Origin of the sequence: Geosporobacter ferrireducens (assembly GCF_001750685.1) — a bacterium.
Lineage (GTDB): Bacteria > Bacillota > Clostridia > Peptostreptococcales > Thermotaleaceae > Geosporobacter > Geosporobacter ferrireducens.
The window spans coordinates 2,191,517-2,422,202 of record NZ_CP017269.1 but is presented as its reverse complement, the minus strand read 5'-3'; the positions used below and the strand labels follow the sequence as shown (position 1 = coordinate 2,422,202).

203 protein-coding genes, 2 tRNA genes, 2 pseudogenes and 10 riboswitches (2 of these 217 cut by a window edge) are annotated in these 230,686 nt (G+C 40.1%); of the genes and pseudogenes, 195 read left to right on the top strand and 12 right to left on the bottom strand.

Going from position 1 to position 230,686, the window contains the following annotated elements; translation table 11 throughout:
* From Gferi_RS11430 to Gferi_RS10965, 97 genes and pseudogenes are all read left to right on the top strand, one after another.
* Nucleotides 1-2,266 carry the 3' portion of a stalk domain-containing protein gene (locus Gferi_RS11430; RefSeq protein ID WP_069976565.1) on the top strand. It extends 20 nt beyond the left edge of the window, so 2,266 of the gene's 2,286 nt are visible here — the last part of the coding sequence; the start codon falls outside the window, past its left edge; its stop codon occupies nucleotides 2,264-2,266.
* Nucleotides 2,267-2,414: 148 nt separating this feature from the next.
* The gene (locus tag Gferi_RS11425) at nucleotides 2,415-3,170 is read left to right on the top strand and encodes a stalk domain-containing protein (RefSeq protein WP_069976564.1); all 756 of its coding nucleotides are present in this window, start codon (nucleotides 2,415-2,417) and stop codon (nucleotides 3,168-3,170) included.
* Nucleotides 3,167-4,651, top strand: coding sequence for a stalk domain-containing protein (locus Gferi_RS11420; RefSeq protein WP_069976563.1), 1,485 nt, complete (start codon nucleotides 3,167-3,169; stop codon nucleotides 4,649-4,651). Before Gferi_RS11425 ends, Gferi_RS11420 begins: the two co-directional genes overlap by 4 nt.
* A 392-nt stretch (nucleotides 4,652-5,043) precedes the next feature.
* Complete coding sequence (locus tag Gferi_RS11415; RefSeq protein WP_069976562.1) at nucleotides 5,044-6,924, top strand: S-layer homology domain-containing protein; 1,881 nt, start codon at nucleotides 5,044-5,046, stop codon at nucleotides 6,922-6,924.
* 173 nt (nucleotides 6,925-7,097) lie between these two features.
* Complete coding sequence (locus Gferi_RS11410) at nucleotides 7,098-7,592, top strand: MarR family winged helix-turn-helix transcriptional regulator (RefSeq protein ID WP_169832984.1); 495 nt, start codon at nucleotides 7,098-7,100, stop codon at nucleotides 7,590-7,592.
* A complete protein-coding gene (locus Gferi_RS11405) occupies nucleotides 7,593-8,951 on the top strand; it encodes a TolC family protein (protein WP_069976561.1) in 1,359 nt (452 codons plus the stop codon).
* A 54-nt stretch (nucleotides 8,952-9,005) separates the two neighbouring features.
* Nucleotides 9,006-10,175: an efflux RND transporter periplasmic adaptor subunit gene (locus tag Gferi_RS11400; RefSeq protein ID WP_069976560.1), complete on the top strand. Its 1,170-nt coding sequence runs from the start codon at nucleotides 9,006-9,008 to the stop codon at nucleotides 10,173-10,175.
* Nucleotides 10,175-13,285, top strand: coding sequence for an efflux RND transporter permease subunit (locus Gferi_RS11395; RefSeq protein WP_069976558.1), 3,111 nt, complete (start codon nucleotides 10,175-10,177; stop codon nucleotides 13,283-13,285). Before Gferi_RS11400 ends, Gferi_RS11395 begins: the two co-directional genes overlap by 1 nt.
* Nucleotides 13,286-13,506: 221 nt before the next feature.
* Nucleotides 13,507-14,739, top strand: coding sequence for a GumC family protein (locus tag Gferi_RS11390; RefSeq protein WP_169832983.1), 1,233 nt, complete (start codon nucleotides 13,507-13,509; stop codon nucleotides 14,737-14,739).
* An 80-nt stretch (nucleotides 14,740-14,819) separates the two neighbouring features.
* Nucleotides 14,820-17,753 carry an O-antigen ligase family protein gene (locus Gferi_RS11385; protein WP_069976554.1) on the top strand — a complete coding sequence of 978 codons (2,934 nt, stop codon included), beginning with the start codon at nucleotides 14,820-14,822 and terminating at the stop codon, nucleotides 17,751-17,753.
* 880 nt (nucleotides 17,754-18,633) lie between these two features.
* Complete coding sequence (locus Gferi_RS29470) at nucleotides 18,634-18,762, top strand: prepilin-type N-terminal cleavage/methylation domain-containing protein (protein ID WP_083273504.1); 129 nt, start codon at nucleotides 18,634-18,636, stop codon at nucleotides 18,760-18,762.
* 444 nt (nucleotides 18,763-19,206) lie between these two features.
* A complete protein-coding gene (locus tag Gferi_RS11380) occupies nucleotides 19,207-20,346 on the top strand; it encodes a DegT/DnrJ/EryC1/StrS family aminotransferase (protein ID WP_069976552.1) in 1,140 nt (379 codons plus the stop codon).
* 15 nt (nucleotides 20,347-20,361) lie between these two features.
* The gene (locus Gferi_RS11375) at nucleotides 20,362-20,958 is read left to right on the top strand and encodes a sugar transferase (RefSeq protein WP_069976550.1); all 597 of its coding nucleotides are present in this window, start codon (nucleotides 20,362-20,364) and stop codon (nucleotides 20,956-20,958) included.
* A 30-nt stretch (nucleotides 20,959-20,988) separates the two neighbouring features.
* Nucleotides 20,989-21,891, top strand: a complete 903-nt coding sequence (locus Gferi_RS11370; RefSeq protein WP_069976548.1) for a methionyl-tRNA formyltransferase — start codon at nucleotides 20,989-20,991, stop codon at nucleotides 21,889-21,891.
* Nucleotides 21,892-21,928: 37 nt separating this feature from the next.
* Nucleotides 21,929-22,579, top strand: a complete 651-nt coding sequence (locus tag Gferi_RS11365) for a PIG-L deacetylase family protein (protein ID WP_069976546.1) — start codon at nucleotides 21,929-21,931, stop codon at nucleotides 22,577-22,579.
* Nucleotides 22,580-22,662: 83 nt separating this feature from the next.
* Complete coding sequence (locus Gferi_RS11360; RefSeq protein WP_069976544.1) at nucleotides 22,663-23,157, top strand: GNAT family N-acetyltransferase; 495 nt, start codon at nucleotides 22,663-22,665, stop codon at nucleotides 23,155-23,157.
* Complete coding sequence (locus Gferi_RS11355; protein WP_069976542.1) at nucleotides 23,147-24,097, top strand: PLP-dependent aminotransferase family protein; 951 nt, start codon at nucleotides 23,147-23,149, stop codon at nucleotides 24,095-24,097. Before Gferi_RS11360 ends, Gferi_RS11355 begins: the two co-directional genes overlap by 11 nt.
* 32 nt (nucleotides 24,098-24,129) lie before the next feature.
* Nucleotides 24,130-25,167 carry a GNAT family N-acetyltransferase gene (locus Gferi_RS11350; protein WP_069976539.1) on the top strand — a complete coding sequence of 346 codons (1,038 nt, stop codon included), beginning with the start codon at nucleotides 24,130-24,132 and terminating at the stop codon, nucleotides 25,165-25,167.
* A 43-nt stretch (nucleotides 25,168-25,210) separates the two neighbouring features.
* Nucleotides 25,211-26,434, top strand: a complete 1,224-nt coding sequence (locus Gferi_RS11345) for a glycosyltransferase family 4 protein (RefSeq protein WP_069976537.1) — start codon at nucleotides 25,211-25,213, stop codon at nucleotides 26,432-26,434.
* Nucleotides 26,435-26,438: 4 nt separating this feature from the next.
* Nucleotides 26,439-27,458: a polysaccharide biosynthesis protein gene (locus Gferi_RS11340; RefSeq protein ID WP_069976535.1), complete on the top strand. Its 1,020-nt coding sequence runs from the start codon at nucleotides 26,439-26,441 to the stop codon at nucleotides 27,456-27,458.
* Entirely contained in the window at nucleotides 27,458-28,567 is a 1,110-nt protein-coding gene (locus tag Gferi_RS11335; protein WP_069976533.1) for a capsular polysaccharide biosynthesis protein CapF, read from the top strand. Before Gferi_RS11340 ends, Gferi_RS11335 begins: the two co-directional genes overlap by 1 nt.
* A gap of 3 nt (nucleotides 28,568-28,570) precedes the next feature.
* Entirely contained in the window at nucleotides 28,571-29,695 is a 1,125-nt protein-coding gene (gene wecB, locus Gferi_RS11330; RefSeq protein ID WP_069976532.1) for a non-hydrolyzing UDP-N-acetylglucosamine 2-epimerase, read from the top strand.
* Between the two features lies 1 nt (nucleotide 29,696).
* Nucleotides 29,697-30,842, top strand: a complete 1,146-nt coding sequence (locus Gferi_RS11325) for a glycosyltransferase family 4 protein (protein ID WP_069976530.1) — start codon at nucleotides 29,697-29,699, stop codon at nucleotides 30,840-30,842.
* 253 nt (nucleotides 30,843-31,095) lie between these two features.
* Complete coding sequence (locus Gferi_RS11320; RefSeq protein WP_069976529.1) at nucleotides 31,096-32,217, top strand: glycosyltransferase; 1,122 nt, start codon at nucleotides 31,096-31,098, stop codon at nucleotides 32,215-32,217.
* The gene (gene wzy, locus Gferi_RS11315; RefSeq protein WP_069976521.1) at nucleotides 32,205-33,623 is read left to right on the top strand and encodes an O-antigen polysaccharide polymerase Wzy; all 1,419 of its coding nucleotides are present in this window, start codon (nucleotides 32,205-32,207) and stop codon (nucleotides 33,621-33,623) included. The genes Gferi_RS11320 and wzy overlap by 13 nt, the downstream gene beginning before the upstream one ends.
* A gap of 50 nt (nucleotides 33,624-33,673) precedes the next feature.
* Nucleotides 33,674-35,122 (top strand): lipopolysaccharide biosynthesis protein, encoded by a 1,449-nt coding sequence (locus Gferi_RS11310; protein WP_069976512.1) that lies wholly within the window; start codon nucleotides 33,674-33,676, stop codon nucleotides 35,120-35,122.
* Between the two features lie 185 nt (nucleotides 35,123-35,307).
* Complete coding sequence (locus tag Gferi_RS11305; protein ID WP_069976510.1) at nucleotides 35,308-36,477, top strand: nucleotide sugar dehydrogenase; 1,170 nt, start codon at nucleotides 35,308-35,310, stop codon at nucleotides 36,475-36,477.
* Nucleotides 36,478-36,528: 51 nt separating this feature from the next.
* On the top strand, nucleotides 36,529-37,629 hold the full coding sequence (locus Gferi_RS11300) for an IS3 family transposase (RefSeq protein ID WP_069976508.1): 1,101 nt from the start codon (nucleotides 36,529-36,531) through the stop codon (nucleotides 37,627-37,629).
* A 145-nt stretch (nucleotides 37,630-37,774) separates the two neighbouring features.
* A pseudogene (gene galE, locus Gferi_RS11295) lies at nucleotides 37,775-38,700 on the top strand (UDP-glucose 4-epimerase GalE); the annotation flags it as partial.
* A 94-nt stretch (nucleotides 38,701-38,794) separates the two neighbouring features.
* The gene (gene galU, locus Gferi_RS11290; protein ID WP_069976506.1) at nucleotides 38,795-39,703 is read left to right on the top strand and encodes a UTP--glucose-1-phosphate uridylyltransferase GalU; all 909 of its coding nucleotides are present in this window, start codon (nucleotides 38,795-38,797) and stop codon (nucleotides 39,701-39,703) included.
* 267 nt (nucleotides 39,704-39,970) lie between these two features.
* A complete protein-coding gene (locus Gferi_RS11285) occupies nucleotides 39,971-40,138 on the top strand; it encodes a hypothetical protein (protein WP_207645817.1) in 168 nt (55 codons plus the stop codon).
* A gap of 372 nt (nucleotides 40,139-40,510) precedes the next feature.
* The gene (locus tag Gferi_RS11280; protein ID WP_069976505.1) at nucleotides 40,511-40,969 is read left to right on the top strand and encodes a VanZ family protein; all 459 of its coding nucleotides are present in this window, start codon (nucleotides 40,511-40,513) and stop codon (nucleotides 40,967-40,969) included.
* 109 nt (nucleotides 40,970-41,078) lie between these two features.
* Nucleotides 41,079-42,920 carry a polysaccharide biosynthesis protein gene (locus Gferi_RS11275; RefSeq protein ID WP_069976504.1) on the top strand — a complete coding sequence of 614 codons (1,842 nt, stop codon included), beginning with the start codon at nucleotides 41,079-41,081 and terminating at the stop codon, nucleotides 42,918-42,920.
* Between the two features lie 121 nt (nucleotides 42,921-43,041).
* Nucleotides 43,042-44,613 carry a glycoside hydrolase family protein gene (locus tag Gferi_RS11270; RefSeq protein ID WP_069976502.1) on the top strand — a complete coding sequence of 524 codons (1,572 nt, stop codon included), beginning with the start codon at nucleotides 43,042-43,044 and terminating at the stop codon, nucleotides 44,611-44,613.
* A 115-nt stretch (nucleotides 44,614-44,728) separates the two neighbouring features.
* A complete protein-coding gene (locus tag Gferi_RS11265; RefSeq protein WP_069976500.1) occupies nucleotides 44,729-45,316 on the top strand; it encodes a TetR/AcrR family transcriptional regulator in 588 nt (195 codons plus the stop codon).
* 149 nt (nucleotides 45,317-45,465) lie between these two features.
* Entirely contained in the window at nucleotides 45,466-46,554 is a 1,089-nt protein-coding gene (locus tag Gferi_RS11260) for an efflux RND transporter periplasmic adaptor subunit (RefSeq protein WP_069976499.1), read from the top strand.
* 11 nt (nucleotides 46,555-46,565) lie between these two features.
* On the top strand, nucleotides 46,566-49,649 hold the full coding sequence (locus Gferi_RS11255) for an efflux RND transporter permease subunit (RefSeq protein WP_069976497.1): 3,084 nt from the start codon (nucleotides 46,566-46,568) through the stop codon (nucleotides 49,647-49,649).
* A 210-nt stretch (nucleotides 49,650-49,859) separates the two neighbouring features.
* A complete protein-coding gene (locus Gferi_RS11250; protein WP_069976495.1) occupies nucleotides 49,860-50,174 on the top strand; it encodes a hypothetical protein in 315 nt (104 codons plus the stop codon).
* A gap of 9 nt (nucleotides 50,175-50,183) precedes the next feature.
* Nucleotides 50,184-51,230: a V-type ATPase subunit gene (locus Gferi_RS11245; RefSeq protein WP_069976494.1), complete on the top strand. Its 1,047-nt coding sequence runs from the start codon at nucleotides 50,184-50,186 to the stop codon at nucleotides 51,228-51,230.
* A gap of 11 nt (nucleotides 51,231-51,241) precedes the next feature.
* On the top strand, nucleotides 51,242-53,209 hold the full coding sequence (locus Gferi_RS11240) for a V-type ATP synthase subunit I (protein ID WP_069976492.1): 1,968 nt from the start codon (nucleotides 51,242-51,244) through the stop codon (nucleotides 53,207-53,209).
* A 14-nt stretch (nucleotides 53,210-53,223) separates the two neighbouring features.
* The gene (locus Gferi_RS11235; RefSeq protein WP_069976486.1) at nucleotides 53,224-53,646 is read left to right on the top strand and encodes an ATP synthase subunit C; all 423 of its coding nucleotides are present in this window, start codon (nucleotides 53,224-53,226) and stop codon (nucleotides 53,644-53,646) included.
* A 124-nt stretch (nucleotides 53,647-53,770) separates the two neighbouring features.
* A complete protein-coding gene (locus Gferi_RS11230; RefSeq protein WP_069976483.1) occupies nucleotides 53,771-54,079 on the top strand; it encodes a V-type ATP synthase subunit F in 309 nt (102 codons plus the stop codon).
* Nucleotides 54,080-54,089: 10 nt separating this feature from the next.
* Nucleotides 54,090-54,731, top strand: a complete 642-nt coding sequence (locus Gferi_RS11225; protein ID WP_069976481.1) for a V-type ATP synthase subunit E — start codon at nucleotides 54,090-54,092, stop codon at nucleotides 54,729-54,731.
* Complete coding sequence (locus Gferi_RS11220) at nucleotides 54,724-56,493, top strand: V-type ATP synthase subunit A (RefSeq protein ID WP_069976479.1); 1,770 nt, start codon at nucleotides 54,724-54,726, stop codon at nucleotides 56,491-56,493. Before Gferi_RS11225 ends, Gferi_RS11220 begins: the two co-directional genes overlap by 8 nt.
* 14 nt (nucleotides 56,494-56,507) lie before the next feature.
* Nucleotides 56,508-57,881, top strand: a complete 1,374-nt coding sequence (locus Gferi_RS11215) for a V-type ATP synthase subunit B (RefSeq protein ID WP_069976478.1) — start codon at nucleotides 56,508-56,510, stop codon at nucleotides 57,879-57,881.
* 156 nt (nucleotides 57,882-58,037) lie between these two features.
* Complete coding sequence (locus Gferi_RS11210; RefSeq protein ID WP_069976476.1) at nucleotides 58,038-58,661, top strand: V-type ATP synthase subunit D; 624 nt, start codon at nucleotides 58,038-58,040, stop codon at nucleotides 58,659-58,661.
* Between the two features lie 65 nt (nucleotides 58,662-58,726).
* On the top strand, nucleotides 58,727-59,056 hold the full coding sequence (locus Gferi_RS11205) for a hypothetical protein (RefSeq protein ID WP_069976473.1): 330 nt from the start codon (nucleotides 58,727-58,729) through the stop codon (nucleotides 59,054-59,056).
* A 24-nt stretch (nucleotides 59,057-59,080) separates the two neighbouring features.
* On the top strand, nucleotides 59,081-59,464 hold the full coding sequence (kal, locus tag Gferi_RS11200; RefSeq protein WP_069976471.1) for a 3-aminobutyryl-CoA ammonia lyase: 384 nt from the start codon (nucleotides 59,081-59,083) through the stop codon (nucleotides 59,462-59,464).
* Nucleotides 59,465-59,632: 168 nt separating this feature from the next.
* A complete protein-coding gene (gene kce, locus Gferi_RS11195; protein WP_069976464.1) occupies nucleotides 59,633-60,445 on the top strand; it encodes a 3-keto-5-aminohexanoate cleavage enzyme in 813 nt (270 codons plus the stop codon).
* A 69-nt stretch (nucleotides 60,446-60,514) separates the two neighbouring features.
* On the top strand, nucleotides 60,515-61,177 hold the full coding sequence (locus Gferi_RS11190) for a hypothetical protein (protein WP_069976460.1): 663 nt from the start codon (nucleotides 60,515-60,517) through the stop codon (nucleotides 61,175-61,177).
* 647 nt (nucleotides 61,178-61,824) lie between these two features.
* The gene (gene glpX, locus Gferi_RS11185) at nucleotides 61,825-62,820 is read left to right on the top strand and encodes a class II fructose-bisphosphatase (protein WP_069976457.1); all 996 of its coding nucleotides are present in this window, start codon (nucleotides 61,825-61,827) and stop codon (nucleotides 62,818-62,820) included.
* Nucleotides 62,821-62,831: 11 nt separating this feature from the next.
* Complete coding sequence (gene glpX / locus Gferi_RS11180) at nucleotides 62,832-63,800, top strand: class II fructose-bisphosphatase (RefSeq protein ID WP_069976455.1); 969 nt, start codon at nucleotides 62,832-62,834, stop codon at nucleotides 63,798-63,800.
* Between the two features lie 326 nt (nucleotides 63,801-64,126).
* Nucleotides 64,127-65,497: a transcription termination factor Rho gene (rho, locus tag Gferi_RS11175; RefSeq protein WP_236932724.1), complete on the top strand. Its 1,371-nt coding sequence runs from the start codon at nucleotides 64,127-64,129 to the stop codon at nucleotides 65,495-65,497.
* Nucleotides 65,498-65,883: 386 nt separating this feature from the next.
* Nucleotides 65,884-66,084, top strand: a complete 201-nt coding sequence (gene rpmE, locus Gferi_RS11170; RefSeq protein ID WP_069976451.1) for a 50S ribosomal protein L31 — start codon at nucleotides 65,884-65,886, stop codon at nucleotides 66,082-66,084.
* A gap of 78 nt (nucleotides 66,085-66,162) precedes the next feature.
* Nucleotides 66,163-66,774 (top strand): thymidine kinase, encoded by a 612-nt coding sequence (locus Gferi_RS11165; RefSeq protein ID WP_069976449.1) that lies wholly within the window; start codon nucleotides 66,163-66,165, stop codon nucleotides 66,772-66,774.
* Nucleotides 66,775-66,873: 99 nt separating this feature from the next.
* Nucleotides 66,874-68,307, top strand: coding sequence for a sigma-54 interaction domain-containing protein (locus Gferi_RS11160; protein ID WP_069976447.1), 1,434 nt, complete (start codon nucleotides 66,874-66,876; stop codon nucleotides 68,305-68,307).
* Nucleotides 68,308-68,876: 569 nt separating this feature from the next.
* Nucleotides 68,877-70,055, top strand: coding sequence for an acetyl-CoA C-acetyltransferase (locus Gferi_RS11155; protein ID WP_069976446.1), 1,179 nt, complete (start codon nucleotides 68,877-68,879; stop codon nucleotides 70,053-70,055).
* Between the two features lie 24 nt (nucleotides 70,056-70,079).
* Nucleotides 70,080-70,733: a CoA transferase subunit A gene (locus tag Gferi_RS11150; RefSeq protein ID WP_069976444.1), complete on the top strand. Its 654-nt coding sequence runs from the start codon at nucleotides 70,080-70,082 to the stop codon at nucleotides 70,731-70,733.
* On the top strand, nucleotides 70,733-71,392 hold the full coding sequence (locus tag Gferi_RS11145) for a 3-oxoacid CoA-transferase subunit B (RefSeq protein ID WP_069976442.1): 660 nt from the start codon (nucleotides 70,733-70,735) through the stop codon (nucleotides 71,390-71,392). Before Gferi_RS11150 ends, Gferi_RS11145 begins: the two co-directional genes overlap by 1 nt.
* A 72-nt stretch (nucleotides 71,393-71,464) precedes the next feature.
* Nucleotides 71,465-72,814: a TIGR00366 family protein gene (locus tag Gferi_RS11140; RefSeq protein ID WP_069976440.1), complete on the top strand. Its 1,350-nt coding sequence runs from the start codon at nucleotides 71,465-71,467 to the stop codon at nucleotides 72,812-72,814.
* A gap of 182 nt (nucleotides 72,815-72,996) precedes the next feature.
* The gene (locus Gferi_RS11135; protein WP_330389664.1) at nucleotides 72,997-73,950 is read left to right on the top strand and encodes a DUF1385 domain-containing protein; all 954 of its coding nucleotides are present in this window, start codon (nucleotides 72,997-72,999) and stop codon (nucleotides 73,948-73,950) included.
* On the top strand, nucleotides 73,944-74,831 hold the full coding sequence (prmC, locus tag Gferi_RS11130; RefSeq protein ID WP_069976437.1) for a peptide chain release factor N(5)-glutamine methyltransferase: 888 nt from the start codon (nucleotides 73,944-73,946) through the stop codon (nucleotides 74,829-74,831). Before Gferi_RS11135 ends, prmC begins: the two co-directional genes overlap by 7 nt.
* A 265-nt stretch (nucleotides 74,832-75,096) precedes the next feature.
* Nucleotides 75,097-76,329, top strand: coding sequence for a cation:proton antiporter (locus tag Gferi_RS11125; protein ID WP_069976435.1), 1,233 nt, complete (start codon nucleotides 75,097-75,099; stop codon nucleotides 76,327-76,329).
* A gap of 66 nt (nucleotides 76,330-76,395) precedes the next feature.
* Nucleotides 76,396-77,463 carry a peptide chain release factor 1 gene (gene prfA / locus Gferi_RS11120; RefSeq protein ID WP_069976433.1) on the top strand — a complete coding sequence of 356 codons (1,068 nt, stop codon included), beginning with the start codon at nucleotides 76,396-76,398 and terminating at the stop codon, nucleotides 77,461-77,463.
* A gap of 181 nt (nucleotides 77,464-77,644) precedes the next feature.
* On the top strand, nucleotides 77,645-78,385 hold the full coding sequence (locus Gferi_RS11115; protein ID WP_083273501.1) for a ZIP family metal transporter: 741 nt from the start codon (nucleotides 77,645-77,647) through the stop codon (nucleotides 78,383-78,385).
* Nucleotides 78,386-78,614: 229 nt separating this feature from the next.
* Nucleotides 78,615-79,667 carry an L-threonylcarbamoyladenylate synthase gene (locus Gferi_RS11110; RefSeq protein ID WP_069976432.1) on the top strand — a complete coding sequence of 351 codons (1,053 nt, stop codon included), beginning with the start codon at nucleotides 78,615-78,617 and terminating at the stop codon, nucleotides 79,665-79,667.
* Nucleotides 79,668-79,687: 20 nt separating this feature from the next.
* The gene (locus Gferi_RS11105; RefSeq protein ID WP_069976431.1) at nucleotides 79,688-80,398 is read left to right on the top strand and encodes a low molecular weight protein arginine phosphatase; all 711 of its coding nucleotides are present in this window, start codon (nucleotides 79,688-79,690) and stop codon (nucleotides 80,396-80,398) included.
* A 305-nt stretch (nucleotides 80,399-80,703) separates the two neighbouring features.
* Nucleotides 80,704-81,153 carry a ribose 5-phosphate isomerase B gene (gene rpiB / locus Gferi_RS11100; protein ID WP_069976430.1) on the top strand — a complete coding sequence of 150 codons (450 nt, stop codon included), beginning with the start codon at nucleotides 80,704-80,706 and terminating at the stop codon, nucleotides 81,151-81,153.
* A 26-nt stretch (nucleotides 81,154-81,179) separates the two neighbouring features.
* The gene (gene upp, locus Gferi_RS11095) at nucleotides 81,180-81,809 is read left to right on the top strand and encodes a uracil phosphoribosyltransferase (protein ID WP_069976429.1); all 630 of its coding nucleotides are present in this window, start codon (nucleotides 81,180-81,182) and stop codon (nucleotides 81,807-81,809) included.
* Nucleotides 81,810-82,087: 278 nt separating this feature from the next.
* Nucleotides 82,088-82,525 carry a deoxycytidylate deaminase gene (locus tag Gferi_RS11090; protein ID WP_069976428.1) on the top strand — a complete coding sequence of 146 codons (438 nt, stop codon included), beginning with the start codon at nucleotides 82,088-82,090 and terminating at the stop codon, nucleotides 82,523-82,525.
* Nucleotides 82,526-82,613: 88 nt separating this feature from the next.
* Entirely contained in the window at nucleotides 82,614-83,651 is a 1,038-nt protein-coding gene (locus Gferi_RS11085; protein WP_069976426.1) for a glycosyltransferase family 4 protein, read from the top strand.
* Between the two features lie 210 nt (nucleotides 83,652-83,861).
* Nucleotides 83,862-84,983 carry a non-hydrolyzing UDP-N-acetylglucosamine 2-epimerase gene (wecB, locus tag Gferi_RS11080; protein WP_069976425.1) on the top strand — a complete coding sequence of 374 codons (1,122 nt, stop codon included), beginning with the start codon at nucleotides 83,862-83,864 and terminating at the stop codon, nucleotides 84,981-84,983.
* Nucleotides 84,984-85,066: 83 nt separating this feature from the next.
* Nucleotides 85,067-85,417, top strand: coding sequence for a DUF3870 domain-containing protein (locus Gferi_RS11075; protein WP_069976424.1), 351 nt, complete (start codon nucleotides 85,067-85,069; stop codon nucleotides 85,415-85,417).
* Between the two features lie 291 nt (nucleotides 85,418-85,708).
* On the top strand, nucleotides 85,709-87,067 hold the full coding sequence (locus tag Gferi_RS11070) for an aminotransferase family protein (protein WP_069976423.1): 1,359 nt from the start codon (nucleotides 85,709-85,711) through the stop codon (nucleotides 87,065-87,067).
* A 21-nt stretch (nucleotides 87,068-87,088) separates the two neighbouring features.
* Nucleotides 87,089-87,901 (top strand): BKACE family enzyme, encoded by an 813-nt coding sequence (locus Gferi_RS11065; protein ID WP_069976421.1) that lies wholly within the window; start codon nucleotides 87,089-87,091, stop codon nucleotides 87,899-87,901.
* Nucleotides 87,902-88,310: 409 nt separating this feature from the next.
* Complete coding sequence (locus Gferi_RS11060) at nucleotides 88,311-88,532, top strand: AtpZ/AtpI family protein (protein ID WP_069976419.1); 222 nt, start codon at nucleotides 88,311-88,313, stop codon at nucleotides 88,530-88,532.
* Between the two features lie 155 nt (nucleotides 88,533-88,687).
* Entirely contained in the window at nucleotides 88,688-89,095 is a 408-nt protein-coding gene (locus Gferi_RS11055; RefSeq protein ID WP_069976417.1) for an ATP synthase subunit I, read from the top strand.
* Nucleotides 89,095-89,796, top strand: coding sequence for a F0F1 ATP synthase subunit A (gene atpB, locus Gferi_RS11050; RefSeq protein WP_069976415.1), 702 nt, complete (start codon nucleotides 89,095-89,097; stop codon nucleotides 89,794-89,796). Before Gferi_RS11055 ends, atpB begins: the two co-directional genes overlap by 1 nt.
* Before the next feature lie 67 nt (nucleotides 89,797-89,863).
* A pseudogene (locus tag Gferi_RS29605) lies at nucleotides 89,864-90,115 on the top strand (ATP synthase Fo subunit C); the annotation flags it as partial.
* A 57-nt stretch (nucleotides 90,116-90,172) separates the two neighbouring features.
* On the top strand, nucleotides 90,173-90,376 hold the full coding sequence (atpE, locus tag Gferi_RS29600) for an ATP synthase F0 subunit C (RefSeq protein ID WP_334292700.1): 204 nt from the start codon (nucleotides 90,173-90,175) through the stop codon (nucleotides 90,374-90,376).
* Between the two features lie 127 nt (nucleotides 90,377-90,503).
* Entirely contained in the window at nucleotides 90,504-90,770 is a 267-nt protein-coding gene (atpE, locus tag Gferi_RS11040) for an ATP synthase F0 subunit C (protein WP_069976411.1), read from the top strand.
* 75 nt (nucleotides 90,771-90,845) lie between these two features.
* Entirely contained in the window at nucleotides 90,846-91,358 is a 513-nt protein-coding gene (atpF, locus tag Gferi_RS11035) for a F0F1 ATP synthase subunit B (RefSeq protein ID WP_069976409.1), read from the top strand.
* Nucleotides 91,346-91,888, top strand: a complete 543-nt coding sequence (locus Gferi_RS11030; RefSeq protein WP_069976407.1) for a F0F1 ATP synthase subunit delta — start codon at nucleotides 91,346-91,348, stop codon at nucleotides 91,886-91,888. Before atpF ends, Gferi_RS11030 begins: the two co-directional genes overlap by 13 nt.
* Before the next feature lie 20 nt (nucleotides 91,889-91,908).
* Nucleotides 91,909-93,423: a F0F1 ATP synthase subunit alpha gene (atpA, locus tag Gferi_RS11025; RefSeq protein ID WP_069976405.1), complete on the top strand. Its 1,515-nt coding sequence runs from the start codon at nucleotides 91,909-91,911 to the stop codon at nucleotides 93,421-93,423.
* A 43-nt stretch (nucleotides 93,424-93,466) separates the two neighbouring features.
* Nucleotides 93,467-94,330, top strand: a complete 864-nt coding sequence (gene atpG, locus Gferi_RS11020) for an ATP synthase F1 subunit gamma (RefSeq protein WP_069976404.1) — start codon at nucleotides 93,467-93,469, stop codon at nucleotides 94,328-94,330.
* Between the two features lie 30 nt (nucleotides 94,331-94,360).
* Nucleotides 94,361-95,758: a F0F1 ATP synthase subunit beta gene (atpD, locus tag Gferi_RS11015; RefSeq protein ID WP_069976402.1), complete on the top strand. Its 1,398-nt coding sequence runs from the start codon at nucleotides 94,361-94,363 to the stop codon at nucleotides 95,756-95,758.
* 41 nt (nucleotides 95,759-95,799) lie between these two features.
* Nucleotides 95,800-96,204 carry a F0F1 ATP synthase subunit epsilon gene (locus Gferi_RS11010; RefSeq protein ID WP_069976400.1) on the top strand — a complete coding sequence of 135 codons (405 nt, stop codon included), beginning with the start codon at nucleotides 95,800-95,802 and terminating at the stop codon, nucleotides 96,202-96,204.
* Nucleotides 96,205-96,534: 330 nt separating this feature from the next.
* Complete coding sequence (locus Gferi_RS11005) at nucleotides 96,535-97,194, top strand: class D sortase (protein WP_236932761.1); 660 nt, start codon at nucleotides 96,535-96,537, stop codon at nucleotides 97,192-97,194.
* Nucleotides 97,195-97,378: 184 nt separating this feature from the next.
* A riboswitch (cyclic di-GMP riboswitch) is annotated at nucleotides 97,379-97,461 on the top strand.
* Nucleotides 97,442-97,615, top strand: coding sequence for a hypothetical protein (locus Gferi_RS28110; RefSeq protein ID WP_156782380.1), 174 nt, complete (start codon nucleotides 97,442-97,444; stop codon nucleotides 97,613-97,615). It overlaps the preceding riboswitch by 20 nt.
* Nucleotides 97,615-97,698, top strand: a riboswitch (cyclic di-GMP riboswitch). (Overlaps the previous gene by 1 nt.)
* Nucleotides 97,699-97,701: 3 nt before the next feature.
* Nucleotides 97,702-97,785: riboswitch (cyclic di-GMP riboswitch) on the top strand.
* A 37-nt stretch (nucleotides 97,786-97,822) separates the two neighbouring features.
* The gene (locus Gferi_RS28665; protein ID WP_069976398.1) at nucleotides 97,823-99,763 is read left to right on the top strand and encodes an ICP22 family protein; all 1,941 of its coding nucleotides are present in this window, start codon (nucleotides 97,823-97,825) and stop codon (nucleotides 99,761-99,763) included.
* Between the two features lie 207 nt (nucleotides 99,764-99,970).
* Nucleotides 99,971-100,060: riboswitch (cyclic di-GMP riboswitch) on the top strand.
* Between the two features lie 146 nt (nucleotides 100,061-100,206).
* On the top strand, nucleotides 100,207-101,997 hold the full coding sequence (locus Gferi_RS10995; protein ID WP_069976396.1) for a collagen binding domain-containing protein: 1,791 nt from the start codon (nucleotides 100,207-100,209) through the stop codon (nucleotides 101,995-101,997).
* Nucleotides 101,998-102,179: 182 nt separating this feature from the next.
* Nucleotides 102,180-102,264: riboswitch (cyclic di-GMP riboswitch) on the top strand.
* 66 nt (nucleotides 102,265-102,330) lie between these two features.
* Nucleotides 102,331-102,415: riboswitch (cyclic di-GMP riboswitch) on the top strand.
* A 14-nt stretch (nucleotides 102,416-102,429) separates the two neighbouring features.
* Complete coding sequence (locus Gferi_RS10990) at nucleotides 102,430-103,230, top strand: transglutaminase-like domain-containing protein (protein ID WP_069976395.1); 801 nt, start codon at nucleotides 102,430-102,432, stop codon at nucleotides 103,228-103,230.
* A 154-nt stretch (nucleotides 103,231-103,384) separates the two neighbouring features.
* Nucleotides 103,385-103,948, top strand: coding sequence for a YueI family protein (locus Gferi_RS10985; RefSeq protein WP_069976394.1), 564 nt, complete (start codon nucleotides 103,385-103,387; stop codon nucleotides 103,946-103,948).
* Nucleotides 103,949-104,126: 178 nt separating this feature from the next.
* Nucleotides 104,127-104,879: a YwmB family TATA-box binding protein gene (locus tag Gferi_RS10980; RefSeq protein WP_069976393.1), complete on the top strand. Its 753-nt coding sequence runs from the start codon at nucleotides 104,127-104,129 to the stop codon at nucleotides 104,877-104,879.
* A gap of 128 nt (nucleotides 104,880-105,007) precedes the next feature.
* Nucleotides 105,008-106,264 (top strand): UDP-N-acetylglucosamine 1-carboxyvinyltransferase, encoded by a 1,257-nt coding sequence (gene murA, locus Gferi_RS10975; protein ID WP_069976387.1) that lies wholly within the window; start codon nucleotides 105,008-105,010, stop codon nucleotides 106,262-106,264.
* A gap of 469 nt (nucleotides 106,265-106,733) precedes the next feature.
* Nucleotides 106,734-107,720 (top strand): stage II sporulation protein D, encoded by a 987-nt coding sequence (gene spoIID, locus Gferi_RS10970; protein ID WP_069976385.1) that lies wholly within the window; start codon nucleotides 106,734-106,736, stop codon nucleotides 107,718-107,720.
* A gap of 70 nt (nucleotides 107,721-107,790) precedes the next feature.
* A complete protein-coding gene (locus tag Gferi_RS10965) occupies nucleotides 107,791-108,639 on the top strand; it encodes a M23 family metallopeptidase (protein WP_069976382.1) in 849 nt (282 codons plus the stop codon).
* 89 nt (nucleotides 108,640-108,728) lie between these two features.
* On the opposite strand, the gene spoIIID is transcribed toward Gferi_RS10965, so the two are convergent.
* Nucleotides 108,729-108,983, bottom strand: coding sequence for a sporulation transcriptional regulator SpoIIID (spoIIID, locus tag Gferi_RS10960; RefSeq protein WP_069976380.1), 255 nt, complete (start codon nucleotides 108,981-108,983; stop codon nucleotides 108,729-108,731).
* A 232-nt stretch (nucleotides 108,984-109,215) separates the two neighbouring features.
* Between spoIIID and mreB the strand changes: the two genes are divergently transcribed.
* From mreB to Gferi_RS10890, 14 genes are all read left to right on the top strand, one after another.
* Complete coding sequence (gene mreB, locus Gferi_RS10955; RefSeq protein WP_069976378.1) at nucleotides 109,216-110,247, top strand: rod shape-determining protein; 1,032 nt, start codon at nucleotides 109,216-109,218, stop codon at nucleotides 110,245-110,247.
* Between the two features lie 124 nt (nucleotides 110,248-110,371).
* Entirely contained in the window at nucleotides 110,372-111,448 is a 1,077-nt protein-coding gene (locus Gferi_RS10950) for a flagellar hook-basal body protein (RefSeq protein ID WP_069976376.1), read from the top strand.
* Between the two features lie 161 nt (nucleotides 111,449-111,609).
* Nucleotides 111,610-112,401, top strand: a complete 792-nt coding sequence (gene flgG / locus Gferi_RS10945) for a flagellar basal-body rod protein FlgG (protein ID WP_069976374.1) — start codon at nucleotides 111,610-111,612, stop codon at nucleotides 112,399-112,401.
* 64 nt (nucleotides 112,402-112,465) lie between these two features.
* Nucleotides 112,466-112,831: a rod-binding protein gene (locus Gferi_RS10940; RefSeq protein WP_069976373.1), complete on the top strand. Its 366-nt coding sequence runs from the start codon at nucleotides 112,466-112,468 to the stop codon at nucleotides 112,829-112,831.
* Nucleotides 112,832-112,925: 94 nt separating this feature from the next.
* Entirely contained in the window at nucleotides 112,926-113,360 is a 435-nt protein-coding gene (gene fabZ, locus Gferi_RS10935; RefSeq protein WP_069976371.1) for a 3-hydroxyacyl-ACP dehydratase FabZ, read from the top strand.
* Nucleotides 113,361-113,542: 182 nt separating this feature from the next.
* On the top strand, nucleotides 113,543-114,451 hold the full coding sequence (locus Gferi_RS10930) for a GDP-mannose 4,6-dehydratase (protein ID WP_069976369.1): 909 nt from the start codon (nucleotides 113,543-113,545) through the stop codon (nucleotides 114,449-114,451).
* 27 nt (nucleotides 114,452-114,478) lie between these two features.
* Nucleotides 114,479-116,215: a phospho-sugar mutase gene (locus Gferi_RS10925; RefSeq protein WP_069976368.1), complete on the top strand. Its 1,737-nt coding sequence runs from the start codon at nucleotides 114,479-114,481 to the stop codon at nucleotides 116,213-116,215.
* A gap of 153 nt (nucleotides 116,216-116,368) precedes the next feature.
* The gene (locus Gferi_RS10920; protein ID WP_069976365.1) at nucleotides 116,369-116,722 is read left to right on the top strand and encodes an LPP leucine zipper domain-containing protein; all 354 of its coding nucleotides are present in this window, start codon (nucleotides 116,369-116,371) and stop codon (nucleotides 116,720-116,722) included.
* Nucleotides 116,723-116,858: 136 nt separating this feature from the next.
* Nucleotides 116,859-118,037, top strand: coding sequence for a hypothetical protein (locus tag Gferi_RS10915; RefSeq protein ID WP_156782379.1), 1,179 nt, complete (start codon nucleotides 116,859-116,861; stop codon nucleotides 118,035-118,037).
* Between the two features lie 15 nt (nucleotides 118,038-118,052).
* Nucleotides 118,053-118,955 (top strand): DMT family transporter, encoded by a 903-nt coding sequence (locus Gferi_RS10910; protein ID WP_069976361.1) that lies wholly within the window; start codon nucleotides 118,053-118,055, stop codon nucleotides 118,953-118,955.
* Between the two features lie 186 nt (nucleotides 118,956-119,141).
* Complete coding sequence (locus tag Gferi_RS10905; RefSeq protein WP_069976358.1) at nucleotides 119,142-119,669, top strand: VanZ family protein; 528 nt, start codon at nucleotides 119,142-119,144, stop codon at nucleotides 119,667-119,669.
* A gap of 397 nt (nucleotides 119,670-120,066) precedes the next feature.
* Nucleotides 120,067-120,426 carry a hypothetical protein gene (locus tag Gferi_RS10900; RefSeq protein ID WP_069976356.1) on the top strand — a complete coding sequence of 120 codons (360 nt, stop codon included), beginning with the start codon at nucleotides 120,067-120,069 and terminating at the stop codon, nucleotides 120,424-120,426.
* A 280-nt stretch (nucleotides 120,427-120,706) separates the two neighbouring features.
* On the top strand, nucleotides 120,707-125,479 hold the full coding sequence (locus tag Gferi_RS10895) for a M20/M25/M40 family metallo-hydrolase (protein WP_069976354.1): 4,773 nt from the start codon (nucleotides 120,707-120,709) through the stop codon (nucleotides 125,477-125,479).
* Between the two features lie 265 nt (nucleotides 125,480-125,744).
* Nucleotides 125,745-126,683 (top strand): AEC family transporter, encoded by a 939-nt coding sequence (locus Gferi_RS10890; protein ID WP_069976352.1) that lies wholly within the window; start codon nucleotides 125,745-125,747, stop codon nucleotides 126,681-126,683.
* A 3-nt stretch (nucleotides 126,684-126,686) separates the two neighbouring features.
* On the opposite strand, the gene yyaC is transcribed toward Gferi_RS10890, so the two are convergent.
* Both yyaC and Gferi_RS10880 read right to left on the bottom strand, forming a co-directional pair.
* Complete coding sequence (yyaC, locus tag Gferi_RS10885) at nucleotides 126,687-127,229, bottom strand: spore protease YyaC (protein ID WP_330389661.1); 543 nt, start codon at nucleotides 127,227-127,229, stop codon at nucleotides 126,687-126,689.
* A 70-nt stretch (nucleotides 127,230-127,299) separates the two neighbouring features.
* Nucleotides 127,300-127,479, bottom strand: a complete 180-nt coding sequence (locus tag Gferi_RS10880) for an aspartyl-phosphate phosphatase Spo0E family protein (protein ID WP_069976350.1) — start codon at nucleotides 127,477-127,479, stop codon at nucleotides 127,300-127,302.
* 149 nt (nucleotides 127,480-127,628) lie between these two features.
* On the opposite strand from Gferi_RS10880, the gene Gferi_RS10875 reads away from it, so the two are divergent.
* Nucleotides 127,629-128,117 carry a hypothetical protein gene (locus Gferi_RS10875; protein WP_069976348.1) on the top strand — a complete coding sequence of 163 codons (489 nt, stop codon included), beginning with the start codon at nucleotides 127,629-127,631 and terminating at the stop codon, nucleotides 128,115-128,117.
* A gap of 43 nt (nucleotides 128,118-128,160) precedes the next feature.
* Here Gferi_RS10875 and Gferi_RS10870 read toward each other — a convergent pair whose 3' ends face one another.
* Both Gferi_RS10870 and Gferi_RS29030 read right to left on the bottom strand, forming a co-directional pair.
* A complete protein-coding gene (locus Gferi_RS10870) occupies nucleotides 128,161-130,989 on the bottom strand; it encodes a phosphodiester glycosidase family protein (protein WP_069976346.1) in 2,829 nt (942 codons plus the stop codon).
* 17 nt (nucleotides 130,990-131,006) lie between these two features.
* On the bottom strand, nucleotides 131,007-131,132 hold the full coding sequence (locus Gferi_RS29030) for a hypothetical protein (protein ID WP_257785992.1): 126 nt from the start codon (nucleotides 131,130-131,132) through the stop codon (nucleotides 131,007-131,009).
* Between the two features lie 162 nt (nucleotides 131,133-131,294).
* Here Gferi_RS29030 and Gferi_RS10865 point away from each other — a divergent pair.
* From Gferi_RS10865 to Gferi_RS10570, 61 genes are all read left to right on the top strand, one after another.
* A tRNA-Pro gene (locus Gferi_RS10865) sits at nucleotides 131,295-131,371 on the top strand.
* Between the two features lie 7 nt (nucleotides 131,372-131,378).
* Nucleotides 131,379-131,453 (top strand) — tRNA-Glu (locus tag Gferi_RS10860).
* 195 nt (nucleotides 131,454-131,648) lie between these two features.
* On the top strand, nucleotides 131,649-132,116 hold the full coding sequence (locus Gferi_RS10855) for a COG2426 family protein (protein WP_069976344.1): 468 nt from the start codon (nucleotides 131,649-131,651) through the stop codon (nucleotides 132,114-132,116).
* A 41-nt stretch (nucleotides 132,117-132,157) separates the two neighbouring features.
* Complete coding sequence (locus Gferi_RS10850; RefSeq protein WP_069976342.1) at nucleotides 132,158-133,033, top strand: ComEC/Rec2 family competence protein; 876 nt, start codon at nucleotides 132,158-132,160, stop codon at nucleotides 133,031-133,033.
* A 14-nt stretch (nucleotides 133,034-133,047) separates the two neighbouring features.
* Nucleotides 133,048-133,245, top strand: coding sequence for a DUF3006 domain-containing protein (locus tag Gferi_RS10845; RefSeq protein ID WP_069976340.1), 198 nt, complete (start codon nucleotides 133,048-133,050; stop codon nucleotides 133,243-133,245).
* A gap of 69 nt (nucleotides 133,246-133,314) precedes the next feature.
* Nucleotides 133,315-133,417, top strand: a riboswitch (SAM riboswitch).
* A gap of 147 nt (nucleotides 133,418-133,564) precedes the next feature.
* Nucleotides 133,565-134,755 carry a methionine adenosyltransferase gene (gene metK / locus Gferi_RS10840; protein ID WP_069976338.1) on the top strand — a complete coding sequence of 397 codons (1,191 nt, stop codon included), beginning with the start codon at nucleotides 133,565-133,567 and terminating at the stop codon, nucleotides 134,753-134,755.
* Between the two features lie 124 nt (nucleotides 134,756-134,879).
* Nucleotides 134,880-135,455, top strand: coding sequence for an RNA polymerase sigma factor (locus Gferi_RS10835; RefSeq protein ID WP_069976336.1), 576 nt, complete (start codon nucleotides 134,880-134,882; stop codon nucleotides 135,453-135,455).
* A 58-nt stretch (nucleotides 135,456-135,513) separates the two neighbouring features.
* The gene (locus Gferi_RS10830) at nucleotides 135,514-135,738 is read left to right on the top strand and encodes a DUF1659 domain-containing protein (RefSeq protein ID WP_069976334.1); all 225 of its coding nucleotides are present in this window, start codon (nucleotides 135,514-135,516) and stop codon (nucleotides 135,736-135,738) included.
* A 43-nt stretch (nucleotides 135,739-135,781) separates the two neighbouring features.
* Complete coding sequence (locus Gferi_RS10825; RefSeq protein WP_156782377.1) at nucleotides 135,782-135,997, top strand: DUF2922 domain-containing protein; 216 nt, start codon at nucleotides 135,782-135,784, stop codon at nucleotides 135,995-135,997.
* Between the two features lie 116 nt (nucleotides 135,998-136,113).
* Nucleotides 136,114-136,257 (top strand): YvrJ family protein, encoded by a 144-nt coding sequence (locus Gferi_RS10820; protein WP_069976331.1) that lies wholly within the window; start codon nucleotides 136,114-136,116, stop codon nucleotides 136,255-136,257.
* A 120-nt stretch (nucleotides 136,258-136,377) separates the two neighbouring features.
* Nucleotides 136,378-137,016: a hypothetical protein gene (locus Gferi_RS10815; RefSeq protein WP_069976329.1), complete on the top strand. Its 639-nt coding sequence runs from the start codon at nucleotides 136,378-136,380 to the stop codon at nucleotides 137,014-137,016.
* 82 nt (nucleotides 137,017-137,098) lie between these two features.
* The gene (gene recD2 / locus Gferi_RS10810; RefSeq protein WP_069976327.1) at nucleotides 137,099-139,324 is read left to right on the top strand and encodes an SF1B family DNA helicase RecD2; all 2,226 of its coding nucleotides are present in this window, start codon (nucleotides 137,099-137,101) and stop codon (nucleotides 139,322-139,324) included.
* A gap of 61 nt (nucleotides 139,325-139,385) precedes the next feature.
* Nucleotides 139,386-140,498 (top strand): GGDEF domain-containing protein, encoded by a 1,113-nt coding sequence (locus tag Gferi_RS10805; RefSeq protein WP_069976325.1) that lies wholly within the window; start codon nucleotides 139,386-139,388, stop codon nucleotides 140,496-140,498.
* A 74-nt stretch (nucleotides 140,499-140,572) separates the two neighbouring features.
* Nucleotides 140,573-141,319 (top strand): ComF family protein, encoded by a 747-nt coding sequence (locus Gferi_RS10800; protein WP_069976322.1) that lies wholly within the window; start codon nucleotides 140,573-140,575, stop codon nucleotides 141,317-141,319.
* 44 nt (nucleotides 141,320-141,363) lie between these two features.
* The gene (locus tag Gferi_RS10795) at nucleotides 141,364-141,774 is read left to right on the top strand and encodes a TIGR03826 family flagellar region protein (protein ID WP_069976320.1); all 411 of its coding nucleotides are present in this window, start codon (nucleotides 141,364-141,366) and stop codon (nucleotides 141,772-141,774) included.
* A 79-nt stretch (nucleotides 141,775-141,853) separates the two neighbouring features.
* A complete protein-coding gene (flgM, locus tag Gferi_RS10790; RefSeq protein ID WP_069976318.1) occupies nucleotides 141,854-142,129 on the top strand; it encodes a flagellar biosynthesis anti-sigma factor FlgM in 276 nt (91 codons plus the stop codon).
* Between the two features lie 37 nt (nucleotides 142,130-142,166).
* Nucleotides 142,167-142,664 (top strand): flagellar protein FlgN, encoded by a 498-nt coding sequence (locus Gferi_RS10785; protein WP_069976316.1) that lies wholly within the window; start codon nucleotides 142,167-142,169, stop codon nucleotides 142,662-142,664.
* A 25-nt stretch (nucleotides 142,665-142,689) separates the two neighbouring features.
* Nucleotides 142,690-144,300 carry a flagellar hook-associated protein FlgK gene (flgK, locus tag Gferi_RS10780; protein WP_069976314.1) on the top strand — a complete coding sequence of 537 codons (1,611 nt, stop codon included), beginning with the start codon at nucleotides 142,690-142,692 and terminating at the stop codon, nucleotides 144,298-144,300.
* Between the two features lie 203 nt (nucleotides 144,301-144,503).
* Complete coding sequence (gene flgL / locus Gferi_RS10775) at nucleotides 144,504-146,171, top strand: flagellar hook-associated protein FlgL (RefSeq protein WP_069976312.1); 1,668 nt, start codon at nucleotides 144,504-144,506, stop codon at nucleotides 146,169-146,171.
* 18 nt (nucleotides 146,172-146,189) lie between these two features.
* Entirely contained in the window at nucleotides 146,190-146,759 is a 570-nt protein-coding gene (locus tag Gferi_RS10770) for a DUF6470 family protein (RefSeq protein WP_069976311.1), read from the top strand.
* A 74-nt stretch (nucleotides 146,760-146,833) separates the two neighbouring features.
* The gene (fliW, locus tag Gferi_RS10765) at nucleotides 146,834-147,283 is read left to right on the top strand and encodes a flagellar assembly protein FliW (RefSeq protein WP_069976309.1); all 450 of its coding nucleotides are present in this window, start codon (nucleotides 146,834-146,836) and stop codon (nucleotides 147,281-147,283) included.
* Between the two features lie 10 nt (nucleotides 147,284-147,293).
* Complete coding sequence (gene csrA, locus Gferi_RS10760) at nucleotides 147,294-147,518, top strand: carbon storage regulator CsrA (RefSeq protein ID WP_069976307.1); 225 nt, start codon at nucleotides 147,294-147,296, stop codon at nucleotides 147,516-147,518.
* Nucleotides 147,519-147,668: 150 nt separating this feature from the next.
* A complete protein-coding gene (locus tag Gferi_RS10755) occupies nucleotides 147,669-148,493 on the top strand; it encodes a flagellin N-terminal helical domain-containing protein (protein ID WP_330389659.1) in 825 nt (274 codons plus the stop codon).
* Between the two features lie 143 nt (nucleotides 148,494-148,636).
* Nucleotides 148,637-154,219 (top strand): TDP-N-acetylfucosamine:lipid II N-acetylfucosaminyltransferase, encoded by a 5,583-nt coding sequence (locus tag Gferi_RS10750; RefSeq protein WP_069976305.1) that lies wholly within the window; start codon nucleotides 148,637-148,639, stop codon nucleotides 154,217-154,219.
* A gap of 44 nt (nucleotides 154,220-154,263) precedes the next feature.
* Nucleotides 154,264-155,142 carry a formyltransferase family protein gene (locus Gferi_RS10745; protein WP_069976303.1) on the top strand — a complete coding sequence of 293 codons (879 nt, stop codon included), beginning with the start codon at nucleotides 154,264-154,266 and terminating at the stop codon, nucleotides 155,140-155,142.
* A 90-nt stretch (nucleotides 155,143-155,232) separates the two neighbouring features.
* Nucleotides 155,233-156,369: a dTDP-4-amino-4,6-dideoxygalactose transaminase gene (rffA, locus tag Gferi_RS10740; RefSeq protein ID WP_069976301.1), complete on the top strand. Its 1,137-nt coding sequence runs from the start codon at nucleotides 155,233-155,235 to the stop codon at nucleotides 156,367-156,369.
* Nucleotides 156,366-157,445: a dTDP-glucose 4,6-dehydratase gene (rfbB, locus tag Gferi_RS10735; RefSeq protein ID WP_069976299.1), complete on the top strand. Its 1,080-nt coding sequence runs from the start codon at nucleotides 156,366-156,368 to the stop codon at nucleotides 157,443-157,445. The genes rffA and rfbB overlap by 4 nt, the downstream gene beginning before the upstream one ends.
* A gap of 75 nt (nucleotides 157,446-157,520) precedes the next feature.
* A complete protein-coding gene (rfbA, locus tag Gferi_RS10730; protein ID WP_069976296.1) occupies nucleotides 157,521-158,378 on the top strand; it encodes a glucose-1-phosphate thymidylyltransferase RfbA in 858 nt (285 codons plus the stop codon).
* A 409-nt stretch (nucleotides 158,379-158,787) separates the two neighbouring features.
* On the top strand, nucleotides 158,788-159,165 hold the full coding sequence (locus Gferi_RS10725) for a hypothetical protein (RefSeq protein WP_069976294.1): 378 nt from the start codon (nucleotides 158,788-158,790) through the stop codon (nucleotides 159,163-159,165).
* A 158-nt stretch (nucleotides 159,166-159,323) separates the two neighbouring features.
* Entirely contained in the window at nucleotides 159,324-159,680 is a 357-nt protein-coding gene (locus Gferi_RS10720; protein ID WP_069976292.1) for a flagellar protein FlaG, read from the top strand.
* 66 nt (nucleotides 159,681-159,746) lie between these two features.
* The gene (gene fliD / locus Gferi_RS10715) at nucleotides 159,747-161,375 is read left to right on the top strand and encodes a flagellar filament capping protein FliD (RefSeq protein WP_069976289.1); all 1,629 of its coding nucleotides are present in this window, start codon (nucleotides 159,747-159,749) and stop codon (nucleotides 161,373-161,375) included.
* 22 nt (nucleotides 161,376-161,397) lie between these two features.
* Nucleotides 161,398-161,784, top strand: coding sequence for a flagellar export chaperone FliS (gene fliS / locus Gferi_RS10710; protein WP_069976287.1), 387 nt, complete (start codon nucleotides 161,398-161,400; stop codon nucleotides 161,782-161,784).
* Between the two features lie 11 nt (nucleotides 161,785-161,795).
* Entirely contained in the window at nucleotides 161,796-162,290 is a 495-nt protein-coding gene (gene flgN, locus Gferi_RS10705) for a flagellar export chaperone FlgN (RefSeq protein WP_169832982.1), read from the top strand.
* A gap of 503 nt (nucleotides 162,291-162,793) precedes the next feature.
* Nucleotides 162,794-162,878, top strand: a riboswitch (cyclic di-GMP riboswitch).
* A 121-nt stretch (nucleotides 162,879-162,999) separates the two neighbouring features.
* On the top strand, nucleotides 163,000-163,458 hold the full coding sequence (locus Gferi_RS10700; protein ID WP_069976285.1) for a PilZ domain-containing protein: 459 nt from the start codon (nucleotides 163,000-163,002) through the stop codon (nucleotides 163,456-163,458).
* A gap of 759 nt (nucleotides 163,459-164,217) precedes the next feature.
* On the top strand, nucleotides 164,218-164,748 hold the full coding sequence (gene hpf, locus Gferi_RS10695; protein ID WP_069976284.1) for a ribosome hibernation-promoting factor, HPF/YfiA family: 531 nt from the start codon (nucleotides 164,218-164,220) through the stop codon (nucleotides 164,746-164,748).
* 157 nt (nucleotides 164,749-164,905) lie between these two features.
* Nucleotides 164,906-165,550, top strand: coding sequence for a hypothetical protein (locus Gferi_RS10690; RefSeq protein ID WP_069976283.1), 645 nt, complete (start codon nucleotides 164,906-164,908; stop codon nucleotides 165,548-165,550).
* Nucleotides 165,551-165,768: 218 nt separating this feature from the next.
* Nucleotides 165,769-167,049 (top strand): HD-GYP domain-containing protein, encoded by a 1,281-nt coding sequence (locus Gferi_RS10685; RefSeq protein ID WP_083273493.1) that lies wholly within the window; start codon nucleotides 165,769-165,771, stop codon nucleotides 167,047-167,049.
* Complete coding sequence (locus Gferi_RS10680; RefSeq protein ID WP_069976282.1) at nucleotides 167,039-167,623, top strand: DUF5317 domain-containing protein; 585 nt, start codon at nucleotides 167,039-167,041, stop codon at nucleotides 167,621-167,623. The genes Gferi_RS10685 and Gferi_RS10680 overlap by 11 nt, the downstream gene beginning before the upstream one ends.
* 162 nt (nucleotides 167,624-167,785) lie before the next feature.
* Nucleotides 167,786-168,379: a DUF5317 family protein gene (locus Gferi_RS10675; protein WP_069976280.1), complete on the top strand. Its 594-nt coding sequence runs from the start codon at nucleotides 167,786-167,788 to the stop codon at nucleotides 168,377-168,379.
* A gap of 98 nt (nucleotides 168,380-168,477) precedes the next feature.
* Nucleotides 168,478-171,153: a preprotein translocase subunit SecA gene (gene secA, locus Gferi_RS10670; protein WP_069976278.1), complete on the top strand. Its 2,676-nt coding sequence runs from the start codon at nucleotides 168,478-168,480 to the stop codon at nucleotides 171,151-171,153.
* Between the two features lie 15 nt (nucleotides 171,154-171,168).
* Nucleotides 171,169-172,270 (top strand): peptide chain release factor 2 gene (gene prfB / locus Gferi_RS10665; protein ID WP_156782374.1). Its coding sequence is split into 2 segments (ribosomal slippage): nucleotides 171,169-171,243 and nucleotides 171,245-172,270, totalling 1,101 coding nucleotides; the frame shifts between segments, so codons are not numbered across the junction.
* Nucleotides 172,271-172,416: 146 nt separating this feature from the next.
* Entirely contained in the window at nucleotides 172,417-174,795 is a 2,379-nt protein-coding gene (locus tag Gferi_RS10660) for a methyl-accepting chemotaxis protein (RefSeq protein ID WP_069976274.1), read from the top strand.
* A gap of 172 nt (nucleotides 174,796-174,967) precedes the next feature.
* The gene (locus Gferi_RS10655) at nucleotides 174,968-177,130 is read left to right on the top strand and encodes a Tex family protein (RefSeq protein ID WP_069976272.1); all 2,163 of its coding nucleotides are present in this window, start codon (nucleotides 174,968-174,970) and stop codon (nucleotides 177,128-177,130) included.
* A gap of 22 nt (nucleotides 177,131-177,152) precedes the next feature.
* On the top strand, nucleotides 177,153-177,800 hold the full coding sequence (gene ppaX, locus Gferi_RS10650; protein ID WP_069976270.1) for a pyrophosphatase PpaX: 648 nt from the start codon (nucleotides 177,153-177,155) through the stop codon (nucleotides 177,798-177,800).
* A 23-nt stretch (nucleotides 177,801-177,823) separates the two neighbouring features.
* A complete protein-coding gene (locus Gferi_RS10645) occupies nucleotides 177,824-179,122 on the top strand; it encodes an MFS transporter (protein ID WP_069976268.1) in 1,299 nt (432 codons plus the stop codon).
* Between the two features lie 173 nt (nucleotides 179,123-179,295).
* Complete coding sequence (locus Gferi_RS10640; protein WP_330389657.1) at nucleotides 179,296-180,456, top strand: amidohydrolase; 1,161 nt, start codon at nucleotides 179,296-179,298, stop codon at nucleotides 180,454-180,456.
* A 15-nt stretch (nucleotides 180,457-180,471) separates the two neighbouring features.
* Entirely contained in the window at nucleotides 180,472-180,942 is a 471-nt protein-coding gene (locus tag Gferi_RS10635) for a hypothetical protein (protein ID WP_069976264.1), read from the top strand.
* Nucleotides 180,943-181,007: 65 nt separating this feature from the next.
* Nucleotides 181,008-181,131: riboswitch (FMN riboswitch) on the top strand.
* Between the two features lie 130 nt (nucleotides 181,132-181,261).
* Nucleotides 181,262-181,885, top strand: a complete 624-nt coding sequence (locus Gferi_RS10630; protein ID WP_069976262.1) for an ECF transporter S component — start codon at nucleotides 181,262-181,264, stop codon at nucleotides 181,883-181,885.
* Between the two features lie 175 nt (nucleotides 181,886-182,060).
* Nucleotides 182,061-182,246 (top strand): aspartyl-phosphate phosphatase Spo0E family protein, encoded by a 186-nt coding sequence (locus Gferi_RS10625; RefSeq protein ID WP_069976261.1) that lies wholly within the window; start codon nucleotides 182,061-182,063, stop codon nucleotides 182,244-182,246.
* A gap of 100 nt (nucleotides 182,247-182,346) precedes the next feature.
* The gene (locus tag Gferi_RS28105) at nucleotides 182,347-182,514 is read left to right on the top strand and encodes a hypothetical protein (protein WP_156782373.1); all 168 of its coding nucleotides are present in this window, start codon (nucleotides 182,347-182,349) and stop codon (nucleotides 182,512-182,514) included.
* Between the two features lie 167 nt (nucleotides 182,515-182,681).
* Nucleotides 182,682-183,146, top strand: a complete 465-nt coding sequence (gene tsaE / locus Gferi_RS10620) for a tRNA (adenosine(37)-N6)-threonylcarbamoyltransferase complex ATPase subunit type 1 TsaE (protein ID WP_069976259.1) — start codon at nucleotides 182,682-182,684, stop codon at nucleotides 183,144-183,146.
* Nucleotides 183,140-183,883 carry a tRNA (adenosine(37)-N6)-threonylcarbamoyltransferase complex dimerization subunit type 1 TsaB gene (gene tsaB, locus Gferi_RS10615; protein ID WP_069976257.1) on the top strand — a complete coding sequence of 248 codons (744 nt, stop codon included), beginning with the start codon at nucleotides 183,140-183,142 and terminating at the stop codon, nucleotides 183,881-183,883. Before tsaE ends, tsaB begins: the two co-directional genes overlap by 7 nt.
* Nucleotides 183,852-184,301 carry a ribosomal protein S18-alanine N-acetyltransferase gene (rimI, locus tag Gferi_RS10610; RefSeq protein ID WP_236932723.1) on the top strand — a complete coding sequence of 150 codons (450 nt, stop codon included), beginning with the start codon at nucleotides 183,852-183,854 and terminating at the stop codon, nucleotides 184,299-184,301. Before tsaB ends, rimI begins: the two co-directional genes overlap by 32 nt.
* Nucleotides 184,302-184,534: 233 nt before the next feature.
* On the top strand, nucleotides 184,535-185,785 hold the full coding sequence (locus tag Gferi_RS10605; protein ID WP_069976253.1) for an efflux RND transporter periplasmic adaptor subunit: 1,251 nt from the start codon (nucleotides 184,535-184,537) through the stop codon (nucleotides 185,783-185,785).
* A 2-nt stretch (nucleotides 185,786-185,787) separates the two neighbouring features.
* A complete protein-coding gene (locus Gferi_RS10600) occupies nucleotides 185,788-186,519 on the top strand; it encodes an ABC transporter ATP-binding protein (protein ID WP_083273491.1) in 732 nt (243 codons plus the stop codon).
* A gap of 2 nt (nucleotides 186,520-186,521) precedes the next feature.
* Nucleotides 186,522-187,739, top strand: coding sequence for an ABC transporter permease (locus tag Gferi_RS10595; RefSeq protein ID WP_069976251.1), 1,218 nt, complete (start codon nucleotides 186,522-186,524; stop codon nucleotides 187,737-187,739).
* Between the two features lie 149 nt (nucleotides 187,740-187,888).
* Complete coding sequence (locus tag Gferi_RS10590; RefSeq protein ID WP_069976249.1) at nucleotides 187,889-188,467, top strand: RNA polymerase sigma factor; 579 nt, start codon at nucleotides 187,889-187,891, stop codon at nucleotides 188,465-188,467.
* A complete protein-coding gene (locus Gferi_RS10585) occupies nucleotides 188,440-189,054 on the top strand; it encodes a hypothetical protein (RefSeq protein WP_069976248.1) in 615 nt (204 codons plus the stop codon). The genes Gferi_RS10590 and Gferi_RS10585 overlap by 28 nt, the downstream gene beginning before the upstream one ends.
* Entirely contained in the window at nucleotides 189,044-190,006 is a 963-nt protein-coding gene (locus tag Gferi_RS10580; RefSeq protein ID WP_069976246.1) for a bactofilin family protein, read from the top strand. The genes Gferi_RS10585 and Gferi_RS10580 overlap by 11 nt, the downstream gene beginning before the upstream one ends.
* Before the next feature lie 39 nt (nucleotides 190,007-190,045).
* Nucleotides 190,046-191,194 carry a polymer-forming cytoskeletal protein gene (locus tag Gferi_RS10575; protein WP_069976244.1) on the top strand — a complete coding sequence of 383 codons (1,149 nt, stop codon included), beginning with the start codon at nucleotides 190,046-190,048 and terminating at the stop codon, nucleotides 191,192-191,194.
* A gap of 91 nt (nucleotides 191,195-191,285) precedes the next feature.
* Nucleotides 191,286-191,477 (top strand): hypothetical protein, encoded by a 192-nt coding sequence (locus Gferi_RS10570; RefSeq protein WP_069976242.1) that lies wholly within the window; start codon nucleotides 191,286-191,288, stop codon nucleotides 191,475-191,477.
* Between the two features lie 19 nt (nucleotides 191,478-191,496).
* On the opposite strand, the gene Gferi_RS10565 is transcribed toward Gferi_RS10570, so the two are convergent.
* Nucleotides 191,497-191,694, bottom strand: coding sequence for a hypothetical protein (locus Gferi_RS10565; RefSeq protein WP_069976240.1), 198 nt, complete (start codon nucleotides 191,692-191,694; stop codon nucleotides 191,497-191,499).
* A gap of 272 nt (nucleotides 191,695-191,966) precedes the next feature.
* Here Gferi_RS10565 and tsaD point away from each other — a divergent pair, with 272 nt between their 5' ends.
* Both tsaD and Gferi_RS10555 read left to right on the top strand, forming a co-directional pair.
* A complete protein-coding gene (gene tsaD, locus Gferi_RS10560) occupies nucleotides 191,967-193,034 on the top strand; it encodes a tRNA (adenosine(37)-N6)-threonylcarbamoyltransferase complex transferase subunit TsaD (RefSeq protein ID WP_069976239.1) in 1,068 nt (355 codons plus the stop codon).
* 76 nt (nucleotides 193,035-193,110) lie between these two features.
* Entirely contained in the window at nucleotides 193,111-193,290 is a 180-nt protein-coding gene (locus Gferi_RS10555) for a hypothetical protein (protein WP_069976237.1), read from the top strand.
* Nucleotides 193,291-193,663: 373 nt separating this feature from the next.
* Here the strand turns inward: Gferi_RS10555 and acpP are convergent, their stop codons facing one another.
* The 3 genes from acpP to Gferi_RS10540 all read right to left on the bottom strand — a co-directional run bounded on the left by acpP (nucleotide 193,664) and on the right by Gferi_RS10540 (nucleotide 197,356).
* Nucleotides 193,664-193,894 (bottom strand): acyl carrier protein, encoded by a 231-nt coding sequence (acpP, locus tag Gferi_RS10550; RefSeq protein WP_069976235.1) that lies wholly within the window; start codon nucleotides 193,892-193,894, stop codon nucleotides 193,664-193,666.
* A gap of 204 nt (nucleotides 193,895-194,098) precedes the next feature.
* Nucleotides 194,099-195,340 carry an NAD(P)-dependent oxidoreductase gene (locus tag Gferi_RS10545; protein ID WP_069976233.1) on the bottom strand — a complete coding sequence of 414 codons (1,242 nt, stop codon included), beginning with the start codon at nucleotides 195,338-195,340 and terminating at the stop codon, nucleotides 194,099-194,101.
* Between the two features lie 99 nt (nucleotides 195,341-195,439).
* Nucleotides 195,440-197,356 (bottom strand): ABC-F family ATP-binding cassette domain-containing protein, encoded by a 1,917-nt coding sequence (locus Gferi_RS10540; RefSeq protein WP_069976232.1) that lies wholly within the window; start codon nucleotides 197,354-197,356, stop codon nucleotides 195,440-195,442.
* A gap of 199 nt (nucleotides 197,357-197,555) precedes the next feature.
* Here Gferi_RS10540 and Gferi_RS10535 point away from each other — a divergent pair, with 199 nt between their 5' ends.
* The 5 genes from Gferi_RS10535 to Gferi_RS10515 all read left to right on the top strand — a co-directional run bounded on the left by Gferi_RS10535 (nucleotide 197,556) and on the right by Gferi_RS10515 (nucleotide 202,275).
* Nucleotides 197,556-198,194, top strand: a complete 639-nt coding sequence (locus tag Gferi_RS10535; RefSeq protein ID WP_069976230.1) for a redox-sensing transcriptional repressor Rex — start codon at nucleotides 197,556-197,558, stop codon at nucleotides 198,192-198,194.
* Between the two features lie 294 nt (nucleotides 198,195-198,488).
* Nucleotides 198,489-199,628, top strand: a complete 1,140-nt coding sequence (locus Gferi_RS10530) for an acyl-CoA dehydrogenase (RefSeq protein WP_069981381.1) — start codon at nucleotides 198,489-198,491, stop codon at nucleotides 199,626-199,628.
* Between the two features lie 13 nt (nucleotides 199,629-199,641).
* Nucleotides 199,642-200,430, top strand: a complete 789-nt coding sequence (gene etfB / locus Gferi_RS10525) for an electron transfer flavoprotein subunit beta (RefSeq protein WP_069976228.1) — start codon at nucleotides 199,642-199,644, stop codon at nucleotides 200,428-200,430.
* A gap of 22 nt (nucleotides 200,431-200,452) precedes the next feature.
* Nucleotides 200,453-201,679, top strand: a complete 1,227-nt coding sequence (locus tag Gferi_RS10520) for an electron transfer flavoprotein subunit alpha (RefSeq protein ID WP_069976226.1) — start codon at nucleotides 200,453-200,455, stop codon at nucleotides 201,677-201,679.
* A gap of 122 nt (nucleotides 201,680-201,801) precedes the next feature.
* Entirely contained in the window at nucleotides 201,802-202,275 is a 474-nt protein-coding gene (locus Gferi_RS10515; RefSeq protein WP_069976224.1) for a MarR family winged helix-turn-helix transcriptional regulator, read from the top strand.
* 38 nt (nucleotides 202,276-202,313) lie between these two features.
* Here Gferi_RS10515 and Gferi_RS29170 read toward each other — a convergent pair whose 3' ends face one another.
* On the bottom strand, nucleotides 202,314-202,484 hold the full coding sequence (locus Gferi_RS29170) for a DUF362 domain-containing protein (protein ID WP_069976222.1): 171 nt from the start codon (nucleotides 202,482-202,484) through the stop codon (nucleotides 202,314-202,316).
* Nucleotides 202,485-202,700: 216 nt separating this feature from the next.
* On the opposite strand from Gferi_RS29170, the gene Gferi_RS10505 reads away from it, so the two are divergent.
* From Gferi_RS10505 to Gferi_RS10495, 3 genes are all read left to right on the top strand, one after another.
* Nucleotides 202,701-203,513: an Asp23/Gls24 family envelope stress response protein gene (locus tag Gferi_RS10505; protein WP_069976221.1), complete on the top strand. Its 813-nt coding sequence runs from the start codon at nucleotides 202,701-202,703 to the stop codon at nucleotides 203,511-203,513.
* Nucleotides 203,514-203,772: 259 nt separating this feature from the next.
* Nucleotides 203,773-205,026: a Glu/Leu/Phe/Val family dehydrogenase gene (locus Gferi_RS10500; RefSeq protein WP_069976219.1), complete on the top strand. Its 1,254-nt coding sequence runs from the start codon at nucleotides 203,773-203,775 to the stop codon at nucleotides 205,024-205,026.
* A gap of 150 nt (nucleotides 205,027-205,176) precedes the next feature.
* Nucleotides 205,177-206,925 carry a CAP and S-layer homology domain-containing protein gene (locus Gferi_RS10495; RefSeq protein WP_069976217.1) on the top strand — a complete coding sequence of 583 codons (1,749 nt, stop codon included), beginning with the start codon at nucleotides 205,177-205,179 and terminating at the stop codon, nucleotides 206,923-206,925.
* A 47-nt stretch (nucleotides 206,926-206,972) separates the two neighbouring features.
* Here Gferi_RS10495 and Gferi_RS10490 read toward each other — a convergent pair whose 3' ends face one another.
* Together Gferi_RS10490 and cobT are read right to left on the bottom strand one after the other, a co-directional pair.
* On the bottom strand, nucleotides 206,973-207,746 hold the full coding sequence (locus Gferi_RS10490; RefSeq protein ID WP_069976215.1) for an undecaprenyl phosphate translocase family protein: 774 nt from the start codon (nucleotides 207,744-207,746) through the stop codon (nucleotides 206,973-206,975).
* Between the two features lie 121 nt (nucleotides 207,747-207,867).
* On the bottom strand, nucleotides 207,868-208,914 hold the full coding sequence (gene cobT / locus Gferi_RS10485) for a nicotinate-nucleotide--dimethylbenzimidazole phosphoribosyltransferase (protein WP_069976213.1): 1,047 nt from the start codon (nucleotides 208,912-208,914) through the stop codon (nucleotides 207,868-207,870).
* Nucleotides 208,915-208,997: 83 nt separating this feature from the next.
* A riboswitch (cobalamin riboswitch) is annotated at nucleotides 208,998-209,170 on the bottom strand.
* A gap of 106 nt (nucleotides 209,171-209,276) precedes the next feature.
* On the opposite strand from cobT, the gene Gferi_RS10480 reads away from it, so the two are divergent.
* The 12 genes from Gferi_RS10480 to Gferi_RS10425 all read left to right on the top strand — a co-directional run.
* Complete coding sequence (locus tag Gferi_RS10480) at nucleotides 209,277-210,179, top strand: DNA-3-methyladenine glycosylase family protein (RefSeq protein WP_069976211.1); 903 nt, start codon at nucleotides 209,277-209,279, stop codon at nucleotides 210,177-210,179.
* Between the two features lie 170 nt (nucleotides 210,180-210,349).
* The gene (locus Gferi_RS10475) at nucleotides 210,350-211,048 is read left to right on the top strand and encodes a DUF554 domain-containing protein (protein WP_083273488.1); all 699 of its coding nucleotides are present in this window, start codon (nucleotides 210,350-210,352) and stop codon (nucleotides 211,046-211,048) included.
* A gap of 22 nt (nucleotides 211,049-211,070) precedes the next feature.
* Complete coding sequence (locus Gferi_RS10470) at nucleotides 211,071-211,907, top strand: alpha/beta hydrolase (protein ID WP_069976207.1); 837 nt, start codon at nucleotides 211,071-211,073, stop codon at nucleotides 211,905-211,907.
* 207 nt (nucleotides 211,908-212,114) lie between these two features.
* Entirely contained in the window at nucleotides 212,115-212,849 is a 735-nt protein-coding gene (gene sigI / locus Gferi_RS10465) for an RNA polymerase sigma-I factor (RefSeq protein ID WP_069981380.1), read from the top strand.
* Nucleotides 212,839-214,065, top strand: a complete 1,227-nt coding sequence (locus Gferi_RS10460) for an anti-sigma factor domain-containing protein (protein ID WP_069976205.1) — start codon at nucleotides 212,839-212,841, stop codon at nucleotides 214,063-214,065. Before sigI ends, Gferi_RS10460 begins: the two co-directional genes overlap by 11 nt.
* A 33-nt stretch (nucleotides 214,066-214,098) precedes the next feature.
* A complete protein-coding gene (locus tag Gferi_RS10455; protein ID WP_069976203.1) occupies nucleotides 214,099-214,908 on the top strand; it encodes a copper amine oxidase N-terminal domain-containing protein in 810 nt (269 codons plus the stop codon).
* Nucleotides 214,909-215,273: 365 nt separating this feature from the next.
* Nucleotides 215,274-217,301, top strand: coding sequence for a urocanate hydratase (locus Gferi_RS10450; protein WP_069976201.1), 2,028 nt, complete (start codon nucleotides 215,274-215,276; stop codon nucleotides 217,299-217,301).
* 109 nt (nucleotides 217,302-217,410) lie between these two features.
* On the top strand, nucleotides 217,411-218,313 hold the full coding sequence (ftcD, locus tag Gferi_RS10445; RefSeq protein WP_069976199.1) for a glutamate formimidoyltransferase: 903 nt from the start codon (nucleotides 217,411-217,413) through the stop codon (nucleotides 218,311-218,313).
* Between the two features lie 4 nt (nucleotides 218,314-218,317).
* Nucleotides 218,318-219,592: an imidazolonepropionase gene (hutI, locus tag Gferi_RS10440; protein ID WP_069976197.1), complete on the top strand. Its 1,275-nt coding sequence runs from the start codon at nucleotides 218,318-218,320 to the stop codon at nucleotides 219,590-219,592.
* Nucleotides 219,586-220,203, top strand: coding sequence for a cyclodeaminase/cyclohydrolase family protein (locus Gferi_RS10435; protein WP_069976196.1), 618 nt, complete (start codon nucleotides 219,586-219,588; stop codon nucleotides 220,201-220,203). The genes hutI and Gferi_RS10435 overlap by 7 nt, the downstream gene beginning before the upstream one ends.
* Before the next feature lie 402 nt (nucleotides 220,204-220,605).
* Nucleotides 220,606-224,613 carry a fibronectin type III domain-containing protein gene (locus Gferi_RS10430; RefSeq protein ID WP_156782371.1) on the top strand — a complete coding sequence of 1,336 codons (4,008 nt, stop codon included), beginning with the start codon at nucleotides 220,606-220,608 and terminating at the stop codon, nucleotides 224,611-224,613.
* 14 nt (nucleotides 224,614-224,627) lie between these two features.
* Nucleotides 224,628-230,686 carry the 5' portion of a S8 family serine peptidase gene (locus tag Gferi_RS10425; RefSeq protein ID WP_069976192.1) on the top strand. The gene runs 2,515 nt beyond the window's last position, so only the first 6,059 of its 8,574 coding nucleotides appear in the window; it begins with the start codon at nucleotides 224,628-224,630; its stop codon lies off the right edge, out of view.

The following is a 230,686-nucleotide window of genomic DNA, read 5'->3' as shown; positions in this document are numbered from 1 at the left end:
ATTATTGGCATTTGTAATGATTATCTCATTAGTGCCAATGTCAGCGTTTGCTGCAAGTGACAACCGTGTAATTGCGGTACCAACTGTAGCGGATGATCATGAGTTTAAAGTAACACAAGAATCACCATTTAAATCAGATGCACCGATCTTAAGAATCAAAGAAGAAGATGCTGGTGAATTTGGTAAGACAAACACTGAGTTCAGATTGGATTTAAGCAACGCTGAATGGACAAGTGAAATGTTTAATACTATTGGAACAGGCAGTGTAGCAAGAACGGTATACGCAAATAACGATAGTGGTGCTTCCCTTACTTTCCAAAAGCGTACAGCTACTTCCTTAACAGTAAAAATGAATTTACAAGGAAGAGAAGTTGATGGAAACGGAGTTCCTACTAAGGAGTTAGTATTTGAAGTACCAATGATTACTGAGATCCAAGGCAAAGGTGAAGCAAAGGTAACAATCAATGCACTTAGTTCTGCTGTATCATCAGGAACTTACACATTCGCAGTAGGACAAAGCGGTGGAACAATAACAACTGTTGGTTCTTCTGAAACTGTATCAAGAGGCAGCGCACAAAAAGGTGCAAGCATTATTCTTGATGAGGTTGTAGCTGGTGCTATTAAAGATGGAAAGACTCAAAAGCTTACGCTAAGATTGCCTAAGGATATGAAATGGCATGAAAATATGTTAATTGAAGGTACTGGATTTAAGTTTGAGAACTTAAATATTGACAGAACAAATACGACTTCAGTTGACAACAGACCTAAAGTTTCAATTGATGAGAACAATGGTAGAGATTTAAAATTAGAGTTTAAAGTTACAGGACCATCAACTACAAGAGGTTCTATTATCATCAACCCAATATTCAATATATCAAAAGATGCTAGCTACGGCGAAGTGCTAGTAAGCATCACTGGAACTAGCTCAGATATTTCTTCTGAATCAGGATTATTAATTGCTAAATACAAAGATTATGGAGTTAGTGTTGAAGTAGAAGAAGTAATCGAAGTATTTGCTGGTAGAGTAGACGAAGATTATGTGGCAAAAGTTACAATTGAAGAAACTGTAGAGAATTCATTGGTTAATGGTAGAGATATCGATTTCGAATTATCTTCCGGAACAAAGGTTATTACAGGAACATCAGCAGATGATTTATTCGTAACTGTAACAAATGCAACAAAGAGCGGAAAAGTATCAAAATTTGATACAGAAGGATCTAGCAAAACTGGTACTGCACTTGACGAGCTTAACAAGAATGATGAGTGGTCAATTACAGTAGACCGTGGAGGTCAAACAGATAAAAAAGTGAAGTACGAGTTAGAAATTCCGATTACTGTTAAAGGTACATTTACAGGTGATGTAGTATTAACAGTAAGCGGTGCTGGTATTGAAACACAAGAAATGGTAATCGCAAAAGCTCTTGCACCGGTAACAGTTGAAACAAAAGTTACTGATGTAAGAACAGGCGTACAAAAACAAGATGGTGCTGACATTATCATCAAAGAAAACTATCCAGGAGCAATCCAAGGTGGAAAAGGTAAATATTTCACTCTTCAATTCAAAGACAATTATGGCATGAAGTTTAATGATGCTTCATTCGAAGTAATCGATGGAGATATTGATCTTAACACAGATGATTCTGATGTTGATGGTGACAAGATCCTTGTTTATGTAGATGGAGACTCTACAAAGGCTTCAACTATCAAAGTATCTGGAATCCAAATGACATTCGATAGAAATGTACCAGAAGGTGCATTCCAAGTAGACGTAAAAGAAAATGCATTAGTGCAAAATAAAGATTACTATGATTTCTCTTCTAGAGTAGCTCGTTTTGACTATGTAAATGTAGTTACAAAAGCAGATGGAAACATTGCTACAACAGCTAAATTCGTAATTGACAGTGCAACTTATACAGTACTTCAAGGTAATGTAGAAGTTGAAAAAACAATGGATGTTGCAGCATTCATCCAAGACGGCAGAACATTCTTACCGATCAGATATGTTGCTGATGCAGTAGGTGTTGCTGAAAGCAATATCGTATGGAATGCAAACACAAAAACAGTAACAATCATGAAAGGCGACAGAATCGCTACAATGACTATCGGAAGCAAGAACTTAACTGTAAACGGAACTGTAGTTCCAATGGATACAGCTGCTATGGTTAAAGATGGCCGTACAGTTCTTCCGATCAGATACGTTGCACAAGCACTTGGTGCACAAATAGATTGGGATGAGGCAACAAGAACTGTAACAGTTACTCAATAATTATTAAAAACGAAAATGGACTCCTATAGGAGTCCATTTTTATATCTTTTGTAATATTTTTGTAAGCTATTTGTAATAAAGATTTGAATTTATAGCAGTAACAAACTATGATATAATAAAGGCAAACTAAAAGTAAGGAGGGTATGTAATGAAATATCGTGAATTTAAAATATTAACGGCAGGCGTTTTAATTGGCGCAATCTGTACTTTTGGCGCCCAAACCTTTGCCAATCCATCCGGCAACATTGTTACTGCAGTGGTAGACAATTTAATACGTTTTGAAATCAATGGAGAAATAAAATCTCTTCCCCAAAGTTATAATGTATTGCAGTATCGGGACCGGATTTATGTGCCTACCCGCTTTGTAGCAGAGGAAATGGGCGGGGAAGTGGAGTGGGACAGTGAGAATAAAATCGTAAAGATTACGCAGTTGCCTATCAAGCAGGAAAATGAAATAATAGAAAAAGAAAAAGAGGAGATAGAAACTCCAAAAGAAACCCCTAAGCCGGTACAAAAAAATTATCAAAAACCGTCCATTTCAAAGGATTCTCTAGAAATGTTGATCGGGGTAGCGGCCGTTACAGAAGATAATGGGGAGTGGAAAGTCCATGTTGTATTGGAGAATAAACGTACGACACCACTGCAGCTTCTCCAAAGTGAAAGCAAGATTACAGTAGATGGCGTTGAATACGCTATGTCAAAAGTAGCAGCCCATAAATTAGATACCAAATGGTACAGTGATGTCAGAAAAGATGAAAAAAAAGAAGGCTATATCATGCTTCCCCAAATCCGGTCTGGTTCACAAAACTTAGATTTAGTACTTACCGTATTGGAAAATGACATGAATCAAAAGAAACATACCATAGAATTCAATATATCTTTAGAAGGGGTTGAAAAAGAGTGAAAAGCGTTGCAAAGATGACAACCTTCTTTGTCCTGTCCTGTGCTATATTTACAACCAATATCGCAAGCGGGCAAGAAGTTATAAACAATTCACCTAAAATCTTCATAGACAATGTAGAACAAGCTTATGATGTAATGCCACAGATAGAAAATGGCAGAACGCTGATTCCGATGCGTGGCGTATTTGAAACTTTAGGAGCAGAGGTTCAATGGGATGAGACGACAAAAACCGTAAAAGGAAAGAAAGAGAATACGGAGATAGCGCTAACCATTGGTTCCTATTTTGCTTCCCAAAATAATGAAAAAGTACAACTGGAGGTTCAACCGAAAATAGTAGATGGTAGAACCATGATTCCCTTAAGGTTTGTCAGCGAAGCATTGGGAGCTGAAGTGCAATGGGATCAAGATACGAAAAAGATTAATATTCAAACTGCTAAAAAAGAACCAGTCTCTGAAAAAGTAGAAAGTACAAGTAAACCGGCAGAACCGGCTAATAAGTCAACAGAAACTGCTCAAAGACATATAAGCACGGAAGAAGCAATCGCATTGGCTTTAAAAAGCAGTCATGATTTTGAACTTAAACAAAAGGCGCTTAAAAAAGCAGAAGAGCAAAACGACAGCTTTGTTGTAAACTTAGGACACTATAGTCCATCTCAAATCCAAACCCAAAAATCTTTACAATTAAATAGAAGATGGGCTGAAAAGCAGATTGAGCTTACAGAAGAAAATATTGGGGTTCAAGTAAAAAATGCAATTGATGCCATTAATCTTCAAAAAGTTGAATTGGCATTGACGGAAGAAACGGTAAAAAATTATGAAAACAAGTTAAAGCGGGTACAAACTTTGTATGATACCGGCATGGAGAGTAAGTTTAATTTAGACATGGCACAGAAGAACCTAGCGCAAGAAAAGAAACAGAAACAAATCCTTGAGCAGAATTTAGAAAATGCCTATGAGAGTTTAAATGAACTGTTAGGATTGCCGTTGGATACACGATATACCTCGGATGAAGATTTTGACTACAAACCATTGGAAATTGCTGATATCGATCAGTATGCAAAATCTAAAGTTCCAAGTCTGCCGAATATCTGGTATCAAGAGCAGCAGATTGAACTTTTGGAACTGGGATTAAAACTATATGAATACAATGCGGGACTGGATTCATATGTAGTAAAGCAGATGGATATATCCAGTGCCAAAACATCACTGGCGAGTTCAAAGAAAAACTATGAAGAAACTATTCGGTCCCTTTATAACCAGGCAAAGCAAATTGAAGAAAACTATAAGCTGCAGCAAATAGCTATAGAGAAGTTAAACAGCTCTATTAAGCTATTAGAGACACAATTTAATGCAGGACTGATCACTGCTTTAGATTTGGAAGAGCAGTACTTAAGCTTAGAACAGATTGAATTTGCTTTGAAAAAGATGGCAGTACAGCACAATCAACTGAAGGTTTCTATAGAAAACCCTCATCTGTTATAGGTAGAACCTTACAGATCTGTGACTGAAAAATTTAATTTAAGGCCGCTTGTTTTGCTGATATTGGTAGGGACCTGTGTGTCGTCCCGTGTATGAAGTGGGCAGACACAAGGCCTGCCCCTACAAAAGAAGCGCTAATGTAGGGGATGGCTTCATGTCGTCCCTATTTTTCAGAAATGTCAAAGCCTTCTGCAGGGGTTGCAAATATTGCAACCCGTTATTTTTGTAATATTAAATAATATTTCAGACTGGATGTACTTTAGATTGGGTCAAGAAAAAATATTACTATTCTGTTACAGAAGACGGAAAAAAAAGGATTCATGGCAGGAGATGTAGAACTTTGATACGAACAACAAGTAACCATTTAGAAAATATGATAGGAGGGAATTGCATTTATGAATTACAAAAAGCGGATTTGCTTGCTTTTCATCACGACGATTTTCTTATTTAGCGCTATTGCCAGTCATGCGGCAAGTATTTTTTCGGACATAAACAGTGTACCCTGGGCAACAGAATACATCAATAAAATGGCGGACAAAGAAATCATTAAGGGAAGTATAGATGAAAAAACACTGCAGGTACTTTTTAAACCCAGTGATCCGGTTACATACATAGAAGCATTACAAATGATATATAAAACCCTTGAGGCTACCAATCAGTTATCAACAGGATCTGCGATATCATCAACAAATCAAAAAACACTGCAGGATGCCAACATACCTTCCTGGGCCCATACAGCGGTAGGATATGCGTTGAGCAATCAGATTGTAACAGCACAAGAAGTTAAAAACTTCGTAAAGAACGGTAAGGCTGCCAATGCACGGAGAGTTGATGTGGCTATTTTTGCAGGAAAGGCACTGAACATGGACGAGGATCTAGATCCACTCCCTATATTAAGCTTTCAAGATGCGGAAATGATTATTAAAGCAGGCACTCCCTATGTGGATTTACTTGCAAGGAAAGGGATCATTACGGGAGATGCGCAGAACAAATTCAATCCAAACAATTCTATTACAAGAGCAGAGATGGCAGTTATCTGTTCTAAGGTATATGATTTGCTGTTTAAACAAGACAATTCAGCCCCGGTAGTGGTGCAGCCGCCGAAAACTGAAACACAGCAGCCTGCGAACCAAAAAACAATGATCGCAGACTACGTCAACAGTGACGGTACCATGCTGGTGGTGAAGGATGAAAAGTCTAATGTGGAGGTATATAGTTTAGATGCCAGTGTTACGGTAAAAAAAGACGGCTCCATTAAACGGGCGGTAGATATCCGTGCAGGAGATGTACTAAAGCTCACCATGGACAATAATAACAAGCTGACATTGATAGAAATAGACAATAGTTCTGTGGTATTTGAAGGGTTTGTAGACCGTGTGATCAGTATGGATGACTACTATCTATTGATTGTTAAAGATAAATTTGATGCAGTCTATAAAAAGGAATATACAATTGACGAAGATACGGATATTCTTAGGGATAAAAAAGCAATATCAGCCAGCCGCTTGGTAGAAGGAGAACAGGTTTCTATCGTGGCGATTGGCCAAAAAGCTGTAAAGATTACGGTCGAAGAAAGCCGGGTTATCTATGATGGGGTTTTAGAGTCAAATCAATACTATAAAATAAAAGTAAAGATCAATAACGAACAAAGCCTGGAATTTGAAATTGATGACAAAGCCTATATCAGACGGGATAATAAAAAAGTAGACATTATTGATTTAGCTGTAGGGGATATCATAACAGTTACGGTTGAATACAATAGAGCCACAGATATACGCGCCATATCCCGTACGACAAAAAGCAAGGATGAGGGCAGCATCAAGGCCATTACCCTAGGAAATCCTACGAAAATAACAATCACTTCCAGGGATGATAAAGAAGAGTATACTTATGAGGTATCGAATAGTGCGACCATAAGAATGGATCGGGAAGATGTAAAGATATATGATCTGCGCCCGGGATATACTGTAGAGTTGCAAATGGAGAATAAAGTTGTAACCCGTATCGACGCCAAAAAAAGCGGAGATAAAAACGTAATTATGGGGGAAATCACACGGGTATACAAAGACCTTGACAGACTGAGAGTAGAATATACAGACACTTCTACAGGAAGAATAGAATCCGTATTTGTAGAAATCACCGATGATACAACCATCCTGTCCAGTGCGGGTACAAGCATGAGACTGTCCCAATTGGTTAGTGGAGATGAGGTGCTGATAGAAGGTTACTATGAAGATGACTGGTTTATTGCAAGAAGAATTATTCAGTTGGATTAATCATTTATAAGCTTTAAAGAAGACCCTTTATTGACGGTTATATCGTCAGTAAAGGGTCTTTTTATGTTGAACAAAAAAATTTTCCCCATATAATTTAACGGTATATAGTTTACACATAAACTATATACATATATAATATAAATATATAAATTGAATCGAGGAGTGAATATGGATTGGAAAAACTTAAGAAAATATCAGAAAGCTATTTGTGGGTTCATGAAATTGAGAACAAAAGTATTGTAGAATTGAAAAAAACGACAGAACTGCTAGAAGAAATCCACAACCGGTTTTTCTCCAAATTTGGAATATCCAATACGAAATTTAATGTGCTGGTGATCCTGTATAAAGGGGATGAAAGCGGCATGATTTTATCGGAAATAGGAGAGCGGATGCTGGTAACAAAAGGGAATATAACCGGTTTAATCGATAGGTTGGAAAAGCAGGGTTATGTACGCCGGATCAGGGATAAGGAAGACAGAAGAAAGGTGTTAGCTGCCATCACAGAAAGGGGGAAAGCATATATAGAAGAAGTAATGGAAGCCTATAAAAATTGGTCAAAGGAGATGCTGCATGGGGTAGATGTAGAAGAAATCAATAAAATGGTGGAAATACTGGAAAAAATGAGAATGAATCTTATTAAAAATGCAGAACAAAAAGGAGGCTTTTAAGTGAAGCTCAGATGTAGAAGAATAAGTGCAATTCTTGTCACAGCTATTATTTTAAACATGTCTGCCCTGGCATGGGCACAGGAGGATGCATTAAGTTTTTCCATTGAAGAAGCAGTAAAAGCAGGTGTGGAAAATAGCATCATTTTAAAATTAGTAAAAAATCAAATTGATCTGAATGAAGTTCAGGAAGATATAGCCGATGAAATCAGTCAAAAACTAAATCTTGCAGATAAGCAGATCCTTGGAGGTTCTGCCCGGTTGAGTGATGGCTACAGCCAATTGCAGTATGCAATCGATGCAGATCTACTGACACCTGATCAGATCAACGAGAAAATGAAAGAACTGGAGAAGGCAGCCGGCACATTAAATAGTGCCAAAGGGCAATTGGATGCAGCTGTGCAGGAGGTCATCTCTACGATAGGCAGGCAGCTGGGAATGACCAGCTCCTATATTATCGATGTACCCTCCGCCAGGAGACTGCTGATGGATATTACAAAAAAAGTGAGTGAAGTCAGCCAGGATTCCTATGATACTTATAAAAATCAAATCGCTTTGCAGATTCAAAAAAGCTATTATGATGTGTTAAAGAATCAGAAAATGATTGAAGTAAAGAAAAAGGCCATGGAACGGGCAGAGAAGCAGTACAATTTTACAAAGGACAGTTATGAGTTAGGGATGAAATCCAAGGATGATATGTTATTGGCTAAAGTTTATTATATAGGAACACAGCTGGAATACGAAAAGGCACAAAGCCAGTTAAATACAGATCTGATTGAACTGAAAAAGCATATGAACATCCCTTTGGATCAAAAAATTGTCTTAACCGATGTGCTGCAGGAAGAAGTAGAAGACTATGACCTTCATATTGGGTTAAATCATGGGATAAGCAACAGGCTAGAGATAAAAAAGGCCATGGCAGATAAAGAAATTCATGACTTAAATGTCCGGTTTATTAATAATCATTATTCTGCCTTTGCATCAGAATATAAAGAAGCTGCATTGTTGAGGAATAAAGCCGGACTAAATCTGAAACAGGTTCTTTTAGAAGTAGAAAGCAGTATACGGCAGTCTCATGAGCTGATGAAAAGTACGGGCGGGATGCTGGAGCTTTCAAGAAAAATGGTTGATGATGCCAAGGAAAATGTGGAAATTGCTGAACTAAAGTATCAGGAAGGATTTAATATCGAAACCAGTTTGTTGAAAAAATTAGACATTGAATCTACGGCAGGAACGATTGTAGAAGTGTTGGCAGCAGAGGAAAATCTGGCACAGATCGAACAGAAACAAATCGAGATCATCTATGGATATAATCTAATAAAAATGAAGTATTTAAATGATATTGGCGATTACATATACTAAATGCCGGGCAAATTTATGAAACAAAGAAAATTATAAAAGCAGGGGGACAGTAAAATGCGACGGAAGCAGTGGATGGCATATGGAATGCTATTGATACTTGTCATGAACTTAACAGGCTGCGGGAATACAGCGGTGCAGGCTGAGGAAAGCATAATAAAACCTGTAAAAGTTATGTGCGTAGATAAAGAAATATACAAGGATACCCTGGAAGTAAGCGGCAATGTAAAGCCGGGTAAAACCATCCGGCTAGCATTTAAAGTACCGGGAGTTATCGAAAATATCTATATTGAAGAAGGAGATGTACTCCAAGCGGGGCAGCGGATCATGAGCCTGCAAGACAGTGATTATATGTTGAATGTGACAGCGGCACAGGCCCAGTATGATGCGTTGGCGCTGAAATCTGACAGCAGCATTACTTCAGCCATAAACCAGGCAAAAGCAAATTTGGACTTTATTCAAACACAATACGAACGGGTAAACCGGTTATATGAAAAAGGTGCTGTACCGAAAAAAACATTGGAAGAGCTGGAAGTCAGTATGGTTGTAGCTGAAAATAAGTATCAGGAAGCTCAGGATGCCAGTGCGATATCCGATGCACAGCTGCGTCAGGCTGAGGTTGCCTTGGACCTTGCTCAATCAAAACTTGAAGATACTGTGCTGATGAGTCCCTCCTATGGTACGGTGGTAAAAAAATTGGTGGAGACAGGAGAATCGATTGCAGCAGGGTATCCTGCCATCGTGTTGGGGCAGCTGGATATATTGGAGGTAGAAATAGGCGTTACGGACAAATATGTGGGAAAGCTGAAAAAAGGACAGGAAGTAGATCTGCAGATATATGGTTTAGAGAAAGCAATAAAAGGAAAGATAAGCAATATTGATGCGACCGCTGATGCAGAGACAAGGACCTTTGGGGTTAAAATTGAAATAAATAATAAGGACAGAACGATCAAGCCGGGAATGATTGCCCGCGCCAATATTGTATTAGGGCAGTCAGAGACCATGCTGATACCTGTGGATACAGTGATCAAGCATCATGATAAGGCGGTTGTCTATATCTACCATGAGGAAGGAAACCGGGTAGAAGAAAGAAAAGTAGAAATCGGCAAAGTAATAGGGAAACGGATTGAGATCACAGAGGGAATTCACCCAGGGGAAATGGTTGTAGTAGAGGGACAATATATACTGAAGGAAAATGACCGTGTGAAAGCGGAGGTTGTGGAATAATGACAAGATGGTGTATCAAACATAGGAGCATTGTTGCAATCATTTCCATCTTCATTTTCCTGGGAGGATTGTATATCTATAATGAGATGGAACGACAAGAAAATCCCGATGTTGCCTCACCGGGCGCAACTATTCAAGTAATTTATCCCGGTGCCACTCCTGAAGATGTGGAGAAGTTTATTATTAAGCCGTTAGAAAAAAGGATTGCAGAAATTTCAGAAGTAAAGCGGATGCAAAGCTATGCGTTGGACAGCGTCGGCGTAATTGTGGTAAGGTTGCATGATCTAAGTGATGCGGAAATTGAAAAAGCGTGGAACAGTTTAAAAGACAAAGTAAGCGATGCAGAAGCCGATTTTCCGGATCAGGCATGGAGCCCCAAAATAGATACAGATCTGGTAGAGACCTATGGGATGCTCATGACGCTAAGCGGTAAAGACGTTGACTATAAAGAACTAAAGAGCATTGCAGATGAAATTAAAAATAAAATAGAGAAGGAAAAGGGAGTATCGGAAGTAAAATTAGAGGGGTATGAAAATGATGAAGTGCAGGTTGACTTAGATATATTAAAAATGAGACAGTTTCAACTGTCTATAGATACGGTTGCAAAGCTGCTGGCTGCAAGAAATGTAAATATACCGGGAGGAAATCTGGAGCTGGCAGGATCTAAGCTGCCTGTTACCACTACGGGAGAGTACAAAGAGGTTGAAGAAATAAAGAATACGATTGTGGGAATGTCCTCCCGCGGCAATGTGATTTACTTAAAAGATATTGCCAATGTGCAAAAGGTAGAGAAAAAAAGGGATACCTATATCAGTTATAAGGGAGAGAAGGCCCTTCTACTGGCGGTTAAGTATGCAGACGGGCAAAATGTGGTACGGGTTGGAAAACGACTGAATGCGCAAATAGATGATTTTAGGAAAGCCATGCCGGAAGGGGTCACCATCAATATTATAACGGATCAGGCACAATATGTAGACGAATCAATTAAAAATTTTGAGAAGAACCTGATGTCTGCCATATTCCTCGTAGTAGTTGTAGTTCTCCTGACAATGGGGTGGAGAAGTGCGCTGGTGGTTTCTACTTCTATTCCCATTACCGTAATGTTCACTTTTGTTTTCATGAAGATGACTGGGGTGATTCTGCACCAGGTGTCCATTTCTTCATTGATTGTATGCTTGGGTTTGCTTGTGGCCAATGCAATTGTGGCCAATGACAATATGTACCTGTATCTTTCAAAGGGAAGGGCAAAAGAAGAGGCCATTGTGGAAGGAATCCGGGAAGTCAATATCCCCATTCTCACTTCTACCCTAACGACCATTGCCTCCTTTTTACCCCTTCTAATGATGCAGGGTGTTGCAGGAAAATTCATAAAAACCTTGCCGCTGCTGGTAACCGTAGCGCTGATGAGCTCTTACATCTGTTCCCTAACAGCAGTTCCTGTGATGGGGTATACTTTCTTAAAAGTTGAAGATAAAAAAGCAGAAAACCCAAAAAAGAAAAAGGGAATTAAACAGTTTTTTACCAGTCAGTATGAATGGCTGTTAGATTTTGCTATAAAAAGACCTAGAACAGTTATTGCGCTGGCGATAGGGGCTTTATTGGGTAGCGGCCTATTGATTCCTACACTGGGATTACAGCTTTTCCCATTTGTGGAAAGGGATCAATATGTGATTGATGTTTCAACGATGGATGGAAACTCCCTTGAAAAAACCAGGGAAGTTACAGGACAAATCGAAAAGATTCTTCAAGAAGAACCTTCTGTAGAAAACTATCTATTAAAGGTTGGGGATGGTATACCCAAGTTTTATACTTCCTTTTTCCCCAATCAGATTGCTACCAATAAGGCGCAGTTTATTGTCAACGGAAAGAAAGAAGAGATCAAAAATATCCAGCACAAGCTGGATGGCGAAATTGCAGGGGCAAGGATCGAAGCAAAGCAGCTGGAAAATGCAGTTCCCGTGGGCATGCCTGTACAGATCCGGGTAAGCGGGGAAGACGTAGATGTACTGCGGAAAATATCTAAAGATATAAAAGAACAGCTCTATGAAATCCAGGAAGGTTACAATGTTCAGGACGACTATGGGCTGGAAGTGCAAAAAATGATTGTTGAGGTTAATCAAGAAAAAGCCAATATGTCCGGTATAACCAATTATGATATTGGGAAAATGGTCCGGATGGTTGTAAATGGCCTGGAGATTACAAAGATTAAGCCCGATGATTCTGATGAAGATGTGGCTGTTGTGATGAAAATACCCACAGAAGACAAGTCCAATAAAGAAATATTAGAAAATATATATGTGACTTCCCAGGTAACAAAGAAAAACGTACCCCTCATGCAAATCGCGGAAATACGAAATGAATTTGCCATCAATAAAATTCTGCGCAGGGACCGGGAGAGAACGATTACTGTCGGCCTTTATCCAAAGGATGGGCACACCGCTTCTGAGCTTTTAAAGATTGTTGAAGATAAAATGGAAGGCTATGAATTGCCTATGGGGTATACAATGGTTTTTGGCGGGGAGAATGAAGACCGTACCGAAGCGTTTAAATCCTTGATTGGTCCTTTCTACCTGGCGGCAGCATTGATTTACCTGGTATTGGTATTTCAATTTTTCGACCTTCGAAAACCGCTGATTATCATGGGTACCATTCCATTATCCTTTATCGGTGTGATCTGGGGTCTAAAGATCACAGGATATCCCATTGGGTTCATGGCACTCATGGGAGGCGTAAGCCTCATGGGGATCGTGGTAAACAATGGGATTGTACTGCTGGATTATATCAACACCTTGTCCTGTAGTGGAATGGAAGTGAAGACAGCAGTAAAGGAAGCAAGCTTGACGAGACTGCGGCCCATTATGATTGGTATGATAACAACGGTAATCGGATTGGTACCAATGGGTCTGTCAGGAGGCAGCCTTTGGGCACCATTGGCCTATTCGATTATATTTGGACTATTGGTTTCATCTGTACTTACCATGCTGGTAATTCCTGCTGCCTTTATGACCTTTGACAACAGCACAAAGGCTAACAGCTTAATTATCAGTAGAATTAAAGGGAAATTGAAGAAAAAGAAGAATAAAGAGGTAGAGAATCCCGGCCAAGCATAGCTGGGATTTTTTATAAAATCGGTAGAATACTAGATGCAGCAAATGATATTTTATGATATGGCAATGTCTCTTTTTTCATGTATGTTTTCCCAAAAAATTAGTATTCCTTGATTTTATAGAGATTATTCTTTACAATAGATATGGAAGAAGAAATTTTTTGGTTAAAAGGGTGTATAAAACAAAATTCAATAAGGATAACAAAGGAAGGCAGGATCAAAAATATGAATGCAGAAGAAATATCACTAAGGGAACTTATAGAGATTCTGATAAAACAAAAAAAGCTTATCATATTGATTACAGTAGCATCTATATTGGTTGCAGGTATTGTCAGTTTTTTTATACTGGATCCAGTATATGAAAGTAGAATGGTGCTCATGGCATCACAGTTTAGTGATAAACTGCAATCAACACAAATTCAAGGGGAAGGGGTCGACAGTATACTCAACTCTCTGTCCAGATACCCTACTATGACATTGGAAACTTATCGACAACAGATTACTGCACCAAGGGTTATGCGGGAAACCATAGCAGAGTTGAAGCTAGAAGAAGAATATGATATAGCCAGCCTTGCAAAGGCTATCACCCTTGAAACCATCAAGGATACAAACTTAATTACAGTAAAAATGCAGCATTCAGATCCGGAAATGGCGGCAAAAATCGTCAGCAAAGTGGGAGAGAAGTTTGTAGCATTTGTATCGGATAAGGCAAAAGAACATGCCAGTAGTTCTTCAAGTCATATAAATACGCAATTGGAAACTGAACTAATAAAGCTTGAAGAAGCTTCCAATGAGTTAAAAGAATTTTTATCACAGCCTAGAGGAGTTTCGGAGCTGGAGCAGGAGTTAGCGGCGAAACTGACACAAATAACCACCTACAAGACGAATTTAACGGATCTGCAGATCAAGCAACAGTCTCTGAAAGCATCCATCCAGGTTGCTGAGACAGAGGCCAAAGGTTCTAATAGAATTATACTGAAAAATCAATCTGACGGTGAGGACAATCTTTCCATAGACAAGCTGCAGTTGATGATAGAGGATTCTGCCACACTGCTGAAGATAGAGCTGGCTGCAGTAACATCAGATATTGCGAACATAAAGGAACAAGTAAACATACTGCAGAAGCAAATTGAGGAACTGCAGGTAGAACTGCAGGAAAAAAAGCATGAAGCAAGAATCATAGAGAAAAAGGTGGAAATTGCACAAAACACCTATGATGCTTTTGTTAAAAAATATGAGGAACTCAGGGTAGCAGAATCCTCCCAGATTGGAGAATCTACCATTACTGTTATATCAAAGGCGTATCCTGCAACTAAACCTGTTGGACCTAGAAAGGCAATGAATCTAGCAATTGCGACAGTGTTGGGAGTAATGATAGGTGTATTTGCCGCCTTTTTCATAGAATACTGGAAAACATCAGGGAATGAAGCGAAGCGCTATCAAGGTGAAAACCTGTAAATAAACTGGAATTAGGACTAGATGCTGTAAGGAACGACGCCCCCGTCGTTCCAAAGCCGAAGGATGAGGGGTGTACTATAATGATTTCTAAATCTGCTAATGAGAGAAAAAATAAAACAGGAATAAAAGAAAAAAGTAAAATAGAATTAATTGTTCTATTGCTCTCAATTTTGATATTTAGCTTACCTTTTTTTAAGGGACTCTTTTTTACAAGAGAGATTCTTATCACGCATATAGTTTCATTTACACTGTCTATTCTATATTTAGCCAATAAAACTTTAAAACGGGAAAAAATATCCTTTGATAATGGAGTAGATTATATTGGACTCTTCTTTATTATCGTCTATTTGTTACCTATAGTATTTGGCAAATGGGCCAATTTAAGGGATGCCATAGGGATAACCCTAAGATATGTAAACTGCTTTATCATTTATCTTATGGTCAAAGATTATGTCCGGGATGAAAAATGTAAGGATTGGGTTCTAAATGTATTGATTGCCAGTGGAGTAACAACCGCGGGTATTGGTATATTAGGCGCAGCGGGTTATGTGCAACTACAAGATGTAGTACTTAGCAATCGTATGGCTTCTACCTTTCAGTATCCCAATACCCTAGCTGCTTTTATGATGACCCTACTGTTTATCACATTAGGGAAACTATACAGTACAGATAAACTATGGCAGAAAATAGTATATGCAGTATCCGGATTTATCATGCTCTTTGTATTTGTATTCACCTATTCAAGGGGAGCTTGGTTATTACTGCCTATATTTGTTCTGCTATATATGCTTGCCCTTGCCAAAGAAAAGAAAGTTCAAACTATTTTATATTTCATTGTTGCACTGATTCCAATCATACTCCTACTACAGCCCATCACAAAGAATCTTTTAGAAGCAGATGGCAATAAATCCCAGGGACTACTCTACACATTTCTAGCCATTGGCATTTTTACTGGTCCATACATCCTAATAGATAAGATGTTCACCCGAATAAAAGAGACACAGTACAAATATATCTATATTTCCTTGACGAGTTTAATGCTGGGCGTTGTTGGCTTATTATTATTGGCATTCAATGCCACAGAACCCTTGACTTTTGATAACTATGGATTGACAGAAAATAGGACTAATCAAATACAACGGGTTGTACATACCGTACAGCCTGATGAAGAATATCTATTAAAGCTCAACCTAGAAGCTGCTACAGAGAATGAAAGACAATGGCCATGGCGCGTGAGAGTCATGAGTATTGGGGCAACGGGTGAAGCTCAGATGATCGCAGAACAACTCGGAGAAATAGAACAAGCTAGCGAAATTGAAATTCCATTTCAAACCTTAGCAGAAACAAAAAAACTTCAGATTTATCTAACCAATACTTATTCTGATACAAAAGTAACTTTCAATGCTGTAGAATTAATCAATATAGCTGATGAAAGTATTAAAAACATAAATCTTCATTATAAATACATTCCGGAATCCTTTATCACCAGATTAAACAATATCAACATGCAAGATAACAGTTCATCTGCAAGACTTACCTTTTACAAAGATGGTTTTAGCATGTTTAAGGACCATATGGTTTTAGGTGCGGGGGGTGGCGCTTGGAAGGGATTGTATAGGCAATATCAATCTGAAATCTATGATAGTACAGAGGCACATAATTATTTCATTCAAACCATGGTAGAGGTAGGGTCATTAGGGATTATCCTACTATTCCTAATGATTGGATGTATCGTTGTAACTGGCTTTAAAGCTGTAAAAGAGAAGGATACTAGGAATATTTCTATGACTATAGCAATCCTATCTTTACTGGCACATAGTGTACTTGATTTTAATTTTTCATATTTATCGATTTTGATTCTATTATGGGTATTTTTAGGCATGTTACCTCAAATAGATTTACCCCATCAAATAAAGAGGGAGGGATTTGCAAGAAAGATTCATCCATTGTTACTCGTCGCAGTAGTAATACCTATCATATTCTTTACAGGATTTCTTTATATAGGAAATGCTAGTGCCAGAGAGGCGGCAGCATATTTTAAAAGTGGGCATTCTCAAGAGGGTGTAGTAGCCTTTGACAGAGCTGTCAAAGCAGATCCCTTTGATGCAACTTATCGAATCGATATGGCACAGATATTGCGAAATATTAGTCAGCAAAATCAGAACCAGCAGTTACTCCTAGAAGCGGAGGAACATCTCAAAAAAGCTATCCAATATGCACCCTATAATGATTTGATTTTAAGTCAAGCGGCATTACATTATTTAAATGTAGGCCAATTTGATGAAGCTCTCCCATACGCCGATAAAGTGATTGAAGTAGCTCCTGCAGTAGCAAACTCCTATGAAATAAAAACGGAAATATATAATGCTGTAGCAAGGTATTATCTAGAAAATAACAATAAAAAACAGGCTTTAGAAACATATAGTAGCATACTTGAAGTAGTGAATGAGATTAGAATTGCAAATAATAAGACTCAAAACAAAAAACTGATCTTGACAGATAAAACAATAGATCAACTTAATGTAGCAAGGTATCATGTAGATGAAAAAGATAGAGAAATCCAGGATATTAATAAAATCTTCTATTTTGCCTTAGATACCGATGAGAATGGCTTAACGGATAACTGGAAGGTATATAATTATAAAGATGCAAATATTATCACTGAGGTTGCTGATGATGGTATTAAAATCAGTAACACAGGAGCAGGGACTGGATTCATCTATTCCACAAATTTTGAACTAAAACCTTCGACGAAATATAAGATGGAGTTGAAGCTAAACAGCACCATAGATGAAGATTTTGCGGTTATAAAGGTGATAAGCCGTAATGGAAAGACAACGCAGTTTGCTCAAAAACTAGATATGGGTATGGCTGCAAAAAATGCATTTGCCTATGAATTTGAAACTTCAGAAGAGATCCAGTCAGGTGATCAATATATCCGAATTGATCACCTAGGAAACTCAGAAAAATCTATTGATATCAATAGACTTATTCTCTTAGAATCAAAGCCATAAGGCTAAATATCTAATCCTTTGCCGACAATATAGCATTTTGTAATAGTTGCTAGTTTTCGGCGCTTATTTTATCTCTGTGTAAATCATTCATATTTGACTATAGAATGCGTTGATCATACAGACGGTTTCTTCAATAGTATGGAGAAGATATATGCTTTAAGTATCGTGATATCTTCTATATCAATAAGAAGATTCAACGCAAAATTCATAGTAAAGAGAATGCTTTTGAGAGTAATAATGGAAGTGTTTGGCTTCTGTAAACATGATAGTTTTTACAGTTTTATGGAAATAATAGCTGAACGGTAGGTCGACTTCAGTATTGTAAAAGAATAAAGCCACATTTCATGAAAACGTGAGATTAGAGGAGTTCAAAGTGCGGATAAGTATGCAATACCACCAGAAGAAGTTATCCGCGAGAGCTTAGTGAATGCTGTAGTACATCGCAACTATTCAAATAGTGGATAAGAGATAAACATGGGAGTATACGATGCCATTGTTAGTATCGTTTCTCCCGGCTGATTTCCTAGAACCATCACTCACAGAGTGCATGATAATCGAATTAAAACAAAGGATACAAAGATATTTCTTGGGGAAGAAGCACGTAGAGCAAGAAAGATTCTTAAAGATTCAGATGAAAAACAAATCGCTGTTAAAAAGGTAAGGAACCTAGTACATTTTATAAGAAAAATATCCGATACTGATAGATAGTGACGCATTTTAAAGTTGACATAAAGTATTTTAAATAGCCCATTGCTATGAAAAGAAGACAACTGTAAAACCTAAAAATACAAAAATGGATGTTCAGGGAAGACAAGTTGTTATTAATACAGTAAATGATGAAAACTATCATCTAATATCTTTATTTGTCTGGTGATTTTCTATGGATAAAAGAAATAGTGGCTTTACATTGACTGAACTTGAAATAGCCATCGCGATACTTGGAATCATCGCAGCGATAGCCAGACCCAGATGGACTCGGTATAAAAGTTTATCAGAGGATAGCGTTTGAGAGGTAAATCGAAATACTGTAGAAAGGTTGTACGCTGCTTTTTTACAGGAGAACTACCAAGAGGAGAGTACTTTTAATCAATTTCTTATTGAGAATTTTGATAGAGCATATCCATCTGGTGGGATCATTTCGTTTGAAGAAGGAAAAGTCAGATGTAGCTTACACGAGGATGAGATTCCTTGGTTGTGATTGGATGGGAGTATCGACGTGAGTGTGGTGAAAGGATAAATAGGCTGTAAGGTAGTAATATAAAGGGTTTTAGAGATTGGAGTATAAGGGCGAATGTTACAGAAGCATTACACCTCTATGCATCCAATCATGAGAGTGAAGTATGGACGATTTAGCACATAAATCAATACATAAATTTGAAAACAAGAAGGTGCTAAATACAAAAAAGCACCTCTATACAACACATAGACTTTAGAAAAGGGAGGATGACAGGAAATGGCTGAGAATAAAGCAGGTACTACTAACAAAAAGATATGGCTCGCTTCACCTCACATGAGTGATGAAGGTTATGAAATGCAATATGTACAAGACGCATTCGACACGAACTGGGTAGCACCACTAGGACAAAATGTTAATGAGTTTGAGAAAGAGCTTGCTGAAAGAGTTGGTTCAAAACACGCTGCAGCTTTAACTTCTGGAACTGGAGCAATCCACTTAGCACTTAAATCTGTTGGTGTTGGTGAAGGTGATGTTGTATTCTGTCCGACTCTAACTTTTTCTGCTACAGCCAATCCGATCATCTATCAGAACGCTACTCCGGTCTTTATTGACAGTGATTATGAAACTTGGAATATGGATCCCAAAGCATTAGAGGCAGCCTTCGAAAAGTATGGTGATAAGGTGAAGGCTGTTTTAGTTGTGCATTTATATGGCCTTTCAGCTGATATGGATAAGATCATGACTATTTGTGAGAAGCACAATGTGCCAGCGATTGAAGATGCAGCTGAGTCTTTAGGAGCTTATTATAAAGGAAGACATACTGGAACCTTTGGTGAGTTTGGCGTGTTCTCGTTTAATGGAAACAAAATCATCACTACTTCTGGTGGTGGGATGTTAGTTTCTGATGATGAAGAGAAAATCAAGAAAGTTAGATTCTGGTCTACTCAGTCTAGAGATGCAGCAAGGCACTACCAGCATAGCGAATTAGGGTTCAATTACCGTATGAGCAATGTTGTTGCTGGAATTGGTAGAGGACAGCTTAAAGTGTTAGATCAAAGAGTGGCAAAGAAGAAATATATCTTTGAATATTATAAGAAAGAGTTAGGTTCATTAGAAGGTGTGGACTTCATGCCTATTAATGAGTGGAATGAGCCTAATTACTGGCTTAGTGTAATGACTTTGAAAGGTAAGGTTAGACCTCTAGAAGTAATGGAGGCACTTGAAACTGAGAATATCGAATCAAGACCTGTCTGGAAACCGATGCATATGCAGCCGTTCTTCGCTGAGTATGATTATGTCGGTTCAGATGTGAGTGAGAAGCTGTTTGAGAATGGTGTATGCTTGCCATCTGATACAAAGATGACAGATGGAGATCTTGAGAGAATATGTGGGATTATTAAATCATTATGGAGATAGATGGGATGTATTTTGATGAGAGATTTAAACTTATTTATAAAAAGGTTGATTGACTTTTTTGGGAGTGGCATAGGATTAATTCTAATTTCTCCACTACTAATTATTTCTGCAATTTTAATCAAATTGACTATGCCAGGTCCATTGTTTTTTAAGCAAAAAAGAGTTGGTAAGAATGGCATAAAGTTCAATATTTTAAAATTTAGGACTATGAAGGTGGATAGAGAGGCTGAAAAAAACCTAGATTTCACAAAAGACAAAGAGAGAATTACTCCCGTTGGAAAATTTCTTAGACGGACAAAGATAGATGAACTACCACAATTGATAAATGTATTTAAAGGGGATATGAGTCTAGTTGGTCCTAGACCTACTATCCAGCAACAAGTTGACAATTATACAAAATTTCAACTTCAAAGACTGAATATGAGACCAGGAATGACTGGATTAGCACAGGTTAATGGAAACATCACTTTGCCATGGGAGCAAAGAATTGAATATGACGTTGAGTATATTCTAAACTTTAGTATCATTTTGGATTTCAAAATATTATTAAAGACAGTTGCTATTGTTATTATGGGCGAAGGTAAATTTAAGAAAGAAAAAAGTACTAGTTAATAATAGTTTGTTATGAAATGAGGTTTTTACATGAAATCAATACTTATTGGGTCGGTTGGGTCTAGTAGTAAGACTCTACTTCAAGAAATGGTTAGATTAAATTTTCCTGTTGAAATGGTATTTTCATTAGATGAACAATACTCTTTAAATGTGTCTGGTTATTATCCTATTCATCAATTAGCGGAAAAACACAACATACCCTATAGAAAGTTTAAAAGAATAAACGACAAGGAACATACAGTATTAATTAAAGAAATAAATCCGGATTATATTTTTGTGATTGGCCTATCCCAACTTATTGGGAAAGAAATCATTGAATCTGCAAAAAAAGGCGTAATTGGATCTCATCCCACACCCCTTCCAAAATTCAGAGGAAGAGCAGCTATGGTGTGGCAGATGTTACTTGGAATAAAAGAATCAAAATGTTCAATGTTTTTTATTGATGAAGGTATAGATTCAGGAGATATTATAGGGCAAGAAGATTATTTCCTTGAAAATACTGACTATGCTATAGATGCAGAAAGAAAAGTAACAGAAGCGTTTGGAAGGTTAGCTAGAAGAATACTTCCAGAAATAATGAATAATAATTTAAAATCCATTAAACAAAATGAAGAGGAAGCAACATATCTATTGAAGCGTTTACCAGAAGACGGTTTGATAAATTGGCAGGAACCTGTCGAGCAAATTCATAGATTGATTAGAGCGGTGTCAAAGCCGTACCCAGGTGCTTTTTCCTACTATGATGGAAAGGATAAAGTGGTATTTTGGAGAGCAGATTTTATGGAAAACAAGAAGTATATAGGGCTACCAGGTCAAATTGCAAAGAAGACAGAAGAATACTTGGATGTAGTATGTATAGATGGACTGCTTAGAATATATGATTTTGAGTGCACAAATAGCATCAAAATAAGAGAAGGATATAAGTTTAAATAAAAGACTCTTGCAAGTGAGTTAAATACCGAGGTGAATCATGAAAATTCTAATTATTGCACCGCATCCAGATGATGAGGTGCTAGGTGTTGGTGGTACAATAGCAAAATATTCTAATGAAGGTCATGAAGTATATGTTTGTATAGTTACCAGTGCAGGTGATAAAGACTTACTTAATGTTATCAGAACCGAAGCAGAAAATGCTCATAAAATCTTAGGTGTTAAGGAGACTATTTTCTTAGATTTTCCAGTTGTGAGACTGAGAGAAACTCCAATTATTCAAATCAATTCTAAGATATTAAAAGTTGTTGAGGAAATAAAACCTAATATAGCTTTTATACCTCATAAAGGGGATATGCACATAGATCATGTAGAAGTGGCTAACAGTGCAATGGTAGCGCTAAGACCTATAAATAATCCTCAACTCAAGGCGATTTATGCATATGAAACATTATCAGAAACGGAATGGAATATACCATCAGTTGATAATGTATTTATTCCGAATGTATGGATTGATATATCTAATACAATCAAACTCAAAAAGAAAGCTATGGAATGTTATAAAAGTCAGCTTCAAGAATTTCCACAGCCTAGATCGGTCGAAGCTATAGAAGCACTTTCAAAGTTAAGAGGTTCCACAGTTTGTGTTAGGAGTGCGGAGAGTTTTATGCTGATTAGAAACATAGTTTAAGGTTTTATGATAAGAATCACTAATGAATACCTATCTGTTAATTTTTTAGAATTTTTATAGAGAAAAAAGTGAGGTTAAGCAAAATGGAGAGAAATAAGGAAGATATTGATATTAGATATTTAAGTGAAATTGATTTAAATGAGAATTCTAAAGAAATAATTGAGTTATTAAATGATAATTACTTAATCAATTTCCCTAATCATCATGACCTTTCGAATTTTGCAATTTCTAACTTCCATGATATGAAAAAGTTTATAAATGATGGTTCTGCACTTATTATTGCAGCTTACTCAGGGGGAAAAGTTATTGGTTTTTTATGGGCCTATAGAAGATTATTTTTGGGAGAGGAAAGACTTCATATTAGTCATATTGTCGTAGATGCTGCGTTTAGAGGTTATGGAATAGGTACGAGAATGATTGATTTTATAGAAAAATATGCATTAGAGAAAAACATTAAAGTCATTGAACTTTTAACTACTAGCAAGAATGAAAGAACTATTGAATTTTATAACAAGCATGGATTTAGTGTAACTAGGGTGCAATTTGAAAAGAATTTGGGTGACAAAGATGATAATTAATAAAACAGCAAGCGAAAAAGAGAATTACAAACTTTGTGATTATTATTATGATAGTGCGCGTGAAGGAATGTATGATTTACTTTTAAATATGACAAATGATGGTTTGATAAAAACAGTCTTTGTACCTGGTTATGTTGGGTGGTCTCCTAGAGAGGGTAGTGGAATATTTGATCCAATCAATAAAATTGAAAATGTATCTATTGTATATTATCGAATGGACAATAACTTGAATATTGATCTAAATAATCTTTACGAGAAAATAGATAGCCTAGATAATGATAAATTTGCAATATTGATTGTGAACTATTTTGGTTTTGTTGATCCTAATATTGAAGAAATATGCTCAAGAATTAAAGAGAAAAATGGATGGATTATTGAAGATAATGCTCATGGTTTTTTCACTAGTTTGTATTTGAATCATTCGTGTGCAGATGCCACTTTTTTTTCTTTACATAAGATGTTTCCTTTTAATAAAGGAGGAAGCATTAAAGTGCTTAATGATAGTTTGAAGAAATATTCGTTTGAAGGAAAAAATATTAATCAAATAGTTGATAATCCTTGGTCATATGATATTTCGAAGATTGCATTAAAAAGAAAGAGCAACTATGAAAAAATTGATAAACTAGTAAGATTGGAAAAATATTGTTCTATTTTTGAACCATTAAAAGGTAAGTTGGACGATGGAATAATCCCACAGACATATCCGATAAAAATACAAGTTGGCAATAGAGATAAAATATATGAATTGATGAACCAATCTGGATATGGCGTTGTAAGTCTGTACCATACATTAATCGAACCACTTAGAAATACAGAGCATAGTGATGCTTTGAAATTATCTAAACAGATTTTAAATTTACCGGTTCATCAGGATGTAAATTCAAATGAGTACGAGAACATGGTAGACCTACTCGCAAAGTTTTGTTTAGAAACAGTGTAATCGTGCAATATGAAAGGGGAAATTGAAGTAATATGATTTCTACAATCACAATTGGGGAACCAGATAGATGGGATGCTATTGTAAAAAGTTTTGAAAATTATGATGTGAACTATTTGAGCCAATATTCAAGGGCATTTGGGGAAAATGGAGAAGGCGATCCATTATTAATTTACTATGAGAATGATTCAACAAAAGCCATAAATGTCGTTATGAAGAGAGATATCTCGGAAAGTGAACATTTTAAAGATAAAATACAGCCAGAAAAATGGTTTGATTTATCTACGCCTTATGGTTATGGTGGCTTTTGGATAGAAGGTGAAGATTTTAAAACATTAGATGAGGAATATGAGCAATACTGCAAAAATAATGGTTTTGTTTCTGAGTTTGTTAGATTTCACTTATTTAGTGATTATAAAGACATCTTTAATGGAACCGTTGAAAGTCATACGAATAATGTCGTTCGATCGCTTGATTTAGATATTAATGAAATGCTTATAGATTTTGAGCATAAAGTTCGTAAAAATCTAAAAAAAGCAAACAAAGCGGATCTAAAAATTGAGATTGATGAATCTGGCGAAAGAATAGAGGAATTCTTGGATATCTATTACGGAACAATGGATAGAAATGATGCAAAATCAAATTTTTTCTTTCCTGAGTCATTCTTTAAGACTATAAATGAAATGATAAACAATTTTGTGTATATACATGTTATTCATGAGGAAACAGTTATTTCCACTGAATTAGTTTTATTTGGTAGCGATAATTGCTATTCGTTTTTAGGAGGAACAAAAAGTGATTATTTCAATTTAAGACCTAATGATTTTTTAAAGTTTGAGATTATTAAATGGGCAAAGAATAAAGGCTTGAAGAGATTTATTCTTGGTGGTGGATATGGTGAAGATGATGGAATATTCAGATACAAAAAAAGTTTTTCGCCAAACGGAATTCACAAATTTTATATAGGTAAGAGGATTTTTGATAAAGAGAAGTATAGTGAGTTAACCAAGATTCGAAATAGCAATCAGAATTTTGATAAAAAAACCAATTATTTTCCACAATATCGAGTATAGGTAATTATGGTAGTAGCTTAATAAGATAAAAGGTGGTTTAATTATGAATATTGTACTTCTCTCTATAGGGGGACTAAATGATTTAAGTGAGAACGCAGTTTATCCTGATTTACTGAGGCGATTTAGAGATGAAGGTCATTCGGTGCATGTGGTCTGTCAAAGAGAAAGGCGTTTAGGATTGGATACAGAAATGAATGTTGAACATGGAATCAAGGTACTGAGAGTTAAGACAGGTAATATCACCAAGACAAACCTAGTTGAGAAGGGCATTTCGACAATATTGATTGGTTGGCAATTTAAAAATGCAATTAATAAATACTTTGGAGATATCAAGTTTGACCTAGTACTTTATTCAACTCCACCAATAACGATAGCTAATACGGTATCTTTTATTAAGAAGCGAGATAGAGCAACATCATATTTAATGTTGAAGGATATTTTCCCACAAAATGCCATTGATATTGGACTCTTAAAAAATACTGGATGGAAATCATTAATATATAAATACTTTAGAAAAAAAGAAAAACAGCTGTATTTAATGAGTGATCACATAGGCTGTATGTCAAAAGCAAATATAGAATTCATTCTTAAGCACAATCCTTATCTAAATAAGGATAATGTTGAAATATGCCCCAATACGATCAATCCGTTAGTAAAGAAACATGTAGATAAAAATCAATCAAGAGCACGTTTTAATTTGCCTAAAGATAAAATCATTTTTGTTTATGGTGGAAATTTCGGAAAACCACAGAATGTTGATTATATTATCGAAGTACTAAAAGATAATGAATTAAATAATATGATTCATTTTGTGATGGTGGGTGCAGGTACGGATTTTTATAAAATAAAAGACTATAAGAAGCAAGCTTCAGATGATTATATTACTGTATTAAACAGTTTAAACAAAGTGGAATATGATGATTTATTAGATGCCTGTGATGTAGGGTTAATATTTCTTGATTATAGATTTACAATACCAAATTTCCCATCAAGATTATTAGATTATATGAATCACGAAATTCCAGTGCTGGCTGCGACAGATACAAATACTGATGTTGGTCAAGTGATAACAGACGGTAAATTTGGTTGGTGGTGTGAGAGTAAAGGGACCAAGATTTATAAAGAGATAATTGCCATGATAATAAGGGAAAAAGATTCTCTAATCAAAATAGGGATGAATGGAAGACAATATTTAGAACAAAATTATCGAACTGAAAAAGCTTATAAAATAATAATGAGTCACTTCAACATAGAAGAAAAGAGGTAGTTAAATGTTTAAAGATAAGACCTTGTTAATTACAGGTGGGACAGGATCTTTCGGGAATGCAGTAATGAAAAGATTCTTAAATACAGATATAAAAGAGATTCGAATTTTTTCTCGTGATGAAAAGAAGCAAGATGACATGAGAAAGCTTTATAAGAATGATAAATTGAAGTTTTATTTAGGTGATGTTAGAGATCTTTCTAGTGTTAAGAACGCAATGCATGGAGTAGATTATATCTTCCATGCAGCTGCTCTTAAGCAAGTACCCTCCTGTGAATTTTTTCCATTAGAGGCAGTAAAGACGAATATATTAGGTACTGATAATGTCCTTACAGGTGCAATAGAAATGGGAGTTAAGAAGGTAATATGTCTTTCTACTGATAAGGCAGCTTATCCGATAAATGCTATGGGAATTTCCAAAGCGATGATGGAAAAGGTATTTGTAGCGAAAGCAAAGACTGTTGATTCCAAAAGGACACTTATCTGCGGTACGAGATATGGTAATGTGATGGCTTCAAGAGGATCAGTAATTCCACTATTTATAGATCAAATAAAGAATGGACAGCCACTAACCGTTACGGATCCCAACATGACAAGGTTCTTGATGAGCCTTGAAGAAGCAGTAGAGCTAGTTGTATTTGCTTTCCAAAATGCTGAAGCGGGAGATATTATGGTTCAAAAGTCTCCAGCATCAACTATCGGGGACTTAGCACAAGCAGTTAAAGAGCTCTTTAATGCAGATAATGAAATCAAAGTAATCGGTACTCGTCATGGAGAAAAGTTATATGAAACTCTACTCACAAAAGAAGAGCATGTTGTAGCTAAAGATATAGGTGGTTTTTATCGTGTACCAGCAGATAAAAGAGACCTTAATTATGACAAGTACTTTGTAGAAGGAGATCAAAAGCTCTCATCTGAAGATGAGTACAACTCTCATAATACAGAAAGGCTTAACATCGAGCAAATTAAAGAAAAACTACTTCAACTTGATTATGTAAGAGAACAATTGGAAAGTTGGGATAGATAATGAAAATTTTAGTCACAGGGGCAAAGGGTTTTATAGGAAAAAACTTAATAGCAGAGCTAAGAAATAAAAAGTATAATGAAATTTTTGAGTTCGATAAAGAAATAGATTTTAAATTACTAGACGATTACTGCAAAGAGGCCGATTTTGTATTTCATCTTGCAGGGGTAAACCGTCCCAAAGAGCAAGCAGAGTTTATGGAAGGTAACTTTGGATTTACCTCGGATTTGCTAAACACGTTAAAAAAATATAGTAACACTTGCCCGGTGATGATTTCATCGTCTATTCAAGCTGAGTTAAATAATCCTTATGGAGAGAGCAAAAAAGCGGTTGAAGACCTTCTGTTTGATTATGGTAAAGTGACCGGGGCTAAAGTTCTAATTTATAGATTCCCTAACGTCTTTGGTAAATGGTGTAGGCAGAACTACAATAGTGCTGTAGCTACCTTCTGTCATAATATTGCTCATGACTTACCTATTCATGTGAACGATTCAAGTGTAGTGATGAACCTTGTTTATATAGATGATGTAGTAAATGAGCTTATTAATGCTTTAAAAGGTAAAGAAAATAAAGTAGGAGAGTTTTGTGAAGTACCTGTTGTACACAAAATTACTCTAGGTAAGATAGTAGACTTAATTTATTCATTTAAGAAAAGCAGAGAAGATAGATCAGTACCTGATATGTCTGATGAATTTACAAAGAAACTCTATAGCACATACTTAAGTTATTTACCTGAAAATAAATTTAGCTATGAATTAAAAATGAATGTAGACCAAAGAGGTTCTTTTACAGAGTTTATCAAGACTCCTGATAGAGGACAAGTATCCGTAAATATATCAAAATCTGGAATTACAAAAGGTAATCACTGGCACCACACAAAGAATGAAAAATTCTTAGTGGTAAGTGGAAAAGGGGTTATTCGTTTTAGAAAGATAGATTCAGATGAAGTAATAGAGTATTTCGTAAGTGGTGACAAAATGGAAGTAGTAGATATACCAACGGGCTATATACATAATATCGAGAACCTTGGTGAAATAGATATGGTTACGATAATGTGGGCTAATGAGGTTTTTGACCCTGAAAAACCAGACACTTACTTCTTGGAGGTATAACTGATGAAGAAATTAAAAGTCATGACAGTTGTAGGTACTAGACCAGAAATAATCAGACTGTCAGCTGTTATAAATAAATTAGATGAATCAGAAGCAATTGAACATGTGCTTGTTCATACAGGGCAGAACTATGATTATGAATTAAATGAAGTGTTCTTTAATGACTTTAATCTAAAAAAGCCAGATTATTTTCTGAATGCAGCAACTGGTACAGCAGTAGAAACAATAGGAAATATTCTAGTGAAGATAGATCCAATCTTGAGTGAAGTAAAACCAGATGCATTTTTAGTTCTAGGAGACACTAATAGCTGTTTATGTGCAATAGCAGCTAAGAGAAAGCATATTCCTATTTTCCATATGGAAGCCGGAAATAGGTGTTTTGATCAAAGAGTGCCAGAAGAGACAAACAGAAAAATCGTTGATCATGTAGCAGATATTAATCTTACTTATAGTGATATTGCGAGAGAGTACCTTTTAAGAGAAGGACTTCCTGCAGATAGAGTCATTAAAACAGGTAGTCCTATGTTTGAGGTTCTAAATTCAAGAAAAGATGACATTGAAAAATCTGATGTACTTGAAAGGTTAGAGATTGAAGAAGGTAAATATTTTGTTGTTTCTGCTCATAGAGAAGAAAACATTAATTCAGAAGAAAACTTTATGGATCTAGTAGATACTTTAAATACAATTGCTGAAAAATATCAGATGCCATTGGTTGTAAGCACACATCCAAGGACAAGAAAAATGATTGAAGCAAAGGGCATCGAGTTTAATCCTCTAGTTAAGACAATAAAGCCACTTGGCTTTAATGACTATGTGAAACTTCAGAAGTATGCTAAGGCTGTTTTAAGTGATAGCGGAACAATCAGTGAAGAGTCATCTATTCTTGGTTTTAGAGCACTTAATATTAGGCAGGCTCACGAAAGGCCAGAGGCTATGGAAGAAGCATCAGTTATGATGGTGGGGCTAAAGAAAGAAAGAATTCTACAGGGACTTGAAGTATTAGAGACTCAAGAGAAAGATAAGTTGAGATTGGTGGCAGATTATAGCATGCCTAATGTTTCTGACAAAGTATTGAGGATTATGTTATCTTATACGGATTATGTTAATAGAGTGGTTTGGGGGAAATAGGATGAAAAAAAAAGTCCTAATAATGGCTGGTTATTATCTACCAAGTGTAAAAGGTGGAGGACCTATACAATCGATCAAAAACATTGTTGATAATTTGTCTGATAGATTTGATTTCTATATTGTTGCAGCTGATAGGGATCTTGGTGATAGCAAACCTTTTGAAAATATTGAGGTCGACAAATGGGTTCAAGTAGGGAAAGCAAATGTGTATTATACTGATATTTCAATATTAAATTGGCAAAAAACGAAGATGATTATAGACTGTTCACAGTGTAAAGTCATGTATTTAAATAGCTTTTTTGATTATAAATTTACAATAGTTCCTCTAGTATTATACAAGTTAAATAAAGTATATGTTAATAAAATCATAGTTGCTCCGAGAGGACAGTTTTCTCCAGGGGCACTTGGATTAAAGAGTAAAAAAAAGAAATTATTCATAAACGCATCAAAATTGTTTGGATTATATAAAAATTTATTGTGGCATGCAACAGCCGATTCAGAAAAAGAGCATATCCAGAAAATATTTGGAGAAGAGATAAATATAATAGTTGCAAATAATCTAACGGCTAATTATAGTGATTTAACTTATGATAAAAATCTAGAGAAATCTGAAGGAGAATTGAGAATTGTATTTGTATCTAGAATTCATCCGAAAAAGAATCTGAAACAAGCAATTCAGCTGTTGCAAAAAATAAATGGGACTGTGATTTTAAACATATATGGGCCAATCGAAGATAGTGAATATTGGGATGATTGCAAACGAGAAATTGCTTTACTTCCTTCAAATGTAAAAGTGGTCTATCAGGGCATTGTGAATCACGAAGAAATTATTATCGTGTTCAAGAATCATCATGTATTTTTATTACCAACATTGGGAGAAAATTTCGGTCATGTTATTTCAGAGGCTTTTATTGGGGGTTGTCCAGTAATAATTAGTGATCAAACTCCATGGAGAGGCTTAGAAGAAGCACAAGTTGGATGGGATATTGAGTTGAATTGTAAGCAGAAATTTATTGACTCTATTCAAGAATGTGTGGACTTAAATAACGAAGAATTTAAGAAATTATCGAAAAATGCTTTTTTATACGGGAAAAAGAGATCAAATCGAATAGAAGATTTGGAAAACACATTGATTTTGTTTGAATAAATGAATTAAATTTATAAAATAGAGTCTAATGCTATGTTGGATAAATAGAAAGTTTTTATGCATAAGAGCAGCATCCCAAATTGCCTATCCAAGGACCAGTTATGTTTAAAAACAATTAGAGACATTGCATCATAAATTTTAGACATCATTATGAAGTGATAGATTCAATTAGAGTATTTCTCAACAATATCTAGTAGAATGAACTATTGAATATTAACAATACAGTTAAATTTTTGAATGGAGAGGGTTCAGAATGAAGATATTACACATTATACCCTGGGGAAATGGTGGTATTGCCAGTTTGGTTAAGAAACTCGTTAAGCATCAGCCAAGCGAATTTCAAAGTAGCGTAGCGTTGTTTTCATGCTCAGATGAGTTTAGAAAAGAAATAGAATCATTTAATTCGGAAATATCAATCCTAAATTCGCTAGGGAAATATGGCTTATTTAAGTATATTCAAAGAATTGCACAAGTTATTAGGCTTGAAAACTGTGATGTTATTCATATACATTTAGTACATAAAAGCTATTTAGCAGTAATAATTGCTAAAATAATGGGTGTAGAGATAATTGCGTGCCATGCTCATGCAGCAAACTTTGGGAAAAAACATAATGTTTTTAATATAATTGAATTATTGATTAATCGATTGTGTATAAAGTTATTTTGCAATAAGCTCTATACATGTAGTGATTTAGCTACAGATTTTTTATTTGGAAAGAATATGCGTCCTATTTTGATTAAAAACGCGGTTAATGAAAGTGTTTTTCTAAGAAAAAATGAAACATTCTACAAGTCATTAAGGAATGTTTACTCTTCACAAAATGATGAGTTGTTGCTATTACATGTGGGTCAATTTAGTTATGCAAAGAACCATGAATATTTAATTTGTGTTTGTAAAGAACTTAAATTTAGAAAAATAAAGCATAAGGTTTTATTAGCAGGAACGGGTATCAGGGAGGACTTTATCAAGGAGCTAGTTCGGAAATTCAATTTAGAGGATAGTGTGATCTTCATGGGATTTGTGTCAAATGTTGATGATTTGCTTAATATTGCCGATGTATTCTTATTTCCATCGCATTTTGAAGGCTTGCCAACAGTTATTGTAGAGGCTCAAGCCTGTGGGCTGCCAAGTATTTTGTCAAATACTATAACTCAGCAATGTGATTTAGGTCTTGGGTTATTACATTTTGAATCTATAGAATCGCACCCCTCAGCATGGGTGGAGAGAATTCTCCTTCATAATAGAAAGGTGTGCACTCCAATTGATGAGTCCAGAATTAAGAATACAGTAATTGAGAAAGGTTTTACTGCTAAAGAGGTTGCTAGCGCTTATTACGATGACTTGAAAGGATCTATATCATTATGGGTAAAATAATAAAGGTAAATCCTTTCTTGTATGCTGTTTATTTACTGATGATTATATATACATTTTGTATTCTTATGATGTACGATAGTTTAAGCTTGAGGTTCCATGCTTCAATAGCATTATTTGCTGTTTTATCGTATCTTGTATCTTATAAGATTTCCAACAAAAAAGTGATAACACCATTAACTTTGATCATTATTTCATTTTGTCTATTTCAATCAGGGCAAACTTTACTTTTTGCTCTAGGATATGAAGATATATTCCTCTTGAAATGGGCACTTCTTGAAGAAATAATAATAGCACAGATTTTCTTTAATTATTCTCTTATATTACTTTTGATTGGAACGACTTTTAAAACGGCATATAATATTAATACTGTTGAAAAACAAGACATTCATTTAAATAGACAAATTTCTTATTTAAAAAAGATAGGGATAATATCTCTCATTATCACTTTGTTCCCAAAGTTGTTAATAGACATTTATTTGGCACGGTTTTCTTTAAGTGGTGGATACTCTGAAATTAGAAACTATACTACATTTGTTATGAGCACAAATGGTTTTCTTTATATAGCCTATTGGATTGCTGGTTTTTTTAATTTTGCTTTGTATGTTTGTTTAGTTGCTTTCTATAAGGATAAGAGAACTAGAAATAGATTACTGATTTTAATGCTTATAATTTCTGTTCTAGAATTAATTTCAGGAGCTAGATATGAGGCCGTTACTCGACTTTCAGTATATTTGTTTCTTATACTTGATTTCCAGCAATCTAAAAAATCGAGTATAAAAAGTGCTGTAGTTGTAGGTTTGGGTGGAATTCTGATACTAATTTTAAATATTGTTAAAGTATTTCGCCAACTCGATGAAAAAAATATAACTCAATTTATAAGTATGATTAGTCAACGAAGTGGTTTTATTGATGGAATTGTTGAATTAATTATTGAAATGGGTGGTAGCATGTATCCATTCATTTTGATTAATAGATTTGTTCCTAGCACCCGTTTTTTTGGAGGCGGTACGTCATATCTATTTTCAATATTTTCAGTTATACCACAAAAGCTTTTACTAGGCTTTGATTATAGCAAATATACAAACCTGCAAGAGTGGCTAACATTTGAAGTCTTAAATCAAAACTCAGGGGTGGGTTTTTCAATGTGTGCAGAAGCATACTATAATTTCGGATGGTTAGGGCTACCACTGTTCTTTTTTCTAGGTTTACTGATTACTAATGTTTTCGATTCGAATAAACTCAAGAATAAAAGTCTTTCATTTAAGCTTTTTTCAGTTTTTCTGTTTGATGCTTTATTATTTTACCCAAGAGGTCAAATTGTAACATTCATGAGACCAATAATATTGATGATAGGAGTAATCATACTAATCAACAGAGGTAACATAAAGTATATTAAAAATAGATAAATAATCAACACAACTAGTCATAATTCAGTATGAAATAAGGACGTGAAAAAATGAGTGACAATCTATTTAAGAAATTTATATCTTTTTCATATGGTAGCTGGATAGGGTTGATTATAGGATTCTTAGGGACCATGCTAACTACAAGGATTTTACTGCCGGAGGACTTTGGAAGAACATCAATGTTTACTCTGGCCTTAAATATTTCAGTTGTATTTATTATATTTGGAACTGACCAATCGTTTGTAAGATTTTTTTATGAAGAAAAAGAAGAAAATAGAAGCGGATTGTTATATAATTGTTTAGACATACCACTAGTTATAACTTTAATCATTGCCATCATAATTTTGGTGTTCAGAAATAAAGTTTCGATTTTATTATTCGAAGAAGAGAATTTCACAGCAATAATTATGTTGGTCATAGGTATAGTTTTTCAAGTAATCTATAGATATGCTGGGTTGGTAATAAGAATGCAACAAAAGGGCAATTTATATTCAATATTGGAAATACTTTATAGAACATTAAGTGTTGTCACGTTATTAGTATTATACTTTATAATGGGTTCAAGTTACGAAATTATTATTTACTCTACAGTAATTAATCTTATTATTTTGTCAACCTATGCCATTTTCCATGAAAGAAGGTTTTGGAACTTACGAAATAGAAAAAACGAAAAATTAATTCATTCTAAAAGAGATATTTTTGATTTTGGAACACCATTAGTATTGACGATGCTCATAACTTGGTTATTTCAATCGTTTGACAAAATTGCAATAAGGTATTGGAGTAGTTTTGATGAACTTGGATTGTATGCAGCGGCGTTTAAAATTATTGCATTTGTTAGTATTTTACAAGGAACGTTTTCAACATTTTGGATTCCAGTTGCTTATGAGAAATTTGATAAAGAACCTGAAAATAAAAACTTTTTTGAGAAAATGTGCCGGATTATTACATTTGCAATGCTTTTAGTTGCAGTTTTGAGCATTGCTGGTAAGGACATTATTGTTTTTCTTTTAGGGAAGGAATATAGGCAGGCTGCCAATATTATGCCTTTTTTAGTTTTTATGCCAATTATGTATACAATATCTGAGACCACTGTTTTAGGCATTAATTTTTTCAAGAAACCGAAGTGGCATGTCTTAATTGCATCGACTTCGTGCATAGTTAATATTCTAGGCAACTGGGTACTAGTACCCCAATATGGTGCAATTGGTGCTTCAATCTCTACTGCTTTTTCATATGTTATCTTTTTTACTATGAGAACAAAGATATCACTTATCTATTATAAATTAAATTATGGTTTGAAGAAATTATACCTAATGCTGTTAGTAGTATCAATGTATGCAATGTTTTCTGTTTTTACTGCAAGTGTTTATTTAAATATTCTAATGGGTGTAGCTATTACTTTTGTTTTGTTAATTGTTTATAAAAATGATTTGCTTAAAGGATATGTGTATATTAAGAAACAAGAAGTTTTTGCGAAGTACCTAGCTAGAAGATAAAGATTCCGATGAAGTTTGCCAACTGGTCAATTATACGAACTCTATCAGATAGTGAGAAAGTAAAGTGGTTAAAGAGTAATATAAATGCAAATAAGATAAATTACTATGAAAGCTATATTTAAGTATAAAAATGAAAACTATTAGTTATTCATAGACTTTAGATAAATCAAGGGGGGTAAGAATCCATGAAAATTACAATCGTTGGAACAGGTTATGTTGGACTATCCAATGCCATACTTTTAGCACAGCATAATGAAGTCATCGCCTTGGATATAATCAATGAGAAAGTTGCTATGATTAACAATAAGAAGTCTCCGATTATTGATCCGGAGATTGAAGAATATTTAGCAACTAAGGAACTTAATCTAACTGCAACAACGGATAACTATGAAGCCTACAAAGAAGCAGATTATGTCATCATCTCAACGCCGACAAATTATGATCCAGAGAAGAACTACTTCAACACAAGAACGGTAGAAGCTGTAATAGCTAATGTACTATCGATTAATCCAGATGCTGTAATGATTATTAAATCTACAGTGCCAGTTGGATATACTGAAAAAGTGAGACAAATGTTTGATACTGAGAACATTATTTTCTCACCAGAGTTCTTAAGAGAAGGTAAAGCACTTTATGACAATCTCTATCCATCAAGAATCGTAGTGGGAGAACAATCTGAAAGAGCGAAAGTCTTTGCTGAATTGTTAGCTCAAGGAGCGATCAAAAAGGACATTCCTATTCTTTATACAGGTGCAACTGAAGCAGAGGCCATCAAGCTATTTGCTAATACTTATCTTGCACTTCGAGTAGCTTATTTTAATGAGCTTGATTCATATGCAGAAGTAAGAGGTCTGAATACACAACAGATCATTGAGGGTGTTGGTCTAGATCCACGTATTGGAAACTATTATAATAACCCTTCCTTTGGGTATGGTGGGTACTGCTTGCCAAAAGATACAAAACAGCTACTTGCTAACTATTCTGACGTGCCGCAAAATATTATGTCTGCTATCGTAGATGCTAATAGAACGAGAAAAGATCATATAGCAGACATGATCATAAAGAAAAATCCTAAGACTGTTGGTATCTATAGACTGACTATGAAGATGGATTCCGACAACTTCCGTCAGTCAGCTATTCAAGGGGTTATGAAACGTATAAAAGCTAAAGGTATAGAAGTTGTCGTGTATGAGCCAGCATTTAAAGAAGATGAGTTCTACCACTCAAGAGTTATTAAGGACTTTGATGAGTTCAAGAAAATCTCTGATGTTATCGTAGCAAATAGATTGTCTGATGAGATCAAAGACGTGGTAGACAAGGTTTATACGAGAGATTTATTCAGTAGGGATTTATAATGGACCCATAGATTTGACACAAAAAACGTCAGAATAAGTTATAATGAAACTATGAAAAAACGAAGACAATTTACCCCAGAAGAGAAATCCAAAATAATAATGGAGCTAATCCAGGGAGAAAAAACACTCTCAGAAATCTGCTCAACCTATGAGATCCATTCAAACCAGATTCTAAGATGGAAAAAACAATTCTTAGATAACATGGTGAATGCATTCAAGGGTGCAGATGACAAAGCTCATAAAGAACAACAGCAGCTTGAGGCAGAAAAGGAGGCATTACTCAAAAAGATTGGCCAATTAACCATAGAGGTTGATTGGTTGAAAAAAAATCTGGCCTCAAATAAATCCGTTGAAGAGCGCAAGAATATGTTAGAGCCTGACTTTAGGAAAATATGTATCAAAAGGCAATGTGAACTGCTGCAGATCAATCGAACCGGAACATACTATCAACCTAAGCCAAAAGATGGCTCTCAGATACTTCTGATGCAATTAATTGATCTGATACACATGAAGCATCCCTACTACGGCTCTCGCCGAATGGTTGAGGAATTAAAGGGGCTTGGCTATGAAGTCAACCGTAAACGTATCCAGAAACACATGAGACTTATGAGATTAAAAATACATTATCCAGGTCCCAATCTCAGTAAGAGAAATCGTCAGCATAAAATATACCCTTATTTGCTCAGAAATGTTCCAATTACCCGTGTAAACCAAGTGTGGGGAGTAGATCTTACCTACATTCCTATGCCAAAGGGACATATGTACCTATTCGTCATCATAGACTGGTACTCACGGACAATTATAGACTATCAGCTGTCCAATACCCTTGAGTGTGATTTTATTCTCAGATGCCTAAAAAGGGGATTTACAAAGGCTAAGCCTGAAATTATCAATAGCGATCAAGGTAGCCAATTTACAAGCAATGACTACATTAGCCTACTGAAAGAGCAAGAGATCAAGATTAGTATGGACTCAAAAGGCAGAGCCACAGATAATGCCATAACAGAACGGTTCTTTCGCAACATAAAACAAGAGAAACTTTATCTATATGCTTATGAAACAGTGGGTGAGCTTAGAGCCCTTGTAGATGAGTACATGGACTTTTATAACCGTGAAAGAAAGCATCAATCTCTCTTATCAGATCCCATATAACGTCTATATGGCTGCTTAGCATGCCTAAAAATATATGAGAAGGAGGACTAACTTATCAAGTACAATTTTGTGTCTTGACAAAGGGGTCCATTACACAGGAGGCCTGGGTTTCATAGGCAGTCATACGGTAATAGAACTAATTAAACATAATCATGAAGTAATTATCACGGATAATCTTATCAACTCAAAGATTAAAGTGCTGGACAAGCTTCATCAAATAGCAGGCATCAAGCCAACTTTCTATCAGATTGATGTGACGGATGAAGCTAAGCTAGAACCAATCTTCAGTAATCATCAAATAGATGGTGTGATTCATTTTGCTGGTCTTAAGGCAGTAGGGGGTCTGTATCGAAACCCTTTGAGTATTATTACAACAATCTCGTCTCTACAATAGTACTGAGCAAGATGTGTATCAAATACGGTGTTGGAAAATTTGTATTCAGCTCATCTGCCACAGTGTACGGTGATCAGCCATCGCTGCTGAAAGAGGATATGGAACTGAAAAAGACCACCAATCCTTATGGAGAGACGAAGGCCATGAGTGAGAGGATCTTGACTGATGCAGTACATGCCAATTCTAACTTTGTTGTTTCTTTGCTTAGGTATTTCAATCCTGCAGGTGCCCATGAGAGTGGATTGATTGGCGAGGATCCTAATGGAATTCCAAATAATCTCATGCCGTATGTGACGAAGGTAGCAAAGGGTATACTACCTAAATTGAGTGTCTTTGGTAATGACTATGATACAGTTGATGGCACAGGAATAAGGGATTACATCCATGTAGTGGATCTTGCGAAGGGACATGTGAATGCCATCGAGAAGATACAGCAAGGTATCAATGTTTATAATCTAGGAACTGGAAGAGGAACATCGGTGTTGGAGCTTGTGCATGCTTTTACGAGAGTAAATGAGGTGGATGTTCCTTATGAGATAGTTGCTAGAAGGCAGGGCGATATCGCAACCTGTTTTGCAGATTCAAGCAAGGCTGAGGAAGAGCTAGGCTGGAAAACCGAATTGACGATAGATGATATGGTAAGGGATGCCTGGAAATTTGAGAAGAATACTAAGTAGATAATAACTCCTAACATCGTTTAAGGGTATTTCAACATCAATGGGCAACCCATTAGCATCAGTCCAAATCTAACAAAGGGGGAATCTAGCAAAAATGAAAGTACGTAAAGCAGTCATACCAGCAGCAGGTTTAGGCACCCGATTCTTACCTGCTACAAAGGCTCAACCAAAAGAAATGCTTCCTATAGTAGATAAGCCTACATTACAATATATTATAGAGGAAGCGGTTGAATCAGGGATAGAAGAAATTCTAATTATTACAGGTAGAAATAAATCTTCTATAGAAAATCATTTTGATAAGTCAGTGGAACTCGAAATTGAACTAGAAAAGTCCGGAAAAAATGATTTGCTAGAGGAAGTAAGAGAAATATCTGATATGGTAAATATCCACTATATTAGACAAAAAGAGCCTAAGGGATTAGGACATGCTATATATTGTGCAAAGAGTTTTATAGGAGAAGAACCTTTTGCAGTTCTTCTTGGAGATGATATCGTTTACCATCCCAATAAGCCCTGTTTAAAACAAATGATAGATGTGTACAATGCGTATAAAACCTCTATCCTAGGAGTACAGAAAGTAGCCAAAGAAGATGTAAGTAAATACGGAATTGTTGAAGGGAAACTTATAGAAGATAGAGTATATAAAGTAAAGGGACTTGTAGAAAAACCTTCCGTAGAAGAGGCTCCTTCCGATGTAGCTATACTAGGTAGATATATCATCAATCCAGGGATTTTTGAAATACTTGAGAATACAAAGCCGGGGAAAGGTGGAGAAATCCAGCTTACAGATGCCCTGAAGGTCCTTGCTGAAAGAGAGGCTATGTATGCTTATAATTTCGAAGGTAAGCGCTATGATGTTGGAAATAAGCAAGGGTTCCTGGAGGCTACTGTGGAGTTTGCTTTAAGACGTGAGGATTTAAGAACAGAGTTTTTAGCATATCTTGAGAAGATTGTAGTAAAAGAAAAAGGAGTACTGGATGAGGCTGCTACTGCAGAAGAATAGAACTAAAGGGAAAAGATATACTGTTTACAGTAGTACTGGTAGTATAGGGACATTTTTCTATATATTAATAAAAGTAAAAGTTGACGAGGATTCGACAAGGATGCCGTAGGCAAAGATAGAAAAATAAATAGAAATAACTGAATAGTAAGGGGTAGTTCTCTACTTTTAACATTATCCGACAAGAAAACTCTAATAAATCAGTCTTTAAGGCTACTTATGTAAATGATATAATGTAGCTATAGAGGAAGGCGTGGAGGAGGATGAACGATGGATGAAAAGGTTTTTAGCTTACTAGAAAAAATGTACGGCGAAATGCAGAATGGTTTCAAAGAAGTAAGGGAAGAAATAAAAGAAATAAGCGAAGAAGTGAAAGAAGTGAAACACAATGTAGTAAGACTTGAAGATAGGATGGACAATCACTTGGAGGCTTTATAAGATGGATATAAACAAAATACAGAGAAGCTCTGTGAAGTAGAGGCGAAGATTAATGAACTGGGCAAAAAAGTTGAGGGGTAAGAGGTCGAGATTCGGGTTATTAAAGGTGGTAAATAATTGAAGTGCCTGGTTAGAGAGAAAAAAGGCATGAAAAAAAGCAGTGATTGTGTTGTAAGATCATTGCTGAAATAAAAGAAGTGTTGATAGGAGCTGCTTCACTTAGCTCTTATGTTGTTTAAGAGACCTAGTAATTTGAATGTGGATGCAGTGAACTTAAGATAAATTAACTGAAATATAGCTAATTCAACAAAGGCGCTTTTTCTATCAATAGACCGTATCAGAGATAAAACAAAATGAAGGAATCATTATAATATGCATATATTTAGAGATAAAAAACAAAAAGGTATCATCCTATCTTGGACGGCAGTATTGTTATGGATGCTCTTGATTTTCCTCTTGTCTGCTCAACCGGCGCAGCAGTCAAATCAATTGAGCAAAGGATTAACAGGAGTGATTATAGAAACGGCTGAAAAGGTTACGTCTAGCTTTGAAATCAATATAAATAGATTTAATCACCTATTAAGAAAGAATGCGCATTTTTTTGCATATCTGATTTTAGGGGTATTGGTGATAAATGCCTTTCGAAAAAGTGAGGTTGTTGGTGTTCGAGGAGTAGTTTTGACTTTGGTTATCTGTGTGATTTATGCTATAAGTGATGAGCTTCATCAGCTCTTTGTTCCAGGTAGGGGCGGACAGCTTAGGGATGTATTGATCGATAGTGCTGGTGTCATTGTAGGGATAATAATATATCAGAGATCAAGTAAGATATAACAGGGGATCTATAATTGTCAAGACATAGACGGAATGATATAATGGGATTAGTAAGAAATATGTAGATATATCAATCTTCGTAATCATATATGTATATTAGGGGGACAAAATGAAAAAAAAGTTTTCTAACCTACTATTGGCTTTGGGTGATATTTTGCTAATCAACTTATCCTTTATTCTTGCTTTTATGATAAGATTTGATGGAGATATCATCAACCATCCCATAGCACCTCAATACCTTCCTGCCTATTTTGATAACCTGATGGTGATTACCTTAATTAAAATTGCAATATTTTACGGCTTTGGCTTATATAGAAGTTTATGGCGATATGCCAGTATTGAGGAATTAATTCAGATTGTCAGTACATCTTTTTTTGCAACCACGGGAACAGTTACTTATATGATGATCATGCAGCAAAAGCTTCCTCGCAGTATCTATATATTGACTTTTATGCTAGATATACTGCTTATTGGGGGGATACGCTTCAGCCACCGTGTATTAAAAAGCATGAATGAGCAGAGTGTTTTCAATGATAGAAACCTAAAAAGGGTTATGGTTGTAGGGGCAGGGCAGGCAGGTGCCATGGTTATCAAGGAACTGAAGACCCATGCCAATTTACAAAGTAAACCCATTGTAGTGGTAGATGATGATGAAACCAAGCATGGACGAAGAATAAACGGTGTACCCGTGTTAGGGAATAGACATGATATTAAGAAGCTTGCAGAGATAAAACGTATTGATGAAATTATCATTGCCTTACCATCTGTGTCCAAGCCTGAGATTCGGCAAGTAGTTGAACAGTGCAGCAAAACAAAATGCAAACTAAAAATATTACCTGGTATTTATGAACTCATAGACGGCAAGGTAAGTATCAAGAAAATCAGAGATGTAGACATTGAAGATTTATTGGGAAGAGAAGAGGTAAAAGTTGAATTAAACAAAATAACAGGGTATATTCAAAACAAAACGGTCTTGGTCACAGGCGGTGGAGGATCTATTGGTTCAGAGCTCTGTAGGCAGATTGCAAAGTTTAGTCCTCAAAAAATGCTGATATTGGATATTTATGAAAATAATGCCTACGATATACAGAATGAACTCATACGTAATTATCCGGATTTAGATCTCGAAGTATTGATTGCTTCTGTAAGGGATAAAAAATGTATCGATGAAATTTTTCAACGATATAGGCCACAAGTTGTTTTCCATGCTGCAGCCCATAAGCACGTTCCTTTGATGGAGGCAAATCCTAAAGAGGCGATCAAGAACAATGTATTTGGAACATTAAACGTGGCGGAGGCAGCCCATGAACATAATTGTGAAAAATTTGTACTGATTTCCACAGACAAAGCAGTCAATCCAACCAATGTGATGGGAGCAACCAAGAGGATTGCAGAGATGATTGTTCAGACCATGAGTAAGATCAGCAAGACCGAGTTTGTAGCAGTCCGGTTTGGAAATGTATTAGGCAGCAATGGCAGTGTAATACCCTTATTTAAAAACCAGATAGCAAAGGGTGGACCTGTAACCGTTACACATCCTGAAGTTACCCGCTACTTTATGACGATCCCTGAAGCTGTTCAGCTTGTGATTCAGGCTGGTGCCATGGCTAAGGGTGGAGAGATTTTTGTATTGGATATGGGTGAGCCGGTGAAGATTATTCATCTGGCAGAGAATTTGATCCGATTATCAGGGTTTGAACCCTATAAAGAAATTGACATTCAGGTCACGGGTCTTCGACCAGGAGAAAAGCTGTATGAAGAACTGTTGATGGACGAAGAAGGACTGCAGCAGACAAGACATAGCAAGATATTCATCGGGAAACCCATTCTGATTGACCATAAGGTGCTTAAAGCAGAACTAACTCATTTAAAAGAAATCATTTCTGGAGACGGAAAAGACCTTAGGGACTATATTGAGCATATGGTACCTACCTATAGACGTACAAGTTAGAATGCATTAGCGAGCGTTATAAAAAGTATATAGATAAGGAGCTTAAGGACAAGCCTTGACTCCTTATTATTTTGCCCTGACGGAAAATTAAAGATAAAGGAAAATAGGCAGGTGAACTGGAATGAGGCAGAAAAGGATATTTATTTTGATTGCTATATGTATCGCTGCAGTAGTGGGTATTTTAATAGTAAATAGGTTGGGTGTCATGCTAGACAACAGATTGGTCCATGCGTCTATTGATGAGAAGACAAAGCAGGAGTTTCAATTATCCCTAGTGGGAAAAGACTACAGAATAGCAGGTATAGACAATGAAAGTGATGATAGAGAACAAGTTTTAGATGTCTATAAGGAGGGCAAACAAGTCGGGAGATTGACCATTGAACATTTTCCGCTAGTACCTACAGCAGACTACTATTATTTTATAAAATACAATCCATTTGTAGACGACGGCGTGCCATTACAAATCAAGGTAAGCCTCAAATCTAAATCCCAAGAGGTCACAGAGCGCCACATCCTCTATGATTATGACCAACTAAAGCAGCAGCCTGTCCTTACGATCCCCAACAGCACATGGACTGAGCCTGCGGTTATCGCATCAGGCTATGGACTGCCAAAGCAGGCCCTCTTTATAGACGGAGAAGACTTCAGCATGCATTTGAACATGGTCAATGTTTATGAGCCGCTGGAGAATGGCGTTCGTAAAGAACGGTTTGACTTGACGCAGCCAATCCAATACCTTGCGGATAAACGGAAGCAGGAATTTATTATTTCTTTCCCCCAAGTGGCGGGAACAGAAATCGAACAGTGGGGCATCATCGGAAAAGAAGGAATGGTAAACTGGGGGGATGAAGAACAGGAGAACATTCTTCTGGTAGCAAATCTTGACCGGGTCAGGAAGTGGACACAAGGCGGCGTACAGTATGTGACACCGGAGACCTATTACCCCTATGATCCAAGGGCTTTTTGGGTGGTACCTGCCCAGCATGTAGGCAATAAGCTGCTGTTGGAAGGCAATAACCGTTTTAGTACAAACTTTGCCCGGTTAGCATTGCAAGCTGCCTTGAGAACGCAGACAGAAGGCGGGTACTGGATTTCCAGCCCAAGATCTACCTGGCTGTATGGGGATTATGGGATTGATGCAGGCTTTTATGATACAAGGTTTAACACAGACGCGGGCCTGTTTCTATTGCATGGCTACCGGGAGTTTGGAGAGGAGGCTTACCTGCAAGGGGCTCTACGCTATGGAGACTTCTTGATTGAGTATGCAGGAACCCATCATCACAAGACAAAAAATGATGGATATTTGGTATATGATTATACCCATGGCGGGGATATGGACCGGAAAACAGAAACCTTAACCTCTTTAAACCATTTGATCACAGAAATGAACTTCTTATATGAGCTTTATAAAGATACGGATGAAAAAAGGTATCTGGATACAGCAGAAAAGATGAGGCAGGCTGTGAAGGACACAGCATCTTACTGGAAAAAGGATGATGGGGACCTATGGTATGCTTATCTGCCTGACGGCAGCTACGGATTGCAGGATTATCCGCTGCTTACCCTGAAAGACTTACGATACAGCCAAAGAATGATCCAAGAAATTTATAGGGTGAAGGATATGGATTTTCAATATTTGATCGATATAAAAGAAAGCTATCTGAAGGCAAAGGGTTTACCGCTTTACGATTAGGATATATTTTAAATCGTGGAAAGTATTGACAGTATTATTATAATAGCATATTATAATAATTGAGTGTTCATTCATTAAATGGCAAAAGTTAATCTATTATAGAAAGGGGTATAGGATGGCCAGGATTACTGACCCACAGAAAATAGAGAATGTTAAGAGGGCAGCCATGGAAATCATCGTGGAATATGGCTACCGGGGCGCGTCTATTGCTGCCATAGCAAAAAAAGCAGGTGTGTCAGCCGGCTATTTGTACCTCCACTATAGCAGCAAGGAAGATTTGCTTGATGATTTGATAAATACAAATCTGGCTGAAATCAGAAATACTTTTTACCAGTTTGCAGTGACGAGTACTTCAATCTATGGTTTTTTTCAAAACACGATCAGGACTTTATTTGAATTGGCAAAAGAGGACCCAATATACGTACAGTTAGTAGCCACATTGGTACTGGATGTGGATGCTGAAAAAATTTTACATGAAAAAAATGAAGAGTTTAAATACAGAATGTTGGAAAAAGTTTTTGAAATAAGTAATTATACAGGGGAATGCCACGAATACATTAGTGAAGAAAATATTATGTTAACACTGATGACGATACCCTTTCGATATATCTTATTGAAGATTAAAGAAGAAGGCTATGAAAGGTTTTTTCAAGAGGAACAAGTAGAGAAAATTACGAGGATGTGCTTTAACTCCTTAAGGTAGAAGGCGATAATTTAGATTATAATAAATGAGTTTGCATTCATTATAACGACAGCCTGAATAATTTGCTTTTAACATAGTAAACATTAATGAATGTTCGTTTATTCATTAATAAAAAATAAATTTAATTAGAATGAGGGGACGGATAGAGTGTGAAAAGAAATATTGCATTTATGATTGTGTCAATACTGATCCTTTCTTTGGCAGGCTGTTCAAATGCAGGAAAGGAAGCTGCGGTAGAGGAAAGAATTTCTGCGGTAAAGGTTTTAAAAATAGAAGAAAGTCAAAAACCTGTAAAATTCCAGTATTTGGGTACAGTAGATGCGAAGGATATCACCAAGTACAGCTTCAAGACAGGCGGAAAAATTAGCAGGATTTATGTAAAAAAGGGAGATAAGATAGGTCCGGCAGCACCATTGGCGGAGATTGATACGCAGGATTTAGGGTTTCAGATGACTGCGGCTAAAGCGGCAATGGATGCAGCTGAACTCAATATAAAAAAAGCGGAAGATGCCTTGCGCTATAATAAAGACTTATTTGAAAAGGTGGATAGTTTATATACAGCAGGTGCGGTATCGAAAGACCAGTACGATCAGACCAAGCTTCAGATGGATATTTCAGAAACCACCTATCAGCAAGCGGGAGCACAATTTGATGCGACAAAAACCGATTACGAGTATAAAACTGCAATGATACAGGATGCAAAGCTGTACGCGCAGCAAGAAGGCACGGTTGTGGATGTTTTGTTTGAGGAAAATGAGAGGATAGGGGCGAATACGCCGGTTGTTGTGGTGAGGAGCAGCGAGCAGGTTGTCAATGTGGGCATTCCACAACAGGATTTATATAGTGTTCATACAGGTGCCGGAGCAACGGTTGACATAGACGGTGAAAAGGCAGAAGGAAGGGTTATCTATATAGCTGAAGCACCTGATGAGGCTACAAGAACTTATCATGCGGAGATAGAAGTACCGGGAAAAAGTTTTAAACTGGGGGCAATTGCCAAAGCAGAGGTCTTCATAGGAGCGGAAAAAGGGGTGTGGATCCCTATGACATCGATCTTTTCCAATGGAGAAGACTACGTATATATTGTAAAGGATGCCCGGGTATTTAAAAGAACGGTAGAACTCTTGAATGTGAGTGATGACAAGATCAGGGTAAATGGAATCGATGAAGGGGAACTGCTGGCTGTCAGCGGAATGAAGAACTTGAACGACGGCGCTAAAGTCAACATTGTAGAGTAGGGGTGGGAAACTTGAACAGATTGATACTTGCTTTAATCCGGGAGCGGCGGGTCACTTTGTTTTTGGCAGCTATTATTGTAATCATAGGCGGATTCAGCTACTATATTATGCCCAGACAAGAAAGTCCTGATGTTTCGGCGCCCTTTGCCATGATTGTTACCGTTTATCCGGGGGCATCGCCAAAAGATGTTAAAGATCTGGTTACAACTAAAATAGAAGATAAGCTGGTGGAACTGGAAGGTTATGATGAAAGTCATGGTATATCCAAAGAAGGGCTGTCTATTATTACCGTTATGTTTGAGTTTCGTGTGGACAGCGATAAGGCCCTGCAGGATGTGCGAAATGCTGTAGCGGATGTGCAGTCGGATTTGCCGAAGGGATGTTTGCCGAGTCAGGTAAAAACAGATATGCTCGAGACTGCAGGCATTATTATCAGTCTCTCAGGTGAAAACTATACATATGAGCAGTTGGCCTCATTTGGAGAGATTTTTGAGAATAAATTGACTACGATAGAAGGAATATCAAAATTTAATATGGAAGGAAAACTTGACAAAGAAGTAAAGGTGAATGTAGACATCGCCAGGTTGAATCAACTGAAACTGTCTATTGCGGATATTGGTCAGATTTTGCAGGCACAAAATGTGGAAATACCTTCAGGAAGCATAGACTATGAAAGCTCAAAAATCAAGGTAAAGACGCCGGGTATATATACTTCAATGGATGATATTCGCAACACGATCATTGGTATTGCTCCGGTAACAGGAGCCGTTACAAAGCTATCCGATGTGGCGGATATACATATGGACTTGGAAGAAGATGTGGAAAAATATAAACAAAACGGAAAAAACACGGTATTGCTTACAGCATATTTCCAAAAGGGCAAGAATGTGGTTCTCATAGGCAAAGATGTGAGAAAGGTGATTGATGAAGTAAAAGCATCGTTGCCTGGGGATTTACTTGTCGGGGAGGTTATTTACCAGCCGGATGATGTATCAAAATCAGTCAGCGATTTTATGACCAGCTTGGTTCAGGGAATTTTCCTGGTTATAATTGTAGTGTTCTTAGGAATGGGATTAAGAAATGCGTTAGTGGTCGCTACTGCCATTCCCCTGTCTGTGCTGGTCACCTTTGGTGTGATGTATATGGCAGGAATTGAGATTCAACAGATGTCCCTGACGGCCCTGATTATATCTCTTGGAATTTTAGTGGATAATGCAATCGTAATCAGTGATACCATACAGGTAAGAATGGATCAGGGAGAAGACCGGTTAGAGGCAGCTTACAAAGGAACAACTGCATCTTCTGTTCCTATATTCACGGCAACACTCACAACAATCGCGGCTTTTTCTCCCCTTCTTGGGCTGCCGGGACCCGCCGGTAAATTTTTGCAAACAATACCCATGGTGCTGATTATTTCTATTATAGCAGCTTACCTTGTTTCTATGTTTGTTACACCGGCTATGGCAGTCGCCGTATTTAAAAAAGGTAAGGAGAAGAAAGAAGAAAAGCGTGTCGTAAGAAGGTTTTTTCATTATACATTAAGGCATGCGCTGAAGTACAAAACAGTGGCTGTAGGAATGACATTTACTGTGTTTATATTAATAGTGGCAGTTTTGATGCCCCAATTGCCTTCTCAGTTTTTCCCATATGCAGATAAAAATATATTCTATGTGGAGATCAATTCAGAAGTTCCCGGGAATATTAGAGCTACAGAAAAATTAACAGATGAGGTTGTAAGGCTGCTGTCTGAGGAGCCGGAAATTACGAGTTATACTGTAGCTGTGGGAACGGGAATGCCAAAATTCTTTAGGAGTATGCTCCCTGCTACCGCTTCTCCTGATTATGGGCAGATGGTTTGTAGATTTGATCTTGGAGACAAGAAGACCAGAAGGTTTAGAGATAATGTAGAACTGATTGATTATATTCAAGAAAAGTTGGATGAAAATATATCAAATGGGAAAATCACAGCTAAACTCCTGGCGAATGCCAAGCCAAACGAGGCGAAAGTAATTGTCAGAATCTCCGGAGACAATTTGGACCGGTTAAAGGAAGTTGCTGACACGATAAAGGAAGCAACAGCAAAAATACCGGGAACCGTCAATGTAAGGCATAATATGAAGGATAAGACTTTTCAGTTGGAAGTTAACGTAGATAAAGATAAGGCCAGCAGCTTCGGCATTACCCAATATGATATCCAGAGCCAGATCAATATGGCATTATACGGTGCAAATGCTTCGGTATACCGGAGGGAAGGGCAAGAGTATAATATTCGTCTGAAAAGCAATATTAGTGATGTTGCCCTACTGGAAAATTTTGAAATCAAATCTTCCGTAACGGGCAATAAGGTGCCTTTAAAACAGTTTGCGACCGTAGAATTTGGGAAAAAAGTAGACGAAATTAGGACTTATAAAAGAAAACAGACGATTGAGCTTTTAGTCAACGAACTTTCCGGTTATAACCCCGTTGAGATAGCAAACACCATTGAAAAAGAAATACTGCCGCAAATTGATACCGCCGGTACAATTATAAGCTTTGCAGGAGAGCGGGAGGATATTAATGAAAACTTTAGCACTGTAGGTATTTTGGCTATATTATGCATTTCTGTCATCTATATTATTCTGCTCATACAGTTTAATTCATTTATTCAGCCGGTAGTCATACTGCTTACCATACCTTTGTCACTCATTGGTTCAGTACTGGGTTTGTATTTATTCAATAAACCTTTATCACTTACGGCTTTCTTAGGGGTGGTTGCACTTATTGGATTGGTTGTAAAGAATGGAATACTCCTGATTGAATATATCAATGATGCGAGAAGCCAGGGCTGTAATATTGAAGAAGCTTGCGCAGATGCTGTAGATAAGCGCTTCAACGCCATTATACTGAGTGCAGCAACAACGGTAATGGGATTGGTTCCCTTGGCGCTGTCCGGAAGTAATCTGTTTGGCCCAATGGCGATTGCACTAATGGCCGGACTAACGGTTTCGACCCTCTTAACAATGATCGTCATACCGGTGATATACAGCATATTCGAGGGAATGATACAAAAATGGAAAAAACACAAAACAGAAAAAGGTAAAGCAGTGGTAGAATAAGCGAATAGAGGCAGCATGGGGTGAAAGGATCGTGGCAACCCGGATAGAAGAAAGATAAGCGGTAAATCGCCCACATCTGTAAAGGTGTGGGCTTTTTGCCGTTTACTTTTACACAATTGCAGGAATGTAAAATATTTATGCAGGAAGAAGGAATTTTCGAAATAATGTATAATACTTATCTATTCATTCAAAAAGAAAGAAGGCGTCCCGATGGACAATATCATCAACAAAATCGTTAGCCTGGATCAGCGGGCCTGGGAGATCAAGAATTCTACAGACCAAAAGCTGAAGGAAAATGAGCAATCCATCAAAGAAACCCTGTCCAAGATGGAAAAAGAAGCAGTGCAGCAGGCAAGAGAGATCGGTAAGGAAAAATACGATCAGTGCATAAAAAAAGGCCAGGAGCAAGAAAAATATATATCTGAAGATACTGATGCAGTATGTAAGAGGTTGGATGAAAGATTTTCACAAATTCATAGCGTGCTGGTAGAAGAAGTGTTTTCTCAAATCATGGATTTGGGGTAGGTGGGAACCATGGGAAATATACGTCAATTTGCAGCCGTGAATACCAAGATTAAAGCAATGGAACGCAGATTCTTACAGAAAGATGATTACTTGAGCCTATTACGGAAAAAGTCTGTTCGAGAAATCGCAGTGTATCTAAAGGAAAAAACAGATTATACTGTCGTCCTGGAAAATGTTCAGATAGAGAACATTCATCGGGATGAACTGGAGCAGTTGTTGAAAAAGTATATCCTGCATCAGTATGAAAAGCTGATTCACTTCTTTATTGATGACTATCGCAAGTTTTTCAAATTGACCCTTATGCGGTATGAAATAGAGGACCTGAAGCTCTATCTGCGGGCAATTGCCAGAGGCGATGGACCACACAACCTGCAGCATTTGATCCATTATGCAGGCAGGTACACCAACCTGCCTCACGACAAGCTAAGCCAATCCAAGTCCATGGAAGCCTTTGTAAGCCATCTTCAGGGTACCATCTACTATCTCTCCTTGCTGCCCTTACTGCAGGAGGATGAGGACAAACGGCTGTTTCATATGGAGATGAACCTGGACATCCTGTACTTCCGGCTGCTGCAGGAGCAAAATAAAAAACTGGACAAAGAGGACCGGAAGCTCCAGGAGGAAATACTGGGAATCAATGTAGATTTATTGAATCTGCAGTGGATTTATAGGGGCATCAAATTTTATCAACTGCTGCCGGAAGAATTGATCAACTACATGCTGCCCAAAGGGCATACCCTTAGCTTCCAAAAGATCAAGCAGCTCTGCTATGCAAAAGACGAAAGGGAGTTTCTGCAGCGGCTGGGGCCCACAAAATACGGTTTTTTATTTGACAATCAGCAGACCCAGGATATCCACATGGAGAGGCGAATTGCCCGGTTTTTTTACTTTTTGTTCCAAAGCTACAGAAAGAAAGAAAAGATGAATATTGGTACGGCAGTGATCTATATGCATCTTTTAGAATATCAAACAAGAGACATTATTTCTACCATCGAAGCGATACGGTACGGCCTGGATGAAGAAAAAGCCAGGCAATACCTCATCCGTAAGCTATAGGAGGTGAAGCAATGGCAGTAGAAAAAATGGAAATGCTCAATGTGGTGGCACCGATTGCAGCCATGGATGAGATTGCAAAAGAGATTGTATTGTCCAATAACGTGCATATGGTCAATGCCCTGCATGAAATCAATGAGAGCAATTTTACCATCAGGGTTCAGGAGGAGAACCTGGAGGAACTGGTAGATATTTGCCTGATCCGGCCCTATGGCGGAGAAATGGAGGACCGGGGCACTCCGGAAGATATAAAAAAGCTGCTGGATTTTTTCAAGATAGAACCCTATATAAAAGAAAAATACCTTTCTGCAGACTATGAAGAAAACGTAATTAGGGATAAGATTCATGCGATCTATGCTGCAGCCGCACCTTTACAGGAAAAGATTAAAGAAGCAGAAGAACAGCTGCAGTCCTTGGCAGATTTTAAGGAACATATCAAGTTTATGAAGGATGTAGATGTAAATCTGGACGAATTAAACGATCTGAAGTTCTTTATCTATAAAATTGGAATCTTATCGAAGGAAAACAGATTGAAGCTGAAGCGGAACTATGAGAATGTATCTGCAGTGGTGCTGCATATTGGTTCCAATAATGTGGGAGAGGTATATCTGGTCATTTCCCCTACAGAACTGGAGCGGGAGACCAATCGAATTCTAAGATCCCTAAACTTTCAAGAAATCGATATGCCAAAGGAATTTGCCGGTAAACCGCTGGATGTGATGCTGAGCATCGACCGGCAAATGGATGTGATCTCCCTGGAACTAAAGGCACTGTATAAAAAGACAGCGGGTCTTAGAAAAGAGTATGAAGAGGATATTATGCTGGCTTACAGCCGCTTAAGGCTGAAAGAGGAGATGATGAAGGTCAAAAAAGAGACCGCCTGCACCAACGAATTCTTTTATCTGGCGGGTTGGGTCCCCCAGCGGGAAAAGGAAAATATTCGAGCCAGACTGGAGCAATTCGGTGAAAAAGTAATCCTTCTATTTAAGGATACAGCTGAAGTACAGAAATACATGATTCCACCTACGAAGCTTAAAAATAGTCCGTTCATGCGTCCCTTTGAAGAGTTGGTAAACATGTATGGCATACCTTCCTACCATGAGCTGGATCCGACTGCCTTTTTAGGGATTACCTATATGCTGATGTTTGGGATTATGTTCGGAGATGTAGGGCAGGGCGCCGTGTTGTGGATTATGGGATATTTGCTCAAGCAATGGAAGGGGCAAGGCATATACGGCAGTATTTTAAACCGTCTGGGACTTAGCTCCATGGCCTTTGGTTTTTTATATGGCAGCATTTTTGGAGATGAGCATCTGCTTCCGGCCTTGCTGATACGGCCTATTGAGCACATCGATTTGGTACTGCAGGGATCTGTGGCTATAGGAATCTTGTTGATTTTGATCAGCTTTGGATACAACATTATCAATGGAATCCGGCAGCGCAATCTACAGGAGGGATTATTCGGGCGAAATGGTCTCTCGGGATTGTTGTTTTTTATAGTTCTGCTGCTGATGGTAGGGAACCGGATAGCAGAGACTCCTTTGATCCATTCGGGTCTGGCAGGAGGATTATTGATTTTGTTCGGTATATTGATTATTGCCAAGGAGCCTTTGACTAATCTGCTGTTGAATAAGCGGCCATTGATCCACGAGTCGGCTTCCAGCTATATGATCGAAAGTGGTTTTGATATCTTTGAAACCTTGCTGAGTATGTTGAGCAATACGGTTTCTTTTATCCGGATTGGAGCATTTGCCTTGAACCATGTAGGTTTGTTTATCGCCTTCCAGACTATGGCCAGGATGATGCAGCATGCAGCAGGCAAGTTTTTTATTTTGCTGTTGGGCAATGTGATCATCATCTGCCTGGAGGGTTTGATTGTATTTATACAGGGACTAAGATTGGAGTATTATGAGCTGTTTAGCAAATATTATCAAGGTGAAGGTATGGCCTTTCACCCGGTGAAATTGGATTATGAATCATAAAAGGGGGCATAGTTATGCATATTATTTTATGGATTGCAGTGGCGTTGGTGATCGGTACAGTAGGTACAGGCGTACTGTTGACCTTTCAGGATTATTTGGCAACACGGACAAAACTAAAGAAGGCTTTGCGATATAATCTGTTTGTATTTATTCCTTTATTTTTAATGGCGATATTGGTGTTAATACCGGACATCAGTTTAGCTGCAGAGGAAAATCCGGTCAGTGCTTCGGGATTAGGATTTATTGCAGCGGCATTATGTACGGGATTAGCCACCATCGGTGCAGGGTATGCAGTAGGTGCAGTGGGATCCTCTGCTTTAGGGGCAGTATCAGAAGATCCGAAGATTTTGGGTAAGACTTTGATTTTCGTGGGGCTGGCCGAAGGGATTGCCATTTATGGATTGATTATTTCCATTTTGATATTGGGAAGACTGTAAATGTTTGCGGGTGGACAACAAGGCCCACCCCTACAAAAGACTGAGAATATAGACAATACGTAGGGACGGGCCTCGTGTCCGCCCGATTTTAGGAACTACGGCATAATCAATAGAGGTGAAAATCATGCGCGTTCACTTAATCAGTGACAATGTAGATACTTTGGTAGGCATGCGGTTGGCAGGGATTGTAGGGGTTGTTTTGCACGAACGTGAAGCCGTACTGCAGGAGCTTGATCAGGCAATGCAGGATGAAAGCATAGGCATCCTGATTGTAACCGAAAAGATTATGGCTCTGGCAAAAGAAGAAATTATGACCTTAAAGCTTAAGGAAAATCGCCCCTTGGTGGTAGAGATACCTGACAGGCACGGGCCTTCCAAAGGAAGCGATTATATTACCCGATACATCAAGGATTCCATTGGAATCAAGATATGAGGTGTAAACCATGATAACCATAGAGGAAAAGCTCAATGTATTTACCAAGCTGGTGTTTGAACGGATTCAGGAAGAGTCCAGTTATCTGCTGAAAGAAATGGAAAATAAGAATCAGCAGATGATTCAAGAACAGCAAGAAAAACTAAAACTGCAAAGCGAAAAGTTGATTCAAGAAATGGCGCTAAAAGGAGAGACAAAGAAAAACCAAATGGTTGCCAAAGCCAACATGGACCGGAAAATTAAGATACTGGAAAAAAAACAGCAACTGCTGCACAGGCTGCTTCAGGAACTGCAGGATAAAGCCCTAGACTTTACTACAACCAGTGCCTACGATGACTTCTTTAAAAAAACACTGGGAGAAGTATTAGGTCAGTTGAAGGGAGAAGAAGAGATTCTGCTCTATATTAGAGAGGCAGATCTGGGACGGTACCGGGGGATCATCGGGGAAACCATGGATGCTTTTGGGCTTCAACAGGAACAGTACAGTTTGCTGCCTGCAGAGGAAACTATCCTTGGTGGAATGATTGCATTGAATGGCACCCATCGCATGCGTATAGATGCATCCCTTCTGGCCCTGCTGCGGGATCATGAAAAAAAGGTAGGACAGCTCCTTTATCATGCACTGGAAAAAGAAGGTGAACACAATGAATAATGGACAGGGTGTCATTACCTTTATTAACGGACCTGTTATCCGTGCGAAAAACATGGACGATTTTCGTATACGGGAGATGGTCATGGTGGGAGAGAATAAGCTGATCGGAGAAGTGATTTCCCTAGAAGGCAATATCGGAACCATTCAGGTCTATGAGGAAACCAGCGGACTTAAATCCGGTGAAAAGATCCTGCCTACCGGAAAGCCCTTATCCTTGAAGCTAGGCCCTGGAATGCTGGGAAACATCTTTGACGGCATTCAACGTCCCTTAGATAAGATTAATACATTGTCAGAAGGCTTTATACCGGAAGGCATCGGCCTGATTTCCATTGATACAGAAAAGGCATGGGCCGTAAAACTGCTGGTTCAGGTAGGTGATAAAGTCAAGTCCGGACAGATTTTTGGAGAAGTACAGGAAACCTCCCTGATTGTCCATCGACTGTTAGTGCCCATTGGGATATCCGGTATAGTGACTGCCGTAAAGCAGGATGGAATCTACGGCATGGAGGAAACCTTGGTGGTAGTGGAAGAAGGGAAAGAACAGCATTTTCTAAAGATGTACCAGGAATGGTCCGTGCGGGAGCCCCGGCCCAGTAAAGAAAGAAAACCTATTGAAAGGCCCCTGGTGACAGGACAGCGCATCCTGGATATATTTTTCCCTATTGCCAAGGGTGGTACCGCAGCCATACCTGGCGGTTTCGGCACAGGCAAAACCATGACACAGCATCAGCTGGCAAAATGGTCCGATGCAGATATTATTGTATATATCGGCTGCGGGGAGCGGGGCAATGAGATGACCGAAGTTTTGGAGGATTTCCCAAAGCTGATCGACCCCAAATCCGACAAGCCGATCATGGAGAGAACCATCTTGATTGCCAATACCTCCAATATGCCTGTGGCTGCTAGAGAGGCCAGCATTTATACGGGAATCACGATGGCAGAGTACTTTCGGGATATGGGCTACCACGTAGCGATCATGGCGGATTCTACTTCCCGTTGGGCAGAAGCCCTTCGTGAGATCTCCGGCAGATTGGAGGAAATGCCTGCAGAGGAAGGCTATCCCGCCTATTTACCCTCCCGGTTAGCAGAGTTTTACGAGCGGGCAGGTTATGTGACTACCTTTAACGATCAGGAAGCCTCTGTTACAGTTATTGGGGCCGTGTCTCCTGCTGGGGGAGATTTTTCCGAACCGGTAACGGAAAACACCAAACGGTTTGTCAACGCATTCTTAGGATTAGATCGAAAGTTGGCCTATGCGCGACATTATCCTGCCATTAACTGGCTGACCAGCTACAGCGGTTATCTGAAGGCTTTGGACGGATGGTACCGGGAAAATATAGGGGAAGATATATTGGAGCTCCGGGGCAAGATGATGAAAATTCTTCATGAGGAGAATAAGCTGCTGGAGATCGTCCAGCTGGTAGGAGAGGATGTACTGCCGGATGATCAACGGTTAGTGCTGGAGATTTCCAAGGTATTAAAGATCGGATTCCTGCAGCAAAATGCTTTCCATAAGGAAGATACCTTTGTACCCTTGGAAAAGCAGTACAAGATGGTAAAGCTGATTGATCAGCTTTATGAGCGGTGTTTCCGGGGGATCAAGCTGGGGATACCGATCTCACAACTGAAGCGGGAGCAGTTGTTTCAAGACATCATTAAAGTGAAATACACGATTCTAAATGATCATTTAGAAGCCTTTGCAGTATTGGAGAAGCGTATTGCGGAGTATTATGACGAACTAGAAGAAAAGTACAACAGATAGGAAGAAGTGATGGTATGAAAAAGGAATATCTGTTATTGGATAAAATCGAAGGCCCTCTGGTGATGCTCTCAAAGGTAGAAAATGCCGTTTACGATGAAATTATTGACATCGTAGTGGATGGAAAGCGAACGAAGAAGGGCAAGATCGTAAAAATAGAAGAAGATAAAGTGATTGCTCAGGTGTTTGAAAGTACAGCAGGATTATCTTTGCACAATACCTCTGTGCGGTTCACAGGAAAGCCCTTGGAGATTCCCTTATCGAAGGAAATATTGGGGAGAACCTTTAATGGCATAGGGGAGCCGATTGATCAGGCGGGAGAGATCTACAGTACGCAAAGCTATTCAGTCAATGGCCGGCCGATCAATCCTGTGGCCCGGATTTATCCGAGAGACTATATTCAGACGGGAATTTCCTCCATAGATGCACTGACGACGCTGATCCGCGGACAAAAACTGCCGATCTTTTCAGGGAATGGACTACCGCATAATGAACTGGCAGTGCAGATTGTGCGCCAGGCTAAGATACAGGGAGCAGGAAATGACAATTTTGCCATTGTATTTGCTGCCCTGGGAGTAAAGCATGATGATGCAGACTATTTTCGAAGAAGCTTTGAAGAATCCGGGGTATTGGAAAAGGTTGTGATGTATGTCAATCTAGCCGATGATCCGATCGTAGAGCGGATTATTGCCCCACGTAGTGCTTTGACGGCGGCAGAGTATCTTGCTTTTGAAGAAGGCATGCATATCCTTGTGATTATGACAGATATGACCAGTTATTGTGAGGCCTTGCGGGAGGTTTCTTCTGCGAGAGAAGAGGTGCCCAGCCGGAAAGGCTATCCGGGATATATGTATTCGGATTTGGCCAGCTTATATGAAAGAGCCGGCATGATGCGGGGCAGAGAGGGGTCCATTACCCAGCTGCCCATTTTGAGCATGCCGAATGATGATATTACCCATCCGGTACCGGATTTGACAGGATATATAACAGAAGGTCAGATTGTTATTGGTCGGGATTTGTACCAGCGAAATATTTATCCGCCGATTAATATACTGCCGTCGCTGTCAAGATTGATGAAGGATGGTATTGGAGAAGGCTATACAAGGGAAGATCATGGGGACTTGGCGAACCAGTTGTTTGCGTCCTATTCCCATGTACAGGATGTAAGGGCATTGGTGCAGGTCATCGGTGAAGATGATTTGTCGGAGTTGGATAAAAAGTACATGGAGTTTGGGAAGTTGTTCGAAGCAAAGTATGTTACTCAAGGATTCGATGAAAACCGGAGCATGGAGGAGACCTTGGATTTGGCATGGGAGATATTGTCCGTATTGCCAAAGGAAGAATTGGATCGATTGAATCCGAAGTATATTGAGAAATACGGGAAGTGGTAAGAGAAGCGGGCGCACACTGTGCGCCCCTACGATAGAAATGATGAATGCAGGAACCAGCTGCGTGCCATTCCGCAACGGATGGGTACATAGCCCTTACGAGAAGCGGATAAATTTGTGTCCCCCTATAAAAACTGATTTGGGAAGAAGGAAATATTTATGTCGGTAAACATTGCACCAACCAAATCAAATCTCATGAAGGCCGAAAATGCCCTTGCTTTTTCAAAGAAGGGCTTTGAGCTTTTGGATAAAAAGAGAAATGTACTCATACGGGAAATGATGGGTATGATGGATCGTGCCAAAAATCTCCAAGAGCGGGTTACGGTTACCTTCCGTGAGGCGTACGAAGCCCTTCAGGTAGTTAATGTGACTATGGGTATTAACAGTGTGGAGGAAATTGCCCTTTCTATTCCTAAAGCTTCAGAGTATGAGGTGCTGCTGAAAAGTGTCATGGGCGTAGAGATCCCTACAGTACACTACAATAAAACGGATTTGCAGACCCAGTACGGCTTTTTCAGGACAAATCCGGCCCTAGACATTGCCTATGCCAAGTTTAAGGAAGTAAAATATTTGATCTATGAACTGGCAGAGGTGGAAAACTCTGTGTATAAGTTGGCTATGGAAATCAAAAAAACCCAAAAGCGGGCCAATGGTCTTGAAAATATTCAGATCCCTAAGTACAAGGAGCAGGTAAAATACATCCAGGAAGTGTTGGAAGAAAAGGAACGGGAAGACTTCTTCCGGCTGAAGCGGGTCAAGAAAAAAGGACAGCGGGAAGAATAATTGAAAAGCCACCTGCAGAATGATATAATGGGGATGCAAAGGATTGTGAAAGGATGGTGTTCAGCGTGGAACAGGAGAAATTCCAAGAAACAGTACTGGAAGTGCTGAAAGACCTAAAAGAGGGGCAAGTCCGGCTGGAGATGAAAATAGACAAACTGGAAGTGAAGGTAGATAAGCTTGATGTAAGAGTATCCGGTTTAGAAGAAAAGGTAGATGGCTTGCAGCAGGATATGAACATACTAAAAGAAAGAACAGAAGACATCGAGGAACAGGTTGTTGAGAACACAGAAATGCTGACAGAAATCAAGGAATCAATGGAGTATTTAGAACACAAAGAGAACAGCAATGAAAAGGCAATATATCAGTTAAAACAAAAACTAAAAAAAGAAGCATAAAACAGACTAAGGAGGAAACACACAATGGAAAAAGCAATGATTCGTATGAGAATGAGTATGCATGATGCCCACTATGGTGGCAATCTGGTGGATGGGGCAAAAATGCTGCAGCTGTTTGGCGATGTGGCCACAGAGCTGTTAATCCGCCAAGATGGTGATGAAGGACTCTTTGCAGGTTATGACAAGGTAGAATTTAAGGCACCGGTGTTTGCCGGAGATTACATAGAGGCTGTTGGAGAGATCGTCCATGTAGGCAATTCTTCTCGCAAGATGGTTTTCGAGGCCCGTAAAGTAATTATTCCAAGACCGGACATCAACGAGTCTGCTTGTGACGTATTGGAAGAGCCGATTGTTGTATGCCGTGCAGAAGGTACTTGCGTTGTACCGAAGGATAAGCAGAGAAAATAGTCGGTATAGATGATACAATAAGGAATTTTGGGATAATTAGAATGCGCATTATGAAAACGTTGTCAAAAGTGGAGACGTTAGAAAATAAATTGTGTTTAGCATAATTTATAAAACCCAAATAGGGTGTATGTTTAAAAAGCGTAATAGCTTTAAGGAGGGCAAATACCTATGGAAAAATTAATCATTACAGCAGCACTGACGGGTGCAGAGGTAACAAAGGTGCAGCAGCCAAATCTGCCGGTGAGCCCGGATGAGATTGCGGAGGCTGCATATGCCTGCTATAAAGCGGGTGCATCCATCGTGCATGTTCATGCAAGGGATGCTGAAGGAAATCCTACCCAATCCTATGAAGTATATAAGGAAATCAAAGAAAAGATTGAAGCCAAGTGCAATATCATCGTACAGCCTTCTACGGGTGGTGCTACCTGGCATACGCCGGAAGAACGCCTTCAGCCTGTAGAGCTAAAGCCGGAAATGGCTACCTTGAGCTGTGGAACCTGCAACTTTGGTCCTGAGGTTTTCATGAATTCAGAAGAGTATATCGAAAAGTTTGCAGCCCGCATGAAGGAGCTGGGTGTAAAGCCTGAAATAGAAGTTTTTGAGCGAGGAATGATTGAGAATGCAATCCGGTTAGTAAAAAAAGGACTATTAGATACGCCGGTTCATTTTGATTTTGTGCTGGGTGTACCGGGAGCTTGTCCGGGAACGCCAGAGGACCTGATGCATATGGTACGGTCAATTCCAGCAGGATCAACCTGGACGGTAGCAGGTATCGGAAGAGCCGAAACACCTTTGGCAGTAATGGCGATTGTTTTAGGTGGCAATGTAAGAGTGGGTTTTGAGGACAATGTGTACTACGAGAAGGGTGTAATGGCGGAATCGAATGCTCAGCTTGTAGCCCGGATTGTTAGAATCTCAAAAGAAATAGGCAGAGAGGTAGCCACACCGGATGAGGCGCGGAAAATTTTAGGTTTAAAATAGAGTAGGTCTCCAAAAAGAAGGGATCGCAAAAAATATGTCGAATACTTACTATAGGAGGAGGTGCCCCTTATGATCATTGACAGCAGCATCTTCATAGCAGTCCGATGTGGGGCCTGTAGTAAGTTGGAGACCCATGAAATTTCCATTTTCCGATTAGAAAAAGGACAATACTATAAAGTAGATTGCTTATGTGGATCCTATGCGTTTTATATAAAGACCTATGACTTTAAAAATATATTATTTAAGATTCCTTGTTCCTGTTGTGATGGAGAGCATATCTTTAACTACCGGTTAAAGGATATCATGGGAGAGACCATGCACTTTGGCCCATGTGAGACGACGCGGGAAGTGATTCTCTGTGTGGGCAACAAAATCTGTATCGAAGAAAAGGTTGAAAGAATGAACCGGGAAATCGATCATATCATGGAGGAATTAGGTTATGAAACCTACTTTCATAATGCCGACATTATGATCGAAGGCGTAAACCGCGTACATAAGATTGCCGAGCAGCATAATCTGTATTGTGACTGCGGCAGCTCCGAGATTGATATGAATCTCTTCCCAGACCGTATAGAGCTTCGTTGTTTGAAATGCAGCAGCTTGAACGTTATCTATGCAGAAACCAGGGAAGATTTGCTGAATATCAAAAATACCCATGCCATCATTATGCATGAGAAAACTTTTGCATGTATTGATGCTATCAACTATAGAGGTGAAATCAACAACAAATAGACCGGGCCAAAGGGTTCGGTCTTTTTTATGCGAAGGCCCTGCTAGAGCCCTGTGTTCATTTATCCAATCATCCTGTAGTATTATTCGGTCAGCATAATATGCTGACCCTACATACTTTCATGCTAGACCGTAGGGGTTGCACATTGTGCAATCCGATAGATTTCGGCAAATTTATGGGATTGTTGAAATATGGAGATGAGCCTTCCTTTGGAATAAAAATATTCTTCCATATTTCAACAGGAGTAAATAATTTGTCAGATAGGTTCATGCCGCTAGGTAGGAATGTACATTAAAAGAAAATACTTTAAATGAAAACCGGTTGAAAAGGAAACACTTTAAAAGAAATAACTGTGATGTTAACCTATTATGTAAATATGTGTGACTGAGAAAGTTAATGTAAGATCATTTATTTTCCTTATGGTGTAGGGGACGGCCTCGTGTCGTCCCGAAAATAAGCGGGCAGACACAAGGCCTGTCCCTACAGAAGTCCGCAAAAGAGTATAGGGATCGACGCCCTCGTCGTTCCCAATAAAAGGTACATATTCTTATCCACAGAAACAATTAATGAAACGAAACTTTTTGTATAGCACATTTAGTGATATAATGTAGTATATTTCATAGCAATGTAAAGCTTGGGAGGAATAAATATGGATAGAAATTTAGCACTAGAACTTGTAAGGGTTACAGAGACAGCAGCCCTGGCTTCTGCCGGCTACATGGGCAGGGGGAATAAAGATGCAGCAGATCAGGCTGCAGTAGACGGAATGCGGAAGGCATTTTCTCACGTATCCATCCAAGGTAAGGTAGTGATTGGGGAAGGGGAATTAGATGAAGCTCCTATGCTGTATATAGGCGAAGAAGTTGGAAGGTGGGGTTCTGGAGATAGAGCCGTAGATATTGCAGTAGATCCTTTAGAAGGAACTGTTTTAATTGCCAAAGGGCTTCCGAATGCCATCGCTGTGATTGCCATGGCACCACAGGGAACGCTCCTCCATGCACCCGATACATATATGAAAAAAATTGCGGTTGGACCCAAGGCAAAAGGACTTGTTCAGTTGGATGCACCAGTGGAGCAAAATCTAAAGGCAGTGGCAAAAGCATTAAATAAAAAAATACAAGATTTGACAGTTATTATACAGGATCGCCCTAGACATGACGCATTAATTCAAGAGGTTAGAGCTGCAGGATGCAGAATCAAACTCTTTGGGGATGGGGATGTAGCTGCAGCGCTGGCTACTTGCTTTGAAGATACTGGGATTGATGTTTTTATGAGCATTGGAGGAGCTCCAGAGGGTGTGATCGCAGCAGTTGCGTTAAAATGCTTAGGTGGAGAAATGCAAGGGAAACTAAATCCGCTTTCAGAGGAAGAGATAGCACGATGTGAAGAACTGGGATGGCATCAGGAGAAGATCAATAAGGTGCTGACACTAGAAGATCTAGTAGCCTCAGAGGATGTGTTTTTTGCTGCTACCGGAGTTTCTGACGGAGACCTGCTGAAAGGTGTTACCTATCTGGAAAACAATCAGGCCAAGACACACTCGGTGGTGATGCGATCTAAAACAGGAACCATTCGTTTTGTAGATGCCATTCACCGGTTGGATAAAAATGAAATACTGGTTGAAATGATGGAAAAACATAGATAGGGGGAATAAAAATGGATAGAAACCTAGCGCTGAATCTTGCGAGAGTAACGGAGGCAGCAGCTTTAGGCGCTGCAAAATACATGGGTCGCGGTGATAAGAATATTGCCGACCAAGCTGCTGTAGACGGCATGCGAAAAATGTTTGATACCATTAATATTGATGGTGTAGTAGTCATCGGTGAAGGTGAGATGGACGAAGCACCTATGCTTTATATCGGAGAAAAAATCGGCAGGGGCGGAGAAGCAGATCTGGCAGTAGATATAGCAGTAGACCCATTGGATGGAACGGTTTTGATCGCCAAAGGCCTGCCGAATGCCATCGCAGTAGTAGCGATCGCCCCTAGGGGTCATTTGCTGAATGCTCCGGATATGTACATGGACAAGATTGCGGTTGGACCGAAGGCAAAGGGTGTGGTAGATCTAAATGCACCGATTCAAGAGAATTTAAAGAATGTAGCCAAGGCCCTTAATAAAAATATTACGGATCTTACAGTCATCATGCTGGACCGGGAGCGTCATGAAGGAATGGTTGCTGCCTGTAGGGAAGTAGGCGCACGAATTAAACTGTTCCAGGATGGCGATGTGGCTGCAGCGATTGCTACTTGCTTTGACCATACCGGTATTGATATAATGATAGGGATTGGAGGCGCACCGGAGGGTGTGATTGCGGCGGCAGCGCTCAAATGCCTCGGTGGAGAATTCCAAGGAAAACTGGTAGCTTATACGGAAGAAGAAAAGGCCCGGTGCATCCAAATGGGCGTTGATGTGAACAAGGTATATGGATTGGATGATTTGGTAAAAGGAAATGAAGCCTTCTTTGCAGCCACCGGAATTTCCGATGGGGATTTGCTGAAAGGCGTTACCTATTATGGCAACAATATGGCTAGAACCCATTCTGTGGTCATGCGGGCAGAGACAGGAACCATTCGTTTTATTGAAGCAATCCACCGGTTAGACAGCAAGCCAGAGTATGCGAAGTAGGAATACTCCGGGCGGATGTATAGAAAATGCCGATTTTGGAAAAAAACAAAAAGAGATTTGCGGATTAGGCTTGGCTTGAGCCTTGTATAGATGTGTGACGGAGAAGTTTAATACTGCTTGTTTTATAGATCCCGGTAGGGGAGGACCTGTGTGTCCTCCCGAAAATGAAGCGGGCAGACACGCAGGTCTGCCTCTGCAATGTAGAATCGATAGCAAGCTTTCTCAGTCATAGGTCTATAAAAGATAATGCTTAGCAGCGTTAAATATATCATTTTACTAAATATGAATTGTATAATATGGATATCCATATTTGTGGAGGTGTGATCTTGCTTTTATTAGATTTGGAAAAAAAGAAATTGGAAGACCTTAGAGACTTGGCAAAGGAATTAGGAATCAAAAGTGCCACGAAATATAAGAAGCAGGAATTGATAGAACTGATTCTGGCCCAGTCTAATCCGGCAACGGCAGAAGTGGTAGAGGAATTAGCAGAGGAACCGGTACTCGAGGCCCCTAAGGAAGTAGGGTTTGACCGGCAGCGACTGCCTGATAAAATCAATAATGAAATCGACAACAGCGAAGAAGTCAATACAGTAGAAGGTGTTTTAGAGATCACGGAGGGTGGTTTCGGATTCCTCCGGTTTTATAACTTTCTTACCAGTGAAGAAGATGTATATGTCTCTCCTTCTCAGATTCGCAGGTTTAACTTGAAAACCGGCGATAAGCTCCTCGGCATCACAAGACCCCCAAAAAGCAGTGAAAAGTTTCGTGCACTTCTCTATGTGCAAAAAGTTAATGGTGACAGACCGGAAGTAGCTGCAAGAAGACCAAACTTCGAAGATCTTACCCCGATTTATCCCGATCAAAGAATTACTCTTGAACATAGTAATACTGACCTTTCAACCCGTATCATTGACCTCATTGCTCCTATAGGAAAAGGACAAAGAGGCTTGATCGTTGCACCACCCAAAGCGGGAAAAACAATCCTACTCAAAAAAATTGCCAATAGTATTGCGGAAAACCATGAGAATATAGAGATTATTGTGCTGCTCATCGATGAGAGGCCGGAGGAAGTTACAGATATGCAGCGTTCTATCAAGGGAGAAGTGATCTATTCTACCTTCGATGAACTGCCCAATCATCATATCAAAGTAGCGGAAATGGTATTGAATCGTGCCCAAAGATTGGTAGAACATGGAAAAGATGTAGTAATTTTGCTGGACAGCATTACCCGGTTGGCAAGAGCCTACAACCTGACCATCCCGCCTACAGGCAGAACCCTTTCCGGTGGTTTGGATCCGGGAGCGCTGCATAAGCCAAAACGATTTTTTGGCGCTGCCCGGAACCTGGAAAACGGAGGGAGCTTGACCATATTGGCGACGGCACTGGTAGATACAGGAAGCAGAATGGATGATGTAATTTTCGAAGAATTTAAAGGTACAGGAAATATGGAGCTTCACCTGGATCGAAGATTGTCGGAGAAACGGATTTTCCCTGCCATCGATCTGAATAAATCCGGCACCAGAAGAGAAGAATTATTATTAGATCAGAAAGAATTGGAGACCATCTGGAATATCCGCCGTGCTATGGCCAACAACTCTACCCAAGAAGTAACAGAATCCATCATCAATAAATTGGTCTCTACAAAAACCAATGGGGAGTTTGTAGAAAATATGCGTAATCGGATACTAGATCGGTAGGCATAACTCGTTTTTGATGAGTAAATATGCGCTCGTAAAATGAAATATAATTGTAGGGAACGGCCCCTGTGCCGTTCCAAAAAATGGGCAGACACAAGGCCTGCCCCTACAAGAATACATTTGTTTATTGTGGCGTAAATCCACTGATTTGTGCTCTTAAAAATAAGATCTATTTATAGGAGCATCGTTAAACTGGATAGATAATATAGGACTTTAGCAGATGGTTGTATAAGAAAAGGTCTAAAATCCTTGGACATTGTACCCTATACCTTTTTTAAAAATATCTCCTTGAATTTGAAAAAGGCCTATGCTATAATATAGAAGTTGACAACTAGGATAAAAGATGTTTTCAATATACAGAGTTAGAATAGAAAGAGGTGAACAGCATGAAAACAGGAATCCATCCAAATTACAAGAAATCTGTTGTAAGATGTGCCTGTGGCAATACATTTGAAACCGGTTCTGTGAAGGAAGAAATCAGAGTAGAAATCTGTTCTGAGTGTCATCCATTCTTTACCGGTAAACAAAAATTTGTAGACCAAGGTGGCCGTGTAGAGAGATTTAAGCAAAAATACGGCATGAAATAATACATCAACATAGAACATACGATGGGTTAGAGACAAAAATCTCTAACCTTTGTTGTATCCTGAAAAGGGGGAAAACAAATGTATAGACCGAGCCATCATGGCTGTATTGAGGTAATTGTGGGACCTATGTACAGTGGAAAAAGTGAGGAATTAATTCGACGGCTGAAACGGGCGGAAATTGCCAGGCAAAATGTAGTGGTGTTTAAACCGGCCATTGATAATCGGTATTGTGTGGAAAATGTAGTTTCTCACAGCGGTGTTCGGCTAAAGGCCCATCGAATTGATAAAGCATCAGACATATTTACATACATAGAAGAAGATACCCAAGTGATCGGAATTGACGAAGTACAGTTTTTTGATGCCGATATTATAGAGATAGCAAGAGCATTAGCGGATCGAGGACTGCGGGTGATTGCTGCAGGACTGGACATGGATTTTCGGGGAGAACCCTTTGGACCTACGCCAAAATTAATGGCCGTTGCAGAGTTTGTGGATAAACTGAGTGCCATCTGCATGGTCTGTGGAGATCCGGCCCACAGAACCCAGCGACTGATCAACGGAAAACCGGCCAGCTACTATGACCCTACCATCCTGGTGGGTGCCACTGAGAGCTACGAGGCCCGGTGCAGGCTGCATCATGAGGTGCCCATGGCTGCCGGAAATAAAGAAATTAAATTAGGGAAAGAATAAAAAACAAACTTGTGAAGACAAAAAATGTTTTCACAAGTTTTTTGCTATAATATAGATAAACAGATCGTTTATTGGAGGCGATAGAGAGGAGAAAGGCCTATGGGGGATCAACTGTCGAGAAAATTAAAGGATTCAAAGCTTCAGCTAAAGAAGCTGAAGGAAAGCATGGAAATGCTGGAGGAACTTTTTGACAATGCCTACCATGGGATGGTGTTGGTAGATCGGGAAGGCAGGATCGTCAAGTGGAACTATGAAAAACTTTTGGGGATCAAGGAAGAAGATGTCCTCAACAAGCATGTGGAAGAGGTTATTGAAAATACGCGTATGCATATCGTTGTTAAAACGGGAGAAAAAGAGTTGGGAGAGATTCAAAAGATTCAAGGCCATGATATGATTGCCAGCCGTATTCCCATCATTAAGGATGGAGAAATCATTGGGGCGGCAGGAACGGTACTCTTTAAAGACCTTCGAGAGCTGAAATCTTTGGCGCAAAAGCTTGAGAGGCTGCAAAATGCAGTACACAAGTATAAGGGAGAGATTGAGCGGTTTTATAAGGCCAAGTATTCTTTTGATAACATTATCACGCAAAACAAGCAAATGCTGTACCTGAAAGAGATCGCCAGAAAGGCAGCGGAGAGCAATTCTACTGTATTGATCCAAGGGGAAAGCGGAACAGGAAAAGAATTTTTTGCCCATGCCATACACAATGCCAGTCTGCGAAAATATGGAGCTTTTGTTACGATCAATTGTGCAGCGATTCCTAAAGAACTGTTGGAAGCAGAGCTTTTTGGCTATGAAGGCGGTGCATTTACGGGAGCCAAAAAAGAAGGAAAGTTGGGGAAATTTGAAATGGCCAATGGGGGAACCATTCTACTGGATGAGATCGGAGCCATGCCATTAGAGATGCAGGCCAAGCTGTTGCGTGTTTTGGAAAGCAGAGAGTTTGAACGGGTAGGAGGAAATAACCGTATCCAACTGGACGTAAGAGTGATTGCCTCTACCAACGAGAAGCTGGGAGAGGCGATTATGAAAAATCAGTTCCGGCAGGATTTATATTATCGTCTGAATGTCATCAAGATCGATATTCCGCCTTTAAGGGAAAGACTGGAGGATATACCGCTTTTGGCAGAAGATATATTAAAAAGACTGGAGAAAGATCTGATGATGGAGCCAAAAAAGCTCGCATCGGAGATTTTCCCTCTTTTGGCTGCCTACCATTGGCCTGGAAACATACGCGAGCTGAGAAATATTCTGGAACGGGCAGTGAATGTAGCAACGGGGAAAATCATTGAGCCTAGGTATTTGCCGGAATATCTGCAAATAGCGCCTGGTGTCCATACCGGAAAAGAAAAGGACTCTTTGCTATTGAAAGATATCATCACCCGTGCTGAGATTGATGCGATCCGAAGAGCTTTGCAGGAAAGCGGAGGAAATCGTACCCTGGCAGCAAAAAAACTTGGAATCCATAGGACGGCTATTTATAAAAAAATGGAAGCCTATGGTATTCAGCTTTCGGAAATAGATAAGGAATAAAGGGAAGTGTATCCAATTATCTACAGATCTTATGATCGTGTAGATAATTGGATACACTTGACAACGGGGTCAAAACCGCCGAAGCGAGCCCCTTGCCTCTGCGTAGATTCTTCTTGTATCGTGTGGGCCAACAACATTCGCCTGCTGCGAATATATGTCGGGTGAACACTGTTCACCCCTACGCTGATACGCTTGTATCGGTTATCTGAGTGTAAGAAAAAATAACAGAGATATATTCTTTAAGTAATGAAAATGTAGGGGCGACCTGTGGTCGTCCGTGCTATAACACGTTTTTTACCGATCACAGCATTAAGATGGCCCGGAAAACAATGACTTATTGGAAATTCCCCAGGCACCTCTCAACCACATGCCAAAAGTGTAGAAAATTATCTACAAAATAGAGAAAGTTGATCTCTTGAGAAAGCACTACATGAGAAATGAAGATATTCAAAACAAGTAATTTCAACTCATTAGAGACATTTTTCCAAGAGAAGCGGTGGTTTGGCACGGATGTTGCGTAAACACTATAGGGTAAAGAAAAGGTTTTTTATTAAATGGAGGGATCTACAATGAGAGAAGTTGTAATTGTCAGTGCAGCCAGGACCCCAATTGGTACTTTTGGCGGGAGCCTGAAAAGTATATCTGCGGTAGCGTTAGGAATTGCTGCAGCGAAGGAAGCCATCGCAAGGGCCGGTATCAAGCCGGAGATGGTCGAAGAAGTGATTTTCGGTAATGTATTGCAGGCAGGACAAGGACAAAACGTGGCAAGGCAGGTTTCCGTAGGTGCAGGTATCTCCGAAGCTGCATCTTCCTTTACAGTAAATAAAGTATGTGGCTCAGGTCTGAAAACTGTTTCACTGGCAGCCCAATCCATCATGACCGGGGAAGCAGAAATCGTACTGGCCGGTGGTACAGAGAGCATGAGTAACGCGCCTTACCTATTGAAGGATGGCAGATGGGGCTTTCGTATGGGTGACAGCAAGGTAGTAGACTATATGGTTCATGATGGCCTCTGGGATATCTTCAATGATTATCATATGGGAATCACAGCCGAAAATATTGCAGAAAAATGGAATATTTCAAGAGAAGAACAAGATCATTTTGCATTGCAGAGCCAGCATCGTGCAGAAAAGGCAATAAAAGAAGGCAAATTTAAGGATGAAATCGTACCTATCGCTGTTCCCCAGCGCAAGGGAGAGCCGGTTGTTGTAGACACGGATGAGCATCCCAAATTTGGTATGACGATAGAATCTCTAGCCAAATTGAAACCAGCCTTCAAAAAGAATGGTACAGTAACTGCAGGAAATGCTTCCGGAATCAACGACGGTGCAGCGGCTCTTGTATTGATGTCTAAGGAAATGTCGGATAAGCTGGGGATTGAGCCATTGGCAACGATTGTTTCTTTTGCAGCTGCAGGATTGGATCCGCAGATCATGGGTTATGGACCGGTGCCGGCTTCAAGAAAAGCGATGGAGAAGGCAGACGTTAGCGTAAAAGATTTAGATTTGGTAGAAGCCAATGAAGCCTTTGCTGTCCAATCTTTATCGGTTGTAAAAGATTTGGGCCTTGACCCGGAAAAAACTAATGTGAACGGCGGAGCGATCGCATTGGGACATCCGATTGGGGCATCCGGTGCCAGAATTTTAGTTTCTCTTCTTTACGAGATGAAGCGAAAAGATGCCAAAACCGGCTTAGCGACCCTTTGCATTGGCGGAGGCCAGGGTATTGCGATGGTTGTACGAAGATAGATTAAAAAAGTGGAGGTGTATTCAATGGCAAAGGTTGTATCGATAGAGGAAGCTATTGCCAAGGTTCATGATGGCATGACCGTCATGGTAGGAGGATTTTTAGGTTGCGGGAATCCCCATAAAATTATTGATGCTCTAATAGAAAAGGGTGTAAAGGATTTAACCCTTATCTGCAACGATACCTCCTTCCCTGACAACGGGATCGGAAAAATGGTTGTAGCGAAACAATTTAAAAAGATCATTGTCTCCCATATTGGAACTAATCCGGAGACAGGAAGACAAATGAATACAGGTGAAACAGAGGTAGTACTGGTCCCACAAGGAACTCTGGCTGAGCAGGTAAGAGCCGGAGGATCCGGGTTGGGAGGATTTTTGACGCCTACCGGTGTAGGGACAGAAGTGGAAGCCGGAAAACAAAAAATCGAAATTGACGGAAAAACCTATCTGCTGGAGCTGCCATTACGGGCAGATGTAGCTTTGATTGCAGGGTCTAAAGTGGATAAAAAAGGAAATATTTACTACAATGGTGCTACCAGAAATTTCAATGCCTTAATGGCACCGGCAGCTGATTTGGTGATCGTCGAAGCAGAGGAACTGGTAGAAGTAGGGGAAATTCACCCCAATGATGTAATGACACCGGGTATTTTTGTAGACTGCATTGTAGGAGGTGAAAAATAATGGATAAGGAAAGCATCAAAGACTTTATTGCTAAGCGGGTAGCCAAGGAACTAAAGGATGGGGACGTGGTCAACCTGGGAATTGGTTTGCCTACTCTTGTAGCCAATTATATACCTAAAGGTTTGGACATTACCCTGCAGTCAGAAAACGGTTTTGTAGGCTTAGGCCCTGCACCGGAGCCCGGAAAAGAGCAAAAGGATGTGGTCAACGCGGGAGGACAGCCGGTGAGTATCCATGCAGGGGGCGCTTTCTTTGACAGTTCTGTTTCTTTTGGAATTATCCGGGGCGGACATGTGAATGCTACCATCCTGGGTGCACTGCAAGTGGATGAAAAGGGCAATCTAGCCAACTGGAAGATTCCGGGCAAGATGGTACCCGGTATGGGCGGTGCTATGGATTTGGTGGTTGGCGCCAAGAAGGTAATCGTTGCCATGGAACATACTGCAAAGGGGAGTCCAAAAATTTTAAAGCAGTGCAACCTGCCTTTAACTGCAGCCGGAGAAGTAAACCTGATTATAACAGAAATGGGTGTTATAGAGGTCACCGGTCAAGGATTGCTGCTAAAAGAAATCAACCCTGAATTTAGCATAGAAGAAGTGCAAAAAGCTACGGAAGCAGCCTTAATCATTTCAGAAGATCTAAAACAGATGGAAGTTTAGTCAATCATCCGGTATTTGGCGGAGACGTATACCGCCAAATACCGGATAAAAATAAAGAGAGAGGTGTTTTAGTTGTTTAAAAAATTTACAAATGGGTGCGTTGCCTTGGTGCAAAAATATTTGCCCGATCCATTTTTGTTTGCAGTTATCCTGACGTTAATCGTTTTTATTTTAGGTATTATATTTACAGGTCAGGGTCCTATGGCGATGGTAGCTCACTGGGGAAATGGATTTTGGAGCCTGTTGGCATTTTCTATGCAGATGGCGTTGGTTTTGGTAACGGGTCATACTTTAGCCAGTTCTCCCAGTATTAAAAAGGGGTTGGCAGGTTTGGCCAGCTACACAAAAACCCCTACCCAGGCGATTTTAGCAGTATCCTTTGTTTCTGCCATTGCCTGCTGGATAAACTGGGGCTTTGGATTGGTGATCGGAGCTTTATATGCCAGACAGCTTGCAAAACAGGTAAAAGGTGTGGATTACCGCCTACTGATTGCAGCTGCTTATTCAGGATTTTTAGTATGGCACGGCGGTTTAGCTGCATCAATTCCGTTAACCCTTGCCACACCTACTGCCAATCTGGCAGAAATGACACGGGGCGCAGTAACGGAAATGATACCTACAAGCCAGACCATATTTGCCAAATTCAATTTGATTATTTCTGCAGCGGTTATTTTATCTCTTCCCTTTGTCAACAAGGCGATGCATCCTGATCCTGACAAAGTAATTACGGTAGATCCAAAAGCTTTGATAGAACACGAAGAAGAAGCGGCTTCAAAGGAACTTTATACTCCGGCTGACAAAATGGAAAACAGTCCGGTATTATCTATGTTGATCGGCTTGATTGGTGTCGTTTACATTGTTTATTATTTTAAAACCAGCGGCTTTAGCTTAAACCTTAATATTGTAAACTTTATTTTCTTAATTTCTGCTATTATCCTACATGGTACACCAAGAAGGTTCCTCAGAGCTATTACTGAAGCGGCAAAAGGAACTGCAGGAATCATACTCCAGTTTCCTTTCTACGCAGGAATCATGGGAATGATGGTTGGAAACAGCGTTGAAGGTCTTTCCCTTGCCGGTGTAATGTCCAATGCTTTTGTAAGCATTTCCACGCCTCGTACCTTTCCTTTATGGACTTTCTTAAGTGCAGGACTGGTGAACTTCTTTGTTCCTTCCGGTGGTGGACAATGGGCTGTACAAGCGCCTATTATGATGCCGGCTGGTGCAGAACTGGGTGTGCCTGCAGCTAAGACTGCCATGGCGATTGCTTGGGGAGATGCTTGGACCAATATGATCCAACCTTTCTGGGCGCTGCCTGCACTGGGTATTGCAGGATTGGGTGCAAGAGACATTATGGGTTTCTGTATTATCGACTTGATTTATACTGGTGTGATTATTGCTTTAGGACTTATGTTTTTATAGTTTTACATATTTGGATGTTTTTCCCGGGCTGGCACATTGTTCGCCCGCTATGCTTGAGCTAAGCCATATAAATTACAAGAAGGCAGGATGGGTTCCTGCCTTCTTGTAATTTGCAAAAGCGTTTAGGGTATGCTAAAATCAAAGGAAGAATTGATTGCAGCTATTATGAAAGGAAGATCATATTGGATCAGGATAAAATATTCATAAAGAACGCAACGCCCAGAAATGTAGGGGGGCAGGCAGTCATCGAAGGGGTTATGATGAAAGGCCCTAAGGATATTGCCATTGCAGTCCGCAAACCGGATCAAGAGATTATAGTCAAAAAGGAAGCGATCCAGGGAATAGCAGCAAGTTCCATCAGCAAGCTGCCCATTTTTCGTGGTGTGATTGCCCTGATAGATTCTATGATTATAGGTGTGAAAGCGCTGACTTATTCAGCAGAGTTTTTTGAGGAGTATGAGGATACTGGGGAAAAGGGTAGGATTGAGCAGTGGATCGAAAATCGTTTTGGAGACAAAGCCAATGATGTCATGATTTACTTTTCTGTATTTATTGCCATGGCATTGGCTGTTTTAATCTTTATCATTTCACCTACGGTTATCACAACCTTTTTAAAACGTTATATCACGAATCCATTAGGATTAAACATCGCAGAAGGAGTTTTTCGGATTACCTTATTCATCGGTTATGTGCTTTTGATCTCTCAGATGAAAGATATTCAGCGGGTATTTCAATACCATGGTGCAGAGCATAAGACGATTCACTGCTATGAAAGCGGTCAAGAACTGACGGTGGATAATGTTAGAACTTTTACAACTCTCCATCCCCGCTGCGGAACCAGCTTTCTGTTGATCGTTATGGTCATAAGTATGATTTTATTCACTATGATCGGATGGCCGAATCCATGGGTGAGAATCCTGTCCCGATTTGTTTTACTGCCAATTGTGGCAGGTATTTCCTATGAGATTATTCGATGGGCAGGCAGAAGTCAATCGCAGCTTGTATGTATGATCAGCTATCCTGGGCTGATGCTGCAAAAGCTCACCACACGGGAACCTGATGACAGCCAGCTGGAAGTGGCTATTGCGGCATTGAAAAATGTTTTGGTTGAAGACAAGGAGGCAGACCTGTGGTAAGGACAGTGCAGGAGGTTTTAAAGGATGCGGTTGACAGACTGGAGAAAACTGGAGCTTGGACGCCTCTGCTGGATGCAGAGGTTCTTTTATGTGAAGTACTTGGGATAGACCGGCTTTATTTATATATACAGAGAGGCAGAAGCTTGAGCGGGGAAGAGCGTGATTCCTTTGAGGCATTGCTGGAAAAACGTATACAGGGAGTACCCTTGCAGTATATCACACACCGGCAGGAGTTTATGGGACTGGATTTCTATGTGGAAGAGGGCGTATTGATTCCAAGGGCAGATACGGAGATTTTAGTAGAAGCTGTGCTGCAATGGGTGGCGGAAGAACCCGCTTTCAAGGCATATAACGCTACTTTGAACATCGTAGATCTAGGTACAGGCAGCGGAACCATCACTGTGAGTTTGGCTAAGTATATAGAAAAGGTTCATGTATACTCTGTAGATCTATCAGAAAAAGCCTTATCCATTGGGAGAAAAAATGCAGAGCAGAATGGTGTTTTAGATAAGATCACTTTTCTGCAGGGGGATTTGATGCAGCCGCTAATGGAAAAAGGCCTGTTTGGTCAGATAGACATTTTGGTCTCCAATCCTCCCTATATACCGGCAAAGGATATCGATGGACTTCAGGTAGAAGTAGCCAAATTTGAACCCCGTATGGCTTTAGACGGGGGAGCGGATGGTCTGGATTTTTACAGGAGAATTGTTGCCCAAGGGGATCAGCTTTTGCGGCATGGAGGCCGAATTGCCTTAGAAGTGGGACATGATCAGGCAGATTCGGTAAAAAATATGATGGCGAATAAAAAGAATTATGCAAATATCAAAAAATATCAGGATTTGGCAGGAATCGAAAGAGTGGTTGCGGCTACTGTAATTTAGAAATGCTTTACCATAAAAGCCTATCGAAATGTGACGAAGAATCTAAATATAAACCAGGCTGCCAAATTGCAATAAAGGCAGCTTGGTTTCGCATTTTTGAGGCTTTCTGCGGCTGAGAGAGGTAGATGGGGAAAAACAAATAGCTATCAAAAAGGAAAACGATAATTTTCCTGGAAAACTGCATTTCCATTTTCTTTTGTAATTTATATAATGAATCTATTGTAAATGGAGCAAACTATTGAGAGTGGACAATGGAGGGTTAAAAATGGAAAATGCATCAGTGATGGCAGTAGAAGAGATCTTTACATTGATTGTTATGATTCTTCTGACAGGTGTTCTCTTTTCTAAACTAAGCAAAATCTTAAAAATTCCGGATGTGGTCATGTTTTTAATTGCAGGAATCCTCATTGGACCTGCAGTGCTAAACTGGGCGAGCATTGAGCATTATCCCTTGGGAAACCAATTGATTTTAACCTTTGGTTCTGCATTTATACTTTATGACGGTGGTAGGGAAATTAAGCTGCGCATCTTGAATAATGTAAAAATCACGGTAGGACTCCTGGCTACAGTAGGCGTGGCGATTTCGGCCATGGTGGCGTCTTCTGCTGCAATGATCATTTTTAAAATCCCCTTTATTTATGCACTGCTCTTAGGTGCTGTGGTTGCATCCACAGATCCGGCTACGCTGGTGCCGGTTTTTAAGGAGATTACGATCAAAGACCGGGTGAAACAGACCGTGATTAGTGAATCCGCTTTTAACGATGCAGCGGGGGCGATTTTGGTATTTTCTATTTTAGCTATTATACATTCCGGAGTCTTCTCCTTGGCAGGAAATCTACGGCAGTTGGCGGTAATGTCCCTGGGAGGGATTTTGGTTGGATTGATTTGGGGCATTATTCTTTCTGTTACGATCTCAGATACAAAGTACGGAATTTTTCATGAATATGCACCGATTATGTCTATTGTGGCGGTGATCATTGGCTACAGCTTCGCGGAAAAGATTGGAGGCAGTGGTTATATGGCTACCTTTACCATAGGCTTAGTCTGCGGGAACAAGAAAAAGATTAATTTATGGGTACCGGAAGCTGACTTTGTTACACAGCTTCATGTGCGGGAGACCTTGGCCTTTGTGATGCGGATGGCTATATTTATTTTGCTGGGAACTCATGTAAGTTTTGAGATACTGGGTCGATATTGGGTAGGGGCTTTGGTAGTGGTATTGAGCTTGATGTTTATAGCCAGACCGCTTTCTATACTGGTTTGTGCGGTCCCGGACCGCACTGCAAAATGGAGCAGGAACGAGCTGGAATTTCTCATGTGGGTTCGGGAAACCGGTGTGATTCCCGCAGCCCTATCGGGGATGATTACAGCTATGCGGATTCCACACAGCGATGTCATTGCTTCTGTAGTATTTATGACCATATTGATTACCCTTGGGATTCAGGCAACTTCTACCAAATATGCTGCACGGAGACTGGGTTTGTTGGAAGAGCGCTAGCTTGCAAAACTTGAGAAATAGTGGTATAATTACCTGTTAGAATATATTTTATGAGGTGAGAAGGTAATGTTCGATAAATTGGAATTTATTCAGGATAAATATGAAGATCTTAGTAAGAAAGCATCAGATCCTGAAGTCATCAGCAACCAGTCTGAATGGCAGAAATATGTGAAGGAACTTTCTGATCTAGAGCCTATCGTTAATAAATATAAAGAATATAAATCCGTAAAAAATGGTATCCAGGAAGCTAAGGGTATCTTGTCAGAGAGCAATGATGAAGAATTAAGAGAGATGGCTAAGATGGAACTAGGCGATTTGGAAGATCAGATTGAGCAGATCGAAAGTGAACTGAAGATTTTAATGCTGCCAAAGGACCCTAATGATGATAAAAACGTAATCGTAGAAATCCGTGCAGGTGCAGGCGGCGATGAAGCCGGACTGTTTGCAGGAGATCTATTGCGGATGTATACCCGTTATGCAGAACGTAACCGTTGGAAAGTTGAGATGATGAGTTTAAATGAAACCGGCGTAGGCGGTCTAAAAGAAGTGATTTTCCTATTAAGAGGAAAAGGAGCCTACTCCCGATTGAAATACGAAAGCGGCGTTCACCGGGTACAACGTATTCCAACTACTGAATCCGGAGGTAGAATTCATACCTCTACAGCTACAGTTGCCGTACTGCCGGAAGCTGATGACGTAGAAATCGAAATCAATCCGAACGATGTAAGAGTAGATGTATTCCGTTCTTCCGGAAATGGTGGACAAAGTGTTAATACTACAGACTCTGCGGTACGATTAACCCATGTGCCTACAGGCCTTGTCGTGTCTTGTCAGGATGAAAAATCCCAGCTGAAGAATAAGGAAAAAGCCTTTAAAATATTAAAGGCAAGACTATATGATAAAATGCTGGCAGAGCAAAATGCAGAGATTGCAGAAGCTAGAAAGAGCCAGGTTGGAACGGGCGACCGCAGTGAGCGGATCAGAACCTACAACTTCCCGCAAGGGAGAGTGTCGGATCACCGGATCAATTTGACACTATATAAGCTGGACTATTTCTTAGACGGAGATATTGATGAGATTCTAGACGCGTTAATCACAACAGATCAAGCAGAAAAGATGAAAAGTGTCGTGTAGACAAATAAAACCTGTGGAAGGAAATTCCACAGGTTTTTTGTATGATGGACAGGTTGTAGGAATATATATAAGATGAAGGTTGTTTAGCAGTAAATGCGACATGGGGACGGTTCGCCTGTCGCACACGATTTTTGTGCGACTGAGGAACCGTCCCCATGTCGCAGCTTAAGGGGGAATAGATATGAACAGTATTCTTATGACTACACTGATTGGATTATTTGTTGGAATGATCGGAACTGGAGCAGGCGGGTTGATCACATTTTTCATTCGAAATCCTGGGAAGCGATTCTTGAGTTTTATATTGGGCCTGTCCAGCGGCCTTATGTTATCCATTATATGCTTTAACCTGTTACCGGAAGCTTTTGAACTGGGATATCTCAGTACGGGAATCACCGGAATTGTACTAGGGGTTTTTATGATCATATTTTTAGATGAAAGGCTGTCTGCAAAGATGAAAAACTATCGAAACTTTGCAGATAGAGGCTTTATTAAGACTGGTATTTTATTGGGATTAGGCGTAGCTTTACATAACTTTCCGGAGGGCTTGGCTATCGGTTCGGGATTTATTGCTAAAAAAGAATTGGGAATCGGCATTGCTATTGTGATCGGACTGCACAACATACCGGAAGGAATATCCATGGCTACGCCTATGAGTATCGGGGGCATGAAACGGTGGAAAGCATTTGTATACACGATACTGGCCGGGATGCCTATGGGGCTGGGGGCCTTTTTAGGTGTCTTGCTGGGAAATATTTCACCCCAACTCATTGCCTTTTGTCTTGCTTTTGCAGGAGGAACCATGCTCTATATTACTTGTGGAGAGTTAATTCCAAAATCCAATAATCTAAGTTTTGGCAGAATCTCAAGCTATGGACTGGTTCTGGGATTTGTGATCGGCATCATTGTTTCCGTGAAGTTTTAGTTCAAGAAAGATGAATAAAAGGTAGGGGAGGGCCTTGTGTCCTCCCGTAACAATGCAGATTGAAAGGATAAACAAAAGAACACAAAAACCATGATTTCTTCAAAAGTTCAGTGTTAGTATAGAAAATTTGGTGTATAATAATTAAAGAAATTCTTGGAGAAGCGTATTTTAGTTTTGGCGTGTCACAGATATTAAACAACGCTAAACGGATTTTGAGGTGAACAAAAGAATGGAAACACAAATCATATCCATAGATCCTTCCTGCATTGACCGGGAAAAACTATTGGAAGCAGCAGACATTTTAAAAAATGGAGGTACGGTTGCATTTCCTACAGAAACCGTATATGGTTTAGGAGCCAATGCTTTGGATCAAAGCGCTGTAGGCAAGATATTTGAGGCGAAGGGACGGCCCTCTGACAATCCATTGATTGTGCATGTTGCTGATTTTAATGATATAGAACCTTTGGTAGAGAAAATACCTGCCACGGCGAGAAAACTTGCAGAAAAGTTTTGGCCTGGACCTTTAACGTTGATTTTCCCTAAATCAGATCGTGTACCGGCGGTGATTACTGCCGGACTGGATACAGTGGCGATCCGAATGCCCGCGCATGGTATTGCACGAACACTGATTAGGTTGGCTGGAGTGCCTATAGCTGCTCCTAGTGCCAACTTATCAGGAAAGCCAAGTCCAACACGAGCTGCCCATGTGATAGAGGATTTGATGGGTAGAGTGGATGCCATCATCAGTGGCGGGGAATGCTTAGTTGGCCTGGAGTCTACAGTTCTGGATATTTCAGGAGAAATACCTGCCATTCTGCGTCCAGGCGGGATTACACTGGAGGAGCTGACACAGGTATTGGGAGAAGTATCTTTAGATCCCGCATTGGAAGAGAAAATGGACAGCACTGTGGTACCTAAGTCTCCCGGGATGAAATATACCCATTATGCCCCGAAGGCAGAGATGATGATTGTAGATGGAGCGATAACCGCTATGATTGAAAAAATCGAAGGCATTAGAAAATCAAAAGAGCAAGAAGGTTTGCGGGTGGGGATCATGGCTACAGAAGAGACAAAGGACAGTTATGGGGCTTTCTGTGTTTTATCCATGGGAAGCAGACAATCGTTAGAAACCATAGGAGCTAAATTATTTGATACACTGAGGCAGTTTGACGAAATCGGCGTAGATATTATTCTGGCGGAGGGCATTAGCCGGGAAGGAGTAGGACATGCAGTCATGAACCGTATGTTAAAGGCTGCGGGATACCGTATCCTATCGGTGTAAAAGATACTGGAGGTGAGAAAATGAAAACTATTTTGTTTGTTTGTACTGGAAATACCTGCCGCAGCAGTATGGCAGAGGCTTTGTTCCGTAAAATGCTGCAAGCTGCAGGTGAATCAGTACAGGGGATTCGCGTGATTTCGGCAGGCACTGCTGCATTGAAAGGCCAAAAGGCCTCAAATAACGCAGCACAGGTAATGCGGGAATGGCGTATTGATCTGCGACACCACCAGGCAAGGCCGTTAACGAAGGAATTGATTCATGCAGCAGACTTGATCTTTACTATGACCAGGAATCATAAACAGCAGGTTTTGAATCTAGACCCCTCAGCAGAGCAGAAAACCTATACCCTGAAGGAATATGCAAGCTATTTGGGAGATGATAAAGGAATCACAGCAGAGATTGAAAAGCTGCGGCGGGTGATTCAGCATAAAAAGGCGGAGTTCTTCCGGGAATATGAGAAGGAGATTACAGAACTCAGGAATCGCAGAGTGGAGCTGCAAGGCCAGCTGCAAGCGGTAGACGACCGGATACGGGAGCTGGAGCTGGAAATGGCGAAAACCGTCTCGAACGAACAAAGAGAGCTTGTGTACCTTGAAGATAAGCTTCCATCTGTAGATATCATGGATCCCTTTGGACAGCCTGCCTGGGTTTACCGTGAATGCGCCAAGGAAATCGAAGAAGCTTTGAAGGTAGTACTGAAAAAACTGCTGGAAGAAAATAGCTCGCGTTAGCATTTATAGCGGAGTCATGGGAATGGTTTGTCTGGCCCAGATGGTTTTTATGAAAATAGGACTTTTTCAGTGACTTCGAGCTGTCCCCGTTGCGTAGCAGATGTCTAAAGGGAATATGGGTAGGGAACGATCCCCGTATCGTTCCGGAAAACGAGCATACCTGTGTGTATGCCCCTACGACAAAAATAGATTCTATTCAATCTTTTTCAGGGAAAATTTACAAATAGGATATTAAGATTGAATATGTGAAACTGCTGTGTTAAAATGTTTTAGGCAATTGATAAGAGGAGGTGTACTTCGAATATATGAAAATAGCATTAGGAAGTGACCATGGAGGGTACCATTTAAAGGAAACCATTAGAAAATATTTAGATGAGCAAAATATAGCTTATGAGGATTTTGGTACAAACAGTACTGAATCTGTGGACTATCCGGAATTTGGAATGAAGGTCGCAGAAGCAGTTGTTTCCGGTGCATGTGATAGAGGAATTCTATGCTGCGGAACAGGAATAGGCATTTCTATTTCTGCCAACAAGGTTCCCGGGATTCGGTGTGCTGTGGTAACAGAAACCTACTCTGCTAAAATGTCGAGAGAACACAACAATGCCAATGTATTGGCATTAGGGGAAAGAGTTGTAGGCGCAGGACTGGCGCTGGAAATCGTTGATGTGTGGATACATACCGAATTTGCAGGCGATAGACATGCACGCAGAGTGAACATGCTTGGCGATATAGAAAGAAAATACAGCAAGTAAACGTATATGGAAGGGAGATGCAAATAATGAAAAATGTCTTTGTGATGGACCATCCTTTAATTCAACATAAATTAACCTTAATTCGGGATAAAAACACAGGCTCCAAAGAATTCCGCGAGGTTGTCAAGGAATTAGCCATGTTAATGGGTTACGAGGTAACCCGGAACCTGCCCTTGCAAGAAATTGAGATAGAGACACCGGTTAGCAAGACAAAGGCAAAGGTGATTGCTGGAAGAAAACTTGGAATTGTTCCTATTTTAAGAGCAGGATTAGGAATGGTAGACGGATTGCTAAGCCTAATACCCGCAGCAAAGGTAGGGCATATCGGCTTATATAGAGATCCTGAAACCTTAGAACCTGTAGAATATTACTGCAAGCTTCCGGTAGATGTTCATGAGCGTGATTTAATTGTTATAGATCCGATGCTGGCAACCGGTGGTTCAGCCAATGCAGCCATCCAGTTTATTAAAGACAGGGGTGCCCAGAGCGTTAAGCTCATGTGCCTAATTGCTTCACCAGAGGGTGTCAAGGCCGTATGTGAAGCACACCCTGATGTAGAAATTTATGTAGCTGCTGTCGATGAGAAACTAAATGAGCATGCTTACATCGTACCGGGACTGGGGGATGCAGGGGACAGATTGTTTGGAACCAAGTAGATGATATTTTTAAAGAATAGAGAGTAGGGTGATCGAAATCTATTCTTTTTGTTTGAAATGGAATAAAATAACAGAATACTCTGTCCTAATTTGAAATATTTTGAAGGAATTTTGAATAGGTATGTAGAAGTACTCTAAAAAAGAGGGTTGTATATGGAGCCAGTCAGTTTCCTGCACAACTCTTTTTTGCAGAGTGAATATTTATTCGTAACAATTCAAAACAAAATCTACAATCTTTAGATGCTTATACTTGTACCGAATCATGAGGAGGACAAAAGATGCGCCCGGATTGGGATGAATATTTTATGGAAATGGCAGAAATTGCCAAAACTCGTTCTACCTGCTTGAGAAGAAAAGTGGGTGCAGTGATTGTAAAAAATAAGCGGATATTGGCAACCGGATATAATGGAGCACCCTCAGGGACGGCCCATTGTCTGGATGTGGGATGTATCCGGGAAAAACAAGGTATTCCATCGGGAGAACGGCATGAATTGTGCCGCGGCCTTCATGCGGAGCAAAATGCGATTATACAGGCGGCTTATCATGGTGTCAGCATCGAAGGAGCTACCCTCTATACTACGCTGCAGCCCTGTATTTTATGTGCAAAAATGGCTATTAACGCAGGAATTAAAAAAATAATTTTTAAAGGAATGTATCCGGATGCCCTATCCATGGCAATGCTAGAAGAAGCGGGGATGGAACTCATCTGCAAGTAGCAAATTGTTGAAAATTAACAGGAAAAGTTGATTTTTACTCGGTTTTCATGTAAAATTACACTGATATGACTATCGACAAGGAGTGTTTATGGTGGATCAATACTACTTAGTATTTTTTATTGCCGTTATGATTTCCTTAAGCCTAACGCCGATTGCAAAAAAGTTAGCCTATCGGGTAGGAGCAATTGACATTCCAAAGGATGATCGGAGAGTACACAAACAGCCGATTCCACGCATGGGGGGCTTGGCCATCTATGCAGGGGTTGTGATTAGCGTATGGATGATTTTACCGATGGACAGGGAAATGATCGGTATGCTCCTTGGGGGAACGATCATTGTGATCATGGGAATATTTGATGATATAAAGCCTTTGTCAGCAAAAACAAAGCTGGCTGTTCAGATTTTATGCGCCGGAATCCTTATTTATTTTGGACTGAGAATTGGAAAGTTTAATATACCCTTTACAGAAGGTAAAGAAATCTACCTCGGCGTATTCAGCATCCCGGTAACAATCTTCTGGATTGTTGGGATTACAAATACCTTAAATTTGATTGACGGCTTAGATGGTTTGGCAGCCGGGGTTGCAACAATTGCTGCACTTTCTTTAGCCTATGTGGCCCATGTGGTGGGAAGACCGGAAACGGCTATTATGACCTTAGCGATTGCCGGTGCTGCAGTCGGTTTCTTACCCTATAACTTTAATCCGGCAAAAATATTTATGGGAGATACCGGTTCCTTGTTTTTAGGGTTTATGCTTGCAGCCATCTCTATTGATGGTGCGGTGAAAGGCGCCACTGCCTTGGCTACTGTTGTACCGGTATTGGCGTTAGGGGTGCCGATTTTTGATACCACCTTTGCAATTTGTCGAAGAGCGATAAACGGCCGTCCTATCATGGAACCGGATAAGGGACATTTGCACCACCGCCTCCTTTCAGCAGGAATGGGACAGAAAAGAACGGTATTGACCCTGTATGGGGTGAGTGCTACATTGGGCCTAAGTGCAGGTTTTTATTCCAACAGCAAGGTGCTTGACTCACTGATTGTACTGATTCTTGCCAGTGCTATGATGTATATTAGTATAAACGCAGTGGATTTTCAAAAACAAAAACGAAGTGAAAAGGAATAGCTTAAAAGCCTGACTCCGTCAGGCTGTTTTTATATAATAGGAAAGTTCTACTTTCCTATTATATAAAAACAGGGGTTGTAGGGGATGAAATCCCCTGCCGTACTAAGGAGGGTGCTCAGACTGCGATAGCAGTCGTCGAAGGGAACCTAGGGTTCCCTAGCGAAAGCGTCGTAGACGCTCTTTTTATATAATAGAATATGAGGTGAAACAATGAGTAAAGTAAAAATACTGTCGATATTTGGTACACGGCCGGAGGCGATCAAAATGGCACCGGTAGTCAGATCCCTGCAGGATCATGAAGAGATTGAATCTAGTCTGTGTGTGACAGCCCAGCATAGGGAAATGCTGGATCAAGTATTGGAGTTGTTCTCTTTAAAGCCGGATCACGATCTGAATATCATGCAGCCGGGACAAACCCTGAGTGAAATTACTGCCCGGGCATTAAGGGGACTGGAGGATGTTATTAAAGCGGTGCAGCCTCATATGATTTTAGTGCACGGAGATACTACCACTACCTTTACCGGAGCACTGGCTGCCTTCTATCAGCAAGTAAAGGTGGGACATGTAGAGGCAGGTCTCCGCAGCGACAATATGTATTCTCCCTACCCGGAAGAAATAAATCGCGTATTGACAGGCCGGTTAACCCACTTGCACTTTGCTCCGACGGAAGGAAACCGAAGGAATCTTTTAGCAGAAGGAATTAAAGAAGACACCATTCTGGTGACAGGGAATACCGTGATTGATGCTTTGCTGCAAGTAGTTAAGACGGACTATATTTTTGAAGATGACCGATTAAACCAAATCGACTATGCGAAGAGAAAAGTAATTTTGCTAACGGCGCACCGCAGGGAAAACTTAGGACAGCCTATGATCAACATCTTTACAGCCATGAAAGAGATTGTTGAGAAAAATGAAGATGTAGAGGTCATCTTTCCTGTGCATTTGAATCCGAAGGTACAGGCGTTGGCCCATGAAATTTTAGGCAATATGGAAAGAGTACATTTGATTAAACCCTTAGAATATGAACCTTTTGCCAACCTGATGGCGAAGTCGTACCTGATTTTAACAGATTCAGGCGGTATTCAGGAGGAAGCCCCAGCTTTAGGCAAACCTGTACTGGTTCTTCGTACAGAAACGGAACGCCCGGAAGCGGTGCAAGCCGGCACTGTAAAAATGGCAGGAATTGAGAAGGAGGCCATATTTGAAATGGCCCATGAATTAATTAATGATCCTCATGCCTATGCAAAGATGGAAAATGCTGTGAATCCCTATGGTGATGGAGAAGCTTCTCAACGGATTGTGGAAGCGATCTTAGAATATTTTAAGAAATAGAAAAGATGATGAGTTTTGAAAAATATGACTATTGCATAAATGATCATTTCATTATACAATGATACTGTAAAGGATTAGGATAGGTGATTGGTTTGAAAGAATATAGTGATGATACCGTCTATTTTATATCCTATGCAAAGCTCCCCGCGGAGATTCCTGCCGGAAACCTCCATAAGGTAGTGGGACTTGGTCTAATTATCAATAAAGAGACGGGGATTATTGAAGATTCCTCTTGTACACTTTTAACTGAAGAAGCCAAGGACTTTCTGAAACAGATTTTGATAGGGCATAATCTCCATGAAAACGGTATTGAACCCTTGGTAGAAAAAGTAAAAAGACGGTACCATGGACTCGCTCAAAAAGCAATATGTGTAGCCTTGAAGGGTACCTATGAACGGTATCATGCATGGAAAGAAGAAAATCATATAAAGTAACACTGCTTTACTTGCGGTAGTCGTGTAACCCGCTATTACTTAGTGAGTAAAATCCAGTATGAAACATTTAAGGATCATCTGCCTTAAGTTGTTTTTGTACTGGATTTTTTATTTTAAGCGGAGTCACGGGGACGGTTCGTCTGGCACAGGTGTTTTTTATGTGCTTGAGGAACCGTACCGTATGGCGTACCGTACCGTCCTCATGGCGTACATGGCGTACCGGATGTAGGGAACGGCCCCTGTGCCGTTCCGGTAACAACAGCAACCATTATATAAAAGGAGGTTTTTGTGATGAGCCAAAACAAAGCACCGAAGAACAATGTATTCTACAGAAATCAAAACTGGCATTATCCTAAAATAGAAAAAGGAGAAGGCATTTATCTTTTCGATGACAAGGGAAATCGATATCTCGATGCTTGTTCCGGTTCGGCTGTGGCCAATATTGGTCATGGAAATGAGGCCGTAGCAGCCTATACAGCTCAACAGATGAAGCGTATTGCCTTCACCCATCTCTCACGCTGGACTGTGGATACGATTGAGGCCTGTGCCGAAAGAGTATCCCAATGGACACCGGGAGATCTAAATTATGTTTACTTCGTATCCGGTGGCTCAGAAGCCACAGAAACCGCTATGAAGATGGCAAGACAGTATTATGTGGAGAGAGACGGACAGGGAACGAGCAAGTGGAAGGTAATCTCCAAATGGAATGCATTTCATGGCAATACCCTTGGTTCTCTCTCTATGACAGGGATTACAGAAAGAAGGAAGATCTACGATCCAATGCTGGTAAACTTCCCTAAAATCCCTCAGTTCTATCATTATCGCAATCCTTGGGGTTGTGGGACATTAGAAGAAACAAGTATCAAAGCGGCAGAGGCCTTGGAGCAGGAAATTATAAGACAAGGAGCGCAAAATATCGCTGCTTTTATCACTGAGGCTGTAGTAGGCGCTGCCTGCCCGGGAGCACATCCGACGAAAACCTACTTTGAGATGGTTCGAGAAATCTGCAATAAGTATGACATCTTGTTGATCGTCGACGAGGTAATGTCTGGCTTCGGAAGAACCGGAGAAAAATTCGGCATCGATCACTTTGGGATTATACCGGATATCATGACCGTAGCTAAGGGGATGAGCTGCGGGTATACGCCCATTGGTGCAGCGGTAGCCAATGAAGAAGTATTCCAAACCATTATGGTAAAAGGAACAGGTCAGTTTATACACGGGCATACTTATGCAGGGAATCCGCTATCCTGTGGTGTAGCAGACTTCGTGATGAACTTGGTAGAGGAAAAGGGTTATGTGGCCAATGCGACAGCTCAAGGAGAATATTTAATGGAAAAACTGAAAGGGTTGTACCAATACCCTATTGTAGGAGAAATTCGGGGAAAAGGGTTAATGACCGGTATTGAGTTTGTGAAAAATCAGGCTACAAAAGAACCCTTTGCTGTTGGCGATAATGTAAAGGGAAAGATCACGGCAAACGGCATGGCAGAAGGGATCATTGTGTATCCTGGCGGCGGTTCGGTAGACGGTGCCAGAGGGGATCATATATTGATTGCACCACCGATCAATATCACGAAAGAGCAAGTGGACGAATTGGCAGATGCCTTAGAAAGAACCATAAAATTCACTTGTGAACAGGCACTATAAATAAAAGGAGCGTGAAATATCATGGAAAAACTCATCATCACCCTTGCACCTACAGGGAATGTACCCACAAAAGCCATGAATCCTGCTACGCCAGTGACGGTAGAGGAGATTGTGGAGGATATTAAAAAGTGCCGTGCATTAGGGGTATCGATTGCCCATATACATGTACGGGATAGAGAAGGAAAGCCTACCAGTGACCGTTCGATCTATCAGCAGGTTTTAGGACGCTTAGCAGAGGAAAAAGTTGATATCATTACCCAGGTATCTACAGGAGCCAGAGGCGGCGAAAATACCATTGCGTGGCGGGGGCAAATGCTGGACCTGCCGGCTCGGATGGCAAGTTTGTCTACGGGCTCTTCGAATTTCCCCAGCAGCATCAATGCCAATGATCCTGCATTGATTGAGGCGCTGGCCGGCAAGATGTATGCCCATGGCTTAAAGCCGGAGATCGAAGCTTTCGATGTGGGAATGATCTCTAATGCAAAGAAATTGTTAAAAAAAGGAGTGTTAAAGGCACCACTGCATTTTAATCTGGTAATGAATGTGCCGGGAAGTATCGAGGGAACACCTAGAAACTTATTATTTATGGTAGAGAGCCTGCCAGCGGGCTCCACCTGGAGTGTGTCCGGTATTGGAAAATCCCAAGTACCCATGCTTACTATGGCAATCCTTATGGGAGGCCATGTAAGAACAGGTCTGGAAGACGTATTGGAGTATGAAAAAGGTGTTCCTGCCACCAATGCCATGTTAGTAGAGCGAATCCTACGGATTGCAAAGGAACTGGGACGAGAGATTGCCACGCCAGAGGAAGCAAGAAGGATTTTAACATTGTAGGGAACGATCCGTGACCGTTCCGCTAAGTCTTCTTACATTTTTGCCTGTGAAATAAATATTTTTGCTTCAAAAAGGGGAATCCTTTGTTAAAACAGGGTAATCTGCCTTCTGCAGCAGAGGCCAATTTAATTATTCAGTACGGATTTAAAAGATATGATAGTATAGCATAAAACAAAATGCCCGAGAAATACTAAAAGCAGTCATGGAAATATCAGGACTGCTTTATATTATTTATCATGCTCATTTTTTTTTATAAATCGCTACAGATAATAGAGGAAAATGAAAAAAAAAGTCGAAATATAGATTTTATGTAATTTTATTGGATTGTTAAAAAAATATTTAGAAGTATGCAGAATTATTTGTATATTTAAACGGCAGTTGATATAATGTTATAGGGGAGGGGTGTGCCATGACAAATGACCGTACGAAAGTATTAAAAAACCTTTCTCTTTTAAGTTATATTGGATTGTCTATGATCGCACCTATTTTTACAGGTGTGTTATTGGGGAAATGGATGGATGAAAAGCTGCAGACGGGGAATATTTTCCTGATTCTTTTCATATGCATAAGTGTCCCATCTTCCTTTGTCAGTGTCTATAAGATTGTCATGAAGGATATAAAGAAGAAATGACAATGGCCGATAAAAATGTAGGGAACGACGCCCTCGCCGTTCCGGAAAAAATACGATAAAATAAAGCGGAACGGTGGGAGCACCGTTCCCTACAAAACCGTAGTGGGCTGCACAGTGTGCAACCCGCCAGCCTTTAAGAAAGGAAGTGTGAACCCTTGGGGTACACTTGGGATATACAAGTTAAGATTTTTAAATACACCCTGATTGTCATGGCTGCAATTGCCGGATGTTCAGTAGTGCTATTCGATAAACCTTTGCCTTTTATTTATGCACTGATCTTTGGATCCTTAATCGGCATTCTAAACTTCCGTAATCTGGCGCTTACCTTGGAAAAAGCAGTAAGAATGACTCCAGGGCAAGCTCAAGTTTATGCAGGATCAAGGTATTTTATACGATATATGATCAATGGGATTGTTATTTTTGTGTCAATAAAAGCCGATTATTTAAATGTTCTTGGGGCAGTACTGGGTTTGTTCCTCATCAAGTTTGTCGTTGTTGTAACAAACCTATTTAATGATATAAGCTTTTTTAAAAGAATTTTCATCAGAAAGGAGGAAGAATAGTGGAAGGAGGATTTGGCCCTAGAGTCATATTTGAGTTGCCTGGAGGGATTCTGATCACAGAAACCGTTACTACTACCTGGATTATAATGGCAGTCCTAACAATATTTGCACTGGTCGCAACCAGAAGGTTCGATAAAGTGCCCCGGGGATTGCAAAATGTAGTTGAACTGTTAGTAGATGGGATATATAAACTCACTGCTCAGACCATGGGAGAAGACAAAAAAGCCTTTGCACCCTATATTGGTACGCTTATGATGTACCTGGTATGTGCAAACCTGGCTGGACTGTTCGGATTTAGACCACCGACAGCCGATATCAACACAACTATGGCATTGGCATTAATGACGTTTTTTATGATCCATTTCTTCGGAATGAAGAGAAAAGGAATTGGCAGTTACTTAAAGGGTTTTCTGGAACCGTTCCCTGCGCTGCTCCCCATTAACGTGATCGGAGAGATAGCAACGCCAATTTCACTATCATTCCGTCTGTTTGGTAACATCATTGGAGGGGTCATTATCATGAACTTGTTGTATGGTGCCCTTGCAGCGTTGAGCCAATCGGTGGGGATACCGAATATTCCGGTGTTCCAAACTGCGATACCGACAGTATTTCACTTATACTTTGACGTATTCGCAGGTGTATTACAATCTTTCATATTTGCTATGTTGACAATGGTATTTGTCTCTATTGCAATGGATTAAGCCATCTCATTAAGGAGGGAAAAGGATGGACAATGCCAACTTTATTGTTCGGTTCCTTACTTGGCTTATGACCTTTGATCGAAAAGCCCTCATCCTTGCAGCTTCAGCAATCGGAGCAGGTTTTGCTATGATTGCTGGAATCGGACCGGGGGTAGGTCAGGGATATGCAGCCGGGAAAGGAGCAGAAGCAGTGAGCATTAATCCAAAGGCCTCAAAACAGGCTACAATGGTAATGCTATTAGGAGCTGCTGTTGCAGAAACTTCGGGTATATTGGCGCTAGTAGTTGCATTAATTCTATTGTTTGGCAATCCGCTTGTAACACAGCAGGGAGCAGTTCTGATTCTTGCGGCTTCAGCCATTGGTGCTGGACTATCTATGATCGCAGGAATCGGACCAGGCATTGGACAGGGTTATGCCGCCGGAAAAGGCACAGAAGCAACCGGCAGAAGACCCCAGTATCAATCCAATGTCGTCAGAGCCATGTTCCTTGGCCAGGCAGTAGCGCAAACTACCGGTATTTATGCCTTAATAATATCCTTGGTACTCATGTTCGCCAATCCATTAGTAAGATTATTATAGAAGCTTTCTACAACGTCTTTTGGAACAGGCATGAGGATGCATCTTAGTGATGCATGATCGTTATAAATAGTTGGTACGCTATTCAAAAAAAGTATATTTTGGTAAATCAAAAAGGAGGAAATTTTCAATGGAACCTATTACAGGAAGAGCATTAATATTAGCATGTTCAGCAATTGGTGCAGGATTGGCGATGATCGCAGGTATCGGACCTGGTATCGGTCAGGGTTATGCAGCAGGTAAAGGTGCAGAGGGCGTTGGAAGACAGCCGGAAGCGCAGGCAGATATCGTAAGAACAATGCTTTTGGGTGCTGCAGTTGCAGAAACAACAGGTATCTATGGCTTAATTATTGCGTTAATCCTTCTATTTGCAAATCCACTAATCGGACTTTTATAAAATAGAAAAGCGCAGGGAGATGGGACCACCATCTCCTGCTTATGATTATCTCTTAGGAGAGGAGGCAATATTCTTATGGAATTAAAAGCAGGATTAGTGGAAATAAACTGGAACCTTGCATTTCAGATCGTAAATACGATTATTCTATATATAATCCTAAAGAAGCTGTTATTCAAGCCGGTAACAGAGTTTATGGCAGCGCGACAAAATGCGATCGTAGAATCTATACAGGAAGCAGACGATAAAAATACGCAAGCGGATAAGTTGATGCAAGAATATCAATTAAAACTGGCAGGTGCTCAGGATGAAGGCCGTGAGATCATCAAAGATGCTTCTAAGCGTGCAGAAGAACGGGCCGATGAAATCGTAAAGAGTGCTCAAGACGAAGCAGGCAAGATCAAAGAGCGAGCAGAAGCAGAAATTAAGAGAGAACAGCAAAAAGCTGTAAATGCATTGAAAAATGAAGTGGCTTCAATGGCTGTTGCAGCGGCTGGCAAGATCATCAATAAAAACCTTGATGTAAACGAACACAGCCAGTTGATCAATGAATTTATTGACGAGGTAGGGGAAGCAAAATGGCACAATTAGCAGCGAGAACCTATGCCCAAGCCCTCTTTGAAGTAGCTTTAGAAGCCAATCGAATTGACGACTTTGAAAAAGAACTCAATTTTGTTGTGAAAACCTTTGAGCAGCATCCTGATTTTTATGAGATTTTTAAAACGCCGCAGATCAGCAATGAGGAAAAAAAGCACATTATTGAAAATGTATTTAAAGGTCGTTTGATCGATGAAGTGATGAATTTTTTAAAAATATTACTGGATAAAAGAAGAACCGGTATTTTAGAATATATTGCAAAAGAATACCATAAGCTTGCCAATGCGCACAACAATGTGGTAGAAGCTGTAGCCGTTACAACGCTGCTCCTCAAGGATGAGGAAAAGGCGAAACTGGTTGCAAAACTGACAGCGGTAACCGGAAAGCGTGTTCAATTGAAAAATCAGATTGATCCTGCCATCATTGGAGGGATGCTGGTGCGTATCGGCGATCAGGTAATTGACGGTACGATCCAGAATCGCCTGAACAAATTGCAGGAAGACCTTGCACAAATAATAGTATAGGTAATAGGGGTGATATGACAATGAATCTCAGACCTGAAGAAATTAGCTCGATTATCAAAGAGCAAATTAAAAGATATGAGAATAAGCTTCAAGTTACAGATGTTGGTACTGTTATTCAGGTTGGTGACGGTATCGCCAGAATTCACGGATTAGACAAATGTATGTCGGGAGAATTGTTGGAGTTTCCCGGCAGCGTATATGGAATGGCTTTAAACCTTGAGGAAGACAACGTAGGCTGCGTATTGATGGGTTCTGATGATAAGATCCGTGAAGGAGACATCGTAAAGCGTACGGGAAGAGTTGTTGAGGTACCGGTAGGCGATGCATTGATCGGACGTGTAGTCAATGCTTTAGGACAGCCCATCGATGGTAAAGGACCGATTAAAACGGATAAATATAGACCGGTAGAATCCGGTGCGCCAGGGGTAATTGATAGAAAATCCGTACATCAGCCCCTTCAAACCGGTATTAAAGCGATCGATGCCATGATTCCAATCGGAAGAGGGCAGCGTGAGTTGATTATCGGGGATAGACAGACCGGAAAAACAGCCATCGCTATCGATACTATCATTAACCAAAAAGAAGAAAATGTGATTTGTATCTATGTAGCGATCGGACAAAAGAAATCTACTGTAGCCCAAATCGTTAAGGTATTAGAAGACAGAGGGGCTATGGATTATACCATTATTGTATCGGCTACAGCCAGTGAACTGGCACCGCTGCAATATATCGCGCCTTATGCAGGTTGTGCCATGGGAGAAGAACTTATGCATGCCGGGAAAGATGTATTGATCATCTACGACGACTTGTCCAAGCATGCGGTGGCTTATCGTGCCATGTCCCTGCTGCTCCGCCGTCCACCGGGACGTGAAGCTTATCCGGGAGATGTATTCTACCTACACAGCAGATTGCTGGAAAGAGCTGCAAAGCTGAGTGACAAATTAGGTGGTGGTTCTTTAACAGCACTGCCGTTCATCGAAACGCAAGCAGGGGACGTATCTGCTTACATTCCTACGAATGTAATTTCTATTACGGACGGACAGATATTCCTTGAATCTGAATTGTTCTTTGCAGGCCAGCGTCCGGCGGTAAATGCAGGGATTTCTGTATCCCGCGTTGGTGGGGATGCGCAGATCAAGGCAATGAAGAAGGTTGCAGGTAAGATCAAGCTCGAACTGGCTCAGTATCGGGAGCTTGCTGCTTTTGCCCAGTTCGGTTCCGAATTGGATAAGGATACCCGGGAGCGTCTGGAGCAAGGGGAGAGAATCCTGGAGATTCTTAAGCAGCCCCAGTATGCACCGGTAAAGGTAGAACATCAGGTTATGATCATCTTTGCAGCAATCAATAAGTATCTGAAGGATATTCCAGTTCCGGCGATTAAGCGTTTCGAGGCGGAATTCCTAAAGTTTATGGATAATAATCATCCACAGATAGGCGCATCCATTAGAAGTACCGGTGTGATGTCTGAAGATATGGAAAATCAATTAAAGGCGGCCATAGAAGAGTTTAAGGGAATCTTTCGATTAGAAGAATAATCGTCTGTTGAATGAGCCCACCCCAAAGCATGGAGGTGAATACATGGCAGGAATGGGTATGCGCGACGTTAAGCGCAGAATCAAGAGTGTAAACAGTACAAAACAAATCACCAAGGCGATGGAGCTGGTTTCATCCGCAAAGCTCAGAAGGGCGAGACAGCGGGTGGAAAAGACTCGACCTTATTTCAATACAATCAAAGAAACGGTTCAAGATATCTTTTCGAGTACCGGTGGGATCAAGCATCCTTTTGTGAGTACACGGGAGATCAAAAAAACCTGTTATATCGTTATCACCGGTGACAGGGGTCTTAGCGGTGGTTATAATGCCAACGTAATCAAGACAGCCGTCACCCATATGGCAGAAAAGCAGGCTAAATCAGTGATCGCCATAGGCACCAAGGGGAGAGACTACTTCCGAAGCAGAAAATATGATTTGGATGGCGAATTTCTTCAAATATCTGAGGATCCAAGCTACGGTGATGCCAAAAGAATCAGCAGCCTAGTGCTGCAGCTCTATGAGAATAAACTTATTGATGAAGTATACTTAGTTTATACACAGTTTGTCAGTACAATTTCTCAAAAACCGGAGATGATTAAGCTGCTGCCACTATCTGGAGAAAAGAAAGCAAAACAAGAGGAAAAGGAATTCGAATATGTTTCCTATGAACCTTCTCCCGAGGCAGTGCTGGACTATCTGGTTCCTAAATATATTGAAAGTACTATTTTTGGTGCGTTGGTAGAATCTTCAGCCAGTGAACAAGGGGCCAGAAGAGTCGCCATGGAAAATGCTACAGACAATGCAGAAGAAATGATCGATGATTTGACACTGCTATACAATAGAGCACGTCAAGCTGCGATCACACAGGAAATCGCAGAAATCGTTGGTGGAGCAGAGGCACTGAAGTAGCATCAACCATAAGAAAGGATGTGAACCGGAATGGCGCAAAATATCGGTAAAGTGGTCCAAATCATCGGACCCGTTTTGGATATAAAATTTAATTCTGAAAATCTTCCGGAGCTATTGAACGCAATTGAAGTTCAAATAGGGGATCGGAAAATCACTGCTGAAGTTTCGCAGCATATTGGTGACGATACAGTGCGTTGCATTGCCATGTCCTCTACAGATGGACTTGTCAGAGGAACGGATGCAGTAGATCTAGGAGCACCAATTTCTGTTCCTGTTGGAAAAGAAACCCTGGGAAGATTGTTCAATGTATTAGGAGAAAGCATAGATGAAAAGGGTGCTGTAAATACAATTACGAAGGCTCCTATTCACAGGCAACCGCCTGCTTTTGATGAGCAGGAAACCTCGGCACAAATCTTCGAAACCGGTATCAAGGTAATCGACTTAATTGCCCCCTACTCAAAGGGCGGTAAGGTAGGACTTTTCGGAGGTGCCGGAGTAGGGAAGACCGTATTGATCCAGGAGCTGATCAACAATATTGCTAAGGAGCATGGTGGACTTTCCGTATTCGCAGGAGTTGGAGAGAGAACTAGAGAAGGAAATGACTTATACCATGAAATGATCGAATCCGGCGTTATCGATAAGACGACCATGGTATTTGGTCAGATGAATGAACCGCCTGGAGCGAGAATGCGTGTTGCATTATCAGGACTAACCATGGCGGAGCACTTCAGAGATCAAGAAGGACAGGACGTACTGCTGTTCATCGATAATATATTCAGATTTACCCAAGCAGGTTCAGAGGTTTCCGCCCTATTAGGACGTATGCCGAGTGCCGTTGGTTATCAGCCAACCCTGGCAACAGAGATGGGACTATTGCAGGAGAGAATTACTTCTACAAAGAGGGGTTCCATCACATCGGTGCAGGCTGTTTATGTACCTGCCGATGACTTAACAGACCCGGCTCCGGCAACGACCTTCGCCCACTTGGATGCAACGACGGTTTTATCCCGTGCAATTTCTGAGTTAGGGATTTATCCGGCGGTGGATCCACTGGATTCTACTTCGAGGATTATGGACCCCAATATCTTAGGGGAAGAGCACTATCGTGTTGCCCGTAGCGTTCAGGAAGTTCTGCAGCGATATAAAGAGCTTCAGGATATCATTGCAATTCTTGGTATGGATGAATTGTCCGATGAGGATAAATTGACAGTTTCCCGTGCAAGAAAAATGCAAAGATTCTTGTCGCAGCCATTCCATGTTGCAGAGCAGTTTACAGGGTTTGCCGGCAAGTATGTTCCATTGAAAGAAACCGTGAGAGGTTTTAAAGAGATTCTTGAAGGAAAGCATGATGATCTTCCGGAGTCAGCCTTCCTTTTTGTAGGAAGCATCGAAGAAGCAGTAGAAAAAGCTAAAAAGGAAAATGAGTAGGAGTATAACCGCTAACCGAAAGGTTGTACGGAGGTGAGCAAATGGCTTCAACATTTCGATTGGAAATTGTTACACCGGACCGAAAGTTTTTTGAGGATGATGTGGATATGGCAGTGGTCAGAACGACTGAAGGAGATTTGGGTATTTTGAAAAACCATATGTCTCTGGTCAGTCCCCTTGCCATTGGTGCGATTAAAATCAAAAAGGACGGTGTCTATACAGAAGCTGCTTGTGCCGGCGGATTTGTGCAGGTGCGGCAGGATAAGACCACAATCATCACCGATTCTGCCGAATGGCCCGAAGAAATCGACATCGAACGGGCAAAACGTGCGGTAGATCGCGCTGAAGATAGAATTAAAAGCAGCCATGCGGGTGTTGACGTGCTTCGTGCACAGATGGCCCTGGACAGAGCGTTGAATCGATTGAAGATCGTAAAAAGAGATTAGCAAAACCTCCCGGACAGGATGTGTTCGGGAGGTTTTTATTTTTTTTGAAAAATTTATCGAAAAACATGCTTGAAGAGAGGCTAAATGCGGTATTATTATTATATAATAATAGCTGATAAACGTTATCAACATTGGCCAAGATTAGTCTCACAGCAGAGGCTGATGAAACATATGGGGTTTCCTATATTAGGGTTATTCCTAACATCTTTTAGAGATGACAATAAAAACAAAAGCATGATATAATGGAAGATAACGGAAAGAAAATATTCTATTAAATACAATAGCACGGAAGCTTCGTTTCCTAAGTTATGCCTTGGAGAAAGTGATGTGATGCCGATGAGAAAGATATCTACAATGTTTATTATTTTAGGCATTCTGATTGGCGGCTATCCTATATTTGATCGGGCTTACACCTGGTATTGGCAGCAGAAAGTGATGGCAGACTATGATCATTTAGACAGTGTGTTTACCAATGAAGCAGAAAATGTCACTGAACCCGTTGAAAGCTTGGAATCAGGGGAAAATTTCGGGGAACCGGAGCCTGAAATACCAGCAGTAGAAAATAACACAGCACCAGCAAAGCCGAAAGAAGTCATCCAGAATATTGGTGTGCTAAAAATTGATAGAATAAAAGTGAACTTGCCGATTTTGGAAGGGGCTACCCAGAAAAATCTAAAAATCGGGGCAGGGTGGATGAAGGAAACCACGAAAATCGGTGAAGTTGGAAATACAGCCTTAGCAGCTCATCGCAGTCATACTTATGGTCGTTTTTTTAACCGGTTGGATGAGGTTGAGATTGGAGATAAAGTGATGGTTATAGCTCAAGGAAATGAATATCATTATGAGGTGTTCAATAAGATTGTGGTGGAACCTACAGATGTATCTGTTCTAAAACGAAATAAGAAAGATAAAATTTTGACATTGATTACCTGCCATCCGCTGTATAAAGCAACAGACCGTTTGATTATACAAGCGAAAATAGTGGATTAGTTGCCTGATTATAATTTAATAATTTCTAGAAAATATATAAAATTAGAATATTCCGTTAGCAAAAAAACTGCGACGGAATAGTTTGAAAATTATGAAATATATATAGAAAAACAGGAAAAATTTGTTGATTTATAAACAAATTCATGATAAAATTACAAAAAAGTAAATATTTTCTAGAAACTGATCACGATAAGGGCAAACCATTCGAAAGAATGGGACGCAAAACCATAGGGCCTTTTACTTGTAAATGGCAGCCGTGTTACCGAAAGAGAAGTTTTTATTTTTTGAAAACATGGTTTTTATTCTTTCGTACCAGCAGGTTTTGCGCCCAGAAAATCTAGATTTAGGAGGTGAAGTAGAGCGTTATAGAGATCGCATTAGCTGCTGCATCATTGAAGTAGCAATTATTGAACAAGGGTAGCTAAGAACGGAAGTGATGAAGCACATTCGTCATCTGGGCACTTAGGATGTGTGGAGCGAGTGGTGCAACCGGCCTTTCTTGATTTATTGAAGAAAGGGAGCGTTGAAGCGTGTTTTTCATCTGGGCACTTGAAATACGTGGAGCGAGTAGTGCAACCGACCTTTCTTTAAACGCAAGTCTGTGTGTTTAAAGAGAGGAGAACGAGACATGAAAAGAAAACAAAACAAACAACATGTTATGAAGCTTTTGCTTGCAGTGCTTCTAATACCTTGCTTGACGTTCTTTGGAACCGGCTGGGCTTTTGCGGACAATGATTTTATTGGATCCGCCGCTGTGAGAGAAGCAGCAGGAGAAGAAACCAAGGAAGAAACAGCAGAAGAAGAAACCAAGAAAGAAACAGCAGAAGAAGAAACCAAGAAAGAAACAGCAGAAGAAGAAACCAAGAAAGAAACAGCAGAAGAAGAAACCAAGGAAGAAGCAGTAGAAGAAGAAACCAAGGAAGAAGCAGTAGAAGAAGAAACCAAGGAAGAAGCAGTAGAAGAAGAAACCAAGGAAGAAGCAGTAGAAGAAGAAACCAAGGAAGAAGCAGCAGAAGAAGAAACCAAGGAAGAAACAGCAGGAGAAGTAATAGAAGCTGCCAGCCTTATGTCTATGGATGCTGGGACATTATCGCTAGTAAAACCTAAAATGGCATTTTCTGTAGACACGCATATTGCAGAACCTATTTTAGTAGGTGGCCAATATGCAATTACCATTAAAGTCAAAAACCAAGGTGATTGGCACAGAAGAAAGTTGGAAAACACCACTTTGAAGCTGTATGCCAATGGACAAAATAAGCCGTTCTACCAAGAAAGTCTTGGGAAAGTAGAAGTAAAGACTGGTGATACCTGGACTAAAAAGATAAACAATCTTGAAGCCCTTATGCCACTCAGTGGAGACCGTGTACAGGTTGAAGCCAGATTAGAAGGGGATTTATACTATACACTGGTGGGAATTTCCTGGAGCTTATTGGAAAGAAATCACCAGCTAGCCGTAAACTACAGTTATACAGTGAAAGAAGAAATTGTTAGTTTGCATGCACCACATAAAGGTTCTTCCAGTGAAACCTTCAAAAAAGAAGAGGGTAATGGCGGACTTACGGCACCTGTAGTTTGGCATTTTATTTTAAACCAAGCCGATAAAGCTACCGGGGCGTTAACGCTGTATGCTACTTTCAAAGAGGCGGGACTTCAAACAGCAGAGGGACAGCCTACTGGACAATTAAAAACACAACATTTTTATATTGGGACACAAGACCACGATATACTTATAGATGCATATGTTAGAACCAGTGAAGGAAATTTGCGTCTGAGTCATGTTGCTATTAGTGATCCGGGGAATGAAGACCCAGGAAGTGAAGACCCAGGGAACGAAGACCCAGGGAATGAAGATCCGGGGAATGAAGATCCAGGGAATGAAGATCCAGGGAATGAAGACCCAGGGAATGAAGACCCGGGGAACGAAGACCCAGGAAATGAAGATCCAGGAAATGAAGACCCAGGAAATGAAGATCCAGGAAATGAAGATCCAGGGAACGAAGACCCAGGAAGTGAAGATCCAGGGAATGAAGACCCAGGGAATGAAGACCCAGGAAGTGAAGATCCGGGGAACGAAGACCCAGGAAATGAAGATCCAGGAAATGAAGACCCAGGAAATGAAGATCCAGGAAATGAAGATCCAGGGAACGAAGACCCAGGAAGTGAAGATCCAGGGAATGAAGACCCAGGAAATGAAGATCCGGGAAGCGAAAACCCGGGAGATGGTTCAAGCAGTGGCGGATCAGGCGGATCACGCAGAAGAAATACCACTGGCAGTGGGATAACTGAAGAAGTTGAGCCGGCTGCTGAGGAAGAGGTATTTACAATTTTAGAAGAGCCTACTCCACTGGCACCTGCTAATCTAGAAGAACCTATTCCATTTGCTCCTGCTAATGTTGAAACGCCATCAACGCTAGAAGCTGAAAAGGAGGATGCGGTATCCGTGCTTGTGGAAGATGAAGAAGTACCGTTAGCTGCAGCACTTCCAAAAACCGGAGAAATTCCTCCAACTTTATTCTACGGAATCGGAGCGATTCTTACAGCTATAGGTGCAAAACTAAAAAGAAAATAAAAGAATAAGCTATAGGGGATCCCTATAGCTTATTTTTGTGTTTCTTTGTCAAAAGAAAAGGATATACGGGGTAGAATATGGACTTAAAAGCGAAAAATATGCAAAAAAACAGATTAAGCACCTATAAATTTTAATTGAGCATAAGCTCTACTTCGACAAAATGATACAAGTATGCTGTGTTATACTATCTGCAACAGAATAAAATAGGGATGAAAAGGGCTAACCATACGAAAGCATGGGGCGCAAAGTCAGCATCTAAAGTATGTATATGCATACCATGATCGAAGGACTGCCATAATATAGATATATTTTGGCGGTATTTTTTATTTGGAAATAGAAATAAAAGCTTTGGAATCACATAGAATGTAAAGAAATCATATAAGGAGGGGATTAGGAAGCCTATCTAGCTATAACTAAATAGAAAAGAAGGAAGAGGTGAGAGGATGAACACCAATAAAAGAAAAGTATGGAGTATTTTTCTTACACTGACACTGATTTTCATAGGAATGGTTCCAACAGGGTATCAGGATGCCTTTGCTGCAAGTGTAATACCAGAATATATTTTAGGAAATCCGATTTGCAAAGATGCAGATTGGAAGATTGAATCAAAGTTTTTTTCTGGGTCTAATACGAACGAGACGGTAACCTTCAGCGTTTACCGGGATAAAAATGGTGATCAGTATCTGGATTGGCTGTCTACTGTGCCTATGAGTACCGTAGTAGTTAAAGGAGGACCTGGTGCCAACATTTATCATTATGGCAGCGGTCAAACTGAAGATACTAAACTGTACTCACCACTGCATAAGAAAAATATACCGGATATAAGTTATGTGGCTTTCTATTATGATGAGGGTTGGACGGAACCAAAAACCGGAAGCTTAAAAATTGAAAAGAAAATACTTAATGCATTAGATCAAGAAGTTATAGACCGGCCGGATACTAATTTTGCAATAACTATAACAGAGAAAGCTGAAGATGGTTTTGCCGAAGAGCATTTAATAAATACAGGGGACCCAATTATACTATCTAACCTGATGGCAGGGACATATGAAATTCGGGAAAGTGCTATTCCTGGAGGATATGAACTCATAGGATACGAAAGTGGATCTGAAAAAGTGGTAGAAGATATTTTCGAGGTAAAGGTAGAAAAGAATAAAACTACAATAGTAACCGTATTTAATAAAATAGTTCCTGACAACCCATCAGAAAAAGGAACACTCATCATAGAGAAAGAAGTCCTCGATAAAAATGGAAATCCAGTTGAATATGATCCACAGGAATTTAAAGTCATTGTGGAAGAATATGAGATGGAACCGGCATTCACTGTGAAAACAGCAACTGATGTACCTGGTGAACCACTGTTAATATCGACCTCAAAATCTGAAACCATCTCTAACCTGGAGCCAGGATGGTATATGGTTAGAGAGTTAACAGAAGATATGGAAGATCATGAACTGGTGGGATACAAAATAGGAGAGAAGCTGGTAGAAGAGCCTATTTATATAGAGGAGGGAAGCACTGTAACCGTAACCGTAATGAACCGGCAGAAAGAGTCAATAATTCATCCGGAAAAAGGAACACTCATTATAAAGAAGGAAGTCCTTAATAAGGATGGAAATCCAGTTGAATATGATCCACAAGAATTTGAAATCGTTGTAGAAGAATATTATATGGAGCCTGTAGCAGTTACTATGTCAGCATCTACTGCTGTATTTGGTGAATCTCTAAAAATATCAACTTCAAAAGCTCAAACGCTCTCTGATTTGGAGCCAGGATGGTATATAGTTAGAGAGTTAACAGCGGATATGAAAAATCATAACTTTATAGGATACAAAATAGAAGATAAGTTAGAAAAAATACCGGAAAAAGAAGTATATGTAGAGGAAGGCAGTACAGTAACCATAACAATAGTCAATCAACAGAAGTCCTCAGGCAGCGGCGGTGGAGGAAGCGGAGGTGGCAGCAGCGGTGGAAGCGGCGGAAGCAGCGGAAGCAGTACGACTGCAACTACACCATCTACAGTAATAGAAGAACAAACTCCAATTATAATAGAGGAGCAGCCTGTACCGGAAGCCCCTGCAACTAGTGAGGAAGCAACAGTCACACTGGAGGATGAAGAAGTTCCTGCCTCACCCATTCTTCCTAAAACAGGAGAAATTCCACCAGTTCTCTTCTATGGGATCGGAACCGTTACCGCAGCATTGGGGCTGACTATGAAAAGAAATAGAAAATAAACATAATGATGGATTTAAAACCGGGGAGCAGAACCCCGGTATTTTTTTAAGGAATAACGGTTTAGTGCAGTGGATGTTGGGTATATTATGGTCAGACATATAAAAAAACCTGTTGATTTATCGTACAAGCAGTGGTAAAATTTAACTAGGAAAATGTAAATATTTGTAGAGATTTAACTTGTCAACGACAAGGGCAAACCATTCGAAAGAATGGGACGCAAAGCCATAGGGCCTTTCACGAAAGTGAGTGGCAGCCGTGCTACCGAAGGAGAAGTTTTTGTTTTTGAAAAATAACTGAAAATTAAGAATAAAACTTGATGGAAGTCAGCTTTCCATCGATAAAGGCAAACCATTCGAAAGGATGGGACGCAAAGCCATAGGGCCTTTCACGAAAGTGAGTGGCAGCCGTGCTACCGAAAGGAGAGTTAACGAATGAAAAAACTCGTTGTTTTTGTTATCGGCTTTATAATAATATTTACAAACATCGGATTTGCAGCTGAAAAGAGCATGACATCTTTTATAGATGGATCCATGAGCAGCAAAGGTGTTGTAAATGTGAAATACCTTAGTGCTAACAATAAAAAACTAAAGCTTGTTGTAGAAAAGGAACAAGCTAAATATATATATAATTTGAAGGGCGACGATTCTATAGAAAGTTTTCCACTCCAATTAAATAATGGACAATATAAAATCAGCGTTTTAGAAAATATTGAAGGAAAGAGCTATAAGCCAGTACTAAGCAGTAGTTTAGAAGTAGAACTTGACGACCCTAAGAAAATCTACTTAAACTCTATCCAAAATATTCAATGGGATGAAAATACAAAGGCAGTTCAAAAGGCTAAAGAATTAACTAAGAATTTAAAAACCGATGAAGAGAAAATTCAAGCAGTTTATGCTTATGTAGTGAAAAATGTAAAATATGATTATGATAAAATCGGTAATCTGAATACAGATTATGTTCCAGTAGTAGATGAAACCTTTAAAAGCAATAAAGGAATCTGTTACGATTTCTCCTCTATGTTTGCAGCAATGCTTCGGAGTTTAGATATTCCTACAAAATTAGTAAAAGGATATACAAAGAATGCAGAAGGCTATCATGCTTGGAATGAAGTTCTAATGAATGGAAAATGGGTTGTAATAGACACCACCTATGATTCTCAAATGGATGCAAATAATAAAAAATATACTATGAGCAAAGATGCAAAGGTTTATGATAAAGTAAATGAGTACTAAAGATCAGCTCCTTGAGTTTCAAGGAGCTTAATCATTTTTTATAAGACAAAAGATACTTTTTGATAGATTGGGTATACTGATCATATAATCTTATTGACATAACGACAATATGTAAAGAAGGTTATGTCAACAGTGGCAATAGGAGGGAACTTTAATGACAGATAAAAGTCTTAACGAACTGGAAAGGTATATAGATCTCGCTTTAGGCAATGTTCCAGAACTTAAACAGGATGAAAAGAGAAGATGGTTGGGTGAGTTTCGAGAAAGAGTGGTCTTTGCCTTAACTGAAGACCAGATCAAGAGAAGAGAAGCAAAAAAAGTCCTTGAAGAGAAAATAAAAAATGGAGAAGCCAAAAAGCTTATTATGAATATGAAGATTGCGCCGGAGATATCGGGGCGGTTTATGGAATTGGCTGCCAAATACGACTTGGATTATAAGTCTGTGGATTTGCCGAATCAAAAAGGAGATATTGCTTTGGTTTTGGCCAGTGATGATGCAGTAAATGTAGAAAACGTAGTTTTAGAAGAGCTGCCATCTATGCCGGACAAATTTTATCAGTCGAGGAGCAGGAAGCTTTGTAAGGATCATATGGAAGAGCTGAAAAATGAAGCGCCCATGTATGTAGACGAATTCGAAGAAGTTACTTTTTTTGATAAGATGGTGGGCATCAAATGTGGAGTTTGTGAGGATAATAGCAAGGACGGCGTCATGATATAGAGAACAGGAATTATTAAAAAAATACCATCAAATTCATGTATATTCCCTTTAACGCTCGTCAATACTTTTAATAACAAGGGAAGAAAGTAGATAGAAAATATGTTTTCGTCCCCCTTTAACATATTTGCTAATTTATTTTCTTCCCTTATTATTTGCAAAAGAAAAGAGGTTTTTTCGGGTGAGGGAATTAGGGAAAAATGAAAAAAGAATAGGACTTTATATTCTCATATTATGCAATTTGATTTTGCTGCCATTCTATTCATCAAAGGCTGCACCAAAAGAAAGTGGGATTCAAGCAGCTTTCGAACAGTCAGAAGCCAACTTCGCAGAAATGAATATCAATGCCCATGCTGCCATAGAAAACCAATTCATTGGTGTGCAGAAGGCAACGCAATGGTGCTGGCAGATTGCAGAGCAATTAGAACTAGAAAACGGGCAATTGAATGCAAATGTTGAGAAGGACTATACCCAGGTGTGGATAACTGGGAAAGTAAAAGCGGGGAGTACGGTTACCATTCAAATACAATCCCAGCAACATGAAAAACTTCAAGAAACTCACATTATGATTGATTTCTATGAGGATCATGGAATGCTGGAGATTAAGGGCTTGACAGAGCAGCTTTATGAATTGCTGAAACCCTATGGAAAAACAAATATTACAACTTGTTTAATAGGGACTTTTGAAGGAAATATGGAAGTAACAGAAAGAGAAGAAGTAGTGAAAGCTTTAATGAAAGCTTTGGAAGTAAAAGAAGTTGAAGGCTATAGGGAAGGGAATATCATCAGCATTGTAGGATATAGCGATAAGATCAAGGAATGGATCAATTATGGCGGCAACCGGGTAAATGTAAATATAGCGATGCGCTACAATGACTATGAAAACAAGACCTTTCTGTGGATTGGTACACCGCTGATCACTGTAGGATACTGATTCAGAAGCATGATTTTTATTCGTTGAGCATATTTTCCTAAAGGATTTTAGGTTTTTTTGTAGAAATAAGAGGAGGGTGATGAACAAAGACAAGTAACGGATAACTCAATCATAAAGGAGGACCGGATGTGGCAAAGATAATCGTAGAAAAAAGCGCTCCCCTTAAGGGATCTGTTAGAGTTAGCGGAGCAAAGAATTCGGTTTTGCCAATCATAGCTGCATCCCTTTTAGCTCAGGAGCAGTGTGCCTTAGAAGATATCCCTGAACTAAAGGATGTAGAAGTGATTTGTGAAGTGCTGGCATCGATAGGCTCCGATATAAAAAAGAATGCTAACGGAATCATAGAGATTAATTCTTCTAGAATAGATAATTTTGAAGCTCCCTATGAGCTGGTTAGAAAGATGAGAGCATCTTTTTTGGTTATGGGACCTCTGCTGGCAAGGATGGGAAGAGCACGGATTGCACTTCCTGGAGGATGTGCTATTGGGACGAGACCTATCGACTTGCACTTGAAAGGGTTCCATGCATTGGGGGCCAAGATTGAGGTAGGACATGGGTATGTGGAAGCATCAGCAAAAAAACTAATAGGCGATAAGATTTACTTGGATTTTCCCAGTGTTGGGGCAACAGAAAATATCATGATGGCTGCAACCATGGCAGAGGGGACAACGATCATCCAGAATGCGGCAGAGGAACCGGAAATTGTAGATTTAGCAAATTTTCTAAATGGAATGGGTGCAAAAATTAAGGGTGCTGGAACTGATACCATCAGAATTCAAGGGGTGCAGGAACTGAAGGGAACAAGACATGCAGTGATTCCAGACCGGGTGGAGGCTGGAACCTATATGGTGGCTGCAGCCATGACCAGTGGAGATGTTACCGTTCTGAATGCACTTCCGGATCACCTCAAACCGATTATAGCAAAGCTTAAAGAATGTGGTGTAGAAGTAGAAGAAAACGGCGATCATGTCCGGGTATGCGCAACTAATGGTGTAACATCAACGGATATTAAAACCCTTCCTTATCCTGGTTTTCCTACAGATATGCAAGCTCAATTCATGGCATTGCTAAGCATTGCAAGAGGAACCAGTGTAGTAATTGAAACTGTATTTGAAAATCGCTTTATGCATGCAGGGGAATTAAAAAGAATGGGTGCAGATATCAAGATCGAAGGCAGAAGTGCCGTCGTTCAAGGAGTAAATAAATTGCAGGGAGCCCAAGTTACTGCAACTGATTTACGGGCAGGAGCAGCACTTATTTTAGCCGGACTTATAGCCGATGGAAAAACTGAAATTGGCGATATTTATCATATTGAACGTGGTTATGTAGGGATAGAAGATAAGTTAAGAAAGCTTGGAGCAAAAATTTATAGATCTGAAGATTGAAAAATGTGTCGTCTCACGACACATTTTTTCTATTTCCCGGGAAATTCGTAGAATCATGAGAAGAATGTAAGAGACCTGTTGTTTTTGCCAATAAACTGTCAGGATTTTTTCTGATTTCAACTGCTAGAGAATGAACGTTCAATAGCGGAGTCATGGGGACGGTTCGTCTGGCACAGATGTTTTTTATATAATAGGAAAGTTCTACTTTCCTATTATATAAAAAATAGGGGTTGTAGGGGATGAAATCCCCTGCCGTACTAAGGAGGGTGCTCAGACTGCGATAGCAGTCGTCGAAGGGAACCTAGGGTTCCCTAGCGAAAGCGTCGTAGACGCTCTTTTTATGTGCCTGAGGAACTGTCCCCGTGGCGTAGCGAATGTAGAATTAAAAACAATCATATTTCCGTTCAATCCCTCATATAATGTAAAAGCCATCGGCGGTTTACAGGACAATAACAAAGGGGGAAAAGGAATGCGGAGTATTTTTTTTGTACTCATCAGTATGTTAATGACTACGATTATAATACCTATGATTTTGATTCAAAGTTGTGATTTGTCTACACCCAAAGTGGAAAAACAAGAGTTTGTAGAAAGTCAAAGAATGGTGCATGTATTTATTCATGAAACAAAAACGGTAGAAGAAATAGAGTTGGAGGAGTATGTAAAAGGTGTTATTGCCGGTGAAATGCCTGCATCTTTTGAAATAGAAGCATTAAAGGCCCAGGCAGTAGCTGCGCGCAGCTATGCCATATCTAGAGTAAACCAGTTTAGAGAATCAGGAAATCCCAATCATCCACAAGCTGAGCTGTGCGACAGTGTACATTGCCAAGTCTGGTATTCAAAGGATAAGCTGCGGGAGGTAAAATCCAAGTATTGGATGAGGGACTACTGGCCTCGGATAGAGGCTGCAGTAGATGAAACCAGAGGGATGATTATGACATATAATACAAAACCTGTAGATCAGCCGCTTTTTCATTCAACCAGCGGTGGTCGAACGGAAAATTCAGAGGATGTGTTTGTCTCAGCAGTACCTTATCTACGCAGTGTGAATAGTCCTTATGAAGAAAAAGCACCCTATCTTACAGATAGGCAAACCGTAAAAACAGCTACATTTGTATCAAAAGTCAAAGGCAAATATAAGGATTGTGACATCAAAGAGTCTACAGTTTCCTCCGCTGTCAAGATTCTGGAGAAGAGTGAAGGCGGGAGAATTATGAAAATACAAGTAGGCAATAAAGTCCTTACAGGACGTGAAATCAGAGATTTATTGGGTTTACGGTCTGCCAATTTTACCGTCTCTTTTAAGGGAAATGAAATAGAATTTACTACTGTTGGCTATGGACATGGCGTTGGCATGAGTCAATGGGGAGCTAATGGCATGGCGGAACGGGGTCATTCTTATGAAGAAATTTTAAAGCATTACTATCAAGGGGTAGAGATAGAGCCCCTAAACCAGTAACCAAAAATTTTCATTCCTATGTATGAAAACCTCTAAATTGGCAACAATACAAGATGGAGGTGGCATGTACATGGATAGAAAAAACTGGTTCTCTAGAAATAAAAAATTAACAGAAGAAGACAAAAGAAAAGAAAGTAGTATCTATAAATTTCTTGACAAAGAAGGATTTTATATCATTTTGTTCTTATGCGTATGTATCGTTGCGACAACAGCCGTCTGGGTAACAAAAACAAACATTGACCGGTTGGCAGTCGATGATTTACAAAGGCCGTTGCTGCCATTGGACGAGGAATTGCCTGATTTAGACTTGGGAATAAATCAAGAAGAGCAGGATGAGCGTCCAGTGGTTGTAGTGGATGAGCGGGAAGATGCGGAAGAGGTTATGGCGAAGCAAGAGGTGCAAGCACCGGCAGCGCAACAGGTAAAACAAGAGATTGCTTCGATAAAGCAAATAAATAGCAAGCCGGCGGCAGCTCCTGTAAAACAGGTACAAGCTTCACCGGCAAAAATCACCTTTAAGATGCCTGTGGTTGGAGAAAAAGGGATGGATTATGCAGCTGAAACCCTAGTATATTCTAAAACGCTGGACCATTATACCACCCATTATGGTATCGATATTGTGGCTCCGGAAAATACCCCTGTAGTAGCAGCACTGGCAGGGGAGGTTATAGAGGTAGTTGTAGATTCAAGAATGGGCATTACCATCACGATCGCCCATGAAGGAGAGTTAATTACAAAATATGCAAACCTTAGCACCGGCAGTATGGTAAAGGTTGGAGATCAAGTAGAAAAAGGCCAGATTATTAGTGGTGTAGGAAGAAGTGCACTATTTGAAATATCTGAGGAACCACACCTTCATTTTGAGGTATTGGTGGACGGGGAACAGGTAGACCCAAATCAATTTTTACCGAAGAATTAGAATATAAAACAGGGTATAAATAAAATACCCTGTTTTTATCTATAAGCACCTCTATAGGATTTTAGCGTATCTGATGTTGTCCTGACTTCCTATTCGTGGCCGTTTCGATATTTCAGTTTAGTGGCTTTGCCACCGCGAATGTGTCTTTCGGCTTTGTTCTTGTCGAGAATTCGCTTTACTTGATTTGCCACAAGAGGGTTTATCTTAGGAAGTCTTTCGGTTACATCTTTATGTACTGTACTTTTACTTACTCCAAAGACTTTGGCTGTCTGGCGTACTGTAGCTTTTTGATTTATTATATATTCAGCGATCTCCATTGCTCTTTCTTCTATGTAGTCTTTCACTTACTTAACCCCCTTTTTGGATGATTCCTTTGTTAAATAATATGCGGGGATATGGTACTGTAGAACTGAAAAAACCATATGAAAATATATAATATAAATTTTTCTGGAAATAGAGGAATTAGCAAAACAATGTAGAATATGAATACTGTTTGAGGCTATGAATATTGTCAAATTAAGATAAATAAAATCGCTATTTGAATGAAGCGGTAGGTTAAATGGAAGGTGATGAGAAATGTTTGGATTGGGTGCGGAAATAGGTATTGACTTAGGAACAGCCAGTGTATTGGTATTTATAAAGGGTAAGGGAATCGTACTTCAAGAGCCCTCTGTGGTGGCCATTGATAAAAACAGCAACCACCTTTTGGCAGTAGGTGTAGAAGCCAGAAGAATGTTAGGAAGAACGCCGGGGAATATTGTTGCAATTCGTCCTTTAAAGGATGGTGTGATTTCTGATTACGAAGTAACAGAGAGAATGCTAAGGTATTTTATCCATAAAACCTGTGGAAAAAGAAGATTTTTTAAACCAAAGATCATCGTATGTGTACCCAGCGGTGTTACAGAGGTAGAAAAAAGAGCCGTTATTGATGCCACTACAGAAGCAGGCGGAGGAATCACTTATTTAATTGAAGAGCCAATTGCAGCTGCTATTGGTGCTGGGCTGGATATCTCTAAACCTGACGGAAATATGGTAGTGGATATTGGTGGAGGAACTGCAGATATTGCAGTGATTTCCCTTGGAGGAATTGTGGTAAGTGAATCGATCAAGGTAGCAGGAGATAAGTTTGATGAGTCAATCGTGAGATATATGCGCAAGAAGCATAATCTTTTAATTGGGGAAAGAACTGCTGAAGACCTTAAGATCAGCATTGGAACGGCCTACCCAAGAGTCCAGAATGCAACCAGGGAATGTCGGGGAAGAGACTTGGTATCCGGACTGCCAAAAACGATTACCGTTACTTCGGAAGAAATGCTAGAGGCATTAGAAGAACCGGTGACTGCTATTGCAGATGCTGTCCATTCTGTTTTAGAAAAAACACCACCGGAGTTAGCAGCGGATATTAGTGACCGGGGAATTGTCATGACCGGTGGAGGCTCCCTGTTGAATGGATTAAATAAACTTATTGAAAAGAGAACGGGTATTACTACTTATATCGCTGAGGATGCGGTATCTTGTGTAGCAAAGGGAACCGGCATGTCTCTTGAGTCAATCCACATATTAGAAAAAAGCATGATGAGCAGCAGGAATTTTAGAAGATTAAGATAGTCAAAAAGCTACCGGTAAATAAAATCGGTAGCTTTTATTTTAAAGTTGTATTAAAGAATAGAGAGAAAAATGCCGAAATTAATAATACGGACTATGCTTACAGCATAAAAGGAGTTGAAATCTTATGTTAAGAGGCCTTTATACAGCTACATCAGCAATGACGACGAATAATAAGAAAATGGATGTTATCACCAATAACCTTGCCAATATCAATACCACTGGATATAAGAAGGATTTGGTTATTTCAGAAACCTTTCCGGAGGTACTGATTAAAAAAATTAATTCCCCGGTGGATTATACAGGAAGAGAAGGATTCAAGGGTGTAGAGGTAAATCAAGAAGAGAATGGTGCTTATCAGCTAAGTACCACAGGAGGGTTCTTTAGAACGAAGACATTAAGCGGTGTCAGCTATGAAAAAATGCTGAATTTTGCCGTTAATGAGGATGGCTATTTAAGTACGTATTATCGAGATCAGGACGGGAATATCGATACATCAGCAGGATATTTGGTACTTGGCAATAGAGGACCTGTATACGCAGGAAATGCAGCGGTAGAGGTAAATGAAAGAGGTCAGGTATTGGTAGACGGAAATATCGTTGATAATCTGGTTATGCTGGCACCACCGCCAATAATTGGAACACTGAATTCAGGTGTCAGACTGGATAAAATAGAAATAAATTTTGATCAAGGCCAAATTTTCGAGACAGACAACCAGCTGGATTTTGCATTAAAGGGCAGGGGATTCTTCCAGATAGAAACACCGGAAGGGGTATCTTATACCCGTGATGGTTCTTTCAAGATCAATGGGAACCATGAACTGGTGACTGCAGAAGGATATAGAGTATTGGGCAACAATGGTCCCATCGTCATTGATGGAACAAAGGTGGCTGTATCGGAAAAAGGAGATATCTTTGCAGATGATGAATGGATGGGGCAGCTGAACATTATCGATATAGAAAACCTGAAGGACTTACGCAAGGAAGGCGGCAATCTGTACAAGATGGCTGCCGGCACTGAGCCGGAAGGACCGCCGTTTACAGGACAAGTACTGCAGGGATTTCTAGAAAATTCCAATGTAGATGCAGTCAAAGAGATGATTGAAATGATTACTCTCTTCCGAAACTATGAATCCAACCAAAAAATGATCAAAGCCTATGATGATACATTACAGAAAGTAGTAAATGAAGTCGGGAAAGTGTAACAGGATAGCGGAGTCATGGGGACGGTTCGTCCGGTACATACGTTTTTTATGTGCCTGAGGAACCGTTCCCGTGGCGCAGCGGATGTATTGCAATTTTTTATATAAAAATTTTAACATAAAATGATCCATTTACGACATATAACCTAAAAGGAGGAAAAAACATGCGTGCACTTTGGACCGCTGCATCTGGAATGAAAGCCCAGCAGCTAAACGTAGATACGATTTCCAACAACTTAGCCAATGTAAATACAACTGGCTTTAAGAAACAACGGGTAGAATTTAAGGATCTTTTATATGAAACACTTAGCAGAACCAATTTGGATATGGGAGAAGGAAAACCGGTAAACCTGGAAGTAGGCCATGGAGTAATGCCTATCGCAACTACGCGCTCCTTTATAGCGGGAAATTTTGAGCAAACGAATAGCAGTCTGGATTTTGCTATTGAGGGAGATGGCTTCTTTATGGTAAGAGATGAAAATGACAATTTGTTTTATACAAGGGATGGAAGCTTTAAACTGAGTATCCTGGATGACGAGGCAAGACTGGTTACATCAGAGGGCTATTTTGTACAAAGCGATGCAGGAGATGTTGAGTTGGGTGCGGATATTGCAGACATCATGGTTTCTCAAAATGGCATGATTACTGTTAAACGAAAAGGGGAAGAAGAGGCTGAAGAACTGGGGCAGTTATCCCTGGTGACATTTGCAAACCCAGCAGGATTGCAGAGTATAGGAAAAAACCTATATGCACAAACAACTGCATCGGGAGAAGCTATAGAGGCAATTGAAGGAGAAGCAGGAAAGGTTATACAGGGCTTTTTGGAAACTTCGAATGTACAGGTAGTAGAAGAGATGATCAAGCTGATTACTGCTCAAAGAGCTTATGAAATTAATTCAAAATCTATTCAGACTGCAGATCAAATGCTTGAACAGGCGAATAATTTAAGAAGATAGCAGAGTTTTTGCTTAATATAAAAGTTGGATGATGTGGCGAATCAAAAACTAGGGAGAGAAGCAAATGAAAATCGATGGGAATTTACCGGTCAATCAAATCGATGCTAAAAGTAAAAAGGACGAAGTAAAGACAGAAGAATTTAAAAATCTATTAGAACAGGCACAAAAAAATCAGGATGAAAAGAAGCTGATGGATGCCTGCCGGCAGTTTGAATCTGTATTTGTCAATATGCTTTTGAAAAATATGCGCAACGCCATTCCGGAAGGCGGTTTTATTGAGCGAAGCTACCCAAGAGAGATTTTTGAAGGTATGTTTGATGAAAAAATAGCAGATGAGATTGCTAAAGGGCAAGGAATTGGATTGGCTAAACAGATGTATGGGCAACTGTCTAAGACAATGAAAATCAAAAAGATAGAGAATGAAGAATAAAAACTAAAAAAATCTTTAATAATTCAGAAGGGGTTTGATACCCCTTTATTTAATTGTATATATAAAGCGGTATATGTAAAAAGGAGTGAATCAAATGCTAAACAATGTAGATATTCAAAAAATTATCCCCCATCGATATCCATTTTTACTAGTGGACAGAATCGTAGAACTAGAACCTGGGAAGAAGGCTGTGGGCATTAAAAATGTAACGATTAATGAACCCTTTTTCCAAGGTCATTTTCCAGGGAATCCTATCATGCCGGGGGTATTGATCGTAGAAGCAATGGCGCAGGTTGGTGCTGCATCTATGCTGTGTCTGGAAGCAAATAAAGGAAAACTGGGTGTATTTACGGGGATTGATGAGCTGCGTTTCAAAAGACAAGTAATTCCGGGAGATACCTTAAGAATGGAAGTGGAGATGATCGCTGTAAAGCGGAATATCGGCAAGGCACAGGCAGTGGCTTATGTAGGTGATGAGGTGGCCTGCAAAGGTATATTAATGTTTGCACTGGTAAATACACCTGAATAAATAAAGGCTACTTTGTAGGAATTGATACCGGCGTTGCTCCGGAAAATATAACTTGGAAGAGTAATAAGAAGCTAAACTTTTTATTGCTCTTTTTTTATGATTTTTTACATAGGCTTCATGGTATAATAGGGAGTGAGACTATTAATACAGGATAAATTTACATAGAAAAGAGGAAGAAGTACATGAAGGTATTGGTAACCGGTGGTGCGGGCTTTATAGGATCCCATGTGGCAGATCTGCTTATAAATCAAGGCTTTCAAGTTATCATCATAGATAATTTATCAACTGGTAAAATGGAAAATGTGAATAAATCTGCCACCTTTTATCATATGGATATTAGAAGTGAATCCGTTCAGGAAGTTTTTGAAAAAGAAAAACCAACGTTCGTCGTACATCATGCAGCGCAAATTGATATACAAAAATCAATAAAAGAACCAAGACTGGATGGGGAAATTAATATTCTAGGAACAATAAATATTTTGGAAAACTGTATCCGGTACGGCATTCAGAAAATTATATACCCCTCTTCGGCAGCCGTATACGGCGAACCAGCCTATTTGCCTGTTGATGAAAAGCATAACATTTGCCCCATGTCTTATTACGGTATCTCAAAATACACGCCGGAGCAGTATATCCGGGTATATAGCAGCCTTTATGATCTAAAACACACCATCTTCCGCTATGCCAACGTATATGGACCGCGGCAGGCCTACGAGGGAGAAGGTGGGGTTGTAGCAATTTTTCAACACTTGATGAAAATAGGGCAGTCTCCAATCATCTTTGGTGATGGGAGTCAGACTCGTGATTATATTTACGTAGGAGATGTGGCCCAAGCCAATCTGAAGGCTTTAACCCAGGGAGATAATGAAACCTTTAACATTAGTACGAATGAAAAAACCACAGTTAACCAGCTGTTCGATGTGATGAAACAGCTGCTCGGTTTTCAGGGTGACGTCCAATATAGGCCAGAGCGCCCGGGAGATATACCCCACAGCATACTGGATAATCGAAAAGCAATGATGCAGTTGGATTGGACACCTCGCTACAGCCTTGCAGCAGGTCTGGAAGAAATGCTTCAGTCAGAGGAATAAGATCTGGAGATGAGGAGGTAAAAATAGATGAATTATAGAGAAATTTATGAAGAATGGCTAAGAAATCCATATTTTGATCAAGAAATAAAGAAAGAATTAAAAGGAATTGAAGGAGAGGAAAAGGAAATAGAGGAGAGATTCTACAGGGATTTGGAATTTGGGACCGGAGGACTGCGAGGGGTGATCGGTGCCGGCACCAACCGGATGAATATTTACACCGTTCGGAGAGCTACCCAGGGCTTCGGAGAATATTTAATAGAATCGGTTGAAAGTGCAAAGGAAAAGGGCGTAGTGATCGCTTATGACTCCCGCCATAAGTCTCCGGAGTTTGCTGAAGAAGCTGCCCTTGTATTGTGTGCCAACGGAATAAAAGCCTATCTGTTTGATGCATTGCGTACTACGCCGGAGCTGTCTTTTGCAATACGCGAGCTGGGCTGTGCCGGTGGGATCGTAGTTACGGCCAGTCACAATCCTCCGGAATATAATGGTTATAAGGTATATGGAGAAGACGGGGGACAGCTGGTGCCGGAGGATGCAGAAAAAGTCATCGAAAAAATACAACAAATTCATGACTATAGTACAGTACCTTATCTATCTAAGCGAGAAGCCTTAGAGAAAGGACTGCTGCAGATTATTGGAGAAGAAATCGATCAAAAATATATCGAACGTGTGAAGTCGCTTGTTCTGAGACCGGAGCTAATCCATCAGTTAGGAACAGATCTTAAGGTCATTTACACACCCCTTCACGGAACTGGAAACATGGCAGTAAGAAGGGTGCTAAGGGAAGCTGGTTTCGAAAATATTTTTGTTGTCCCAGAGCAGGAATTGCCAGATCCGAATTTTACTACAGTAAAATCACCGAATCCTGAGGAACATGAAGCCTTTACGCTAGCCCTAGACTTAACAGAAACCGTAAAACCTGATGTCATCATTGGAACAGACCCTGATTGTGATCGGATTGGTGCCGTAGTACAGAACAAGCAAGGGGATTATGAGATATTAACAGGTAATCAAACCGGTGCTTTATTAATAGATTATATTCTATCTGCTATGGAAGAAAGAAAGAAGCTTCCGGTAAATGGGGTAGTGGTTAAAACCATTGTAACCAGCGAAATGGGTGCGGAGATTGCCAGAAGCTACGGCATGGCTACCTTGGACACGCTAACAGGCTTTAAGTTTATTGGAGAAAAGATTAAGGAGTTTGAGAAAACAGGAGAAAAAGAATTTGTTTTCGGGTATGAGGAAAGCTATGGCTATCTGGCAGGTACTTTTGTCAGGGATAAAGATGCTGTCATTGCCGCCCTTTTGATCTGTGAAATGGCAGCCTACTATAAAACCAAGGATATGACCCTATATGATGGGTTGTTGGCGCTATTTGAGAAGTATGGTTATTATCAGGAAGGGTTGACATCCATCACCCTAAAGGGGAAAGAAGGGATGGAAAAGATCCTCAGTATATTAAATCAGTTAAGAGAGAATACACCTAAGAGCATTGGAGATAAAAAAGTAAAGCTTCTAAGAGACTATGAATATAGAAAAGAATACAATCTTTTTGAGAATAGGGAAGAAGACCTCACTTTGCCTCAATCTGATGTACTCCACTTTACCATGGAGGACGGATCATGGTTCTGTGTACGTCCATCCGGTACAGAACCCAAAATTAAGATATATTTCTCAGTGGTTGGAAAATCTTTAGAAGATGCTAAAGCACAACTGCAGGTGTTTAAATATGGTGTTATGGATATCATTCATTCTATGCTGTAGGGAACGATCAGCGATCGTTCCGAGAAAATAGCCAGCACAGGAGTATATTTATAGAGCGATAAATCTTTCATGAAAAATATATAAATGATATAATATGGATACAAGTTCCTAAGATGAAATACAAATAACGAAAGAAAAAGGGGAGGAATACCAATGACCGATCAAGATCTGCAGCATACCTTGAATCAGATCGTAGGTATGATTGACACCCTAGGGAAGAAAGTAGACAACATACAGGCAGATGTAGATGTACTGAAGGAAGATGTACGCGTATTAAAGGAAGATGTACGTGTACTAAAAGAAGATGTACGCGTACTGAAGGAAGATGTACGCGTACTGAAGGAAGATGTACGTGTGCTGAAGGAAGATGTTGACAGTATGAAGAAAGACATTGCGTCTATGAAGGCAGAACAAAACGAAATGAATGACCGGCTGGATACCATCGCATCCATGTACGGCTCTCATGAAGAGGCTATCCGCAGACTGAAGGCCAGAAAAATACTATAAGATTTGATCAAGAGATACGTTTGGAAAACGTATCTTTTTCTCTGCGGTCAGAAATAGTGTATAATAGATTTGAATAAAATAAAAAGTATAACAAAGTACAGTGCATATCGATACTTGTTGATGATATAAGGAGACCATGATGAATAAAAGAAAATTTAAAGTGATTGTCGGAAATAAAACCGTAGGAGTGATAAAGAAACATCAATTTCTAGAGGCTCATGTGACCAATACCCGTTTAATGGGTGTGCTGGGATTACGAATCAAATGGATGACCGAGGATGAACAGCTCTTTGCCCAATTCTTCCATCTGGATGCAGAAGAGTACGGATTAGATGACTATGTCGGCGTGCTGGCACCTACAGAAGAAGAGATAGGGTTTCAGACAGCTAGGATGATGGGAGGTCTAGGTGGAGAATTGGTTTGGATTACAGAGCGGGAGGCCAGATATCTTTTAAGAGAGTTCATCAAGCGAAATAATACCTTTAAAGAAAATCTGCCGGACCCTTTAGCAGAGTATGATTTTGCTCTTCAGGAAAAGGTCACCCTTTCTTCTGATGAGATTAGCCTTCTATGGAATAAAATCTGTGAACCCTTGGAAATGCCCATGCAGCTAGTTAATTATTTCGTGATGCGTGCGGTTGGTGGTGACTACGAGGCTTTAAATTACCTTTCTGCCTGTGAAAATGAGAATTATCGAATTGTAGAAACACCGGGAACCCTTTTAAAGAATGTAACGGAAACGATAGAAGATAGTGAAGGGACAGCGTATCTGACAGAATCTATCATTGATGAAAAAAACCAATATAAGATGATCCTCAGTGAGATCAGAATTGGAAAGACGAAAGACGGGCTTAAGGTGACCCGTGCAGAAGTACGTTCTACTATGAATATTACTGCTATGGAGGCAGCTTTTGGGTTAACAAAGCCAGAATATATCTCCATCTATTATGTTGAAGATTCAGATGCATGCATTCAACAGTTAGATACAGATAAGCCTCATGCCATGAAGCATGCTTATGAGGGAAGTTATCTTTTCACTGAATTTAATCCTACCAACGACCATGTGAAAAGTCCCATCTATTATTTGAATGAAGATGTTTACGGAATATACTATTTAACAGATGAAGATCAGCTGCTGGTAGCAGCCTATTCGGAAGAAAAAATTAAAGAGTTGGAAGGTTATTTTACACAGGAACCTTTTAATAAGCTTATACAACTGGAAGAAAGATTGCGTCTCAATCGTCCCCTGCTCTATGAATTCGTGCAAAGTGACTATGGTGACTTTTTTGAATTCCTTGCAGATCATGAGTATTAATAAGGAGGTATCATTATGGGAAAAAAACTAAATCCCCAGTGGGCGGTTTTAATCGGCGTAATTTTTGTCTCTTTTTCTTCAATCTTTATCAAATATTCTACAGCACCGTCTTTAATCATCGCGGCCTATCGTTTAGGATTTACCATCCTGCTGCTGGCACCCTCGGTAATCCGGTCAAAAAGACAAGAGATAAAGGAGATTGATAAAAGGAGTCTAGGGATTTGCATACTTAGCGGCGTCTTTTTAGCCCTCCATTTTGCTACTTGGATTACCTCCATCAAATATACATCTATTGCAAGCTCTGCAGTATTGGTGAATACCCACCCTGTTTTTATACTATTGGGAAGTGTTTTAATTTTAAAAGAGAAGGTTTCGAAAAAGACAGTTTTATGTGTTGGAATCGCTTTAGGTGGAGGCATCATCATTTCCATGGGAGATTCTGCCTTAGGGAATCATGTATTGTTCGGAGATTTGCTGGCCCTTGCAGGGGCATTTTTTGTAGCAGGATACATGATGATTGGCAGGGCTGTGCGGCAGCACATGTCTGTGACAACCTATACTTTCTTAGTTTATAGCAGTTGTTTTGTGACCTTGATGATTTTTGTTTTGGGAGCAGGAATCCCACTCCATCCTTACCCTTTAAGGGAATGGTTCATTTTCTTAGCATTGGCAATATTTTGTACCATCCTGGGACACAGCATTTTCAATTGGGCACTGGCCTATGTTAAGGCTGCCTTTGTATCGACTGCTGTATTGGGAGAACCGGTGTTCGCTACTGTATGGGCGATCCTTCTGTTTGCTGAACATCCTAGTTTATGGCAGATTGTCGGAAGTGTGATGATTGTTTTCGGAATCTACCTGTCCATTACATGGGGACAGGAAATTAAACCGGAAAATAAAGCATTGTTGAATGAATAGGCGGCATTAAATTTAGGGACGGTTTGAATTGAACAAATGATGGGATGCTACGGTTTCAAACAGGAGGAAATAGAAAAGCCCGTGAAATAGCAAAGATAAGGATAAATTAAAAGCTAAATGAAGAAATTATTAAAGAAATAGAAAGATATATCAATAGAATAATTGAGAGAAGGTTATAGGAGAGGCATGCGCAGAAAGCACTTAGGAATAATATTTTTTCTTGTATTTATACTGTGGACCGTTATGATATTCTACTTTTCATCCCAGCCGCCCAATATATCACATAGTCAATCCAGCATGGCAGTAAGAATACTAAGAAAAGCAAATGAAATTTTTGATATAACGGATAGCCGCATCTACCAAAAGGGAGAAAGTCTAATAAAGGATGTATTGCTGATGGGCAGGTACAAAACCTCCAATGCAGTAGTGCGGAAGAGCGCACATTTTGGCATCTACTTTGTTCTGGGGATTCTGTGCAGCAGCTTTGGATATATCTATTCAGGAAAAATTTTCATCGGTTTTCTGCTTGGGGCGAGTCTGCCTGTTGCAATAGCAGTGCTTGATGAGTTTAATCAAGGGTTTGTCGGTAGAATATCCTCACTGAATGATGTAATCATTGATGGTGTAGGCGCGTTTATAGGGACGGTCATTGTCATCTGTATTATTATGATTGTAAAGGGGATAAGTGCGGTAAAGGCAAAGAGCAGTAAATAGGGAATATAGACCGAAGAGAAAGAATAGAAGTGGGCGGTAAGAGCCTATAAAAAATTTGAGATATAATCGACAAAAATATATATAAAATGTAGAATTACCTTTGTTTACGAAAACACAGGTAATTTTTTTTGTCGATTAACGCAACCGGCTATAGAGTAAACATAAAAACAAAATTAGTGTCGAAATAATCTGAAATTTATAAATCAAATTATGACAAGTACAGGCTTGATTTTTTAATATAATAAAAATAAATCTTAGATTGCTTATTTTTTCTTTAAAGATGGTTCCAAAACAATGGGGACAGACAGTTAATTATCAGCAGTACTGGGAGATGGAATGAAAAAGTAATGAGCAAAAAGGCCGATGAACAGATTATTATTGGATGAGGAGAAAAGTTATGGAGGGAAAGATTCGTGATGTCAGAAATTATGAAGAGCAGATAAAAAGCACTATATTTTCTTTTTATGAAGCCTTTTATAAAAGAGACCGATTGATGATGTACAGTTATTTAGATACATCATTTCAAAGAGAGGTACCATTGAACTATTTTTTGATTCACCCGGAATATGACAAAGATTTAGGAAGACTACTAGAAATTATCAGGATTGAAATACAGCACGAGAGAAAGATTGCTTTTGTAGAAGGGACTGTAGAGATGAATAAAGAGAATAAAAATTTTGGTATCGCACTTAAAACTGACTTTGGGGGATGGAAGATAGAAGGGGAGAGCATATATAAAAGAGATTTTGTATTCTAAAAGGGACAGGCTGAAAGCGTATGAAGGACAAGCTGCTACTGCTGTTGTATTGAACTTTGAGGGCAAAGAAGGAATGTTTTCATGGGCTGCAAGGACATGGAGATAAATTTGTTTGTAAAGGGCGGATCTACCTTTGTAACGGGGGGAAAGGCTATCCGTGCTCAGGTTTCAATTGTGATCCATAAACTTATGTAATTTTCGGGTGGGATACAAAGATAGTTTTTAATATTTGTCATCTGTACAACTACAGTTGATGAAAAATTCATAAAGGGGGAATATTATGTACAAAAAAAGATGGACTCAGTTTATTGTTATCGTACTGACCCTATCATTACTGATTCCTACAGCTTTTGCTATGGAACCGGCAGTACTTTTTCCAGATAGTGATAGAGGATATGATGTACAAGAACTAGGCTTTGAGCCCATGGTGTACCAAAATCCTTTTGGAGCGGTACAAGTCCATGAGGAGATGGAAAAAGGCTTTGAGGAAAATGGCGCAGGGGGATTGAGCTCTTTTTCCATAAATTCGTTGCTGTCGGAGAATATAGTAACGGTTACAGGCAGTGTCTATGAACATGTTTACGGCTTATCAAAAAAAATTGGTGCGAGAGTAGCAAGTACTGAAAAAGAAGCAGAAGCAAGGGACTATATTGTAAATGTATTGAAAAATGAACTAGGATACAGCACTACCGTACAGCCTTTTACTTATGTTCGCAGCGGTGCAACCAGGGCATCTGACAATATTATTGCAGTAAAACCCGGTAAGTCTTCGAAACAAGTAATCGTAGGAGCACACTATGATTCAGTGAGCAGGGGAACAGGGGCTGATGATAATGCATCTGGTGTGGCAGTGATGCTGGGAGCTGCTGAGATGCTAAAGGGTATAGATACAACTTATACCATCAAATTCGTTGCCTTTGGCGCTGAAGAAGTAGGTTTGAGAGGATCTAGCTACTATGTATCCCAAATGACAGAAGATGAGATTGCTAATACGGTGGCGATGATTAACTTAGACAGTGTAGTTGCCGGAGATAAGATGTATGCTTATGGAGACCTTGGCCCGAAAGGATGGGTGAGAGACCAGGTATTAGCACTTGCAGCTTCATTAGGACTTAATGTAGAAACAAATCCCGGACACAATCCTGAGTATCCTGTGGGTACAACCGGACCATTTAGTGATCATGTACCATTCCAAGCTGCAGGTATTCCATGGACCTATTTTGAAGCAACCAACTGGGAAATAGGCGAATTGGATGGCTATACGCAAACCGAAAAGCACGGCACCATATTTCATAATGAAAAAGATGATCTTGATTTCCTGATGGAAGAATTTCCCGGAAGAGTGGAAGAAAGATTATATACATTCACTACTTTATTGTATCATTTCTTAAAGGAGATTACACCGCCGGCAGATGAAGACAGCTTTATTGGTATTAAAACAAGTACGAACTTATTATCTATGTCAGAGGCTAGGGAAGTAGAGGTATCAGCTAATTTGGGGTATGCTCCAACCTTGGACAATCTGGAGTGGGCTTTTGGCGGGTTACCGCTTTCGGCATGGAAATCCTTCCAGTCATCCAGCGGAGGATATACAGGACCTTCCTTTATTAGCTTTATAAAAGAGCCATACATAGACGAGAGTGTAGTAAGAGCTATTATTAAATTTGATTTACCCTATGGGACTACGAACTTGCAAGGCAGGCCAAATCCAAGAACGAGATATCCTGAATTATTAGGCGAGTATAACCTTGCAATAGGAGATGTTGCCACAAAAGCAGTTGCAAAAACTGTTATGAAGTTAAATGCTTATGATTCCTACCATACTTATGATGAGATCGTTCCGGCAATCAATAGAATATTTGGATTAGCAAAGGATAATCGATATTTAGTGTATAAATCTCTTGGAAAATCCTTTGAAGGAAGAGATATTCCCTTTGTAATCCTTGCAAAAGAGGAAACAGATATTGGCAGATATCAAAATGAAACATTGCCGTTGATGCTGGAAAACCCGGCTGCATTGATAAAGATGATTGATCAAGGCGCAGCAGACAAGCATAAACCTGCTATTTGGTTTAATAATATGCACTCGGACGAAGCACCGGGAATCGATGCTCAAATAGATTTGCTTGAAATGCTGGCAACACAGGATGAGATAGCATTTAATACCGTGAAGAAAGGTACGGAAGTAGAAGTAAAGCTTAGTGTAGAAGAGATATTGGATAACTTTATTATACTATTTAACTTTGCCCATAATCCGGATGGAAGATATCACAATACAAGAACTACAGTTCATGGATTTGATCCGAATAGGGATATGAGTTATCAAATGCAGATAGAAACTGTAGCCGTTGCCGAAGAAATAGCAAAATGGTCTCCAATGATTTTCAACGATTTGCATGGCTTTGTATCTGATTTTCTAATTGAGCCATGTACGCCGCCCCATGATCCAAACTACGAATACGATCTATTGATGAATGGAATGATAGACCATGCCCACGCAATGGGCAAAGCCGGAGTTAGTAATACGAAATATACGGGTTATATTATTCCTAAATATGATTACGGTTCAGGCTGGGATGATTCAGCGCCTATTTACGGTGCGATGTATGCAATGATTCATGGAGCCATGGGACATACTATCGAAATGCCTGAACTAAATCAAGATTCTAATGATGCTGTGGTATATGCCGGTTTAGGATCAATCGATTATGTCTTGGAGAATAAGGATAAACTGTTTAAAAACCAATTAGAAATATATAGACGCGGCGTAGAGGGAATAGATGCGGCAAATCCGGTAGACTCCCATTATATAAATGCAAAAGGTGAAAAAATAGGAAGACCAAGAGGTGAGCATGCAAACTTCTTCCCAGACTATTATGTAATCCCTGTAGAAAAAGAACTGCAAAAGAATCCATTGGCAGCCTATGAAATGGCCCAATATTTCTTAAGAAATGGTGTAAAGGTAGAAAGAACGACTACAGATGTTACAGTAGGAAATCAAACCTATCCGGTTGGAAGTTTTGTCATCCCTATGCATCAAGCAAAACGTGGCTACGCAAATACCTTACTATATGATGGTTCTGATTTCTCTGACTGGCCGGCTATGTATGCAGAAGTTACAAGTTCATTTCCTGATCTAAGGGGTTTCGACAAATATGAGATTAGAGCAGAAGGCGCTTTCCAAGGCAAAATGCAAAAGGTTTCAACCGTTACGATTCCGAAAACTGATATTCCATGGAATGTAGAGAAGCTGGTTATTCGAAATACAAATAATGATGCAATTAAAGCAGTAAATGTATTGTTAGCTGGGAATAAACCGGTTCAGATGGTGTATTCCAATGGTGATGATTTTGTAAAAGGGGATTTTGTAGTAAATAAAGAGGATTTAGAAGCGCTTAAAGATCACTATTATTTAGAGTTGGCTCCTTATGTAGGAAATGCTGCGCTTAAGCTTCTAAAGCAGCCGAAGGTAGCAGCTTTTGGCAGTGAGCTTACCTTTGTTTTAAAGTTTTTAGGTTTCCATCCGGTCAATTATAATGAAGCAAATGTTATCGTAGATGAATCAGGAAATGCAAATAATAGTATTATTAAGGGGCTCATTCAATCTGGAACCTCCTATGTGGGCGTAGGCGGAAATGCAATTAATTCAATGGCCGCTTCAGGGTTGCTTCCAGGTTTATCCAGGGGACGAACCGGAAGCAGTCATGAAGGGGTATTAAGAGCCAGTGTAGACACTGATAGTGTGATTACAGGAAACTATAATGAGAATGAGGTGTTATACAATAAATCCGGTTCATGGATTGAAAGCATACCCGAAAAGGCTAGAGTATTAGCACGTATCAGCAATGAAGATGATTATTTCAAAGCAGGTTGGTGGCCAAACAATCATTTGGTCAAAGGAAAGGCTTATATTATCCAAGATCAGGTAGAAGATGCAAAGATTACATTGTTTGCCAATCATATTGCCAATAGAGCTCATCCCCATCATCAATTTAGGATGTTGGCAAATGCTATCTATGATGCAATACCAGGTACCGTAACCCCTGTAACAGACCCTCCAAGTGGAGGCGGCAGTGGGGGTGGAGGTGGTGGAAGCAGCTCCACACCAAAGGCTGCAGTCAATGGGGCTGCAGGAGCAACCGTAACACTGAATGGAGTAAGACTGGTCTTCCCGGCCAATGGACTTGATCATGACTTTGTAGTGACTGTAAGCGTTATAGGAAATCCATCCGGCTTATCGGTACCGGCAAATATGAAGCTGCTTAGCAAGATTTATGAGATCAACAAAAACCTTTCGGAGAATTTCAAAAAGGCTGTGAAAATTATATTGCCATTTGATAAAGGTCAATATGATGCGCAAAAACATGAATTAGCATTGTTCTGGTTCAACGAGGATAAAAAGGAATGGATAAAACTAGACAACATAGAGATAGATTTTGAAGCTGGGAAAGTAGCTGGTGAAACAGATCATTTTACAAAGTTTGCTGTATTGGCAGTAGAAAAAGCAGCAGAGGCAGCGGACGAACCTGCTCAGGCGACTGAGATAACAGACATTAAGGGACACTGGGCAGAGGCAAATATCCTAAAGCTTATTGGAGCCGGTGCTATCACTGGATATCCAGATCAGACCTTCAGGCCCAATGATCACATTACTAGGGCAGAGTTTGCTACAGTGCTTGTAAAAGCCTTTAAATTGGAGCAAAAATCAGGCACAATATTTACAGACACCTTCAATCACTGGGCAAAAGATTATATTGCTACAGCAGCTGCATATGGTATTGTAAGCGGCTATGACGCAGACAAATTTAGACCAAATGACATGATTACCAGAGAGCAAATGGCTGCCATGATCGTAAAAGCTGCTAAGCTGGAAAGTGCTGCTACTGTTAAGGCGTTTACAGACAGTAAAGACATTTCAGCATGGGCTGTAAATGCAGTGGATACTATTACAGCGCAAGAAATTATCAACGGTTATCCGGATGATAGCTTCCGCCCCAGTGGAAAAGCGACAAGAGCAGAAGCGGTCACAGTGATTATGAATGCATTAAAATAAAAAATAGGGAGTGTCGCAAAAGTAGATTAGTGCGACCTAAGGATTCTTCAGATAATTCATCCTACGGACGACCACAGGTCGTCCCTACAAAGATAAATAGTAGGGGCGACCTGTGGTCGTCCGCGACCCTGTTGTGACGCACTATTCTTTTGTTGTGCAACAGCCCCTATTTTTGCATTTTTTACAGATATCTGAAACTTTCCTGAGCAGGGTACCTTTTCCAGAAGTCCCATGATATAATGATAGGGTGGAAGGAGGATGCTCGTTGGAAACACTAAATCAGATATTTATTCTATTTTTACTGATTGTTGTTGGATATATCAGCAAAAAACTTGGGGTTATCAGCAATGATATGAATCGGGATGTTAGCAGTTTCGTTACTAGCGTAGCACTTCCGGCATTGATTATCAGTTCTTTAAGCAGTTATAGCTTTACCACTGAAGCGCTGGTGAAAAGCGGTGCGCTGGTGCTGATCTCCTGTGCGGTGTATGCGTTGTCTATATGTATTGCAGCATTTGTACCCAGCGTGTTAAAAATAGAAGGATCTGCCAGAGATATTTTTCAGTTTATTACTGTATTTTCTAATGTTGGATTCATGGGCTACCCTGTTGTGAATGCCATCTATGGAGAGCAGGGGGTTTTTTATGCCGCCCTGTACAATTTACCCTTCAATGCAGTCCTTTGGACCTATGGGGTAATGGTTCTAAGCAGGCCCCTGATGGAGAAAAAAGCTGCGGTTTTAGACAGCCGGGGAAGTATTGACTTAAAACTGCTGATCAATCCAGGCTTAATCTCTGTTCTTACAGGTTTTTGCCTCTTCGTGACTTCTACACGGCTGCCGGGACCGGTATTCTCTGCCTTTCAGATGATCGGCAGTACTTCTACACCTTTATCGATGGTCTTTATTGGCTCTATACTGGCAGATACAAAAATACAAGAGATATTTGCCAATGGAAAGATATTTATTGCAAGCAGCTTGCGGCTTTTGGTGATTCCACTAATAGTAATGGGTGTTTTAAGGGCACTGGGTTTCCAGGGAATGATGGTAGGGATTCCCGTGCTAATAACGGCTATGCCTGTAGCTGCGAATTGTGCCATCATGTCTACAAGATATGGAAATGACTATCACTTGGCTTCCCAGTCAGTGTTTGTTTCAACAATTTTATCGATGGCGACAATCCCTGCCATCGCAATGCTGTTGTAAAGTCTAACTCAAATAGGTTGCCAGCATAAAAGCATCGGCAATAATTTGAGCCATGTGCATGATCAGACTGAGACGGATGTGATGAATGGCGTAGAGATCATCATTTTGAAGTTTATCTACAATACCAACGATGGATAAATGACCCACCTGTGGCAAAGATTTACCAACTCCTTTGCCGGGATAGATGGGACCATTCTTTATATGGATATTACCGATCAGATTTTCTTGACCAAGGCAGGCATCTATAGCGATGACATAGGCATCGGGATGTTCTGTCTTAATTTTTTCTAAAGAAGATTCCAGGTTGATTGCATGGATCGGATGATCCAGGCTGCCGTACAGCGGATATCTGAAGTTTCTATTTTCTAAAAGGGTACCGACTAAAGGGCCCAATGCATCGCCAATACAGCGGTCTGTACCGATACAAAGGATGATAGTCTGTTCAAACATATGGGCTTTCAGTACTTCACACAAAACCATGGGTGCATTTTCGTCGGTAAAATGAACTTGAATGCCTGTGGGATGCAGTGGATTATATTTTCTCAAATAAAGAACACCTCCTTATATGAATATGTATATAAGAAGGTGGCAGGTATAATGACATAAATGATAAGTACTATTCTTTACGTTCTTTTAAGTACTCTTCTTTTTGGTAAATTAAAATTAACTGATCCAACTCTCTGCTGACGTTTATGATTTCTTCAAGGTTTACATCGAGAGAATTTTCCTCAATCAGCTTATAAAGCTTTTTACGCAGCAGTTCAATTTCCAGGTACAACTCTGTAGCAGCAGTCATCACTACACCTCTCTCTTGTACAATAATACTCTCATCATTTTATACTAAAAAAAAAGAGATAGCAAGATGATTCATAGAAACAAGTGCATAAAGAACAGCTGATATTCCCATACTATTGAATAGAGAATATTCAATAAGGAGGAATTATCATGGCGCCTTTAAAGAGTGGAAACGTCATGGTCTTAGTAGCATTGACCGTTATTACAGTTCTTGGTATTATCAGTATGACGCCTCAAGAGAATGGTTTTATACCCAATCATATGACGGGATATCTTCCTTATGGTGAGCTGGGAGATAGCGTCCAGGTAAACCCTCGGGAAGATTTATACTTTGATGATTTTATTGTAGGAGAACAGGCACAGGATCAACCGGTTATCGATGATGCAACGTTACAGCGGTTTATTCAGGTTTACATAGAAAAAATCAACACAGGAAATGTGAATAAAGGTATTTCTATCGAAGATCAGGAGCGGGTGAGGAATCTGTTAGAGGGAATAGGATATGATAATGCAATGCAGTTAAAGACTGTTTTGAATCAAGAAGTTACTGAGGATGTAGTTCGAAAGGTACAAGATATTTTATATGATAATCTGTTTGAACATGAGTTGAATTTACTGCACAGTTTATTGGCCAAATAAAAAGTAAATCCGAGAGACAGCGCCCCTCGGATTTACTTTTTACTTATTTTGTGTACATTGGAAGTATTTCATAAGTTACCTGATCATCGTTTACAGTAAAGCGCATATACTGAAGTTGGGTAAAGATATCATAGTCATTGTTTTTTGGAAAAGCCTTTAAAGAGACATAGCGTATGCCTTCTTCCGGTGTTACGGCAAAGCCGTTTGTACTCGGTGTAAATACCCAGATGTCTGCATTTTTGTTTTCTTTGGCTTTCTTAAGTGTATCCTTAAAAAGTTTTTCTTCTAATGGGTCTTTGAAGGCAAGCGATTTTGGCAGCACTACAAATACACTGCCTGCGTCTAGATTTTCCATCGTTTTCAGGAACCAAGACCATTGAGATACATTGGTTTCGCGCAGACCACCTTTTGTGTTATCCAGCTTTATAAAGAGGCTGTTTTTATGTTTGGTGGAGGCATAGCCGCTATTGCCTAGGAATACAGGATTCTTTAGGGCCTTGCTGAGAGAAGGATCTACTGCCTCTGTAAAAAGACTCATCTCTGTCTCTTTGTTGGCCAACTCAGCCATTTTGGTTACAGCCATATTGTCTTGGAGTGTATCAATACCGCTTACCAATCCATGGGCAAAGAACCGGAACGAATTTTCGCCTTTTAGTTCTGCTTTTACATTTCTCTTATCGGCGGTACTTGCAGGAGCAGGGACTGTTCCTTGGTAGCTTATAGGATAAGAGGCAGTCAGTTGATCGATTAAGATACTTCCTGTATTTTTAATCAATGGATCTGTTTGTACCACATAAATTCTTTCAAGCTTGATCGGTGCTTTCATCGTGCTTGGGATATTGGCTTCTACATATTTCCACCCCTCCCAATCGATGCTGGAACTCAGATCGATGGTTTGCGCTGTACCGTCAGCTCCTACGGCCTTAGCTCTTAACCAATGTCCGCCACCCTCATTGCCAAATACCCACATCCCAATTTTTGAAGGTCTTTGTTCCAACGAAATGCCGCCATTGTTAAAGACGAGGTAGGCCGCCCTTGTGGCATCGGTTGTAGTAAAATCATAGGATAACTTACCGGAGAAATTCCCTTCCTTCGCAATAGAAGCCAATTCATAGCTTCCTTTGACTTCCGTCGGGTAGGAGAGGAAAGTACCACTGAGTTTTTCAAAATTATCGATTACCCGGTCCTGTGTACCTACTGTTGCAGCAATATATGCCTCTAGATTTCCATAGGTGGCCTGAATCAAACCAGTGGCTCCTTGTGCTGAGGCTCTAAAAAATCCTCTGTCATCCATTGTACCCAATCCGGCAGGGATCGAAAAGTTTAATTCTCTAGGATGAATGGATGCACTATAACCATCTCCATTAACCAAAGTTGCTTGAATCTGTTTTTCGGCATTCGCGCCTAAGTTCAGGGTAGCCGGAGACAGGCTGAGACGTACCGGGTTGTCCAATACACGGAGTGCCAAGCTTGCAGCAGTGCCATCGTATTGCGCTGTAATCAAGGCGCTTCCCGCAGTCGTAGGACGGAAGCTGTTGCCCTGTACAGTGCCTTGGACCCCGGATACTTCCCAGGATACTCTGCTCCAATCTACATTCAGAGGATTATGGTTTTTATCATAGGCTTTTAATGTCAATTCTCTGGAAGTATTGACAAATACATTTTTATCTTGGACTTCAAGGATGATGCCCGACAAATCTGTTATTGGAGCGTTGTTCACAACGCCGATTCCATTCATCAGGCGTCTTTCACCGCCATCAGAAAGATTGTTGGCGATTTTTTTATTGTTCTCCCCCAAAGGTCTGACGATCATTTCGGTAGAACCGCCGCCGTCCAGATTCATGGCATCATAGGCACCGAGATAAACCATAATATTGGCTAACTCCTGCTGGGTTACCCCTGTATAGGAGGAAGTACGGCCATCAATGGTTACAAGAAGAACCTCCTGCTTGTCCCTGGAGATTCCCAAGGCCGTTCTTGGATGGCTTCCTGTGATATTATGGGTGAAAGTAGAAGCAGCAACACCATTTTTTACCAGGGTTGCACCGCCGCCAAGGGTCAAGGACAGATTATTTAAATCCGGTTCAGCAGTAAAGGACAGAGATACGGGATCTTCCACCAGGAGAGATTGGCGGATACGATCGGAACTGCTGCTGGAAGTCAAGATTACATAACCATTGGCAGGAATGGCAATGCCATCTGCAGAGGCTGCTGCGATTTGTTTTACTGTATCATTTTCGACTACCAGATATGTCGGATTTGTAAGGTTTTTGTGGGGGGCTGGTGCTTCTGCTCCCCATTGTGGTGTATAGAGAATTACAGAGCTATTATAGTCGGTTTCTTTGTTGACAAGACCGACGTTTAGTGCAAGTCCATTATTGTCCTGCAGTTCTATTTTTGCGTATACCCAAGGGGCGATATAGGGCATGCCCTCATTGGTAATATTAAAGGTTGCCATCTGATCAGGCTTGGAGAATGGGGTTGCAAGCAACTGACCGTCTTGAACCATTGGCCCGATAGTAGAAGAATTATTGGTCATGAAAAAGTCTCCATTGATAGCACCAACAACCCTTTCGTTTTGACTTACCATTTCAGATAGTCTTGCTTTTTCACTTAATCCATTGGGGCCCATTAGCAGGTCTATTGTATTGGAAGGCTCCGACAGAGAGATGCGCAGGACGTTAATGTTGAGCCAGCCAGCATCGGTAAACCGCTGAATATGCTCATGGATGACACCCTTTGCGATCGTGGTTGTGTTCCTGTTTTCATAAATAGAGGTAGTCCAGTCCGCATAGACAAGGGCATCCAGGTTAATAGAAAACAGGGTAACGAAGGTTAGTAACAGTGTGAAAAGTCTTTTGCGATTTAGCATAGATCATTGCTCCTTTCTTAGGTGATAAATGTTATATGTACAGTATTTAGTTGTCCGGTAAAGCTTACATCTGAAAACACCGCCCTAATTAAGACGTAAATCATTGGAAAATGTTTCAGCAGCTCTTGAAAAGATTTGTTCATGTAGTTGTCCCCCATGTTTTCATTATACCGAAAGAACCGGGTTTGTTATATTAAGATACTGTTACAAAAGCATGGAGAAGTTTCCAATTAATGGGATAAAATTTTTGAAAATTCATGTTGCATTTTGAGTTCTTGTAGCATATAATAGTGTAGTGACAAAAACGGGGTGTAGCGCAGTTTGGTAGCGCATCTGGTTTGGGACCAGAGGGCCGCGGGTTCAAATCCTGCCACCCCGACCATTTTTTCGGCCCATTGGTCAAGCGGTCAAGACACCGCCCTTTCACGGCGGTAACCCGGGTTCGATTCCCGGATGGGTCACCAATTTACGTGAGGGATAAAAAGCGGGTTGAAAGTTCTAAAGAGCTTTCAATCCTTTTTATTTTGTTTATACATACTTTGGCAGATAAATAAAGGTTCATAAAAGCTGAAGATTCCTATATAATGGTTTTAAGGAAATATAGATGCAGGAAACAAATACTTTGTGGTTCTGAAAAATACTAACTGAGGGAGCTAGGGATGAGTACAATTTTGGATTTTTTGACAAAAGAGATTATGGTGCTGATGGTTGCTGCCATGCCGGTAATGGAGCTTCGGGTGGCGATTCCTATGGGCGTATCGTTGGGAATGAGTCCCCTGCATGCAATGGTTTTAGGCATTGTAGGAAGCATGATTCCGGTACCTTTTTTATTGCTGTTCTTAAAGCCTATTTTTAGGAAGCTTCGTAAGATGCCCGCATTTAGAAGATTTGTAGAATGGGTGACCCATCGAACTTTGAAAAAAACAAGCCGGATTCAAAAATACAGCCTCTGGGGACTGCTCCTTTTTGTTGCTGTACCCATCCCAACCACTGGAGTGTGGAGTGGATCCATTGCAGCCTCTCTGCTGGATATGCGGGTGAAGCCTGCTTTTGCTGTTATTTTTGCAGGCAATTGTATTGCTGCAGTGATTATGATGACCTTAAGTCATATGGCGATAAGATTTTAGATATGGGAAAAAATGAATAATCCAAGTAGGAGATGAAGCCAATGAAGTCAAACAAAGCACTATTTACACTACTATTATTTTTTATCGTTCTATTCACCTCATCCTGTGGACTTTTACAAGACCTGGAGGTACAGTTACAGCAAAATAATGGCCAAGAGGCCGGTCTGCTGGAGGTACATTTTATCGATGTGGGACAAGGGGATGCCATATGGATTAAAGCACCGCAGGATCAAAATATACTGATAGATGCAGGTGGAAACCGGTATGGCGACAAGGTGGTAGAATATCTAAGCAATCATGGTGTTGCAAATCTTTCGGCGGTTATTGGGACACATCCCCATGAGGACCATATTGGAGGATTGGATCGCGTAATTGACCACTTTGCGGTAGAAAAGGTATATATGCCAAAAGTGCTTCACAATACAAAAACCTTTGAAGATGTATTGGATGCCGTAGATCGGAAAGGACTTAAAATCAGTACCGCACAAGCGGGAGTGTCTCTAAATCTTCAAGGGGTGGATGCCTCATTTTTAGCACCGGTGTCTGAAAAATACAAGGAGTTGAACAACTATAGTGCAGTACTGCGTCTTCAGTACGGCAGCCAGGTGTTTTTATTTATGGGCGATGCAGAGGAGCTGTCAGAGAGCGAAATGTTGGGAGCTTATCCGCAAACAAAGCTTAAGGCAAGTGTATTAAAGGTGGGACATCACGGCAGTAAGACGTCTACAGGAGACGAATGGCTCAAAGCCGTTGATCCCAAGTACGCAGTGATTCTGTGCGGCAAGGATAATTCCTATGGACATCCCCATAAAGAGATCATGGAGAAACTAGAAGAAAAGGGAATTGAAATCTATCGAACCGATGAAGATGGCACGGTTGTTTTCCGGAGTGACGGAAAAACAATTTCTGTGAAGTGAGGAGTGAATCAGTGATGTTTGTGTTGGATCGGATTGAGGAAGAAACGGCCGTAATAGAATGGAATGGTCAGACGATTATGCTGCCGTCAGCTTTGCTGCCGCTGGGAGCCAAAGAAGGGGATTTGCTCGAAATCTTTCTGAAGATTGATCATGAAGGGACCCGGCGGCGAAGAGAGCGAATCGAAGAAAAGGCAAAACGGCTATGGGAGTAAAATAATTGTTGACTTTTTATTTTGAAAGTGATAACATGTTTTTTGGCGAAATTGAATAGAAATCTTGATGCCTTATCAAGAGCGGCGGAGGGGATAGGCCCTATGAAGCCCGGCAACCGGTAGAATTACGCGGTGCTAAATCCTACAGAACTTGTATTCTGGAAGATGAGGACAATACTAACGACAGCCTCTTCTTGTAATGAAGAGGTTTTTTTTATTGGATTTTAGGGTAGAATATTTTTGTGGTTGCTGATCCAAATATATGAATACCTTATTACGATTTACATAAATATAAAAAGATAATCAAGGAGGTTAACAAATGACAAGAAGATTATTTACTTCAGAATCTGTTACAGAGGGGCATCCTGATAAGATATGTGACCAGATTTCCGATGCCATATTAGATGCTATTTTTGATCAAGATCCAGGAGCCCGTGTGGCAGCGGAGACATCTGTTACTACAGGATTGGTTCTGGTTGCTGGTGAAATTACTACAAAATGTTATGTAGACATTCCAAAGGTAGTAAGAAAAACGATTGAAGAAATTGGTTATACCCGTGCGAAGTACGGCTTTGACAGCGATACTTGTGCAGTATTGACTTCTATTGATGAACAATCTCCTGATATCGCTATGGGTGTAGATGAAGCACTTGAACGCAAAAAAGGAGAAATGGGAGATGAAATTGAAGCCATCGGTGCCGGCGACCAAGGAATTATGTTTGGTTTTGCCTGCAACGAGACCCCTGAATTAATGCCGCTTCCAATCGCATTAGCCCATAAGCTTGCAAAAAGATTATCCGAGGTTAGAAAAAATGGTACATTAGAGTATTTAAGACCAGACGGGAAGACACAGGTTACGGTAGAATATGAGAATGACAAGCCGGCACGCATTGATACCATCGTAATTTCCACCCAGCACAGTCCTGAGGTAAATCAACCGCAGATCGAAAGAGATATGATCGAACATGTAATTCGTAAGATCGTGCCTGCAAATCTGCTAGATGAAAAAACAAAGTACTACATTAATCCGACAGGCAGGTTCGTAGTGGGTGGACCACAAGGGGATGCCGGATTGACAGGAAGAAAGATCATTGTGGATACTTATGGCGGTTATGCAAGACACGGCGGCGGTGCTTTCTCCGGAAAAGACCCTACAAAGGTTGACCGTTCTGCTGCTTATGCTGCAAGATATGTAGCAAAGAATATTGTAGCTGCCGGTTTGGCAGATAAGTGCGAAATCGAATTAGCCTATGCCATCGGGGTAGCGCAGCCGGTATCTATTTTGGTAGAGACTTTTGGAACAGGAAAAGTAGCAGAAGAAAAATTGGTGGAGTTGGTGAAAAAGCACTTCGACTTAAGACCTGCTGCCATCATCCGTGATTTGGATTTAAGACGCCCGATCTACAGACAAATTGCTGCCTATGGACACTTTGGAAGAACAGACCTGGATCTAAGCTGGGAAAGAACGGACAAAGCAGAAATCCTTAGAAAAGAAGCATTCGAAGCTTAAAAAAACCCAACCTAAAGCTGACTTTTAAAAAGTCGGCTTTTTCTTTTTTTGCATATCTCCGCTAAAATGGCTGTATACCATGGGATTCTGAGGACCGGTCCTCCAAAATTTTGGAGGAAGATAAATGAAAGATGATATCCAATCTTTAGTAGACAGCGCACAAAAAAATGAAGCAGATGCTGTTGCTGAATTGATAGAGCGTTTAAAGCCTTTGATCCATGCATCTGCGAGAAGATATTACTTTGGAGCGGAAAGCCGGGAAGACCTGCTGCAAGAGGGCTGTCTAAAACTGCTGGAACTGCTGGACAAATTTGATGCTGCAAAAGGAATTCCCTATCTAGGCTATGTGAAAGTGCAGCTGAAGTACTTCTATATGGAGAAGGGAAAACGCAGTAAAAAAGAGACTTCTTTATATGATGCCGGAGATCTGCTGGAAAAGGAAGCTCCATTCATTGAAAGGTTGCCTGATACAAGCAGTAATGTTGAGGAACGGCTGGTGCAGACAGAAACTCAAATGGCTCTTGCAGCAGCAATACAAGAGTTGTCAGCCCATCAGAGGCGGGTGATACTGCTTTATTACGGTTGTGGTATGGACATGCGCCGGATTGCAAAACAGCTGGGGGTACATTATCAAACAGTAGTCAAAACCAAAGAAAGGGGACTAAAACGGTTGAGAGAAAAATTGATAATGAATATTTAAAATGCGTACTAAACATCACCTCTAGTTGCCATTTAACTAATGAAAGGAGGTGATGAGCATGCCGGTAAATGTAACCCCACTAGATTCAAAGTTAAAAATTACTTTCAGCCTGGGAACAGACAGCAATGGAAAAGAAATGACCCAAGTCAAGACTTACACGGGCATCAAAGCTTCTGCAGCTGATGAGGATGTTTATAGCATAGCGGATATCCTTACGAGTTTGCAGTCAAACGATGTAATTCGTGTGGGAAGGCTGGATGAAAAGGAAATGACCCAAGCTTAGGCAATTGGGTCGCCGAGCTGGCAAATAGAAAGGGGGTGAAATTGTGAGTCAAAAAAAACTGGAAATGGTATTTAAAAATCAGTTGGGAAGAACGAATAAAATCACTGTTGAAAATGCTAAAATAGATTTATCGGAAAGTGATGTTCAGGCGGCTATGCAGACGATCATTGAAAAAAACATCTTCAAAACCAGCGGAGGAGATTTCGTAGCCATAGAAGGGGCTAAAATCATTACCACAAATGTAGAAGAATTGGTATAGTAATAGCTCGGAAAGTGCCTTGAAAGCAAGTATTTCAAGGCACTTTCTAAAAAGTTTTAGATTTTTTGTATAACCCGTAATATCCATTGTGTAAAGGGGTTTCAAGGAGGGGCAAGATGGAGGAAATCTATTTTCACATAGCCAATCTGGGATTTCCCATTGCTGTTTCGATCTATCTGCTGGTACGGATTGAGGGGAAGCTAGAGAGTCTCAGTGCAAGTATAAATGAATTATCCAAAGTAATTGAAAGCCTTAAGTAAATAAAAGGAACAATTTTGGAAAATTTCAAAATTGTTCCTTTTATAGTAGACATAAAAAAAGCAACAGAGTATAATAAAAGAAGCAGAACATATGTTCGAAAAACAAAGTGAGGTGATGACATGGAAAATATAGTAGAAATTTTTGAAATGGGAATATGTTGTTTGATACCGATTTACCAGCAAAATACAGGAAATGCTACGAAGCTGATTACAGATCAGGGGACATGTTTTATTGATAAAAGGATGATTAAAACAGTATTGAAATTGCTTTGCAAACACTACACCATACATATGGAATCTTGTAGAGAAAAATATGGGACGATCATCCACCGGCAATTAGGCGTGCCTTTGCCGATTCATTCCAGATTATTATTAATACCCTTAAAAATGAGAAAGCCTATGTTCGGAAAGGATGGTGCCTATGGATATGTAAATCTATACGGCATAGAAAGCCTGGAGGAACAGAACGGATATACAGTGATCTGCCTGCAATCGGGGATAAAGGTTCCAAGTCTTCACAAATTACAGACGGTAAGGCGGCAAATCAATCAGGCCAAGCTGGTAGCAGGCAATATTCCAACCGTACAGAGTGGCGAAGGTGTAAGGGAGGCGTTGGATGTCTTTTATGAAACCTGTGAGCATCCAGCCACTAAAGCCGACATTGCCATACTCACAAAGGAGATACTGGAGCTAAGGCGGGTGCTGAAAAAAGGAACGCTAATCCATAGAAATGAAGAATTGAAAATTAAAAGTGAATAATATTTTATAGATGCGTGACTTTCACCCTATGCTATAATAAAAATATATTATTATCACTTTAGATTTTTGCATGGAGGCATTTATGACCATAGAAATTCAAGGAGTCTTGACCGATATTGTCTTTTATAATGAGGCTAACGGATATATTGTCGCTGTAGTAGATACAACGGATGAAGATATTACAGTGGTAGGATACATGCCGATTGTCAATAAAGGAGAAACCATTGCTTTTAGCGGAAAATGGATTGTTCATCCAGTCTATGGAAAGCAGTTGGAGATCCTTAGCTACAGGCAGGTGGCACCTAACACCCTAGAAGGGATAGAGAACTATCTGGCTTCTGGCTTGATCAAGGGAATAGGCCCTAAAACTGCTAAGAAGATTGTGGACGAGTTTGGTAAAGATGCACTGGATATTATTCAATACAGACCTCATTTGCTGACGCAGATTGAAGGAATCGGAGCGGCAAAGGCCAATTTGATTGCAGAGGCTTTTCAGGAGCAGCGGGAACTGCAGGAGGTAATGCTTTTTTTGCAGCAATATGGTGTAACGCCAAACTATGCAGTAAAAATATACAAAAAATATGGTCAAGAAACCATCCGACTGATACAAGAAAATCCTTACCGATTGGCTGACGATATTATCGGAATTGGATTTAGAATCGCAGATACTATCGCGAAAAGAATGGGCATTGATCCCCGTTCAGCCTATCGGCTTATGTGCGGATTAAAATATATGCTGATGCAGAGCAATCTAGAGGGCCATACCTATACGCCCCGGGAAGAACTTCTAAGAGAAACTGCAAGGCTCTTGGAGGTAGAGATGGCTTTGCTGGAAGAACCTCTTATGAATTTGGCTCTCAATAATGAGATTCAATTAGAAAATCTAGAGGGTGAGATTGTCGTGTTTGGACTGGCATACTTTTTTGCAGAAACCTATGTCTGCAAAAAGCTCATAGAGTTAGCAAAAACAGAAATTCCTCCCATTGGAGAAAATATCGACGCACTTATCACAAAAATGGAGAATGAAGAAGGGATAACACTGGCAGACAATCAAAAACACGCAATCAAAGAAGCTGCACAAAACGGGGTGTCCGTGATTACTGGAGGTCCGGGAACGGGAAAAACAACTACGATTAATAGTATTATTCGGATGTTTGAAATGAATAACCTCAGCATTGTGTTAGGAGCACCTACGGGCCGTGCTGCCAAAAGAATGAGTGAGGCGACTGGAAGAGAAGCTAAAACCATTCATCGCCTTCTGGAGTATGCCTATGCAGAGGATGATTTGGGGATGGCTTTTGGAAGAGATGAGGATGAGCCGCTGGCGGCAGATGTAGTAATTATTGATGAGATGTCTATGGTGGATATTTTGCTGATGAAGGCACTGCTGCGTGCCATACTGCCGGGTACACGATTGATATTGGTTGGAGATGTGGATCAGCTGCCCTCCGTAGGACCTGGAAATGTACTGCGGGATATTATTGAAAGCAATATATTTAAAGTCGTTAAGCTAGATAAAATTTTCCGTCAGGCCCAGGAAAGCATGATCATTGTAAATGCCCATCGAATCAATAAAGGAGAATATCCTTATACCAATCAAAAAGAGAAGGACTTTTATTTCATATCAAAGAAAAAGCAAGAGAGTATTGCAGAAACTATACAGGCATTGTGTAAGGAGCGTCTGCCTAAATTTAACGGATTTGATCCCATTAAAGATATCCAGGTTCTCACGCCTATGAAAAAAGGCGTGGTAGGAATGCTGCAGCTGAACAACCAACTTCAGGCAATTTTAAATCCAAAAGGCCCATATAAGGAAGAAAAGGAAATGAAGGAAAAGCTCTTCCGTGTAGGGGACAAAGTAATGCAAATCAAAAATAATTACAATCTGAAATGGAAAAAAACAGAGGATGAAGGAGAGGGAGAAGGCGTCTTCAATGGAGATATGGGATATATTCAGGGCATTGATGCCGAGGATAGGGAAATGTGGGTACTCTTTGATGATGAAAAGCTGGTAAAGTATGATTTTAGTCAATTGGACGAGCTGGAGCTGGCTTACTGCATCACGATTCACAAAAGCCAAGGTAGCGAGTTTCCAGTAGTGGTAATGCCGGTGAGTTGGGGGCCTCCTATGCTGCAGACGAGGAATCTGCTCTATACTGCTGTAACGCGAGCTAAAAAATTGGTAGTTATGGTAGGACAAGAGGGCTGTCTAAAAAACATGGTGGATAATCACCGGATCACGAAGCGTAATACCGGTTTAGGAATTCGCTTGAGAAGATTTTTAGAAGATAGATTGATCGAATTTTAAGGAAGTGGGTATATAAACAATATAAATTAGAGATGTTCAGTTGATTATGGAGGCGTATTGCTTGTTGAAAAATAAAAAAAATAAAAAATTGCACAGGATTGCCGGAGGATTTGCAGCTCTGATTGTACTCTTATTGAGCATTACTACATTTTCCCAATGGGACTACGGCGGTGTGTTATGGGTTGCTGTTATAGCAATCATCTATAATGCTTTGTTTTTATGTTTTAAGCTGACCAATATTTCAGAACAGAAAAAAAACCAAATTATTCTGGCGGGGAATTTTTTGATTGCTAATTTATTCCTCATTTATACAAAGGGATTTGAAAATAATGCCTATTTGCTTGTTTTTATTTTTACCATTATAGCTGTTACGGTGCTTTATGGATCGAAACGGGGGCTTGTGGCGCTTCCGACCTGCATGCTTCTCTCTCTGCCGAAGGCAATCGGCAGCATGGTCACCTGGAATTTTATGTTGATGCATCTGAGTCTTTATATGGGAGCCTTTTTCATAGGCAGAGCGATCCATTATCAGTGGTATAAAACAAGAAAAGCAGATAGAAAAGCACGTCAGAAAAATATAATTGAACGAGAAGAGGACAAGCTCTTCATAGAGCATGTTGGCACGGGAATGCGCACGGCAGGAAAAAACAGCCCAATGGATCACCAGCCCCAGGTCGGTGTGACGCTGGATGGCCTGACGGGACTGCTTTCCTATAATGCTTTTTATAGAAAATTAGGCGAGATGGCTCAGAAGGCTCTAGAAACCAATGAAAAATTCTTTTTGTTGATCATAGATATTGATCGTTTTAAGTTAATCAACCAATACTACGGTTATGCTGTGGGAGATAAAATTCTAGCAGAAATCGGCAACGTAATAAGAGATTTTGTTGAAGCCAGCGGCATTGCAGGCAGACATGGCGGAGAAGAATTTGTTGCTGTGCTGCATGATGTTGATTACGAGAAAGCAGGTACCCTGGCAGATCAGCTCCGAATGCAGATTAAATCAGTACCTAAGCGTATAGACGCATTAGACAATCAGAAGGTGGAAATATCCGTGAGCATCGGCATGGCCTGCTATCCTGAGGCAAGCAACGATATCCATAACCTTGTAAGTATTGCAGAAATTAAGATGCACAAGGGAAAAGGATTAGGGGGCGATCGTGTAACAGCATAGGATGTCCGAGTTATTGTGAACGCAGTGAAGAATCTGAAAACTTGTAAGCTGCACTTTTTAAAGGAGAGATGCTAATGGAAGCATACAAATCTCTATGGAATTTAGTTGATGGACTATTAGATTTTGTCTATCCCCGCAATATTGAATGCATCCTTTGCAGAGACCCTATCGAAAAGAAAGAGAAATACGCTATCTGTGCCTCTTGCAAGAAAAAGATTCATTTTGCGGAGGAAAAGACCTGCAAGAAGTGTGGCAAACCGTTGGAGGAGTTATATCTGCCGGAGCTTTGCCATGACTGTATGATGACAAAGCATTTCTTTACCCGGAGCTATACATGTGTTGTTTATGATGAAGAGATCAAAACATTGCTTTATCGGTTGAAGTATGGGAAACAACGGTATCTGGCCTATCATATGGCAGAAATGATGACCGCAAAAATTAAAGAGAAAGAGCTGGAGCAGATGCATTGGATTATTCCAGTACCTTTACATACTGCTAAAAAGCGGCAGAGAGAGTTTAATCAATCAGAAATTATCAGCCAATATATTAGCCGGCAAACTGGATGGCCAATGGATGAGAAAAATCTGATCCGAATTAAGGACACAGCTACACAAAATAAATTATCGCGGGAAGAACGGAAGATCAATATGAAAAACGCTTTCCAAATTTTGAAGCCTGAGAAAATTAAGGCTAAAAAAATCCTATTAGTTGACGATATATATACTACAGGAAGTACATTGAACAGCTGCAGCAAGGAGCTGCTTCGGGCCGGAGCGCTAGACATTTACGCAATCACCTTTGCAGCGGGGAAAAATATATAGATTAAGTAAAATCAATATATAACAATTGAATTGGAGGGCGTACAATGGCAGATATTCGAAACTGCAGAAAATGCGGACGGATTTTTCAGTATGACGGGTTTAACAAAAACTGTGAGCGATGCAGAAAAAATGAAGAAGAAGATTTCAGAAGAGTAAAGGAATATTTGTATGATAATCCAGGGGCTACAATTTCAGAGGTTTCTCAGGAAACCGAAGTGGAAGAGGATCTTATCTTAAAATACTTGAGACAGGGCAGGCTGGAGATTACCGGTGAAGGCGGCTCCCTCGTACTGGACTGTGAAAGATGTGGAAGAGCGATCCGAACCGGAAGATTTTGTGATCAATGTGCGGAAGAAATGGCTAAGGAGATGAGAGGTGCATTTAAGCCTCCAGAGAAGGAAAAACAAAAGGTAGTGAACAAAATGTTTATTACGGATATGAAAAAGAAAAGATAATCGTATAAAAGGGGTAAAGGAATCCCCCATCAATGCCGATACTATGGATAGAATAGTGGTAATGATGGGGGTGTTTTATATGAAGATTACAAATAATCCAAATATACAAAAGGTATTAAATGTATACCGGAAGAACACAGAGAGTGTTTGTAGAAGCGGTAAAACCGCGCAAGAAAAAGACAAGGTAGAGATTTCTGAGCAGGCCAGGGCATTTCAAGTCGCATACAATGCCTATAAGAAACTGCCGGAGGTCAGAACAGATAAAGTAGAAGAAATCACGAAGAAAATACAATCCGGCAATTACAATCCTTCAGCGGAGGAAATCGCCGAGAGCATGTTTGATAAGAAAATATAAGTAAGGATATAAAGATTTCCTGAGAAGGAGGAGCAGTATGTCAAAATCTGTTGAGCAGTTAATTACTGTCTTAAAGAGGGAATATGACATTTATCGAGACTATATAGACCTGGCAAAAAAGAAAAAAGAAATTATTATTAAGGGAAATATCAAGGAACTGGATCATATTACGGGGTTAGAGCAGGATATGATTTTGAATATGGGTAAGGTAGATAAGATTCGTGTAGCCATTGTTGGAAATCTGTTAAATGAGCTGAAAGTAAAGGAAGTCGGGAGTATCGGTGAACTGGTACCCTACTTGGAGGAGCAGGACAGAAGCAAGCTAATAGGCTTAAAGGATAAGTTGGATAAGGTGCTTCAAGAGATTCAAGAATTGAACGAATTAAATGGAAAGCTGATTCAACAGTCTTTAGAATATATCGATTTTAATATCAATCTGGCCACCAGTGCCAATACCCAGGGAAGTACCTACGGAAACCGGGCAGATGAGAAAAATGTAAAAAACAAACCAAATGTATTTGATGTAAAAATATAAAAGATATAAAAGGTGGGATGAATAGATGTCAACTTTTTTCGGACTTAACATTTCCCGTTCGGGACTTTTTTCCAGCCAGAGGGCATTGAATGTTGTAGGGCACAATATTGCCAATACCAATACACCGGGATATACAAGACAAAGGCTGGAAGTACAGGCATCCAGGCCTATGACGCTTCCAAATGGAAGGGGTATGCTGGGCACAGGGGTAGACGATATCCATATTCGAAATATACGGGATGAATTTCTGGATATGAAATTCAGAAGTGAGCACCACTCTTATGGGAAATGGAATGTGCGGGCAGATGTATTAGCCAATATAGAAGTCCTTATGAACGAACCGACAGATGCAGGAATACGTACCGTCATGGATCAATTTTTTGCATCTTTTCAGGACCTAAACAATGAGCCTGAAAGCTTAACGGTACGCGCACTGGTAAGGGAACGGGCCATTGCATTTACGACTACGATTAATCATATGAGCAGTCAACTGGAAAAAATGCAGAAGGATTTGGATTTTAGTGTAAAAACCACTGTAGATGAAATTAATGGTTATGCCCGGCAAATTGCGGATCTGAACCAGCAGATTTTCAGCTATGAGGTGGACGGCAGTAAAGCCAATGACCTTCGGGATCAGAGAAATCTTTTGCTGGACAAATTATCGGAACTGGTGAATATAGATGCTTTTGAAGACCATCAGGGAAGAATGACCGTACTGGTAACAGGAAAAGCCTTGGTTTCACATAACCGCTGTTCTGAACTGACAACACAAATGAGAAAGGACAAGTTAAATAGTGTAGATGTTCCCGGGCTTTGTGATGTCGTTTGGAAAGATGGCTCTACCTTTAATCCGCAGGGCGGAAAATTAAAAGGATTGTTAGACTCTAGGGATCATGTAAGCGGGGATACAAAAGGAATTCCCTATTACATGGAGCAATTAAACACCTTTGCCAAAACTTTTGCAGCACAGGTAAACGCTGTGCACCGGCAAGGATATGGGCTGGATGGCAGTACAGGAATAGACTTTTTCGAAATGGGCGGAGGCGAATTTGTAGATGTTTCTGCACAGATCGCATCCAAAATGACAGGACCGCCGCCAATGACAGAAAGAGAAGCCATACTGGCGTTGGAAAAAGAAAATGGAACAACTTTAGGCGCATCCTATACCCAGATCTCTGTTGTAAAAATGGATGGAAAGTATTATGCAACCCCACAGGTAACCGCTTCTACCTTGAAGATTTCAGCTGCCCTAGAGGGAGATGCAGGCTTAAATCTTATTGCGGCCAGCAGTACCTATGCAGGCCTGCCGGGAAATGGCCAAAATGCCTTGAATATAAATTTGTTAAAGGACATGGCGGATATGTTTGATTGGGGAAAACCGGAAGACTTTATAAAATCCCTGATTTCCAACTTGGGTGTAGACTCACAGCAGGCACAACGGTTTGCAGATGGACAGGCCGTCTTACTTTATCAGATCGAAAGTCAAAGGATGTCTATATCGGGGGTATCCTTGGATGAAGAAATGGCTGACATGATTAGATTCCAGCACGCATATAATGCCAACGCCCGAATGATCACAACGATTGATGAAATGATTGACGTGATCGTTAACCGAATGGGATTGGTAGGCAGATAAAACATTTGCCGGGTAGTTGCTGAAGGAATAACTTTGTATACTACATAGGTTAACAATCAGAGCGGAGTCAGGGGGACGGTTCGAGCGTCACCGAAGCATAGCGAAGGTCCGGAGGGAAGAGGATGGAACTGTCCCCCTGGCGAAGCGGATGTACAAGTTAAAAAGTAAAAACCAACTTTTTCACGAAATGGAGTGAATACGAGATGCGGATCACCAACTCGATGATGATCAATACAATGATGAGAAATCTAAACAAGAGTTATACCCGGATGGATAAGCTGTACCAGCAGGCGGCTACAGGCAAGAGAATACAGGTTGCCTCTGATGATCCTGTTGCCATGGCAAGGATTTTGACCATTTCTTCAGAAATTTCTGCCAGCGAGCAATATAAGAAGAATATTGACACGGCTCTATCCTGGATGGAGACCACGGAAACAGCCCTTACCCAGCTAAAGGATGTAATCCAACGGGTAAGGGAGCTTACCGTTAGAGGCGCAACCGGCAGCTTATCCGATACGGATAAGGCAGCAATACAGGCAGAAATCAGTCAGTTGAAGGAACAGGTAGTAGCTATCGGTAACGCTACCCATACAGGCCGGTACATTTTTGCGGGATATCAGACCGATGTGGCACCTTTTAAACTGGTAGAGACGGAGATGGGTACGAAGCTGACCTATAATGGGAAAATGATCAGCCCGGGAGGGATCGCTTTAGGGGTTGATGCAGCAGATTTTGCAGCATTTTTAGAAAACCCTGATAATATCGAAACTACCTATGCACAGGCTGCCGATGCCATGCGGATTGAGATTGGCATGAGCAACTTGGTTACAGTAAATATTACGGGACCGGAACTTTTTGAAAAAGGCTTTGGCGGAATATTTGAATCCCTGACCAAACTGGAAAATGTATTATTGGGTCAAGAAGAGTATATGCATGGTTTTGTAGATATGAAGTTTTCCACTACACTGCCTACAAGCGGACTTGATCTGGACAATTCAGATGGGACAAAAACCTTTAACATCGAAATGGGCGGCGGCGTATTTCAACTAAACCTGCCGAATAAAAATCCTATTGAAGCGGAAGATATTCAAAAAGCCATCGATGCCAATGAATATCTAAAGAAAAATGGGGTTAAAATCGTTGATGATGGTGCTAATAATTTTATTATTACAGCCGATGAAAAATTCACTATAAAGGCAGGAACCTTGGGGACTACAACGGATGCAACACCAGCAGGAGCGGTATTGGCTCCATTGGTAGTGAGTGACCGGCTATCAGGAACTGTCAGTGCCAGTGATATTTCAGGATTGGAAATTGATGATGGAACAACCCTACATACGATCACGCTTCCAGCAGGAGCTACCTATAATTTGGATACCTTGTCAGGAAGAAATGCCTTCATAAAAGATTTGCAAAATGGACTGCCTGCCGGAATGAAAGCCTCCTTTACAGAGGACAACCGGCTAATGATTACAGGAGAATACGGCAGTTCCTTTGAGATGACGGCCAATACCGCTGCAGTTGCCCTTGGCTTTACGGACACAACATCGGCAACGCCTATAGCATCAGCAACATCGGTTATAAAAACAGAAAAACTGGATACCAGTGCCATGCTTGATGATCTCGATAAGAACCTGGAAAATATATTAGGCAAGCTTTCAGGAATCGGAGCAAAAACCAATCGCCTTGAGCTGGACCAAAGCCGGTTGGAGGATACGATTATCAACCTGAAAAAGCTATTGTCAAAAGCAGAGGATGTAGACATGGCAGAGACAATTATGAATTTTAAGATGGAAGAAAATGTATACCGTTCTGCATTATCCGTGGGGGCTAGGATTATTCAGCCAACTTTATTGGATTTTCTACGCTAACAGGTTTGGGGTGAGATTATGAATTTGAGAATTACTTCTCAATTTGCATTGATTGGAATTCAAACAACCTTAGGGAAAATGGAGATTCAACAGCCAAAGGCAGAGATGCATTTTAATACAGAGCATGCCAAGGTAGAAATTCATTCAGAGCAGATTCAGGTGCAGATTGACCAAACTATTCCGTTTGCAGAGGCAGGCTTGAAAAGCCCTATGGATGAGAGCCGGGATTTGGCAGCTTTTTCAAGACAGCGGGCTATGGAGGCGATCGCCCATATATCCAGACAGGGCGATGAATTGGGTGCCATAGAGAATAAAACAAATCCAGTGCCTGACCAGGCCATAGAAAATGCGTTTGAACGGATTCAAGTAGAGACGAATATAGACCTTATTCCGAAAACAAGACCGAAAATTGATTTTATCGGTGGAAATGTAGATATTCAAGTTAAAGAAGGAAATCCAAATCTAAGAATAGAAGTAAATAAACCAATTGTTCATATTGAAAAAAACAAGGTAGAGGCTTACCTAAGACAAAGAAACAGCATTCAAATAGAGTATGTAGGTAAAGAATTGGATCTATCGATTAAATAAATAATTAAACATTAAATAGGGAGGAAAAGATTTCTCCCTTTTGCTGTAGGAAAAGATAGAGAGGAGTCAAACATATGATACTTCAAACAAAGAATTTTGGCGAAATTGAGGTAGAGAAAAGTAAGTTTATCACCTTTGAGAGCGGTTTATTAGGATTTGAAGAAGTTAAGCAATATGTTTTTCTATCAAACCCGGATCAGGAAAATCCCTTTCACTGGATGCAGGCTATAGAGGATCCGAACCTGGCCTTTGTCATTACTGATCCCTTTCTATTTAAAAAGGATTATGAATTTGAAATCCCGGAAAAGGTTATGGCGGAATTGGATATAGCAAAGATTGAGGATGTAGCAGTATATTGCATTGCGGTAGTGCCGGAAAATATACGAAAAATGACCATTAATTTAAGAGGACCTTTGGTGGTTAATACAGAGAGAAAAATAGGTAAGCAAATTGTCCTTGATGGAGAAGCCTATGATTTAAAACACTATATATTTCCTGATGCAAAAGAAAACAATAAGGGTTAGGAGGGATAATATGCTGATCTTAACCAGAAAAAAAGACGAGAGCATTATGATTGATGAGCAAATTGAAATAAAAATCTTAAGTGCCGAAGACGGGAAAGTAAAATTAGGCATTGCAGCACCGAAAAATATATCTGTACTGCGGAAAGAGATTTACATGGAAATCCGGCAGGAAAATCAAAAAGCTGCGGCAGGACAAGTAAATATCGAGGAATTGAAAAATTTACTAAAAAAATAAAAGAAAAAAATATAAATATCGCTAAAGTTCTACAAAAATCCTTCCGATAATATGATTGAGAAGAAAAAATTCTCCGGCGGCCGACGGAGGATTGAAAAAATTTACCTTAGCAAGGATGCTAAAGATAACAAAATCAAGGAGGAATTTAAAATGAGTAACATGGTAATCAACAACAATATGCTAGCAATCAACTCCCACAGATCTTTAAAAGTAACTGGTGGAGACCAACAAAAATCAGTAGAAAGATTGTCATCCGGTTTGAGAATCAACAGAGCTGCTGATGATGCTGCTGGTTTGGCGATCTCTGAAAAAATGAGAGGTCAAATCAGAGGTTTAAACCAAGCTTCCAGAAACTCTCAAGATGGTATTTCTATGATTCAGACTGCAGAAGGTGCATTGAATGAAACACATGCGATCCTTCAAAGAATGAGAGAGCTTGCTGTACAAACTGCCAATGGTACATACCAAGATACCGACCGCGAACTGGCTCAAAAAGAAGTTGCACAATTACAAGCTCAAATTGACAGCATTGCTAATCAAACAAGCTTTAACCAACAAAATGTTTTGAATACTACAGCTACAGTAACATTACAAGTAGGCGCTAATGCTGGAGAAACAATTAGCTTTGCTCTTGTTAATGCTTCATCAGCTTCATTAGGTGTAGACTCTGCTACTGTAAGTGTGGGCAATCAAACTGCTGCTTCCGCTGCAATTACTGCCATCAATAATGCTTTAATAAGCGTAGCTTCCTTTAGAGCAGATCTTGGAGCAGTACAAAACAGATTAGAGCATACGATTAAAAACGTAGATGTAGCTGCAGAAAACCTGCAAGCTTCTGAATCTCGTATCAGAGATACAGACATGGCAAAAGAAATGATGCAGTACACCAGAGCAAACATTTTACAACAAGCTGCTACAGCAATGCTAGCACAAGCAAATCAAGCACCACAAGGAGTATTGCAGCTACTCAGATAATAAAAAAGTTTAAAAAAGAGGTAGAACTTCTACCTCTTTTTTTTGAATCTTGAGATAGGTATGGTAAAGATGTTGTTTAGATATGAATAATTATATTCTTATGTAAATAATACCTTTATAACTAGATTGGAAGGAGTAGGAAAATGAAGCTAAGCATTGTAATGATGGTAAAAAATGAGTCGAAGTACCTTGGTACTTGTTTAGAAGCACTTCAGCCTTTAAGAAATGGCATTGAATCAGAACTGATTATCGTTGACACGGGTTCAACAGATAATACTGTAGAGATAGCGAGAAAGTATACGCATAAAGTATATTTCCATACATGGAATAATGATTTTGCTGCAATGAGAAATACTACGATCAGTTACGCGAAAGGTCAATGGTTGTTTGTGTTGGACGCCGATGAGATTATGCAGGATACGGAAGGTATAATTAAATTCTTTAAGTCAAACCATTACAAAAAATACAATGTTGGAATGATTAAGATTAAAAATTACTCTAAAGGAAAAGAGGAACTTGCAAGTGAAACTCCAGCAGCAAGACTCTTTAAAAATGTAAAAGAGTTCCGTTATGAAGGTGCTATCCATGAGCAGCCGACGATAAAACCGCCGGTTTATGTGTTGGATACGGTCCTTTTACATTACGGCTATGACTCTGCAGATAAAGATTTAATGGAAAGAAAATTTATAAGAAATACAGAGATAATTAAAAAAGAATTAGAGATAGATCCTGAAAACTTCTACATGTGGTTTCAATTATCTCAATCTTATGCAATGTACAATGATGATAAAGAAGCAATGGAATGTGTTGAAAAAGCCTATGAAATTGGGAAAGCTAAAGAAGGATATTTGGGCAACCGAATGTATATTTATTCTCAATTGGCACGAATGTATCATAAGATGGAACAGTATGAAAAGCTGGAAAAAGCCTGTGAAAAAGCAATCAATGAAAGAGACGGATATATTGATTTTTATTGTATGCTAGGCCATGCTAAGCAAATGCTCTCCAAAAATGAAGAAGCGATTGAATCCTATCAGAAATATTTAGAGCTGTATCATGACTATGAGCGTTCCCCGGCGGCATCTGATAATGCTTCTGTTACCTATATGCGAAATACAGATACTTATGAAAAAATTCATGTACATTTATCTGCATTATATTTGAAACAAAAGGAATACAGCAGAGCGTTGGAGTATGTCTATAAAATTCAATCTAAAGACATGCTGAAACTTGCATTGCCAACTTTAATAAGTTCATATCTGGCATTAGAGGAGTTAAATAATCTTCAAGGCTATTATTGTAAAAATATACTTATAGAAAACGAAGAGCTAAAATATCCGTTTGAAGCTTGTCTAGAACAACATAAAAAGGGGATTCAAGAAGAAGCGTGGCAAAGTTTAGTTGTTAATTTTTCAAAAGTGAATACAGAATATGGAATATTAAATCAAATTCGGCTAAAGGACTATATGAATCAAGAGCTTGAAAAGCAGGATGTTGACCTAATTAATCAATTGGATTTTAACAGTTTGCCAGAATTCTATGGAGAAATAATTTATAGACTCTTAAAAAGAGACTATTCTATTTCTGAAATTACATCAAAGATAAGAGAGCCTAAACTGATCTCTATATTTCAATATCTGGCTAATCAAAAAATACAAGATTTGCTAGAAGTTATCCTACACTATTTTAAAAATAGTTATCCAGAAAATAGTATAGAGGGGTGTCGTATATACAAAATCCTAGGGAGAATTCTTCTAATTAGTGGGCAGTGTAGTGAACAAGACTATGATGCAGTGTTTTATAGATATGTTCAAGAAGGAATTCGGTATATTGGCTATACCTATCATTCCCATTTGATACAGCAAAACAAAATAAATTTTGCAAAGAACGATGAAGATGCTTTCTTTATGCTTATGAATTACGTACAAAATATTAAAGATACCAAAGAACTAGAACAAATCAGGATTTTAAAGATAGCTTTAGAGATATATCCAGATATGAAGACCGGAATAGGAATCTTCTTGCAAAATATACAGCAAAGACTGGCTCCTTCCTATGAACAAATGAAAGAATATCAATTGCAGTTTAAAGCAAATGTAGATGCACTTATTCTGAAAGGTGATTTGAGCCAGGCAAAAGAGCTATTGGAAGAATATAAAAAGAGTATGAAGATAGATAAAGATTTCTTTGTTTTTGAAGCTAATATTGCATTGATTGAGCAAGATTATGATAAAGCTGAGGAAGTACTAAAGACGGGATTATTATATTATTGTACAGACTTTGATCTTCTTTGCAATGCAGCGTATCTATGTCAAATACGGAATTATATTGAACAGGCCATTGGGTTATATGAACAAGCATTGGAAGTTACACAAAATCCAGAAGAAAAACAGAAAATACAGCAAATTATTGCTCAACTGTCTTCGTTAGATGAGGCAAGTGTAAAGGATGAGCCAATGGAGATATCTTTACAGGAAGCTCAGCAAACATTTGAAGATTACAAGATCCAAGTAAAGAAGCAAATTAATCAGCTTATTCTAGAAGAACAGATAGAAGAAGCAAAAGGAATTCTTATAGAATATGAGAAACTGGTAGTTGACGACATTGAAGTATTTTCGTTGAAAGCTATGATAGCTATGATGGAAGACCACTATCGTGATGCTGAGAATATTTTAAAAAAAGCATTGATAGTTGATAGAACGAACTTTGATATATTATGCAATCTCGGATATCTTTATGAAAAGCTAGAAGATTACAACAAGGCATTGATATATTATGGGAAAGCGAAGACAAAGGCAAGTGAAGAAGGTGTTTTTCAACATATTGAGGGGATTACTGAAAAAATAAAGATTGAACATCAAGAAGTCTTGGATACGTATCAATATACTACTCGTAAGAAAGTACTTGTGATTGCTTATATTTTTCCGCCATTAGGAGGCTCAGGAGTTCAAAGAACTTTGAAATTTGTTAAATATCTAAGAGAATTTGGATGGGAGCCAGTTGTTGTAACTGTAGGAACCACAATGTGTCAGTTTAAAGATGTGTCAATGATTTCAGAAATTCCAGATGGGGTCAAAGTGATTCGTATAGACGAGAAAAACAACATCGATGTTAACTATGCGAATCAATTAATTCATTTATATCATAGCGTGGTTCAGAATCAGGCTTTGGTTAGTGAATTTGTTACTGAACTGAATAAATCACGAGAACATCTTAATCAATTAATACTACTTCCTGATTCGAATATCTTGTGGGCTAAGCAAGTAATTGATAACTTAGATGATATGATTAACATAAATGAAATGGATATGATTTATACAACATCAGGACCCTATTCTGACCATATTGTTGGGTATTACTTAAAACAAAGATTTAATAAACCTTGGGTAGCTGATTTTCGAGACGAGTGGACTAATAATCCATATGTAGAATTTGATAAAAATCATATATTATATAAAATGCATTTTGAGATGGAAAAAAATATAGTTAATCTAGCGGATAAAATAATCTCAGTTACACCTCTATCGAGTAAAAATTATGAGAAAATATTTCATTTAGAAACTAGAAAAATAGAGACTATTACTAATGGATATGATGAGTTAGATTTCGCAGAAATATCCCATAAAAGCAAGAGAAATGCAAAGTTTACAATTATGCACAATGGCATGTTATATATGATAAGAACTCCTTTAACATTTATGCAAGCAGTTCAAAAATTAATTAAAAACAAGGATGTCGAAGCTTCTGATATAAAAATCACTTTTGGATGGACAGAAAATCTAGACTATTGGATCAAAATTAGAGATGAATTAGGACTGCAAAGTGTAGTTGAGTTTTTAGGATATATGACGCATCAAGACAGTTTAAGAGAAGCTGTAAATTCAGATGCTTTACTTTTAATCGTAGGAGCTGGTGATAGAAACAAATCTGTTTTCCCTGGGAAAATATTTGAATATCTGAGATTGTGTAAACCAATATTAGCATTATCTCCTAATGGAAGCGTAGTAGATGAATTGATATCTAGTACTGAGCGGGGGTATAATGTAGATTTTGATAATATAAATGAGATCGCAAAATATATTTTAAAACTATATAAACTTTGGAAGAAAGACGAACTTCCAGGATTAGTTGTAAATGAAAAAATAGAAAAATATGAAAGAAAGCGATTAACTCAAGATCTTAGTAACATTTTTCAATGTTTGTATTATGAAAGTCAACTAAACGGGAATAACGCAATTTCTACTGAAGGACAATTATCAGTAATAGATAATTATTTTAAAAAGGAGCAATTGAATATCCACTTGTTTATGGGAGATATGGCTATAAAAGATGGTAGATGGGAAGATGCAGAAGTACTTTTTAAAAAGGCTATCTACGAAGATAGAGGTAATCTCAGCTTATTAAATAAACTAGCATATATATATGAAATGAAAAAGGAATATTTGAATGCGTTAGAGACCTATGAAAGCATAGTATTTAATATGGGAGATGAGCCCACAAGATTAGAAGTAATTAAAATAATAAATAAATTGGAAGAAGATTATAGACAGATTATCCAAGAACAAGTAGAACAAAGAGAAGAAAAAGAAGAAGCTTACAAAGAGAAAAATAAAAATTTACACCTTATGTACGATAATCAGTATTGCAGTAGGTTTATGCATTTTATAAATCAACATTTCCCCAATGATGAACATATGTTTGTTATTGTTGGGGATAAAATGCAAAAGCTGAAAATGATAACTACTGATGATATTGCAAATGTAGAGATTTTAGATTTAAAATGTGATTTAAGTAGATTATTAGAATTGATTAATACTTGTACTAAAATATTTATCCATTATCTATCTGACTATTTCTGTGAGATTGTTTGTAAATTTGATATAAAAAAACCTATTTATTGGCCTATATGGGGCGGGGACTTATATTATCATATTGATTATGAGATATATGATCCATTAACTAAAAAGCTGCTGGAGAAGTTAGGATTTAATATGAATTCTAAAGTTAATAAAAACTCAATTTCACATATTTTTAGAAGAGCTACTATAAGAAAGATTAAATATTGCTTAAATACGATAGATGAAGATTTTGATATTTTAAAGGAAAATTTTATAACCAATGCAAAGTGTATGAAATTTGCTTATCCTAACCCTGTTGAAAAAGTCAATATGGATGATATGAATGAAATTTATGAACGATATAGTTATCTAAAAGGGAATTATGAGCATATAATTTTAGTTGGTAATTCACCTGATCCATCAAACAACCATTTGGATATTTTTCACAAGTTAAAATCTCTAAGGTTAAAGGATTATTGTGTTATAGTTCCACTATCATATGGTGGGAACGACGCTTACATAAGAGCAATTATTAATGAAGGTAAAAAAATTTTTGGAAATAGATTTATACCTTTAACAGAGTACATGGAGCCAAGTGAATACTATAAACTATTGAACCAAGTGGATGTAGCTATTTATTATCATAATAGGCAACAAGCTGTTGGAAATATTAGACTATTATCATCGCTAGAAAAGGGTGTTTTTTTAAAAGAAAATGTTACTACTTTTAGAAAATTCAAAAGATTAAACTTAAAGGGTGTTAAGTCAACTGATAAAATTGATGATACTATTTTTTGTGAACCTATAAAGGAGTCCAAAAATAAAGAAATTATTGAAGCCGAGTTTGGTGAAAAGGCTATACTTGAGTTTCTGAGAGGAATATTTTAAGCATTACCCATTATAAGAAATTATATGAATTTGAGGAGCAATATATGAATCAAGTTGTAATGTATTTAATGAATGAAAAAGGTTATTTTGTATTAGAGCATTTTATCAGAGAATATAATTCGAAACAAATTAGATATGTTCTATTAGCTAAAGATAACAATATAAAAAAGGACTATTATAACGAATTAGTATCACTATGTGAGAAAAATAATATCACATATTATAACAGAAAAGAGTCGCCCCCAGATTTCAGTGGCTATAAGTTTGCAATAGGATGGAGATGGATTATAGAAGATTCCAACAATTTAATTGTTTTACACGATTCAATTCTACCAAAATACAGGGGCTTTGCACCTCTAGTAAATATGTTAATAAATGGAGAAAATGAAATTGGAGTAACTGCATTATTTGCTACTGAAGAGTATGATAAAGGAGATATTATTAAGCAGGAGATAGTGTCTATAGAATATCCAATTAAAATTCAGGAAGCAATTAAACTTATCGCCCCATTATATTCTAAACTAGTTAACTCTATAGCACAGTTAGTTTTTGATAATAAAGAGATTGTAGGTGTATCTCAGATTGAAGAAAATGCCACATATAGTTTATGGAGAGATGAACAGGATTATTTTATCGATTGGAATGCTGATTGTAATACTATAAAACGATTAGTTGATGCAGTAGGATATCCATACAGTGGAGCAAAAACTTATTTGAATAATAAAATTATAACTATTGATGATGCTGAAGAAGAGCTTGATATAGTAGTTGAAAATAGAGATGTAGGAAAAGTAGTTTTTCTACGTGATGGATATCCTGTAGTAGTTTGCGGAAAGGGATTATTAAAGATTATAAAGGCTAGATTTCTAGATGAAAGCTCAATTTTACCTTTCAATACTTTAAGAAGTAGATTTGGAAAATAGTGCCTGAAATAGTGTTACTGTTAATTTGAATGGAAAACCTAGATATTGATACTATTCCCATAGACACGTTAAATAAAGGAGAATTTATAAATGATTCCATTTAATAAGCCATATTTTTCCAACAATGAGTATAGATATATAAAAAATGTAATAGATTCAGGATATGTATCGGGAGATCATAATTATACTCAAAAATGCAATGAGTATATACAACAAAATTTTGCAGTTTCTAAAGTACTATTAACTACATCATGTAGTATTTCTTTAGATATGGCAGCTATATTGTTGGATTTAAAGAAAGGTGATGAGGTTATCATGCCTTCGTATAATTTTGTATCTACTGCAAATGCAATCGTTCAGAAAGGGGCTATCCCTGTTTTTGCGGAAGTAACTAGTGATACCTTAAATATAGACCCAGTAGATATTGAAAGGAGAATTACTAAAAGAACTAAGGCAATCTTTCCAGTGCATTATGCTGGTGTTTCTTGTGACATGGAAAGGATTACCGAGCTAGCTAAGAAATATAAGTTGAAAATTGTAGAAGATGCAGCTCAAGGAGTATATGCAAAATATAAGGATAAATACCTTGGAACTATTGGAGATATAGGAACTTATAGTTTTCATGAGACGAAAAACTACTCTTGTGGAGAAGGGGGAGCTATTTTAATTAATAATAGCGAAGAATTAGCAAGAAGGGCTGAGATTATTAGAGAAAAAGGTACGAATCGCAGCCAGTTTTTTAGAGGGGAAGTAGACAAGTATACTTGGGTGGATATAGGTTCTAGTTATTTAATATCGGATATATTAGCAGCTATGCTTTACGCGCAACTAGAAAAGTTAGAAGAAATACAAGAGAAAAGAAAAACTGTACATGATAGATATTATAGTGGTTTAGTTGAGTTGCAGAATAGGGAGAGAATAAGGTTGCCTGTAATTCCTAGTTATTGTACTACCAATTATCATATTTTTTACATTCTACTTCCTACAGAAGAAAAGCGAAATGACTTAATGAAATATTTAAAAAATAGAAAAATCGGTGCAACTTTTCACTATATCCCGTTACATATTTCACCTATGGGTATGAGTTTAGGATATAAACATGGTGATTTACTAATTACTGAGAACTTGAGTAGTAGATTGTTAAGATTGCCTATTTATCCCAATTTGTCGCAAGAAGAAATACAATATGTTGTTGAAAGTATTCATGATTGGAGTAAAACCATATGAAAACATACTTAATTACAGGTGGAGCAGGATTTATTGGTTCAAACTTTATACATCACCTGTTTGAACAATATAAAAAGGATATCCTTGTTATTAATCTAGATGCATTGACTTATGCTGGAAATATAGAAAATTTAAGAGATATAACAAAATATGAAAATTATAAATTTATCAAAGGCTGTATCTGTGATAAGAGTATAGTTAACAAGATTTTTGAGACACATGATATAGACTATATTGTCAACTTTGCTGCTGAATCTCATGTAGATAGAAGCGTTAAGGATCCAACTATATTTGTAAAGACAAATGTTTTAGGTGTTCAAGTTTTATTAGATATAGCAAAAAAATACTGGACAGAAGAGAATAGATTCAAAAAAGATAAAAAATTTCTGCAGATTTCTACAGATGAAGTGTACGGATCACTAGGTGAAGTAGGATTTTTTACAGAAAAAACATCATTAGATCCTCATAATCCTTATGCTGCTAGTAAAGCAGGAGGAGATTTGTTAGTGAAGGCTTACTATGATACATATAAAATGCCAGTTATGATTAGCAGATGTTCTAATAATTATGGACCTTATCAATTCCCAGAAAAATTAATTCCTCTAGTAATTCAAAATTGTTTAACAGGAAAGAAGATACCTGTATATGGAGATGGAAAAAATATAAGAGATTGGTTATATGTTAGAGATCATTGTAATGCATTAGGCATTATCTTGGAAAAAGGAAGAGCAGGAGAAGTTTACAATATTGGAGGAAATAATGAACGACAAAACATTGAGGTAATTAATACTATCATACAATTTTTACAACATCTATTGCCGCCGAGAGATATAAGAAGAAAGCGTGTAAGTAAAGAATTGATTACCTATATATCAGATCGAAAGGGTCATGATAGAAGGTATGCTATTAATGCTGAAAAAATTAAACGAGAATTGGCATGGTTCTCTAGCACTGATTTTGATGAAGGAATGAAACACACTATTTTATGGTATTTAGAAAATGAAAATTGGTTAGAAAATATAGTGAATGGAGAATATGCTACATACTATAAAAAAATGTATGGAAATCTCCTGTGACTAAGGTAACCTAGAATTATAAATTCATAATTGCTAAAGTTACTTTGTCAATAGCAGGATAGGGGGAACTTAAAAATGAAAGGAATCATTTTAGCTGGAGGAAGTGGCACTAGACTTTATCCTTGTACAAAAGCAATTAGTAAGCAGATTATACCTATATATGATAAACCTATGATTTATTATCCGTTATCAGTATTGCTTTTAGCAGGTATAAGGGATATATTAATAATTTCTACAGAGAGAGATTTGCCTATGTACGAAGAACTATTGGGAGATGGATCACAAATAGGGGTTTCATTTCACTACGCTATTCAGGAGGCTCCAAGAGGAATTGCACAGGCTCTGATTATTGCAGAGAACTTTATAGCGGAAAATAATGTATGTTTAATTTTAGGAGATAATATATTTTACGGTCAGGGATTTTCTGCTATTTTGAAAAAAGCAAAACTTATGAAAGAAGGAGCCCATATTTTTGCTTATTATGTAAACAATCCTGAAGATTATGGCATTGTAGAAATAGGCGAAGACAAATCTATAAAATCTTTGGAAGAAAAACCGGAAAAACCAAAGTCTAACTATGCTGTGCCAGGATTATATTTTTATGATAGAAATGTAGTTAAGATTGCAAAAACTTTAGAACCATCTTCAAGAGGAGAATTAGAGATTACTGATATTAATAAAGCATATTTAAGTAGGAAGAATCTAGAGGTAGATATTTTAGGTAGGGGATTTGCGTGGTTAGATACTGGAACTCATGATTCACTGTTAGAAGCCAGTAATTTTGTACAAGCTATACAGAAGAGGCAAGGACTCTACATTGCTTGTATCGAAGAAATAGCTTATCGCAATCGCTATATTACAAAAGAACAGCTACACGCATTAGCAGAACCGTTGCTAAAGACAGCGTACGGACAGTATTTGTTAAGAATATAGTAGCGGTGTCATAATGAGTTAATAAATAGATAAATCATCTTTCTTAAAATAAAAGAGATGGATCAGCAGCATTTAAATGTATTGAACTATCTTTCCATTGGAGCATTATCGTATAGGCATCCAGCTCTACTTATGCTTTGAGTAATCTTTTTAATCTAGAATAAAATCACAATTTTTTTCGACGTATTGAAAGGTTAGAATCAGAAATCAATAATGCGCTTTTAGAATCTAGAAATTATGTTCAATTAGTTGATTAAGAATAAGATTCCTACATCGCATTTTTGAAGAAATAGCCTATCACAATAGATTTATTACAAAAAAAGAGTTACAAGAAGTAGCAGCCTCTTTACTGGAGACCGAGCATGGACAGTATTTGCTGAGTATATAAACACAAAAATCACAGAAGGAGATGATTCACATAAAAAAATATTATGACGTAATAGAAAAATGTTTGGGACTATTAAATACTATAGAAGAAGGTTTTGAGTATATTCAAAATCAGATAAAAGAGTTACGATATGAAAATGCTTTTATAGTTTTACAAGATATTGCTGAAGGGATATCTAGCATAGAGAATGCTATAATGCCAATGGAAGATAAACTTCCAAATAATAATGTTGGTGAACGCACGATAGAGGTAAAAGAAAATATTCATAAGGCAATGAATAGCTATAAACAAGAGAAGCAATCCCAACTAGAAGAGCAAATAAAACAAGAAATTTATCCTGCTTTTATAGGCTGGAAAGAGGAAGTGGAAAGAATTTTAAGACCTTATCTCCTGGCGTAATGAAAGCGGATATAAATTCATGATTACTGAACCAAACACACTTATCTTAATAGTCTGAGTCTTTGAATTAACTTTGTAAATATTAACCATTAAACCTAAAGTCAAGCGAGAAAATTACCGATAATCTGGTTAGAAAACTATATAAGGTGGTGTAAACGGTGAAAGTTGAGAGCATTTCCATGTCTAATCAACAGTATAGTTCGAGTAGTTCTTCTAACGGACAGCAAAATTCTATTAATGTTGAAGCCAATGTGTCTAATGGAGGACAAGCTTCCCAACAGCCATTTCCGGGAGAAAAACAGTTTATCGACGCCATAGAAAAGGCAAACAAGGATTTGAAGATAAGCAATACAAGCCTGAAATTTTCCATCCATGAAGGAACCAAACAAATCCTTGTAAAAATTGTTGATAATGAGACAAAAGAGACAGTCAAAGAAATTCCCCCAGAAAAAATATTGGATATGGTTGCAGCTATGTTGGAAAGAACAGGACTATTTGTAGACAAGAAAATATAGGTTATTTACTTTTTTAGAATTGCTAAGAACGAAATCTTGTTAAAAGAATAAAAGGGAGTGATAAAGGTGAGTAGTTTGAGAATATCAGGGATTGCATCGGGGTTAGATACACAATCCATCATTCAAAGTCTTATGAAGGTGGAGAGAGCGAAGGTAGATAGATACGGTCAGAATAAGCAGTTGAAGTTATGGAAACAAGAAACCTATAATAGTGTAAACAAAGATTTTGCTAATTTTGTACTAGATATTCGGAAAGAGCTGGAAATGACAAAAACCAGTATAACAGGAGGATTGATGTCCAATAGCTCTAGTAATTTTAGCTATGTCAAAAAAGTTACTTCATCTAACGAGAGTGCTGTAAGCGTTTCGGCTTTAGCTAGTGCAACACCGGGGAGTTATACATTAGAAGTAAAGAACCTCGCTACAGGAGTCAGTGCTGCCAGCTCATCCGCAGTAGATAACATTACGTTAGGAGAATTATTTGTTGATGCGAATGGTGATGAGACTTACGATTGGAGCGGCAACGGTGGAGTATATACAGTAGAAATTAATGGTAAAGAACTACAGTTTGATAAGGGTGCTAAAGTCTCAGACGTAGTAAAAAAGATAAATAGCGAAGTAGATGGTGTTAATGCCAGTTATGATGCTACTGCAAAAAGAGTGTTTATCTCTACGGTAAAGACTGGAAGTGAAGCCAAGATTAAGATAGATGAAAATGCAGAAGCTTTGTTTAACGGATTAAAATTAACATTCAGTGGAGAGTCTACTGCTGATGGTGGTTCGATAGAATATTCAGGAATAAACGCCAAAATCAATTTCAATGGTGCTGAAGACATAGAATATTCTTCAAATAACTTTACCATCAATGGAATACAAATCGAATTAAAAGCTAAAACGGAATCTCCTGTAACGATTAACGTAAATACTGACGTAGATGGAGTCTATGATAAGATCAAAACCTTTGTAGACAAGTATAATGAACTTATTGCTAAATTAAACAGCATGGTTAGAGAAAAACCAAATAGAGACTATAAGCCTCTAACAGCAGAACAAAAAGAATCTATGTCTGATGATGAAATCAAAAAGTGGGAAGAAAAAGCAAAAGCAGGAATGCTCTACAATGATTCAACAATACAAAATACTTTGGCCACGATGAGACTAGGTTTGTATAGTGAAGTTGAGGGAGCGGGAAAGTACAATCAATTGACGCTTATAGGGATCAATACAGGGACATATGATACAAAGGGAAAACTGATTATCGATGAAGAAAAACTCAAAAAAGCTATTGCTGATGATCCTGAAAGTGTAATGAATTTATTTTTTCAAGAACCTACAGCAACAGAGGGAGATGCAAAAAAGAAAGAATCCGGATTGATTAACCGGCTATTTGATGATATAGTGGATGGTATGAAGGAGCTTATCAACAAGTCTGGTACCGGTGGGAATGAGGATCTCTATCGTAATGTAAAAAGTAACATATTGGTAGACTTTGTCTTGGGTAAGGCAACTGGAACCGGTTCACTCAGCTACTTGGACAAGGATATCCTCGATATAGAAAAGAGCATCTATAATGAAGAAAGCAGATTAGTAAGAATTGAAAACGCCTATTGGACCAAGTTTACTGCCATGGAAAAGGCACTACAGCAAATGAATTCTCAAAGCAGCTGGATATCTCAGCAGTTGGGATCATTATAATTGATAATAAGAGGTGATCTGTGTGGCTTTAAATAATCCATATAATGCATACAATCAATACAAGCAAAATAACGTCATGATGGCACCCCCACAAGAATTAACTTTGATGCTGTACAATGGTGCTATTAAGTTTGCCAACCAGGCAATGTTGGCAATCGACGAAAAAAATATATCCAAAGCCCATCAATTGATCCTTAGAACCAGTGATATCATCACGGAATTGAATATCACCCTGGATATGCAATACGAGATTTCTAAGAATTTGAGATCCCTATACGTCTTTATTTTGGAACGCTTGATAGATGCCAATGTAAAGAAAGACAAACAATACATAGCAGAAGCCTTAGAGATCATCACCCAGCTGCGGGATACCTGGAAGGAAGCCATGCATCTGGCTAAAAATAAGTAATGGAGAGTAAAATGGATATTAAAGAACGGATTGAAGTTGTACTGGAGTTAACCAGTCAGAAGATCGCCCGGTTGGAAAAACTGCTGGAGTTTACTATACTGCAAGGGAATAGTATTAAAGCAGGAGACATAGAAGGGCTTTCTTCTCAGATTGAAAAAAAACAGAATATCATGAATCTGATTAATAGCCTGGATGCCAAATTTTTAGAGCAATACACCCTTTTGAAAAAAGAGCTGCATATCCAATCTTTTGAAGAGATAGATGCCAAGGTCTATCCTAGTGCGGCTGCCCTACAGAAAAACGTAGGTCATATTATGATACTCCTTAAGAAAATCGAGGAAGTCGATCGGCAGAACAGCAGCCATTTACAGCAGGATTTAGAAAAATTAAAGCTGGAGATGAAGAAGAATAAGGCAGAGCAGCAGGGAAATAAAATTGCTGCCACCTATACACGAAGGTATGCCGATGTACAGGGTGTGTTTATAGACAATAAGGAACAGAAATAAGAGACACACAAAAGGCCTGCCTGTATTGGATGGATAGGTTTGTATGTTGATAAAAGCTTTAAAATAGGCTATAATAATAGAGCATATATTTTAGGTCTGTGGTTGCAAGTCCAAGCCAGTCGCAGGCAAAGGGACCCACGTAAGGTAATTAAAAATAAGATTACTGAGCATGGTGCGGCTTAGGGGTAAGACCTGCCAGGTTCTTGTTCAAATGCATTTCTATGGAAATCATTGCTTGAGAAAACTGAGAGAGGTAGTAGTGACGGCGAACCCGGAGCGAACCTTCCAGCAGGCGAGTGTGGGGTCAAAGACCAGGTCAGCTAAGAATATATGTAACTCAAGAAAGAGAAACCTTGATAGCGCGCTATTAAGGTTTTTTTATTTTGATAAAGAAATAGATACAATATTTTGCAAATTCCGACAGATTCAATATGATAATATAATCCTATAGATGGTGAGGCAAAGAAAGTTGAATATCAAAACTAAATAGAAAAGTATTACATATGGAAAAAAGGCACACTTATCTAAAGATAAGGCCGCAAAGCTATGGGTCTAAGGGATTATTCCTATGATCGCCAAGTTACCAAAGTATGTTTTGTGATGCGATGGAAGAAGACCAAGGCCTTTGTACTTTACATATGCTTTGAGTCTTTTTTATTTATATGCTGCAGGAGATAACATGGGGGCGTGCAATCAAAGGGGGATGCTTATGGAAATGCGGGCGTTAAATGACAAACGGGAGTACTTTCGTATTAAATTAAACCATCCGTTGTGTGCAACGATGACGATTGTTTTAGTAGATGGACATCCTATGAAGACCGGAAGTACCAATGTATGTATTAAGGATATCGGACCTGGGGGCCTGCGGTTTATGTCACATTTAAAGCTTCCGGAAAGTAAAAAAGTTATATTGGAATTTGATGCCAGGATATGCGGACAGGACTATCAATTTTGGGGTTCTGTAATTCGTACCCATAAAAAAGAAGCGGGAGTCTGGGAATATGGTGTTGAGTTCTATATAGATGAAGCGACTCGCTCTAAATATGTATATTTGTTTAACCAGCTGGCAATTAAACTCTATAAATATAAACAATGGCATAGCTGTAGTATTTGTGCGAAAGATGAACCGGCAGTATGCCTTCGGAGCAGAGATGGTGAAGGAAAATAGTTGAATATTTTCTAAGCATATTTCACCAACAACAAACATATACATAGTAGGTTGTAAAAAAAAACTGTCATATCATAAAAAACGGTGCATTATGAAAAAGTTGTAGACGTCTGTATAAAAAATAGATCTCATTCATTACAAATTATTACATTTAACGCCAAAAAATACTTGTCCACTATATATTCACATTGTTTTCCACATAAAAAAATATTGAAAAAACAAGTTATCAACAGAACTATCCACATTATCCACAGAAAATGTGAACACATCACTGCCGTCTGTGGATAAACTGTATAAATGAAATTTATTACAAAGAACGCATGAAAATAAGGAAAGATAGAAGGAAAAAATTTGTTAGATCTTAAGAAATATATATTTTTTTCAGTAGAGGGTTCCGTAGAATCTGTTGAAAAGGACTATAAAAACGCTAAAAAAATACCGATATTCTTACAAAGGAAAAAGATTGTGGACAAGTTGTTGAAAAAGATACTTTCACAAGATTTTCATCATTTGACAAATGATGATTGAAAAAAGTAATACAACCTGTTTTATAAAAAATCTGGTGGGTAAAATAATAGATATAGTACTTGTCCAAGATTAAAAAATTTTTATTGAGAGGAGCAGGAAAGAATTTTGGATTATTGAATAATAATAGAAATAATAAGTGAATATGGAATAAATTCTCAAAAATTTGATAAACTTTGAGTTAAGGAGACTTAACTCATTGATTTATAGATATGTTGGAAGGAGCTGAAGTATATGAAGATCAAGGTAAGTGGAAGAAATCTAGAGGTTACAGATGCTTTACGGGACGCAGTCACAGCAAAACTAGAAAGGTTTGGAAAATACTTCAAGGAGGATACAGAGGCTCAGGCAACTTTAAGTGTTGAGAAAAATAGGCAGATCTTAGAGGTAACCATCCCAATTAACGGATCATTATTGAGAGTTGAAGAAGCGACGGAAGATATGTATACATCCGTAGATCGGGTGATAGACAAATTAAACCGGCAAATTGAAAAGCATAAAACAAAGCTGGAAAAGCGATATCGAGGTCATGATACCATCCGATTCGAAAATATACCGGATATAGAGGCTGCAGAGAGAAATGAATCGCGAATTGTGAAGACAAAGCGGTTTGCGATGAAGCCGATGGATGCAGAGGAAGCAGTCCTGCAGATGGAATTAATCGGACATAATTTCTTCGTATTTACCAATGCAGAAACAGATGATATCAATGTTGTATACAAGCGAAAGGATGGACATTACGGTTTAATCGAACCGACCTTTTAAATAAAGTAAATGAAGGCAGCGGAAGCTGCCTTTAATTTTTTGTCGATTTATAGGAAAACTTTTAAGATGAAAGATGCAGGAAATATCATTTTTAAGTCGAATTAACTTTAAGACATGAAAAAATTAACAGTATTCTGTTACGATTGAGGAGCGTATTATGGAAAATATTGAAACGATGTCAATTCATTTAAACATGGAGGAAATTATCAATCAAATGCCATCGGTAATCTCCTCAAAGATAGTAATGGGCGAAAGTCAAGAGATTGAAGAGATTCACGTATTGGCTTCTAGCAATAGAAGTGCAAAGCAAATTTCTCGAGATATCCAATCTGCGCTGACTGCAAAGTTTCAATGCAAAATTGACCATAAAAAGATTAGTGTGGCACAGATTGACTTTCAAGATGAAAAGGAACAAATGAGCCGCTTTAGGATTGCTGCCATCGGATACTCTGTTTTGGGAAATATGGCAGAGGTGAAGGTTTCCTTGCAAAAGGGAGAGCAGCAGGTAGAAGGAACATCCAAAGGAACCAATTCTAAAAATAATATTTACCGTTTAACGGCTAATGCTACTTTAAATTGTGTTCATGAATTATTTGCTATTGACGATACCTTTATTATAGAAGATATTGAAAAAATTCAGATTGCGAAGCGGGAGGTTATAATAGCAGCCGTTAGCTTTATAACAGGCTACGGAGAAGAAATGCTGGTAGGGTCTGCCGTGGTGCGCAAGGATGAATATGAGGCCATTGTAAAGGCCACATTGGATGCAATCAATAGAAAGATTGTAAGAGTTGCTGGTTAAGTGTATATTTTAGGTCGGCAAAGTAATCTTTATAGCGTAGCGATATAGCCTGTGGACAGTAGCGAAGCAGCAGAGCCCATTTAAAAAGGGGGCTATATCAGTGAAAAGATTAATGGTTCTATTTATGAGCTTGTTATCATTAGTTTTAGCAGGCGGAGCAAGCATGAGCTGGAGATAATATCTGGCCGACCTAAAGTATAATATAAGGGGAGTTGAAAATGGGCGAACTGTCTTTAAAATTAAGAATATATACAAGTTTAATTATTTCTTCAGGACTCTTTACAGTGTATTTAGGTATCAAACACTTGTCATTATTGCTAATCCCTGAAATTATCTTCTTTTCTATACTTGGGGCAGTGGCAGAATCATTAATTATAAAATTAAGAAAAAATATTGGAATCTCAGTAAACTTTGCTATAGGATTAGCTGTAGTGCTAATTTTTAGATCACCTGTTGCTTCGATAATTGGATTTTTATCTATGTTATTATGGGTTGATTATATAGATGGTAAGCTAGTACATATTTTTAATAGTTCCATATATAAAAGGTTGTTTAATGGAAGTGCATATGCTATATCATTGGCTATTGCAGTATTCGTTTATAAATTTGTTGACGCTAAATACGGGTTTCTAAGCCTTATGGGATTAAATTCTATAGCTTTAATTGTTAGTGTATGTATATATATATGTATAAATATATCTATATTTTCAATACTTATGTCATTTTTATTTAATATGCATTTTAAGCAAGCATTAAAAGAGAATAGCTGGCTGGGAGTAAATATTCTAGGTCTGTCACCTTTAGGGACAGTAATAGCAATTGCTTATCAGAGTTACGGCTGGTTTTCTGTAGTACTCTTCTTTGGGCCATTGTTGATCGCCCGATACTCCTTTAAGCTCTATATGGACATGCGCCATGTGTATTTTGAAACCATCAAGGCCCTCTCTAATGCTATGGAAGCCAAGGATGAATACACCACAGGGCATTCTTACCGGGTAGCAGACTATGCAGTAGGCATTGCAGAGCAGATGGGGCTAAAGCCTGATCGTGTAGAGCAAATCCGTACTGCAGCCATCCTCCATGACATCGGAAAAATTGGAATCTCCGATTCTATCCTCAATAAATGTGGACAACTGGAAAGCAATGAATATTTGGAAATACAGAAGCATCCTGAGATTGGGGCAAAAATTCTGGCAGGAGTAGATTTTCTTGCAGAGGTAGCCGATATCATCAAGCATCATCATGAACGTTATGACGGAAAGGGATATCCCGACAAACTGGAAGGACCGCAGATTTCTATTGAATCCTGTATCTTAGCCGTAGCTGATGCCTATGATGCTATGACCTCCGATCGCCCTTACCGGCGGGCAATGAATCAACAGACTGCTGTAAATATTATATTGGAGCAGGCGGGAAAACAGTTCAATCCGGTAGTGGTAAAATCTTTTATAGATTACTTCAATATGCAGCCAAAGGAGAGAATTGCCCATGTTAGCTGAGGCCTTAGGAACTGCTGTAGCGGTAGGTAAGGTACGGGGTGGAAAACTGCAAAACCTCTCAGCCATCTCCATCAGGCATTGGGAGCTGCTGGTAGTATCGGGATTGGTTGAAGCGGCAGGGGCATATATTCGCAGAATAGAGCTTGAGCCGGTATGGAGACTTATAGACAGCCATGTTCTCTGGATACAGCTGCTAACCTACAGCTTATTGGCATATGTTCTCCTGGTCAATCGAAAAGAAAAAGGATTTTTACTCATCCTGTTAGGGGTTCTATTAAACTTTGCGGTGATCATGGCAAACGGCGGAAGGATGCCGGTAGATGCCGGCTGGATTGACAAAGACCTTTATCCGGTGACAATGGCTGTATTAGAGAGCGGCAAAGACCTTACCCACAGCATGATGGATGACCATACGCGAATGCGGTTTTTGGGAGATATCATACATTTAAAAAAACCCTATCCCTTGCCAAAGAGTCTAAGTATTGGAGATCTATGGATGATGCTGGGGATTTTTATATTCATACAAGAAAAAATGATAGTAAATTCAGGAAAAATTCGGCGTAAAACAGGCTAAATATCAGGTTTTGACAGATACCTCTAAGATCATTAGAGGTTTTTTTACACTTTTTTTAAATTATTATTACAAGTTGTCAAAAATAAAGGAAAAAAAGATGTTACAATAGAAGTAGTACCAGTATGGCTTAAAAGAAAAATCAGCAATAAGGGGGCGTAGCATTTGTTTATTGAGGGTGGAATCATTGGACTGATTCTTGGTAAAGTACGGGGCGGCAGGTTTTCCAATTTCTCTTATTTGTCTATTCGTGCTTGGCCTTTGATTTTTCTGGCATTTTTCATTCAAGTTTCTCCGGCATTTACCAATAAGATATCAGCTTTGTCATCATTTCAGGGTTATGCCTATGGTCTTTCTAACGGGGTGATCATCCTGTTGCTATTGTTTAATTTGAATAAGCGGGGCCTTAAAGTAATGCTGGCAGGCCTTTTGCTGAACCTTGTGGCTGTTTATTTCAATGGATGGAAAATCCCGGTTTCTATGGAAGGACTCCAGCTGGCTGGCTTAGATGCTATGGTGGAGGCCATTCAAAGCGGAAAAATTGCAAACTATATACCATTAGACAGCCTGCAGCATTGGTCTAAATACCTGGCCAAGTTTATTGTTATTCCAAAGCCGTACCCGCTAGCAAAAGTGATCAGCATAGGAGATCTTTTCATTACTTTGGGGCTGACCTTGTTTATATATGGAGAAATGACAAAAAACCATTTGCATTCCAGAAGCAGAATGATAAAATTTGGATATAAAGGAACAATATAAGGAAGAGGCAGTTATCTTCCTTTTTCCTTTTCATGAGAAAAGGGTTATGTTAAAATGTAAATTGGAGTAAGATTCAGATTTTTAGAGGAGTGAATAAAATGAGCTTTTTAGAGAAGATTTTTGGCAGCTTAAATGACCGGGAGGTTAAGAAGCTTTTTAAGACTGTCCATCAAATTGAAGCATTAGAGCCGGAGATTTCAAAGTTAAGTGACATAGATTTACGAAATAAAACCGTATATTTCAAAGAACAGCTGAAAGAAGGAAAAACCCTGGATGATATTTTGCCGGAAGCCTTTGCTGTGGTGAGAGAAGCCTCCTGGAGAACTTTAGGAATGAAACATTTCCCCGTACAGATGCTTGGAGGTATTGTATTGCATCAGGGGCGGATTGCAGAGATGAAAACCGGTGAAGGAAAAACCCTGGTTGCAACCTTGCCTGTTTATTTAAATGCATTAGAAGGAAAAGGCGTTCACGTTGTTACTGTCAACGATTATCTGGCAAAGCGGGATAAGGATTGGATGGGGAAGATTTATCAATTCTTAGGCCTTACTGTAGGCTGCATTATTCATGGAATCAATAATCAAGAGCGTCAGGAAGCCTATAACTGTGATATTACTTATGGGACCAATAATGAATTCGGTTTTGATTATTTGCGGGACAATATGGTGATTTATCGTGAAGAAATGGTGCAAAGAGATCTTAATTTTGCCATCGTGGATGAGGTAGACAGTATCCTGGTAGATGAAGCCAGAACGCCGCTGATCATATCAGGAGCAGGTGAAAAGTCTACAAAACTGTATTTCATTGCAGATCAATTTGTGAGAACCTTAAAGAAAGAAATAGATTTCACTGTAGACGAAAAAGCCAATACAGTTGTATTGACAGACTCTGGGGATGAGAAGGCAGAGAAATATTTTGGCATTGAAAATCTTGGAGATCCTGAAAATATGGAGATTTCTCATCATATTAATCAGGCATTGAAGGCCAATCAATTAATGAAGCTGGATAAGGATTATGTGGTGAAGGATGGAGAGATCGTCATCGTAGATGAATTTACAGGACGTTTGATGTTTGGACGACGTTACAGTGATGGTCTTCATCAAGCTATAGAAGTAAAGGAAGGTTTAGAGGTTCAACGGGAATCCAAGACCTTGGCAACCATTACACTGCAAAATTATTTTAGAATGTATCGGAAGCTGGGTGGTATGACGGGTACTGCAAAGACAGAAGAAGATGAATTTAAACATATTTATAATATGGATGTTGTAGTGATCCCTACCAATAGAGAGATCCAGAGAAAAGATTTATCCGATGCAGTTTACAAAACAGAAGAAGGCAAGTTTAGAGCTGTCGTCAATCAAATCGCGGAGAAAAATAAGACAGGTCAGCCGGTGTTGGTAGGTACCATATCTATTGAGCGGTCTGAGGTTCTTAGTACGTTGTTGAAGAGAAAAGGAGTACCTCACGAGGTATTAAATGCAAAGCATCATGAACGAGAGGCAGAGATTGTAGCACAGGCAGGACATTTAGGCTCTGTTACCATTGCTACTAATATGGCAGGCCGTGGTACCGACATTGTATTAGGTGGAAATGCAGAGTTTATGGCGATTAAAGAAATGCGCAAGAGAGGTTATGGCGAGCATGTTCTTTCCATGGTAACGAGCTATGCACCTACAACAGACCAAGAGCTGATTGATGCGAGAGAAATCTATCAGCAAATATATAAGGATATCAAAAAGAATACCGATGCAGAGCATGAGAAAGTAGTAGCTGCAGGAGGTCTTCATATTATCGGTACAGAAAGACATGAATCCCGCCGGATCGATAACCAGCTGCGAGGTCGTGCCGGACGGCAGGGAGATCCTGGATCTTCACAGTTCTTTATTTCATTGGAAGACGATTTAATGCGACTTTTTGGCAGTGAGAAGATCAAGGGAATCGTTGAAAAGCTTGGTATGGATGATGAAGAAGCGATTGAGGCAGGTTTGTTAAGCAAATCCATCGAAACAGCGCAAAAACGGGTAGAAGGAAGAAACTTCTCCATCCGAAAGCATGTATTGCAGTATGATGATGTGATGAATAAGCAAAGAGAAGTAATCTATAAAGAAAGAAGAAGAGTGCTGGAAGGAGAAAATCTAAGAGAGCATGTAATGAGTATGCTGGAAAACCTGGTAGACGGTGTGGTAGAAATCTATACCGCGGAAGCCAAGTACCCGGAAGAGTGGGATTTGAAAGGCCTGGAGGATTATCTGCATACCCTATTTATGCCTAAAGGAAGTCTGCAGTTTGAGGATATCGAAAGCCTCACAAAGGAAGATTTAAAAAATAAAATAATGGAGACCGCAGAGGCGGCCTATACACATAAGGAAGAAGAAGTAGGGGAAGACCGGATGCGTGAGCTGGAGCGGGTAATGCTGCTTCGGGTTGTAGACACCAAATGGATGGATCATATTGATGCTATGGATCAGCTGCGTCAGGGAATCGGCCTTAGAGCTTATGGACAGGAAGATCCGGTTCGTGCGTATCAGGTAGAAGGTTTTGATATGTTTGATGCAATGATTAAGAGCATTCAAGAGGATACCTTAAAATACCTGTTTAGCGTAACCGTAGAGACCCAGACCCAAAGGAAACAGGTCGTAGAAGTAACCGGTACCAGCGGAGGAGACGGTGTTGCAGAGAAAAAGCCTATGGTCAAGGAAAGTACCGTGGGGCGGAATGATCCTTGTCCTTGCGGCAGCGGCAAGAAATATAAAAAGTGCTGTGGAAGTAAATAAAAAGGAAGTGAAAGCATGATTCAATTAGAACAGTTGAAATATACGTTGAATTCTTTTGAAGAAACTTTGCAGGATTTGAGGGCTTCTCTTTGACATTGAGAGGTTAAGAAATCAGATTGAAGAATTAGATGCCAAGACCATGGATACCGGGTTTTGGGATGATCCTCAAAAAGCGCAGAAAACGCTGCAGCAGGCAAAGGGATTGAAAGATCAGGTTAAGAAATTTGAAGATTTATACCTAAGCTGGGAAGAGTTGCAGCTGCTGTTGGATATGGCCTTAGAGGAAGAGGATGCGTCTATAGAAAAAGAGATCTTAAACGGCGCAGAAAAACTGGGACAACAAATAGAAGAACTGCGGGTAGATACCCTTCTGTCGGGAGAGTATGACCACAGCAATGCCATTCTCTCTATCCATGCCGGTGCCGGGGGGTTAGATGCCCAGGATTGGGCTGAAATGCTGCTTCGGATGTATACCCGTTGGGCAGAGTCTAAGAATTACCGGGTCAAGACATTAGATTTGCTGACGGATACGGAGGCAGGAATCAAAAGTGTTACTCTATTGATTGAAGGCGAAAACGCCTACGGATATATGAAGAGTGAGAAGGGTGTCCACCGGATTGTCCGAATTTCTCCCTTCGATCCTTCCGGAAAGCGTCATACCTCCTTTGCCTCAGTAGATGTGATGCCAGACATCGATGACAGTGTTGAAATCAATATTAATTCAAGCGACTTGAAGATAGATACCTATCGCGCCAGCGGTGCTGGCGGGCAGCATGTCAACAAGACAGAGTCTGCAATCCGGATTACACATATTCCTACGGGAATTGTAGTACAATGCCAAAATGAACGCTCCCAGCACAGCAACCGCGATACAGCTATGAAAATGCTGAAAGCCAAGTTGATTGAGCTGAAAGAAAGAGAACAAAAAGATAAGATTGAGGATTTAAAGGGAGATTACAGTCAGATTGCCTGGGGCAGTCAGATCCGCTCCTATGTTTTCCATCCTTATAATTTAGTAAAAGATCATCGTACCAATGCGGAGATGGGAAACATCCAGGCGGTGATGGATGGCAGCCTGGATCTGTTTATTCATGAATATTTAAAAACGCGGTCGTAAAGGGACAGGAGAGAATGTTCTCCTGTTTTTCTTTGGCTTTTTATAAATATAGTAGGAAAGATCTAGAGGAAAATGGGAATTTTTGTCGAATAACTAATCATTAATTGGCGGAGGAAATATAGATCAAAAGGAAGAGGGGTGGAAGGATGAAGCACAGGTATAAGTTAAAGTTGAAAAAGGATTCAATGAATGCAGGGATTGAGGCAAAGGCGAAAATGAGCCTCCAACTGGCATTGGTCATTGTACTCATCATTGCAGTGACCGTAACGGCCATCGGTATCATCAATTATTTTAATGACATCAATAAAATGGTAGCCAACAGAATGGAAGGGAATGCTTCCATGGCCAAGGTAGTTGCACAGCAGGTGGATTTATATGTAACCGGTTCGGCGGATATAATGAAAACCGTAGTAAACACCATGGACTTTTCAACCATGGATAAATACGAAAAGAATATCTCCCTGGCAAAGGTAACTGCAAAAAATATGCAGTTTAAATCTGTTTATATAACAGACATGGAAGGGAATGTGACGGCTAGCACCAACAGCCGGAGGGATGAAGGGAAAAATTATAAGAATACACAGTGGTTTCAAGCTGCAGCGAAAGGACAAACTTACATATCAGAAGCTTTTATAGATGAAGATTCCAAAATGCCCATTATTATTCTTTCTGTTCCAATAGAGGGGACGCTTTCAGGGCAAACCGGGGTTATGGCCGTAGACCTTCGTCTGGACCGCCTCTTTTATCTCACCAGGGACATGAAAATTGGAGAAACAGGCTTTAGCTATATCGTAGACAAAGCTGGAAATATTATTGCCCATCCGAATTTTCAAGAAAAGGTATTGCAGAAATTCAATGCAGTAGAGCAGGGAATCGTTGCGGCACAGATGGTTACAAAGGGAGAAAATGGTGTAGATATTTATGCAGATACAGAAGGAAGAAAGGTAATCGGCGGCTACAGTGTAGTGCCCACTACAGGCTGGGGCGTCATTGTAGAGCAGCAATACCGGGAGATCACACAGCAGGGTAGAGCTTCCTTGATGCGTACCTTTGTACTCTCATTGTTTTTCATTTTATTAGGATTAATCATTAGCTTCTATTTCGCACGGTTCTTCACAAAACCGATTATGGATATGTTAAAGGTGGTTAACCGTATTAAAGATGGAGATTTAACAGAAAGAATACAAATCAGCAGCCGCAATGAAGTGGGGATCCTGCAAAAAGCCTTTAATGACATGGCAGATAATCTGGCTACCCTGATTCAGGATGTGGAGCAGGTAACAGTAAAAATCCAATCCTCCACAGGCAGCCTGGAGAATAATGCACAGTTAACGGCAGCAGCGGTAGCAGAAATTGCTACGGTTATTGATGATGTGGCTTCAGGCTCCAGCAAGCAGATTGCCAGCGTTTCAGAAACTGCAGAGGTTGTAAACCAGATGGTAGCCAGTGTAAAAACTGTCACGGAAAATTCCATGGAGATCCTGAAATCCTCTTCCCAAGCATCTGAGTTGGCACAAAGCGGTGTACAGGATATTGAAAAGATTAACTGGACAATGAATTCTATTGATGAAACGGTGGGCCAATCATCGGTTCTATTGAAAGAACTGGTAGTACAAATGGGTGAAATTAACAACATTGTAAACCTCATCAAACAAATATCCCATCAAACGAATTTGCTGGCTTTGAATGCAGCTATAGAAGCCGCAAGGGCAGGGGAATACGGCAGGGGATTTTCTGTAGTAGCTGATGAAGTAAGAAAACTGGCAGAACAGTCAGCAAATGCCTCTACAAATATTGTGGATCAGATAAAAAATATTCAAGCGAAAACCAAACGCGTTGTAAAGACCATGGAGCTAAGTTTAACCAATGTAAGAAATGGCACAAAGGTAGTCAGCGGTACTACCCAGTCTTTCCAAGAGATTATTCAAAAAACACAAAGAGTCGCTGCAGAGCTGGAATTCTTCACCAGTACTGTGGAAGAGCTTACGGCAGGAATGGATTTAGTTGAACAGGCGATTCACGAGGTCAGTCAGATTTCAGAGGTGACTGCTGGAGTAACACAGTCGGTTTTAGCCAGCACAGAGGAGCAGGATACTGCTGTGCGCAGTATTCATGAGTCTGCTATGGCGCTAAGTACTATGGTAGATGCCTTAGAAAAAGTAATGGGGCGTTTTAAAACCGATACCCAGTCAAGGGATGTACAAAGCAAGGAAAGCGAAGAGATGGATACATATAAAGAGGATAGCCCGCTTCAACAGGAAGAAAACCTTGAGGAATTGCCTGATGAAGCAGAAATGATGGCGGGGCAGCAAACGGATGAGTTTTTCGAAGAAGTGCAGGAAGAAGAAATATTTTTGACAGATGAAGCAGAAAAAAATGACGCAAGTGATGTTTTAGAAGATGATCTTTTTGAGGATGAGGAAAACGTAGATATGGAAGAGTGGGTTCAAGAAGAGGACCAAACGGACATCGAAGAGGTTGCTGAGGATGCAGCAGAAGAAGAACAGAAAAGCATACAAGAATAAGTTAATAGCCGGGATAAAACCCGGCTGTCCTATTTTTTCCATGAATGTGGTATAATGTTGGAAGTTGAATAGGAATGATGCTTGTGTTATAGGGAGATTATGCAAATACTAATAAAATACTGAAAAGGAAAATAGCGGCTAACCGCTAACAGCATATTAGGAGGGATTCAGGATGGAGCGAATTACAAGACAACTTATGTCTGAGTTTCGATTAAAGGAATATCAGGTAACCAATACCGTCAGTCTGATTGACCAAGGGAATACCATCCCCTTTATCGCCAGATATCGAAAAGAACAGACTGGTGAAATGGATGATACGGTGCTGCGGGATTTCTATGATCGGTTAACCTATTTAAGAAATTTACATGCCCGTAAGGAAGAAGTGATCCGGCTCATCGAAGAACAGGGAAAACTAACAGGGGAGCTTCGGTCAAATATCGATAAGGCAGTGACGTTGACAGAAATAGAAGACATTTACCGTCCATACAGGCCCAAACGTCGGACCCGTTCCACAATTGCCAAGGAAAAAGGACTGGAACCTTTAGCGGAATTAATTTATGCCCAGGAATGCTGCACAAGCAGTATAGAAGCACTGGCATCACCTTATATTCATGCAGAAAAAGAAGTATATACCATTGAAGATGCACTGCAAGGCGCGATGGATATTATTGCAGAGATGATTTCGGATGATGCAGATTACAGGAAAAAAATCCGCAGGCTCACCTTTGAAAAAGGAACCCTTCAATCGACTGCAGTAAAAGAAACAGAGCAGTCGGTTTATGAAATGTACTATGATTATAAGGAACCCCTGAAAAAGATTCCGGATCATCGGGTTTTGGCAGTAAACAGGGGAGAGAAGGAGAAATTTCTCCGGGTAAAAATTAATGCTCCGGAGGAAGAGATTCTCTATCAATTAGAGAAAGAGGTTATCAAACCTAAAATCTCTATTACCACTGAATATGTTAAAAGAGCCATGGAGGATGGCTATAGGCGTCTCATTGCGCCCTCTATTGAACGGGAAATTCGAAATGACCTGACAGAGCGGGCTGAAGAAAAGGCAATCAAGGTTTTTGCAGCCAATTTAAAGAATCTGCTGCTGCAGCCGCCAATAAAAGGCAAAGTAGTTATGGGCTTTGACCCTGCATACCGTACAGGCTGTAAAATTGCTGTAGTAGATGATACAGGGAAGCTGTTGGCTACCACCACGGTATATCCCACCCAACCACAGAATGATGCAGCAGCAGCAAAAAAAGCGTTAAAGGAACTGGTAGAAAAGCACGGAGTGGATATGATCGCCATTGGTAATGGAACGGCTTCAAGAGAATCAGAACTTTTTGTAGCAGAGCTGATCAAAGAGTTGAACCGTCCTGTTTATTACATGATTGTCAATGAGGCAGGAGCATCTGTGTATTCTGCTTCAAAGCTGGCAGCGGAGGAATATCCGGAGATCAATGTATCTCTAAGGGGTGCGATCTCTATCGGGCGAAGACTTCAAGATCCTTTAGCGGAGTTGGTAAAGATTGATCCAAAGCATGTAGGGGTAGGTCAATATCAACATGATGTGAATCAAGGACGATTAGACGAAGCGCTAAAGGGTGTAGTAGAGGATGCAGTAAACAGCGTAGGGGTAGATTTGAACACAGCATCCCCTTCTTTGCTGCAGTACATCTCCGGCATCAGCAAGACTGTAGCGAATAACATCGTGAAATTCCGGGAGGAAAAGGGTAAATTTATCGATCGAAAACAGCTGACCAAAGTACCGCGGCTAGGCCCGGCAGCCTTTGTACAATGTGCGGGTTTCCTTCGTATTACAGAGGGCAGCAATGCATTGGACAACACCGCAGTACATCCTGAATCCTATGGGGTAACGGAAAAACTGCTGGGAAAGCTGGGATACACATTAGAGGACGTGCGAAAAAGGAAGCTGGCAGATCTCCAGCAAAAGATTGAAAAAATCCGGCTGGAAGACCTGGCAGAGGAGCTGGAGGTTGGACTGCCAACCCTGAAGGATATTCTGAAGGAAATTCAAAAACCCGGCAGAGACCCAAGGGAAGAGATGGAAAAGCCTGTATTCAGAACAGACGTGATGAAGATAGAGGATTTAAAGTTAGATATGGTACTGACCGGAACGGTGAGAAATGTTATTGATTTTGGGGCCTTTGTTGATATTGGTGTAAAGAATGATGGGCTGGTGCATATTTCTGAAATGAGTGATAAGTTTATCAAGAACCCAATGGAGGTCGTTGCTGTAGGAGATATTGTAAAAGTTCGAGTAATCAAAGTAGATGTAGACAGGGGCAAGGTATCTCTCAGTATGAAAAATATAAAAGAATGATGTTAAAGAGAGGAGCAAACCAGTGACAGTAAAATATATTCTATTCGATTTAGATGGTACACTGTTAGATACGAATGAATTAATCATTCAGTCTTTTCAGCATACTTATAAAGAACACCTGAAAAAGGATGTACCTAGAGAATTTATTATCCAAAGCTTTGGAGAAATTTTAAGAACTACACTAGAACGGGAATGCAAGGACTGCGTAGAGGAAGCCTTAACAACCTATCGTAGTTTTCAACAGGAGCGGTTTGAACGCTATATTACCCTTCACTTGGGCGTTCGAGAAGCACTGGAAAAGCTTTCTGCGCGAGGATATAGGCTGGGAGTTGTAACCTCCCGTCTGAATGACTCAGCTTTGAGGGGATTGAAATACTTTGGTATGGAGGATTTTTTTGACAGTATCATAGGGGCAGATGACACGGATAAACACAAACCCGATCCCACACCAGCAAGAATGGCATTAGAAGCCATGGGAGGCAATGCCCAGGAAGCAGTACTTGTGGGAGATAGTCCCTTTGATATTCAGTGTGCAAAGAATACGGGAATGCGATCCGTTGCAGTTAGCTGGAGTGCATTGCCCCGTGAGGTGTATATGCAGTACCATCCGGATTATGTGGTGGATACGATGGAAGAATTAGTAGAATTAATAGAAAGGTTGAATACATAGACGGATTAATAGGAGGAAAAAAAATGCAGCAATTGGATCAAAATAAAGTAAAAAAACTCATGGGTTATCGATGGACTGTGTGGGGCGTATTGGTGCTGTCTTATGTGATCGTTTTTTTCCACCGGCTGGCAGTTGGCGTGGTGAGAGAGGATTTGGTCAGAGCCTTTGATATATCAGGAACTACCTTTGCCCATCTAGGGTCAACTTACTTTTATGCGTATATGCTGATGCAAATCCCCTCAGGGATTTTGGCAGATTCTCTTGGGGCCAGAATGACAGTTACCGTGGGAACGCTTGTGGCAGGAATCGGATCTATCATTTTTGGATTTGCGCCTACGATTACGATTGCATTTTTAGGCAGACTGCTGGTAGGTCTGGGCGTTTCAGTGGTGTTTATTGCCATCCTCAAAGTACAATCCCAGTGGTTTAAAGAAAGTGAATTCGGCACAATGTCGGGGATCACTTCTTTTGTGGGAAATCTGGGCGGTATGTTTGCCCAAACTCCCTTAGCGCTTCTAGCCGCTGCCATTACATGGAGATACTCCTTTGCAGCTATTGGCGTGATTTCTTTAGGAATTGCCGTCCTTTCTTACATGATCGTTCGCAATGAACCAAAGGACATGGGACTGCCCAGTATTGCAGAGATTGAAGGCAAAGCGCCGGCTCAGGGTATTGGAAAACCTGATTTGATGAAGAGCTTAGGTACAGTTATTACAAACTGGAAAACTTGGCCCTCTTTTATCATGTTTACCGGATTTTTTGGTGCCTATGTATCCTTGACAGGAACCTGGGGGCGCTCCTATATGGTAGATGTCTATGGCTTATCAAAGGTAGCTGCTGCCAATTATATGACTGCTGCAGTATTAGGAATGGCTATTGGAAGCTTTGTGATCGGAAAGGTTTCGGACACCTTAAGAAGAAGAAAACTTCCTATGCTGGTCTTTGGAGCAATTTATGTGACCTGTTGGGCAATATTGGTCTTCCTAAGGGGAGGACAACCTCCGGCGGCTATGATGATGCCGCTTATGTTCGTGCTTGGTTTTACTTGCCCTACCTTCGTGCTGGGATGGGCCTGTGCAAAGGAGATCAATCCTCCACAGATTGCCGGGATATCCACATCCGTAGTAAATACCGGTGGATTTTTGGGGGCAGCCATTTTGCCTCCGGTGATGGGAAATGTTTTCGATCGTTTTGGGGGACAGCTGTTGCCGGTAGAATTATACCAGAAAGCTTTTCTATATTGCTTTATCGCTGCAGTTCTTGGATATTTAGCGACGTTCCTGGTACAGGAGACGTACTGTAGAAATATTTATAAGGGATAAATAGCTGACGATATAAATTCTTCCTTTGCACAGAGTGAAATGGGTATGATACAATAAAAATGGAAAAAATTATATAGACATACAGGTTTTAGTGAAAATGGACCATATACCATAAAAAAGATTTCATATAAGACGAAGAACAAAATAAGCTATAGGATAGATTGGAGGCAGGAATGATGTTATTTATTAAAAATGGATATGTACTGACAATGGAAGGAAAGGTCTACGAAAAGGCGAGCATTCTGATTCGTGATGGAAAAATTCAGGAAATAGGAGAAGAACTGGTAGCACCTTTAGACGCAGTTGTGATAGATGCTGCTGGAAAAATTATTACACCGGGCCTAATTGACGCCCACTGCCATCTAGGACTTTGGGAAGATGCTATTGGTTTTGAAGGGGCAGATGGCAATGAGATGACTGATCCTGTAACACCCCATATGCGGGCGATTGATGCGATCAACCCTATGGATAGAACCTTTGAAGAAGCCCGGCAGGGAGGAATTACTTCTGTAGCCACGGGACCAGGAAGCGGCAATGTAATTGGCGGCCAGTTTGCTGCTATAAAAACCTGGGGAAAGCGGATCGATGACATGATATTGCAAGAACCCTTAGCAATGAAATGCGCTTTTGGAGAGAATCCGAAACGGGTTTATCATGACCGCAAACAATCCCCCAGTACGCGAATGGGAACTGCAGCAATTCTTCGAGATGCACTCTATAAGGCAAAGGAATATTCAGAGAAGTTAGAAGCTGCTAAAGAAGACCCTTCAAAGAAACCGGGATTTGACATGAAAATGGAGGCATTACTGCCTGTGATTCGAAAAGAAATTCCTTTAAAGGCCCATGCCCATCGTGCGGATGATATCTTTACAGCGATCCGCATTGCTAAAGAACTGGGTGTAAATATTACTTTAGAGCATTGCACCGAGGGGCATCTGATTGTGGAGGACTTAAAGAAGGAAGGACTTTATGCGATTGTAGGCCCCAGTCTCAGCGAACGTTCAAAGTATGAACTAAAAAATCTTACTTTTGAAACCGCAGGAATTTTAAGTAAGGCAGGAGTGAAAATTGCCATTATGACTGATCATCCTGTTATTCCGCTGCAGTACCTGCCTATGTGTGCGGCATTGGCAGTAAAGGCAGGAATGGATGAAACGGAAGCCTTAAAAGCCATCACCATCCATGCTGCGGAGATTCTGGGAATCGATAGCCGTGTAGGCAGCATTAAAGAAGGGAAAGATGCAGATTTAGTCATCTGGGAGGGGCATCCCTTCGAACTGCAGTCTAAGGCAGCATATACGATTATTAATGGAGAAGTAGTACATCAGCAATAAAAAGGGGACATGGAAATGGATAGAATGCCAATGAGTGTGGTAGTTTTTGGATCCATCCCCGAGGCCATATTAATGGCCTGGGCAGGTTTTCTGCTGCTGGGGATTAAGCCACCGCTGAGGAAAATTCTAGTAGTAGGGGTTTTACAAGGAATCGCTTCCTACTTTATTCGAAGATATTTTGACTTTGGACCGCACATCGTGGCACATATGATTAGTTTTATACTGATCAGTTATATGATCATTCGCGCCAATCTGCCAACAACGGCGCTTGCCATTATCATGGCGTTTATCATTGTGATCATGATTGAGGGACCTTTGTTGATCTTTGGAAAAATTAATGTAGCCCACATGCTCTCAATGGAGTGGAAACGCCTACTGGTATTTTTGCCCCATGAGATTGTATTAGGTGCGATTATTTATTTCTGCATAAGAAAAGACATATCCCTGTTAAAGGAGTTTACTTTCCTAAAAAAAATTGTTGGATAGGGTTGCAAAAATAGTGCATATATTTTATAATGATGATGAGATTGGATTACATACAACTCAATAGAGGTAGTCTTCGGGGCAGGGTGAAATTCCCTACCGGCGGTATAGTCCGCGAGCGGCTGTGGATGCAGCTGTTGAACTGGTGAAATTCCAGTACCGACAGTATAGTCTGGATGAGAGAAGATGGACTGTTTGTTTGTTTATTTTATCATTTAAGCCTGAAGATCATTTTTCTTCAGGCTTTTTTAGTGAAGAAAATATGACAGTTCCATGAGATAATGAGGATTACCCGGTAAAACCATAACAAGGAGGAAGTGTCATGTCAAACAAAACAATTGCATTGGGGAATGATATTTTTGAAGGCAGACAGCTTGGATCGACAAAGACATTAACAAAGATTTCCATTCTTGCCGTTATCGCTTATTTAATCATGTTTTTAGAAATACCAGTAATGTTTTTTCCAGGGTTTTTAAAAATTGACTTAAGCGATATTCCTGCATTGATTGGTGCCTTCGCTATGGGCCCGGCAGCAGGTATTATGATTGAACTGGTAAAAAATATTTTGCATTTTATTACGAAAACTACAACCGGTGGAGTTGGAGAACTGGCGAATTTCCTCGTAGGTATTGCACTGATTATTCCAGCAGCCATAGCTTATAGACAATATCAAAGCAAAAAAGCAGCGGTTACCGGAATGATCATTGGAACCCTTGTGATGGGTATTATGGGTGGGATAGCGAATTATTATATTCTGTTGCCCTTCTATGCCAAGATTATGCCTATGGAGCAAATCATTGCATGGAGTGCCGCTGCCAATGGCGCCATTGTGGATATGAAGACCCTGATCCTTTATGCGATCATACCCTTTAATATTTTAAAAGGCATTGTGGTAGCTGTGATTACAAGTATGCTTTATAAAAAGCTTTCACCGATCTTAAAGTAAAAAGCATTGTCATCCCCTTGGCAGACGTTATTCTCCTGCCAGGGGGATTTTACATTTTTGCTCTGAATACCCTTTAGGCCTGTTTTCCTATCTTTTTCCTGGGTGGTAGGAAAAAATAAGGATTATGGTTTAATGTGTAGAATAGTAGGTATATATAAATAAAAGGAGGGGTAGTATGGCACAAGTGAAAGGCAACCCGAATTTAGCAACAATGATTGATGAGAACCGCAGAAAGTTAGAGGATATTATCAGCAGACACAACAGCATAGATCATGCTGAAATTCTGCTCGTAAGCCAACAGCTGGATGAATTGATTACCCTATTCTATAGAGAAAAAAAGGAATTAGAAAGTAAGGTCTAAGGATTAGGCAGCAGTTGCTTTTCTAAATTTTAAATTCGACTGAATAAGACATAGCCTTTGGGGTATATGTTGAAATATAGAAAGCAAAGGAGGCGAAAAAATGGATAATAATAAATTGTTTAAAACTATGACGGGTTTAACCTTTTTATTTGGTGTATTATCTGCACTTTTTTACCGCCATAATTTTGGAGGATTTGCATTTTTCATCTTTTTTATTGCTTTGGTTTCAGAAATATTTTTACTGGTTGGAAGTCTTTATGAGGACTAAAACAGGCATACATAACTATAAAAAGAGGCTCTTTTCCGATTGTTTGGAAGGATGCCTTATTTTTTTGCTTTCTCCTGACCCTTGCACCCTATTTTGAGACAATATATAATAAATATGAAATATTGGAGAAAATAACCTGTATAGTGAATCTGAATTGAGGTGTAAGTGTGATTAAATTAACCAGTCATGATCCGAAAGAAACGGATCAAATAGGGTACAAGCTGGGTACCCTGTTGCAGAAAGGAGATGTAGTCTGCTTAACAGGAGATCTGGGAGCAGGGAAAACCACCATGACACAGGCTATTGCCAGAGGGTTGGGGGTAAAAGAAGATGTTACAAGTCCTACCTTTGCACTAATCCATGAATATAACGGCAGAATGCCTGTATATCACTTTGATGTTTATCGTATTCGTAATATAGAGGAGTTGGAAGATTTGGGCTATGAAGAATATTTTTACGGACAAGGGGTCTGCATCATAGAGTGGGCCTCGCAGATACGGGAAGTGATACCAAAGGAACATTTGTGGATTCATATCCAACAGGGAGCGGAGTGCGATAGCCGGGAAATACGGATAGAAGGGACCTCTGCCCGGTTTGATTCTATCATGGAGGAGTTGAGTAACCTATGTTGATCTTGGCTTTGGATACTTCGTCGATCGTGGCCTCCGTGGCATTGATGGATGAGGAAAAGTTGATCGGAGAGTATATCATTAATCATGAGAAAACCCATTCTCAAAAACTAATGCCCCTTATAGAGGCTTTGCTCACAGACTGTGAACATAAACTGGAAGAAGTAGATGTGATTGCTGTGGCAGAAGGACCGGGTTCCTTTACGGGATTGAGAATCGGTGTTGCTACTGCCAAGGGATTAGCCCATGGACTGGATAAACCGGTAGTAGGGATCTCAACCTTAGATGGTCTCGCTTTTAATATGCCTTACTGCGAGGGATTGATCTGCCCTATTTTAGATGCCAGAAGAAATCAAGTATATACTGCAGTCTATAAATGGGAGGATGGTATGCTGAACAGGATTTTCGAGCCGGTGGCGGTATCTATCGAAGCGCTTACAGAGCAGTTAAAACAGAGACCGGAAAAAGTCGTATTTTTAGGGGATGGCGTAAAGGCCAATGAAGGATTTTTAAGAGAACATCTAGGCAACAGGGTTTTATTGGCTACCCAATCAGCAGTAATGCAGCGGGCGTCCTCCATTGCAGAACTGGCACTTCAAAAAGCTAAAGATGGAAAGCTGGACAGCTTCTATGGCTTAATCCCTGAGTACCTGCGCAAATCGGAAGCAGAACGTCAGTATGAGGAAAAAATGAAAAGGTGTGATCAAAGTGGGGGAGCTAACGATTCGATACATGAATAAAGAGGATATCTCACAGGTATTGGAGATTGAAAAACAGTGCTTTTCAGTGCCCTGGACCAAAGAAGCCTTCGTGATGGAGGTTGAGAAAAACAAATTCGCCAGATATATTGTTGCTGAGCTGGATGAAATCATCGTAGGTTATGGAGGCATGTGGATGATTATAGATGAAGCCCATGTGACAAATATCGGTGTCCGGCCAGACTTTCGGGGAAGAGGCTTTGGCGATGTAATCGTCAAGGCAATGATTGCTGCGGCAGAAAAAGAAGGCATTTACAACATGACCCTAGAGGTGAGGGCATCGAACCGTGTTGCCCGGAATCTTTATGAAAAGTATGGTTTTAAGGCCTGCGGCATTCGACCGAAGTATTATCAGGATAATAATGAAGATGCTGTAATCATGTGGAAGCAGAGAAATTAGTAAAAAGCGGGCTATATAAGTTGCAATAAAGCGATTACAACTCTGTGTGAGGAACCGTCCCCATGGCGTAGCGGATGTAGTCCGCTTTTTTTTTATTTATTACAAATTTATTAAATTTTTCCAATTCGACAAAAAACGCCATAGATTTTGCATAATTTGTGTTAATAGATATATAGAGCAATATTTTACTTGTATGTTGAAAAGCTCTAGAGGGATTGGAAAGGAGTAAGAGAATGAAAAAGATAAAGAAAAAGACATGGTTTGTGATCATCGCTGTCGTTATTGTTATTGCCATTGCAGGGACTATGGGTGTGAAAGCCAGCCAGGGCAAGCAGGATAAAGGAATAGCTGTGCGAACGGCGGCTGTGGAAAAGCAGGATATTGAAGCCAGAATTCTTACCAGCGGGGAAGTTTTAACTATAGAGAAGAGAGATCTATTACCGGAAACTACTGGAAAGATTAAAGAAATACTGGTGAAAAAGGGAGATATCGTTAAAAAAGGTCAGGTTCTAGCGGTTATGGATGAGAAAGATTTGAATTACCAGATTCAGCAGGCCACGATCAGGCTGCAGATTGAAAAGGAGGAGCTTGAGAAGCTGAGAAAAGATGATCGTGTGGCCCTTGAGGTTGCCCTTAGCAATGCGAAGATAGAGTATCAGGATGCAAAAGACGCATATGAACGAAAAAAAGAACTGTATGAAGCCGATGTTGTCAGCAAGACGGAATTGGATACAGAAAAAAGCAACATGGATCAAAAATACAACGGCTATATATTGGCAGAGAGCAGATTACAGCAATCGATGACCGGTAAGGAAATTAGTGTAAAGGAAAAACAAATCCAGCTCTCACAGATCGGATGGGAGAAACTCGTACAGGATCTGGAAAAATGTAAGATTAAGAGCCCTATTGATGGAACCATCATAGACTCGACGGTATCAGAAGGCGAGATGACTTCTGAAAACACACCGATCATGAAAATTCAAGATACCAATCGTCTGGAAATTCTGGTTAATATTAGCGAGTATGATATTGGAAGAATCCAGCTGGGACAAAACGCAAAAATTACGGGGGATGCCTTTGAAGGAAAAGAATATGCAGGAACAGTAAAATACATAGGACCTACAGCCCTCTCCATTACCGCCGGACAAGGAAAAGAAACGGTGGTAGAGGTCAAGATTGAGGTTACAGACAAGGATACAGAGATGAAGCCAGGCTTTACAGCCAATGTAGATATCCTTACGGAAAGCAAAAAAGGGGTTCTAGTGCTTCCCTATGAGGCCCTGTTCACGAAGAAAAGCGGAGAAACCGTAGTATTTGTTGTTCAGGATGGAAAGGCTAAAGAGAAAACTGTTCTACTAGGAACGCAAAGTGATCTGGTGGTAGAAGTAATCAGCAGTGACCTTCATGAGGGAGACCCGGTGATCTTAAACCCCAGTGAGACATTGAAGGACAATGATCCTGTCCAAGAAAACAAGGTGATGTAGCCATGATAAAAATTGAGCAATTGAATAAGGTTTATAAAACAGGAAGCGTTGAAGTGGAAGCGCTGAAAGCCGTTAATATAGAAATAGTAAAGGAAGAATTTGTAGCGATTATGGGTCCGTCGGGATCTGGAAAGTCTACCTTTATGAATATTTTAGGGTGTCTTGATCGGCCTACGGTAGGAAAGTACCTGTTAGATGAAGTACAGATCGAGAGCCTGAATGATGTGCAGCTGGCAAATATAAGAAATAGGAAGATTGGATTTGTTTTTCAATCCTTTAATCTGCTGGCACGCAGCAGTGCACTGAAAAATGTCGAGCTTCCCATGATGTATGCCGGAGTGCCGGCGAAGGAACGGCGGCAGCGGGCTTTAGAGGCTTTGGGAAGGGTAGGTCTGGAAGAGCGGGTACATCATAAGCCTAATGAATTATCCGGTGGGCAAAAGCAACGGGTGGCAATCGCAAGAGCATTGGTAAATCGTCCGGCGATTATTTTAGCAGATGAGCCTACAGGAAACCTGGATACAAAATCCGGTGATGAAATCATGGAGATATTCCGACAGCTTAATGAAGAAGGGGCTACAATTATTTTGGTAACCCATGAGCCCGAAATTGCCAGTCGGGCAAAGCGCATGGTTACCTTTCGGGATGGAGAGATTTTGGAGGATATTGCAACGGGGCAGTGCAGTACAATATTGAAAACTGAATTGGAAGCAGCTGGAGAAGTGAGGGGATAGAGATGAATTTTTTCGAAAGTATAAAGGTTGCTGCCCATGCGATCTGGGCCAACAAAATGCGGTCGCTGTTGACCATGCTGGGCATTATTATTGGTATCTCCTCTGTCATTACAGTAGTTACCCTGGGTCAGGGAAGCCGAGCCATGATTGGCGAAGAATTTGAACAGTTTGGTGTAAACCGGGTCTATCTATCCACCAACTGGCGCGAAAATCCCACTGCCAGGGATTATATGACCTATGAGGATTTAGAAGCGATTAAGCGGGTTTTCGGAGATAAGATTCTGGGATTATCATCACAATTTCAGGATAGTGCTAAAATTCTATCCCGAAAGGATACCATCAATATTTATTTAACCGGTGTCAATGAAACCTATAATAAGATTGAAAAGATTGATTTGATAGACGGCAGGTTTCTGCAGGAGGGAGATGTCAAGGGTAAAAGAGAAGTGGCTGTGATTGATGAAGATACGGCACTCCAGGTCTTCGGGAGAAGCAATGTTTTAGGAGAAAAAATATTGGTAAAGACCGGTTACCGGAATATATCCTTAGTAATCATTGGCATTTATAGAACGCCGAAATCGGCTTTCAGTAATATGTCAGGCTATGAACAGCCTAAAAATGCATATCTTCCTGTATCGACCATAGAAAAAATGTATGGCGAGGGCAATCGTGTATATGGTGTTGAGATGAATATTGCCCAGGGGGAAGATGTCCAAGAAGTCTCCGAAAGCATTGTTAAGTTTATAGAGCGCCGGCATGGAAATGAAGGGGAGGAAAAATACAGAACGTATACGGCAGAAGGAGAAATGGAATCTGTAAATAAGGTGACCGGTATCATAACTCTGGTAATTAGTGCCATTGCTGCCATCTCCCTTGTGGTTGGAGGGATCGGCGTGATGAACATTATGCTGGTTTCGGTCACAGAGCGGACCCGGGAGATTGGGATCCGAATGGCTATTGGTGCCTGCAGAAAAGATATTCTGCTGCAGTTCCTGGTAGAAGCGATCATTATATCGGGAATCGGCGGCATCATTGGAACGCTGCTGGGCGTATCCTTTTCATTTTTGGCTTCAATCTTTATCAAGATACCGCCTACAGTATCGCTAAATACCATTGCCGTTGCCTGGCTATTTTCAGCAGGCGTAGGAATCTTTTTCGGCATTTATCCTGCCAATAAGGCATCGAAGCTGGATCCGATTGAAGCCTTAAGATACGAGTAAAAAAACAAAGAGCATGGGTTAATCGATAATAACCCATGTTTTCCTTTTATATTATTATATAAAAATTTATTATAAATTTTATTTAGAGACTCAAACAAAAATGCTTTTCTTTCGTAAATATAAATGTAAAGAAAAACGAGGTGGTATGGTTGGCATTGACAGATCAAGAACTGATTGAAAAAATCTTGAAAGGTGAGGGAGAACTGTTTGAGGAACTGATCCGCAGATATAAGAATGGGGTGTATTCCCTGTGCCTGCGCATGCTGGGAAATACTGAGGATGCAAAAGATATGGCGCAAGAAACCTTCATAAAATGTTATCATGCTTTAGGAAAATACAGTAGAGAGTATAAGTTTTCTACCTGGCTTTTCAAAATTGCCACCAACCTCTGCATTGACGAACACAGGAAAAGAAAAGCCAAGCTAATGCCGCTGGATGAGCAATTGTATATGCCCTATGATACGGTTAGTGCGGAAACGATGTATTTTCACCAGACCAACAGACAGGAGATCGAGAGGGCCATCGGAGAATTATCCCAAGAGTATAGAATTTTGATTCTTTTATATCATAAGGAAGGCTTATCCTATCAGCAGATTTGTGACATGCTGCAGCTGCCTATGTCAAAGGTGAAGAATAGGCTCCATCGCGCACGACATATGCTGAAAGACCGATTGAAGGAAATCAAGGAGGAGGAATCCATATGGACTGCAAAAGAACTGCAAATTTAATGATGAAATACTTTGATCACACAATCGGAGACTTGGAAGAGAAAGAAATGACACTGCATATGAAAGGATGTAATTGCTGTAGACTGGAATTTCAATGGATGAAGGAGGCAATCTGCTCCGTTGAAACCATGGAAGAGATAGAGGCGCCGGAAGAATTTGAAGGCGCAGTAATGGGGAAAATCTCCATAAACTACTATAATCCTTCACAAATAAAAAGTAATTTCTCTAATTACATGGCTTTTATCATTGCAATAGCAGCAGTATTTTTCTGTGGTGCATTGTATCTTTATTATGGAACAGTAGATTTTAAAGAAGCTCATGACCTAATACGGTTTGTTTTTACATTAATGGATTTTCAAAATATTTTCCAGAATCTCGTAGCCCTAATCAGTAAAAACACGATCAAGATGTTGATTTTAGGCATTCGCTGGCTAAATGACATTGCAGCTGTTTTGATGAATATGAGAATAAACATATATCTTTTGATCGTAGGAAGCTTGTGTGGTATTTTTGCTGGGATACAGCACTGGCTGGTGAGTCTGACTTATGGAACCGGGTATGGAGGAGGCAAAATCTATGAAAAATAAATGGCAAAGGATATTTCTATGTGCAGTCTGTATAACGATGTTTTTTGGAACCTGTGTAGTGGCAGCAGGAACAAACCATATGTCAGATCTGGTAGGATTTTTTCAGGATATTGATGTCCCCAGGGATATGACGGTCTATGGCAGTGCCATAGCTATTTTTGGAGATGTACAAATGCAGGGAGCAGTCAATGGCGATGTAGTGGCAATTTTCGGGAGTGTAGAAATTGATGGACCCGTGCGCGGCAATGTAGTAGCGGTTTTCGGAGACTTGCATTTAACACAAAAGGCAGCAGTGAACGGAGATGCGGTACATATCCTGGGCGGTAAAATGACAGAGGAACCCGGAGTGATTGTAAATGGACAGAAAATCAATTTAGCTGGGTTTGGATTCAATGGACTTCCCGGTGTGGGCATATTGCTGGTGATCTTTATTCTGATCACACTGGCGAAGATCATGATTGATTATTTGATTTCAATTATTGCAGTATTGGTTTTCCCCGAACGTTTTGACAAGATGGCAACCGCAGTTTTTGACAATACAGGAAGGAAATTGCTAATCGGCATTTTGGCAATTCTAGGATTTTATATCCTATCAGCAGTGCTGATCATGGTGATTATCGGGATTCCTTTCATGCTGCTGCTGATGCCGGCAATGGCGCTGCTCTCCTTTACAGGGAATACAGCTGTGAAGCTGGCTATCGGTAAAAAAGTTGGTTCAGGACGCGAAAAGCCTTGGTCTCAAATGATGGAGCTTTTTATAGGAACCGTGCTCTATGCTTTAGTGGAGATCACATTGGTAGGGAAAACCATAACCTTTCTGGCTAAAGCTGCAGGGATAGGGGCAGTGATAGATAGCAGGGCGGGAAATGGAAACCCATATGCACAAGGGCCTATAGGATTTATCACTAAAGAACAGAATGAAGAAAAGTATATAGGAGAATCTAAGGAATAGATGGTTTGATTGACTTCAAAAAGGATGGAGGCTGGAGGAATGAAAAAAATAATGGGGATAATATGGTGTGTGCTTCTGATTGGGTTTAGCAGTTTACCCGCAGCGGCAGTACAGGATACCCCGCGAAATATCATTATTGGTCAGGAGGAAAGCATTCAAGGAGACTATTTTGGAGCTGGAGACACGATCATTAATAGTGGAAAAGTCAATGGAGACATCTATGCAGCGGGCAGTGAATTTGAAAATGGCGGAGAGGTAACAGGAGATATTATTTTAGCTGCCATGAACAGTAAAATCGGTGGGAAAATTAATGGAAATCTTAGGCTTGCGTCCAATAGAACTGAGCTTACAGGAGAAATTGGAAAAAACATAACGGCTTTGACAGAAAGTTTATTGTTAGCGGAGGAGGGCGCTGTAGACGGAAATATTAATGTATTTGCATCCAGGGTAATCTTAAATGGCATCGTAGGCGGGGATGTAAGGGCTGCTTCCCGACGGTTGGAAATCAATGGAGAAATAAAAGGCGATGTGACGGCATCTGCTGAAGAACTATATTTTGGACCGAATGGAAAAATCCAGGGAAACCTTACCTATACGAGCGAACAGGAAATCAGCATACCTGAAGGAGCTGTAACAGGCCATGTAGAATACCGGCTGCCGGAGCCAAGGAGAAATAGAAGCCAGAGTATGGAAAATCTGCAAAAAGGATGGAAATATCTCCACCTTATTCGTAAAGGGGTTGGCATGCTGGCCTATCTATTGATTGGGTTTTTATCCGTATACCTTTTCGATAAATTTATGAAAAACAGTGCAATCACCATGGAAGAAAAGCCGTGGCACAGCGTGGGAATCGGACTGACAGCACTGATTGTTATCCCTATCGCAGCTGTGCTAATGATGTTTACTGTGATTGGTATTCCACTGGGAATCCTTTCACTCATTCTCTATGGAATACTGCTTTATTTGGCTAGGCTGCCTGTAGGACTATGGATTGGCAGAAAGATCCTTAAAAACGAAGAAAAATCCCTGCTGCCAATGCTGCTGGGTTTAGTAATTCTGCTTTTAATTTCTTATATTCCGTATATTGGCAGATTTATATCTTTTGCAGTACTGTTATTTGGGATCGGAACCTATCTGATCAACATTCAGCGTATCTTAAAAAAAGATAAACCCATTGAAGAATTATAGCAGAAGCCAAAGGAAGAATTTTTCCTTTGGCTTTTGTATAGTTCATTAAAGTTTACGGATACTATTAATAAACTTTAAAGGGAGGGATAGGATGGCCAGTAAAGAGCAGCTTCATGCAATTGCTTCGCGCTGCAGTAAGTTTCGCAATATTTATCAGGAAGGTCTTCAAAGTGCAACATTACCATCCCAAGTAAACTGCGAAAATTGCGGACATTTTACAGAAGACCATAAATGTGAACTGGATCTAATTGACGAGATTTTGGTGAATATGGATCAAACATAAAAAGCAGCTTCGCTGCTTTTTATGTTTGATCCTTTTTTTGCTCCTCATCATCCTGTATGGATTCTTCTGCAATCAGAATATTGGTGAAATCCGTTTGGTCTACTTCTACTAACATGGCATCGGAAAGAATATTTCTATCGCTTAGTCGCTGCATAAAGCCTTCATGATCAGGAATCTTTTCTTCCTTTTCTTTGCTGTCCTGTGGATGATCAGCCATTGATCCAGTCTCCTTTATACCATAGAATTTCCGTATACGGATACTTATAGTATTTCACCAGAGAACAAATATCATTATAGAAACTGCATATTAGAATGATAAATCTAATATATATCTGTTATAAACGGGACGACACAAGGCCATCCCCTACATTAGTGCTTCTTTTGCAGGGGATGGCCTTGTGTCTGCCCGCTATATTGTGTAGAAAATTTTGCTATTTGTCCTTCCATTGGATATAATATACAGAGATATACACAAAAGAAGGTGATCATATGCGTAAAACAATTCAATCGAAAAACGGACGAGATGTCCTAACCCTCGCTATAGAGACCAGCTGTGATGAGACTTCTGCTGCAGTTGTCAAAAATGGCAGAGAGGTTTTATCGAATGTCATTTCTTCTCAAATCGATTTACACAAAAAATTTGGTGGAGTGGTACCGGAGGTAGCTTCCCGAAAACACGTAGAAAATGTAAATATTGTAATTCAAGAGGCCCTGGATACAGCCAATGTAGAGCTAAAAGAAATTGATCAGATCGGCGTAACTTATGGCCCGGGATTGGTTGGGGCTTTACTGGTAGGCGTCTCTGCAGCAAAGGCTATGGCCTATGCATTAAAAATACCTTTGATTGGTGTAAACCATATTGAAGGCCATATTTGTGCCAATTATATTGAGGACAAGACATTGGTACCTCCATTTTTATGTTTAATTGTTTCAGGAGGGCATTCCCATCTTGTTTTTGTAGAGGATTATGGTATTTATGAAGTATTGGGAAAAACGAGAGATGATGCAGTGGGAGAAGCTTTTGACAAGGTAGCGCGAGCCATGGGATTGGGTTATCCGGGAGGGCCGTTGATTGATGCACTAGCCCAAAAGGGAGACACGAAAGCCATAAAATTTCCAAGGGTATACTTGGAGGCAGATAGTTTTGATTTTAGCTTTAGCGGTATTAAATCAGCAGTACTCAATTATCTCAATGGAGAAAAGCAAAAAGGCAATCCTATTGTTGTAGAAAATGTAGCAGCAGGATTTCAGCAGGCTGTTATAGAAGTCCTTGTCTATAAAACCATTGAAGCTGCCAAACGGAAAAAAACAGACACTATCGTATTGGCCGGTGGTGTAGCGGCGAACAGCGGATTGAGAAGAATGTTAACGGAGGAAGGGAAAAAGCAGGGTTTAAAGGTTAAATATCCTTCTCTGACCCTTTGTACGGATAATGCAGCCATGATAGGATGTGCTGCCTACTATGATTACCTTGCAGGACATGCAGCGGATCTGTATCTAAATGCTGTGCCAAACCTAAAGCTGGGAGAGAAATATGTAAGGTATTCCCAAGAATAACAGACATTACAGCTAGGAAGAAAAAATACCTCCATGGTATAATGAATCTACAAGATATCAATAGGAGGTAGTACATATGCTGCATTGGTTAAAGGAAGTAGACGAAAATATTAGCAGGGAAGAACTGGAGACAAGAGTAAAGGACTTATACGAATTAGTAGAATTGCTGCTGAAGAAAAACAAACAAAATGATGAAATCATCCATGCTATGTATTCAGAGCTGGAAGCTTTGAAAAGTAGAATAAATATCGCATAATCGCACAAAAATCTCTTATGTTAATCATAAGAGGTTTCTTTTTTGTGTAAAGTTATTCAGAAAGAAATGTGGATAAGATTGTGGATAATGTGAGTAAAGTTTCAGATAGAGTGTATAGGTACATTTCTATGTGGATAACGTTGTGGATTCTGTGGAAAAAGTGTGGATAAAGATATGCAGATTTCCACTGGTATTATATATATGCCCATGTTATGTAAAATATAACAACAAAAATAAAAAAATAAACATCTGTTATGCCATAGCGGAGTCATGGGGACGGTTCGTCTGGCACAGATGTTTTTTATGTGCCAGACGAACCGTCCCCGTGGCGTAGCGGATGTATAAAAATAAAAATGTAGTTTGGAATTCCAAACTACATTTTTTCCTCTACATATCTGACAATATCACCGATGTTTTTAAAAGCTTCTGCATCTTCATCGGGAATTTCTACATCAAATTCATCTTCGATTCCCATAATAATTTCCACAGCATCCAGCGAATCTGCTTCTAAGTCTTTCATGAGAGAAGAGTCCATTGTGATCTCTACGTCATCGTCTAAACCTAATTGATCGATAATAATTTGTTTTATCTTTTCAAATACCATTATGTATATACCTCCCTTAAATATTCATCATAACCACTTAGTGGTCTCCAACGTGTTTATTTTACCACAGTTCCTAAAAAAATACTATAGTGAAAAACCATAGAAAAAATTTTCCTGCAGATATGCCAATAGATGGAAAATCATGATTTTGAATAATGGAATAGCTTCTAATATCTTTCTTAAGTTTAACACAGAAGTATTCTTCTATTCATCTATTTTCGATCTTTTTTTTTCGACGTAATCTGATATGGTCATTGCTACATCTCGAGCCATTTTTACGGCTTCAACCACATTTTTGGCACCCGTCACCACATCCCCCGAAGCGAAGACACCCTCTCTTGTAGTCATTCCAGTGATATCCGTAATCAGTAGACCGCGATCATTAATTTCGATCCCCTCTGTTGTAGATACAATATTTTTACGAGGTCCTTGGCTGGCTGCGATGATTACAGAATCAGCAGGCAGTATGAATTCTGAATCCGGAATTATTTCTAGAAGGCCCTCCTCTGTGAGCTGGTTTTTCACACAACGAATCCCATCATCCAGAATTTCAACAGGGGAAGTAAAAAATTGAAACTTTACTCCGTCGATTCGGGCCAATTCCACTTCAGTATCTCTTGCAGGCATGCTTTCACGATCTCTGCGGTATAGGATCTGTACATCCCGTGCGCCGCTTCGGAGCGCAGTTCGGGCTACATCCATAGCAGAGTTGCCGCCGCCGATGACGCATACCCGATTGCCCAGCTGATAGGCTTGAGGGCTGCGAAGATAGTCAATAGCATAATGGACATGTCCTAAACTTTCGCCTTTGATACGAAGGACATTGGGGCGCCATACACCGGTACCAATAAATACTGCATCGTAGCCATCGTCAAAAAGGGTATCGATGGTGATTACTGGACCGATTAAGGTATTTGGCCTGATTTTTACACCTAGGCCCACTAGCCGGGCAGCAATTTGATCGAGGATGGATTTGGAGAGTCTAAACTCAGGAATTCCATAACGCAGAAAACCGCCAATTCGATCCTGTGCTTCAAAAAGTGTGATTTTATACCCCTTTGAAACCAAGTAAAAAGCAGCTGTTAATCCTGCAGGTCCGGAGCCGATGACAGCAATTCGACCTTTGTTTAGCTGTATTTCCTCTGGAGAGGTTCTGTTGAGAAAATAGCTGGAGATATAGTTCTCAATGGAGCTAATGCGGACAGGATCTTCTTTAATGCCGCGGATACAGTTGCCTTCACATTGATTTTCATGAGGGCAAACCATAGAGCAGATGATAGAAAGAGGATTGTTTTCAAATATTTTCTTACCTGCTTCTTCGATACTCCCTTCTAAGAAATCATGAATAAAACCGGGAATATCCGTGGCAATGGGGCAAGCATTGCGACATTTGGGAGATTTGCATTGATAACAGCGCCTAGCCTCTTTGATGATGTCATGAGACATGAAGAACTCCTCCTTTCCTGCTGCTTTTTGTTAAACACAATTGTATAGTATTCTGTTGAGATTTTCAAGAATTATGCATGGTCTTTTGGAAATGTTCTATTATTCAATGTATTCTTCCCACTGGACATACAGCGCTTCCAGTTGTTCCTTTAGGGTGCTGGATTCTTCATGGATCTGTTTGCTAAGCTGAGGATTCGCATAGACTTCCTCCAGGCACATTTGCTGTTCCAGATCGCTGATTTTTTCTTCCAGTAGGGTAATCTGTTCTTCGATACTTTCTCTTGCTTTTTTTATCTTACGTTCTTCCTGTTGTTTTTCTTTTTCTTTTCTGCGTTCATCCTTGAGCTGGGTTTTTGTTTTTTGTATAACCGTCTCTGGATCTACGGATTCCAACAGCTCTTTTTTCTTTTCTTGATAGTATTTATAATTTCCAAGATACGATTGGACGCCATTGTTAGAAAGCTCTAGTATTTTAGTGGTTACGCGGTTTAAGAAATACCGGTCATGGGAAATAAGCAACAAGGTACCGTCATAATGGAGCAATGCCTCTTCTAAGACTTCCTTAGAAGCAATGTCCAGATGGTTGGTCGGTTCATCCATCAATAGAAAATTGGCTTTGGAAAGCATCAATTTCAACAAGGCTACACGACTTTTTTCCCCACCGCTCAAGGAAGAAACTTCCTTCTGTACATCATCACCGCTAAAGAGAAAGGATCCTAGCAGGGTGCGTACTTCGGTTTGGTTGAAGTGTATATTTTCCTTCCATATTTCATCTAAAACCGTCGCGCTATGATCCAGGTCCGACTGCTCTTGATCATAGTAGCCTAAAATTACGTTATGCCCTAAACGAATTAGGCCTGTATTGTAGGGAATCCGCCCTAAAAGGATTTTAAAAAGTGTGGACTTGCCAATGCCATTCGGGCCAATCAGTCCCACCCGCTCGCCCTTGTAAATATCAAAGGAAACATTTTGAAAAAGAAGAGCATCTTCAAAGCTTTTAGATAGATTGTCGACCTGCAGTACATCTTCTCCACTGCTGATTCTTGTTTCAAAACGAATTTTTGCCTTTTTATACAGCAGCAAGGGTTTGTCTATTCTTTCCACATGGGATAATCTTTTTTCACGGCTTTGAGCCCGCTTTGCAAGCTTTTCTGTTCCATGCTGTTTAAACCGGCGAATGATTTCTTCTTGTTTTTCAATTTCTTTTTGCTGCTCTACATATTCCTTGAGCTGCTGTTCATAGATTTGAAGCTTTTTTTCACTATAATAGGAATAGTTGCCATGATAAACGGTGAGAGATTTATTCTCTAATTCATAGATTTTATCCACTACTTCATCAATAAAATACCGGTCGTGGGAAATTAAGAGGACAGTTCCTGCATAGGTGCGCAAGTAAGCCTCTAACCATTCCACGGCTTCAATATCTAAGTGGTTGGTAGGCTCGTCCAATAGTAGAAGATTGGGTTTTGTCAAAAGAAGCTTTGCCAAATTTACCCGTGTTTTTTGACCGCCGCTCAGTTGAAAAATAGGCTGTTCAAATTCTTCTTCAGAAAAACCCAAACCTTTTAGAACACCGCGAATTTCACTGCGGTAGCCATACCCGTTTTTTTGTTGAAATTCTTCTGACAGGCGGGCATAAATATCCATTAATTGGTTTAAACTGTTATTATTGGGAAGTTGACTTTGCTGTGCAATTTGATGTTCCAGCTGGCGGAGTTCTGCTTCCATCTCAATCAGATTGCGAAATACTTCAAGAGCCTCTTGAAAAATTGTATGCTGAGGGTCCAAGGGCGCACTTTGTTCTAAATGACCTACCGTAAGGGTTTTAGACATGAAGAATTCACCCTGGTCATAGCCGTACTGTCCTGTGAGAATACGAAACAAGGTAGTTTTTCCGGCGCCGTTGACGCCAATCAGTCCGATCTTCTCACCGGCATTGATAGAAAAAGATATATTTTCGAGAATTGTATCGATACCAAAGGATTTGGTTAAATTGTTACAGGATAAGACAATCATGGGAGCCTCCTTCTATAATAACTGTGCTCTTTTATTGTAACAGAAAAAATTGAGGATGAAAATGGACTGAACCCATGGCATAATATAATGAGAGGCAATAGGTATAAAAATGGCCTATGGACCGCTAAATTGACACTCTTGTATCAAAATGATATAATCGTGTCGATAACTATAATAAAGGTAATAGGAGAAGAGGGCAATGGATAAGGATAATATGAAAATATCTATGGCTGTAATTAGAAGACTGCCAAAATACCACCGCTATTTAAAAGATTTATTAGAAAAGGATATTAAGCGAATTTCTTCAAAAGAACTTAGCAAGATTATGGGATTAACTGCATCTCAGATCCGACAAGACCTAAATAATTTCGGAGGCTTTGGACAACAAGGCTACGGATATAATGTAGAAGCCCTTTTTGAAGAGATTGAAGGCATATTAGGTTTAGATAAACACTACAATACCATTATTGTAGGGGCAGGCAATCTCGGTCAGGCGATTGCTAATTACACAAATTTTGAGAAAGCAGGATTTTTACCAAAGGGAATGTTTGATATTAATCCTAAATTAATCGGATTAAAAATACGGGATATTCAAATTCTGGATGCAGACCATATGGAAGAATATATAAAAGCTAATGGCATTACCATCGGTATCATTTGTACCCCAAAGGAACAGGCCCAGAGTGTCGCTGATCGGTTAGTAAAATGTAACATTCAGGGGATATGGAATTTCGCACCTGTAGATTTAAATGTTCCGGAGCATGTGATTCTCGAAAATGTACACTTGAGCGAGAGCTTATTTACATTGTCCTATTTGCTGAATCATCGGGACGAATAGTTTATTGGTGGTGTGTACAGAAAATCAAACAGTGTGCGAAAACCTAGACACATTTGACAGGCGATTAACAAAAAAAATAGCAAATATTTGCGGCTGTGTGGAATAAGAAAGATTTAAAGCGTCTTCTTTCTTATTCCACACAGCCGTTTTTTGCTGGGTTTTATAGAATTGACTGATAATAGAAATAAAAATAAATAAAGGAATCATGAAAAATTGGCACAGGATATGCATCATATTCTCACTAATGATGTGAAAAAAATATCAACTATTGAAAATATAGAGGAGGGAATTGATGTGAATTTTATACTGAGTAAGGAACAAGAGATGGTTCGCAAAATGGTTCGTGAATTTACACTTAAAGAGGTAGCCGGACTTGCAGCAGAGATTGACGAGACAGAAAGATTTCCAAAGGAAACCGTAGAGAAGATGCGTCGATACGGTATGATGGGCATGATCGTACCAAAGATATATGGAGGAGCAGAAGCCGATGAGGTTGCCTATGCGATCACAGTAGAAGAGCTTTCCAGAGCTTGTGGTACAACAGGCGTAATCTGTTCGGCCCATACTTCCTTGGCATGCTGGCCGATCTTAAAATACGGAACAGAAGAACAAAAACAAAAATTTCTAATCCCTTTGGCAAAAGGTGAAAAGATAGGTGCTTTTGGATTGACAGAACCCAATGCAGGTACAGATGCAGCAGGACAGCAGACAACTGCAGTGCCGGAAGGAGAAGCGTGGATATTAAATGGCACAAAGATTTTTATCACCAATGGCGGGGAAGCGGATACTTATGTGATTTTTGCCATGACAGACAAAAGTAAAGGCGTAAAAGGAATCACCGCTTTTATTGTTGAGAGAGGAACCCCTGGCTTCAGCATCGGAAAAAAAGAGAAAAAGATGGGTATCCGCGGTTCAGCAACCACAGAATTGATTTTTGAAAACTGTAGAATTCCGAAGGAAAATTTATTGGGTCAAATCGGTAAAGGATTTGGCATTGCTATGGGTACATTGGATGGCGGCCGGATTGGTATTGCGGCCCAAGCATTAGGCATTGCCCAAGGTGCCATGGATGAAACGATTAAATATGTACAACAAAGAGAGCAGTTTGGAAAACCTATTGGAAAGTTCCAAGCACTTCAATTTGAGATTGCCGATATGGAAACGAGAATTAATGCTGCCCGCTGGCTGGTATATAACGCAGCATGGAGAAAGTCAAAAGGGCTCAGCTATGGAAAAGAAGCTGCTATGGCCAAGCTTTTCGCTTCAGAGACAGCGATGTATGTAACGACAAAAGCAGTGCAGCTTCATGGAGGCTATGGCTATACCCAAGATTATCCTGTTGAAAGAATGATGCGGGATGCTAAGATTACTGAAATCTACGAAGGAACCTCAGAGGTGCAAAGAATGGTAATCTCTGCGGCAACGATAAAATAAAGGAGGAATTTTCGTGAAGATCATTGTTTGTGTAAAGCAAGTTCCTGATACAAATGAAGTGAAAATAGATCCGGTGAAAGGAACACTGATTCGTGAAGGGGTTCCCAGTATACTCAATCCAGATGATAAAAATGCATTAGAAGAGGCTTTGGCACTAAAGGATAAGAATCCGGCAGTACATGTAACGGTTATTACCATGGGACCGCCTCAGGCAGATGAAATGCTGCGGGAGTGTCTGGCTATGGGTGCAGACGAAGCAATCCTGTTAAGTGACCGCGCTTTTGCCGGGGCGGATACATGGGCTACCTCCAATACGCTGGCGGCAGCTGTCCGAAAAATCGGAAACTATGATATCTTATTCGCCGGAAGACAGGCAATTGATGGAGACACAGCGCAAGTAGGGCCACAGCTGGCAGAAAGATTAGATATTCCACAGGTAACCTATGTACAGCATTTTGAAATTCAAGGAGAAGAAATTCTGGTTCAAAGAGCCTTGGAAGATGGATATGAACTGATCAAGGCAAAAACGCCGGTTCTTTTAACTGCCATCAAAGAATTAAATCATCCTCGCTATATGTCTATTGACGGAATCTATGATGCTTTCCGGGAAAAAGAAGTGAAAGTATGGACCTTGGCTGACTTGGCAGTGCAGAAGCAAGAGGTTGGCTTGGATGCATCACCAACCCAGGTAAAACGCTCCTTTACGCCGGAACCCAAGGGAAAAGGAATCATGCTTAAAGGAAATACAAAGGAAATGGTAGAGCAGTTAGTTGGCAGTTTAAAACAAAAGCATATAATATAATCGGGAGAGTGGAGGGAAAAAGATGGCAATTATAGTATTAGAGGATAAATGTATCGGCTGTAAGCTTTGTTTAAAGGCTTGCCCCTTCGATGCAATCGATATGATTGAGAAAAAAGCTGTTATTAATGATAAATGTGTGGCTTGCGGTGCCTGTTTGGATGCATGTAAGTTTGACGCGATCCTTCGGGAAGATCAGGGAGCAGCAGAAAAGGATTTATCTGCTTACAAAAATGTCTGGGTATTTGTAGAGCAGCGGGAAGATAAAATTATGCCGGTAGCCATAGAACTTCTGGGAGAAGGAAAAAGACTGGCAAAAGAAATTGGTGTAGAACTCTGTGCCGTATTGCTGGGAGAGGACATAGGAGAGTTGGCGAAAGACTGTATCGCCTACGGTGCAGATAAAGTGTATTTGGCACAGCATCCGCTGTTGAAAGTATTTACTACCGATGGATATACAAAGGTAATTTCTGAACTGATCCAAGCAGAAAAACCTGAAATTGTCCTTTTAGGAGCAACCCATATTGGAAGAGATTTGGCTCCAAGGGTTGCGGCTAGAGTGGATACGGGACTAACGGCAGATTGTACGAAGCTGGAGATTGACCAGGAAGACAAGAAGCTGCTGCAAACCCGTCCGGCCTTTGGCGGAAACATCATGGCCACCATTGTATGTACGAAGCACAGGCCGCAGATGGCTACTGTGAGACCTGGCGTTATGGACAAGGCAGTAAGTGATGCCGGAAGAAGCGGGCAAATTATCGAAGTACCGGTGAATCTGGAGAAGAAGGATATTCGAACAGAAGTAATAAAAGTTGTAAAATCGGACAAGGCAATGGTGGCTTTAGAGGAGGCAGAAGTAATTGTTGCCGGTGGAAGAGGTTTAGGAAAACCTGAAGGTTTTCAGTTGCTTGAGCAGCTGGCCAATCGATTAGGCGGAGTGGTAGGAGCATCCCGTGCAACTGTAGATGCAGGATGGATCAATCATGATCACCAGGTAGGACAGACGGGAAAAACAGTAAAACCCAGGATTTATATTGCTTGCGGTATTTCAGGTGCCATTCAGCATATGGCGGGAATGCAAGGAGCGGATATCATTATTGCCATTAACAAAAATCCGGATGCTCCGATCTTCGGAATTGCTGATTATGGGATCGTAGGAGATCTATATGAGGTCGTTCCGGCTTTAATAGATGGACTAGAACGTGTAGATGATATTGTAAAGGCAATGAAAGAAGTAGCAGCAGCGCTGTAAATCGTGTAGATAATAAGCTTGGTAAGGGTGGACGACGCTGTCCACCCGTTGCTATTTTTGTCATTGAAAAATATTCTCAATAATGTTATAATTGCATGAATAAAAGATAACAGGTGGTCAGAATGGGGAACTATTACAACGAAATCAATCGAATGCTGGATAAAGTGATTCATAAGGTACTGATTTATGATCGCAAAGGCTTCAAAGTCGGCGTAAAGGGAGAAGCTCTATCCCTATTGGACTTGGACATTCTACGAAGGGTCGGCGAGCAGGATTATAAAAAACTATATGCATTGGTAGAGGAAATGGAAATGGACCGTGGTTTGATTTCCTCCTGTGTTCAAAAGTTGGCTTTAAATGGATATCTTGAAAAAGAAAAGTCAAAAAAGGATAAGCGGGCATATATTGTCAGGCTTACTGAACTTGGAAGAAGGATGACAGAACACAATCTGGAAAAGCAGAAGGAATTGCTCCATTTTATTTTAGATGATATGAGCTTAAATGAAGAAAAAGCCATTCTAAAGTTTCTTAGTAAAATTAACCAAACCACCTTATCAAACAATAGAAAAACAGAAGAAAAGAACAATACCCCCTGATGAGATCAGAGGGTATCTTTTTTAAGAATTCAATGAGACTACTCTTGTACAGGAGCGTCAACTGGGCATACATTTGCGCAAGCGCCGCAGTCAATACATCCGCTTTGGTCGATTACATATTTGTCGTCTCCAGCGCTGATTACATTTACTGGACACTCTGGTTCACAAGCACCACAGCTGATACAAGAATCTAAAATTACATATGCCATATGTATATCCTCCTCAAAATTATTTTTTCTTTGGATATTAGTATTATAGCAAAAGCCATTTTTTTCAACAATAAAACATACAAAAATATAGGGCAAAAAAACTAATATATAATGATTATCATTGTATATCCATCCGCGAGAAATACAATACTATTCTGTTAAGGTATGATAAAATATAGGATGAAAGTATATGCACGTATAAAAGGGAGGTTCTCCATGAAAGTATATGCACTCATCGGGAGCAGCGGCACAGGAAAAAGCTACCGGGCAATGACATTAGCCCATGAGAAGAAATTAGACTATATTATTGATGACGGGCTATTGATTCATGAAAATAAGATTGTGGCAGGAAAATCGGCCAAAAGAGAAGCTACTGCAGTAGGAGCGGTCAAGAGAGCGCTCTTTGCCAGTGAAGAGCATCGAAAATTGGTGCAGGAAGCCATCGAAAGGCTTAAACCAAAGGGAATCTTAATATTGGGAACCTCAGACCGAATGGTAGAAAAAATTGCTTCCCATCTAGAGATAGGCCCTATTCAACAGTATGTTTTTATTGAAGAGATTTCTACAGAGGAGGAGCGAAGAATTGCGCAAAAACAGCGACAGGAATTAGGAAAGCATGTCATTCCGGTACCTACCTTTGAGATTAAGGAAGATTTTTCCGGATACTTCATCGACCCACTTAAAATTCTTCGCAGAAGAAAAGACAACAGTGTCCATATCTCTGAAAAGTCTGTAGTAAGACCTACCTTTAGTTATCTTGGGAAGTATACGATATCTGATAAAGTAATTAGCGACCTGGTCTATCATGCAGCCTATAAGGTAATAGGAACCTATAAAATTTCTAAAGTGGATGTTGTAAATCATCCAAATGGCATTGTGATCCATTTAGAATTAGTTTTTGCATATGGAAATCCTGTTAGAGAATTAGCAAAGTTGGTTCAAAGGCAGATAAAAGAAGAGGTAGAATACATGACAGCACTGAATATTTTGGGGATAAATGTCACAATAAAAAGTTTAGTGATTATTTAATGCACGGTGTTTACAAAAAAATTTGAGTATGTTATAATGACTTTGGAGTGGGACAAAAGATGATAAACATTGAAATACCAAAGCGGAAAATGTTTTCCTTGTATGCGTGCGCGTGACTATATTTTCAAAAAATTTTGTAAAGTTAAAATATTAACAATTTTAAAGAATAATTTATGAATTTTTTTGGAATAATAGGGTGTGCATGGTTTTTTTATGATTTTTTATATCAATATATAAATGAATGAGGAGGTCATAAGAAATGGCTGAAAAAACATTAAATCCTTTTGAGATTGCACAGCATCAGGTTAAGGTAGCATGTGACAAATTAGGAGCAGATCCGGCAGTATATGAAATCTTAAAGAATCCTTTAAGAACCTTGGAAGTATCTATTCCGGTAAGAATGGATGATGGAAGCATTAAAACTTTTATTGGTTTCAGAGCACAGCACAACGATGCACCTGGACCGACAAAGGGCGGTATCCGTTTCCATCACGATGTATCTAGAGATGAAGTAAAGGCATTATCCACATGGATGACATTCAAATGTAACGTAATCGGGTTACCATACGGTGGCGGCAAGGGCGGAATCATCGTAGATCCGGCAACATTATCAAAGGGCGAATTAGAGAGATTGTCAAGAGCATACATAACAGCAATCGCTCCAATCGTAGGAGACAGAAAAGACATTCCGGCACCGGATGTAAATACAAATGGACAGATCATGTCTTGGATGGTAGATGAGTTCAGCAAATTAAGAGGATATAACGAGCCTGGCGTAATCACAGGAAAGCCTGTCGATTTTGGCGGTTCTTTAGCAAGAACAGAAGCAACAGGATACGGCGTAGCGATCATGGCAAGAGATGCAGCGAAGAAAACCGGATTAGACTTAAATGGTGCAACGGTAGCCATTCAAGGATTCGGAAACGTAGGAAGCTATGCAGCATTATACATCACGCAGATGGGTGCAAAGGTAATTGCAGTATCTGACTCCAGTGTATGCATCGTAAATGAAAATGGATTAGATGTGAAGGCATTGATGGAATATACAGCACAAAACAGACATGTAAAGGGCTTCCCGGGCGCAACAAAAGAAATCGACAGAAGTGAAGTATTAACCATGGATGTAGATATGTTATTCCCATGTGCTTTAGAAAACCAAATCACATCTAAGAATGTAAATGATATCAAGGCAAAAATCATCTCTGAAGGAGCCAATGGACCTACAACACCGGAAGCAGATGAAGTATTATTCAAAAAGGGTATCGTAGTTATTCCGGACATTCTTGCAAATGCCGGCGGAGTAACTGTATCCTACTTCGAGTGGGTACAAAACCTAATGAACTACTACTGGAGCTTCGAAGAAGTACAAACAAAGCAGGAAGCATTGATGGTAAAAGCCTTCGAAGAAATCTGGGCATTAAAAGAAGAGCATAAGGTAGATATGAGAACAGCAGCATATATGATGTCTATCAAGCGTGTTGCTACTGCAATGAAATTAAGAGGCTGGTACTAAAATAAAGATCCATAAAAAATAAACTGCGATTTTTCGCAGTTTATTTTTTATGGATCTTTATTACATTTTAGGGACGAATATTACATTTTCAAGACAATAACTATTTTTAACCAAAATATGTATTACAATAAAGGAGAGGAGGGAGTGCGGATGAATAGAAAGAAGCAATTATTCATTATATATATAATTACGCTATTGTGCGCTATGGGAATGGGTGCAGCTGCATACGGAAATGAAAATATTGGCTACTTGCCCCCCCAGCCCAAGGATATTCGGGTAATGGTATCAAAGCCTACCATCAGTCTGCCTATTTTTTTAAATAATAACGTCATACAGTCTATTGAAATGAAATTAAACGGATCGGTTGTAGCGGCAAAATATGATGAGCGCCTTCAGGCGATTGTTCATATTCCTAAGGAATCGTTAAGGGCAGGATCCTATAAAGTAGACCTTGCAGTAGCCTTTAAAGGTTGGACAAAGACTTTTAATCAAAGCTGGCAATTCTCTGTCAGCGAAAATGCAGTTGCTGTTTTGCCGGCAGCGACAGAGGAACAGAAACAGGTACTGGAGTATGTGAATCAATACAGAAAGTTTATGGGGCTGCAGGAGCTACGGTTAAATGACAGTTTAAATGCTGCAGCATTGGCGCATGCCAACTATATGGCCCTGAATAAACAGATTACCCATGAACAACTTGCCAATGCTAAAGGGTTTACTGGTGCTAAACCCTGGGACAGAGTAGGGGCTTTCGGATACGGCGGCAGCTTGGTTAGTGAGAACCTCAGTTCTGGCAACCGGAACTACCGGGAATCCATCGATGGATTGGTGGATGCTCCCTATCACCGGCTGGTTTGGCTGAATCCTTTTTTAACAGACCTAGGTTATGGGATGAAGGATCGATATTATACCTATAAATTTGGTGGAGGAAAGACCGAAAAAGATAAATTAATGGTCTATCCTATGGAAAATCAAACCGATGTAAATACTGCATGGAGCGGCAATGAAAGTCCAAATCCCTTACGGTTTCATAATAAAAAGCAAAACGTAGGGTATCCGATTACACTCTCCTATTTTACTGACAAAAATATTAGCAAAATAACCATTGATAAAGCTGTTTTAACCAATTCAAGAGGGAGTACACTCAATACCTTTTTAAATACTCCCGGAAAGGACCAATGGTTACAGGACAGTGTGATTTTGATTCCCTCAAGCCCATTGACAGCAAAGGAGAAACATACGGTCACCATAAAGGGGAAAATTGAATTTGATGATAAAACCTCAGAAATCATTGATAAAACCTGGAGCTTCACTACAGCGGCAACACCAGCAGATGTAAACAAATGGATCAGCCGGACGAATTATGAAGATATTGGAGGACATTGGGCACAGAAGGATATCATGGATCTGGAGAAAAGAGGTATTTTCACTCCTAAAACCGGCAGCTATTTTAGGCCGAATGACAAGATTACCCGGGCAGAATTTGCAGAATTTATTGTAAAAGCCCTAGGACTGGAGACAAAAGGCTATGAAGGATTATTAAAAGATGTACGTACAACAACGAATAAATCCTTATATATTGAAGCAGCATATCGGGCAGGAATTATTCGAGGGACCGGAAATGGGAATTTTGAACCAGGAAGATTGATCACGCGGGAAGAAATTTCGGTTATGGTCATCCGGGCTTTTGAGAAAAAAGGAAACAAAGAATTAATCAAGAATTTACCGGAACTAAGCTTTGCGGATAAGGGTGCTATAAGCGGATGGGCGGCGCAGGATATTCGGGCAGCCGGCAAGTTGGGAATTATTCGGGGAAGAACCGGAAACCGATTCGTTCCAAAAGACAATGCTACAAGGGCAGAGGCTGCTACGATGATGAAACGGTTATTGGAAAAATTATAGAATCATAAAAAAGGGATCGTGAGAAGCATATTTTCAGATCCCTTTTATCAGTCTTCACTGCGAAGTACGTTAGAAGATTCCTTGCCGCTCCAGATCCAAACCAGCAAGAATCCGGCGGTAAAAAGAAATACAACCAATGGGTTTGGCGTGGAGGGCATAATAGCCCTGGAGGATCCTAGGATTAAGCCTGCAAAAAAGAAAGATACCATTGCACGATACTTTTCATATAATTTCCCCAGCAGGTTTAACAGCAGAAAGATGCCTAGTACACTGCCGGCACCGAAAAACAGCAAATTGGAGAGCTGTAATTCCTTAATAGAAAAAAGCATGGTATCATAAAGGCCCAGTAAAATCAATACAGAGCTTCCCGGAATCCCGGGAATAATCATTGCAGCACTGGAAAAAGCGCCACCCAGCATCAACAGCCACCAGTTTACGTTTTCTGTTTCTATACTGTGACCCAAAGGCTCTACAACCATTAATAAACCGATTAATACGCCAAGGACCATGGTGATAAATCCTTTTTGATTAACCTTGGGGCAACCCCGGAGAACTGCTTTGATAGAGGCTAGGAGACATCCAAGCAGAAAGGCTGCTGTAGGATCCCTATGGTTTTCAAAGAAAAAAGCAAAAGTAAATCCACCGCCGAAAATACCGATCAGAATACCTCCAGCCAGCGGTAAATAGGGGCGGATATGCAACCTTAATAGGTCTTTTACCATTTTTTCATAAAGACCAAAGATAAGAAAAACGGTTCCACCGCTCATTCCCGGCAGTACGATAATAAAACCAAGGATAATTCCTTGAATGACTAAGCCCATGTGTTCCTCCTATGAATGCAGATGCAGAAAAAATGCACCTTTCTTTTGCATGCAATCAATCTTATTATACCACAAATTGAGGCATACAAAACCGGCGAACCTGGGATTCTTATTTTTAAAATTATAAGGTAATACCGGCTTCTTCCAAAGTGACCATCTCACGAACCATATAGGTCGCAGCCTCAACAAAGTTGAAGGCAAGAGCAGCACCGCTTCCTTCACCCAGCCGGAGATCCATGTCAAACATGGACTTTAAACCTAACAGTGCAGTGGCTTTTGCTGCGCCTTTTTCTGCAGAACTGTGGGAAGGAATGAGGAAGTTTTTTACCTTAGGAGCCAGTGCAACTGCAATCAATGCTGCAGCGGTGGAAATAAATCCGTCTACGACTACCGGAACGCGATGGGCTGCTGCAGCCAGCATGGTTCCAGCCATTCCACCGATCTCGAAGCCGCCTACCTTTGCCAAAACATCAATGCCATCCTTGGGATTTGGCCGGTTGCAGGCGATGGCGCGACGAATCACATCTGCTTTATGGGACAGCCGGTCGATAGATAGCCCTGCGCCAATGCCCACGACTTCGGAGGGATCAAAGGCGCCAAGTACAGAAAGGATGGCAGCACTGGCAGTAGTGTTGGAGATGCCCATTTCACCGGTGCCAATCAAATTTTTTCCTTGACGGATTTGTTCACTGGTTATCTCAATGCCGATTTCCAAGGCTTGGATGGCCTCGTCCCTTGACATGGCAGGTCCCTTCGCCATATTGTCAGTACCATATCGTATTTTGCGATTGATTACACCGGGAGCGTCTAGATCAACAGCTACTCCGACATCCACGACGACTACATCTGCACGGGCCTGTTTTGCAAAGGCACAAACGCCCGTTACACCTCTAACGAAGTTAGGGGTTTGAATCGCTGTAATGATCTGATCATTAGGGGCGACGCCCTCTGCATAAACCCCATGGTCTGCGGACATCACGATAATTACCTTTTGATCTGCCTCTGGGAAAGGGTTATTGGTGATGCCCGCCAGATGTACAGCCAAATCCTCCATTCTGCCCAAGCTTCCAGGCGGTTTTACCAAATGGTCTACACGATATCTGGTTTGCTTCATCACTTCGGAATTCAATTCTCCAATGCTTTCAATGGTTTGCTTTAATAATTGCATATTATTCCTCCTTTTTAGTAAAAAGAAAAAGTTCATGATTGATTTGCAATACAAATCAATCATGAACTTTACCATCATTCAAAGACGCTAGATTTCTATAGGCAGGTCTCCTGGCTCAGATTCAACGTTTTACACCCCTTCCCGGAAAACCAGTGGTTAAATGTGCAAAACTCCTCTTTACAGTGGTGGGACCGCTGAAGCATTTCACTTCATTCCCTATTCTCCCCAAAGGGGCACCTATAGTGTAGATTTAATTATATATTTTATTCCTATTAAAAGTGAGTTTTTTTGATAAACTATACTTAAAGATTATATTCTTCGAAAAAGCAAAATATCCTGCTACGATAAGGGAGGAAAATATTTTGAAATATAACATTCAACAGGTCAAAGATGCTGTCGTAATAAAAGGTGTTCAAGATTTTGAATTGCCTCATATTTTTGAGTGTGGGCAATGCTTTCGTTGGTGGCGGGAAGATGACGGCAGCTATACGATGACTGCGAAGGGAAAAGTGATCAATCTCTGTCGCCGGGAAAACAGTCTCATTATACATCCTACAACCCTTGAAGAATTTCACCAGGTATGGTATTCCTATTTTGATATGGATCGCGACTATGGAACAATCAAAAAAGTTTTATCAGAGAATGATCCGGTTATGGAGAAAGCCACTGCTTTTGGACATGGTATCCGTATTTTGCGACAGGATCCGTGGGAGACATTGATCTCTTTTATTATTTCTTCCAATCGGGGAATCTCAATGATTCAAAAATCCATAGAGGATTTAAGTCTTCGATATGGCACCTATATCGGTGAATATAGAGGGAGAAAATACTATGATTTTCCTAAGCCGCAGGCATTACTAAATCAGACTGTAGAAGCCATTCGCCTGTCTAAAACCGGTTATCGGGCGAAATATATTGTCGATGCAGCTGCAGTGGCAGCAGAAAATCAAATAGAGCTGTATCAGGTGCACAATCTGTCGACGGAAAATGCTAGAAAAACATTGCTGCGGATTAGTGGTGTAGGCCCTAAAGTAGCCGACTGTATTTTGTTGTTTTCTATGGACAAGCAAGATGCTTTTCCCATTGATACCTGGGTAAAAAGAGTTATGGAGTTTTTCTATGTGCCCCAGGGCATCCCCTTAAATCAGCTGCAAGATTATGCAGGAAAGCGGTTTGGCGCTTACGCAGGTTTTGCGCAGCAATACCTGTTTTATTATGCACGGGAATTAGGCATTGGTAAAGGAGGACAGGGAAGGAATTTTTAATTGTATACAGAATAATAAATAAAAAAGCAGAATATATAAGTTGCAATAGCGGAGTCATGGGGACGGTTCGTCTGGCACAGATGTTTTTTATGTGCATGAGGAACTGTCCCCTGGCGTAGCGAATGTAACATATTTATTGCAACTTATCTAGCTACGAGGGGGAGCAGCTTATGTGGGGAACAATTGTCAATGCATTGGCAGTTATAGGGGGAAGTTTGGTAGGGCTCCTATTTCGGGGAGGAATTCCTGATAAATACAATGAGACGGTCATGAAAGGAATCGGACTTGCTGTTGTACTGATTGGAATCATGGGAGGCTTAAAAACGCAAGATTTAGTACTGGTGATTTTTAGTCTTGCCATCGGAAGCATTCTGGGAGAAATGCTGCGCATTGAAGATAATCTTGAAAAACTGGGAAATTGGTTGGAAAATAAAATGGGTGGAAAAGAAGGCGGAATTGCAAAAGGCTTTGTAGCTGCCAGTCTGCTGTTCTGTGTAGGCTCAATGGCAATCGTAGGGTCCTTAGAGAGCGGGCTGACAGGAAATCATCAGACACTCTATGCAAAATCAGTTTTAGACGGGATTGCTTCTATTGTATTTACTTCTACCCTGGGTATTGGAGTAATCTTCTCTTCCGTAGCGCTGTTTCTTTATCAAGGTTTTATCACATTAACGGCTGAGTATATGAAGGATTTTTTAACAGAAGATGTCATTCGGGAAATGTCAGCCATCGGTGGATTGTTGATTTTGGCCATAGGATTTAATATATTAGAATTTAAACGAATCAAAGTAGGGAATATGCTGCCGGCTATTTTTGTACCGCTGGTTTATTATATATTGAAGCTTATTTATTTTGGTATTTTCTCATAGTCGAATATAGGAGATGTTGCAGATGCTTCGTTGGGCAGTAGAGGAATATCTGTCTATGCCTATTCTTTTGGTAAAAATGCTGATTGCAAATCAGAGGAAGAAGAAAGGTATACGGGTGGAGAAAATCTATTTTGGAAAAGATCATGGGCAATATGTATTATTTTTTCACTCAGATGATAGAAGAAAAAGAAATAAACTCATTTTCTTTGTTCATGGAGGGGGCTGGATCTTTGGATTGCCGGATATATACCGTTTTATTGGATATTTTTTTGCCCGGACAGGATATCCTGCAATATTGGTAGGACACCGTTCTTCTCTGTTTCATAAATTTCCCGATCAGCTGGAAGATATCGAGAAAGGCTTAAGAAAGAGCGTGGAGAAATTAGGGATGGGTGAATGGAAAACGCTAAAGATTATTTTATGCGGGCATTCCTCCGGCGGACAATTAGCTGCCCTAATGGCCTTGAATGGGGAGAAAGACCCTATTGTTTGCAGGGAGCAGCTGTCCGGTGTGATCACTTTAGGTGCACCCCTCGACTTATCTGCAAAGCGGAACTATTTCATAAAAAAATTAGTAAAGTTGCTTGTAAAGAATCCGATGAAATGGCATCAGGCAAATCCCATTGAACAGATTCATGGAAAGGAAGAAATACCCTTCTTTTGCATCCATGGAAAGAAGGATACCATTTTAGGCATGGACCAGGCGGCGAATTTCGTAGAGAAATATAATCAATATAATGGAGACCTTGGAAAACTGTTCATTGCAGGGAATCTGCATCATTCGGATATGATTCAGATATTTCTCTCGGGTAGAACAGAAACAAAAGCAGTGCTGGAATGGATCCAAGAAAGGGAATAATTTCCTGACCATTGAAAAATAATATCTCTCTGATACAATAATATTAGATATTCAGCAAAATAGCGCTACTTTGGAATGCAGTTTTAGTAGAAGAGTAGAATTTTGCTGTTTTTTATTTATTGTCAAATGTCATTATATGACGACATCAGAGGTACCAAAAACCAAAACAGACTGCGTATATCTGTAGTGCAGGGAGGTGTAAAACAGTTGGCGCGCCTACTTAACTTTTTTAAAAAAGACACCTTCTCGGATCGATTAATAAAAATTCAGTCGGGCGATTCGGAAGAACGGGAGAAGCTAATCCAAGAGTATATTCCCTTTGTGATCAAAACCATTTCCAATCATATTAATCGCTATTTGGAATCGGAAAATAGCGAAGAATATAGTATTGGTCTGGAAGCCTTCAATGAAGCTTTAGATAAGTATGAAGCTTCTAGGGGAAGTTTCATTGGCTTTGCGGAACTGGTCATTAAAAGCAGGATTACGGATTATCTTAGGAAAATAAAAAAACACAGCAAGACCTTGTCGATCAATCAACTGGAGGAATCTGAGGAAAATTGGAGCAGCGACAGCTTAAAGACCGAGGATTTTACAGAGAAAATTGCACTTAAGGAAGAAATTCAAGCTTTAGAAAAACAGTTAAAAGCTTTTGATATTACCTTTCAGAATTTGGTGGAAGAGGCTCCAAAGCATAGGGATACCCGAAGTAAAGCTCTGGAAATTGCCGGATTTATCGTAAACCACCAAGAACTAAGGGATGAATTGATGAGAAAGAAAAATTTGCCCAGCAGTCGCTTGGTACAGGACATGGGTGTTACTATAAAAATGCTGAAACGCAGCCGCAAGTTTATTATTGCTACCGTATTGATACTAGATAGTGAATTGGATGGATTAAAGCAATACATATCGGGAGGTAAAGGAGGGGTAAGCCATGGTCTATAAAGGATGTGTTGTAAAAGTGGAAAAAAGCTTTGCCATTGTGTTTACCTCCAGTGGAGAATGCTTGAAAGTCGTAAAAAAAGAAGGGCTTACCACCGGAAAAGAAATATTATTTATAGAAGAAGATATTTACAAGGAAAAGCCGTCGATGTCCAAGTCCTTTAGTTTGATCGCTGCAGTTTTCATGCTGTTTTTCTTATCTGCAACAGTATATACTACATTGCAGCGTTGGCTGCCTATGCAGCAGGTTGCTGCCGTTGTCAGCATTGATATCAATCCAAGCGTAGAGCTGGAAATCAATAGAGCAAATCAAGTGTTGCGGAGCTTGGCCCTTAACGAAGAAGGTGAGCAGCTTCTGGATGAATCGCTAGTAGGCTTGGCCGCTGAGGATGCAGTCGTGCAATTGGTAGATAAAGCGAAAAATTTACAGTATATCACAGAAGAGAGAAAGACGATACTTATTTCCACAGTAGTTTTAAAGGAGGAAACAAAATTTCCAAAACCGCAGCTGGAGGATGTCATTTTAAAGAAGCTGGATGAAAAGGAAAGCTTTCAAGAGATTGAAGTACTCTATCTGAAGGGGAAAAAAGAGGATCTTCCAAAAGCCCGGGAAGAAAAAATTTCTATTGGAAAATATGAGGTTTTCCTGAACGCCATAGAGGAAAAACAACCGGTAACGGTAGAAGAAATTAAAAAAGCAAAGGTACAAGAGCTGGTTGAACGAGGAATTGGAAAATTAAAGACAAAAGAAGTTCAAAAAAATAAATCTAAAGCGGATGAAAAGAAAGAAGAAGAGATAGAGAAAAAAGAAGAAGATTTACCGGATGATAAAAAGAAGAATGAAAGTCAGAGACAAACAGATCAGAAGGAAAAGAAAAGTTCAAATGCTTCCAAGAAAGAAGGCAAGGAGCAATTGGAGAAGCCTGCTGAGAATAATAAACCCCCTGCAGAACAAAAAAAGCCACAGGAACAGAAACCGGAAAAGACCGATAAGAAGGAAGATGATACTTCAAGCAGTAGTGAAGGCAAAACCAATGAAGAAAAAGAACTGCAAAAACAAAAGCCTGTTAGGGAGAAAACCAAGCCGGAAGAGATAAAGCATGTAAAGGATGAGGATTCTCCCAAGCGGGAAAACAAAGGGGAAAAAACCAAAAAAGAGGATGAATCGAAAAAGCAAAAGAACATCAAAAATATATCTCCCCACAACAAAAAGCCCTAGGGAGTATTATAAAGAATAAAGGAGGACAAGCCATTGAAGAAAGTACATAGAAAAATGGCTGCTGTTTTAATTACGGGAATATTATTCTCAAGTCCAGCCATGGTTTTAGCAAAGCCGCAAGATCAGCCTGCCAACCATGAAGAATTAAAAAAACTGGAAGAGAATCTAGATCAAACCGTCGAAAATAAAATAAAACGAAAAGAAATAAAACTGGAAATGAAGGAAGTCATGAAGTTAAACTATACCCCGGAAGAATATCAAGCCCTAAGGGCACTGGGTGAGAACATGCAAAAGGAAAACTCCAAGATTAAAGTTATTCCTGTTGAAAATATTATTACGAAAAAGGGACTATTAAAGTTTGATACACCCCCTGTAATCAAAGAAGGAAGAACATTGATTCCTGCACGCGCACTTTCAGAGAGCTTTGGAGCGAATGTCAGCTGGGAGGCTGATACAAAAACTGTAACCATAGAAAAAAATGACTATCGGATCATCATTCAACTGAATCATCAAATCGCTATGGTGAATGAAAAGGAAATGTTCTTGGATGTACCCGCTGAGATGATGAACCATAGAACCTTGGTGCCCCTTCGATTTATCCTGGAAAGCCTGGGATTAAAAGTAGATTATGACCAAGAACTGGGAACTATTGAAATAGAAGAAGCTGCTGCAGAAGAAACAATAAAGGAGATGGATGAGCAGGAGGAAACTGCTGAGGCCTCAGAGGATACAGTCGTGGTAACGGCAGAGCCCTCGATCCTGCAAGATATCGTTATTGCAGTGACTGCTGGAAACAATTATCCGGAAGACATCATTGTGGTGATCCACAGCCGTGAAAATTAAACCCCAAAGCGTTAGCTCTTGCTGAGAACTTCCTCATAAGATCCTCCCTGCTCCGTGACAAGGACACTTTTACGGAATAAGGCAGCTGAAAAAAGTGACCTTCGTCAAGTCGCGAATCGGAAGCTTATGAGGAAGTTCTATGAAAATATGGCTTTATCAATAGACTGAAACCCGAAAGGGTTATTTTTTTTGAGATTTTTCAGAACTTTCTTTTCGCATTAGACGCTTTGGTGACGGTAATGCTATATAATGAAGACAAATGAAAACCTTTACATTATAAAGGGCTGACAAAGCAGCAGAAATCAATAGATACAGTTTAAAAATCAAAGTGAAAGATAAGGATTAAGGAAAGGGAGGAATAAAAAATGATCAGAAATTATGACATCGCACAGGCGATGACGATCAAGCTGGCAGACGAATTGCCAGTCTATCCGAAATTTGCAGAAGGGATTCGGAGGGCACCGGACAGAGGCTTTAAACTGTCCCAATCACAGACCGAGACAGCCCTTAAAAATGCACTGCGCTATATTCCGGAGCACCTGCATGAGCAAATGGCACCGGAATTCTTAGAAGAACTGCTCACAAGAGGAAGAATTTATGGATACCGTTTCCGTCCTGAAGGACAAATCAAAGGAAAACCGATTGACGAATATAAAGGAAACTGCATAGAAGGAAAAGCCTTCCAAGTAATGATTGACAATAACTTAGATTTTGATGTAGCGTTGTACCCCTATGAGCTTGTTACTTATGGAGAAACGGGAAAGGTTTGTCAAAATTGGATGCAGTATCAGCTGATTAAGAAATATCTTGAAGTGATGACCAACGAACAAACCCTCGTGATTGAATCGGGGCATCCTCTGGGATTATTTAAATCAAAGCCGGAGGCACCCCGTGTAATCATCACCAATGCCCTTATGGTAGGTATGTTTGACAATCCAAAGGATTGGGATATCGCAGAACAGATGGGGGTAGCCAGCTACGGACAAATGACGGCAGGGGGCTGGATGTATATCGGACCCCAAGGAATTGTGCATGGAACATTTAACACCTTGCTAAATGCAGGAAGACTAAAAATGGGCATCCCAGAAGATCAGGATCTTAGAGGCGTGCTGTTTGTTACCTCTGGGTTAGGCGGTATGAGCGGGGCACAGCCAAAGGCTGTAGAAATTGCCAATGGCGTAGGCATTATTGCAGAGGTGGATTATTCCAGAATTGTAACAAGACACAGCCAAGGCTGGGTAAGCATCGTATCTGCAGACCTTAAGGAAGTATTTGACAAGGCACAGGAGTACATGAAAAAGAAAGAGCCGATTTCTATTGCCTATCATGGAAATATTGTAGATTTATTAGAATATGCAGTAGAAAACAATATTAAAATCGACTTGCTTTCCGATCAAACCTCTTGCCATGCAGTGTATGAGGGTGGCTACTGCCCACAGGGATTGACCTTCGACGAAAGAACAGAAATGCTGAAAGCGGACAGACCAAAATTTATTGAAATGGTTAACCAGACCCTAAGACGACATTTTGAATTAATTAAGGCATTAACAGAGCGTGGAACCTATTTCTTTGACTACGGCAATGCATTTATGAAATCCGTTTACGACGCAGGGGTAAAGGAGATTTCCAAAAACGGTGTGGATGAAAAGGACGGCTTTATCTGGCCATCCTATGTAGAAGATATCATGGGACCGGAGCTATTTGATTTTGGATACGGACCCTTTAGATGGGTGTGCTTAAGCGGCAAGCATGAAGATCTGGTGAAAACCGATCAAGCTGCTATGGCGTGCATTGACCCAAATCGAAGAGGTCAGGACCGGGACAATTATGTATGGATTAGAGATGCAGAGAAAAATAAACTGGTAGTAGGTACCCAGGCACGAATCCTGTATCAGGATGCCATGGGACGAACTAAGATCGCTTTAAAGTTTAATGAAATGGTGCGTAATGGAGAAGTAGGTCCGATCATGCTGGGCAGAGACCATCATGACGTGAGCGGTACAGACTCCCCGTTCAGAGAAACCTCCAACATTAAAGACGGCAGCAATGTAATGGCAGACATGGCAACCCAATGCTTTGCGGGAAATGCAGCTAGAGGAATGAGTCTGGTAGCCCTTCACAATGGCGGTGGCGTAGGTATCGGAAAATCCATCAATGGTGGTTTTGGTATGGTATTAGACGGCAGTGCCCGTGTGGATGAAATCCTTAAGTCTGCTATGCCTTGGGACGTAATGGGCGGTGTTGCAAGACGTGCTTGGGCAAGAAACGAAAACTCTATCAGTACCAGCATTGAGTTCAACCAACAAAACGAAGGAACAGACCATATTACCCTACCTTTCATTCCAAAAGAAGAGTTGGTAAAATCTTTGGTAGAAAAGGCTTTTAAAGGGTAAATAAAAAACTGGGGATGGAGGGGATGGCCTTGTGTCATCCCTAAAAAACCGGGCAAGATATACTTTCTACTGCAATGAATAACATACATATAAGAAAGGTGGAAACAACATGAGCAAAGGAAAAATCGTACAATGTGTGCCGAACTATAGTGAAGGCAGGGACCTGGATAAAATCGAAAAAATTGTATCTCCCTTCAGAGGCAAAGAAGGGGTTAAGCTCTTAAACTATGAAGCAGATAAGGACTATAACCGTGTGGTGGTAACCGTAATCGGGGAGCCGGAGGCTGTAAAAAATGCAGTGGTTGAATCTATTGGTGTTGCGGCAGAAGTGATTGATATGACAAAGCATGAAGGTCAGCACTCCAGAATGGGTGCTACCGATGTGGTGCCCTTTATTCCAATCAGGAATATGAGCATGACAGAAGCCATCGAACTGGCTAAGGAAACCGGAAAAGCTGTGGCAGAGAAATACAATATTCCTGTGTTCCTCTATGAGAAGGCGGCTTCCAAGCCGGAGCGTGAAAACCTTGCAGATGTAAGAAAAGGACAGTTTGAGGGAATGCCGGAAAAACTAAAAAATCCGGAGTGGCAGCCGGATTTTGGCAAAGCGCAGATTCATCCTACAGCAGGTGTTACGGCGGTTGGCGCTAGAATGCCGCTGATTGCCTACAATATCAGCTTAGATACACCGAATATCCAGATTGCCAACAATATCGCCAAGAATATCCGGTTCTCCAATGGCGGTTTTAGATATTGCAAAGCCGGTGGGGTAGAGATTCCGGACAAAGGGATTACGCAGGTTACCATGAATTTAACAGACTATACGAAAACTGCTATGTACCGTGTCTTTGAAACCGTTAGAATGGAAGCAAAGAGATACGGTGTCAATGTGATCGGCAGTGAAGTTGTGGGACTGGTACCAATGGAGGCCTTAGTAGATACCGCTGCTTACTACTTAGGTCTGGAAGGCTTCTCCATGGACAAGGTGCTGGAAACCAGCTTAATGGAGTAGTGTCATGAAAAAAGGAACCATACTGATTAAAAATGCTGCGGAACTGGTAACCTGCAGCGGGTTTGGGCCAAAGTTCGGCAAAGCAATGGAGGAACTGCATATTATCCCCAATGGTGCAGTTTATATAGAAGACGGAATTATTCAGATGGTAGGCACCACAGAAGAAGTGGAGCAGAAGCTCACCCATTATCCGGAGCAGGTAATTGATGCGGCTGGAAAGGCTGTACTACCTGGTTTTGTGGATTCCCATACCCATTTTGTGTTTGGAGGGTACCGGGCAGAGGAATTTTCCTGGCGCCTAAGGGGCGACAGTTATATGGAGATCATGGAGCGTGGCGGTGGCATTATTAACTCCGTCAGAGCTACAAAAGAAGCCAGCAGGGAAGAATTATTCAAAGCAGGAAAGAAGCGGCTGGATTCCATGCTTTCCTTTGGTGTTACCACAGCAGAAGGCAAGAGCGGCTATGGTTTGGATTATGAAACGGAAATCAAGCAACTGGAAGTGATGAAGGAAATCGATCAAGTCCATCCGGTCGATGTGGTAAAAACCTTCCTGGGAGCCCATGCTGTACCGAAGGAATACAAGGGCAGAGAAGACGAATTTATCGATTTTATCATCGAAAAGGTATTGCCGGAAGTGGTGGAACGAAACCTGGCAGAGTTTTGTGACATCTTCTGCGAAAAGAATGTATTTTCCGTGGAGCAGTCCAGAAGGTTGTTGGCGAAAGCCAAAGAGATGGGCATGAAACTAAAGCTTCACGCCGACGAGATCGTCCAGCTGGGCGGTGCAGAATTGGCTGCAGAGCTGGGCGCCGTATCTGCTGACCATTTGCTGCAGGCATCGGACCAGGGTATAAAAGCCATGGCAGAAAAGGGGGTAATCACCACCTTACTGCCTAATACAGCTTTCAGTTTAAGAGAGCATTATGCAAGAGCCCGATATATGATTGACCATAAATGCGCTGTAGCACTGGCAACAGATTTAAATCCCGGCAGCTGCTTTACAGAATCTATTCCGCTGACTTTTGCACTGGCAACCCTGTATATGGGCATGAGTCCTGAAGAAGCAGTGACCGCACTGACCCTCAATGGTGCAGCCGCTGTAGGCCGGGCAGATGCCATAGGCAGTATCGATGTAGGAAAGAAAGGCGATATCATTCTTTTGGAATTCCCATCCTATAAATATATTCCCTATCATGTAGGGGTCAATACCGTTGAGAAGGTTGTAAAGAACGGACAACTGGTGTTTGACAAAGAAAAAGGAGGTATTTTATGCTAGTTGATTTAAATATAAAGGCATTTTTAGAAGAAACCGCTTCCAATGCACCGGTGCCTGGCGGCGGCAGTATCGCAGCCCTTAGCGGTGCCGTAAGCGCTGCATTGACAGAAATGGTAGCTAATCTGACCATTGGAAAGAAAGGCTATGAGGGATTGGAGGAAGAAATGCAGCAAATTGCAAAAGATGCAGCAAAGTTGAGAGAAAAGCTTGCAGCGGACATTGACCGGGACAGTGACGCCTTCAATCAAGTGATGGCAGCCTTCAAACTGCCAAAGGGAACAGAAGAAGAAATGAATGCCAGAAAGGCTGCAATCCAGGAGGCCACAAAAAATGCTGCACTAGTACCCCTGGATGTAGCCACAGATGCTTTCAATATGATGACAATGGTTGCAGCGGTAGTAGAGAAAGGCAACAAAAACGCAGTAACCGATGGTGCTGTTGCAGCCATGATGGCCAGAACGGCTGTACTGTCTGCCTTGTATAACGTGAAGATTAACCTGGGATCGATTAAAGATGAGGCATTTGTAAAGGAAGTATCCGGGAAGGTTCAAAAAATAGAGACTGAGGTAACTGCAGCAGAGAAGGAAATTTTATCAAAGGTAGTATTATAAAATAGGCCCTTGGAGGCACTGCGTAAAGAGCACAAGCTGAAGCAATCAGCAAGTGCTCTTTTTTTATGAAAATATGCTCAATCAGCCTCAAGAAAGCTTTTACCTGCTGAAGTGTCGAAAAATGCGTTATTAATTGTTAGATTTTTTAAAAAATAGAATATATTATAGAAATATACATAATTATGGGATTTATTGAACATTAAGGTAGTAAAATGATGTTTGACGTAGATTTTTAAATATTTTTAGTTTCGCAGGGCGCAATTTGAACTGTAAAAAGGATGAAAACCTCTGTCAATGGAAGAAATCATTAAATACTGTGTTAAGGCTATTTATAGTCTTCAAGATATAAGAAATCAAGAAAAAAGTTATGTATATCTAAAATTTTTAAAAGGGGGAAAAGCGTTGAAATCGTTAAATCTAAAGAATGAATTAAACACGAAAAAAGTCAGGTATAATCAACATTTAAGTAAGGTGAAGGTCAATACTTTAGTACTATTGATTTTACTTAACGCTATGTTTCTTCAAGGAATTACTGCTGAAGCTGCATTTACTGCCGAAGACTATAAGAAAATTGATGTAATTGGAACTTATGAGGGTAGTTTAGTGCGATCAAGTGCAGGAACAATGCCCACCGCTCATGCTATGGAAAATGATCAAATTGTATTCTTATTAGAAACTGAAGTGAGAATATATGATACCAAAACCAAAGGATGGACAGTTAAGCAGCATAATTTTCCATATAAAATGTGGGAGGTAGGAACAACACTATATTTAGGCAACGGCAAGTTTATTATGTTTAACTATTGGCATGATAGCGGTAGTAGTGCATCCCGCAGAAACTATACCTATATTTATAATATCAATGCGAATACATGGGCACGCAAAGCGGATGCTCCTTATGATGATTCTCGTGTAGCAGCAGTAAGAATATCCGATAGTGAAATATATATGTTTGGAGGAAATGATGGTTCTACAAATGGGACTCCACGTGGAGCAATTTATAATATTGATACAAACAAATGGAGAACAGAAGGTGTTCCCAAAAGAAGAATATCAAGTATCAAAAAAGCTTTTCTGATAGGATCGAAGGTTGTATATTATGGAGGGAGATTTGCTTCTTCTATAGTTAACAGTTGGTTTCAAGTTTTTCATGTTGACACAGGGGAAGAATATGCAAATCTAGTTTCAATATCTGCGAATGAAAATGGATATGATCCTACATGGATTGATGGTACATTATTATCTAATGGAGAAATATTCATTGTTTCCAGAAACCATACGAATATTGCCGGAGATATGACTAATAAAAGTTATATTTATAATGCAGCTACATATACCTTGCGTGAAGGACCAACAATGCCTGCTGCCCGGGTCACTGCACAGGCAATGTTATCTGACGAAACAATATATATTTTTACAAATGAAAAAGAAATATGGGCAATGAAACCTAACACTACTCCAAAATTGGCAATTAATATTCCTATAAAAAATAATATTTATAGTGAGAAGGATACTAATATTATACCCTCTATTACTGTTTCAGATCAAGAAAACGACACATTGACTTGTAGATATTACGTTGATATGGAAACCAACGCAAGAGATATAAAAACGGTTAGCAGTACATCCACAGATAAAACTGTAAATTTTAATCCATTAAATATGTCTTTGTTAAGTGAGGGAGACCATTCAATTAGATTTGAAATCAGCGATGGAATAAATACTGCCAGTGCTATTGTTCCGTTTAAAGTAGATAAGGTTCCGCCCACCTTGGGAAATGTAAGTACTAGTTCTACTTCTACAAGCATAACGGTAACGGGAACTGCAACAGATAATATTTCAGGGCTTCATGCTACCCCATATCGATATACCATAGGACAAAACATATCAAACTGGATTACTAGTACATCTTACACTCAGAACTCACTATTGCCTAACACAGGTTACACAGTAAAATTTGAAGCTAGAGATATGATGGAACACATAGTATCCAGCAATGTACAAACGATTTATACAAAAGCTGAAATACCCAAGATTACCGTACAAAATCCTACATCCTATACATTAGATATAAAAATCACAGACAGCAATGCGTCAAGTACGGTCTATCAAATTGTGAACACGGCTACAAACAGATACTTAACCTCTTCAGGAGAGGAAACCACGATTTCAACCTGGATAAGACCTGAAAATATGATACAGACTGTCAGAAATCTAAATCCGCAAACCACCTATTCATATAAGATACAAGCCAAAAACCAGGAAGATATCGCTACAGGCTTCAGCGCACCCGCCACAGGTACAACCCTGGCAACACCCCCGCCAAAGGTAGGAGAACTGACGGCCACGGCGGATATGAACAGCATTACCATATACTGGCCGCTGGTAAACTATGCCACCGCCTATGAAATAGAAGGAGACGGACAAATCCTCAGCAGCGTACAGGGGACAAGCTTTACCCATACAGGACTTATCACCAATACAGAGCATACCTATAGAGTGCGGGGAAAAAATGGCGCCGTGGCAGGGCCCTGGAGTGATCCCATTACGAAATCCACCCTGCCGCCGGTTCCCACTGCACCTGCAAATATCAACTCATTGGCCACCAGAAATACCATCACCCTTACATGGAATGCTGTAAATGGCGCCACCGCTTATGATATCGAGGTGGATGGCGATATTACTTCCAACGGCAACAGCACCAACTATGTACATTCCGGATTGATTCCCAATACCAGCCATACCTACCGTGTAAGGAGCATCAATCCTGCAGGAAAAAGCGGATGGAGTGAACTGTTAACCGTTGTAACCCAGGATCAGGAGCTGCCGGTTCCGCAAAATGTGGCTGTAGAACCCGCCAAGAACAAGGTGAAAATAAGCTGGAGTACAATTCCCGGTTTAACCTATGAGATAGAAGTAGACGGAAATATCAGGAGCCTTGGAGCCCTTTCAGAATACATCCATGACAATTTGCTGGCCGATACGGAGCACTCCTACAGAGTACGGTCGGTAAAGGACGGCAGCAGCAGTGACTGGAGCAGGCTGATTATCATCAGAACAAAGGCAGATATATTTACGGTTCCTTCAGGGGTGAAGGGAGAAGCCGACAATACCCAAATTACCGTATCCTGGGAGGCTGTAACCAATGCGGACGGATACGACGTAGATGTAGAGGGTGTCATCCTGGACAATGGAAACAATACCGTCTTCATCCACGAGGGACTGAACCCCAATACCAGCCATACCTACAGGATCAGGGCAAGAAACGGCAGTGAAGTAAGCCAGTGGAGCGATCCTTTAAACCTCATTACCTATGCTTTGGCAAAGCCGGGAGGGATTACAACCCAGGCTTCAGAAACAGAAATCGCTGTGGCATGGAGTCCTGTTGCCGGTGCAGAAAGCTACGAAATGAAGATAGATGGGAACATTATCAGAAACATTACAGGGACAACTTACACCGTTACCGGCCTATTAAAGGGAACGCAGCACACCATTAGCCTCCAGGCGGTAAACAGCCAGGGAACCAGTGCATTCACCCTGCCTTTGGTTGTTTTTACAGCAGGAGAAGGAAGCAAAATTCCGCAAAGCATCGGAGCCATAACCACCAAGGATCAAATCGGACTGGTATGGGAAAAAATGAATGGTGCCACAGGGTACGAAGTAAAAATCGGAGAAGAAACCGTTACAAACCTAACGGAGAACAGCTACATCCATAAAAACCTGCTGCCCAATACGGAATATACCTATTCGGTAAGAATCACAACAAATGAAGGGCCGGGACAGTGGAGCGTACCGGTAAAGATCAAAACTATGGCCCAAAATCCCGGTACACCTGGAAACCTATCGGCAGCAGCTTCTGCGTCTACAGTACTGGTAACCTGGGACCGCGTGACCGATGCGGAAGAATATGAGATACAGATAGACAGCCAGATCATCAATGTAGGCGCATCCAACAAATACCTTCATGGCGGACTGGCACCCAATACCCAATACACCTATAGGGTAAGAAGCAAAAATAAAACCGGTGTGAGCCCGTGGAGTGATGGGGTTACGGCAGTAACCAACAGTACTTCCCAGGAATTTAGAGTCACAGGTGCGGTGGGAGAAGAAAAAGATCTGGTCATAACCGCTGCCAATATAGAAAGCTTTAATGGATATACCTTTACCCTCACATATAACCCGGAGGAACTTGAAATTGTAGACCTATCCAGCCTTACGGCTAAAAAGGATGAAACCGTGGGAAATATCGCAGGAACAGATATCGAGGTTATACAGAATCAACCGGGGGTATTGCAGTTTAAGAAAAAGACAATCATTCCGCAGGGGCAGGCATACTCCGGCGTCATCAACAGCGTACGCTTTAAGCTGAAAACCGCAAATGAAGTGGTAATCACCTATACCACCAAGTAAACAAGGGGGATATTATGAGAGGGAAATATATACAGATTGCCAGAGTATTGGTTTGCCTGATGATCCTTGTGAATGTTTTCACGGCGGACACCGTACCGGTACTGGCAGAAGCCGCCATGATGCTGGATGTATTCTTGAGCGATCCGGAAAAAAACAGGGATACGGTAGCGGACCAAGTCTATGGAACCGGCGAAAACATCGAATTTGCTCCGGAGTTATCTGAAGAAACGGTAACGGGTGCAGTATATGACCGGAAAAATCAGATTATCGTCAAATATAAAGACCAACCGCAGATGGATTTGAAAATGACAACCGGCTCTTATCCGGCAGACTTTGGGATGAGAGGTCTAAACGATAAGCATAACCAGCTTCAGGAAAAAAAGGACAGACTGAAAAACAAAATTAAAAAGGAACTGAACCTAAGCAGACTGGAGACAAAGTATAAGTCTGAGCTTTTGAATATGGATGTTTTGGAAACCGATGGAAAGGACCTGTATAAACTGGCGGAGAGCCTAAAGGATGATCCTGATGTAGAATATGTACAGCCCAACTACCCGCTGAGCATACTGTCAACGCCTGCAGAACCGCTGTTTGAGCACCAATGGGGACTGTACAATACCGGGCAGGAAGCCGGCGGGGAAGCAGGACGGCAGGGCGTCGATATCAATATCCGGCCTGCATGGAATTTGACCGGGGGAAGCCAGGAAGTGATCGTAGGAATCCTGGATACGGGAATTGATATTTACCACGAGGATCTAAGGGATAATATATACCGCAATACCGGCGAGATCCCCGGAAATGGCATTGATGACGACAATAACGGCTATATCGACGATGTAAACGGATGGGACTTCTTCAACGGGGACAATACGGTATATGACGGGGCAGCCTATGACATGCACGGTACGGCTGTAGCAGGGATTCTTGCAGCAGCGGCCAACGGCAAGGGGGTTGCGGGGGTGGCCCCGAATATTAAGATCATGCCCTTAAAATTCATACACGGAACCACCGGGTATACTTGTGACGCCATAAAGGCCATCGAGTATGCCATGAAAAAGGGCGTCAAAATCATAAACTGCAGCTTCGGCGGATCAGACAATAACTATGCCTTAAAGGATGCCATGAAAAACAGCGGAATCCTGTTTATCGCAGCTGCCGGAAACAGGGGTGGAAATACCATGACCCATCCTACCTATCCCGCATGCTTTGACCTGCCCAATGTATTGGGGGTGGCATCCGTCAACAACAAGGGAGTAAGAAGCAGGTTTTCCGGCTATGGCCCCTATATCGACATTGCTGCGCCCGGAGAGCAAATCATGACCACTATGCCGGAAAACAAATATGATCTCTTTACAGGGACCTCTGCCAGTACACCTCACGTGACCGGAGTAGCCGCTTTGCTGAAAAGCTATATGCCCAATCTGGACTACAGGGAAATAACGGACCGGATATTAGGAAATGCAGTGGTCTGCAATACCCTGCAAGGGAAAGTCACTTCCAACGGCAGGGTAGATGCCTATGGGGTGCTTGCAAATATCAAACCCCAGCCGGATACCTATGTGGACCCTGAGGATGGCTATACAAATCCGGGGGACAATGAATTTAACAATGACTCCTGGTATACCATGGACCAGCTCTCCAAAATAAAGGAGCAGATTCATTACGGACAAAGCGGGGTAAATCCGTCAACAGGGAATTACTCCTTTACTGTCAACGACATGGAACTGGAGGCACCGGGCTTTCACATCAATATCAGCAGGACCTATAATTCCAAAAACTACGAAAGCGGCCTGTTGGGCAAGGGGTGGACCTTTGGTTTTGAAGGAAACATATTTGGGGAAAACAACATTCGGGTAGACCTTCCCAACGGCAGCATCCAGATGTTTAAAAAACTCACAGACGGTTCCTACAGGCCGGAAGACAACAGAAGCATCTTCGTAAAAAATGCCGACGGAACCTATACCCTTACGACGAAGGACCAATATATATATAATTTTAACAAGGACAGGCGCCTGACGCAGATGGAGGACCCAAAGGGGAATGCGGTCAATATTACCCTAGACAGCAGCGGAAAAATATCCAAGGTAACCGATCAGGCGGGCAGATCCTACTCCATCCTGTATAACAGCAGCGGACTGATCAGTGAGATATCTGATCCTATGGGAAGAAAAGTAAGCTACAAGTATCAAAATAATCTTTTGACGGAAGCAACCGACCCTGCGGAAATGAAAATGTATTATGCCTATGACAGCCATGGGTACATTACAGAAATAAAGAATCACAACCATACAGTCATTCAAAAGCTGACCTACAACCATACCACCGGCTATGACCAGGGAAAGGTTATCCAATCGGTGGATGCATATGGCAGCATCAACAAATATACCTATGATACGACCAACAAAAAGACCACGATTGTAGAAAACAACAGTGACAGGATGTGGGCCTACTGGTATGATGAGAGCAACTACATCACCAAGCAGCAGGACCCGGAAGGCAGGGAGAAAGAAATCCGCTACTATCTGACCTTTGGAGAAAACAAATTTGGAGACATTGAATACGAGATAGACGAATACGGAAACAAGACGGTCTATGAAATAGACCATAAGGGAAATGTAACGCGGGTGACTTATCCTGACGGCAGTACGAAAACCATTCTATATGATGAGAAAAATAACATCATTAAAGAAACAGACCAGGAGGGCCGGGTAACCTATTATATCTATGATGAAAGCAAGGTATACCTGTTAAAAGTACTCCGGTCATTTACCGGCAGCGACGGGGCGCTGGAAGCAATTATAAGACCCCAATACAGTGCAGCTGGCTACGCATCCCAACAGGAGGAAGAAATCCTCAGCCTGAAACGAATGTTTCCAGGTATACCGGAAGAACTCTTGGAACAGCTGGGCGAAGCACCGGAGGCTGTTGCCGGTCCCGAAGATGTCCCATTGTTGCAAATGCCTTTCGGTGAAGAGGATTTAAATGGGATACGGGAAACTGCGGTTACGGATTTTGTCTACGGGGAACCGGTGGCGGCGATGGAAGCCCTCAGCGTGGCCAATGCCAGCATCGATGATGTAATCAATCCTGAGAATTACGCAATAACCACCTACACCTACTATACAGATGGAGAAAGCCTGGCCAGGGGCTTGTTAAAAAGTGAAACAGATCCTGAAGGCAACAGCATTACCTATACCTATGACGCCTATGGCAATATCAAAACCATAAAAGATCCGGAAGGCCATACGACAACCTTTAACGGCAACATCCTTGGCTGGAAGCTGGAGCAGAAGACCCCTGCAGGATATGTTACAAAATACCAGTACAACCAAAACGGCCAGCGGATAAAAGTCATTGAACAGGAAGGGGAAACCACAAGGATCGTATATGATATCCTGGGAAGAAAGGTTAAAGAGATACTGCCCAACCAGTACAATTCTGCTGATGAGGGGGCAAACAATACCTATCTCGGGAATGATGGCAGAAGATATGCATATTTTGATAATGGGCTGCTGAAGACGGAAACGGACCCTATGGGCAACCAAACCGAATATACCTATGATGTATATGGAAACCTCAAGACAAAAACCCTTCCCTCCGGAGGCATCTATGTATATGCCTATGATAAGCTAGACAGGCTTAGTAAAGTGCAGTTCAAGGAAACGGCCGGGGGTGAGGCAAAAACCCTGGAGGAATACGAATACCTGAAAGCCTTTGACAACAAGCGGCAAACCAAGCAGACCCTATACCTCAATCACAAGGACCGGGCAGTGACCATTACCACCTATGATTACAGGGGAAATCCGCTTTTAATCGAGTATCCTGACGGTACCGGCGAAAGCTTTGAATACTTCATGAACGGAAAACTCAAAGCCAAAACCTTGAAAAACAGAAGCACCATCTACTATTACTATGATCCGCTGGACCGGTTAGTCAAAGAATATACTCCGCTGGATGAGGGAAATGGAAATCTCCGGTATACCTATAAAGCTTATGTTTACGATAAAGCGGGGCGGGTGCTGGAAGAGAAAATCGGGGTGGACGGTGTCCTGCTTGGCGGCCAACCGCAAAAAAGCATTCAAAAGACCTACAGCTATGACAAAAACGGCAAAGTAAAGGAGGTCTTGAGAAGCAGCGGGGGAAAAAGCATATACAGCTATGACAAAGACGGAAACCTGACACAAAAAGAAGAATATCCGGACAGCCAAAACAAACAGATTACGGCTTATACCTATAACCACCGGAACCAGATAAAAACAGAAACCCTGCAGGTTCAGGCCGGCCACATCCACGGGAATCCCCTGGAGGCAGCGACCACCATACCCGTAACAACGGCCTACGCCTATGACAAGAACGGAAACCTGGAAGAAATCCTCAACGGAGAGGGAATAAAGACAGCCTATGCCTACGATTTTAACAACAATCAAACACAGATTAGAAACCACATCACCCATACAGAGGGAAATCCTGCAGAAATTCTAAAAGAAACCTTCTACGATGCACAAGGACAGCCCCTCAAAGTGATTGACTCAAATGGCAATATTACAGAATACGAATATGACAAGCGGGGATTCCTCATCAAAACAAAACAGCCCTTAGGGGCAGTAACCCTGTACCGGTACGATCTGGCAGGCCGGAGGACAGGCGAGATAACACCGAAAAACTATGTGGCAGGAGCAGCCTTTGACCAGATGAACCGCACGGAGTTTACCTATGATTTGATGGGGCGGTTAAAGACGAAGGAGTACTACTACAAAGATACAGACAACCAGTGGCGCCGGATTCTATCCAAAACCATGCAGTACAACAGCATGGGCCAGGTGGAAAAGGAAGCGGATGCATTGGGATATAAAAACGGCTACGGTACGTTCATGACCTATGACCTGGCAGGCCACCTAAAGACAGTCCTTGAACCGGTGGCAAAGGACCGGAACAAACCCTACAGCCTGAAATATGAATACGATGCATTGGGAAGGAAGATTGCTGAAACAAACGGAAATGGCGTCCTCCTGAAATACGAATATGATGATGACGGAAATGTGCTTCAAATAAAAAGGCAAAAAAACAATGCGGCACAAGCCGTTACCCTGGAAGAAAACACCTACGACTACCTGGGAAACCGGTTGACACAAAAAGACGCCAATGGAAACGTCACTACCTATGGCTACAATGCTTTTAATCGCGTAGCCGGCATCGAACATCCCTCCGACAGCACCATTGGACCGTATAAAGAAAACTACCAGTACGACCGGGCGGGGCGCCTGATTAGTATCCGGGATACCCTGGGAAAAGAAACCGCCTATGTCTACGATGAACTGGGAAGGATGATCCGAAAGACCGGCAGGGGAGAAAACCCGGAAAATACCATTACCACTGATTTTTCCTATGATCCTGAGGGCAATCTGACCGGCGAAACCGATGGAAAGAGTCATAGAACAACCTATACCTATGATGCCTTAAACCGTTTGAAAACAGAGAGCGATACCGTAGCGGGCATCTCCAAAACCAAACACTATGATTACGACCTAAACGGCAATATCCTTAGCAGCACCGACTGGCTGGGGAACCAGTACATAAAAGAGTACGACCCGCTGGACCGGCTGATTGAAGAAAAAGATCCCTATGGAAAAACCATACAAAAACTGTACTACAACGATGCCCATCTGCAGATAAAATCCGTAGATGCCTTAGGAAACACCACCGAATATCAATACGATAAGAACAACCGGCAGATCTACACCATCGACCCTTTGGGAAAAACCGAAGGCATATCCTACGACGATGCAGGCAATGCGGTGGCAAAGACCGATAAGAAAAACAGGACCACAGCCTACACCTATGATGAAGCCAACCAGCTAATAGAAGTGGCAGCCCCTGACGGCAGCCGGACAAAATATACCTATGACCTGAAGGGCAACCTCATCACAAAGGCCGATGGCAATGGCAATACCATCATCTATGAATACAACCGGCGGAATTTATTAGCACGGGAAATCTTGCCGGGGGGCAGAACCGGAGAAAAGGGAAACTACATTTACCGGAGTGATAAAATTACCAGCTTTACCTACTATGG

Coding starts and splice junctions, on each gene's coding strand:
- acpP (WP_069976235.1), bottom strand. CDS start 193,894: ATGGTATTTGAAAAGATAAAACAAATTATTATCGATCAATTAGGTTTA.
- Gferi_RS11065 (WP_069976421.1), top strand. CDS start 87,089: ATGGAAAAACTCATCATCACCCTTGCACCTACAGGGAATGTACCCACA.
- Gferi_RS10965 (WP_069976382.1), top strand. CDS start 107,791: ATGGATAGAAAAAACTGGTTCTCTAGAAATAAAAAATTAACAGAAGAA.
- Gferi_RS11160 (WP_069976447.1), top strand. CDS start 66,874: ATGGGGGATCAACTGTCGAGAAAATTAAAGGATTCAAAGCTTCAGCTA.
- Gferi_RS11340 (WP_069976535.1), top strand. CDS start 26,439: ATGTTTAAAGATAAGACCTTGTTAATTACAGGTGGGACAGGATCTTTC.
- Gferi_RS11250 (WP_069976495.1), top strand. CDS start 49,860: ATGGACAATATCATCAACAAAATCGTTAGCCTGGATCAGCGGGCCTGG.
- Gferi_RS10850 (WP_069976342.1), top strand. CDS start 132,158: ATGAAGTCAAACAAAGCACTATTTACACTACTATTATTTTTTATCGTT.
- Gferi_RS10625 (WP_069976261.1), top strand. CDS start 182,061: ATGGCACAAGTGAAAGGCAACCCGAATTTAGCAACAATGATTGATGAG.
- prfA (WP_069976433.1), top strand. CDS start 76,396: ATGTTCGATAAATTGGAATTTATTCAGGATAAATATGAAGATCTTAGT.
- Gferi_RS11275 (WP_069976504.1), top strand. CDS start 41,079: ATGAAAAAAAAGTTTTCTAACCTACTATTGGCTTTGGGTGATATTTTG.
- Gferi_RS11115 (WP_083273501.1), top strand. CDS start 77,645: ATGAACAGTATTCTTATGACTACACTGATTGGATTATTTGTTGGAATG.
- Gferi_RS11085 (WP_069976426.1), top strand. CDS start 82,614: ATGGTGGATCAATACTACTTAGTATTTTTTATTGCCGTTATGATTTCC.
- fabZ (WP_069976371.1), top strand. CDS start 112,926: ATGCTAAACAATGTAGATATTCAAAAAATTATCCCCCATCGATATCCA.
- Gferi_RS11105 (WP_069976431.1), top strand. CDS start 79,688: ATGAAAACTATTTTGTTTGTTTGTACTGGAAATACCTGCCGCAGCAGT.
- Gferi_RS28665 (WP_069976398.1), top strand. CDS start 97,823: ATGAAAAGAAAACAAAACAAACAACATGTTATGAAGCTTTTGCTTGCA.
- atpD (WP_069976402.1), top strand. CDS start 94,361: ATGGCGCAAAATATCGGTAAAGTGGTCCAAATCATCGGACCCGTTTTG.
- Gferi_RS10470 (WP_069976207.1), top strand. CDS start 211,071: ATGCTTCGTTGGGCAGTAGAGGAATATCTGTCTATGCCTATTCTTTTG.
- Gferi_RS11395 (WP_069976558.1), top strand. CDS start 10,175: ATGACAAGATGGTGTATCAAACATAGGAGCATTGTTGCAATCATTTCC.
- Gferi_RS10575 (WP_069976244.1), top strand. CDS start 190,046: ATGAAAAAAATAATGGGGATAATATGGTGTGTGCTTCTGATTGGGTTT.
- recD2 (WP_069976327.1), top strand. CDS start 137,099: ATGACCATAGAAATTCAAGGAGTCTTGACCGATATTGTCTTTTATAAT.
- Gferi_RS10750 (WP_069976305.1), top strand. CDS start 148,637: ATGAAGCTAAGCATTGTAATGATGGTAAAAAATGAGTCGAAGTACCTT.
- Gferi_RS11350 (WP_069976539.1), top strand. CDS start 24,130: ATGATTTCTACAATCACAATTGGGGAACCAGATAGATGGGATGCTATT.
- Gferi_RS10505 (WP_069976221.1), top strand. CDS start 202,701: ATGAAAGTATATGCACTCATCGGGAGCAGCGGCACAGGAAAAAGCTAC.
- wzy (WP_069976521.1), top strand. CDS start 32,205: ATGGGTAAAATAATAAAGGTAAATCCTTTCTTGTATGCTGTTTATTTA.
- Gferi_RS10545 (WP_069976233.1), bottom strand. CDS start 195,340: ATGTCTCATGACATCATCAAAGAGGCTAGGCGCTGTTATCAATGCAAA.
- Gferi_RS10495 (WP_069976217.1), top strand. CDS start 205,177: ATGAATAGAAAGAAGCAATTATTCATTATATATATAATTACGCTATTG.
- hutI (WP_069976197.1), top strand. CDS start 218,318: ATGAAAAAAGGAACCATACTGATTAAAAATGCTGCGGAACTGGTAACC.
- upp (WP_069976429.1), top strand. CDS start 81,180: ATGAAAAATGTCTTTGTGATGGACCATCCTTTAATTCAACATAAATTA.
- Gferi_RS10745 (WP_069976303.1), top strand. CDS start 154,264: ATGAATCAAGTTGTAATGTATTTAATGAATGAAAAAGGTTATTTTGTA.
- Gferi_RS10770 (WP_069976311.1), top strand. CDS start 146,190: ATGAATTTGAGAATTACTTCTCAATTTGCATTGATTGGAATTCAAACA.
- csrA (WP_069976307.1), top strand. CDS start 147,294: ATGCTGATCTTAACCAGAAAAAAAGACGAGAGCATTATGATTGATGAG.
- Gferi_RS11270 (WP_069976502.1), top strand. CDS start 43,042: ATGAGGCAGAAAAGGATATTTATTTTGATTGCTATATGTATCGCTGCA.
- Gferi_RS29470 (WP_083273504.1), top strand. CDS start 18,634: ATGGATAAAAGAAATAGTGGCTTTACATTGACTGAACTTGAAATAGCC.
- Gferi_RS10920 (WP_069976365.1), top strand. CDS start 116,369: ATGACCGATCAAGATCTGCAGCATACCTTGAATCAGATCGTAGGTATG.
- Gferi_RS10460 (WP_069976205.1), top strand. CDS start 212,839: ATGGTCTATAAAGGATGTGTTGTAAAAGTGGAAAAAAGCTTTGCCATT.
- Gferi_RS10835 (WP_069976336.1), top strand. CDS start 134,880: ATGAAAGATGATATCCAATCTTTAGTAGACAGCGCACAAAAAAATGAA.
- Gferi_RS10520 (WP_069976226.1), top strand. CDS start 200,453: ATGGCAATTATAGTATTAGAGGATAAATGTATCGGCTGTAAGCTTTGT.
- atpA (WP_069976405.1), top strand. CDS start 91,909: ATGAATCTCAGACCTGAAGAAATTAGCTCGATTATCAAAGAGCAAATT.
- Gferi_RS11010 (WP_069976400.1), top strand. CDS start 95,800: ATGGCTTCAACATTTCGATTGGAAATTGTTACACCGGACCGAAAGTTT.
- Gferi_RS10930 (WP_069976369.1), top strand. CDS start 113,543: ATGAAGGTATTGGTAACCGGTGGTGCGGGCTTTATAGGATCCCATGTG.
- hpf (WP_069976284.1), top strand. CDS start 164,218: ATGAAGATCAAGGTAAGTGGAAGAAATCTAGAGGTTACAGATGCTTTA.
- Gferi_RS10570 (WP_069976242.1), top strand. CDS start 191,286: ATGGCCAGTAAAGAGCAGCTTCATGCAATTGCTTCGCGCTGCAGTAAG.
- Gferi_RS11360 (WP_069976544.1), top strand. CDS start 22,663: ATGGAGAGAAATAAGGAAGATATTGATATTAGATATTTAAGTGAAATT.
- Gferi_RS10595 (WP_069976251.1), top strand. CDS start 186,522: ATGAATTTTTTCGAAAGTATAAAGGTTGCTGCCCATGCGATCTGGGCC.
- Gferi_RS11090 (WP_069976428.1), top strand. CDS start 82,088: ATGCGCCCGGATTGGGATGAATATTTTATGGAAATGGCAGAAATTGCC.
- Gferi_RS10685 (WP_083273493.1), top strand. CDS start 165,769: ATGGGCGAACTGTCTTTAAAATTAAGAATATATACAAGTTTAATTATT.
- Gferi_RS10925 (WP_069976368.1), top strand. CDS start 114,479: ATGAATTATAGAGAAATTTATGAAGAATGGCTAAGAAATCCATATTTT.
- rfbA (WP_069976296.1), top strand. CDS start 157,521: ATGAAAGGAATCATTTTAGCTGGAGGAAGTGGCACTAGACTTTATCCT.
- Gferi_RS28105 (WP_156782373.1), top strand. CDS start 182,347: ATGGATAATAATAAATTGTTTAAAACTATGACGGGTTTAACCTTTTTA.
- Gferi_RS11145 (WP_069976442.1), top strand. CDS start 70,733: ATGGATAAGGAAAGCATCAAAGACTTTATTGCTAAGCGGGTAGCCAAG.
- atpE (WP_334292700.1), top strand. CDS start 90,173: ATGATCGCAGGAATCGGACCAGGCATTGGACAGGGTTATGCCGCCGGA.
- spoIID (WP_069976385.1), top strand. CDS start 106,734: ATGCGGAGTATTTTTTTTGTACTCATCAGTATGTTAATGACTACGATT.
- Gferi_RS11235 (WP_069976486.1), top strand. CDS start 53,224: ATGCATATTATTTTATGGATTGCAGTGGCGTTGGTGATCGGTACAGTA.
- Gferi_RS10605 (WP_069976253.1), top strand. CDS start 184,535: ATGAAAAAGATAAAGAAAAAGACATGGTTTGTGATCATCGCTGTCGTT.
- Gferi_RS10450 (WP_069976201.1), top strand. CDS start 215,274: ATGATCAGAAATTATGACATCGCACAGGCGATGACGATCAAGCTGGCA.
- glpX (WP_069976457.1), top strand. CDS start 61,825: ATGGATAGAAATTTAGCACTAGAACTTGTAAGGGTTACAGAGACAGCA.
- Gferi_RS10905 (WP_069976358.1), top strand. CDS start 119,142: ATGCGCAGAAAGCACTTAGGAATAATATTTTTTCTTGTATTTATACTG.
- Gferi_RS10645 (WP_069976268.1), top strand. CDS start 177,824: ATGCAGCAATTGGATCAAAATAAAGTAAAAAAACTCATGGGTTATCGA.
- Gferi_RS10660 (WP_069976274.1), top strand. CDS start 172,417: ATGAAGCACAGGTATAAGTTAAAGTTGAAAAAGGATTCAATGAATGCA.
- Gferi_RS10565 (WP_069976240.1), bottom strand. CDS start 191,694: ATGGCTGATCATCCACAGGACAGCAAAGAAAAGGAAGAAAAGATTCCT.
- Gferi_RS10875 (WP_069976348.1), top strand. CDS start 127,629: ATGGCGCCTTTAAAGAGTGGAAACGTCATGGTCTTAGTAGCATTGACC.
- rffA (WP_069976301.1), top strand. CDS start 155,233: ATGATTCCATTTAATAAGCCATATTTTTCCAACAATGAGTATAGATAT.
- Gferi_RS10995 (WP_069976396.1), top strand. CDS start 100,207: ATGAACACCAATAAAAGAAAAGTATGGAGTATTTTTCTTACACTGACA.
- flgK (WP_069976314.1), top strand. CDS start 142,690: ATGTCAACTTTTTTCGGACTTAACATTTCCCGTTCGGGACTTTTTTCC.
- Gferi_RS11385 (WP_069976554.1), top strand. CDS start 14,820: ATGATTTCTAAATCTGCTAATGAGAGAAAAAATAAAACAGGAATAAAA.
- ftcD (WP_069976199.1), top strand. CDS start 217,411: ATGAGCAAAGGAAAAATCGTACAATGTGTGCCGAACTATAGTGAAGGC.
- cobT (WP_069976213.1), bottom strand. CDS start 208,914: ATGCAATTATTAAAGCAAACCATTGAAAGCATTGGAGAATTGAATTCC.
- kal (WP_069976471.1), top strand. CDS start 59,081: ATGGAAAAAGCAATGATTCGTATGAGAATGAGTATGCATGATGCCCAC.
- Gferi_RS11425 (WP_069976564.1), top strand. CDS start 2,415: ATGAAATATCGTGAATTTAAAATATTAACGGCAGGCGTTTTAATTGGC.
- Gferi_RS10700 (WP_069976285.1), top strand. CDS start 163,000: ATGGAAATGCGGGCGTTAAATGACAAACGGGAGTACTTTCGTATTAAA.
- Gferi_RS10680 (WP_069976282.1), top strand. CDS start 167,039: ATGTTAGCTGAGGCCTTAGGAACTGCTGTAGCGGTAGGTAAGGTACGG.
- Gferi_RS10830 (WP_069976334.1), top strand. CDS start 135,514: ATGCCGGTAAATGTAACCCCACTAGATTCAAAGTTAAAAATTACTTTC.
- Gferi_RS11400 (WP_069976560.1), top strand. CDS start 9,006: ATGCGACGGAAGCAGTGGATGGCATATGGAATGCTATTGATACTTGTC.
- Gferi_RS10690 (WP_069976283.1), top strand. CDS start 164,906: ATGGAAAATATTGAAACGATGTCAATTCATTTAAACATGGAGGAAATT.
- Gferi_RS10515 (WP_069976224.1), top strand. CDS start 201,802: ATGGGGAACTATTACAACGAAATCAATCGAATGCTGGATAAAGTGATT.
- Gferi_RS10555 (WP_069976237.1), top strand. CDS start 193,111: ATGCTGCATTGGTTAAAGGAAGTAGACGAAAATATTAGCAGGGAAGAA.
- Gferi_RS10655 (WP_069976272.1), top strand. CDS start 174,968: ATGGAGCGAATTACAAGACAACTTATGTCTGAGTTTCGATTAAAGGAA.
- Gferi_RS10985 (WP_069976394.1), top strand. CDS start 103,385: ATGACAGATAAAAGTCTTAACGAACTGGAAAGGTATATAGATCTCGCT.
- Gferi_RS11070 (WP_069976423.1), top strand. CDS start 85,709: ATGAGCCAAAACAAAGCACCGAAGAACAATGTATTCTACAGAAATCAA.
- Gferi_RS11220 (WP_069976479.1), top strand. CDS start 54,724: ATGAATAATGGACAGGGTGTCATTACCTTTATTAACGGACCTGTTATC.
- Gferi_RS11215 (WP_069976478.1), top strand. CDS start 56,508: ATGAAAAAGGAATATCTGTTATTGGATAAAATCGAAGGCCCTCTGGTG.
- glpX (WP_069976455.1), top strand. CDS start 62,832: ATGGATAGAAACCTAGCGCTGAATCTTGCGAGAGTAACGGAGGCAGCA.
- tsaD (WP_069976239.1), top strand. CDS start 191,967: ATGCGTAAAACAATTCAATCGAAAAACGGACGAGATGTCCTAACCCTC.
- flgL (WP_069976312.1), top strand. CDS start 144,504: ATGCGGATCACCAACTCGATGATGATCAATACAATGATGAGAAATCTA.
- atpG (WP_069976404.1), top strand. CDS start 93,467: ATGGCAGGAATGGGTATGCGCGACGTTAAGCGCAGAATCAAGAGTGTA.
- Gferi_RS11320 (WP_069976529.1), top strand. CDS start 31,096: ATGAAGATATTACACATTATACCCTGGGGAAATGGTGGTATTGCCAGT.
- Gferi_RS29030 (WP_257785992.1), bottom strand. CDS start 131,132: ATGAACAAATCTTTTCAAGAGCTGCTGAAACATTTTCCAATGATTTAC.
- Gferi_RS11305 (WP_069976510.1), top strand. CDS start 35,308: ATGAAAATTACAATCGTTGGAACAGGTTATGTTGGACTATCCAATGCC.
- Gferi_RS11165 (WP_069976449.1), top strand. CDS start 66,163: ATGTATAGACCGAGCCATCATGGCTGTATTGAGGTAATTGTGGGACCT.
- Gferi_RS11230 (WP_069976483.1), top strand. CDS start 53,771: ATGCGCGTTCACTTAATCAGTGACAATGTAGATACTTTGGTAGGCATG.
- Gferi_RS10635 (WP_069976264.1), top strand. CDS start 180,472: ATGGATAGAATGCCAATGAGTGTGGTAGTTTTTGGATCCATCCCCGAG.
- flgN (WP_169832982.1), top strand. CDS start 161,796: ATGGATATTAAAGAACGGATTGAAGTTGTACTGGAGTTAACCAGTCAG.
- Gferi_RS10820 (WP_069976331.1), top strand. CDS start 136,114: ATGGAGGAAATCTATTTTCACATAGCCAATCTGGGATTTCCCATTGCT.
- Gferi_RS11285 (WP_207645817.1), top strand. CDS start 39,971: ATGGATGAAAAGGTTTTTAGCTTACTAGAAAAAATGTACGGCGAAATG.
- Gferi_RS10910 (WP_069976361.1), top strand. CDS start 118,053: ATGGGAAAAAAACTAAATCCCCAGTGGGCGGTTTTAATCGGCGTAATT.
- secA (WP_069976278.1), top strand. CDS start 168,478: ATGAGCTTTTTAGAGAAGATTTTTGGCAGCTTAAATGACCGGGAGGTT.
- flgG (WP_069976374.1), top strand. CDS start 111,610: ATGCGTGCACTTTGGACCGCTGCATCTGGAATGAAAGCCCAGCAGCTA.
- Gferi_RS11030 (WP_069976407.1), top strand. CDS start 91,346: ATGGCACAATTAGCAGCGAGAACCTATGCCCAAGCCCTCTTTGAAGTA.
- Gferi_RS11345 (WP_069976537.1), top strand. CDS start 25,211: ATGAATATTGTACTTCTCTCTATAGGGGGACTAAATGATTTAAGTGAG.
- atpF (WP_069976409.1), top strand. CDS start 90,846: ATGGAATTAAAAGCAGGATTAGTGGAAATAAACTGGAACCTTGCATTT.
- Gferi_RS11310 (WP_069976512.1), top strand. CDS start 33,674: ATGAGTGACAATCTATTTAAGAAATTTATATCTTTTTCATATGGTAGC.
- Gferi_RS11390 (WP_169832983.1), top strand. CDS start 13,507: ATGAATGCAGAAGAAATATCACTAAGGGAACTTATAGAGATTCTGATA.
- mreB (WP_069976378.1), top strand. CDS start 109,216: ATGTTTGGATTGGGTGCGGAAATAGGTATTGACTTAGGAACAGCCAGT.
- Gferi_RS11355 (WP_069976542.1), top strand. CDS start 23,147: ATGATAATTAATAAAACAGCAAGCGAAAAAGAGAATTACAAACTTTGT.
- fliW (WP_069976309.1), top strand. CDS start 146,834: ATGATACTTCAAACAAAGAATTTTGGCGAAATTGAGGTAGAGAAAAGT.
- metK (WP_069976338.1), top strand. CDS start 133,565: ATGACAAGAAGATTATTTACTTCAGAATCTGTTACAGAGGGGCATCCT.
- Gferi_RS10815 (WP_069976329.1), top strand. CDS start 136,378: ATGGAAAATATAGTAGAAATTTTTGAAATGGGAATATGTTGTTTGATA.
- galU (WP_069976506.1), top strand. CDS start 38,795: ATGAAAGTACGTAAAGCAGTCATACCAGCAGCAGGTTTAGGCACCCGA.
- Gferi_RS28110 (WP_156782380.1), top strand. CDS start 97,442: ATGGCAGCCGTGTTACCGAAAGAGAAGTTTTTATTTTTTGAAAACATG.
- Gferi_RS10990 (WP_069976395.1), top strand. CDS start 102,430: ATGAAAAAACTCGTTGTTTTTGTTATCGGCTTTATAATAATATTTACA.
- Gferi_RS11415 (WP_069976562.1), top strand. CDS start 5,044: ATGAATTACAAAAAGCGGATTTGCTTGCTTTTCATCACGACGATTTTC.
- atpE (WP_069976411.1), top strand. CDS start 90,504: ATGGAACCTATTACAGGAAGAGCATTAATATTAGCATGTTCAGCAATT.
- Gferi_RS11005 (WP_236932761.1), top strand. CDS start 96,535: ATGCCGATGAGAAAGATATCTACAATGTTTATTATTTTAGGCATTCTG.
- Gferi_RS10580 (WP_069976246.1), top strand. CDS start 189,044: ATGAAAAATAAATGGCAAAGGATATTTCTATGTGCAGTCTGTATAACG.
- Gferi_RS11325 (WP_069976530.1), top strand. CDS start 29,697: ATGAAAAAAAAAGTCCTAATAATGGCTGGTTATTATCTACCAAGTGTA.
- Gferi_RS10490 (WP_069976215.1), bottom strand. CDS start 207,746: ATGGGCTTAGTCATTCAAGGAATTATCCTTGGTTTTATTATCGTACTG.
- Gferi_RS10950 (WP_069976376.1), top strand. CDS start 110,372: ATGTTAAGAGGCCTTTATACAGCTACATCAGCAATGACGACGAATAAT.
- Gferi_RS11225 (WP_069976481.1), top strand. CDS start 54,090: ATGATAACCATAGAGGAAAAGCTCAATGTATTTACCAAGCTGGTGTTT.
- Gferi_RS10880 (WP_069976350.1), bottom strand. CDS start 127,479: ATGACTGCTGCTACAGAGTTGTACCTGGAAATTGAACTGCTGCGTAAA.
- Gferi_RS10870 (WP_069976346.1), bottom strand. CDS start 130,989: ATGCTAAATCGCAAAAGACTTTTCACACTGTTACTAACCTTCGTTACC.
- Gferi_RS10915 (WP_156782379.1), top strand. CDS start 116,859: ATGATGAATAAAAGAAAATTTAAAGTGATTGTCGGAAATAAAACCGTA.
- Gferi_RS29170 (WP_069976222.1), bottom strand. CDS start 202,484: ATGGCATATGTAATTTTAGATTCTTGTATCAGCTGTGGTGCTTGTGAA.
- Gferi_RS10895 (WP_069976354.1), top strand. CDS start 120,707: ATGTACAAAAAAAGATGGACTCAGTTTATTGTTATCGTACTGACCCTA.
- Gferi_RS11300 (WP_069976508.1), top strand. CDS start 36,529: ATGAAAAAACGAAGACAATTTACCCCAGAAGAGAAATCCAAAATAATA.
- Gferi_RS11375 (WP_069976550.1), top strand. CDS start 20,362: ATGAGAGATTTAAACTTATTTATAAAAAGGTTGATTGACTTTTTTGGG.
- Gferi_RS11125 (WP_069976435.1), top strand. CDS start 75,097: ATGGAAAATGCATCAGTGATGGCAGTAGAAGAGATCTTTACATTGATT.
- Gferi_RS11265 (WP_069976500.1), top strand. CDS start 44,729: ATGGCCAGGATTACTGACCCACAGAAAATAGAGAATGTTAAGAGGGCA.
- Gferi_RS10585 (WP_069976248.1), top strand. CDS start 188,440: ATGGACTGCAAAAGAACTGCAAATTTAATGATGAAATACTTTGATCAC.
- Gferi_RS10600 (WP_083273491.1), top strand. CDS start 185,788: ATGATAAAAATTGAGCAATTGAATAAGGTTTATAAAACAGGAAGCGTT.
- wecB (WP_069976425.1), top strand. CDS start 83,862: ATGAGTAAAGTAAAAATACTGTCGATATTTGGTACACGGCCGGAGGCG.
- rpiB (WP_069976430.1), top strand. CDS start 80,704: ATGAAAATAGCATTAGGAAGTGACCATGGAGGGTACCATTTAAAGGAA.
- Gferi_RS11060 (WP_069976419.1), top strand. CDS start 88,311: ATGACAAATGACCGTACGAAAGTATTAAAAAACCTTTCTCTTTTAAGT.
- Gferi_RS11245 (WP_069976494.1), top strand. CDS start 50,184: ATGGGAAATATACGTCAATTTGCAGCCGTGAATACCAAGATTAAAGCA.
- Gferi_RS10845 (WP_069976340.1), top strand. CDS start 133,048: ATGTTTGTGTTGGATCGGATTGAGGAAGAAACGGCCGTAATAGAATGG.
- Gferi_RS10855 (WP_069976344.1), top strand. CDS start 131,649: ATGAGTACAATTTTGGATTTTTTGACAAAAGAGATTATGGTGCTGATG.
- Gferi_RS11210 (WP_069976476.1), top strand. CDS start 58,038: ATGTCGGTAAACATTGCACCAACCAAATCAAATCTCATGAAGGCCGAA.
- flgM (WP_069976318.1), top strand. CDS start 141,854: ATGAAGATTACAAATAATCCAAATATACAAAAGGTATTAAATGTATAC.
- Gferi_RS10435 (WP_069976196.1), top strand. CDS start 219,586: ATGCTAGTTGATTTAAATATAAAGGCATTTTTAGAAGAAACCGCTTCC.
- kce (WP_069976464.1), top strand. CDS start 59,633: ATGGAAAAATTAATCATTACAGCAGCACTGACGGGTGCAGAGGTAACA.
- Gferi_RS11240 (WP_069976492.1), top strand. CDS start 51,242: ATGGCAGTAGAAAAAATGGAAATGCTCAATGTGGTGGCACCGATTGCA.
- Gferi_RS11190 (WP_069976460.1), top strand. CDS start 60,515: ATGATCATTGACAGCAGCATCTTCATAGCAGTCCGATGTGGGGCCTGT.
- rpmE (WP_069976451.1), top strand. CDS start 65,884: ATGAAAACAGGAATCCATCCAAATTACAAGAAATCTGTTGTAAGATGT.
- Gferi_RS10785 (WP_069976316.1), top strand. CDS start 142,167: ATGTCAAAATCTGTTGAGCAGTTAATTACTGTCTTAAAGAGGGAATAT.
- Gferi_RS10475 (WP_083273488.1), top strand. CDS start 210,350: ATGTGGGGAACAATTGTCAATGCATTGGCAGTTATAGGGGGAAGTTTG.
- Gferi_RS11380 (WP_069976552.1), top strand. CDS start 19,207: ATGGCTGAGAATAAAGCAGGTACTACTAACAAAAAGATATGGCTCGCT.
- Gferi_RS10800 (WP_069976322.1), top strand. CDS start 140,573: ATGGAAGCATACAAATCTCTATGGAATTTAGTTGATGGACTATTAGAT.
- Gferi_RS10500 (WP_069976219.1), top strand. CDS start 203,773: ATGGCTGAAAAAACATTAAATCCTTTTGAGATTGCACAGCATCAGGTT.
- Gferi_RS10755 (WP_330389659.1), top strand. CDS start 147,669: ATGAGTAACATGGTAATCAACAACAATATGCTAGCAATCAACTCCCAC.
- Gferi_RS11150 (WP_069976444.1), top strand. CDS start 70,080: ATGGCAAAGGTTGTATCGATAGAGGAAGCTATTGCCAAGGTTCATGAT.
- Gferi_RS11365 (WP_069976546.1), top strand. CDS start 21,929: ATGAAAATTCTAATTATTGCACCGCATCCAGATGATGAGGTGCTAGGT.
- Gferi_RS11155 (WP_069976446.1), top strand. CDS start 68,877: ATGAGAGAAGTTGTAATTGTCAGTGCAGCCAGGACCCCAATTGGTACT.
- wecB (WP_069976532.1), top strand. CDS start 28,571: ATGAAGAAATTAAAAGTCATGACAGTTGTAGGTACTAGACCAGAAATA.
- rfbB (WP_069976299.1), top strand. CDS start 156,366: ATGAAAACATACTTAATTACAGGTGGAGCAGGATTTATTGGTTCAAAC.
- Gferi_RS10535 (WP_069976230.1), top strand. CDS start 197,556: ATGGATAAGGATAATATGAAAATATCTATGGCTGTAATTAGAAGACTG.
- Gferi_RS11335 (WP_069976533.1), top strand. CDS start 27,458: ATGAAAATTTTAGTCACAGGGGCAAAGGGTTTTATAGGAAAAAACTTA.
- Gferi_RS11110 (WP_069976432.1), top strand. CDS start 78,615: ATGGAAACACAAATCATATCCATAGATCCTTCCTGCATTGACCGGGAA.
- Gferi_RS10795 (WP_069976320.1), top strand. CDS start 141,364: ATGGCAGATATTCGAAACTGCAGAAAATGCGGACGGATTTTTCAGTAT.
- Gferi_RS10725 (WP_069976294.1), top strand. CDS start 158,788: ATGATTCACATAAAAAAATATTATGACGTAATAGAAAAATGTTTGGGA.
- Gferi_RS10640 (WP_330389657.1), top strand. CDS start 179,296: ATGATGTTATTTATTAAAAATGGATATGTACTGACAATGGAAGGAAAG.
- Gferi_RS10900 (WP_069976356.1), top strand. CDS start 120,067: ATGGAGGGAAAGATTCGTGATGTCAGAAATTATGAAGAGCAGATAAAA.
- tsaB (WP_069976257.1), top strand. CDS start 183,140: ATGTTGATCTTGGCTTTGGATACTTCGTCGATCGTGGCCTCCGTGGCA.
- Gferi_RS11280 (WP_069976505.1), top strand. CDS start 40,511: ATGCATATATTTAGAGATAAAAAACAAAAAGGTATCATCCTATCTTGG.
- Gferi_RS10630 (WP_069976262.1), top strand. CDS start 181,262: ATGTCAAACAAAACAATTGCATTGGGGAATGATATTTTTGAAGGCAGA.
- Gferi_RS10540 (WP_069976232.1), bottom strand. CDS start 197,356: ATGATTGTCTTATCCTGTAACAATTTAACCAAATCCTTTGGTATCGAT.
- Gferi_RS11370 (WP_069976548.1), top strand. CDS start 20,989: ATGAAATCAATACTTATTGGGTCGGTTGGGTCTAGTAGTAAGACTCTA.
- Gferi_RS10940 (WP_069976373.1), top strand. CDS start 112,466: ATGAAAATCGATGGGAATTTACCGGTCAATCAAATCGATGCTAAAAGT.